Annotated in this window: 193 protein-coding genes, 5 tRNA genes, 3 pseudogenes, 2 CRISPR repeat arrays and 1 riboswitch (2 of these 204 cut by a window edge); of the genes and pseudogenes, 116 read left to right on the plus strand and 85 right to left on the minus strand. The window is 53.0% G+C overall.

Annotated features, from left to right (window positions below):
• The 7 genes from EGM51_15765 to EGM51_15795 all read left to right on the plus strand — a co-directional run.
• Positions 1 to 3,681, plus strand: the 3' portion of a protein-coding gene (locus tag EGM51_15765; protein ID QBG48785.1) for a DUF5060 domain-containing protein. It extends 2,766 nt beyond the left edge of the window; only the last 3,681 of its 6,447 coding nucleotides appear in the window; its start codon lies off the left edge, out of view; its stop codon occupies positions 3,679 to 3,681.
• 180 nt (positions 3,682 to 3,861) lie between these two features.
• Positions 3,862 to 5,106 carry a tryptophan synthase subunit beta gene (gene trpB, locus EGM51_15770; GenBank protein ID QBG48786.1) on the plus strand — a complete coding sequence of 415 codons (1,245 nt, stop codon included), beginning with the start codon at positions 3,862 to 3,864 and terminating at the stop codon, positions 5,104 to 5,106.
• A 144-nt stretch (positions 5,107 to 5,250) separates the two neighbouring features.
• Positions 5,251 to 6,429, plus strand: coding sequence for an efflux RND transporter periplasmic adaptor subunit (locus tag EGM51_15775; protein QBG48787.1), 1,179 nt, complete (start codon positions 5,251 to 5,253; stop codon positions 6,427 to 6,429).
• Positions 6,426 to 9,491: an efflux RND transporter permease subunit gene (locus EGM51_15780; GenBank protein ID QBG48788.1), complete on the plus strand. Its 3,066-nt coding sequence runs from the start codon at positions 6,426 to 6,428 to the stop codon at positions 9,489 to 9,491. The genes EGM51_15775 and EGM51_15780 overlap by 4 nt, the downstream gene beginning before the upstream one ends.
• Positions 9,488 to 10,990: a TolC family protein gene (locus EGM51_15785; protein QBG48789.1), complete on the plus strand. Its 1,503-nt coding sequence runs from the start codon at positions 9,488 to 9,490 to the stop codon at positions 10,988 to 10,990. Before EGM51_15780 ends, EGM51_15785 begins: the two co-directional genes overlap by 4 nt.
• 586 nt (positions 10,991 to 11,576) lie before the next feature.
• The gene (locus EGM51_15790; GenBank protein ID QBG48790.1) at positions 11,577 to 11,939 is read left to right on the plus strand and encodes a hypothetical protein; all 363 of its coding nucleotides are present in this window, start codon (positions 11,577 to 11,579) and stop codon (positions 11,937 to 11,939) included.
• Between the two features lie 65 nt (positions 11,940 to 12,004).
• Complete coding sequence (locus EGM51_15795; GenBank protein ID QBG48791.1) at positions 12,005 to 12,739, plus strand: MFS transporter; 735 nt, start codon at positions 12,005 to 12,007, stop codon at positions 12,737 to 12,739.
• On the opposite strand, the gene EGM51_15800 is transcribed toward EGM51_15795, so the two are convergent.
• A complete protein-coding gene (locus EGM51_15800; protein ID QBG48792.1) occupies positions 12,736 to 13,188 on the minus strand; it encodes a hypothetical protein in 453 nt (150 codons plus the stop codon). The two genes, EGM51_15795 and EGM51_15800, sit on opposite strands and share 4 nt — an antisense overlap.
• Positions 13,189 to 13,297: 109 nt before the next feature.
• Here EGM51_15800 and EGM51_15805 point away from each other — a divergent pair, with 109 nt between their 5' ends.
• Positions 13,298 to 15,091 (plus strand): UbiD family decarboxylase, encoded by a 1,794-nt coding sequence (locus EGM51_15805; GenBank protein ID QBG48793.1) that lies wholly within the window; start codon positions 13,298 to 13,300, stop codon positions 15,089 to 15,091.
• Here EGM51_15805 and EGM51_15810 read toward each other — a convergent pair.
• Positions 15,088 to 15,456, minus strand: coding sequence for a hypothetical protein (locus EGM51_15810; protein QBG48794.1), 369 nt, complete (start codon positions 15,454 to 15,456; stop codon positions 15,088 to 15,090). The genes EGM51_15805 and EGM51_15810 overlap by 4 nt on opposite strands.
• Positions 15,457 to 15,544: 88 nt before the next feature.
• The gene (locus tag EGM51_15815; GenBank protein QBG48795.1) at positions 15,545 to 16,783 is read right to left on the minus strand and encodes an aminoacetone oxidase family FAD-binding enzyme; all 1,239 of its coding nucleotides are present in this window, start codon (positions 16,781 to 16,783) and stop codon (positions 15,545 to 15,547) included.
• A 77-nt stretch (positions 16,784 to 16,860) separates the two neighbouring features.
• Here EGM51_15815 and EGM51_15820 point away from each other — a divergent pair, with 77 nt between their 5' ends.
• The 8 genes from EGM51_15820 to EGM51_15855 all read left to right on the plus strand — a co-directional run bounded on the left by EGM51_15820 (position 16,861) and on the right by EGM51_15855 (position 28,415).
• The gene (locus EGM51_15820; GenBank protein QBG48796.1) at positions 16,861 to 17,850 is read left to right on the plus strand and encodes a hypothetical protein; all 990 of its coding nucleotides are present in this window, start codon (positions 16,861 to 16,863) and stop codon (positions 17,848 to 17,850) included.
• Between the two features lie 104 nt (positions 17,851 to 17,954).
• A complete protein-coding gene (locus EGM51_15825; protein QBG48797.1) occupies positions 17,955 to 22,619 on the plus strand; it encodes an autotransporter outer membrane beta-barrel domain-containing protein in 4,665 nt (1,554 codons plus the stop codon).
• A gap of 34 nt (positions 22,620 to 22,653) precedes the next feature.
• Complete coding sequence (locus EGM51_15830; GenBank protein QBG48798.1) at positions 22,654 to 24,006, plus strand: sodium:glutamate symporter; 1,353 nt, start codon at positions 22,654 to 22,656, stop codon at positions 24,004 to 24,006.
• A 37-nt stretch (positions 24,007 to 24,043) separates the two neighbouring features.
• Positions 24,044 to 24,763: a hypothetical protein gene (locus EGM51_15835; GenBank protein ID QBG48799.1), complete on the plus strand. Its 720-nt coding sequence runs from the start codon at positions 24,044 to 24,046 to the stop codon at positions 24,761 to 24,763.
• A 172-nt stretch (positions 24,764 to 24,935) separates the two neighbouring features.
• The gene (locus EGM51_15840) at positions 24,936 to 25,565 is read left to right on the plus strand and encodes a nucleotide exchange factor GrpE (protein ID QBG48800.1); all 630 of its coding nucleotides are present in this window, start codon (positions 24,936 to 24,938) and stop codon (positions 25,563 to 25,565) included.
• A gap of 3 nt (positions 25,566 to 25,568) precedes the next feature.
• Entirely contained in the window at positions 25,569 to 26,741 is a 1,173-nt protein-coding gene (gene dnaJ / locus EGM51_15845) for a molecular chaperone DnaJ (protein ID QBG48801.1), read from the plus strand.
• A gap of 69 nt (positions 26,742 to 26,810) precedes the next feature.
• Entirely contained in the window at positions 26,811 to 27,524 is a 714-nt protein-coding gene (locus EGM51_15850) for a 16S rRNA (uracil(1498)-N(3))-methyltransferase (protein ID QBG48802.1), read from the plus strand.
• A gap of 36 nt (positions 27,525 to 27,560) precedes the next feature.
• Positions 27,561 to 28,415, plus strand: a complete 855-nt coding sequence (locus EGM51_15855; GenBank protein ID QBG48803.1) for a ParA family protein — start codon at positions 27,561 to 27,563, stop codon at positions 28,413 to 28,415.
• Here the strand turns inward: EGM51_15855 and EGM51_15860 are convergent.
• The 3 genes from EGM51_15860 to EGM51_15870 are packed head-to-tail and all read right to left on the minus strand — an operon-like array spanning position 28,412 to position 30,357.
• Positions 28,412 to 29,401, minus strand: coding sequence for an AraC family transcriptional regulator (locus EGM51_15860; protein QBG48804.1), 990 nt, complete (start codon positions 29,399 to 29,401; stop codon positions 28,412 to 28,414). The genes EGM51_15855 and EGM51_15860 overlap by 4 nt on opposite strands.
• Positions 29,402 to 29,418: 17 nt before the next feature.
• Positions 29,419 to 29,889: an RES domain-containing protein gene (locus EGM51_15865; protein QBG48805.1), complete on the minus strand. Its 471-nt coding sequence runs from the start codon at positions 29,887 to 29,889 to the stop codon at positions 29,419 to 29,421.
• Positions 29,890 to 29,901: 12 nt separating this feature from the next.
• Entirely contained in the window at positions 29,902 to 30,357 is a 456-nt protein-coding gene (locus tag EGM51_15870; GenBank protein QBG48806.1) for a DUF2384 domain-containing protein, read from the minus strand.
• A 150-nt stretch (positions 30,358 to 30,507) separates the two neighbouring features.
• On the opposite strand from EGM51_15870, the gene EGM51_15875 reads away from it, so the two are divergent.
• The 17 genes and pseudogenes from EGM51_15875 (at position 30,508) to EGM51_15955 (ending at position 53,921) form a co-directional block, all read left to right on the plus strand.
• Positions 30,508 to 31,350 carry a sugar phosphate isomerase/epimerase gene (locus tag EGM51_15875; protein QBG48807.1) on the plus strand — a complete coding sequence of 281 codons (843 nt, stop codon included), beginning with the start codon at positions 30,508 to 30,510 and terminating at the stop codon, positions 31,348 to 31,350.
• A gap of 13 nt (positions 31,351 to 31,363) precedes the next feature.
• The gene (locus tag EGM51_15880; protein ID QBG48808.1) at positions 31,364 to 32,686 is read left to right on the plus strand and encodes a Gfo/Idh/MocA family oxidoreductase; all 1,323 of its coding nucleotides are present in this window, start codon (positions 31,364 to 31,366) and stop codon (positions 32,684 to 32,686) included.
• Positions 32,686 to 33,591, plus strand: a complete 906-nt coding sequence (locus tag EGM51_15885) for a hypothetical protein (protein QBG48809.1) — start codon at positions 32,686 to 32,688, stop codon at positions 33,589 to 33,591. The genes EGM51_15880 and EGM51_15885 overlap by 1 nt, the downstream gene beginning before the upstream one ends.
• Before the next feature lie 120 nt (positions 33,592 to 33,711).
• Entirely contained in the window at positions 33,712 to 35,880 is a 2,169-nt protein-coding gene (locus tag EGM51_15890; protein ID QBG48810.1) for a sensor histidine kinase, read from the plus strand.
• A gap of 2 nt (positions 35,881 to 35,882) precedes the next feature.
• The gene (locus tag EGM51_15895; GenBank protein ID QBG48811.1) at positions 35,883 to 36,515 is read left to right on the plus strand and encodes a response regulator transcription factor; all 633 of its coding nucleotides are present in this window, start codon (positions 35,883 to 35,885) and stop codon (positions 36,513 to 36,515) included.
• A gap of 160 nt (positions 36,516 to 36,675) precedes the next feature.
• The gene (locus EGM51_15900; protein ID QBG48812.1) at positions 36,676 to 38,019 is read left to right on the plus strand and encodes a Gfo/Idh/MocA family oxidoreductase; all 1,344 of its coding nucleotides are present in this window, start codon (positions 36,676 to 36,678) and stop codon (positions 38,017 to 38,019) included.
• A gap of 86 nt (positions 38,020 to 38,105) precedes the next feature.
• Complete coding sequence (locus EGM51_15905) at positions 38,106 to 38,846, plus strand: DUF1080 domain-containing protein (GenBank protein ID QBG49332.1); 741 nt, start codon at positions 38,106 to 38,108, stop codon at positions 38,844 to 38,846.
• Between the two features lie 3 nt (positions 38,847 to 38,849).
• Positions 38,850 to 40,457, plus strand: coding sequence for an arylsulfatase (locus EGM51_15910; GenBank protein QBG48813.1), 1,608 nt, complete (start codon positions 38,850 to 38,852; stop codon positions 40,455 to 40,457).
• Positions 40,458 to 40,759: 302 nt separating this feature from the next.
• Entirely contained in the window at positions 40,760 to 41,986 is a 1,227-nt protein-coding gene (locus tag EGM51_15915; protein ID QBG48814.1) for an SGNH/GDSL hydrolase family protein, read from the plus strand.
• A gap of 11 nt (positions 41,987 to 41,997) precedes the next feature.
• The gene (locus tag EGM51_15920) at positions 41,998 to 43,413 is read left to right on the plus strand and encodes an arylsulfatase (GenBank protein QBG48815.1); all 1,416 of its coding nucleotides are present in this window, start codon (positions 41,998 to 42,000) and stop codon (positions 43,411 to 43,413) included.
• Between the two features lie 20 nt (positions 43,414 to 43,433).
• Positions 43,434 to 45,061 (plus strand): annotated as a pseudogene (locus tag EGM51_15925) (sulfatase).
• A gap of 2 nt (positions 45,062 to 45,063) precedes the next feature.
• Positions 45,064 to 46,689, plus strand: a complete 1,626-nt coding sequence (locus tag EGM51_15930; protein QBG48816.1) for a sulfatase — start codon at positions 45,064 to 45,066, stop codon at positions 46,687 to 46,689.
• A gap of 216 nt (positions 46,690 to 46,905) precedes the next feature.
• The gene (locus EGM51_15935) at positions 46,906 to 48,387 is read left to right on the plus strand and encodes a DUF229 domain-containing protein (GenBank protein ID QBG48817.1); all 1,482 of its coding nucleotides are present in this window, start codon (positions 46,906 to 46,908) and stop codon (positions 48,385 to 48,387) included.
• 72 nt (positions 48,388 to 48,459) lie between these two features.
• Positions 48,460 to 48,696, plus strand: a complete 237-nt coding sequence (locus tag EGM51_15940; protein QBG48818.1) for a hypothetical protein — start codon at positions 48,460 to 48,462, stop codon at positions 48,694 to 48,696.
• Positions 48,697 to 49,449, plus strand: a complete 753-nt coding sequence (locus tag EGM51_15945; GenBank protein ID QBG48819.1) for an SGNH/GDSL hydrolase family protein — start codon at positions 48,697 to 48,699, stop codon at positions 49,447 to 49,449.
• Between the two features lie 160 nt (positions 49,450 to 49,609).
• The gene (locus EGM51_15950; protein QBG48820.1) at positions 49,610 to 51,157 is read left to right on the plus strand and encodes a hypothetical protein; all 1,548 of its coding nucleotides are present in this window, start codon (positions 49,610 to 49,612) and stop codon (positions 51,155 to 51,157) included.
• Between the two features lie 133 nt (positions 51,158 to 51,290).
• Positions 51,291 to 53,921 (plus strand): glycoside hydrolase family 2 protein, encoded by a 2,631-nt coding sequence (locus EGM51_15955; GenBank protein ID QBG48821.1) that lies wholly within the window; start codon positions 51,291 to 51,293, stop codon positions 53,919 to 53,921.
• Here EGM51_15955 and EGM51_15960 read toward each other — a convergent pair.
• Positions 53,881 to 55,071, minus strand: coding sequence for a helix-turn-helix domain-containing protein (locus tag EGM51_15960; GenBank protein QBG48822.1), 1,191 nt, complete (start codon positions 55,069 to 55,071; stop codon positions 53,881 to 53,883). The genes EGM51_15955 and EGM51_15960 overlap by 41 nt on opposite strands.
• A 270-nt stretch (positions 55,072 to 55,341) precedes the next feature.
• Here EGM51_15960 and EGM51_15965 point away from each other — a divergent pair, with 270 nt between their 5' ends.
• From EGM51_15965 to EGM51_15975, 3 genes and pseudogenes are all read left to right on the plus strand, one after another.
• A complete protein-coding gene (locus EGM51_15965) occupies positions 55,342 to 56,763 on the plus strand; it encodes a hypothetical protein (GenBank protein QBG48823.1) in 1,422 nt (473 codons plus the stop codon).
• Positions 56,739 to 57,641, plus strand: coding sequence for a hypothetical protein (locus EGM51_15970; protein QBG48824.1), 903 nt, complete (start codon positions 56,739 to 56,741; stop codon positions 57,639 to 57,641). Before EGM51_15965 ends, EGM51_15970 begins: the two co-directional genes overlap by 25 nt.
• Before the next feature lie 127 nt (positions 57,642 to 57,768).
• Positions 57,769 to 59,288, plus strand: a pseudogene (locus tag EGM51_15975) (arylsulfatase).
• A gap of 100 nt (positions 59,289 to 59,388) precedes the next feature.
• On the opposite strand, the gene EGM51_15980 reads toward EGM51_15975, so the two are convergent.
• A tRNA-Asp gene (locus EGM51_15980) sits at positions 59,389 to 59,465 on the minus strand.
• A 284-nt stretch (positions 59,466 to 59,749) separates the two neighbouring features.
• Here EGM51_15980 and EGM51_15985 point away from each other — a divergent pair.
• Complete coding sequence (locus tag EGM51_15985; GenBank protein ID QBG48825.1) at positions 59,750 to 61,744, plus strand: hypothetical protein; 1,995 nt, start codon at positions 59,750 to 59,752, stop codon at positions 61,742 to 61,744.
• A 7-nt stretch (positions 61,745 to 61,751) separates the two neighbouring features.
• Here the strand turns inward: EGM51_15985 and EGM51_15990 are convergent, their stop codons facing one another.
• Positions 61,752 to 63,008 (minus strand): glutamate-5-semialdehyde dehydrogenase, encoded by a 1,257-nt coding sequence (locus EGM51_15990; GenBank protein QBG48826.1) that lies wholly within the window; start codon positions 63,006 to 63,008, stop codon positions 61,752 to 61,754.
• Between the two features lie 13 nt (positions 63,009 to 63,021).
• On the minus strand, positions 63,022 to 64,107 hold the full coding sequence (gene proB, locus EGM51_15995; protein ID QBG48827.1) for a glutamate 5-kinase: 1,086 nt from the start codon (positions 64,105 to 64,107) through the stop codon (positions 63,022 to 63,024).
• A 137-nt stretch (positions 64,108 to 64,244) separates the two neighbouring features.
• On the opposite strand from proB, the gene EGM51_16000 reads away from it, so the two are divergent.
• Genes EGM51_16000 through EGM51_16010 form a run of 3 tightly spaced genes read left to right on the plus strand, consistent with a single transcriptional unit; the run spans position 64,245 to position 66,769 of the window.
• Positions 64,245 to 65,723 carry an alpha-L-fucosidase gene (locus tag EGM51_16000; protein ID QBG49333.1) on the plus strand — a complete coding sequence of 493 codons (1,479 nt, stop codon included), beginning with the start codon at positions 64,245 to 64,247 and terminating at the stop codon, positions 65,721 to 65,723.
• Entirely contained in the window at positions 65,724 to 66,281 is a 558-nt protein-coding gene (rsmD, locus tag EGM51_16005; GenBank protein QBG48828.1) for a 16S rRNA (guanine(966)-N(2))-methyltransferase RsmD, read from the plus strand.
• Positions 66,278 to 66,769, plus strand: a complete 492-nt coding sequence (locus EGM51_16010) for a pantetheine-phosphate adenylyltransferase (GenBank protein QBG48829.1) — start codon at positions 66,278 to 66,280, stop codon at positions 66,767 to 66,769. The genes rsmD and EGM51_16010 overlap by 4 nt, the downstream gene beginning before the upstream one ends.
• A 43-nt stretch (positions 66,770 to 66,812) precedes the next feature.
• Here the strand turns inward: EGM51_16010 and EGM51_16015 are convergent, their stop codons facing one another.
• From EGM51_16015 to EGM51_16045, 7 genes are all read right to left on the minus strand, one after another.
• The gene (locus tag EGM51_16015) at positions 66,813 to 68,879 is read right to left on the minus strand and encodes a TonB-dependent receptor (GenBank protein ID QBG48830.1); all 2,067 of its coding nucleotides are present in this window, start codon (positions 68,877 to 68,879) and stop codon (positions 66,813 to 66,815) included.
• 485 nt (positions 68,880 to 69,364) lie between these two features.
• Positions 69,365 to 69,808, minus strand: coding sequence for a MerC domain-containing protein (locus EGM51_16020; protein ID QBG48831.1), 444 nt, complete (start codon positions 69,806 to 69,808; stop codon positions 69,365 to 69,367).
• Between the two features lie 20 nt (positions 69,809 to 69,828).
• The gene (locus EGM51_16025) at positions 69,829 to 70,665 is read right to left on the minus strand and encodes a metal ABC transporter permease (GenBank protein QBG48832.1); all 837 of its coding nucleotides are present in this window, start codon (positions 70,663 to 70,665) and stop codon (positions 69,829 to 69,831) included.
• Positions 70,658 to 71,332 carry an ATP-binding cassette domain-containing protein gene (locus tag EGM51_16030; GenBank protein QBG48833.1) on the minus strand — a complete coding sequence of 225 codons (675 nt, stop codon included), beginning with the start codon at positions 71,330 to 71,332 and terminating at the stop codon, positions 70,658 to 70,660. The genes EGM51_16025 and EGM51_16030 overlap by 8 nt, the downstream gene beginning before the upstream one ends.
• Complete coding sequence (locus EGM51_16035; GenBank protein QBG48834.1) at positions 71,329 to 72,234, minus strand: zinc ABC transporter substrate-binding protein; 906 nt, start codon at positions 72,232 to 72,234, stop codon at positions 71,329 to 71,331. Before EGM51_16035 ends, EGM51_16030 begins: the two co-directional genes overlap by 4 nt.
• Before the next feature lie 9 nt (positions 72,235 to 72,243).
• Positions 72,244 to 73,536 (minus strand): zinc-regulated TonB-dependent outer membrane receptor, encoded by a 1,293-nt coding sequence (locus EGM51_16040; GenBank protein QBG48835.1) that lies wholly within the window; start codon positions 73,534 to 73,536, stop codon positions 72,244 to 72,246.
• A gap of 62 nt (positions 73,537 to 73,598) precedes the next feature.
• Positions 73,599 to 73,934: a DUF2946 domain-containing protein gene (locus tag EGM51_16045; GenBank protein QBG48836.1), complete on the minus strand. Its 336-nt coding sequence runs from the start codon at positions 73,932 to 73,934 to the stop codon at positions 73,599 to 73,601.
• 143 nt (positions 73,935 to 74,077) lie between these two features.
• Here EGM51_16045 and EGM51_16050 point away from each other — a divergent pair.
• From EGM51_16050 to EGM51_16115, 14 genes are all read left to right on the plus strand, one after another.
• Positions 74,078 to 74,169 (plus strand) — tRNA-Ser (locus EGM51_16050).
• Positions 74,170 to 74,236: 67 nt separating this feature from the next.
• Positions 74,237 to 74,311, plus strand: a tRNA-Gly gene (locus tag EGM51_16055).
• A 91-nt stretch (positions 74,312 to 74,402) separates the two neighbouring features.
• Positions 74,403 to 76,310, plus strand: a complete 1,908-nt coding sequence (locus tag EGM51_16060) for an ABC transporter ATP-binding protein (GenBank protein QBG48837.1) — start codon at positions 74,403 to 74,405, stop codon at positions 76,308 to 76,310.
• Between the two features lie 210 nt (positions 76,311 to 76,520).
• Entirely contained in the window at positions 76,521 to 77,165 is a 645-nt protein-coding gene (locus EGM51_16065) for a TetR/AcrR family transcriptional regulator (protein QBG48838.1), read from the plus strand.
• A 20-nt stretch (positions 77,166 to 77,185) separates the two neighbouring features.
• Entirely contained in the window at positions 77,186 to 78,340 is a 1,155-nt protein-coding gene (locus EGM51_16070) for an efflux RND transporter periplasmic adaptor subunit (GenBank protein ID QBG48839.1), read from the plus strand.
• 11 nt (positions 78,341 to 78,351) lie between these two features.
• Positions 78,352 to 81,390, plus strand: a complete 3,039-nt coding sequence (locus EGM51_16075; GenBank protein QBG48840.1) for an efflux RND transporter permease subunit — start codon at positions 78,352 to 78,354, stop codon at positions 81,388 to 81,390.
• Positions 81,391 to 81,401: 11 nt separating this feature from the next.
• Positions 81,402 to 82,712: a TolC family protein gene (locus EGM51_16080; GenBank protein ID QBG48841.1), complete on the plus strand. Its 1,311-nt coding sequence runs from the start codon at positions 81,402 to 81,404 to the stop codon at positions 82,710 to 82,712.
• A 43-nt stretch (positions 82,713 to 82,755) separates the two neighbouring features.
• Entirely contained in the window at positions 82,756 to 83,421 is a 666-nt protein-coding gene (locus EGM51_16085) for a hypothetical protein (GenBank protein QBG48842.1), read from the plus strand.
• Positions 83,418 to 83,681, plus strand: coding sequence for a hypothetical protein (locus EGM51_16090; GenBank protein QBG48843.1), 264 nt, complete (start codon positions 83,418 to 83,420; stop codon positions 83,679 to 83,681). Before EGM51_16085 ends, EGM51_16090 begins: the two co-directional genes overlap by 4 nt.
• Positions 83,682 to 83,726: 45 nt before the next feature.
• A complete protein-coding gene (locus tag EGM51_16095) occupies positions 83,727 to 84,218 on the plus strand; it encodes an acyloxyacyl hydrolase (GenBank protein QBG48844.1) in 492 nt (163 codons plus the stop codon).
• Between the two features lie 155 nt (positions 84,219 to 84,373).
• Positions 84,374 to 84,979, plus strand: a complete 606-nt coding sequence (locus EGM51_16100) for a TetR family transcriptional regulator (protein ID QBG48845.1) — start codon at positions 84,374 to 84,376, stop codon at positions 84,977 to 84,979.
• 25 nt (positions 84,980 to 85,004) lie between these two features.
• Positions 85,005 to 86,156 (plus strand): efflux RND transporter periplasmic adaptor subunit, encoded by a 1,152-nt coding sequence (locus EGM51_16105; GenBank protein QBG48846.1) that lies wholly within the window; start codon positions 85,005 to 85,007, stop codon positions 86,154 to 86,156.
• Positions 86,153 to 89,281: an efflux RND transporter permease subunit gene (locus tag EGM51_16110; protein QBG48847.1), complete on the plus strand. Its 3,129-nt coding sequence runs from the start codon at positions 86,153 to 86,155 to the stop codon at positions 89,279 to 89,281. Before EGM51_16105 ends, EGM51_16110 begins: the two co-directional genes overlap by 4 nt.
• A gap of 108 nt (positions 89,282 to 89,389) precedes the next feature.
• The gene (locus tag EGM51_16115) at positions 89,390 to 89,761 is read left to right on the plus strand and encodes a hypothetical protein (GenBank protein QBG48848.1); all 372 of its coding nucleotides are present in this window, start codon (positions 89,390 to 89,392) and stop codon (positions 89,759 to 89,761) included.
• An 820-nt stretch (positions 89,762 to 90,581) separates the two neighbouring features.
• Here EGM51_16115 and EGM51_16120 read toward each other — a convergent pair.
• Together EGM51_16120 and EGM51_16125 are read right to left on the minus strand one after the other, a co-directional pair.
• Positions 90,582 to 90,896, minus strand: coding sequence for a type II toxin-antitoxin system RelE/ParE family toxin (locus tag EGM51_16120; GenBank protein QBG48849.1), 315 nt, complete (start codon positions 90,894 to 90,896; stop codon positions 90,582 to 90,584).
• Complete coding sequence (locus tag EGM51_16125; protein QBG48850.1) at positions 90,884 to 91,141, minus strand: type II toxin-antitoxin system Phd/YefM family antitoxin; 258 nt, start codon at positions 91,139 to 91,141, stop codon at positions 90,884 to 90,886. Before EGM51_16125 ends, EGM51_16120 begins: the two co-directional genes overlap by 13 nt.
• Positions 91,142 to 91,182: 41 nt before the next feature.
• Here EGM51_16125 and EGM51_16130 point away from each other — a divergent pair, with 41 nt between their 5' ends.
• Entirely contained in the window at positions 91,183 to 91,530 is a 348-nt protein-coding gene (locus EGM51_16130; GenBank protein ID QBG48851.1) for a hypothetical protein, read from the plus strand.
• A 279-nt stretch (positions 91,531 to 91,809) separates the two neighbouring features.
• On the opposite strand, the gene higA is transcribed toward EGM51_16130, so the two are convergent.
• The 11 genes from higA to EGM51_16185 form a co-directional block, all read right to left on the minus strand.
• A complete protein-coding gene (higA, locus tag EGM51_16135) occupies positions 91,810 to 92,106 on the minus strand; it encodes an addiction module antidote protein, HigA family (protein QBG48852.1) in 297 nt (98 codons plus the stop codon).
• A gap of 1 nt (position 92,107) precedes the next feature.
• Entirely contained in the window at positions 92,108 to 92,968 is an 861-nt protein-coding gene (locus tag EGM51_16140; GenBank protein ID QBG48853.1) for an RES domain-containing protein, read from the minus strand.
• 59 nt (positions 92,969 to 93,027) lie between these two features.
• Entirely contained in the window at positions 93,028 to 93,609 is a 582-nt protein-coding gene (locus EGM51_16145) for a restriction endonuclease (protein ID QBG48854.1), read from the minus strand.
• An 816-nt stretch (positions 93,610 to 94,425) separates the two neighbouring features.
• Entirely contained in the window at positions 94,426 to 94,764 is a 339-nt protein-coding gene (locus tag EGM51_16150; protein ID QBG48855.1) for a transcriptional regulator, read from the minus strand.
• A gap of 142 nt (positions 94,765 to 94,906) precedes the next feature.
• A complete protein-coding gene (locus tag EGM51_16155) occupies positions 94,907 to 95,323 on the minus strand; it encodes an OsmC family peroxiredoxin (protein ID QBG48856.1) in 417 nt (138 codons plus the stop codon).
• Positions 95,324 to 95,337: 14 nt separating this feature from the next.
• On the minus strand, positions 95,338 to 95,652 hold the full coding sequence (gene trxA, locus EGM51_16160; protein ID QBG48857.1) for a thioredoxin: 315 nt from the start codon (positions 95,650 to 95,652) through the stop codon (positions 95,338 to 95,340).
• 18 nt (positions 95,653 to 95,670) lie between these two features.
• Complete coding sequence (locus EGM51_16165) at positions 95,671 to 96,150, minus strand: DUF302 domain-containing protein (protein QBG48858.1); 480 nt, start codon at positions 96,148 to 96,150, stop codon at positions 95,671 to 95,673.
• Between the two features lie 78 nt (positions 96,151 to 96,228).
• Entirely contained in the window at positions 96,229 to 96,924 is a 696-nt protein-coding gene (locus EGM51_16170; protein ID QBG48859.1) for a peroxiredoxin, read from the minus strand.
• A gap of 238 nt (positions 96,925 to 97,162) precedes the next feature.
• Positions 97,163 to 97,762 carry a formylmethanofuran dehydrogenase gene (locus EGM51_16175; GenBank protein QBG48860.1) on the minus strand — a complete coding sequence of 200 codons (600 nt, stop codon included), beginning with the start codon at positions 97,760 to 97,762 and terminating at the stop codon, positions 97,163 to 97,165.
• A gap of 415 nt (positions 97,763 to 98,177) precedes the next feature.
• Positions 98,178 to 100,067: direct repeats of the CRISPR family, unit length 37 nt; unit sequence GTCCGAAACGGGCAGAAAGCCGAAAGGCGATTGAGAC.
• Positions 100,068 to 100,548: 481 nt separating this feature from the next.
• Positions 100,549 to 100,830, minus strand: coding sequence for a hypothetical protein (locus EGM51_16180; protein QBG48861.1), 282 nt, complete (start codon positions 100,828 to 100,830; stop codon positions 100,549 to 100,551).
• The gene (locus EGM51_16185; GenBank protein ID QBG48862.1) at positions 100,821 to 101,177 is read right to left on the minus strand and encodes a hypothetical protein; all 357 of its coding nucleotides are present in this window, start codon (positions 101,175 to 101,177) and stop codon (positions 100,821 to 100,823) included. The genes EGM51_16180 and EGM51_16185 overlap by 10 nt, the downstream gene beginning before the upstream one ends.
• A 769-nt stretch (positions 101,178 to 101,946) precedes the next feature.
• Here EGM51_16185 and hrpB point away from each other — a divergent pair.
• From hrpB to EGM51_16215, 6 genes are all read left to right on the plus strand, one after another.
• On the plus strand, positions 101,947 to 104,478 hold the full coding sequence (gene hrpB / locus EGM51_16190; protein ID QBG49334.1) for an ATP-dependent helicase HrpB: 2,532 nt from the start codon (positions 101,947 to 101,949) through the stop codon (positions 104,476 to 104,478).
• A 141-nt stretch (positions 104,479 to 104,619) separates the two neighbouring features.
• Positions 104,620 to 105,996 carry a Gfo/Idh/MocA family oxidoreductase gene (locus EGM51_16195; protein QBG48863.1) on the plus strand — a complete coding sequence of 459 codons (1,377 nt, stop codon included), beginning with the start codon at positions 104,620 to 104,622 and terminating at the stop codon, positions 105,994 to 105,996.
• A 70-nt stretch (positions 105,997 to 106,066) separates the two neighbouring features.
• Entirely contained in the window at positions 106,067 to 106,504 is a 438-nt protein-coding gene (locus EGM51_16200; protein QBG48864.1) for an OsmC family peroxiredoxin, read from the plus strand.
• A gap of 18 nt (positions 106,505 to 106,522) precedes the next feature.
• Positions 106,523 to 108,283: a long-chain fatty acid--CoA ligase gene (locus EGM51_16205; protein ID QBG48865.1), complete on the plus strand. Its 1,761-nt coding sequence runs from the start codon at positions 106,523 to 106,525 to the stop codon at positions 108,281 to 108,283.
• Positions 108,156 to 109,502, plus strand: coding sequence for a hypothetical protein (locus EGM51_16210; GenBank protein QBG48866.1), 1,347 nt, complete (start codon positions 108,156 to 108,158; stop codon positions 109,500 to 109,502). Before EGM51_16205 ends, EGM51_16210 begins: the two co-directional genes overlap by 128 nt.
• Positions 109,503 to 109,677: 175 nt before the next feature.
• Positions 109,678 to 110,604 carry a hypothetical protein gene (locus tag EGM51_16215; GenBank protein QBG48867.1) on the plus strand — a complete coding sequence of 309 codons (927 nt, stop codon included), beginning with the start codon at positions 109,678 to 109,680 and terminating at the stop codon, positions 110,602 to 110,604.
• On the opposite strand, the gene bamE is transcribed toward EGM51_16215, so the two are convergent.
• From bamE to tilS, 3 genes are all read right to left on the minus strand, one after another.
• Positions 110,601 to 110,942: an outer membrane protein assembly factor BamE gene (gene bamE / locus EGM51_16220; protein QBG48868.1), complete on the minus strand. Its 342-nt coding sequence runs from the start codon at positions 110,940 to 110,942 to the stop codon at positions 110,601 to 110,603. The two genes, EGM51_16215 and bamE, sit on opposite strands and share 4 nt — an antisense overlap.
• Positions 110,943 to 110,980: 38 nt before the next feature.
• Entirely contained in the window at positions 110,981 to 112,978 is a 1,998-nt protein-coding gene (locus EGM51_16225; protein QBG48869.1) for an ATP-dependent metallopeptidase FtsH/Yme1/Tma family protein, read from the minus strand.
• Positions 112,979 to 113,064: 86 nt separating this feature from the next.
• Positions 113,065 to 114,357 (minus strand): tRNA lysidine(34) synthetase TilS, encoded by a 1,293-nt coding sequence (gene tilS / locus EGM51_16230; protein QBG48870.1) that lies wholly within the window; start codon positions 114,355 to 114,357, stop codon positions 113,065 to 113,067.
• Positions 114,358 to 114,501: 144 nt separating this feature from the next.
• Between tilS and EGM51_16235 the strand changes: the two genes are divergently transcribed.
• Positions 114,502 to 114,744, plus strand: coding sequence for a hypothetical protein (locus EGM51_16235; protein ID QBG48871.1), 243 nt, complete (start codon positions 114,502 to 114,504; stop codon positions 114,742 to 114,744).
• 40 nt (positions 114,745 to 114,784) lie between these two features.
• Here the strand turns inward: EGM51_16235 and EGM51_16240 are convergent, their stop codons facing one another.
• The gene (locus EGM51_16240; GenBank protein ID QBG48872.1) at positions 114,785 to 116,977 is read right to left on the minus strand and encodes a hypothetical protein; all 2,193 of its coding nucleotides are present in this window, start codon (positions 116,975 to 116,977) and stop codon (positions 114,785 to 114,787) included.
• A 74-nt stretch (positions 116,978 to 117,051) separates the two neighbouring features.
• Entirely contained in the window at positions 117,052 to 117,864 is an 813-nt protein-coding gene (locus EGM51_16245; GenBank protein QBG48873.1) for a hypothetical protein, read from the minus strand.
• 164 nt (positions 117,865 to 118,028) lie between these two features.
• On the opposite strand from EGM51_16245, the gene EGM51_16250 reads away from it, so the two are divergent.
• Positions 118,029 to 119,483, plus strand: coding sequence for a WecB/TagA/CpsF family glycosyltransferase (locus EGM51_16250; GenBank protein QBG48874.1), 1,455 nt, complete (start codon positions 118,029 to 118,031; stop codon positions 119,481 to 119,483).
• 87 nt (positions 119,484 to 119,570) lie between these two features.
• On the opposite strand, the gene EGM51_16255 is transcribed toward EGM51_16250, so the two are convergent.
• The 3 genes from EGM51_16255 to EGM51_16265 form a co-directional block, all read right to left on the minus strand.
• Positions 119,571 to 120,215: a deoxyribonuclease V gene (locus tag EGM51_16255; GenBank protein QBG48875.1), complete on the minus strand. Its 645-nt coding sequence runs from the start codon at positions 120,213 to 120,215 to the stop codon at positions 119,571 to 119,573.
• A 93-nt stretch (positions 120,216 to 120,308) separates the two neighbouring features.
• Entirely contained in the window at positions 120,309 to 121,571 is a 1,263-nt protein-coding gene (gene hemL, locus EGM51_16260; protein QBG48876.1) for a glutamate-1-semialdehyde-2,1-aminomutase, read from the minus strand.
• Positions 121,572 to 121,776: 205 nt separating this feature from the next.
• The gene (locus EGM51_16265) at positions 121,777 to 123,174 is read right to left on the minus strand and encodes a hypothetical protein (GenBank protein ID QBG48877.1); all 1,398 of its coding nucleotides are present in this window, start codon (positions 123,172 to 123,174) and stop codon (positions 121,777 to 121,779) included.
• Positions 123,175 to 123,509: 335 nt separating this feature from the next.
• Here EGM51_16265 and EGM51_16270 point away from each other — a divergent pair, with 335 nt between their 5' ends.
• The 7 genes from EGM51_16270 to EGM51_16300 all read left to right on the plus strand — a co-directional run bounded on the left by EGM51_16270 (position 123,510) and on the right by EGM51_16300 (position 133,986).
• A complete protein-coding gene (locus tag EGM51_16270) occupies positions 123,510 to 124,082 on the plus strand; it encodes a hypothetical protein (protein ID QBG48878.1) in 573 nt (190 codons plus the stop codon).
• Between the two features lie 21 nt (positions 124,083 to 124,103).
• Positions 124,104 to 124,700, plus strand: coding sequence for a hypothetical protein (locus EGM51_16275; protein ID QBG48879.1), 597 nt, complete (start codon positions 124,104 to 124,106; stop codon positions 124,698 to 124,700).
• 454 nt (positions 124,701 to 125,154) lie between these two features.
• The gene (locus EGM51_16280) at positions 125,155 to 125,559 is read left to right on the plus strand and encodes a GxxExxY protein (GenBank protein ID QBG48880.1); all 405 of its coding nucleotides are present in this window, start codon (positions 125,155 to 125,157) and stop codon (positions 125,557 to 125,559) included.
• A 1,197-nt stretch (positions 125,560 to 126,756) separates the two neighbouring features.
• Positions 126,757 to 127,326: a hypothetical protein gene (locus tag EGM51_16285; GenBank protein QBG48881.1), complete on the plus strand. Its 570-nt coding sequence runs from the start codon at positions 126,757 to 126,759 to the stop codon at positions 127,324 to 127,326.
• Complete coding sequence (locus EGM51_16290) at positions 127,323 to 130,934, plus strand: ATP-binding protein (protein ID QBG48882.1); 3,612 nt, start codon at positions 127,323 to 127,325, stop codon at positions 130,932 to 130,934. Before EGM51_16285 ends, EGM51_16290 begins: the two co-directional genes overlap by 4 nt.
• Positions 130,924 to 131,790 (plus strand): hypothetical protein, encoded by an 867-nt coding sequence (locus EGM51_16295; GenBank protein ID QBG48883.1) that lies wholly within the window; start codon positions 130,924 to 130,926, stop codon positions 131,788 to 131,790. Before EGM51_16290 ends, EGM51_16295 begins: the two co-directional genes overlap by 11 nt.
• 3 nt (positions 131,791 to 131,793) lie before the next feature.
• On the plus strand, positions 131,794 to 133,986 hold the full coding sequence (locus EGM51_16300; GenBank protein QBG48884.1) for a DEAD/DEAH box helicase: 2,193 nt from the start codon (positions 131,794 to 131,796) through the stop codon (positions 133,984 to 133,986).
• Here the strand turns inward: EGM51_16300 and EGM51_16305 are convergent.
• From EGM51_16305 to EGM51_16340, 8 genes are all read right to left on the minus strand, one after another.
• Positions 133,983 to 137,495 carry a hypothetical protein gene (locus EGM51_16305; protein ID QBG48885.1) on the minus strand — a complete coding sequence of 1,171 codons (3,513 nt, stop codon included), beginning with the start codon at positions 137,493 to 137,495 and terminating at the stop codon, positions 133,983 to 133,985. The genes EGM51_16300 and EGM51_16305 overlap by 4 nt on opposite strands.
• A 5-nt stretch (positions 137,496 to 137,500) precedes the next feature.
• Positions 137,501 to 138,145, minus strand: coding sequence for a four helix bundle protein (locus EGM51_16310; GenBank protein QBG48886.1), 645 nt, complete (start codon positions 138,143 to 138,145; stop codon positions 137,501 to 137,503).
• A 19-nt stretch (positions 138,146 to 138,164) separates the two neighbouring features.
• Complete coding sequence (locus tag EGM51_16315; GenBank protein ID QBG48887.1) at positions 138,165 to 140,738, minus strand: hypothetical protein; 2,574 nt, start codon at positions 140,736 to 140,738, stop codon at positions 138,165 to 138,167.
• A gap of 30 nt (positions 140,739 to 140,768) precedes the next feature.
• Complete coding sequence (locus EGM51_16320) at positions 140,769 to 140,999, minus strand: hypothetical protein (protein QBG48888.1); 231 nt, start codon at positions 140,997 to 140,999, stop codon at positions 140,769 to 140,771.
• Between the two features lie 12 nt (positions 141,000 to 141,011).
• Entirely contained in the window at positions 141,012 to 142,229 is a 1,218-nt protein-coding gene (gene sbcD / locus EGM51_16325) for an exonuclease subunit SbcD (GenBank protein QBG48889.1), read from the minus strand.
• A gap of 39 nt (positions 142,230 to 142,268) precedes the next feature.
• Complete coding sequence (gene hemB / locus EGM51_16330; protein ID QBG48890.1) at positions 142,269 to 143,249, minus strand: porphobilinogen synthase; 981 nt, start codon at positions 143,247 to 143,249, stop codon at positions 142,269 to 142,271.
• A gap of 192 nt (positions 143,250 to 143,441) precedes the next feature.
• Positions 143,442 to 144,335, minus strand: a complete 894-nt coding sequence (zupT, locus tag EGM51_16335) for a zinc transporter ZupT (protein ID QBG48891.1) — start codon at positions 144,333 to 144,335, stop codon at positions 143,442 to 143,444.
• A 1-nt stretch (position 144,336) separates the two neighbouring features.
• Positions 144,337 to 144,864, minus strand: a complete 528-nt coding sequence (locus EGM51_16340) for a hypothetical protein (GenBank protein ID QBG48892.1) — start codon at positions 144,862 to 144,864, stop codon at positions 144,337 to 144,339.
• A 133-nt stretch (positions 144,865 to 144,997) separates the two neighbouring features.
• Between EGM51_16340 and EGM51_16345 the strand changes: the two genes are divergently transcribed.
• Positions 144,998 to 145,648: a Crp/Fnr family transcriptional regulator gene (locus EGM51_16345; GenBank protein ID QBG48893.1), complete on the plus strand. Its 651-nt coding sequence runs from the start codon at positions 144,998 to 145,000 to the stop codon at positions 145,646 to 145,648.
• 69 nt (positions 145,649 to 145,717) lie between these two features.
• On the opposite strand, the gene EGM51_16350 is transcribed toward EGM51_16345, so the two are convergent.
• Positions 145,718 to 146,053, minus strand: a complete 336-nt coding sequence (locus tag EGM51_16350; protein QBG48894.1) for a cupin domain-containing protein — start codon at positions 146,051 to 146,053, stop codon at positions 145,718 to 145,720.
• A 72-nt stretch (positions 146,054 to 146,125) separates the two neighbouring features.
• Positions 146,126 to 146,920: a 4Fe-4S ferredoxin gene (locus tag EGM51_16355; protein ID QBG48895.1), complete on the minus strand. Its 795-nt coding sequence runs from the start codon at positions 146,918 to 146,920 to the stop codon at positions 146,126 to 146,128.
• A 346-nt stretch (positions 146,921 to 147,266) separates the two neighbouring features.
• Between EGM51_16355 and EGM51_16360 the strand changes: the two genes are divergently transcribed.
• The 4 genes from EGM51_16360 to EGM51_16375 all read left to right on the plus strand — a co-directional run bounded on the left by EGM51_16360 (position 147,267) and on the right by EGM51_16375 (position 152,529).
• Entirely contained in the window at positions 147,267 to 148,673 is a 1,407-nt protein-coding gene (locus EGM51_16360) for a hypothetical protein (protein ID QBG48896.1), read from the plus strand.
• A gap of 284 nt (positions 148,674 to 148,957) precedes the next feature.
• The gene (locus EGM51_16365) at positions 148,958 to 149,746 is read left to right on the plus strand and encodes a hypothetical protein (protein ID QBG48897.1); all 789 of its coding nucleotides are present in this window, start codon (positions 148,958 to 148,960) and stop codon (positions 149,744 to 149,746) included.
• 283 nt (positions 149,747 to 150,029) lie between these two features.
• Entirely contained in the window at positions 150,030 to 151,694 is a 1,665-nt protein-coding gene (ade, locus tag EGM51_16370) for an adenine deaminase (GenBank protein ID QBG48898.1), read from the plus strand.
• A 106-nt stretch (positions 151,695 to 151,800) separates the two neighbouring features.
• Positions 151,801 to 152,529 (plus strand): hypothetical protein, encoded by a 729-nt coding sequence (locus EGM51_16375; GenBank protein QBG48899.1) that lies wholly within the window; start codon positions 151,801 to 151,803, stop codon positions 152,527 to 152,529.
• Here EGM51_16375 and nth read toward each other — a convergent pair.
• The 10 genes from nth to EGM51_16425 all read right to left on the minus strand — a co-directional run bounded on the left by nth (position 152,526) and on the right by EGM51_16425 (position 163,234).
• Positions 152,526 to 153,182 carry an endonuclease III gene (gene nth / locus EGM51_16380; protein ID QBG48900.1) on the minus strand — a complete coding sequence of 219 codons (657 nt, stop codon included), beginning with the start codon at positions 153,180 to 153,182 and terminating at the stop codon, positions 152,526 to 152,528. The two genes, EGM51_16375 and nth, sit on opposite strands and share 4 nt — an antisense overlap.
• Positions 153,182 to 154,024, minus strand: a complete 843-nt coding sequence (locus tag EGM51_16385) for a class I SAM-dependent methyltransferase (GenBank protein ID QBG48901.1) — start codon at positions 154,022 to 154,024, stop codon at positions 153,182 to 153,184. The genes nth and EGM51_16385 overlap by 1 nt, the downstream gene beginning before the upstream one ends.
• A gap of 22 nt (positions 154,025 to 154,046) precedes the next feature.
• Positions 154,047 to 154,835: an inositol monophosphatase gene (locus tag EGM51_16390; GenBank protein QBG48902.1), complete on the minus strand. Its 789-nt coding sequence runs from the start codon at positions 154,833 to 154,835 to the stop codon at positions 154,047 to 154,049.
• Positions 154,836 to 154,889: 54 nt separating this feature from the next.
• Complete coding sequence (locus EGM51_16395) at positions 154,890 to 155,480, minus strand: hypothetical protein (GenBank protein QBG48903.1); 591 nt, start codon at positions 155,478 to 155,480, stop codon at positions 154,890 to 154,892.
• 70 nt (positions 155,481 to 155,550) lie between these two features.
• Positions 155,551 to 156,564, minus strand: a complete 1,014-nt coding sequence (locus EGM51_16400; protein QBG48904.1) for a UPF0365 family protein — start codon at positions 156,562 to 156,564, stop codon at positions 155,551 to 155,553.
• The gene (locus EGM51_16405) at positions 156,561 to 157,745 is read right to left on the minus strand and encodes a hypothetical protein (GenBank protein ID QBG48905.1); all 1,185 of its coding nucleotides are present in this window, start codon (positions 157,743 to 157,745) and stop codon (positions 156,561 to 156,563) included. The genes EGM51_16400 and EGM51_16405 overlap by 4 nt, the downstream gene beginning before the upstream one ends.
• 1 nt (position 157,746) lies before the next feature.
• A complete protein-coding gene (locus EGM51_16410) occupies positions 157,747 to 158,217 on the minus strand; it encodes a hypothetical protein (GenBank protein QBG48906.1) in 471 nt (156 codons plus the stop codon).
• A 94-nt stretch (positions 158,218 to 158,311) separates the two neighbouring features.
• Complete coding sequence (locus tag EGM51_16415) at positions 158,312 to 158,620, minus strand: hypothetical protein (protein ID QBG48907.1); 309 nt, start codon at positions 158,618 to 158,620, stop codon at positions 158,312 to 158,314.
• A 184-nt stretch (positions 158,621 to 158,804) separates the two neighbouring features.
• Positions 158,805 to 160,211, minus strand: coding sequence for a phosphopyruvate hydratase (locus EGM51_16420; GenBank protein ID QBG48908.1), 1,407 nt, complete (start codon positions 160,209 to 160,211; stop codon positions 158,805 to 158,807).
• Positions 160,212 to 160,405: 194 nt separating this feature from the next.
• A complete protein-coding gene (locus EGM51_16425; protein ID QBG48909.1) occupies positions 160,406 to 163,234 on the minus strand; it encodes a hypothetical protein in 2,829 nt (942 codons plus the stop codon).
• 163 nt (positions 163,235 to 163,397) lie between these two features.
• Here EGM51_16425 and EGM51_16430 point away from each other — a divergent pair, with 163 nt between their 5' ends.
• Genes EGM51_16430 through EGM51_16440 form a run of 3 tightly spaced genes read left to right on the plus strand, consistent with a single transcriptional unit; the run spans position 163,398 to position 167,598 of the window.
• A complete protein-coding gene (locus EGM51_16430; GenBank protein ID QBG48910.1) occupies positions 163,398 to 165,209 on the plus strand; it encodes a phospholipase D family protein in 1,812 nt (603 codons plus the stop codon).
• A 13-nt stretch (positions 165,210 to 165,222) separates the two neighbouring features.
• The gene (locus tag EGM51_16435; GenBank protein QBG48911.1) at positions 165,223 to 166,776 is read left to right on the plus strand and encodes an ATP-binding protein; all 1,554 of its coding nucleotides are present in this window, start codon (positions 165,223 to 165,225) and stop codon (positions 166,774 to 166,776) included.
• Positions 166,777 to 166,830: 54 nt separating this feature from the next.
• The gene (locus tag EGM51_16440; GenBank protein QBG48912.1) at positions 166,831 to 167,598 is read left to right on the plus strand and encodes a TatD family deoxyribonuclease; all 768 of its coding nucleotides are present in this window, start codon (positions 166,831 to 166,833) and stop codon (positions 167,596 to 167,598) included.
• Here the strand turns inward: EGM51_16440 and EGM51_16445 are convergent.
• The 4 genes from EGM51_16445 to EGM51_16460 form a co-directional block, all read right to left on the minus strand.
• Positions 167,560 to 168,003 carry a hypothetical protein gene (locus EGM51_16445; GenBank protein ID QBG48913.1) on the minus strand — a complete coding sequence of 148 codons (444 nt, stop codon included), beginning with the start codon at positions 168,001 to 168,003 and terminating at the stop codon, positions 167,560 to 167,562. The two genes, EGM51_16440 and EGM51_16445, sit on opposite strands and share 39 nt — an antisense overlap.
• Before the next feature lie 62 nt (positions 168,004 to 168,065).
• Positions 168,066 to 168,455 carry a hypothetical protein gene (locus tag EGM51_16450; protein ID QBG48914.1) on the minus strand — a complete coding sequence of 130 codons (390 nt, stop codon included), beginning with the start codon at positions 168,453 to 168,455 and terminating at the stop codon, positions 168,066 to 168,068.
• Positions 168,456 to 168,484: 29 nt separating this feature from the next.
• Entirely contained in the window at positions 168,485 to 169,933 is a 1,449-nt protein-coding gene (locus EGM51_16455) for a hypothetical protein (GenBank protein ID QBG48915.1), read from the minus strand.
• A gap of 2 nt (positions 169,934 to 169,935) precedes the next feature.
• On the minus strand, positions 169,936 to 171,609 hold the full coding sequence (locus EGM51_16460) for a DNA translocase FtsK (GenBank protein QBG49335.1): 1,674 nt from the start codon (positions 171,607 to 171,609) through the stop codon (positions 169,936 to 169,938).
• A gap of 469 nt (positions 171,610 to 172,078) precedes the next feature.
• Between EGM51_16460 and EGM51_16465 the strand changes: the two genes are divergently transcribed.
• Together EGM51_16465 and EGM51_16470 are read left to right on the plus strand one after the other, a co-directional pair.
• On the plus strand, positions 172,079 to 172,594 hold the full coding sequence (locus EGM51_16465; GenBank protein ID QBG48916.1) for a hypothetical protein: 516 nt from the start codon (positions 172,079 to 172,081) through the stop codon (positions 172,592 to 172,594).
• 9 nt (positions 172,595 to 172,603) lie between these two features.
• Positions 172,604 to 174,193, plus strand: a complete 1,590-nt coding sequence (locus tag EGM51_16470; GenBank protein QBG48917.1) for a hypothetical protein — start codon at positions 172,604 to 172,606, stop codon at positions 174,191 to 174,193.
• On the opposite strand, the gene EGM51_16475 is transcribed toward EGM51_16470, so the two are convergent.
• The 4 genes from EGM51_16475 to EGM51_16490 form a co-directional block, all read right to left on the minus strand.
• Positions 174,190 to 174,639: a peptidylprolyl isomerase gene (locus tag EGM51_16475; protein QBG48918.1), complete on the minus strand. Its 450-nt coding sequence runs from the start codon at positions 174,637 to 174,639 to the stop codon at positions 174,190 to 174,192. The two genes, EGM51_16470 and EGM51_16475, sit on opposite strands and share 4 nt — an antisense overlap.
• Positions 174,640 to 174,716: 77 nt before the next feature.
• Positions 174,717 to 176,357: an alpha-D-glucose phosphate-specific phosphoglucomutase gene (locus EGM51_16480; protein ID QBG48919.1), complete on the minus strand. Its 1,641-nt coding sequence runs from the start codon at positions 176,355 to 176,357 to the stop codon at positions 174,717 to 174,719.
• A gap of 101 nt (positions 176,358 to 176,458) precedes the next feature.
• Entirely contained in the window at positions 176,459 to 176,848 is a 390-nt protein-coding gene (locus EGM51_16485; GenBank protein QBG48920.1) for a hypothetical protein, read from the minus strand.
• On the minus strand, positions 176,845 to 177,264 hold the full coding sequence (locus EGM51_16490; GenBank protein ID QBG48921.1) for a hypothetical protein: 420 nt from the start codon (positions 177,262 to 177,264) through the stop codon (positions 176,845 to 176,847). Before EGM51_16490 ends, EGM51_16485 begins: the two co-directional genes overlap by 4 nt.
• Before the next feature lie 204 nt (positions 177,265 to 177,468).
• On the opposite strand from EGM51_16490, the gene EGM51_16495 reads away from it, so the two are divergent.
• On the plus strand, positions 177,469 to 178,983 hold the full coding sequence (locus EGM51_16495) for a hypothetical protein (GenBank protein ID QBG48922.1): 1,515 nt from the start codon (positions 177,469 to 177,471) through the stop codon (positions 178,981 to 178,983).
• Entirely contained in the window at positions 178,980 to 180,692 is a 1,713-nt protein-coding gene (locus EGM51_16500; protein QBG48923.1) for a hypothetical protein, read from the plus strand. The genes EGM51_16495 and EGM51_16500 overlap by 4 nt, the downstream gene beginning before the upstream one ends.
• Positions 180,693 to 180,722: 30 nt before the next feature.
• Here the strand turns inward: EGM51_16500 and EGM51_16505 are convergent, their stop codons facing one another.
• Complete coding sequence (locus tag EGM51_16505) at positions 180,723 to 181,556, minus strand: hypothetical protein (protein QBG48924.1); 834 nt, start codon at positions 181,554 to 181,556, stop codon at positions 180,723 to 180,725.
• A gap of 170 nt (positions 181,557 to 181,726) precedes the next feature.
• On the opposite strand from EGM51_16505, the pseudogene EGM51_16510 reads away from it, so the two are divergent.
• A pseudogene (locus tag EGM51_16510) lies at positions 181,727 to 182,007 on the plus strand (peptidylprolyl isomerase).
• A gap of 159 nt (positions 182,008 to 182,166) precedes the next feature.
• Complete coding sequence (locus EGM51_16515; GenBank protein ID QBG48925.1) at positions 182,167 to 182,976, plus strand: hypothetical protein; 810 nt, start codon at positions 182,167 to 182,169, stop codon at positions 182,974 to 182,976.
• Here EGM51_16515 and ruvB read toward each other — a convergent pair.
• On the minus strand, positions 182,966 to 183,967 hold the full coding sequence (gene ruvB, locus EGM51_16520; protein ID QBG48926.1) for a Holliday junction branch migration DNA helicase RuvB: 1,002 nt from the start codon (positions 183,965 to 183,967) through the stop codon (positions 182,966 to 182,968). The genes EGM51_16515 and ruvB overlap by 11 nt on opposite strands.
• 70 nt (positions 183,968 to 184,037) lie before the next feature.
• Positions 184,038 to 184,631, minus strand: a complete 594-nt coding sequence (gene ruvA / locus EGM51_16525; GenBank protein ID QBG48927.1) for a Holliday junction branch migration protein RuvA — start codon at positions 184,629 to 184,631, stop codon at positions 184,038 to 184,040.
• Positions 184,632 to 185,448: 817 nt separating this feature from the next.
• On the opposite strand from ruvA, the gene typA reads away from it, so the two are divergent.
• On the plus strand, positions 185,449 to 187,251 hold the full coding sequence (gene typA / locus EGM51_16530) for a translational GTPase TypA (protein ID QBG48928.1): 1,803 nt from the start codon (positions 185,449 to 185,451) through the stop codon (positions 187,249 to 187,251).
• A gap of 146 nt (positions 187,252 to 187,397) precedes the next feature.
• The gene (locus tag EGM51_16535; protein ID QBG48929.1) at positions 187,398 to 187,694 is read left to right on the plus strand and encodes an RNA-binding protein; all 297 of its coding nucleotides are present in this window, start codon (positions 187,398 to 187,400) and stop codon (positions 187,692 to 187,694) included.
• Between the two features lie 65 nt (positions 187,695 to 187,759).
• Here the strand turns inward: EGM51_16535 and EGM51_16540 are convergent, their stop codons facing one another.
• The 11 genes from EGM51_16540 to EGM51_16590 all read right to left on the minus strand — a co-directional run bounded on the left by EGM51_16540 (position 187,760) and on the right by EGM51_16590 (position 197,388).
• Positions 187,760 to 188,065, minus strand: coding sequence for a hypothetical protein (locus EGM51_16540; GenBank protein ID QBG48930.1), 306 nt, complete (start codon positions 188,063 to 188,065; stop codon positions 187,760 to 187,762).
• A complete protein-coding gene (locus EGM51_16545) occupies positions 188,008 to 189,345 on the minus strand; it encodes a hypothetical protein (GenBank protein QBG48931.1) in 1,338 nt (445 codons plus the stop codon). The genes EGM51_16540 and EGM51_16545 overlap by 58 nt, the downstream gene beginning before the upstream one ends.
• A 15-nt stretch (positions 189,346 to 189,360) precedes the next feature.
• Positions 189,361 to 189,687 carry a hypothetical protein gene (locus tag EGM51_16550; protein ID QBG48932.1) on the minus strand — a complete coding sequence of 109 codons (327 nt, stop codon included), beginning with the start codon at positions 189,685 to 189,687 and terminating at the stop codon, positions 189,361 to 189,363.
• Positions 189,688 to 189,779: 92 nt separating this feature from the next.
• On the minus strand, positions 189,780 to 190,721 hold the full coding sequence (locus EGM51_16555; protein ID QBG48933.1) for a hypothetical protein: 942 nt from the start codon (positions 190,719 to 190,721) through the stop codon (positions 189,780 to 189,782).
• 402 nt (positions 190,722 to 191,123) lie between these two features.
• Positions 191,124 to 192,281 carry an MFS transporter gene (locus tag EGM51_16560; GenBank protein QBG48934.1) on the minus strand — a complete coding sequence of 386 codons (1,158 nt, stop codon included), beginning with the start codon at positions 192,279 to 192,281 and terminating at the stop codon, positions 191,124 to 191,126.
• Positions 192,278 to 193,051 carry a 4Fe-4S dicluster domain-containing protein gene (locus tag EGM51_16565; protein QBG48935.1) on the minus strand — a complete coding sequence of 258 codons (774 nt, stop codon included), beginning with the start codon at positions 193,049 to 193,051 and terminating at the stop codon, positions 192,278 to 192,280. The genes EGM51_16560 and EGM51_16565 overlap by 4 nt, the downstream gene beginning before the upstream one ends.
• 976 nt (positions 193,052 to 194,027) lie before the next feature.
• Positions 194,028 to 194,972, minus strand: a complete 945-nt coding sequence (locus EGM51_16570) for an NADP-dependent oxidoreductase (protein QBG48936.1) — start codon at positions 194,970 to 194,972, stop codon at positions 194,028 to 194,030.
• 89 nt (positions 194,973 to 195,061) lie between these two features.
• Positions 195,062 to 195,355 (minus strand): antibiotic biosynthesis monooxygenase, encoded by a 294-nt coding sequence (locus tag EGM51_16575; GenBank protein QBG48937.1) that lies wholly within the window; start codon positions 195,353 to 195,355, stop codon positions 195,062 to 195,064.
• Positions 195,356 to 195,420: 65 nt separating this feature from the next.
• Positions 195,421 to 195,969, minus strand: a complete 549-nt coding sequence (locus EGM51_16580) for a nitroreductase (protein ID QBG48938.1) — start codon at positions 195,967 to 195,969, stop codon at positions 195,421 to 195,423.
• A 24-nt stretch (positions 195,970 to 195,993) separates the two neighbouring features.
• Positions 195,994 to 196,650 carry an oxygen-insensitive NAD(P)H nitroreductase gene (gene nfsB / locus EGM51_16585; protein QBG48939.1) on the minus strand — a complete coding sequence of 219 codons (657 nt, stop codon included), beginning with the start codon at positions 196,648 to 196,650 and terminating at the stop codon, positions 195,994 to 195,996.
• A gap of 72 nt (positions 196,651 to 196,722) precedes the next feature.
• Positions 196,723 to 197,388, minus strand: coding sequence for a TetR/AcrR family transcriptional regulator (locus EGM51_16590; GenBank protein ID QBG48940.1), 666 nt, complete (start codon positions 197,386 to 197,388; stop codon positions 196,723 to 196,725).
• 451 nt (positions 197,389 to 197,839) lie between these two features.
• On the opposite strand from EGM51_16590, the gene EGM51_16595 reads away from it, so the two are divergent.
• From EGM51_16595 to EGM51_16695, 21 genes are all read left to right on the plus strand, one after another.
• Positions 197,840 to 198,955 carry a TIGR02584 family CRISPR-associated protein gene (locus tag EGM51_16595; GenBank protein ID QBG48941.1) on the plus strand — a complete coding sequence of 372 codons (1,116 nt, stop codon included), beginning with the start codon at positions 197,840 to 197,842 and terminating at the stop codon, positions 198,953 to 198,955.
• Position 198,956: 1 nt separating this feature from the next.
• Positions 198,957 to 199,385 (plus strand): hypothetical protein, encoded by a 429-nt coding sequence (locus tag EGM51_16600; GenBank protein QBG48942.1) that lies wholly within the window; start codon positions 198,957 to 198,959, stop codon positions 199,383 to 199,385.
• A 2-nt stretch (positions 199,386 to 199,387) separates the two neighbouring features.
• Entirely contained in the window at positions 199,388 to 200,512 is a 1,125-nt protein-coding gene (locus EGM51_16605) for a DUF1887 family protein (GenBank protein ID QBG48943.1), read from the plus strand.
• Positions 200,509 to 202,986, plus strand: coding sequence for a type III-B CRISPR-associated protein Cas10/Cmr2 (gene cas10 / locus EGM51_16610; protein QBG48944.1), 2,478 nt, complete (start codon positions 200,509 to 200,511; stop codon positions 202,984 to 202,986). Before EGM51_16605 ends, cas10 begins: the two co-directional genes overlap by 4 nt.
• A gap of 2 nt (positions 202,987 to 202,988) precedes the next feature.
• On the plus strand, positions 202,989 to 203,327 hold the full coding sequence (locus tag EGM51_16615) for a hypothetical protein (protein ID QBG48945.1): 339 nt from the start codon (positions 202,989 to 202,991) through the stop codon (positions 203,325 to 203,327).
• Positions 203,318 to 204,208 (plus strand): hypothetical protein, encoded by an 891-nt coding sequence (locus EGM51_16620; GenBank protein QBG48946.1) that lies wholly within the window; start codon positions 203,318 to 203,320, stop codon positions 204,206 to 204,208. The genes EGM51_16615 and EGM51_16620 overlap by 10 nt, the downstream gene beginning before the upstream one ends.
• 40 nt (positions 204,209 to 204,248) lie before the next feature.
• Positions 204,249 to 205,103 carry a type III-B CRISPR module RAMP protein Cmr4 gene (gene cmr4, locus EGM51_16625; protein QBG48947.1) on the plus strand — a complete coding sequence of 285 codons (855 nt, stop codon included), beginning with the start codon at positions 204,249 to 204,251 and terminating at the stop codon, positions 205,101 to 205,103.
• A complete protein-coding gene (cmr5, locus tag EGM51_16630; GenBank protein QBG48948.1) occupies positions 205,103 to 205,498 on the plus strand; it encodes a type III-B CRISPR module-associated protein Cmr5 in 396 nt (131 codons plus the stop codon). Before cmr4 ends, cmr5 begins: the two co-directional genes overlap by 1 nt.
• A complete protein-coding gene (gene cmr6, locus EGM51_16635; protein ID QBG48949.1) occupies positions 205,428 to 207,002 on the plus strand; it encodes a type III-B CRISPR module RAMP protein Cmr6 in 1,575 nt (524 codons plus the stop codon). Before cmr5 ends, cmr6 begins: the two co-directional genes overlap by 71 nt.
• A complete protein-coding gene (cmr1, locus tag EGM51_16640; GenBank protein ID QBG48950.1) occupies positions 207,002 to 207,808 on the plus strand; it encodes a type III-B CRISPR module RAMP protein Cmr1 in 807 nt (268 codons plus the stop codon). Before cmr6 ends, cmr1 begins: the two co-directional genes overlap by 1 nt.
• A gap of 39 nt (positions 207,809 to 207,847) precedes the next feature.
• Positions 207,848 to 208,303 carry a hypothetical protein gene (locus tag EGM51_16645; GenBank protein QBG48951.1) on the plus strand — a complete coding sequence of 152 codons (456 nt, stop codon included), beginning with the start codon at positions 207,848 to 207,850 and terminating at the stop codon, positions 208,301 to 208,303.
• Positions 208,240 to 209,115 carry a TIGR02710 family CRISPR-associated protein gene (locus tag EGM51_16650; protein ID QBG48952.1) on the plus strand — a complete coding sequence of 292 codons (876 nt, stop codon included), beginning with the start codon at positions 208,240 to 208,242 and terminating at the stop codon, positions 209,113 to 209,115. Before EGM51_16645 ends, EGM51_16650 begins: the two co-directional genes overlap by 64 nt.
• A gap of 122 nt (positions 209,116 to 209,237) precedes the next feature.
• Positions 209,238 to 209,783, plus strand: a complete 546-nt coding sequence (locus tag EGM51_16655; protein QBG48953.1) for a hypothetical protein — start codon at positions 209,238 to 209,240, stop codon at positions 209,781 to 209,783.
• A complete protein-coding gene (gene cas1 / locus EGM51_16660; protein ID QBG48954.1) occupies positions 209,711 to 210,814 on the plus strand; it encodes a CRISPR-associated endonuclease Cas1 in 1,104 nt (367 codons plus the stop codon). Before EGM51_16655 ends, cas1 begins: the two co-directional genes overlap by 73 nt.
• 83 nt (positions 210,815 to 210,897) lie before the next feature.
• Positions 210,898 to 211,173, plus strand: a complete 276-nt coding sequence (gene cas2, locus EGM51_16665; protein QBG49336.1) for a CRISPR-associated endonuclease Cas2 — start codon at positions 210,898 to 210,900, stop codon at positions 211,171 to 211,173.
• 197 nt (positions 211,174 to 211,370) lie between these two features.
• A CRISPR array of direct repeats spans positions 211,371 to 212,100; the repeat unit is 37 nt; unit sequence GTCCGAATAGGGCAGAAAGCCGAAAGGCGATTGAGAC.
• A 980-nt stretch (positions 212,101 to 213,080) separates the two neighbouring features.
• Positions 213,081 to 214,883, plus strand: coding sequence for a sodium:proton symporter (locus EGM51_16670; GenBank protein ID QBG48955.1), 1,803 nt, complete (start codon positions 213,081 to 213,083; stop codon positions 214,881 to 214,883).
• A gap of 252 nt (positions 214,884 to 215,135) precedes the next feature.
• Entirely contained in the window at positions 215,136 to 215,327 is a 192-nt protein-coding gene (locus tag EGM51_16675; protein ID QBG48956.1) for a hypothetical protein, read from the plus strand.
• An 87-nt stretch (positions 215,328 to 215,414) separates the two neighbouring features.
• Complete coding sequence (locus EGM51_16680; GenBank protein QBG48957.1) at positions 215,415 to 216,440, plus strand: LbtU family siderophore porin; 1,026 nt, start codon at positions 215,415 to 215,417, stop codon at positions 216,438 to 216,440.
• Between the two features lie 21 nt (positions 216,441 to 216,461).
• Positions 216,462 to 216,689, plus strand: coding sequence for a ferrous iron transport protein A (locus tag EGM51_16685; protein ID QBG48958.1), 228 nt, complete (start codon positions 216,462 to 216,464; stop codon positions 216,687 to 216,689).
• Entirely contained in the window at positions 216,686 to 219,019 is a 2,334-nt protein-coding gene (gene feoB / locus EGM51_16690) for a Fe(2+) transporter permease subunit FeoB (GenBank protein QBG48959.1), read from the plus strand. Before EGM51_16685 ends, feoB begins: the two co-directional genes overlap by 4 nt.
• Before the next feature lie 48 nt (positions 219,020 to 219,067).
• Positions 219,068 to 219,310 carry a sugar metabolism transcriptional regulator gene (locus EGM51_16695; GenBank protein ID QBG48960.1) on the plus strand — a complete coding sequence of 81 codons (243 nt, stop codon included), beginning with the start codon at positions 219,068 to 219,070 and terminating at the stop codon, positions 219,308 to 219,310.
• 77 nt (positions 219,311 to 219,387) lie between these two features.
• On the opposite strand, the gene EGM51_16700 is transcribed toward EGM51_16695, so the two are convergent.
• The 5 genes from EGM51_16700 to thiS form a co-directional block, all read right to left on the minus strand.
• Positions 219,388 to 219,777: a DUF2721 domain-containing protein gene (locus EGM51_16700; GenBank protein QBG48961.1), complete on the minus strand. Its 390-nt coding sequence runs from the start codon at positions 219,775 to 219,777 to the stop codon at positions 219,388 to 219,390.
• Positions 219,774 to 222,191: a U32 family peptidase gene (locus EGM51_16705; protein QBG48962.1), complete on the minus strand. Its 2,418-nt coding sequence runs from the start codon at positions 222,189 to 222,191 to the stop codon at positions 219,774 to 219,776. The genes EGM51_16700 and EGM51_16705 overlap by 4 nt, the downstream gene beginning before the upstream one ends.
• Positions 222,151 to 223,278 (minus strand): 2-iminoacetate synthase ThiH, encoded by a 1,128-nt coding sequence (gene thiH / locus EGM51_16710; protein QBG48963.1) that lies wholly within the window; start codon positions 223,276 to 223,278, stop codon positions 222,151 to 222,153. Before thiH ends, EGM51_16705 begins: the two co-directional genes overlap by 41 nt.
• 74 nt (positions 223,279 to 223,352) lie before the next feature.
• The gene (locus tag EGM51_16715; protein QBG49337.1) at positions 223,353 to 224,126 is read right to left on the minus strand and encodes a thiazole synthase; all 774 of its coding nucleotides are present in this window, start codon (positions 224,124 to 224,126) and stop codon (positions 223,353 to 223,355) included.
• Positions 224,127 to 224,211: 85 nt separating this feature from the next.
• The gene (gene thiS, locus EGM51_16720; protein ID QBG48964.1) at positions 224,212 to 224,436 is read right to left on the minus strand and encodes a sulfur carrier protein ThiS; all 225 of its coding nucleotides are present in this window, start codon (positions 224,434 to 224,436) and stop codon (positions 224,212 to 224,214) included.
• 46 nt (positions 224,437 to 224,482) lie between these two features.
• Positions 224,483 to 224,582, minus strand: a riboswitch (TPP riboswitch).
• Between the two features lie 230 nt (positions 224,583 to 224,812).
• On the opposite strand from thiS, the gene EGM51_16725 reads away from it, so the two are divergent.
• The 9 genes from EGM51_16725 to EGM51_16765 form a co-directional block, all read left to right on the plus strand.
• Positions 224,813 to 224,888, plus strand: a tRNA-Glu gene (locus tag EGM51_16725).
• Between the two features lie 22 nt (positions 224,889 to 224,910).
• Positions 224,911 to 224,986 (plus strand) — tRNA-Glu (locus tag EGM51_16730).
• Between the two features lie 184 nt (positions 224,987 to 225,170).
• Positions 225,171 to 225,926 (plus strand): biopolymer transporter ExbB, encoded by a 756-nt coding sequence (locus EGM51_16735; protein QBG48965.1) that lies wholly within the window; start codon positions 225,171 to 225,173, stop codon positions 225,924 to 225,926.
• Positions 225,927 to 225,994: 68 nt separating this feature from the next.
• Positions 225,995 to 226,402 carry a biopolymer transporter ExbD gene (locus tag EGM51_16740; GenBank protein QBG48966.1) on the plus strand — a complete coding sequence of 136 codons (408 nt, stop codon included), beginning with the start codon at positions 225,995 to 225,997 and terminating at the stop codon, positions 226,400 to 226,402.
• 3 nt (positions 226,403 to 226,405) lie between these two features.
• Complete coding sequence (locus tag EGM51_16745; protein ID QBG48967.1) at positions 226,406 to 227,188, plus strand: TonB C-terminal domain-containing protein; 783 nt, start codon at positions 226,406 to 226,408, stop codon at positions 227,186 to 227,188.
• Positions 227,189 to 227,212: 24 nt separating this feature from the next.
• Positions 227,213 to 228,400: a hypothetical protein gene (locus EGM51_16750; protein QBG48968.1), complete on the plus strand. Its 1,188-nt coding sequence runs from the start codon at positions 227,213 to 227,215 to the stop codon at positions 228,398 to 228,400.
• A 156-nt stretch (positions 228,401 to 228,556) separates the two neighbouring features.
• The gene (pal, locus tag EGM51_16755; protein ID QBG49338.1) at positions 228,557 to 228,940 is read left to right on the plus strand and encodes a peptidoglycan-associated lipoprotein Pal; all 384 of its coding nucleotides are present in this window, start codon (positions 228,557 to 228,559) and stop codon (positions 228,938 to 228,940) included.
• The gene (locus tag EGM51_16760) at positions 228,901 to 230,259 is read left to right on the plus strand and encodes a diguanylate cyclase (protein ID QBG48969.1); all 1,359 of its coding nucleotides are present in this window, start codon (positions 228,901 to 228,903) and stop codon (positions 230,257 to 230,259) included. The genes pal and EGM51_16760 overlap by 40 nt, the downstream gene beginning before the upstream one ends.
• 96 nt (positions 230,260 to 230,355) lie before the next feature.
• Positions 230,356 to 230,686, plus strand: partial view of a pyridoxine 5'-phosphate synthase gene (locus EGM51_16765; GenBank protein ID QBG48970.1) — the start only. 389 nt of this gene lie beyond the right edge of the window; the window shows 331 of its 720 coding nt (coding positions 1-331); the start codon lies at positions 230,356 to 230,358; its stop codon lies beyond the right edge, outside the window.

Here is a 230,686-nt window from a genome sequence, read left to right on the forward strand (position 1 = left end):
ATTTATATCTTCCAAATGAAGGTGACCGATATTGAGGGGAACACAGCGTCTGATGCCGTACAGGTTACCGTATTCCCGCTGGGGGAAGAAGGAGCCTGGATTGAGCAGGGCGGTGTTGTGGTGGTTGAGGCTGAGCATGGCGATCTGGTTTCCGACTGGGTGGCGCGTCCGAGCACGTATACCTCGGATCCGACGATGGCGGGAAGCCTCGGCAGCGGCTGGCTGGAGTGGACCGGGGCCCAGTATTCGGGGAACACCAAAACGGAAGCACAGGTCAACGCCGTTATTACCTATAAGATCAAAATCAATACGGCGGGGGACTACATTTTCCGCTGCCGTCAGAAGCAGTATAACGATGTGGCTTCGTTTGATGCCGGTAATGATTCCTTTATCGCACTGGCCAGCGGAACCACGCCGGCCGGAAAGACGGACTTCACGAACTTCACCAAGTCATGGGTGCAGAGTAAACCTTCGTGGTCGTGGATTACTTCGTTTGAGCCGGTGCATGGCACACACGTTAAAAACGACAATGTGCAGCGGCACTATGAGCCCGGGATTCACACCGTCAAGATTGCGGCCCGTTCTCCGGGGCACGCTATTGACCGGTTTGTGCTGGTTAAAACCACCGTCGGATTCAATGAATCGGCTATGAATGCAGCCGTGGAATCGCCGCGCGAAGGCGGCGGTCCGCTGGTGGAAGCCGGTCCGGATCAGATTATCTATGTTCCGGAAAGTACCGCAACGCTGGAAGGCTCTGCCGTGCCGATGGAGGAAACCGCACTGACCGGATTTGAATGGAATCAGATTTCCGGTCCGAACACGGCAGTGATGTCGAGCTACACCTCTGCGACGCAGGACCTGAGCGGACTGATTGAAGGCACCTATGTCTTTGAACTGACGGCGTTCGACAGCGAAACCAACAGCGGAACGGACCGCGTGACCATTGATGTGGTGGATGCGCGTTTCCCGAACATCATCACCACTTCGCTGCCGAACGGTGAAGTGAACAGTGCCTACGACCAGACGATCCAGACGCAGTATGGACAGGAGCCGTTTACCTGGGAAATCATCAGCGGAACCCTGCCGCCGGGGCTGACCTTCAGTAACGGCCGGATTTTCGGTACCCCGCTGCTGGATGCCACCTACACCTTCACGGTAGAGGTAACCGATGTGGATGGTGACAGCCGTTCGCAGGCCTATGCCCTGGTGATTGATGAGGAGTCGTTCGAGGAAACCAAAGAGTTCACCGTGCTGCACGATGCCTATATTCAGGGCACCGCACCATTCAATACCTCGGAGCTGAAAATCGAAGCGGGTAACCGGGTGGCGTATTTCATGTTCGATGTTTCCGGTATTACGGATGATGTACTCAGTGCGAAACTGGCTCTGCGCTGCGCCGGCGATGCCGGCAGCGGAACGATCCGGCTGTATTCGGGGTCCCACAATAACTGGACTGAAACGACGCTTACCGATGCCAACAAACCGGGAACGGTGGCAGAGGTTGGAAATCAGAACGGCAGCTATGCCACCGGAACCACCTATGAGTTTGAGGTCAAAGACCTGCTCGACGGTGTGGGTGACGGAACGTATACGCTGATTGCCCAGATGGACAGCGGCGGTAACGATGCCTGGTTCAGTTCCAAGGAAGGGGCTGTGGCACCGAAACTGATCGTGACCTATAATCTGGCTGGCGGCGGTTCGACCCCGCGTCCGGCGGACATCATCTTTGAAGATGATTTCAGCAATGCGGCCTACAGCAATACGCTGACCGGTGCGGATTGGAACCCGAAACGGGAGGAACTGACCGATCAGCAGGATCTGCTGACCGGCAACGGGCAGTATGCGGTGCTTGATACCTCCGTAGCCACCCGCAATTACCATGCCCCGATATCGCACGGTTTTGCGCTGACCGAAGAGGGCGACAAAGCGGTAATCCGTTCCGACTTCCGTTATTATCATGAAGCCGGCGGAGCCATCACAAACGTCCTGAATAAAGCGGCTTTCGGTCTGCTGCTCGGTGTGTCCTCCAACTGGTGGGAAAACGGCGGCGATGCCTTCACGATGTGCAACCGCGGCGCGGCTATGGGCAATAACGGGAATGGAGAGAGTAACATCTGGGTCGAAGGCTGGGTGCCGCATTCCGAATTCGGTGTGGATACCGTCGCCGGCGGTTTCAGCGACTGGTTCACCATTGAGCTGTCGGTTGAACGCGGCGTTTCCAACTATGTGCGCTATGCGGACATCCTGATCGACGGTGCCGTGAAGTACAGCACAGTAACGCAGGAGCTGAGCCATATCCCGAACGGGGAAACCATCTATGCCGGCTATACCACCGGCTGGCAGGGTTCCACCAACAGCGTGGCTTCGTTCAGTAAAATCGCTGAAGTGAACATGGATAATTTCCGCGTGGAATTTATTCCGGCCAACGCTGCGCCGTGGTTTATCTCGGATCCGGTTGACGGCGGTACGGTGGCGGCGGAATCGGCGTATACCGCATCGTTGACCAACTACACATTTGAGTCGGAAGGCGAAATAATGACCTTCGATCTTTCCGGACCGGTCTGGCTGAGCTGGACGACCAACGGTGCGCTCAGTGGCGTCCCGGCCATTGAAGACATGGGCACGAATGTATTCGATGTCACGGTTTGGGATGAATCGGGTAATACCAACAACGCGATGCTGCAGATTGTGGTGACCGATCCGAATCCGCCGCTTCCGCTGACCACGCTGTGGGAAGAGGACTTCGACAGTGTTTCCGCCGGGACGTCGTCGGGCGTTAACGAGGCCCTGCCGGGTGCGGAGTTCTATACCGCAAACGGAATCACTGCTGAGGTGGTCACCGCACCGGCGGAATTTACGACGGCTTCCGGAAATGCGGTACGCCTGAGTACGCTTGAAAATCTCTGGGGCGGTGTGGAGCAGTCCGCCAGTGCGATCAGCCTGAGCGGATACAATATTCAGCCCGGCGATACATTCAGCCTGACCTTCGATGTTTATATTCCGTCCAATCTGACGGCAGGAGTCGGCGGAGTTTTTCTCCGCTGGAGGGATGATGCATCCGGCAACGGGCCGTTCGACTGGTCGCAGGAAGCAACAGCTGCCGGGGTGCATCATTTCGAGTACACCGGTACGTTCCCGATGAATTATGGCGCGGGCGACTTTATTCCGACTGAAGTCTGGCCGATCATCTACTTCCATCAGGATGGTGCTGTGGCAGACGGCCATGCCTTCATGGATAATATCCTGCTGACGATTGGTCCCGGAGCGGTACCGGATTCCGGTTTCGGGGAATATGAAAACGAGGTCGGCCTGGTCGGCGGACGTGAGGGCGACGACGACGGCGACGGCGAAAGCAACTTCGCGGAGTTTGTTTTCGGCGGCGATGCCACGAACAATGCCGTGACCGCCGTGAAGCCGTATCTGCAGCTTGATGGCGACGGTAACGCCCGCTACATTGCACAGGAGCGGATTGACCGTGATGCCGCAGGTCTGGTCTACACGGTGGAATGGTGCGACAACCTTGTGTCCAATATCTGGAACACGATGACCGTCGATACGGTGGTCACCAACGACATTCCGGAATCCGATGTGATGGAAGAACTCGAGCACCATTTCCGGGTAGGTGAGGGTTCTGCCGAAGGCCGCTACATCCGGCTGCGCGCGGAAGAGTCCGCCGAGTAAATTGAAAGCGGTTTAATAAGCAGTAATGAAAGGGAGAGCAGTTCTGCTCTCCCTTTTCATGTTTAAAAGCCGGAGTCCTTGACCTCCTTTTGGAGAATCATCTACCCTCAGTGCGTTTTTTCGAGTCGGCACACGGGGTGCTGCCGGGCGGGCAATAACTGGATAATACCGGAGGATGAGATGGGCGATTATGCAACGTATATGAAACACTTCCCGAACGATGAGGGTTTTTTCGGGGCGTATGGCGGCTCCTTTATTCCTCCGCAGCTCGAAGAGCCGTTTAAGGAGATCACGGAGGCGTATCTGCGGATCAGCCGTTCGCACGATTTTATTTCCGAACTGCGGCGCATCCGTAAGCACTATCAGGGTCGTCCGACGCCGGTTTATCATGCTAAGCGGATTTCTGATCTGGTCGGAACCGGCTGCCAGATTTATCTGAAGCGTGAAGATCTCAACCATACCGGGGCGCATAAACTGAACCATTGCATGGGTGAGGCACTGCTGGCGAAATTTATGGGCAAGAAGAAGCTGATTGCCGAAACCGGTGCGGGACAGCACGGCGTGGCGCTGGCGACGGCGGCGGCTTATTTCGGGCTGGAGTGCGAAATTCATATGGGCGAGGTCGATATTGCCAAGGAGGCGCCGAATGTGACCCGTATGAAACTGCTGGGCTGCAAGGTGGTTCCGGTGACACACGGCCTGAAAACGTTGAAAGAGGCGGTCGATTCCGCTTTCGAAGCCTATCTGGAGGATCCGGTCAACTCGATCTACTGTATCGGTTCCGTGGTCGGTCCTCATCCGTTTCCGGTAATGGTGCGCGATTTCCAGTTTGCGGTGGGTGCGGAAGCGCGTGACCAGATGGTCGAAATGACCGGAGATCTGCCGGATACCGTGATGGCCTGTGTCGGCGGCGGTTCCAATGCGATGGGTATGTTTGCGCCGTTTATCGATGATCCGGTGGAGCTGATCGGTGTGGAGCCGGGCGGTCGCGGTAAAGAGATGGGTGACCACGCGGCGACCATGTCCTACGGTTCAGAAGGAATTATTCACGGTTTCAAATGTTATCTGCTTCAGGATAAAGACGGTGAGCCGGGACCGGTATATTCCATTGCCAGCGGGCTGGATTATCCGGGGGTCGGTCCGGAACACAGCTATCTGCACGATATTGAGCGCGTGAAATATACGACTGCCGACGATAAGGCGTGTCTTGAATCCTTCTATCTGCTCTGTCGCGCCGAAGGCATTATTCCGGCGCTGGAAAGTGCACATGCTGTGGCCGGAGCCATACGCGAAGCGAAGGAGCGTGATCGTGGTACGATTCTGGTGAATCTCAGCGGACGTGGCGATAAAGACCTCGATTTTGTGACTGAAAACTTCGGCTACGGCGATGAATATCTGCAGGACTGGCCGTCGCTGCTCGGCTGAACTTCGATATTTATAAGTACTGCTCTAAATCTTGTGTGGTAAGGCTGATATGCTACACTCCCGCGTCTAAAGCGGACGGATGTAGTTCTATTTTGAACAGTTCGTCCGTTTTGTTGTTGAATAGATTTCAATCCGGGGAGTGTCATGCGCATATATTTATTGTTTTCTACATATTTTCTAAGTTTTATGATTCTTATCGGGGTGACCGCCTGTTCGGACAACACCGAAACGGAGGGCGGAGCCCGTCCGCCTGCGCCGGTTGAAACCGCTCCGATAGAAACCGGAACCCTGCGTGCGGTGCGTACGTTTGGCGGGGCGCTGGAACCGCGTGCTGCATTTATGGTTTCTCCGAAGATCGGCGGCCGGCTGGAAGAGGTGCTGGTGGATATCGGAGATTCGGTGGATCGGGGTGCGGTTGTGGCCCGGCTGGATGACGATGAATACCGGCAGGCGCTGGCGCAGGCCGAAGCTGAACTTCTGGTGGCCCGGGCTAATCTGGCAGAGGCCGAGAGTGCGCTCGAAATTGCACTGCGCGCAATGGAACGTACCCAAACGCTGAGTTCACGTGGGGTTGCTTCGGATGCAGAGCTGGATGCAGCGCGCAGTGAACTGCTCGCCCGGGAGGCCGGTGTCGAGGTGCAGAAGGCCCAGATCACCCGGGCCGAAGCTGCCGTTGAGGCGGCACGGATCCGTCTGGGTTATGCTGAAGTGGTTGCACAATGGGCGGATGACGATCCGAGCCGGGTGGTGGCAGAACGGTTTATCGATGAGGGCCAGACTGTTGGTGCGAATACGCCGTTGCTGGAGATTGTGGATCTCGATCCGCTACTCGGCGTTTTTTATGTGACGGAAAAGGATTATCCCAACCTGCAGACCGGGCAGCGGGTACAGGTGTTTGCGGATGCTTATCCCGATGAAACCTTTGGCGGCCGGATTGAACGTATTGCACCGGTTTTTCATCAGAACTCGCGGCAGGCACGTGTGGAAATCACCGTGCCGAACAGCGATCTGCGGCTTAAGCCGGGGATGTTTATTCGTGCGGATGTTGAGGTGCGGCGGGTTGAGGATGCGGTGATCGTTCCGGCGGAATCAATTGTGACACGTTCCGACTCACAGGGGGTTTTCATGGTTTCTCCCGACGGTAAACACGCATTGTGGCGGACGGTTAAGACGGGCATCCGTGAGGGGAAACGGGTTCAGGTGATTGACGGTGACGGTCTGAGCGGACGGGTTATTACGCTGGGGCAGCAGTTGATTGAAGATGGGTCCGCCATCAATATCGCCGATACCGGATCGGTTGAATCTACAGGAGGAACGCTATGAATCTGCCCCGGTTCAGTGTCCGCCGTCCCGTCTTTACGACGATGGTTGCTCTGATTCTGATTGTGCTCGGTGCGGTTTCGCTGAGTCGCCTGCAGATTGACCTGCTGCCGAGCATTGAGCTGCCGACGGCGTCTGTTCGTACAGAATATGAAGGTGCCAGTCCGGAGGTGATGGAGCGGCTCATCACACAGATTATCGAAGAGATCGTTGCGACGGTTCCCGGTGTTGAGGAGATCCGTTCCACTTCCGAGGAGGGGCGCAGTTCGGTGAATGTCACCTTTGTCTGGGGCACCGATCTGGATGCCGCGGCCATCGATTTACGAGCTACGATTGAGGATGAAATCAATGAACTGCCCGATGACATAACGCGTCCGCGCATTAATAAATTCAACATAGACAGCTTTCCGGTAGTGCTGATTGGCATCTCCAGTCCGCTGGATCCGGTGGAGCTGACGCAGCTGATTGAAGATAGCATCCGGCACCGTTTCACGCAGATTTCCGGTGTGGCGCAGGTGGATTTGTGGGGCGGGTTTCCTCGCGAAATCCGCGTGGAGATTGATCCGGATAAAATCAATGCGCTGGGTCTTTCTCTCAACCACATACTCGATACACTGCGCGATGCCAACCTGGATCTGCCGGCCGGACAGATTGAAGAAGGGCGTTATGAGGTGACGCTGCGTGCACCGGCGCAGTTCAGCAGTGTACAGGAGATTCGTGATACCGTGCTGGAAATGCGCGGCGGCGCGGCGGTGACCGTTGGCGATGTGGCGGAAGTGGTCGATACCTATGAAAAACTGACACGTATAATCCGGGTGAACAACGAACGCGGGATACGCATTGCGATCCGGAAGCAGTCGGGAGCCAATACGGTCGAAGTGTCGCGGCAGATCCTGCAGGAGATTGACCGGCTTAACGCCGAGTTCCCGCAGATCAGCATTGTGCCGGTGATTAATCAGGGCAACTTCATAGAGCGCTCCATTCAGAATGTGGCGCGTTCGGTGCTGTATGGCGGCGGGCTGGCGATTCTGATTCTGCTCTTTTTCCTGCGCAACATCCGCAGTACGCTGGTGATTTCGCTGTCAATACCGATCTCGATTATTGCGACATTTTCGCTGATTTATTTTGCAGGGTTCACCATCAACCTGATGACGCTCGGCGGTTTGGCGCTGGGGGTGGGCATGATGGTGGACAGCTCGATTGTCGTGCTTGAAAATATATTCCGTATCCGTGATGAGGGCGGGGAGCCGCCGGCCGAGGCGGCAGCGGTCGGAGCCTGGGAAGTGGCGTCGGCGATTACGGCGAGTACGATTACCACACTGGTGATTTTTCTGCCTGTGGTGTTTGTGAAGGGGGTGTCGGGCCTGCTGTTTCGCGAGCTGGCTTATGTGATTGCATTTTCTCTGGTCTGTTCGCTGCTGCTGTCGCTGAGTCTTGTGCCGATGCTCTCCTCGCGCCTGCTGAAAAGAAAAGGGGAGGACCGGATCGGTCCAGACTGGCTTGAACGCCTGAAGCGGGATGCCGAGAGACGATTCGATAAACTGAATGCGGGATACCTGAATCTGCTGAATGCTGCGTTGCGGCATAAAACACGGGTGGTGTTCGGTGCTGTAGCGCTGCTCGGTCTCAGTCTGTTTACCGTGCCGATGATCGGAACTGAATTTCTGCCGCCGAGCGATGAGGGAGAGGTGCGCGTTACCGGTGAAATGGAAGTGGGTACGCGGCTGGATCTGCTGGATCGACAGACGCGGCGGATGGAATCGATTGTTTATGACGCTGTGCCGGAAGCGGTATCGACCGTGGCCTCGGTGCGTGAGAATGAAGGCGAGATCCGGATGTCGCTGGTGAAGGCGTCGGAGCGTTCCCGTTCGAATGTGGAAATTGCAGCCGATTTGCGTGAACGGCTGGAGGGCCGGATTCCCGGTATGAAAATCCGGACCCGTGCGCCGCAGGGACAGTTCCTGCTGGAGCGTATCATTGGCGGTGATGAGGGAGTCACGGTGGAGATCCGCGGTTTTGAACTGGAGGTGCTCAAGGCGCTGTCTGACAAAGTGGCGGAGGCCATTGAAGGTATCGAAGGCATTACTGATGTGGACCAGAGTTTTGATGACGGAACGCCGCAGGTGGAATTTATCCTGGACCGGCGTAAGATTGCCGACCTCGGGTTTACGCCGCGCGATGTGACCGAAGTGATTGAAACGGCGATTGCGGGATCGCGTGCCGGAAATTATCATAGTAAGGGGAATTCCTACCGTATTCTGGTGCAGCTGAAGGATGCGGAAAAGCGATCGCTCGACGAAGTGCTGAATCTCACGTTGCGTACTGCCGGCGGTGAGACCGTGGCTCTGCGCAACCTGGTCACCACGATCAGCAGCCGGGCTCCGCTGGAAATCACCCGGAAGGATCAGCAGCGGCAGGTGACGGTTACTGCTAACGTAACGGGCCGGGATCTGGGTTCTGTGGCTGCAGATATTAAAGAAAAGCTTCGTCAGATTCCCCGGCCTGACAGTTATGAGCTGATGGTGGCCGGAAATTTTGAAGAGCAGCAGAAGGCGATGCGGGAACTGACAGTGGCTTTGCTGCTGTCGCTGCTGCTGGTGTATATGGTGCTGGCGTGTCAGTATGAAAGTCTGCTCGATCCGCTGGTGGTGATGTTGTCGACCCCGATGGCCGCGATCGGTGTGCTGCTGGTGCTGTGGCTTACGGATACAACCATGAATCTGCAGTCGGCCATCGGCTGTATTATGCTCGGCGGGATTGTGGTGAACAACGCGATTCTGCTGGTGGATCAGGCCGGGCGGCTGCATGAAGAGGGGCGTTCGCTGAACGAGGCGGTTGCCGAAGCCGGCCGCCGGCGTTTCCGGCCTATTCTGATGACGACAATGACGACTATTCTCGGTCTCCTCCCTCTGGCTCTGGGGATCGGTGAAGGGGCCGATGCCCAGGCACCGCTGGCCCGGGCGGTGGTTGGAGGGCTGGCGGGATCGACGCTGATTACGCTGGTCTTGATTCCGGTCGTTTACACGCTGGTTCACGGGGTACGCAACAGGAAGGTGAAAGTATGAGTAAATCCGTGTTTGGACCTTTGCTGGGTATTTTCGTTGCTTCTTTAAACCTGCATGCAGACACAAACAGTCCGGCCCCTCTGATGCTTTCTCTGGAGCAGGCGGTGCTGATGGGGCTGCAGAATAACCGGGGCCTGCGCGTGCAGCAGTTAAGTCCGGTGATTGCCGGAGCCTTTGAGCAGCTGGAGCGCGGTGTTTACGACCCTGAACTGTTTGCTGAATTTTCGGATACAGAGGAAAATGTGGTTGAGACTTCGCGGTCTACGGCTTCGCAGTTTCAGGACGAAGGTTCGGATACGGAAGGAGCCGTCGGCATCCGTCAGCAGCTTCCGACGGGGACGGAAGTGGAGGCATCGGTCAGCGCGGAGCGGTCGGTTTCCACCCGCTCGCCGGAACAGCAGACCGCACGTCTGGGCTTAACCGTAACCCAGCAGCTTTTGCGCGGCTTCGGGCCGGCAGTGAACCTGGCATCGATTCGGCAGGCGGAGCTGGAGACCGAGGCCAGCCGGTATGAACTGCGGGGATATACAGAAGCGGTGATTGCGGATATTGAAATAGCGTATTGGCGCTATGTGGCTGCCCGGGAGGCCATCCGCGTGGTTGAAACATCGCTGGAAATTGCGCAGAGCCAGCTGGAGGAGGTTGAATCCCGTATCGAGGTTGGGGACCTTCCGGAAAATGAAGCGGCAGCGGCTCGGGCTGAAGTGGCGCTGAGTAAACAGAATCTTATTGATGCGCAAAGCGCCATGGAAAAACAGCGCTATACTCTGTTGCGGCTCGTGCAGCCGGATCTGCCGGTGACCGAGATGCAGGCACTGGAGGCCGTCAGTTCGCCGGATGTGGATGTGTCTGATGAACCCGATGCCGAAGATTCGATTCTGCTGGCCCTGCAGTCCCGGCCGGAAATCAAGGAGGCCGAACTGCAGCTGCAGCGCGGCGAACTGGAAACGGTGGTGACACGCAACGGCCGGCTTCCGAAGCTGGAACTGTTCATTAATCTGGGTAAAACCGGCTATGCCGACACGTTTGACGGCAGTTTTAAAGATCTTGACGGGCCGGGCTATGATGTAACGGTTGGTCTGGAGTTCAGTCAGGCCCTTGGAAACCGGCAGGCGCGGGCGCGGGATATCATTGCACGTACCGAATTGGAACAGGGAAAAGAGGCATTGGCCAATCTGCGGGATCTGGTGCGCTTCGATGTCCTGCTGGCCCTGAATGAGCTGAAACGGGCCCGCCGGCAGGTTTCGGCTTCGACAGAGACGCGGGGCTATCGCGAACAGACGCTGAGGGCGGAACGTGACCGGTTTGAAGTGGGTGCATCCACGGCGCTGGATGTGGCAATGACCCAGCGCGATCTGGTACAAAGCCGCCTTGCTGAAATTGAGGCGCGTGTGGCTTTTATGATTGCACGCATCCGTCTTTTTCAGGCTGAGGGAACTCTGATTGAACGCCGCGGTCTTGCCATAGATTCCGCCGACAGGGAAATTACCGATTGGTAGGGGGGAAGCTTCTGTAGTCGAAGATCCTGATGGCACCGGAAAAGAGCTGTCGGGCAGGGTGCGGACTGGGGAGAAAATAGGCGGTCTGCACGTCGGATATATGGATCCGGCCGATTTTTTTCATAAAATTCGGCCAAAAATGCCGCCGGGCGACGTATTGATATATGAAACTCGGGTTTGGGTTTCACTTGGGCTGCGTGAGGTTTCTCCTCCTCTTTTCCTCGCGCAGTCTCTTTTTTTGTCCAAATTGGGAATCGCCTTTCTGTTGCCCGGAAATAAACCGAAAAATTTTTTGCGTGGCTCATGCTGTCCGGATAAAGGTGATTTATTTGTGCGCATATTAAACCTGACTAAAGTGCTATGGTATTATGTGTTTTAAAAATGTGCCCTGTTTAAAGGGGCTGCATTTTAATCCTTAAAAAAGGGGGAGGGTTTCCGGCTCTTGAAACGGTTGAAATGGGCTTAAAAGAGCTAGTAAAAAATACTAATTCAGACCGCGTATGTACCGTTAGCTTCTGGTTCGTGTTGTGCTAAGGGTGACGCCTTGATTCTCCATATGTGGAGCAGAATGAAGGATAAATGGCATATGAAAGCGATCGTTGTATTTTTGGGAATTTTTGTTGCGTTGTATTGGCAGCCGACGGTTTCGCGGGCGAACGGCACGATTACTGAGGTAAAGCCGGTGCAGGCCGGACTGGAGCTGAAAACCTGGACGGTGATTGGGAATAGATATCAGCTGCAGTGCTCGACCAATCTGGTTGAAGGAGGCTGGACGGATCTAGGCAGTCAGATCACTGCAGTTAAGACCGCTACGAATCTGTCTGTAAACGCGGAGGCCGATCATTGCTGGTTCCGTGTGGTGGAAGAGCAGGCGGATGCGGCGGGGCCCACCAGCCCGCCAAAGCCGCCGGCCCGTGTTCCCTCAGGGCGCCCGGTTCGGGAATCCTGATCACATATTTCAGTTGTTTAACGGGCATGCTTGCGTAGAGTGGTTTTCTTTTTTACGGAGGATGTATGGCCGAGCAACGAAAACCCGAGAATCCGCTGATCAGTATTGCGGTGAATGTCGTCATTCCCGTGGCGATTCTGAGTCTGCTGAGCAAAGAGAAATATCTGGGCCCGGTCTGGGCGCTCGTTGTCGGACTGGCGTTTCCGATTGCCTACGGGCTGCGGACGCTGATTCGTGACCGCAAGGCGGATTTTATGTCGATCCTCGGTGTCATCAGTGTAACGCTGACCGGCGTGTTCGGGATTCTGAAACTGCCGCCGGAGTATATTGCCATCAAGGAAGCGGTGATTCCGCTGATTATCGGGCTGGCCATTGTGATTTCGCTTTGGACCCCGTTTCCGCTGATTAAAAAAATTCTCATGACCGAATCGCTGTTTGATGTGGAGCGGCTTACTTCAGCGCTCAGGGAGAAGGGGACAACGGATGAATTTGAAAAAAGACTGAAAGGGCTGACGGTGGGGTTTTCGTCCTCCTTTTTCCTTTCTGCGGTGCTGAACTATGGTCTGGCCATTGTCATGCTTAAGAGTGAGCCGGGGACGGAAGCCTATACGGCGGAGCTTGGAAAAATGACGGGAATGAGTCACATCGTGGTGTTGATTCTCTGTATGGTGGTGATGTTTCTGGTCATGAATAAACTGTTCGATACCCTGACCGAGCTCACCGGATGCAAACTTGATGATCTCCTCGCGGCGCACCATCGTGAGAAAGCCGCCGGAAAGGCGGAACCGGATACCGATTAGGCTTCCTGCAGGGTCACCATCAGTTTACTCAGCGCGAGCTGCTCGCGCTGTTCCAACTGCCGGAGGTTTTCCAGCATTTCTCTCACATGAGCCGAAGCTGCTCGCTTTGTCATGACGTCGTAGAACCGCGTCAGATGTTCATCAAAATCGCGTGCGGCTTTAATGACATAATCGACATCAACCCGTTCGGGAATGAAATAGTTTTCAAAGGTCTGATCGGTGGTGGCGATCATATATTTGAAAAACGTATCCATGGTGTCCGAAGTCGCGTCGTCTTCATAATCTGCAAGACGATGCTCCAGCTGTTTTTCATGTTCCACGAGGTCGTCAATGAGCTTCAGCGTAATCTCATCCGTCGCGGAATCTCTGAGCGAAAGATAAAAACGAATTAATCGGCGGTGAAAGTTCTGTGCATGATCCAGAATTTCTCTGGTTTGATTGAATGACATATTAATCATCTCCTTCATTCATATTCTACGCTCCGCGGCAGATCTGTCAACGAGCGGATTGCAGCGGAATCGGCTTGCGGAAACGGGCCGGAAAACAAAGACTGTTCGGATGGGTTATCAAAGTACAAACGAATGTATTCAGGCCCTGGAAAACGCAGGGCAGCTTTTCCGGATTAAAGACGAGGTGGATCCTTATCTTGAAATGGCGGAAATTCAGCGCCGCGTTTATGCCGAAAAGGGGCCGGCCATCCTCTTTGAAAAGGTGAAGGGCTGCAGATTTCCCTGTGTCTCCAATCTGTTCGGAACGCCGGAACGCGCGCGGCTTATTTTTAAAGATACCTATGATAATGTGGCCGCCATGGTTGCGGCCAAAGCGGATCCCGCTTCGCTGTTGAAACATCCGGGAAAGGCGCTCAAGGCCGGACTCTCCGGACTTAATGCGCTGCCGAAAAAGGTCTCTCCGAGCGCTGCCCCGGTTTTTGAATGCCGGGCGAAAATCAGCGATCTGCCGCCGATTGTCAGCTGGCCGGACGACGGGGGACCGTTCATCACATTGCCGCAGGTCTATTCCGAGCATCCGGACCATCCCGGAAAACCGCTGAAGAGCAATCTCGGCATGTACCGCATTCAGCTGAGCGGTAATGTATTTGAAATCGACAAAGAGATCGGTCTGCACTACCAGATTCATCGCGGTATCGGCGTTCATCAGAAACTGCATCTGGATCAGAATAAGCCGTTCCGTGTGGCCATCTTTATCGGCGGCCCGCCGGCCATGACTTTTTCCGCAGTAATGCCGCTGCCCGAAGGCATGCCCGAAGTGGCGTTTGCGGGATTGCTGGCCGGGCGCCGTTATCGGTATACGCGCTATAAAGACTGGACCGTTTCGGCCGACGCTGATTTCTGCATTATCGGCACCATCAACGGCACAAAACCTGAAGGTCCGTTCGGCGATCATCTGGGCTATTACAGTCTGAAGCACGATTTTCCCTGTCTGGAAGTGGAAGAGGTTTTTCACCGCAAAGATGCTGTCTGGCCGTTCACGGTGGTCGGCCGCCCGCCGCAGGAGGATACGACGTTCGGAGAGGTGATTCATGATATGACCGGCGTTGCGATTCCTTCCGAACTTCCGGGACTCAAGGCCGTGCATGCGGTCGATGCCGCCGGCGTGCACCCGCTGCTGCTGGCGATCGGAGAGGAGCGTTACACGCCCTACATGAAAACCATCCGTCCATCTGAACTGCTGACCATTTCCAATGCGATACTGGGCAAAGGTCAGTTGTCGCTCGCCAAATATCTTTTCATCGTAAACGAAGCGGACAACCCGCAATTGGATATCCACGATATTCCGGCTTATTTCGGGCATCTGCTCGAACGGATTAAATGGGAGCGGGATGTTCATTTCCATACGGAAACCAGTATTGATACGCTCGATTATTCCGGGGATGCTTTGAATCACGGATCCAAAGTGGTTTTTGCGGCCAGCGGCACTGCGTTCCGGAGCCTTGCCACGGAGAAACCGGATCTGGAAAACTGCGCGGTCGTTGCGCCCGGTATTCTGGCTGCGGCTTCAACATTCGAGCCGGAGACCTTTGTCAAACATCTGGATGGCCGTATTTCTGTTCATGATTTTCCGCTGGTGGTGCTTTGCGACGATCCGGAATTTGTGGCGAAGGACTTCGGTAATTTTCTGTGGGTCACGTTTACGCGGTCGAATCCGGCCCGGGATATTTACGGCGTCGGTGCGGAAACGCGTTATAAACACTGGGGCTGCACCGGACCGCTGATTATCGACGCACGCCTCAAGCCGCACCATGCTCCGCCGCTGATTGAAAATCCGGAGATTACTGCGAAGGTTGATGTGATGTTTGCCGACGGCGGCGTCCTCGCCGGGATCAGGCGCTAATGATCCGCCTGCAGCCAGGCGATGGCTTCGGCGCGGGTTTTAAAAAGTTTCACATTCTGGCCGTGGGTCATGCTGATGGATTCGTAAAGTTCATAGCCGCTCATCCCCGGTTTGGTCAGTACCGCGCGTTTCAGGTTTTCCGTCAGCGGCGAGGCTTTCGCTATTTTCGGGAAATTCAGGATATCGATGGAGGAAAGTTTGAGCTCTCCGTTCCGGGAGTCGCTCAGGAGTTTTCGGCACCGGGTTTCTTCAAGAACAGGCAGTAGCGCGGCAAGGTATTCTTTGACTACTGTCATGGTGATCTCGCCGATGAATGTGGATACAATGATATCTTCATCGGTATCGTATTCGATATTAAAAGGCATTTCTCTCTCCCGGTTGAACACTCGGAATTGTATGCCTGTTTTCAAGGATTGGAAGAACGATCTGAAAGAATACGAATCCGGGTTCAGCCTATGCATTTTCGCCGGCTACGAATCCGGTGGTCCAGCAGAGCTGAAGTGAGAAGCCGCCGGAGGGGCGGCTGATATTGAGCATATCGCCGGTAATGAAAACGTTGGGATGCAGGCGGGAGGCCATGGTCCGGGTGTCAACCTCTTCCAGCGGAATTCCGCCGTCGCAGACGACGGCCCAGTCGTATCCCATGGTGGCGGTGATGGTGAGCGGTAGCCCTTTAATGGTGCGGGCCAGGTGTTTACGTTCCTCCTGCGTGACAATATTCACCTTTTTTTCGAGAAGTTCAACGGGCAGATGGGTATTCAGCGTTTTGGCCATCCCGGTCGGGACCAGCAGTTTGGTGACATTGCGGATGATTTTGTTTTTGTTATTGTCGAAGACTTCGAGAATCAGCCGATCGATTTCATGAATCTCCCGTTTCGGGAAAAGATCGATGGTGGCGGCGACGGGGCCTTGTTTCAGCAGTTTTTTGACGTTGTGGGCACTGTTGAGAATCAGCGGGCCGGAGAGACCGAAATGGGTGAAGAGGAGTTTCCCTTCACGGAAAAAAGCGGTTCCGTCTCTGGCGGTAAACGTGATGCGCATGGGTTCGAGGGCCGTTCCGGAGAGATCTTTCACCCATTGTTCCTTCACTTTGAGCGGAACGATATCGGGTGTGGCTTTGATGATGGTGTGTCCGATATTTTTCAGCCATTGAAACGCTTCGCCGGTGGAGCCGGTTTCGGGATACGCCGTTCCTCCGGTGGCGAGAATGATACTTTCGCTGCGGATCGGACCTTCGTGGGTCTGAACGCCGCAGACCTTTTCGTTTTCGGTCAGCAGACCTTTTACGGTGCTGCTGAAGCGGCATTCCACGCCAAATTCCGCCATGTATTTCCGCAGCGCTCGTGTAACGTCGGCGGCATTGTCGGTTTCCGGAAAGGCGCGTTTGCGATCTTCGGAAATATAGAGCGGCAGGCCGAGGTTTTCAAAAAATTCAAAGGTGTCGTGTGCGGAAAAGCGGGAGAAGGGGGAGAATAGAAATTTGGCGTATTCGCCGTAGTTGGCGAGAAATTCGCGGTGGTCGAATTCGCCGTTGGTGATGTTGCAGCGTCCGCCGCCGCTGAGTTCGAGTTTTTTTCCGGGAGCCGGGTTCTTTTCCAGCAGCAGGACATTTCTGCCGTATTCCGCGGCATGCCCGGCCGCGATCATTCCGGCGGGTCCGCCGCCCACCACGATTACATCATAATTTTTCATGGCGGGAACTTACTGGTGCGTTGGATTGAATTCCAACTGAAAGTCGCTAGGATGTTGCCCCAACCAGGGGGATGAATATGAAATGGACGTTTCTTTTGGCCGGGCTGCTTTTTTCACCTGGCGTTTGGGCCGGTGCGGTTTTTGTTGATTTCGATAAAGAGCTGATTTTCCCGCAGCAGATCGCCGGGATGTCCTATGCCGCGTTTGCGAAATATGAAAACGATAATCTCGGGTATTCGGTGGTGTATACAAACGGATCATTCCGCTGTGCGGTTTCATTGCTTAATATGGGCCGGTCAGCGATTCCCGATGGCTACCGGAGTGACGGGGTGAGCATGATGTTGGAAGCCGTGGAGACCGACCTGCAGCGCCAGGTTGAAGAAGGCCGGATTTCCAAGGTGAGGAATCGGGGAGGAACCGTGGTGCCGAAAAAATCGCCGCTGCAGTTTGCTAATCGAGTCTTCCAGTTTATGGAAAACCGGGATGCCGGAATCGGCAGGGAAACGGTTCCGCGTATTCAGTCGGTTTATATTACGGGCAGTCACAACCATTTTGTGAAGGTGGAATTCGGTTTCGATGTGGCGGAAAATCAACGGGCACGGGTTACGGCGGACCAACTGCTGAAAGAGCTGGTTCTGCTGCTGATTGCAGAGCCTGCGGAAAAGGAGCTGCTGCTGGCGGCCTGCGAAATTGCGATTGATGATCCGGCGGGTTATCCGGGGCAGACGGCGGCACAGCGGGTTTATGAAAAAATCCAGACCATGGACGAATTATGTTTTTATGATGCTTTTTTTGTCTGGCCGCAGGAGCGTTACCGGAAACCGAAGAATGCCGATTTCCTGACGACGGCGTATTTTGCGGGAATGCTTCGGGCGGTGCTGCCGGAGGATCTGGAGAGCGGCGGGGAAGTGGAGGCATTCGAGGCGATGCTGGAGGCCTATGAAAATATGCGTGCGCGGGAGCAGATTACGGAGATTCCACAGCTCGAAGAATGGATCAGGGCTGCAGACCGTCGGGCACTGTACCGGAAACTGCTGGTGGAGTTTGGTTATGCGGTGGCGGAATAGAGGGCTGGCGGGGTGAATCTCCTTTTCTAAATCCTTTCGGCAAAAGGTGCTTTCCTGTAATCTTTGCGCCTATTTTTCCAACCATTGGAAACAGGAGTTTTTGAATGATGCGCGTTTTGAAGATTTTGGGTCTGTCAGTAATTTGCAGCGGGGTTGTGCTGGCGCAGTACACCAATGTCATTGAAGATGGCCAGACCATACAGGTGGTCAGCGACTGGGATAACGGAGGTGCTGATCTGATCGTTGGCGGTACTTCGGGCGGAAATACTCTGTACATCAATACGGGTTATGTGGTGTCGAACAGCAGCGAAGTGGTGATCGGTCGTGATGCCGGAGCCGATGAAAACAGGGTCGATCTCGACGGTTCGGGCCTGCTGGTGAATGGCGATATGATTGTGGGCGGTGAAGGGGACGGTAATCTGCTGCTGATTGATAATGATTCCTATGTGGAGAACTCCAATGCCTATGTCGGAGTGAATTCGGAGGATAATGCAGTCGCGGTAACCGACGACAGTGTCTGGAATAATAACGGGACGCTGTATCTGGATTCGGGTTCCGGCAATGCCGTATCGGTCAGTAGCGGCGGACAGGTACTCGCCGACAGCCTGCAGCTGAGTGGGGATAATGTTTTTAACCTGAACAATTCCGGCGTGCTTTTGCTGCGTTCCGATTTTAATGTTTCGACCAGTGGATTCAATTGGAATACGGGGGGACATCTTTATCTGACCAATGGAACGCTGACCGGACTTACCGACACCAATGGGGCCACCTATCTTCACGATGAGCGGGATCTGACGCTGAATGATGCCGATATGGATGTCTCCGGTACGGATCTGACGGTCGGTGACTTCGGCTCCAACAGCGATCTGCAGATTCTGAACGGCGGCACCGTGCTGGCGGATAACGGGGTGATCGGTTCGGGCAGTGATGCGGAGGATAACTCCATTATTGTTTCCGGCGAAGGCTCTTCACTGAGCTTCAGCGAGGGCGGCCTGCAGATCGGGGTCAATGCAGGAACCGGCAATGCGCTGGGGGTTTTTGACGGGGCCTGGACATTTGTCGGGGATGCGGGCACGAACGATGTTGCCGGCACGACCAACGGCGGTCTGATTGTTGCGCATTCCTCCGGAGCGACGCTGGAGCTGGATAACAGTGCTGTGGTCAGTGTTGACGGTGGGCTGTTTGTAGGAACCGCCGGAGGGGGAACCGGTGCGGTGACTATTGCAAACGGAAGTTCGGTCGGCGTAGGAACGGTTGAAATTGAAGACGGCAGTCAGATTGAACTTCAGGAATACGGCGCTTTTCTGGTGGAAGGCGATTTTATTTACGGCAACGACAGTTCAAAGTTTGTCTGGGAGGACTATACGACGCTCGGTGTCGGTGGGACCCTGAGTAAAACGAACGGTCTGGACGGTACGCAGCGGACGCTGAATCTCAACGGCGGTGACTGGGCCCTGGCGGACAGCACGGTGATTTCGGGCATAAGCAATACGGTGCAGGTGCTGGATGGCGGTACGCTGACGACGACGAACGGATTGCTTTCCGGAACAAACAATGCCGTGGTGATTTCCGGTACTGATTCGCATTGGGAAAATGCAGGGTCTCTTTATGCGGAAGGAACAAACAACAGTGTTTCCGTGGCTTCCGGAGGGAAGGTTTCGGCAACCGGTGTAGATTTTGAAGATGGTAATGCATTTAATATCAATTCCGGCGGTACGCTGGCACTGACCACGAATCTTTTTGATTGGTCGGCTGTTGAAAACATCAACTGGAACAGCGGCGGTAATCTGGCGCTGATCGATGGTGAAATTACGGGACTGGATAGCACAAACCTGGTGTTCAACGGCTCCACGAACAGTGCGGTTTCTGTAGGCGGCGGGCGCAGTCTTACGCTTGAAAACGGGACCTGGGATGACAACAGCGCTGACCATCTGGTGGTGGGGTTGAATCAGAGCGGAGAAACAGTCGCTATTTCCAACAAAACAACCATGGTGCATAACGATGCCTATATCGGCTGGGGCAGTGGGTCCGAAGGAAACAGTGTCGTGGTTTCCGATGCCGATACGCTGTGGGAGGTGCAGGGCGGTGATCTGTATATCGGAGCCTATTGGGTCGACGGAACCAATCTGACCGCAACCGGCGGGAATGATAATTATCTCTATGTCCGTGACGGTGCCCAGGTGTTCGTCGGGGATACCACGACCAACGAAGCCGGTGTTCTGGTGGCCTCAAGTGACGGAGCGACCATGACGCTGGGGGATGGCCGGGTGGAGATTGACGATACGCTCTTTATCGGTCAGGGAGTGAATACCGGTATCGTTACGATTATGGACGGCGGCGATATGCGGGTCGGTGATCTGAAGATTGCGGCCGGCAGTGAACTGGACCTGCAGGAGAACGGAATCTTCCGGATCAGCACTAACCTGAATATGGATGTTTTGGCAGGAAACGGATTTGACTGGTATTCCACCAACTCCACCGTTCAGGTGGACGGAACGCTGACGCGTTCGGATTATTTTCTGGATAAAGAACAGAACCTGATTCTCGGAACCAACGGGCTTTGGGATACCGGCGGGGCGGATCTGATTGTGGGTGTGGACGGAAACAGTAAACTGACCGTACGGGATACCGGTGAGCTGAATGCGGGAAATATCACCATCGGGGGATCGGTCAGCAACGGCGGATCCAGTGCGGTTATCGTGGATGGCGGCGTTCTGAATGGAACAGATGTTATTATCGGTGCGGATACCGATGAGAACTATATGGAAATTTCTGATCAGGGTTCCGTGAACCTGCTCGGTTCGGTTTATCTCGGAGGGACCAATTCGACGGGGAACTATGTGCTGCTCGACGGCTCCAATACCACGATGAACATCGGAGGGGACCTTTGGGTCGGTGCTGCGGATACCAACAGCTCAGGCAATATTTTCTATCTTCAGAATCAGGCGGAGCTGACGGTGGACGGCGATGTTTTCGTTTTCGGTGGAAACCGGATGGTCTTGAGCGATGGGACCAATTTTGTCGGCGGAGACTTTACGGTTTACAGCAATGCCGCCCTTACCGGAACCGGAGAGATTGAACTTACGGATGCCAATGCCCTGCTCACACTGGAGAATGGTAATATGGCCATTGATGAGGATGGATCACTGGGTTATACGGTTTCGTCCGGAGTATCGTTTGCCGGTACCGGATCGAATCAGGTAAAGGTGGATGGCGGCATTTTCGGTCTGCTTGGGTCTTCGACGGCGGATCAGTATTCCGGGTTTGACTCGCTGACGCTTAGTGGTACTGAGTTCTATGGTTACGGAACGAATGACTTTAATTCGTTCAGTATGACCAACGGCACCATCCGCCCAAGTTCGAATCTGGGCACCACAGCATTGTCTGGTGGGGAATACCGTCTGATTGATACGGCCGGAACGCTGGTGATGAATGGCAGCTTCAGTGCATCCAATACCACGTATAAAGCGGATATTCTCGGAGTATATGGTCACGACCTGCTTCATTTTGCACAGAATGTGACGCTCGACGGCCTGATTGCGGATATTACCGTGGCGAGTGTAACGAATTCTGAGATGGTAATTCTTTCGTCTGACGTTGGACTGAGTGGTGATTTTGCGGAAACCAACCTCACGAACCACATGCTGCTGTTTGATGCATCGCTGGTAAAAGTCGGGAATGATGTTGTCGTGCAGATGACAAATACGGCGGATTCGTTCAGTTCATCGCTCGACTATGCCGGAAGCGAATCAATCCGCGCCGGATTCAACGGCATGAAAAACGCGGTGTTCACCCGTACAAAGCAGCTGCGCCGCAACCTGGTTTCGACGGCGCACGCCATACCGCACGATGCATTTCTGATGACGAATACGAATGCCCCGGCTGGTCCGCAGGGGCCCGGGGCGGATAATACAATTTTTGATATGCACGTGTGGGCGCAGTATTTCAACGGTCAGGGTGATTATGATGCCCATGGGCTGTCCGACGGTTACACGCTGAATCAGAGCGGTACCACGCTGGGGGCTGATCGGCTGGTGGGCGAGGATCTCACCGTAGGCTTCAACTACACCTATGCGCGCGGTGATGCGGAGACCACGAATACGGATTATCTCGATACGGAAACCTACTGGTTCGGCGCCTACGGAGAATGGGTAGGTAAAAGCGGGCTTTATGTCGATACACTGCTGGCCTACGGCCGATCCAACTATGACTCCATTCGGGTTGAAAACGACGACGACCGTGACTACCGGGGAACGGCATCCTATCGGGGTGACAACTTCGGCGGTTATGTGGATGTAGGGCAGTACATGTATTATAAAAATCTGGCGATTGCACCGTACATTGGGCTGCACGCCCTGTTCATGGATACGGACGACCACACTGAAACCAGCACGGTTGATAATAACGAACAGCTGAAGGTCGACGGAATGAGCCGCACCCTGGTTGAATCAGCGCTTGGGCTTAAAGCGCGTCACCGGTTCGACACCTCCATCGGCCGCTTTCAGACCACCGGTTATGCTGAATGGACGCATGATTTTGTACAGGATGAAATCGCAACGGAGATGCAGCAGGTCAACGATGTCCTCGGTCTGAATACCGCCCCGGTTACCCAGGCGGCCATCAAACCGGAAGAGGATCTGTTCAATATCGGGCTGGGCCTGAGCTGGCGCAGTACAGAATATATGGAAATCGGCATCGGTTACAACGGCCGCTTCAGCGATGACTATGAGGAGCATATGGGTTCGCTGATGCTCGACGTAATGTTCTAAATTTGCTGTGAGCTGACAGCGGTAAGCTTGCAGCCTGGAAGACCGGAGATTTGCTTTGTTATCATTTGGATGTTTATGCCTGCTCCTCGGTCTGGGGTACTGGATCCGCCGCCGGATTGTGCTGCTGCAGAAGCTTTATCTGCCGGCCAGCGTCATTGCCGGGCTGCTGGGGCTGCTTATTTTTCAGACGCTGGACGTGCCTGCCGAGGTTTCAGCGGGCTGGAATAAACTGCCCGGCCAGCTGATCAATATTGTATTTGCCTGTCTTTTTCTAGGCACTGCACTGCCGCCGGTTGCGAGAGTCTGGAAAAGTTCCAGCCGGCAGCTGGCCTACGGTCAGATTGTGGCGTGGGGACAGTATGCCGTCGGGTGCTTTTTTGTTCTGCTGCTGTTTAAACCGTTTTTTAATCTTCCGGATATTTTTGCCGGGATTATGCCGGTCGGTTTTGAGGGCGGTCACGGAACCGCCGGCGGTATGGGGCCGGTTTTCGATGAACTCGGTTTTCCGGAAATGAAGGATTATGCGCTTGCCGCCGCTACCGGCGGAATTATGGGGGCTATTATTGTCGGAATGGGTCTGGTGAACTGGGCGGTGCGCAAAGGCTATGTGGAGCGTAAAGTGCGGCCGGGTGTCGATATTGAAGATTATTCCGGTCTGATTCCGCATGAACATCGACCGGCTGCCGGAAAAATCAGTGTTTCCTCTGATGTTATCGGCTCGCTTTCGCTGCATCTTGTGTTTGTGGGGGCGGCGATTCTGCTGGGCTGGCTGATGAAGGAAGGCATGATTCTGGCTTCGCGGGGGCTTCCGGATACCGGGAAAAAGATTTTTGAGAGTTTCCCGCTTTTTCCGCTCTGTATGCTCGGCGGCGTGGTGGTTCAGTTGCTCGCGGACCGGCTGGATCCGCACGAACATATGGACGAGGGACTGATGCTGCGCATTCAGAACTGTGCGCTCGATTTTCTGGTGGTTGCGGCAATTGCGACGATCCGTATTGAGGTGGTGGCTCAGCAGTGGGTTCCGATTGTGGTTTTAATTCTGGCGGGCATCGGCTGGAACGTACTGATGCTCACGGTTGTTGCGCGCCGGGCGTTTAAGGATGCCTGGTTTGAGCGCGGAATTGCCGAAATGGGGCAGTCGATGGGGGTGACCGCGACCGGTCTGCTGTTACTGCGCGTGGTGGATCCGGATTATGAAACCGAAGCTGCGGAGGCGTTTGCCGCCAAACAGCTGCTGCATGAACCGTTTATGGGCGGCGGGCTCTGGACGGGGACCGCTATTCCGCTGCTGGCGCTATGGGGCGGATGGCCGGTTTTCGGCATTGCGGTCGGGGCCATTGCAATCTGGACCGCAGTCCTGTTTATTCTCAACCGGTGCGCAGTGTGATATATTTTCGAAGCGATAACGCAGAAGGATGGTAAATATGTATAAGATGAAGTTTTTTCTCGCAGCTCTCACGGGTTTGGCTCTCTGTTCTGCAAAAGCAGTGAAGAACGATGAATCGATGGATCTGACGCTGTCCGGATGGGCCGGCTGGATGCGGGGTGCGGTGATGGTGGATGGTCAGAAAGCAAAGATTCATCGGGATTCCATGAACTATTTTGACGATCTGGATTTTGGTTATTCGGGAGAACTTACGCTGCGCGACAGCTCGATAGTGCTGCTGGGTTCTTACGAATATTATGACGGGATTGTATCGGATGTCACTGTAGGCGGGACTCCGGGGTCGCTGGAATCCAGCGAAAATACGTGGTGTCTCGCCATCGGATATCCGCTGGGAAGCGGTAGTTCGACTTTTGACCTGCTGGTCGGGCTTCAGTCGCTGGATATGGATAATACGCTGACCATTGGCGGCACCAAATCCAGTGACAGTGAAACACTTTACGATGCAGTGGTGATGTTACGGATGAAGCAGGAGCTGTTCAGTAATTTCTATCTCTATATTCCGTTGATGATGGGAGGAACTTATCTGAGCGATTCTGAATTTATCTATGATGCCGGCCTGCAGCTGATGTATCAGTTCGGTCAGTCGTTTGATCTGCGGGTCGGGTATCGGATTACCGGGTATGATTTCAGCGATTCCTCGAAGGCAACGGATTTCTATCAGCAGGGCTATACGGTGTCTATCGGGATGACATTTTAGTAAGGGGCAGTATGTGCAGCCGGTTCCGATCTGTTCCGGCATAGGCTTGAAAGGTGTTCGAAACAGCCCGATTTGTCCTGCATTGACCTGTTGACAGTTCTTGGGTTTCGCGTATTTTTCCAAGCTCTGGAAATCAAACAGACCCCGCCTTCTGCGGGAAAGGATTTTGACTATGGCTAAAAAAGAAAAGATTCAGGAAGAAGAGCTTAAGGCAGAAGAAGCGATTGCTGAAGAGGCGGTTGAAGAAACTGCTGAAGAGGCGGTTGAAGAGACGGCTGAAGAAGTGGAAGAGCTTCCGGATACTGAAGTTATTGAAGACGAGGAAACGGCTCCTGAGGTCGAGGAAGAGGAGGACGAATCCCTACGCGACCAGTTTGTGCGTCTTCAGGCTGATTTTGCCAATTTCCGGAACCGGACGCAGCGCGAACGGGTCGAACTTTATCAGCGTGCCAACGAAGATCTGCTGCTGGAAATTCTGCCGGTACTCGACCATTACGAAATGGGCCTGAAGACGGCTGAAAAGCACGATGCCGACAAGGCGGTGGTGGATGGATTTAAAATGGTCTATGACCAGTTCCGGAACGTTCTGAAAAAATTTAATCTCGAGCCGATTGATGCGGTAGGGCAGGAATTTGACCCCCATAAACACGAGGCACTCACTCATATGCCGTCGGAAAAATATGCGGAGGGAATCTGCTCCGAACAGGTCCGCCGCGGCTATATGTTCGGCGACAAACTGTTGCGTGCCGCACAGGTTGTCGTCTCTTCGGGGCCTGCCGAAGCCAAAGAAGGTGAGGAATAATTGATGGCTGAAAAACGGGATTATTATGAAGTGCTGGGTGTTTCAAAAAATGCCACGGCCGATGAAATCAAAAAAGCCTATCGAAAAGTGGCCATGAAGTATCACCCGGACCGTAATCCGGGCGATAAAGAGGCCGAAGAAAAGTTTAAGGAGGCGTCCGAGGCCTATGAAGTGCTGACCGATGCGGATAAAAAAGCGCGGTATGACCAGTTCGGTCATCAGGCCTTTGCTCCGGGCGGCGGCGGTTTCGGCAACGGTTTTGGCGGCGGTTTTCACGATGCTTCGGATATTTTCGAGCAGGTGTTCGGCGGCGGTTTCAACATTAATGACCTCTTTGGTGGCGGGGGCGGTGGCCGCCGGCGTTCCAGCGGTCCGGCACGCGGTTCCGACCTGCGGTATGATCTTGATGTTGATTTTGAAGAGGCGGCCCTTGGTTCGCATCGAACGCTGACCCTTCCGGTGTCGGAAACCTGTAGAAAATGTTCCGGCAGTGGAGCGGAACCGGGAACCTCAAAAACCACCTGCCCGACCTGCGGCGGGCGCGGCCAGGTTTCGTCGGGCGGCGGGTTTATCCAGTTTTCGCAGACCTGCCCGACCTGCGGCGGGGCCGGCGAAATCATTTCCCATCCCTGTTCGGCCTGTAACGGAACAGGTAGTATAAAAGAGCGGAAAACCATCAAATTGCGTATTCCTGCGGGTATAGAATCCGGCTCCCGCCAGCGCCTGCCCGGTAAAGGCGAAGCCGGCGCACGCGGCGGTCCGGCGGGCGATCTGTTCATTGTTTTTCACGTCCGCGATCATGAACTGTTCAAACGCAGCGATCTTGATATTTATTGCGAAGTTCCGGTGCCGTTCCATATTGCCATGCTTGGCGGTGAAATCCAGGTTCCGACCATTCATGGCGGAGCCAAACTGAAAATTCCGGCAGGTACCGAAAGCGGAAAAATTTTCCGTCTGCGCGGCCAGGGCGTGCAGGATGCTGCACACGGACACGGCAAGGGCGACCAGCATGTGCAGGTTAAAATCGAGGTGCCGACCCGCCTCTCCGGCAAAGAGAAAAAGGCGATGCAGCAGTTGGTGGAACAACTGCACGATAATCATTTCGAAGAGACGATCCGCATGAAAAAACTCGCGGAAAAATTCTACGAGCGTAAGCGCAAACTCGAATCTGAATAAGTGTTGATGCGATAACTGGATCAACCGGGGCTTCCGCATTCGGTGTTACCCGTTATCGAGTCCGAAAAAATGCGGATAAATTCATTAGTTGATGCGGCGGAACTGGAGAAGGAGATCGCGCTTCTTTCTCCGGAGGAATCGCATCATCTTGCCCGTGTACTCCGGGTGCTTCCCGGACAGGAAATAACGCTGTTTGACGGGCAGGGCGGTGTTGCCGAAGGCCTGATTGAAACGGTTTCAAAAACAGCCGTCGAAGTCCGTATTTCCAGCCGGAGGAAGGTGCCGGAACCTGAAATCGGAATTGATCTGATTCAGGCGGTTCCGAAACCTGACCGTTGGGAACTGGTACTGCAGAAGGCGGTGGAGCTGGGCGCAACGACAATTCAGCCCGTATTGACGAAACACACCGCCTTTCGCCCCAACCCGAAAAAGCAGGATCGGTGGAATAAAATTGTGCTCAATGCGGCGCAGCAGTGCGAAGTACGCTGGCTGCCGGATCTTCGGCCGCTGGCGGCATATGAGTCGGTTCTTCCGGCTCTTGGGCACTATGATCTCGTACTGATCGGTTCGCTGTATGAAGGGGCAAAGCCTTTCCGGGAAGTCCCGGTGGCAGGGAAATCGCGCGTTGCCCTGCTGATCGGTCCCGAGGGGGATTTTACAGAAACTGAAGTGCAGGCGGCCGTCGATGCCGGAGCGGTTCCGGTTTCTTTCGGCGAGCGGATACTGCGGACGGAAACCGCCGCAATTTTTGGTTTAAGCGTACTGGCCTATGAGCTACTTTAAACCCTTCTGATTTTAAACCGAAATGGACTCCGATTTATGAAAACGACTGTTGTTGCACTGGCAAACCAGAAGGGGGGCGTGGGGAAAACCACCACGGCGATCAACTTTTCAGCCTGTCTGGCGGAAAAACGTAAAAAGGTGCTGTTGATCGATCTTGATCCGCAGGCGAATGCCACGAGCGGCCTCGGTTTGGAAAAGAGTGCGGGGGCCAGTATTTTTCCCGCTCTTCTGGGAGAGACCGACGGAATGAGCCTGATTCAGGAAACCGGCATCAAAAACCTCGACATCATTCCTTCCGAGCTGGATCTGGCGGGTGCGGAAATCGCCATTGCCCGGGAAGAGGATTATCTGCACCGTCTGCAGAAAGCACTGGCTCCGGTGATAGAGAGCGGAACGTATGATTATATCATCATGGACTGTCCGCCATCGCTGGGCATTCTGTTTATGAATGCGCTGAATATCGCTCACGAAGTCATTATTCCGATTCAGTGTGAATACCTCGCGCTCGAAGGGCTGGGTGTGATGGTCGATATCGTAAATCAGATTTCCGAAGCCGGGAACCCGAATCTGCATATCAGCGGCATTCTGATGACGATGTATAATGTCAGCACCAACCTTTCACAGCAGGTGGTTCAGGAAGTGGTGAAACATTTCGGCGATCGGGTTTTTGAAACACTTATTCCGAGAAATGTTCGCCTTTCTGAAGCGCCCAGTTTCGGCAAACCGGTCATAGAATACGATCCGCACTGCGTCGGTTCGGCCGCTTATCGTAATCTCGCGAAGGAATTCATTAAGCGGCGTAAAAAGGATGCCGCGCGGGCGACGGAAGCCGTGCCGCAGCTGTCTGATATTGTGACCTCAGAAGAGGATCATTCCGATACTTCGGATTAACCGGATTTCCGGAATTCGCGCGGGGTTTTTCCATACTGTTTTTTAAAGGCGGTTGCAAAATACTGGCTGGTGGAGAAGCCGCATTCCATGGCGATATCGGTAACGCTTTTATCTGTTTTCAGCAGTTGCGCCGCAGCGTCGAGCCGGAGCTGATTGAGATACTGCTGCGGCGTCAGATTGGTAAGCTGTCTGCAATAGTGCACAAATCGTGTAACACCGAGCCCGCAGCTTTCCGCCATCGATTCCAGCGTCCATTCATCGGCATAGCTGGCTTTCAGCGATTCCAGAAACAGTTCAACACTGCGCTGAGCATCAGTGAGTGATTTGGTTCGGGACACGTTCTGGTCGCGGAAGAGATCCAGCAGGTGGAGCAGCAGTTCGTTGGTATAGACGGCCAGACGGGATAGGCTTTTCCGGTCGCGGGTGGTGGTGCCGATCTGCCGGAAACAGTCGCGAATTTCGTTGCCGGCATTCCAGACGGGCTGTTCGTTTTCACGCAGACAGGCGGTCAGTTCCGCAAGGTCGTCCGGCAGAATCACCAGCCAATCCGGCCATTTCCATTCCTGATGCGGCTGCCGGACGCCGACATCGATAATGATCCAGTGGAGTTTTCCGATGCCGATGTTCGGGTTTCCGAGCCGGTGCGGCTGCCAGGGGCGGGTAATGGAGAAATCGCCGGGAGTAAGGATGAGTTCTTTGTTATCCACACAGAACGGCATGGAACCGGTTTCGAGAAAACTGAGTTCGATGCCTTCATTCCGGTGCCAGGGGAGGCCCCAGTTCTGCTGCTGTTTGGCATCCCAGTAGCCCAGGGAGCGTAATCCGGGAAGAATAGATCCGGGAATCGGTTCGCCGGGATAGTTGCCGCGGCCCAGTGCTGCCAGTTCAAGTTCGCCGTTGTGCACAGCGTCGATCAGGGGATCGCAGGAGTCGGCATGATAGGTCTTTCCCTGCTCCCGATAGATTGGGGCATATTGTTGCGTCATAGTCTTTTTATACCCGCTTATTTCAGTTTGTCCAATACCCGCGGATCGACCGGAAGGTCTACGGGCTCGCCGATTTCCAGAGATTGGAAATCCGGATGCACCGGGTTCAGCAGGATATTGGACTCAATGGGGACGATGGCACTCGGAACCCGAAGCGCCGGCGAACTTTGGTTTCGCAGCCAGTTGTTGCCCGAAAGCAGGGTGGCCGGATGGGGAAGCGGGCTGTTCCAGTCGGGGGGCAGTGCAGCAGTATCGATGGCTTCGATTTTTTTCTCAGGAACCCGGATTGGGATGGCTTTATAAAGGTTCAGCGTTTCCTTGAATTCAAGGTGAACGATGATTTCGAGGAGGGAGAGAGACAGCGATTCGGCCGTGTAAATTACGGCAAAGCCCTCGGAGTTCCAGCGGCCGCCGGCGAGCCGGGCGCCTTCGCCGCTGAACGCGTCGGCCAGATAGGCCGAATGAACCAGTCGCCAGCAGATCAGCATAGAAATTTCCGCTTAATAAAAGACGCCGTGGCCGATGCGGCGCAACTGTTTTTCAACTTCCTGGGCACCGGGTTCGGTGTCCGCATAATTGAGCGGGGTCAGCCCGCCGAAAATTGCTTTCGGTGCGGCAAACCAGCGGCGCGTCAGTTCCGGATCCTGGAAAAGATTCAGCCCGATCTGGAAGAGACGCGCGAGGCGGTAAACCCGTTCAGACTCATCCACATTCAGCCGGCCGCTCTGTTTCCGGCGGGCGAGGGTGCGCATATTGATATTCAGCGTGGCCGCCAGCTCGGCGGCGGTTACTCCGAATTCAGCGCGCAGCTTTTCAAAACTGGCTGCCGGCAGGCCTTTTTTAATTTTACGGATCACCTGTTCGCGGCTGTCCACCCGGCCGAAAAGAGCTGCAGGTTCTTCGACCATCAGGGCGCGGTTTTTTTCTGCAGTTGGATATATTACAGGTTCTTTCATCAGGATCTCCTGTCATCTGACATTATTTATATGACAAATGACCTGGATGTGCAACGTGTTAAATGTTCAATATCCTTCAATGCAGGGATCGGAACGACGGTGCTCGATCATTGTGCTAGCTTCTTCCAATCATTGGAAAAGGAGCTTGAGATGAAGATTGGATGCTTTGCACTTGTACAACCGTTTCTGCCGGTAGCGGAACAGTTGAAACGGATTAAGGAAATGGGCGTTGATTATGCGGACGTCACCGACAGCCACGACGGCGGAAGTCTGGGAGTGGAATACGGTTTTGCCGAAAGCCTGAGCCTGGATTCACACCCGGCGAAAATCAGACAGATGGCTGCCGATGCGGGGATTGAACTGACGGCTTTCTGTGCTCACGCCAATCTGCTGGATCCTGTTTCGCCGGATATTTATTCCACGCACCAGATCATCAAAGCGGTTCGTCTTGCCGCTGAATGCGGCATTAATCATGTCATTACCACGGAAGGTGATCCGAAAACGGAATTCGGCCACAATCTCACACCGGAAGAACGCATTTTTGCGATCACTGAACGCCTGCATGTTCCGATTCAGTGGGCAGAGGAACTGGGGGTTAAACTGCTGATTGAGCCGCATGGTATTGTGACCGACAATGTTGATCAGATGGAAAAGCTGCTGGATAAACTGGGGCATGAAGATTCCGTTGGAATCTGTCTCGATACGGGCAACAGCTGGCTCGGCGGCGCGGAACCGCTTGATTTTATCAAACGGTTCGGAACCCGTATCCAGCATGTGCACTGGAAAGATATGCCGGAAGAGTGGGTGGAAAAACGCGGAAAAGAATTCGGCTGCGGTATGGCGGTTATTCCGCTGGGCGACGGTGTGATTGACATCCCTGCAATTGTCGATGAATTAAAATCAATTGGTTTTGACGGGGCCACTACGCTGGAAATTGCCGGCGAAGAAAACATAAAAACATCCATTGAACGCCTGCGCGGCTGGATTGGATAAGGAGATAAATTGTATGAGAACAACACGTAAAAATTTTCTGAAATCCTCAGCTCTTCTGGGGACGGCGGCGGGGTTCCCGGCCATTGTTCCTTCAACTGTATTCGGGGAACAGGCTCCGAGCAATAAAGTGAATATCGGGGTAATTGCCTGCGGCGGTCGCGGCAATTCCTGCGGTGAATATCTTTATGTGCCGAAGGCACAGATTGTGGCGGCCTGCGATCCTAAAAAAGGGATGCTTGATGCCCGGTCGAATGTCTGGAAAGTGGCACAGAAAGACCGGTACAGCGATTACCGGGAACTGCTGGCCCGCGAGGATATCGATGCGGTTAATATTGCCACGCCGGATCACTGGCATGTGCCGATGGCCATGGCGGCGGCTAAAGCCGGTAAAGACGTATTGTGTGAAAAACCACTGGGTATCAGCATTGAGCAGAATCTGGCGGCGAGGCGGATTGAAAAGGAATACGGCCGCGTTTTTCAATACGGGACACAGCAGCGTTCAATGCAGGCTCTGCGCATGGGAGTGGAGATTGTGCTGAATGGGCATATTGGCGATGTGAAGGAAATTTATGTCTGGGCCCCGGGGGGACAGCATGGCGGGGATCCGACTGAAGCGCCGGTGCCGAAGGATTTTGATTATGAATTGTGGACGGGGCCGGCTCCGGTTCGTCCGTACAGCAAGGACCGCTGCATGAACAAACGTGGATCCTGGCATATTTATGATTATTCGATCGGATTTCTTGGCGGGTGGGGGGCACATCCGCTGGATCAGCTTCAGTGGTGGGCCGATGAAGAAGATCTGGGGATTCCGTTTGAGTATAAAACCACCGGATCCATTAATTATAATGATCTTTTTAATACGGCGTATCACTGGGATATGGAAGCACGGTATAAGGATGGAACCCAACTGTTTTTCATGGATACCGATACTGCCAAGCGGGTGAAAAAGAATCCGGATATGGATCAACTTGCGCAGTTCTATAATTGTACGCAGTTTGTCGGAACCAAGGGGTGGGTTGCGGTAGCCCGGGAAGGTTTCAAGGCTTCGGCAGAAGCGATTCGCCGAACGGCAAAAAATCCGGGACCGCGCAGGCTGCCGGTCAGCAAAGATCATAAAGGAAATTTTGTGGATTGTGTACTTTCGCGCGAAACGCCGGTTTCCAGTCTGGATTCGGCCATTCGGTCCGACATCATTTCCCATATGGGCGATATCGGCATTCGTACCGGCGAAATTGTGCAATGGGATGCAGAGAAGGAAACGGTGATCGGTAGCGATGCCGCCCGGAAAATGATGCACCGTGAAATGCGTGCTCCTTATGATAGGTTGATGATCTAATGAAGAAAACAGTACTCTTAGCATTGCTGAGTTCCATCGCCGCTCTGGGCGGGGTGAAAATTGAGGAGGGTCCTCATTCCCTTTCCGCGAAACTCGAGGGAAAGGTTCTGTGGACGTATCACTATGACCCGTCGGAAGGAAAACCTTATTTCCATCCGCTTTCGTCGACAGACGGTACGCAGTTCACCGACCTGCGCCCGAAAGATCATCCGTGGCATCGAGGGCTCTGGTTTTCGTGGAAGCTCATCAATGGAGTTAATTACTGGGAGGAGGTTTATCATACGCACGAACCGCGAGAAGGGTATACCCGGCTTCTCTCCACAACGAAAAAAATAACCGCGTCAAACGATACACAGATTACGCAATCTCTGGAATATGCTCCGGGAAAAGATGCCGCACCGGTTATGACCGAACTTCGGGTCATCGAAGTTTCTGCTCCGGATGAGCAGGGTGTTTATACTATCGATTGGTCCAGCCGTTTTCAGGCACTGGAACAGGATGTTGTGCTTGACCGTACGCCGCTTCCCGGGGAGCCGGAAGGCAAGGCGCATGGAGGGTATGCCGGACTTTCTGTCCGTATGAATAAAACGGTCGGAGCCGAAGGCACTTTTGAGAATCGCGATGGTCTGAAGGGCATGGATACCCGCCGTGCTGCGGCTGCGTGGGAATGGTTTTCCGTTGCGGATGGCGGTACGCTGCTTTTCATGGACCATCCGGACAATCTGAATTTTCCGGCAAAGTGGTTTGTTTCCACGAAAATGCCGTATTTCAGTCCGGCTGTGATTCACGATGGTCCGCATACGATAAAAGCCGGGGAAACGCTTGCTTTGAAATATCGTATTCTTATAGCTCCCGGAGCGCTCTCAGCAGATGCGGCCGAGCGGTTCTGGCAGGATTGGAAATAAACCGGTTGCGGCTTTGCCATTTCGAATGCGTGTATGCTGGTCGGCAGAAGCGGAGTCTGAATTCAGGTTAAAAAGGAGCGGATTCTTGTTTCGGTAAACAGAACGGTATAGCCTGAATACATGAGTATCATTCGTTGTCGGTTCTTTCGTTTTGTATTTATTCTGTCCGCCGTTTTCGGGGCTGTCGAACTGTGCCGGGCTACTGCCATTGAGACGCTTACGCAGTTGCGCGCTCTTCCCCGGGAAAAGGCTGCATTGGGAAGACCGGTATCGGTTGAGGGGCAGGTGCTTTGGGTTCATCCGCTGTCGGCCGGACTTTTTCTTCATGATGGGAAAAAGGGAGCGTATGTTCAGAATCCTAAGGGGAAGCTTCCGTTTTCCGATTATCGGGCGGGGCATTGGATCCGTGTTTCGGGAATAACTGCAAAAGGTGGTTTTTCACCTTCGATTCTGGCGGAGGAGATTACGTTTCTCGAAGAGAAGCCTCTGATGGAGGCCCATCATTTTTTTCCGCATCAGGTATACAGTACTGATATCGATTGCGACTGGGTGATTCTTCGGGGACGTTTTATTTCCAGTAAAACGATTCCTGAATATTCCATCATCATGCTGGAACTGGACATGAACGGGGTGCGGCTGCTGGTTCAGCTTGTTGACAGTCCGGAAAACCGGAAACGGCTGCCGGAGGTTATGTATCGGCAGGTGCGGTTTAATGCGGTGGCCGGAACACTGTATAATGACGAGGGGCAGTTTACCGGCCGTCTGTTTTTTGTCAGTTCGCTGGAGGGGGTCACAATTGATCGCGAACCGGAAGGCGATGGTGAGCAAAAACTTGTGCCTATCCATGAGCTATTGCGAAATGGTGCAAACTATAAAGATACTGTATCAACTTATGGAACGGTGACGCATGCGACCGGGTCCGAGATTTTCCTGCGCGGGGAACGAACGAGTCTTAAAGCGTCAATTTTAGAGCCGGCAGATGTTGAAGAAGGGGATCGGATCAGGTTATCCGGTCTGGTGGCTCCGGAGCCGCTGGGACCCGCTTTTCTGGCCCGGGAGGTACAGCTGATTGAGAGGCGGCATGAGCCGGTTGCGACTCTGCCGGTTGTGCTGGGCCGGGAGATTGAGGCCAAACTGAATTATGAGCTCATTACGCTGGATGTGCAGCTGGTGGATATCGGGAAATCGTTCAATGCAAAAGGTGACCGTTCTTCCGAGCGGGTAACGCTGTTATGCCGGGCCGGAAAATATCTGGTTGAAGCCCGGTTGCCGGAAGGGGAGGATGTGCGGCGTGAATGGTCGATCGGTTCAACGCTGCGTCTCAGCGGAATCTGTCATTTGGTCATTGCTCCTGCCGAGCGCTGGCGAATGCGGGGTAATATTAATACCCTGTGGCTGCAGCTCCGTGACGGTTCTGATGTTACGGTACTGAATCCGCCGCCGTGGTGGACGACAACGCGGGTGTTGTGGATAGCGGGAACCGCCACTGGATTATCACTGCTGTTTCTGGTCTGGGTGGTGGTGCTGCGGAATACGGTTGCGCGGCAGACCCGGATCATCAGGGATCAGGTAGAGCGGGAAACAATATTGAACGAACGGCAGCGAATTGCGCGGGAACTGCATGATAATCTGGAGCAGGGGCTGGCAGGGATGGTTCTGCAGCTGAAAGGTTTAATGAAACTGGTGGAAAACAGTCTGAAACAGCGCCTTGAGTCGATGAAGAGGGACGGCGCCGATCCGGACCGAATGGCGGAAGAAGCGAAGGAGGAGGCAAATAAATATAAACGTTCCATTGAGGTGATTTTAAAAATGATTACGCACTGCAGTTCGGAAGTACGTTCTTCCATTCTGGATCTGCGGGGCGGTCTGCTGGAACGTATGGATTTTATTTCTGCCGCGGAGGAAACGCTGATGCCCCTGGTCGAGGAGTGCGGGGCTTCATTGGACATTGCGGTGCGAGGAGAATCCCGGCGGTTGAAACAGTCGGTTGAGCGCAGTCTATTGCAGCTGTTGAAAGAGGCGGTGAGCAATGCCGCGCGGCATGCTTCTCCGGGCGTCATTGAAGTGGTGCTGGATTATCAGTCCATGGAAAAACTGCAGATTTTCATCCGGGATGACGGTTGTGGTTTTGATGTGAATACGCCGCCGAAGCCTGGGCATTTCGGTCTGCTGGGTATGCAGGAGCGTATCGGTAAACTGAATGGAAGATTGGAAATCAGGAGTCAGGTCGGGGAAGGTACGCTGATTTGTCTTGAGCTGCCGGCAGATGGTTTGAATGGAGATGGCTGATCATGGATGAAGAGATAAGCGTTCTGGTGGTGGACGATAACTTTCTGCTCCGCATGGGAATGAAGGAAATCATTTCCCAGGAGGGCGGACTTAAACCGGTCGGAGCCGCCGCAAACAGTATTGAGGCACTGGAGCTGGTCCGGAAGTTTCGGCCGAAGGTTGTAACGATGGATTATCAGATGTCCGGGGAGGACGGGGTGGAATGTACCCGTAAGATGCTTGCAGAGTTTCCTGAAACAAAGGTCATCATGCTTTCCGTTTTTGATTCTGAAGAGGATATCTGGCGGGCGGTTCAGGCGGGCGTCAGTGGTTATCTCACAAAAAAAGCCGGTGAAGTTGAAGGTATTGTGGAGGCGATTCATACGGTAATGAAGGGCGGAACCTATTTCCCGGCACGGATTGCACAGAAACTGGCGCAGCGGAAAGAGCAGGAGGAATTAACGCCGCGCGAACTGGAAGTACTGGAATTTCTGGCGGGCGGAAACAGCAATAAAGAAATTGCCGAGATTCTGGGGATCTCTCTGGGTACCGTTAAAGTGCATATTCAGAACCTGCGCGAAAAACTGGGCGCGGTTGATCGCACGGATGCGGTCGCTATTGGATTTAAGCGCGGCGTGCTTCGTTTGGAGGAGTGAACGTCGGTGCATGGGCGGTGAAAATGTCCATGCTCCGGTTCCGTACATGGTTCATCGGTCTATTTCTTTTGGCTGATTGCCGGGATTCGCTATCCGGGTAGTCTGCTCTTTTCTGGAGAACCGTCCGGATTTTCCGGGCGGGCTGATTAAGGAGACCAAGATGAATTTGACGAGACGAGCTGGGCTGTTTTCCGGGGCGGCACTTACTGCGGGATCACTGATTCCCGGACGGGTGCTGGGTGCAAATGAAAAGCTGAATTGCGGCATTATCGGTGCAGGCGGTATGGGGCGGATGTGTGTCGGGGCCTGCGGGCATCAGAATATTGTCGCATTTGCCGATGTTGATGATACCCGTGCGGCACCCTCCTATGAAAAGTATCCGAACGTTCCGCGCTACAGGGATTTTCGCGAAATGCTGGATAAGCATTACAAAGAGCTGGATGTGGTGCTGGTATCTACTCCGGATCATACGCATTTCGCGGCAACATTGGCGGCGATGGAACGCGGGCTGCATGTCTTCACTCAAAAACCGCTGACGCATGATATCTGGCAGGCGCGAACGCTGCAGAAAGCCGCACAGAAATATGCGGTGAAAAATATCATGGGTAACCAGGGCCGCTGCTTTGACGGGATCCGTCAGATCAAAGAGTGGATTGATGCCGGACTGCTGGGGGATGTGGTTGAAGTGGAGGCCTGGACGGTGCGTCCGTATCCCGGCTGGGGAACCCCGACCGGGCCTTTTCCGCGTCCGCCACAGCCGGTTCCGGAAACGCTGGATTGGGAAAACTGGCAGGGGCCGGTTCCTCACCGGGATTATAACGAATGCTATCTGCCGAATAAATGGCGTGCGTGGTGGGATTACGGAAATTCAGCGATGGGCGATATCGGTTGTCATCTGCTGGATTCCGTTTACTGGGCCTGCGATTTGACGGGACCGGTTTCGGTCAAGGCTGAGGCGAAGATTTTTCATGATCAGGTTACGGGGCCGAAAGGTATTGTGCAGTTCAACTATCCGGCCCGCGGAAAACATGTGCCTCTGACGGTTAAGTGGTATGAAGGCGGTCTGAAACCCGAAAGGCCGGAAGATTTTGATTATGGCTCCGAACTACCGAATGAAGGTATTCTGATTAAAGGGACCAAGCGTACGATCTATCATCCCGGTATCCGTGCGGAAAATCCGGTGATTCTGATGAGCCGGAAAGACTGGTACAGCTTCCGGAAAACCGAACTGCCGGAACCTACGATTCCGCGCCTGAAATCCAAGAGTCCGGTGACCGAGCTGTTCAATGCGATTAAAGGCGGGCCGAAGGTTGGTTCCGACTTTGACTATGCTGCACCGCTGACGGAACTTTGTTGTCTGGGGGGTATTGCCCGCCGTACCGGAAAACAATGTGACTGGGATCCTGAAAGCATGACGTTCAGGGATGCTTCGCTCAATCGGTACGTCAAACAACCGGTTCGCAAAGGCTGGGATGTTGGCGTGGATCTTTGGAAAAAAGCGTAATTAACCGTTTAAAGCACGCCCTGAGGCGGGGCGTGCTTCCGTGGTTGAATTTGCGAAAAAGAAAGGATTGAGTAATGAGAGATTCTATTGCTGCGACGGCAGTGAGCGTTTTGATGGTATCGGGCAGCCTGTTGGCTGAGGAGCAGCCGATGCTTCCGAGTGGTTGGCGTGTACATGATACCACACGTCCGCAACCGCCTAAGGTACAGGCGGGAATAACCGATTCGGCGGCTCCTTCTGATGCGATTGTACTTTTCGATGGAACCAGCCTGGACGCCTGGGAATCAAAAGAGGGCGGACCCGCGAAATGGAAAGTGGAAAACGGTTATATGGAAGTGGTTCCTAAAGCCGGAAATATTCTGACCCGACAGTCCTTCGGGGATATACAGCTGCATCTTGAATGGATGGTTCCCGAAAAAAACGGGGCCAAACCGCATGGTCTTGGAAACAGCGGGGTTTTTCTGATGAATCAGTATGAAATCCAGATTCACGATTCGTGGGAAAATCCGGTTTATCCCGATGGGATGGCCGGGGCGGTTTACGGGCAGTTTCCGGCCTTGGTCAATGCGGCGAAAAAGCCCGGCGAATGGCAGAGTTATGATATTGTTTTCAAAGCTCCGGTATTCAAGGGAAAACAGCTGGTAACGCCGGCCTATGTGACTGTATTTCACAACGGGGTTCTAATTCAGAACCATACGGAGCTCTATGGACCGAACACCTTCGGAAGAGCTCCTTATTACCGGCCGCATGCCGCAGAAATGCCGCTTCGTCTGCAGGATCATGGACAGAAAGTCCGCTTTCGGAATATCTGGGTGCGGGAACTGTAGAAAATGAAGAGTGAGTTGAGGATCGAAAGTTGTAGTCGTAGAGCTGTAGGTTGCACATCGAAACGTTTCGGGCACTATTTTAAGCGTTCGTGTGTTTTGTGGCTGTCGTGGCTCGGTTTTTTTGTTTCCAGTTCTTTTGGTGTAAATGCGAAGCCGAATATTCTTATCATTTTAACGGATGACATGGGGTATTCGGATTTGGGTTGTTATGGCGGAGAAATAGAAACGCCTGCGCTGGATTTGCTGGCTGCTGAGGGATTGCGTTTTTCGGAGTTTTACAACTGTTCCCGTTGTTGGGTTTCCCGTTCAGCGTTAATGAGCGGATGCTATATCGAATGGTTTCGAGGTCCGAAAAACGTAACGATTGCACAGCTGCTGAAAACAGCGGGTTATGAAACCGGCATGGTCGGAAAATGGCATGCGTCTGATAAATCGGAAGGGCCGGGCGGTCCGAATGCACCTTTCCAACGTGGGTTTGACGACTTTTTCGGAACGCTGTCGGGGGCGGGTTCGTATTATGACCCTCATACATTAACCCGTAACGATCAGGCAATCACAGCCGGAGAAGACTTCTATTATACGGATCGTATCGGCGAAGAGGCGGTACGTCAGATTGAAAAGTTTGCTGTAACAGATTGCCCGTTCTTTCAGTATATTGCATTCACCGCACCGCACTGGCCGATGCATGCGCCGGAGGCTGTTGTTCAGAAATATATCAACCGATATAACGACGGCTGGGAGGTGCTGCGTAACGAACGGTATGCGCGCATGCTGCAGATGGGCATCATCGATGCCGAACGCTACCCGCTCCCGCCGATGGAACCCGAGGTTCCGAAATGGGAGGAGGTAGAACATAAAGAATGGTATGCGCGCCAGATGGCCATTTATGCGGCCATGGTCGATATCATGGACCGGAACGTCGGGCGTATAGTGGACGCGCTGAAGCGTACCGATCAGTTTGAGAATACGTTGATTGTATTTTTGAATGATAACGGGGCCTGTGCTGAGATTCCAAAATCGGGCGGTTCCTCCTCTTATATTCTGGCGAAAGCCGAAGCGCGTGGAGAAACCCTGGCTGAGGGGGAAGATTTCAGGGCAAAAATGGGCAGCCCGTTAACCTTCAGTGCGGTGGGCCCCTATTGGGCCAACGCGCAGAATACGCCGATGCGCCGCTACAAAAAGAATGTTCATAATGGCGGCGTGTTGACGCCGGCCATCATGCACTGGCCGGCCGGACTGAAAGTTCAAGCCGGTTCCATTAGCAGGCAGCGTGGTCATGTGGTTGATATGATGGCGACCTGTCTGGAACTCGCCGGAGTTGATTATCCGAAAACATTCAACGGAACGAAGCTTATGCAGCCTGACAGCAAGTCGCTGGTTCCGGTTCTGAACGGGGAACCGGTGCCGCGTGATCATACCTACTTCTTCCGGCATGCCGGAACAGCAGCTGTTGTTAAGGGCGATTATAAACTCGTAAAGGACAAGGGTGGGAAATGGGAACTCTATGATTTGACGAAAAACCGAACCGAAACAGACGACATTGCCGGACAGCATCCGGAACGCGTTGCGGAACTTTCCAGGCTTTGGAACAACAAGTGGGGGAAGAAGTGATTAAATCTATATCGGATCGGCAGAAGATAATTGAACTGTGCCAAACGCCGGCAGCTATCTGCTCTTCATTGCTGATATCAGCGGGTCGACCTGAACCGTCATTAGACAAAATGATAAACACTATACAATCGGAACGCGGTACAACGACCCGGCGGATGAGTTGGGTCAGGAACAAATAACTGTTGAGGGAAAACGTGCGTCAGAAACTGGAAGACGGGATCGTGAAGCCTGAGAAAAAAAGTCGTATTGAATCATTTGAATACAAGCAGAAAAAGGCCTGCATTATAGGCCAGGAGTAATAAATGTTTCAGAAATTGATATCAGCCAGTCTGGTGGTGATGTTCGGAGTGAGTCAACTCATGGCGGAAACACGTTATGGTTATGATCCGTTAAAAACAGAAGAACTTCGCGTACGGGACGGCCTTCCCAACTTTTTCAGAAAACTGAAAGCCGGGGAGAATGTGAAGGTCGGGTATATCGGCGGAAGTATCACGAACGGTGGAATGTGGAGAAATAAGCTGCTGGACTGGCTGAAGGCGGAATATCCGAAGGCAAATATCAGTCAGGTGAATGCGGCGATGGGTGGTACCGGGCCGGATTTCGGGGCGTGCCGCATTCGGGAACATCTGCTGGTTCACAACCCGGACATCGTTTTCATTGAGTTTCGGGTCAACAACGGCGGAGCTTATCAGGGCCGGGCGTTGGAAGGCATGATTCCGCAGATCTGGCGAAACAATCCGAATACGGAAATCTGTATCGTATACACCATTGCAAAAGGCATGATTGCGGAGATTCAGGAAGGAAGGCAGACCAAGGCCGGGAAGTTTATGGAGCCGGTCGCCAACCATTATGGAATCACCTCCATCGAGTTCGGTCTCGAAGTCGTTGAGCAGCTCAACGAAGGAACGCTTATTTTTCAGGGCAAAAAACCGGAAGCGGGTAAAATCCTCTTTTCCAAAGACGGAACGCATCCGATTGAAGCCGGGCACGACATCTATCGCGATGTGCTCATCCGTTCTTTAAAGAAGATCGAAAATCACGGAATTACCGGTCCCAATATCATTCCCGCCCCATTGAATGAAAAACCATTTTCAAATGCGTACATGCTGCCGATAACAGCTGCTGAATTCAGCGGAACGTGGAAGTCGGTGGACCTGAGTGAGTACGTGGATATCCATGCGGATCTGACCGATAAAAACGATGGTGTGAGGCCCCAGTTTGGAGCCGCGGTTGAAACCGATCGGATCGGGGATTCGTTCTCGTTGGAATGGAACGGGTTCATGCTGGGTTTTTCGGCTGTGCTGCAGGGTAAAGGCGAGGTGGTGCTGGAAGTGATCACCGATGACGGTCCCGCCGTACGCGTTGATCTGGCTTCCCGTACAGGGCGCGAACAGTCAAAATATACGTTTATGAAAGAGATTGAACCGGGGGCGCACCGCTCAACGGTAAGCGTGATTCGACTAGCCGAAGGAAAATCCTGCCGGCTTGGACAGGTCTTAATTGCATCAGATTCGGATGCCGGACATTAACGGAGCGGGACATGAAAATTTCAATACACAAAAAAGGGTTTGTTGCTTTATGTATCGGTCTTGCACTGGGCGCTGCTGGGGTGCCGAAAAATTTCATCATCATTCTGGCGGATGATCAGGGGTATGAAGATCTGAGCTGTTTCGGATCAAAACGGATCAGGTCGCCGAATATTGATCAGCTGGCCCGCGAAGGGATGCGGATGACGCAGTTTTATACGGCGTCGTCGGTCTGCACGCCGTCACGGGCCGGACTGCTGACCGGGCGGGTTCCGAAACGGGCCGGAGCACCGCGGGTTCTGTCGCCGTACCGTGGTTCGGAAGGGATGCCGCCTTCGGAGATTACGCTGGCGGAGCTGCTGAAAGAAAACGGATATGTTACCGGAATTGTCGGGAAATGGCATTTGGGGCATATGCAGAAGTATCTGCCGTTGAATCAGGGCTTCGATTCTTTTTTCGGACTTCCATACAGCAACGATATGACCATTTCGGCAGAGCTGAAGATGACCTCTGATATTAAGCTGAATAACGGGTATACGCCGGAGATGCTTCAGGAGGATCTGGAACAATACCTTAAAAACTATCAGAAAATGAAAGGCACCATGCCGTTGATGCGGGGCAATGAAGTGGTCGAATATCCCGTTGATCAGACCACGCTTACGCGGCGTTATACCGAAGAGGCCGTCGCATTTATTCATGAGAATAAGGATAAACCGTTTTTTCTCTATCTGGCGCATTCTATGCCGCACCGGCCGCAGTATTCATCCGAGCGCTTTCAGGGATCGGGGCCGGATAAATACAGCGACTGTATTCATGAAATTGACTGGAGTGTAGGGGAAGTGGTTCGGGCCTTGAGAGAAACGGGGCTGGATCATAGTACATGGGTCATCTATACCTCGGATAACGGGCCGGCAGGTCAGGGTGGCCCGGAGGCCGGTTCCGCAGGGCCGCTACGGGGAAAAAAATTTCTGACGTTTGAAGGCGGACTACGGGTGCCGACCGTCATCTGGGCTCCCGGAGAGGTTCCGGCCGGCGCGGTGTGTGATGAAATGGTATCGACGCTGGATCTTTTTCCGACCATTGCCGGGTATGCCGGGGCGGCTCTGCCGGAAGACCGCATTTATGATGGATATGATGTTCGAGGACTGCTTTCGGGGAAAACCGCCGAATCCCCGCGTAATGAAATTTATTATTATGAAGCCAATCTGCCGGATATGGACGGAATCCGGGTGGGCGACTGGAAGTTTCTTTATAAAGGCGATCGGGATCTTTCGAAATTCAGAAAAAATGTAAAACCACGCCAGTTTAAACCGATGCTCTTTAACCTGAAGGATGACCCCTTTGAAACGCATAATCTCTACAGCAGATATCCGGAAAAGGTCGAGGTGCTGAAAAGGAGAATGGTGCAGTTTGATGCAACCATCAAATAGACCGCAAACAGGGAATTCTGATGAAGAAAATATGTATAACGCTTTTGCTGGGAGCGGTATCGGTGCTGGCCGATGACCGGCCCAACATTCTTTTCCTTTTTGCGGATGACTGGGGGCGGCATGCGGGTATTTATGCCGAGGTTGATGGTCCGGGAACGATGAACGATGTCATCAGAACACCGAATTTTGATCGGCTGGCCCGGGAAGGCGTGCTGTTTAATCATGCCTATGTCAGTTCACCGTCCTGTACGCCCTGCCGCAGTTCCCTGCTTTCCGGGCAGCATTTCTGGCGGACGCGTACGGGAGCGGTTCTTACGGGAGCCTGGGATGATTCAATTCCGTCCTATCCCCTGCTGCTGGAGCAGGCGGGATATCATATCGGATTTTCCAATAAGGTCTGGGGGCCGGGTGCTCCGGCGGATGCACCGTACGGGGGGAGCGGAACAAATACAATAATGCAGGGCGGTCGATCTGTAACATTTCCTATCCGGTTGCCGCCGCTTTAAAAAAGGGCAGGCCGGCCGATGAAGCCAAAGCGGCAGTGATGGCTCAGGTCCGCCGTAACTTCCGGGGTTTTCTGGATGCCCGCGAAGAGGGTAAACCATTCTGTTTCTGGTTTGGTCCCACAACCACACACCGTTCCTGGGTTAAAGGTTCCGGAGCGGCCCAGTGGGGACTTGATCCGGATGCACTGAAAGGAAAAATGCCGCCGTACCTGCCCGATGTTCCGGAAGTGCGGGAGGATCTGACGGATTATTTCGGGCAGGCGATGGCTTTTGACATGGCGATCGGCGTACTGATTGATGAACTGAAAAAAACAGGGGAATATGATCGTACGATTATTGCGGTTTCGGGCGATCACGGTGCCCCCGGATTTCCGCAGGGAAAGTGTAATCTCTACGATTTCGGTTCCCGCGTTCCGCTGGTTCTGGCCGGGCCGGGGATCAAAGGAGGACGGCTGGTGGAGGACTTTGTTTCACTGCCGGATCTGGCCCCGACGTTTCTGGAGGCCGGTAACGTGGAGGTGCCGGAAGTGATGACGGCGAAATCGTTATGGCCTGTACTGGAATCGGAGAAAGCGGGCTGGGTCGACCCGTCCCGGACGCAGGTTTATATCGGCCGGGAACGGCATGTGCCCTCCGCCCGGGCGGGAAACCTGCCCTATCCGCAGCGCGCCATCCGTACCCGGGATTATCTGTTTATTATCAATTTCCAGCCCGACCGTTCACCTCTGGGTGATGCCGTGCGGCTGGATACTGCGGATGAGCCGGATGCCGTAGAGCTGCACAGAAACAGCAAGGCGGTTTTTGCCGATATGGATGCCGGGCCGACAAAAGCCTGGCTGGTGACGCATCGTGATGATCCTGCCTGCAGACCTTATTTTGAGCGGGCCTTCGGGAAGCGGCCGCGTATCGAGCTTTACCATCTGAAGAATGATCCGCATCAGATGAATAATGTGGCTCAGCAGCCGGAGTATCGCGAAGTGGTGAATCGCCTGGAAAAGAAACTGCTGGCCGAACTCCGGGCAACCGGGGATCCGCGTCTGATCGAGAGCGGACGTTATTTTGAAGAACAGGCGAAGTTCGGGGAAGCCTATCGGAGAGCACCGAAAAAGCTGGTCGCCGGAAAGGTATACGAGGAAAAATAATCATGAAAAAAGTAATTCTCCTGTTAACATTCTGTATATTTGCGGGATTGAACCCGGCTGTCGGCAATCCGAAACCGGCGGCGCAGAAACCCAATATTATCATCTATTTTGCCGATGACATCAGTGCCCGGGAGTTTCCGGTCTATGGCTCTTCCGTCTGGAGCAGTCCGAAAGCGAAGAATACATCGGATCCGAAATACCGCGCCCAGACGCCGGTTCTGGAGCGTCTCGCAGAGGAGGGGGTTACGGTTAAAACCGCCTGGGGCGCCACGATCTGTTCGCCCAGCAGAGCCATGATGATGACCGGCCGGTATGCGCATCTGCACAAGTGGTGGCATAACGGGGATTTCGGTCGCTGGATCAATCCGGATACCAACAGAAAAGAGGTTATTCCGCTCTATATCACCTGCCCGATCATGATGGGCGATCTGGCCCGGCAGGCGGGGTATGGAACATACTGGGCCGGCAAAACCCAGATCGTTGGTGATTATGAACGGTATGGGTTTGATGAAGGCTGTTTTACGCCCGGCCGATGGGAGGATCTGGATAATCCCTATGCCGATTTTAAACTGGTTTTTAAGAAAGGTCCCGATGGCCGCGATCTGATGAAAAACGGACGGAAACGTATCTGGAATCTGGATGACGGAAAAGAATATCCCGGCTACAAGCAGCACAGCTGGAATTTCTTTCCGCATGTGCGTGTAATGTATCATCCGGATTCCGACAAAAAGCTGGACTGGTGGCCGGTTACGCCGGAACAGCAGAAACGCTTTGGCCTGCATACCTATGGAGCGGATGTGGAACTGGAACACATTTTTAATTTCATGGATCGCCAGCATGCCCAGAATAAACCGTTTCTGATCTATCATACCTCTCATCTGGGGCACGATGCATTTGACTTTCTCCATCCGGAATCCGGTAACAAATGGCCGGGTACGCCGATTGCAAAATGGGATGGGTCGAAATATCACCGGGTCAAAACCCGCATTACCGGTGACCGGGGCGTATATGATACCCATGGCACCGTGAGCGAACCCGGAATTCATTCGCACATTAACTACATTGACTATCAGATCTGGCAGTATCTCGAAAAACTCAGTGAATTGGGTATCGAAAACAATACTGTGCTGATTATTACAGCGGATAACGGAACCAGCCAGTACGGTAAGGGATATGAAGACCGCCAGAAGGGCACCCACGTTCCGTTTATCGTATATGCTCCCGGCTTTAATTTTACCAAGCAGGGCATGCAGGATATTCTGGTTAACCTGGCCGATGTCTATCCCACGGTTGCGGATCTTGTCGGTACGGAAATTCCGGAAGATTACGAGGTGAATGGAAAAAGTCTCTGGCCCTATCTTACCACCGATGCCGAAGATCACCGCGAATGGATTTATTCCTATAAAAAAGATAAGCAGTTTATTCGGGGGCATCACGTGATGCGCGATGGAAATGGAGTCTGGTGGGATGTTTCATCCGACCCGGCAGATCTCATCAGTTTTACGGAGATTACCGACTGGGAAATGGTGCCGAAAGAATACCGCGAAGAGCGCGACCGGCTTATCGAAGCTATGAAGCCGTTTGATCTTTACGATACAGCGCACGATTATCCCGGATATACAAACTGAAGCTGTAGAACGCCGATGGAATTTCAGTCCATTTAAAGGATGCTTAACCGGCCGGTGCTAAAGTAAACGATAAACCGGCCGGTTTTTTATAGCCCTTTGGCTAGGTATTTTTTGACCAATCCGGTGTTACCGCATCGTTGGTTTTATGAACGGGTGTACGGCAGTGCGTTTTTCGCATGTTGAAGCATCATGGACTTTTAAATAAAGGAGACGGGGATGAATAGGCGTGATTTTACTCGATTTGCCGCTGTTGGAACAACGGCAGTTGCCGGAGGAGTGCTGGCAGAAAAATCCCGGCAGCCCAATATTCTCTGGATTATTACAGATGAACATAATTTCCGAACGTTGGGCTGTTATCGGAAACTGCTGGATGAAAAACGTGCCCGGCCGTGGGGTGAGACGGTTGTCGAAACGCCGAACATTGACTGGCTGGCGGATAACGGGGCCGTTTTTACGCAGATGTATTCCAGTTCGCCGGTCTGTTCGCCCTGCCGTTCCTCCATGTTTACGGGACAGTATCCTCAGACAGTGAATATGCCGCGAAATGATATGGTGATGGATGAGCGTTATCCAACCATCGCCTCGGTTCTCAGCGAGGCCGGTTACCATACGGGATACAGCGGCAAATGGCATCTGAGCGGGGAGGCTAAACCGGGATGGGAGCCGAAACCCTGCTACGGTTTTCAGGATAACCGGTATATGTTCAATCGCGGACACTGGAAAAAAATGGGCTTTGAAAAATCCGGTGTGCCGTGTGTTGCTGCGAGAGATGCTAAAGGACGTCCGTCATATCAGGTGGATGGGGCCGATGAAAAATCATTTACCACGGACTGGCTGGCGGATCGGACAATTGAATTTATCGAAGAACATAAAACGAGTCCGTTCTATTATGTGTGCAGTATTCCGGATCCGCATGGACCGAACTCGGTTCGCGAGCCGTATAGTTCCATGTACAAGGATGTGGAGTTCGAAATTCCCGAATCGTTCTACTATGAAATCAGAAAAGACGATCCCAAATGGCGTGCGGCTGATCCTACGATCAAAGGGGAGCAAACGCTGCGGGAAATCTATCCGCAGTACTACGGCATGGTGAAGTGTATTGATGACAACGTAGGACGGATTGTTAATAAGCTGAAGGCGGAAGGGCTGCTGGAAAATACCATCATTCTTTTTGCATCTGATCATGGGGATCTGATGGGAGAGCATCATCGTCTCAACAAGGGAGTGCCCTATGAGGGATCGGCCAAAATTCCGTTTGTGCTGTATTATCCCAAAGCGGTTCCGGCCGGAACCCGGGTCACCAAGGCGGCCAATGCCACGGACTGGATGGAAACGTTTCTGAGTCTGGCGGGAGTGAAGAATCGGCCGAAAACGGCTGGAAGAGATTTAACGCCGTTAATTCATAATGATCATCCGAAGAACTGGGATGACATTACCTTCAGCCGTATGGGCGGATGGATTGCGGCCTTTGATTCCCGTTATAAACTGATTCTGGATAATACCAATGCGGGACCGTGGCTGATGGACAATGTCGAGGATCCCGAAGAACGGTACAATCTGTATGGCGATCCTGCGTACAAAGCGGTTATCCGTCATCTTGCTCAAAAACTGAAGGGATATGTTGAAGCGCATAATGAGCCGCTGGGGAAAAACGATAAGGTTATGAAAAAACTGAACGCCGCTCTTTCTTATCGCTGAGTGGTTTCTGTTCCGGCAGGAAAAGCAGGTCGTTTTCCGGAACGTTAATCCATGATTCGTTCCGGAGACGGAATGCCGGTGAAGATGAAAATCGGGAGTTTTATGGATGCTGTCGTGGCATATGGGCTGCATCGGTATTACCGCATGGTGCTTTTTAATAACGGGAAATCACAGAACGTACTGCTGTTTGATCCTGGCCGGGATCCGAAAGAAACCGAGAATATCGCTGAAGAACATCCCGAAGTGGTAGCGCGTATGACGATGCTAATCCGTAAACATAACGATCACTTTCTGTCGGGACTGAAATAAATGCAAAGAAGCATAGTGTTTGTTTTGCTGTTACTGGCGTGCCGGTCTGTCCCGGCGGAAACTGCGGAATCCGCATGGAAAAATCTTGTTGGAGAAAAGATGGGCAGGCGCACCGAATTTTCCTATGTGGAGAATACTCCGCAGCTGCCTAATGTGCTGATCTATGGAGGTTCGGTTTCTATCGGTTATACAACGGATGTGCGAAACCTTCTTACCGGAAAAGCCAACGTCTACCGTATCTATTGCAACGGCGGGGATTCAGGATCTTTTATTCCGAAAATGCAGAAAATGGAGTCCGTCATGCAGAATCCGGAGCTGGATGATCCATGGAATTTTGCGTGGAATGTCATCCATTTCAACGTCGGCCTGCATGATCTGAAGTATATTAAAAACGGAAAGCTCGACCGCGATAACGGAACACAGGTTTCTTCTGTCAACGAGTATAAAAAGAATCTTCGCGCAATGATTGGATATCTGCAGGAGACAGCACCGGATGCCAAACTTATTTTTGCCACAACCACACCGGTGCCGGAAGGTGCGGACGGTCGATTTTCCGGTGATGCTGTGAAATACAATGCAGCCGCAATGGAGGTGCTGAAGGAATTTCCGGAAGTTGCGGTCAATGATCTCTATCGTTTCACCACTCCGCATCAGACGGAATGGTGGCGGGGTCCGGGGAATGTTCACTACGGGACCGAAGGGCGTGCGGCTCAGGCCCGTGAAGTGAGCCGCAGTATTTTCCGGTATCTGTGAAGGAGACCGGATGAGCCGAAACGAACCGTTTCCGTATCTTTCTCATCCGTATTCCGGATCAATGTTCGAAATCCATCATTGCAGAGAACAAAACGACAGGATTCGTTTTTTCGAATAATTTGATGGAATAATCGTTAAACATCAAAAGTATGGGTCCGGTATGAGAATATTGCTTTTTGTTTTACTGACGGTGGTGTCGTCTATGGCTTCGATTGAAATCATTGAAACGCCGAATGCCGTTTCTGCAGAATGGAACGGAGAAACACTCTGGACATATCATCACGATCCGGCGGAGGGAAAACCGTATTTCCATCCGCTGGTCTCAACCGATGGAACAGTGTTTACCGACCTGCGCCCGAAAGATCATCCGTGGCATCGCGCAGTTTGGTTTTCGTGGAAATTCATTAACGGGGTAAACTATTGGGAAGAGAATCGGGAAACACGGCAATCCCAGGGTGCAACCATTATTACGAAGGTTGTCCGAAAAGTTGCAGATAATAATGAAGTGCAGTTCCGGCTGGCTATTGATTATTCCCCGTCATGGAATGATGAAATCGTTTTAAAAGAACTCCGGTCGCTTTCCGTTTTACCACCGGATACAGACGGTACTTACCGTATTCAATGGTCCAGTACGTTCACAGCACAGGACCACGATGTAGAATTAAACCGCACCCCGTTACCGCACGAGGAAGGGGGTAAACCTTATGGAGGTTATGCCGGCTATTCAGTTCGAATGACTGGAGAAATGACAAAGGGGGCGTTTATCAGCAGTGCAGGATTAAGAGGAAACGCAACACATCATCAGCCTGCTGAGTGGATCCTGTTTAACGCGCCTGAAAAAGGCGGGATACTGTTCATGGATCATCCTTCCAATCCCAATCAACCTACAAAGTGGTATACCTCACCCGGTATGGGTTACTTCAGTCCCTCGGTTATTCATGATGGCCCGATGGTAATCAAAGCCGGAGAATCGCTTACCCTGAAATATTCTCTTGTTGTCTTTCCCGGCAAAGCTGATGCCGCAATGGCTGCCGCCGAATGGAATCGGTGGACTAAAACAAAGGCCGTCATTCTGACCGGGGCGAATAATCACAACTGGAAAAAAACGACGCCGGTGCTGGAAGCCGTTCTGGAGGAATCGGGGCGGTTTGATGTTGATGTGGTAACCGATCCGGAAAAACTGACGCCGGCCTTTCTTGCGGATTATGATGTGCTGCTGAGCAACTGGAATGCGTTCGGAAAAAACAAACCGGCTTCGTGGTCGGAAGAGCTGAAAAAAGCCTATGTTGATTTTGTGCGGAACGGCGGCGGCCACGTGGCGGTGCATGCCGGATCGTCCTCGTTTTATGACTGGGAGGATTACCAGAAGATCTGTCTCGCCACCTGGAAGGGTGGAACCGGGCATAAAAAGCCGCACGAATTCGAGGTGCGGATTGCGAAGCCGGATCATCCGGCAGTCCGGGGGCTGGAAAATTTTACGACCACCGATGAACTCTGGTTTAAACCGTTTGTACAGCCGGGTGTTACTGTGCTGGCGGAATCCTTTTCGCAGTATACCGGAAACTGGGAACCGGCGGCATTGGCCGGAGAATTCGGTAAAGGGCGCTGCTTCACGCTGCTGCTGGGGCATGATGACTGGTTTATCAATAACAGTGATGGGTTTAAAAAACTGCTGGTTCGCGGAACGGCCTGGACTGCCGGGGAATGACGGGTCGGACCGGGAGCGTGTTTTCCGGAGCGGCTGTAACCTGACAAAAAACCGTATATCAAAAGCGGTTTGTTCAATATTTTTTCAGAGTGGAATGTGTAATCTGTGCATTCACTCTGGAAAAGGATGTTGAATGAAGAAGATGCTATTGATTTCGAGTCTGGTCGGTGCGTTGAGTTTTTCGGGTCGGGCGGAACAGCCGGTTTATTCAACCGCAGGATTCTATGCGGTAGAGGGCAGTCCGCGTACGGTGGAGAATTTTAACCCGGGCTGGCGTTTTCACAAAGGGGATGTGGAAGGGGCCGAGGCGATTGATTTTGATGATCGGGAATGGGAGGCTGCAAACCTTCCGCACGGTCTGGAAATTACCGGCGAGAATGCCAGCGGCGGGCGGAATTATCAGGGGATTGCGTGGTACCGCAAAAGGTTCAGTGTTCATCGGTCGTCTGAATACGGGAGAGTCTATCTCTACTTTGAAGCGGTGATGGGGGAGGCGCAGGTGTGGGTGAACGGCCGGCATGTGGCGGAACATTTCGGAGGCTACCTTCCTTTTGCCATCGATATTACAGATGTCGTGAAACCGTCGGGAAATGTGGTGGCAGTGATGGCGGATAATTCGGACAGCACGCTTTATCCGCCGGGTAAGAAGCAGAGCGGTCTGGATTTTTCGTATCACGGCGGCATTTATCGCGACACCTATCTGATTCAGACCAGCCCCCTGCATGTGACACTGCGCGAGCTGAGCGATACGGTAGCCGGCGGCGGAGTTTTTCCGGCTACGCTGGAAGTGAATGGAAACCGTGCGAAGGTTGAGATTCGGACCGAGGTTGCGAATGAAAGCACTCAGCCGCTGGAAGCTGTGGTGTGCAGTATTCTGGAGGATGCGGAGGGAAAGCATGTTGCGAAGTTAAAGCAGACGGTTAAACTGGTCGGTGGTGAAACCCGGCAGCTGGCCGGGCAGCTTGACCTGAATGACGTGAAACTGTGGCACCCGGATGATCCCAATCTGCATTTTGTCCGCACGGAAATCCGGGTTGGCGGGAAGCTGGCCGACAGTCTGAAAACGCGCTTCGGTATCCGTACGTTTGACATGAAATCCGATGGATTCTATGTGAACGGAAAACCGTTCGGCCGCAAGATTGTCGGAGCAAACCGGCATCAGGATTATAATTATGTGGGTAATGCGCTGCCCAATTCCGGGCAGTGGCGCGATGCGCTGCTGCTGCGGCGAGGGGGCTGTACGGTCATTCGTGCGGCGCATTATCCGATGGATCCGGCCTTTTATGATGCGTGCGATTATTACGGCATTCTGACCACGACCGCGAATCCGGGGTGGCACTTTTTTAATTTTAAGCAGAAAATCTTTGAAGAGCGGCTGTTTGATGATACGCGACAGCTGGTTCGGCGCGACCGGAACGTAGCTTCGATGCTGTTGTGGGAAACGTGCATCAATGAGTTTCCGCAGCAACCGGACTATGCGATGAAAACGATGCATGAAATTACACATGCGGAATATCCGTTCCCGAGTGTGTTCACGGTGGCGGATCATCATGAGGCGGAAAAGGGCGGTTTTGACTTTCACTATAACTGCGATGGAAAAGACCATCCTTCTTTTCACCGTGAATACGGAGACGGCGGTGAGGTGGACAACTGGTATTCGCAGAATGCCCGTCAGCGGATAAAACGCGAATGGGGAGAACGTGCGCTGCTGCAGCAGTCGCGCATTCAGGAGGTTTCGCTGGCGCATACCTTCGGTTCTCTTCCGGCCAAGATCGGGGGAACGGTGTGGGCGGGGATCGATCATCAGCGCGGTTATCATCCCGATCCGTTTCGCGGCGGGCATCTTGATGGATTCCGTATTCCGCGCTATACCCACTATCTTTATATGAGCCAGTATGATCCGGATTATGAAATTCCGCATCTTGGCAAACAGCCGATGGTTCAGATTGCGCATGAACACACCCAGGTGTCCGGTCCTGATGTGGTGATATACAGCAACTGTGAGGAAGTTCGTCTGACGGTTTGCGGTGAAGATAAGGGAACGCGGAAGCCGGAGCGTAAGGGCAGTCTGGCTAATCTGCCGCATCCGCCGTTTGTTTTCGAGAAGGCCTATGACTGGCAGGTGGTTAAAAAACATCGTGACGGCGCATCGAAATTTAAGGATGTGGACATGGTAGCCGAAGGCTTGATCAACGGTAAAGTGGTTGCCCGGGATGTTGTTCCCTATGCGCAGCGCACAACCGGCATTGAGCTCAGTCTGGATGGCGTTGGAGTCGATCTGACCGCCGACGGTTCCGATTTTATACCGGTTCGTGCCACCGTGGTTGATCAGTACGGAACCCCGAAAGTACTGGCCTCGGAGTACATTCATTTTGTGGTGGAAGGCGAGGGAGAGATTATCGGTGATGCCTCCACGTATGCCAATCCGAAGAAGACTGAGTTCGGTGTGGCGACAGCACTTATCCGGGCAACAACGGAACCGGGCAGGATTACGGTGAAAGCCTATTCCAAAGGATTGGAGCCGGCGGAACTGACGATAGAATCAAAGCCTGCTTTATTGCCCGCGGCCTATGATGCCGCCTATGCCGCAGCTTCAAAAAAACCGGCTGTGAATGGCGCTGTGATTATTTCGTCGGCGGCATCGGATTTGCCTGCGGATGTGCAGGAGCTGCAGAAACGGGTGCGGAAACTGGAGCTTGAGGCGGTCGGTAAAGATCAGACCATCATGGAACTGCAGAGCCAGCTCGGCCGTCAGGGTGAGTAGACTTCGGGTTACTGAAACTGTTTTCGGTAGGTTGAGGGGCCATTCCGGTGGCATTCCGGAATGCGTGTGAGAGATAGTTATAACTGGAATATCCGCAGGCTTCAGCGATGTCGGCCATCGGCAGGTCGGTTTCTGCGAGCAGTTCCTTTGCCCGGTTCATGCGCAACCGGCGGATCTCATGGTTCGGGCTGTGTTTGAAGACGGCTGCGAACCGGCGTTCGAGCGAGCGGCGGCTCATGGGAACGACTTTCAGAATGTCGTCCATGGTGATCGGTTCAAAAGCATGTTCCTTAATAAACTGCATGGCCTTGATGAGTCGCGGATCATCCACCGCCAGTGTATCGGTTGAAAGCCGTTCAACGATGCCCGGCGGCGGAATATAAACGGCTTCGGCTTTCATCGGTTCGCCCTGCATCAGACGGTGCAGCTTGGCGGCGGCGCGGTAACCGATCTGTTCTGTGGGGGAGATTATTCCGGAGAGCGGCGGAAAACAGGAATGGCAGCCGATCTGATCATCGTTGCTGGCCAGGATGGCGATATCGTGCGGTACCGAAATGCCGAGTTCATTGCACTGGTTCACGATCCGGGAGGCACCATTGATTCCCAGGCATAAAAGGCCGGCGGGTTTGGGCAGCTGCAGCAGCCACGCCCGAAGTTCGTTCTGTGCTGACGACCAGTCGGGTGTGATTTCAAAAAAGTGACAGGGGATATCGTAGCCGGTCAAAGCCTCTTTAAACGAGAGGGTATAACGGAGGTTGGTGGGTTTCTGAATGGAACCGACGAATGCGATTGTTCTGAATCCCTTTTCAATGAATAGTTCCGCGGCCATACAGGTTCCTGCTTTATCGTCGGTGAAGAAACTCGGTGCAGGAAGATCGGGCAGGGGGTTGTCATCGACGTTGACGTAAGGGATGCCGCGTTCGGTCATTTCAGCAGCGAGTGATTCCGTTGAAACCCGGGCAATTACGCCGTCGCCTTCCCAGTTTTCCGGCAGATGATGGAATATATTGGGAGCATCGCGCCGCAGCCAGACCTTCCAGGGGCCGGTTTCCTGGGCATAATCCAGAATTCCGTTGATGATATTCCGTCCCCAATCCAGTTTGGCATTCAGCAGAATGGCTACTTTGGGGATGTGGGGTTTTGTCTTCATTGGTGTAATTTATCCTATGAATGGGCGTCCGTTATGAAGCGGAATAAATCTGTTATTTTTATCGGGAATCGCAAAGGTCGTGAAATAGCTTCAATTACAGGGACGGTTCGGAATTTCAGTACCGGACATAGGAAGGGTACAAATCGTATTTCATGGGGCGGGATCGGGATGATTCCGCGGAATACAGTTTCTGATGTTGAGTGTCGGGAATCGGGTTGCGGGATTTGTATCATATTTATTTTCCGCCATTCTGCCGGACGTTTGTGCTGAATGGCGAATCTTCATATATTTTCGGCGTACCGTTGTCTATTCCGGACCTGGGGAAAAGAGGAGCATACCGAATCGAATAGATGTTGTGCCGGTGCACTGTGGTATGGGGTAAGTGAACAGGAAGGGAAGACGATGATTACGCGATTGTTAACGGCGGGTATTTTTTCTATAGCGATTGCCGCATCGGCGAAGTATACCGAGACGATGGACTCTGTCGGACGGTCTGTTGATCTGGTCCGGGATTACGGGCTCAAGGATGACGGTGCAGCATCGAATCAGTCGGACATATTTCAGGGGGCGATTGATGAATTGGCCGAAAAGGGCGGCGGCCGCGTATGGGTTCCGAAAGGGACGTATCGATTGAGCGAAGTCAGGCTCCGCTCGAACATCCATCTGCTGATTGAAGCGGGTTCTGTTTTAAAGCTGCATTGGCCGGAAGGAACGAAGACCATGATGTTTCTGCTGGATGCTGAACGGCCGGAAAGAAAAAGTTCCTGGACGGAAGCGGATGAAATGGCCTACATCGAAAACGTCAGCATTCGCGGGGTCGGCGGCCCGTTCATTATAGACTATTCGGACCGAGAACGCGTCAAGGGTGAAGGGGCCCGGGGTATACTCACCAAAATGGTGAAAAATTTTCTGATCGAGAATGTCGATATATACGATAATTACAGCGTCTACTGCGGGATTACGCTGACTCCGCAGCAGACCCGGTATGACAGTTCAAAATGGCCGCTTTCCCGCTCGACCGACGGCACGGTACGAAACTGCCGGATTTTTCATGCCAGTCCCGGATACGGTCTCACCCAGCTGCACGGGGCGCAGTCGGTTCATTTTGAAAACCTTTATGCGGAAGGCGGCGTGACGTTACGGTTGGAAACCGGAGCGCTGGGGGATAAGACCGGGGTTTATGATATTACAGCTGAACATGTGGTGAACGAGAACGGGCGTTGTGCTGTTATGTTCGGTCCGCACAGTGCCATGAACGGTCTGGTGAAGGTTGAAAATGTAAAATCCATCAGCAGTGCTTTTGCGGTAACCATGAGTAAAGGCGGCGTTAAAAAGAAGGAGCTGGAACGGAATCCCGATGCTGCCGACGGTGTTTTTGCGGAGGGCAGTTATGTGAAAAATATCACGGCTGTTTTCGGGAAGGCGGCGCAGGTGAAAACGCATATGATTATGTATATGCCTGAGGAATATTATAAAGATCTTGATCTGGTGTGGGAGGATAAGTTTTTCCGAGGGCCATCCATTACCGCCGTGAAGGATGAGACGGAGGGGCATTTTACGGTTCGAACCGAAAATATCCGGATGGAAGGTTTTGTATATTATAGGGATAAACCGGTGATTACTCCTGACGATGCCCGGCCGGGAAATAAGTTCGGGGAAATTGAGAAATGGAAACAGGAGTTTGGTCGGTGAAACGAATCTGTACGCTTATTCTGTTATTGTTTTTGGGAGTATCGCTTTTTGCGGATCCGGTGAAGGTTGTACTGCTGGGTGGACAGTCGAATATGGCGGGACGGGGTGTTTTCGCCGAGCTCGATGAAACGGTGCAGTCGCGGGTCGATGCCGCTGCCAACCGGGTGTATGTCAGTTCACAGGGCCGGGCCCCTCAAAAACTTTCCTGGTTTGATGAGGGAAAGCGTTGCCGGACGTTTGGTCCGGAAGTGCTGACCGGGGTGACATTGGCTGAAAAATATCCCGAATCGGAGTTTCTGTTGATCAAGACGGCGGTTGGCGGCACATCGCTGCATGGAGCGTGGAATCCGGACTGGACTCCGGAAAGAGCGATGGCTTCGGAAAAAGGAGAGGTAAGGCAGCAGCTGCGGCTTTTTCAGGAGCACATGCAGAGTATTCGTGAAAACTTTCGGGTATTGGAGCAGGAAGGGAAGAGCTATGAGCTTATGGGTATGTGCTGGATGCAGGGGGAGAAGGATTCGCGGCTGGAGCTTTCGGCGTTGAACTATGAGGAAAATCTGAAGCGTTTGATTGCAGCCTATCGCAACGAACTGGAACAGCCCGGGATGCCGTTTGTTATCGGACAGATCAATTGTCCGGTGCGCGGAAAAAATGATTTTCCTGATGGTCCGGACACTGTTCGAAAGGCGATGGCCAAGGTGGCTGCGGAGGTTTCGGGGGTTGGGATGGTGGCTACATCCACCGATCCGTCATGGTCGGATTTTCCGAAGAAAAGCGATCACGTTCATTACAATGCAGAAGGTCAGCGCCGGCTTGGAATTGCATTTGCAGAAGAACTGCTTCGTTTGAAACCGGGAAAAAATGAGGGCGGTGAATAAGGCGGTTTTATAAAAGACTGTTTTAGGACCTGGAGCGATTTCGAACGTCGGTGACCGGTTTAAGAGCGCTGTGCGGGCGGTGTCTTTTTTCTACGGGGTGTGGAGCTTTTTTGAAAGGGCATAGAATATGAGCATACGGAGTTTGATCTGTTGTGCGCTGCTGGTGTGTGGTTCGGCTTTGGCTGAAAGGCCGAATGTGATTCTTATTTTTGCGGATGATCTGGGGCCGGGGATGCTGGGCTGTTACGGGCAGAGCATCATTAAAACGCCCAATATTGACCGGCTTGCGGCTGAGGGGATGAAGTTCAATAACTATTACGGGGCGGTATTCTGTGCGCCATCGCGCTGGACGCTGGCCACCGGGATGCATGATGGCCGGAAAGGCGGTTGGTCGCATAATCAAGGCGGTCTTCCGATTGAACGGGATGCCGGCAGAATAACAGAAGCGGAATTTCAGCGGCGTATGGCGGAGCATAAAGCCGGTTCGCTGCCCATTCCTGACCGGGAGGTGTTTCTGGGACAGGTCGGGCAGCGGGCGGGGTACAGGACGGCGCAGTTCGGTAAGCTGGATCGCGGTTTTTTAACGTGGCATGAGCGGGTGAAACGTTTTGGCTGGGATTTTTATGAAGGGCTGTATGATCATCAGCGTTGCCACGGTTTTTATCCGCCCTATATCTGGCGTAACGGTGAAAAAGTTCCGCTGAAAGGCAATGACCGTGCGGATTGCGGAAAAAGGTCTGAAAAAGGGGATGAACCGGTCGGAAGCGGGGGAGAGACCTATTCCCAGCATGTATTTATTGAAAGTATACTTCGGTTCATCCGTGAGAACAGAGACCGCCCCTTCTTTATTTATCATCCGACTCAACTTCCGCATGGACCGGTGGCTGTTCCTGAGCTTCATCCCGATTTTGCCGATGATCCGAATCTGAGTCTGGCGGAGAAAAAATATGCCTCGATGGTCAAAATGCTGGATGACCATGTAGGGCTTATTCTGAAGGAGCTTAAGGTTTTGGGAATCGATGAAAAAACGGTGGTGTTTTTTACGTCGGACAATGGTCACGAACTGTACTATGGCGATGACAAACCAAGATATAAAAAGCAGATTCTGGCGGATGGTTCCCGGCGGATTTCGAAGAGCATAAGTGGCGGTCTTCGGAAATGGATGATGTTTTCAAGGGGGCTGGAGGACGGGCCGGACTGAAACGGGCCGGTTATCAGGGAGGTATTCAGTGCCCGATGGTTGTACGCTGGCCGGGAAAAATCAAACCCGGTACCGAAACCGATCTTCTGAGTGCGCATTACGATTTTATGGCAACACTGGCTGATCTTGGAGGAACAGATATTCCGTCGGGGAAAGATTCAGTTTCCTATCTGCCAACACTGCTGGGAGAAAAACAGAAGCAGGTTCATGATTTTATATTTGTTCGGAATAAGAACCGGTTCATGGGACGTTCGGCGCTCATAACCCGTGATGGCTGGAAACTGATTCGGGTTGGGGAAAATGACTTCCAGCTTTATCATATTAAAGAGGATAACGAAGAACGGTATAATCTGGCCGCGAAATATCCGGAGCGGGTTGAGCGGCTGAAGCAGCTGTTTTTCCGGGAGCTGGATTCCGAGCGTCCGGATCTGACGGCGACAGAATAATGTACTTCTATCAAATACGGAACGAGAGCGGTCGATCAGCCGCTTTTTTTTGTGGCCTGAATATGAAAAAAGGCTTCGGAAAACCGAAGCCTCAAATCAATGGCGAGGATGACGGGACTCGAACCCGCAACCTCCAGCGTGACAGGCTGGCGCTCTAACCAATTGAGCTACACCCCCGTTGAAAGAGCGGATATAGTATCCATTTCGTCCGTTCGCGCAAGTGGAAATATTCACTTTTTTTGCGGAGCATTCATAACCCTTTGAAATGGCCGGTTTACGAAGTTTTTTTTCTGTTTATGATCGACGCATCAGGGCCTGCTTTCCGGAAATTTTATGAGAGGGCGGGAAAATGTTTCCCTGTTTCACAGCTTTCATTTTGAAGAATGCCTAACTACAGTGAATCTCAATAAGAGGTTAGGCATGCGTCCTGCTCTTTAAGAAGAAATTTGACCGGGAGCTGGATGACAGGGAGTGATCCGGAAAAGGGAATGGAATCATTGGTTAAATATTTAGTGGTTATTTTGGTGAGCCTGATATCTTCGTGGATACTGGTTCCCTGGGTTAAGAAGCTGGCACCTGCGCTGAAAATGGTGGATGAACCGGATGAGCGCCGGATTCATAAGGTTCCGATTCCGCGATGCGGGGGAATCGCCGTGTTCATTGCCACCCACCTGGCCCTGCTTGTGGTCTATTTCGGGCCCTGGCATAACCTTGCAGGAGCCACGCAGCTGAAGGAATGGCTCTGTATTCTGGCGGGTTCAACACTGCTTCTACTGGTTGGTATTTTTGATGACCGGTTTGATATGCGCGCCTGGTTCAAGCTGCTGGGGCAGCTGGGGGTTGCGTTACTGATGTATCTGGGCGGGTTTTCCTTTGAGGCGTTTCTGGGGATGGAGCTTCCATGGTTCATCAATCTCGGGGCCACTCTGTTCTGGTTTGCACTGTTGATTAATGCGTTTAATCTGATCGATGGAATGGACGGCGCCTGTGCAGGACTGGGGATGATTGCCAGTGCCGGTCTGGCGGGTATGCTGTTGTCGTTGCGGCAGCCGACCGATGCTCTTGTGCTGGTCGCTCTGGCCGGGGCCTGTTTGGGATTTCTCCGCTATAACTTTAATCCGGCCTCCATTTTTCTGGGGGACTGCGGAAGTATGTTTATCGGGTTTATGCTGGCGGCGGTGTCATTGAAAGCCAATGTGCAGCAGCAGATGGTCGTGGCGCTGGTGGTTCCGCTACTCGCTGTCGGGGTTCCGGCATTTGATGTTATTCTGGCGGTATGGCGGCGTATGGGGCGCAAGCTGGTGTCCATGATCCGGAATGATGAAGTCGCTACGAAAGTATTCGGACCGGATCTGGATCATATTCACCATAAACTGATGCGCAGCGGCATGACGCAGAAAAAAGCGGCCATTGCGCTTTATGGTGCCGCGATCTTCATCTGTCTGATTGCGCTTGGGATTACGGCCATGGAAGACAACCGGACGGCCCTGCTGATGGTGGGGATGATTGTTGTGCTTCACATTGTGGTGCGCCGTATTGCCCAGATCGAGCTGTGGACGACTACGCAGGTTGTTCTTCAGGGGGTGAGGCGTCCCCGGAATCTGGTCGGTCAGCTGGTCGCGGTCAGCTGGGATATTTCCTGTCTGCTGTTCGCCACCTATTTTGTATTCGGGGTGGTGCTGCAGCGGACGTTTTCTGTTCTGCACCTGACGGTGTGCGTGACCATCCCGTTTGCCACGCTCTTTTTCTATAACATTTACCGGGTCGTCTGGACCCGCTCCCGGAACTCACAGCTGCTGGTGCTTTTTCTGCAGCTGATGGCCGGTGAGGCGTTGGCCTATGTGGCGTTGCTCTGGGCTTCGGATCTGACGGTTAAAGAACTGGTGCTGGGGCTTGTTCTGCATACGATTATTGCTTCTGCAGGAATCGTAGGTATGCGCTCCGCCCTGCGTATTGCCCGAGATCTGAATGCCTGGCTGCGGTGTTCGGTCGGGTCTGAAAAGGATATTAAAACGCTGATTCTCGGAGCGGGAGAGAATGCGATTCTTTTTCTGCGTCAGGCGACCTTTGAGGATCAGCAGAAGGCGCCGCGTAAAATTGTCGGTATGATTGATGATAATCTGGCGTTGTACCACAAATCTGTTTTCGGGTATCCGGTACTGGGCAATTTTTCCGAGCTTGAAAAAGTGATTGAGGAGCAGGGGATCAATGAACTGATCTTTACGCATTATTACGATGATGAACTGCGGGCAAAAATTCTTGCGCTGAAACCCAGATACAACCTTCACATCCGTGATTTTATTTTTGTGCTGCGTGATCTGGATGAAGATGGAAGCAGTCGCGGGATCCTCAAACCATATTCCATCACGGAAACGGATCCGACCAAAACGGTGAGTATTAATCCGGAAAAGGCCGAAACTGCTCCGAAAGAGCAGTCCGGCCCGGGGAGCGACTAGAATCTGTTTACTCGCGAATCTGGCCTTTTCCTTCGATCACATATTTGTAGGTGGTCAGTTCCTCCAGGCCCATGGGGCCGCGTGCGTGAAGTTTATCGGTACTCACTCCGATTTCAGCCCCCATGCCGAATTCCGCACCGTCTGTGAAGCGGGTTGAGGCGTTCACGTAAACGGTTGCCGAATCAACCTCATTCAGAAACTGTACGGTTGCCTTTTCATCTTCCGCAACAATGGCATCCGAATGGCCGGACCCGTAGGTATTGATATGCCGGATGGCGGCATCGACGTCGTCGACCACTTTTATGGAAAGAATCAGGTCAACATATTCCGTGCTCCAATCCTCGTCTTTGGCCGGAACGGCCGTACCGATCAGTGATGTGGTCCGGCTGTCACCCCGCATTTCAACGCCGTGCTGATCAAAAATGCGGCCCATTTCCGGGAGGAATTCATCCGCGATATCACGATGTACAAGCAGGGTCTCCATGGCATTGCAAACCCCTGGGCGCTGGCATTTTGCATTTTCAGAAATTTTAAGTGCCATATTCAGGTCTGCGGAGGCATCCACATAGGTGTGGCATACGCCCGTATAATGTTTAATGACAGGAACGTGCGCCATCTTCATCACCGCACGGATCAGGCCCTCACCTCCGCGGGGAATGATCAGATCCAGGTAATCCGTCATCTGGCACATCACTTCCACAGCAGCGCGGTCGATGGTCGGAATCAATTGAATGCAGTTTTCAGGCATGCCTTTGGATTCGCCGCCTTTCTGCATGGCTGCGGCAATGGCCAGATTGGAATGAATCGCCTCTTTACCGCCGCGCAGAATAACCGCGTTGGAAGTTTTGAAACAGAGGGCTGCGGCATCGCAGGTTACATTCGGCCGCGATTCAAAAATGATGCCGATCACGCCGATCGGGACTCGCCGTTTATGAATTTCAAGTCCGTTCGGGCGGTTCCATGTGCTGATCTCTTCGCCTACGGGATCCTGCAGTACCGCGACATCGCGCAGTCCTTTGATCATGCTGTCGATTCGTGCATCGGTCAGTTCTAGACGGTCGAGCATGGCATTGCTCAGTCCGGCTTCGCGACCGGCTTCCAGGTCTTTCCGATTTTCCTGCTGGATAAAGGCACGTTGTGCATCCAGCTCTTTGGCCATCTCTTCCAGGATCGCGTTTTTCCGGCGGGTGGACAGCCGGGCCAGCTCCCGGCTGGCGGCTTTTGCTTTTGCGCCGATTTCGAGTACTTGTTCTTTAACGTCCATAATTTCTTCCTTCCTAAAGAATAACCATATTATCGTGGTGAACCGCTTCACCGGATTTTCCAGTGCTTTTCCGGCCTTTCAGTTCGTCAATTTCACTACTGGGGAGTTCGACCAGTCCGCGGGCCACCCGTTCTCCATCGAGCGACAGGATGTCGACCATGGCTCCGACTTTAAACCGGCCTTGAACCTGTTTAATGCCTACCGGCAAAAGGCTTTTCCCTTTTCGCAATGCCGTAACCGCACCGGCATCAATCAGCAGTTTTCCTTCCGCACGGTTGAAAAAGGCGATCCAGCTTTTCCGTTTGGAAATATTGCCGGCTTTGGGAAACAGCAGGGTTCCTTCATCCCGGCCCTCAAAAATACGGGACAGTACGTCTGTATTTCGGCCGTTGGCAATGACCACCGGAATGCCGTTGTGGGCGGCAATCTGGGCGGATTTCAGTTTGGAGGCCATGCCGCCGGTTGAAAGGGGGTCCGATTTATCGCTCACCAGCGCGAGTACCTCGTTGTCCACCTCTTCAATATAGGAAACCCGCTCATTGCCGTTGCGAAGGCCGTCGGTTGTGCTCAGCAGAACCAGAGCGTCGGCATCAATCAGAATCGAAACCAGCGCGGCCAGAACGTCGTTGTCGCCGAATTTGATCTCTTCGGTGGAAATGGTGTCGTTTTCATTAATGATCGGGATCACACGGTTATTGATCAGATTGATGAGTGTTTTTCGTGCATTCAGATGCCGTTCGCGGTGTTTAAGGGCATCGTGTGTAAGCAGAACCTGCCCCACGGTTATGTCGTTGGCCCGGAAGAGGTCGTGATAGGCGCTGATGAGCGAAATCTGGCCCACCGCCGCCGCCATCTGAAGATCGGGGATATGTTTCGGGCGTTTGGCAAAATGAAGAGCATCGAGTCCGGCCCCGACCGCGCCGGAGGAAACAAAGGCCACTTCACCGCCCGAATTCTGGATTCCGGAAAGTCCGTCCACCAGTGCCTTCAGCTGTTTCCGGTCCGGTCGCCCTGTATTTTCCACCAGCACTTTGCTGCCGGCTTTCACCACAATCCGTTTTGCGTTTTTCAGAGCTTCTCTATGTTTTTGCTGCACCATGGCGAATCATCTGGGTTAATTAAGCCGTTGGTGCTACCACATCGTGATGCACTTGTCGAGCCGTCCATAGATTCGTGCTTGTGCCGTTAATTATGAACATGCACGATAATTGTTTCGCATTTACAGGAGAATTTATGATGAACAAAGCCTGCATTGCATTCGCTGCCGCAGCCCTTCTCGCCGGTTGTGCCAGCGAGAATACAGAAAAATATGAGCCGAACTGGGAATCGCTCGCCAAGCACGAGGCCGCACCGGAATGGCTGAAAGATGCAAAGCTCGGGATCTATTTTCACTGGGGGCCCTATTCCGTCCCGGCCTACGGAAACGAGTGGTATCCGCGCTGGATGCATTTTGAAAACCGGAAAGAATACCGACACCATGTGGAGACTTATGGGAAACCGTCGGAATTCGGATATCACGATTTTGTACCGATGTTTACTGCGGAGCATTTCGACGCAGCGGAATGGGCGGAGCTCTTTCGGAAAGCCGGCGCACGATTTGCCGGTCCCGTGGCAGAGCATCACGACGGATTTTCCATGTGGGATTCGGAGATTACGCCCTGGAACGCGGCCGACAAAGGGCCGAAGCAGGATATTCTGGGCAAATTGTTTGCCGAACTTGAAAAACGGGACATGAAAACCATTGCCACGTTCCATCATGCGCGCAACCTTCAGCGTTATTCGGATAAACCGGGAGAAAAGGGATTCGGAAACAGCCACTATCCCTGGATCGAAGGGCAGCCGCCGACATCCGATGATCCTGAGCTCCGCCTGCTGTACGGTAATGTGCCGGAAGAGGAGTGGAACGAAACCATCTGGCTCGGAAAACTGAAAGAAGTGATCGATAACTATCAGCCGGACATCATCTGGTTCGACAGCTGGCTCGACCGGATTCCGGAAATCTACCGGCAGCGTTTTGCGGCCTACTACCTCAATGAGGCCGAAAAATGGAATAAAGATGTCGCCATTATCCGCAAACAGAACGATCTGCCGCTGACGTTCAGTATCAACGACCATGAAAAATCACGCGAACCGAAGGCGCTCAAGGAACTGTGGATGACGGATGACACGATCAGTACCGGCAGCTGGTGTTATACACAGGACCTGAAAATCAAACCGCTCAGCACGGTGATTCATGCGGTGATCGATACCGTGGCCAAAAACGGTGTTGTTCTGCTCAATATTTCGCCGAAAGCCGATGGCACCATTCCGCAGGATCAGCGCGATGTGCTGCTGGGCCTCGGGGCGTGGCTGGCTAAAAACGGCGAGGCCATTTATTCCACCCGCCCGTGGATCAATGCGGCGGAGGGCCCGACTACTGAGCCGGAGGGCGGATTTGCCGCCCGGAAAGAATTTATGGCGCTGAAGTATACGGAAAAGGATATCCGCTATACGGCTTCCAAAGACGGAAAAACCGTTTATGCCATCATCATGGGGGTCCCGGAGGCCGGAAGTGAAGTGCTTCTGAAAACCTTTGCTGAGCAAAAAATGACGGTGAAAAATGTGACGGTTCTGGACGGCGGTGCCGTTGAGTGGAAGATGACGGAAAACGGATTGTCGATCAGCGCGGCAGAAACAGACGATGCTGCCGCAATGGTGTATAAGGTTGAACTTTAAATGCGAATAACGAGTGGATTTTTACGTAACCGCCGCTTTCAGGTTCCGGATCAGGAGGTCCGGCCGACCATGGAGGCGGTGCGTGAAGCGGTGTTTTCCTCGCTGGGTTCTGTTGAAGGGTTGAGTGTTCTGGATCTGTTTGCCGGTTCCGGAGCCCTCGGGCTGGAGGCCTGGAGCCGGGGGGCCGGAGCGGTCACTTTTGTGGAGCAGCATGCCGGGGTATGGCGGAATCTGCAGCGGAATATCGAAGAGCTGAACCATCCGAATCTTGGGAAAACTAAGGTGTTTAAGTCGGATGCGATCCGCTGGCTGAGTTGTGCCGGGGAAGCGTTTGATGTTATTCTGGCGGATCCGCCGTATGATCTGCCTGATGCCATGGAAAATACATTGGCCGGAATTGCGGAGCATTCGGTATTGAAACCGGACGGAGTGCTGGTGTACGAAATGCGAGCCAAGGGCGAACCGGTGATTTCCGCGGACTGGAAGGTGTTGCGGGATAAACGCTATGGAAAGACACGCGTCCTTATTCTGAAACTGAAAACCGAGGATGCATCATGAACGAAGCCGCACTCTGCGCAGGAACTTACGATCCGATCACCTATGGCCATCTTGACGTTATTGAACGGGCTGCACGCATTTTTCCGCGCGTGGTGATTGCTGTGGCACCGAGCCACGGTAAAAATCCGATTTTTACTGTGGAAGAGCGTGTCGAGTTTGTCAAACAGTGCACCGCACATCTTCCGGGTGTTGAAGTTGAGGTGTTTAAATGCCTGCTGGTTGATTTTGCCCGGAAAAAGAATGTCCGTGTAATGGTGCGCGGACTGCGCGCGTTTTCCGATTTTGAATATGAATTTCAGATGGCGTTGATGAATAGGAAACTTGACTCCGAAATTGAAACTATTTTCCTGATGCCGAAACAGGACTATTCCTACGTCAGCTCCAGCAATGTCCGCACCGTGGCATCGCTCGGCGGGGACATCACGCAGTTTGTTCCGCCGCCGGTATGCGAAGCGCTCAAACAACGTTTTGCTGCAGTTTCGGAATAGGCGGTCCGGGAAATACTTAAGAGTACTTCCCGGAGGGATCAGCCTACCAGGTATACGCTAATGACGCGTAGAAGAACCGGCCCGGCTCATTGACGATGACCGGCGTGGAAGCCGTTCCGCTGACGACATCCCATTCATAGGAGTTTGCCATTGCGTACGTCCGGTCGAATACATTATCCACGCCTGCGTTCAGTGTGCACGACCTGAACCGGAACCCTGCGCGAAGGTTCATGATGTCCCATGCGGAAAGATTCTGTTCGCCGGCATCGGCATCAATATCTGCCGCCTCATCGGAATGAACCCATTCAATCGTTCCGAACAGTCCGGTTTCCTCCCGATTCCATAGATGGTCTTTATTATAATTGAGGGCCAGTTTGCTTTTCAGAGGAGCCACCTGACCGAGATCCCGGTCCGTGTTGTTGTCGGGGAAGCTGTCCTTACGGCCTTTCTGATAGGCAATTCCTCCGTCCACAGAAAGTCCGTAAAGCAGATCGACGCGGGCCTTGATATCTCCGCCATACATATGGGCATCAATGTTGGTATAGCTTTTATAACCGTCCAGATTACTTTCCTGATAGATATAGTCTTTGAGGTCGGAGTAGAACCCTTTGGTCTGGAACATCCAGCGTCCGAATTCATATCTGATGCCGAGGTCGAACTCGGTGTTGGCGGTCGGTTTGAGGTCGGGGTTTCCGAAATACGAGGTATTTCCCTGAATGTAACGTTCCGTAGAGGTCGGGGTTCGATAGTTCCGCCCGATTCCCCCGAAAATCATGGTGCTGTCATTCAGGAAAAACTGACCCGATATGTTTCCGCCCAGAAGGTCGTCTGTCTGGCGGTTGCCATCGATATACGCACCGGTATAAACGAGGTTCTCATCCGCTTCCTGCTGGAAGTGGTCATATCGCAGTCCGGCGCCCAGAGAGAAGGAATCGAAATCCTTATCGATCTGAATGTATCCCCCTACATCTACAGACTGGACGGACGGAATGAGATCGTCATTTAATTTTGCGCCGGTGTCGCTGTTATAGACATCGCCCCACCAGTCCCGGTGATAGACATCCAGCCCGTAGGTCAGCACGGCAAAATCAGTTTCAGTTACATTCTGAATACCGCCGCCGGTAATGACCGACTCAACCTCGTTGTTCTTGGGGACAGCCACATCGCGATATTTTTGGTACGGACGGTGATCCACTTCATTGCGGTAAAATGACAGGGTGAGCTTTTCCGACAGGCTGCCGAGATCGCGCATTTCCCAGCTCGCTTTGCTCAGGTTGGTGATCTCTTCTTCGGTGTCCATGGAGGAACGAGGAGAGAGAATATCATCCGCTTTGCCATAGGTGTGTTCCAGCAGGATGGTCTGGTTTTCGCCCGGCGTGAACTGCAGCTTGCCCCAGATGTCGTTTCGCTGAAACGAATTGGCGTCCTCTCCGTCCTCGTTATAGGAACTGGGCTGACCTTCCCGAAAGGTCCAGATTTCGTTGCCGTCACCGTCTTCATATTGACCCGATTCGGAATAGTTATATCCGAAAAGGCCTTGAATTTTATCGTCTCCGCCGCTGATGGACGTGCCCCCGCTGTAATAGCCGTAACTTCCGATTTTTCCCAGAACCTCTCCATTGAATCCCGGTTCCGGCTTCTTCGTGATCACGTCTACATATCCGCCCAGAGCACCCATCTGAGTGACGTCGAAGGGGCCCTGCTGCATGGTCAGTTTCTGCACGGTGAGCATGTTGATGTGGGAAAGGTGCGGGTCTTTACGGCCGCCGCAGGCGCCCTCAAGAATCCCGCCGTCGAGCAGCACCTTGAAATTTTCCTGGCCGAAGCCGCGTACGGAAACGTCGTTTCCATACGCACCTTTGCGAATCATGGATACTTCGACCATTTCGTCAGACAGGATTTCTGAAAAATCGACCAGGTTTTGCCTCTTCAGCGAGCGGCTGTTGATTTCCCGGTTTTTATGATCAACCGCCTGTCCGGAGACAACGACGGTTTCGGGTTCCAGTATTTTATCGACGGTCTGTGCCGCCGTATTGGTTGTGCCTTCTTCCGGGAAGGCGTTCGTAATCAGGCCCGGCGCAAACAGCGCGGACAGAATAAATCGTCTCATTGAAATAACTCCGTTTTTTAAATGACTGCAGGGTCCCGAAGCCGGGACCGGTTTGGAATGGTGTTCAGACAGTCGTGAACGGAGGGGCCCGGGCCCGCGGGGAGTATAGGCGTTCTGTTCCGCACAGTCCCGGACTGGCTTCAGCCGGAAGCGTCAGAACATAAAGGAGCTCGGGAGCAGAGATTGCAGATGAGGAGATGAATATGAGCTGTGCAAGATCGCAGAAAGGACATTTATGCGTCTTTCCTTCCAGTGGTGTATCTGTCTCTGAACCGGAGGCATCGGAGTGCGCGTGTCCGCAGCAGTGGTGCCTGCAATCATGCTGCTGATGATGAGACGCAGTTCCTCCCAGGGCATGCAGCGGCATATGGCCATAAGGCAGAAGAACCAGCAGGAACATGTAAAGACCTGCCAGGGTGGCGTGTGCAAATCGCCTGTATGTGATTATATTCACTACGGAATATTTATATTATTTTCTGGGCGAATCAATGACAGCACCCGCTTTTCCGGCAGAGTTTGAAATTCCGGATGTGGGCAGAGGCCAGAAACAGGCCGCCGAGGGTGTTGACCCAGGCGATTGGAGGTACGCCCTCGGACACGGCGCGTGAACAGCTGCTGCAGGAGGCGCAGGAGGAATGTGCGGCATATTCAAATGCGGTCACCGCAATCATAATGCCGAGTCCGGTCAGACTCAGTGCTGCCGTCCATTTATCTTTGTGTTTCCGGCAGCCCATGAAAATGGAAATACTGGTCGTCGGCAGTACCAGCAGGAGCATCCAGAGGTGGAAATGCTCGTGTGCAAAAAGGCTGGCTGCAACAATGGGCAGCACGGCCAGGACGACCGGCATCAGCAGGCAGTGAATACCGCAGAGGAGGGCCATGCCGATGGCGATCTGATCAAGAATACCGGATGTTTTTGTTGTCGTCATAGGATTCAGTAAATTTGGGGTTAATGTTGATGTTCAATCGGGAGCAGGCGCCGACAGACACCGGAGATTGTGGAAACAAGAACAAATAAGATACAGCTGCTGATGCAGATGGTCTGATTGGTGGGCAGATCGAAATTGAACGAAACCACCATGCCGATAAATGTTGCCAGCATAGCCAGCAGCGGGGCAATCAGCAGTACATGTGCAATTTTTTTGCTCGCCATCAGTGCCGCGGCAGGACTGACCACCAGATAGCAGAAAATCAGCAGGGCACCCGCAATCTGCGAGGCGGCGGAAATAATCATGCCGAGCATAAGAAAGTAGAGCGATTCCCAGATCCAGGTTTTAATGCCCAGAACCTTTGCCCCTTCCCGGTCCATAAAACTGTACAGGGTGGGGCGCAGCACGCAGATAAACAGAATGAGCGAGGGCGTCAGAATGCTGAACAGAATCTTCAGTTCCTTTGTTGAGGCCAGAATCAGATCGCCGTACAACACCGCGTTGATTTCCATCAGGCCGGGGCCGCTTTTGGAAACCAGCAGAATAGTCAGTGCCGTCGCCGCGATGAAGATGATGCCCATCAGCGTATCGCGCGGAATCCGCTGATTTTCAAACGGTATGGCGAACAGGCTGACGGCTCCGAGCACCAGTGCAAACGATCCCGCAATCGGAGGAATCCCCAACAAAAACGAGGCGGCCACCCCGCAGGCGGCCACTTCGGACAGGGTAATGCCGATGAAAACCGCACGTTTCAGAATCACGAACACCCCGAGCAGCGAGCAGACGGCGGAAATCAGCATCCCTGCCGTCAGCGCTTCGGGAAACTGGCAGTAGATACAGGACATGGCATCATGCATCCGTCCGCCCTCCGTTCAGCTTCACCATTTCGGCTTTTCCCCGTCCCACCCGGCAGATTGTATCCGAGAGGGTTCCGGCCAGTTCCAGATCGTGATGGACCATGAGCACGGTTTTTCCGGCGTTCTGATTCAATTTCATGAGGTGCTTCAGTACATCGTGCTCCGACTGCTCATCCAGTTCAGATGTCGGTTCATCCATAATGATAACGTCCGGCTGACGGACCAGTGCACGGGCAATGAGCACCTTCTGTTTCATACCGCCGGAGAGCTCGCGGAACGTTTTCTGCATATGTTCCGCCATGCCCAGTTCTTCAAGAGCAGTGACCACCGCTCGTTTCTGACGGCCGGTCAGCGGACGGAACAGCCGGCGTTCCGTAGAGAGTCCCATTTCCACAATCTGACGCACGGAGACGGGATAGAGCGGATCGATAACCCGGTGCTGCGGAACATAACCTGCCGGGGTCTGCCGAAACGGGGTGATAATCTGCCCCTGCCGGATCGGAACAAGACCGAGCACGGCACGAAGCAAGGTCGTCTTGCCCGATCCGTTAGGGCCGGTGAACGGCAGAAAAATACCGCGTGGAATCTGAAGATTCACGCTGTGCAACACTTCCTGCCGTCCATAGGCAATGCAGACGTCCGAACAGGTTATGATCGGGTCGGTCACTCGGGCTGCTCCGTCAGACGCTTCACAATCAGGTCGATCAGCGCAATATAGTCGCCCGCCTCCGGATCACTGCCCGTAAAAATGGGGGCCGTCACGATGCGGGTTCCGGTCTTTCCGACCACTTTTTCCGCGGCTTTGGTGCTGTACCATGGTTCCTGCAGGATGATTTCAATATCATCGGTTTCCACCGTCTGAATAACGCGGGTCAGGTGGGCCGGACTCGGCGGAACGCCGGGTTTGGGCTCCAGTTCAATCGCGATATTGATGCCGAACTGGTCGCAGAAATAGATCCAGCTTTTATGGTAGGTCACAATGGACTTCCCTTTCAGCGGTTCAAGTTTCTGCTTCCATACGGCCATTTTCTTTTCGATTTTATCCGAAAAAGCTGCCGCATTTTTACGGTAGGTATCGGCATTTTTCGGGTCGAGCCGGGCCAGACGGTCTGCAATGTCTGCAGCCACATGCCGGGCGTTTTCCGGATCGGTCAGATAGTGCGGGTTTCCTGCGGCATGGACATCGCCCATGGCCCGGGTCAGCATGCGGGCATCCGGAACCTCAAGCTTGTGAATGTGGGTTGAGGCATCCAGATGACCCAACTGACCCGGCCGTATTTTCCGGTTGCGGGAGCCGTCAATGACCGGCATTTCCCAGCCGATCTCCAGTTCCATGCCGGTACGGATCCACAGATCCGCATTGCGTGCCATGATGATGTATTTCGGGCGCGCCTGCAGGTGATGCGGATCCTGTTTGCCTGTAGCAATGGATTGCACCTTGATCAGATCGCCGCCGACGGATTCGGCGATGGAACCCAGGTCGGATGTGGTGGTTACCACATTCAGCTTACCGAAACTGACGGCTGACGCGGCCAGAGCGAGAAAGAGTATTCCTGTTTTCTTAAGCATGATGATCTCCTAGAAGCTGTGAGCGCCGTGAGCACCGAGTGAGAAGGTAAGCTGTACAAAAGCTTCCCAGACGTTTTCCGTACCCTCATCGCCGAGATCATAGTCCCCGTTATTCACCTGGAAACGGATCTGCGAAAATTCCGAAGGTCGGAAATCGACCATGGCCGAAGCCCGCCAGCTGTCACCGAATTCCTCTTTGGCTTCACCCGGTTCCTGTTCTTCATTGGTTAAACCCACCTGGTCCCAGCGCAGACCGGCCCGCCAGCGGGGAAGAAAACCATAGGTGCCCTGGATGTAGTAGCCGTCCTGGGCGCCGGTAAGTGCACTGCCGATTGGAGCTCCGGGAGCATCTGAATCTTTCAGATCCAGATCTTTGTCACGGTAGAAATATTCCGCCTGTACAACCGCATCGCCCTGACCATAGGCCTTGCCGGAACTGTATTTATAGACGACATCACCACCGAAGAACATGTTGTCGCCATCGTAGAAATAATCATAATCTATGCCTCCAACCTCCTCTTCATGGATTTCCTGATGGCTGCCGCTGGCGCCGAAGAGGCCGAACTGCAGTTCACTGTTGTCGAACTGGAACGGAGCAATTTTAACCCAGCCGACACCGAGGCGCGGTCCGTCATTTTCCGGCAGTTCATCAGCTTCTTCCTGAACATACATATTTTCATTGTCGCCCTGGAAAACCTCGGCACCGAACAGGAGATAGAACGGCGTCGGGGCGAGCCAGCTCACCTGTACCCCTTTGTCGTTCAGACCATGGGAGCCCAGCGTCAGTTCATAGATCAGCGGCTGATCGGTGAAGTCCCACTGGTGGGAATGCTGGGCATTGATGTACCCGAAGTTACTGAAAAACTTACCGGCCTTGGCCTGTAATCCCCACGGCAGTCCGGTGGTTTCCGCCCAGGCTTCCTCCATTTCAGCACCTTCTTCAGAGATGGCCGCAATAGCCTGCGCTCTGAAATAGTTGTCCACTTCTGCATAGAAGGTCAGCTCAAGATGCCGCAGGTTGAACCCGTTTTCATAACCGTGGTCGTGATCGTGTTCATCCTCATCGTGGGAATGGCCACCGAATCCCGCGACTTCCTCTTTCATGTGGGAAAGGCCTTCATCGGAATTTTCGTTATAGTAGAACATGTCGATAGTCGCCGAAACGGCCGGATTGAAGGCGCGCAGTGCGCCCGTGGAGTCATTAAAAGTGATTCCGGAAGATACCGCCGCATCCTGGGCGGAAGCATTGCAAATAAGTAAAGTACCCGCCACAAACATGGCGGAGGAATTGAGATAATTCATGGCTTCTCCGTTTATTGATTTTTGACTGAAAACCTGCCGGGGCAGGGGTATAGCAAGTTGTGCTAAACCGTCATAAACGGAGGTGCGCGGGCCTGATGCGGCTGCCAGTGTTCCTGAGTCTGAAACGTATATTCTTCAACGAGGGATTCGATGAAAACAAAGAAGGGTTTCGGAACCGATAGAACCGGAGGCAGTTCAGCCGGAACAGCGGCCAGATTGCAGAGCCCGCAGTCATCGTGTTCGTGGGAATCATCCGCAGGAGTTTCCGAATGGGTGCATCCTGTACTGCAGGCGGTTTCCTGCACATGCTTGTGGGCATGCAGCGGCATATGCAGCCAGGGCAGCAAAACCACCAGCAGCAGATAGATCAGGCTCAGAAGTGTACGGATGCGGTTCACGGCGCGAAACAAACATGATTGTTCTGGTCACGTCAAGCCGCTGAAGTACAAAATCGGTCCGATATGGAGCTTTAATTTTTCCGTAAAAACCCGGTTGCTTTCCCAAAATGAAGTGTGTAGCTTTTCCGACTCGTTCCACTTGAGGAGAGGTGTCTGAGTGGTTTAAAGAGCACGCTTGGAAAGCGTGTGTGCGCTTTACGGTGCACCGGGAGTTCGAATCTCCCCCTCTCCGCCATTTTTCCAAAGGTTGGGAAAACGGCGCAGGCCGAAGCCCGGGAAGGGCCGGCCGTGGGACGAAACGTGCGAGCGTAGCTCAGTGGTAGAGCCCCACCTTGCCAAGGTGACTGTCGTGAGTTCGAATCTCATCGCTCGCTCCATTTTTAAACCCGGTTCGAAGCTTCGAACCGGGTTTTTTATTTTCCGTCCCTGTTGTAATCGGTTACGTTTTCCAGCCTTTGGAATTTTTATATGATTGATTTTATACAGGTGAGTAAACAGTTCGGCACACAGGATGTGCTCAAAAATGTGACGTTCCGGATCAATACCGGGGAACGGATCGGGATTGTTGGCCCGAACGGGGCGGGAAAATCGACGGTATTCAGTCTGCTCAATCATGAGATTGAAGCGGATACCGGTGAAATTGTGCTGCCGAAGCATTGCCGGATCGGGCATTTGAAGCAGCAGCTGAATCCGCACGAAGTGGATGTGAATCTGCTGGAATACACCGAGGATTCGATTCCCGAGCTGAAGACCATTCCCGAAAAAATCCATGCGCTGGAACATCGAATGGACGATTTTCAGGAGCTGGAAAAGGAGCGTGCGCTGAAGCAGATCGGCGAGCTGCAGCATACTTATGAGCACCTGGGCGGCTACGAAATGCGTTCGCGGGCGGAGGCGGCGCTGAGCGGACTGGGTTTTCATGAGGACGAATTCAGCCGCCCGTTCGCCTCGTTCTCCGGCGGCTGGCAGATGCGGGCCGAGCTGGCGCGAACGCTGATTGCTAATCCGGACCTGCTGATGCTCGACGAACCGTCGAACTTCCTCGACCTGCCGGCGGTGGAGTGGCTGCAGAAATTTCTGCGGGGGTATGAAGGTACCATGCTGCTGATTTCGCATGACCGCTATCTGCTGCGTTCGCTGGCGACGGTGACACTGGAAATTGCGGGGGGGCAGGCGACCCGATATCAGGGCGGCTATGATTATTATCTGACCGAGCGGGAGGACCGCATCCGCCATCAACTGGCGGCGAAGGAAAACCAGGACCGCGAAATCGAGCAGATGGAAAGTTTCATCAAACGCTTCCGGGCCAAGTCGTCCAAGGCGGCACAGGTGCAGAGCCGGATTAAACAGCTGGAGAAAATGGAACGGATTGAGGCGCCGGCGACGGTGGCGAATACCTCGAAAATCCGTCTGGCGGATCCGCCGCATTCAGGGCATGAAATTATCCGCCTTGAAAAGGGCGGATTCTCCTACGACGGCTGCCGCTGGATTTTCCGGTTTCTGGATCTGAACATCAATCGCGGTGAAAAAATTGCGCTGGTCGGTTATAATGGAATGGGAAAAACGACGCTGCTGCGGACGCTGGCCGGGGCGCTGGAGCTTTCGGAAGGCCGGCGCGTGGTCGGACATAAGGTGGTGATCGGTTATCAAAGCCAGGATTTCGCCGAAACCATGAATCCGGAAAAAACGGTGTATCATATTGTAAAGGATCAGCATCCGGCGGCTGTGGAATCCGAAGTGCGGAATTTACTCGGTGGATTCGGGTTCAGCGGCGACACGATTGATAAAAAGGTTTCTGTGCTCAGCGGTGGTGAAAAAATCCGGCTGGCCTTTGCGCGTCTTTTTATCAACCCGCCTAATTTTCTGCTGCTCGACGAGCCGACGACACATCTTGATGTTAACGGGCGTGAGGCACTTGAGCAGGCACTGAAGGATTACAAGGGCGCAATCTGTGTGGTGAGTCATGACGTCACGTTTGTGCGCAATATCGCTGATCAGATCATTCATATCGATGATAGCGGAGTTTCCCGGTTTCCCGGAAATTATGATTATTTTCTGGAGAAAAGTGAACAGCAGTCGGTCGGCAGGCCGCCGCAAACCGGTGAAAATGCTGTTTCCGGATCCGCTAAACCGTCTTTGAAGGGCAGGGATGCGCGTAAAGCGCGGGCGGCCCGGCGTGAAGCGGAAAAAGTTCTGAAAAAAATCGAGGCGAAAATCGAGAAACTGACGGAAGAGCAGGTTGTACTCACCGAGGAAATGATGTCAAAACGTGATGCCGATTTTGCCTCTATCAATGCCCGTCTGGCAGAAATTCAGACAGAAATTCAAAAGCTGGAAACGGAATGGGAATCTGCTGCAGAGGCGATCGAGGAATAGCGGCTTAGCAGCGGTGTTGTTTCAATTCGCTCCGGAAGAATCAGTTGTATAAAACGGGTGGAGCCGCCGGTTTCGGTTGCAGGCTCTCTTCTCTAATCCTCACAGAACGGGCATAATTTGGTCGACTGATTAAAAACAGAGTTTAATCAGTTGACTAAATTAATCGTCTGATTAAATTAAGCCGCTCGATTAAATTTGAGGAGGTTAATTATGACAGCTTATCCGGCAGCGGATTCGACGAAATCGCATCTGATTTGTGCAGCGGGCGAGCTCGCGGCACTGCATGGCATTGATAACGTTTCGACCCGGGCGATTGCCGAACGGGCGGGGGAGAATATAGGGAGCATTCACTACCATTTTGGCGGTAAGGATGGACTCATGGAGGAAATGGTCCGCGGAGCGATAGCGGGTTGCAGGCATGATGTGGAGCGCGAGGTGGTTGCTGAGCTGCCTGAGAAGCCGACCCCGGAGGAGCTTTCGAGTGCGGTGCGTCAGATTGTGGTGCGGGAAATGGATGATCTGTTCCGCTCGAACCGTCCGCTTTGGCATTCGCAGGTGATTTATCAGCTGATGCAGCGGGATGATGAATTGTATCGCATATTCCGCCGCGATGTGATGGAGCCGAATCTGGACAGCCTGTATCGCTTTTTAAGGCTTATTGATCCGTCGCTGACGGATGAACAGGCGTTTGCTCATGTGGCGATATTGAAAATGCCGATTTTTGCGCATGCGAACTATCGCAAGGCGATGCTGGATCATCTGGGTACAGAGGATTTTTCGGAATCCTATTTCCGGACGCTGGAAAACCTGCTGGTGAGGCAGACGCAATTGCTGCTGGGTCTGCCGCAAGATTGAATTTTAACGGAGTGTATTGAATGAAACTGAATAAAAAACTGATTACCGGAATCGGCGGCGGTGTACTGGCGCTTGTGGTTATTGCGCTCATTGCGGCTTCAGCGGTTCGCCGTAGAGAAGTTGCTCGGCATAATGATGAAGTTAAAATGCAGCACCAAAATACAGCGCGTCCGGTTCGTTGTGAACAGGTGAAGGCCGTTTTGCAACCGCGCATACGCTCGTATCCCGGTGTGGTGAAGGCCACCGAAGAGGCCTCGCTTTCATTTCGTGTCGGCGGCCCGCTGACCCAGGTGAATGTGGTTCTCGGTGAACCGGTGAAAAAGGGAACCCTGCTGATGCAGATTGATCCTCGCGATTTTGAAGACCGGATTCTTTCGCTTGAAGCACAGCTTGAGGGCAAGGAAGCCAGTGCAGAAAATGCGCGACAGGATTATCGGCGTGTTGCGGAGCTTTTTAAGGAAAAGGTGGTGCCGCAGGCGGATTATGACCGGGCTAAAAGTGTGATGGATTCTGCTGAGGCTGCGGTGAAAGATCTTAAGGCACAGCTCCGGATTGCCCGGCATGCCCTGCAGGATACGGCGCTGCTTGCGCCCTATGATGGAACCGTTACTGAACAGCGGGTTGAAAATTATGAAATGATCAGTCCCGGACAGGTGGTACTGCATTATCATGCTATTGATCAGCTTGAAATCAATGTGCATGTTCCGGAAAACGAAGTGGTTCATGTCCCCATGGATGCGAAGGAACTGTTCGCGTATGTCACGTTTCCGGCCCTGCCGGGCCGGGAGTTTAAAGCCGGTCTGAAAGAGTGGAGCACAAGAGCGGATCCGATGACGCGGACCTACGCGGCCACGTTTGAAATGAAGGCGCCGGAATCCGGCCGTATTCTTCCCGGTATGACGGCCACGGTGACCTTCCGGGAATCGTCTGAGCAGTCCAGAGCGATTACGCTGCCGGTATCCGCTGTGGCGTCGTCTGCGGACGGTGTTTCGGTAGTCTGGATCTACGACGAGGATACGGGCACGGTCAGGCAGCGTGAAGTGCAGGTCGGCGAGCTGAACGGAACTTCGCGGGTGGTTATTACTGACGGGTTGCGTGAAGGTGAACTTGCGGTGGTTTCCGGCAGTCGGTTTCTGCATGAAGGCTGCCCGGTTCGTGTCGTTAACGATCAATAAAGGGAACGATTATGAATCCAGCAGCTTTTGCTTTAAAAAAACGTACCGTGATGGTTGTGATGACCGTCCTGCTGATTATCGCGGGATTGATGTCCTACCAGCGTCTCGGTCGTCTGGAAAATCCGAACTTCACCATCAAAACCGCGCTGGTGGTCACGCAGTATCCCGGCGCAAGCCCGGCCGAAGTGGAAGAGGAGGTCACGGATCCGATTGAGGAGGCGATTCAGGCGATGAGTCAGCTGAAAGAGGTCTATTCCACTTCTATGGAAGGGCTTTCGCTGATCTACGTTGATATCCAGGATACATATCAAAGTTCTGAACTGCCTCAGATCTGGGACGAGCTGCGCAAAAAGGTGGGTGATATGCAGGGCGAGCTGCCGCCCGGTGCCGGAACTCCGGTCATTAACGATGATTTCGGCGATGTGTACGGAGTTCTTTTTTCACTGACCGGTGAGGGGTATTCCTATGCTGATCTCAAAGCCTATGCCGAAGAACTGAAGACCGAACTGCTGAGTTGCGACGACGTCGCCCGCATTGCCTTCTGGGGGCTTCAGCAGGAAGTGATTTATGTTGAATTCGAACGCGCCCGCATTACAGAGCTGGGATTATCGCCCGAGCAGATTGCCGGCATCCTGCAGTCGCAGAACGTGGTGCAGCCGAGCGGCAAGGTTGAAATTGACGGCAATTATATCCGTATTACACCCACCGGAGATTTTGCCAGTGAACAGGTGATTGCCGATCTTTATGTCGGCGACGGAGACCGGCTGGTCCGGCTTGGCGATATTGCCACGGTTTCGCGGGGATACTACGACCCGAAATTTCAGATTATGACCTTTAACGGGGAACCCGCCATTGCAATCGGTATATCCACCGTTGCGGGCGGCAACGTCGTGACCATGGGCGAGTCCATTAAGGAAAAACTGGCCGAGCTGGAAAAGACGCGACCCGAAGGCATGGAGCTCAATTCCATTTATTACCAGAGCGAAATGGTGACCCAGGCGGTGAACGGTTTTGTGATGAATCTCATCCAGGCGGTGATCATTGTGATTGTTCTGCTGATGTTTTTCATGGGCTGGCAGAGCGGTCTGCTGATCGGTGCGGTATTGCTGCTCAATATCGCCGCTACGCTGCTGGGTATGTATATTATGGAGATCGAACTGCAGAAAATTTCGCTCGGTGCCCTGATTCTCGCACTCGGGATGCTGGTGGATAATGCCATCGTGGTTGCGGATGGGATTCTCATTCGCGTAGAGCGCGGGGAAAGCCGGGAAGAAGCTGCGGTTGACGTGGTGCGCGATACGCAATGGCCGCTGCTGGGAGCCACGTTTATTTCGATTCTTGCTTTTACGGCCATCGGTTTTGCGCCGGGTAACATCGGCGAGTTCTGCCGTTCGCTGTTTTATGTCATGCTGCTTTCACTGCTGATCAGCTGGGTACTGGCGGTTACAGTGACACCGCTGTTTTGTGTCTGGTTCCTGAAGATTCCGGATACGCACGGGGCGGATCCGTATGACAAGCCGATGTTCCGCCGCTACCGTAAGGTACTGCATCTGACGGTTCATCACCGGATCATTACGGTGGGTGCCACGCTGATCCTGCTCTTTGCTGCATTCTTCGGTTTCCGGTTTGTGCCGCAGGCCTTTTTTCCGGGATCACCGACGCCATACTTTTTTGTGAATTACTGGCGGCCTGCGGGAACTCATATTGACCGCACAGCGGAGGATGTGGCCAAAATTGATGAATACATCCGTGCCATGGACGGCGTGAAGCAGACCTCCACGTTTGTGGGTGAGGGTACGTTGCGCTTTATGCTTTCCTACAATTATGAGACGCCGGATCCGAGTTACGGGATGATTCTCGTTGAAACGGAAGATTATCACGATATTCCGGAGATGGTGGAAAAGATTGATTTCTACCTCAAACAGAACTATTACGATGCGGAGCCCTACTGCAGTAAAATTCCGAACGGGCCTGCGCTGGGCTTCTATGTGGAAGCCCGGTTTTCCGGTCCGGATAAAGCCGTGCTGGAGCAACTCGGCCGTCAGGCACTGGAGATTATGCAGAACGAGCCTACGGCAAAAGATGTGCGGCTGGACTGGCGTCAGCAGGTGCAGGTGCTGCGCCCTGTATTTTCCGAAACACAGGCTCGCCGGGTCGGTGTGACCCGCGCGGATCTGGCCTCTTCGCTTCAGCTCAATTTCAACAGTACGCCGGTCGGGCTTTACCGCGAGGAGAATGAACTGATTCCGATTCTGTTCCGGCCACCGGAATCAGAGCGTACATCCATCGATAATTTCGACCAGATTCAGGTGTGGAGTTCGGTCAGCAAAACCTTCATTCCGATCGGTCAGGTTGTGTCTGATCTGGAAAAAGTGTGGGAATGGCCCTACGTGATGCGCCGGGACCGCCGCAATACGATTACGGCACAGTGTAATCCCGTTCACGGCCTGCCCGAAACGCTGCGCCGTAAGATTGCGGATAAGATTGAGGCCATTGAACGGCCGCCGGGTTATCGTTTTGAGTGGGCGGGCGAAGCCGAAGAATCGGCCGAAGCACAGGCCCCGCTGGCGGCGACCTTCCCGTTGTGTATGCTGGGCATGTTTGTGATTACGATCTGGCTGTTTAACTCGGTGCGGCGTCCGATGATTATCTTTATGTGTGTTCCGCTGTCGATCATCGGGGTGACTACCGCCTTACTGCTCACCGGTATGCCGTTCGGTTTTATGTCGATTCTCGGTTTCCTGGGGCTGTCGGGTATGCTGATCAAAAATGCCATCGTTCTGATTGATGAAATTGAACTGCAGCTGGAACGTGGAATTGAGCCGTATAAAGCGGTGCTCGATTCATCGGTCAGTCGTATGCGGCCGGTGATTATGGCGGCCGGAACCACGATTCTCGGTATGGCTCCGCTTCTGACCGATGCCCTGTATTCGGGGATGGCGGTTACTATTATGGGGGGTCTTTTTGCGGCCACCTTCCTGACGCTGATTGTGGTGCCGGTGGTTTACACGCTCGTTTACCGCATCAAAGCGGATCAGGAACATCTTTAGGGAGAACAGAAATGAAGAAATGGATTTTATTTGCGTTGATGATGCCGTTACTGGGCGCGGCTCAGACCAACGGGCTGAGCCTGGCGGATGTCCGGTTGAGGGTACTTGACGGCAACCCGTCTGTCCGCGAAGCAATCCAGCGTATTGCGGCTGCCGAAGCCGTGCTGACACAGGCGCGTTCGGCGTATCTGCCGACGGTTACATTGAGTGGGTCCTACGGCCATTTTGATGCGAGCCTTCATCCGGATATAGATGTCACAACGCGCTACAGCGACAGTTTTATTCAGGGGACCGGCGGTCTTCAGGCCAACTGGCTGCTGTTCGACGGTTTTGCCCGCGAAGCACGTTCGCTGGCGGCGAAATACGGTGTGCAGCAATCACACGAATTTGCTGCGGAGACGCGACGGCTGCTGATTCAGTCTGCCACAGTTGCTTATCGGCAGGCTCAACTGGCCCGGGAAAATGTAGCCATTGCCCGGCGCGACCTCGCCTTTAACCGGAACCTTGAGGCGGATGCGCAGAAGCGTTTTAAAGCGGGGGATCTGCCGGAATCGGATGTGCATAACTTTTCTATCCGGGCGCTGCAGGCGGAGACTTCGGAACTGCAGGCGGAGCTGGACTATAAAACCGCCTGCACGATTCTTGCGGAGCTGATGGCTCTGCCTGAAGCCCGGCTTCCGGAATCCATGCAGCCGCTTTCGATTGATTTTGATGAAGGCGGATCCATTCCGGATCTGGAGAGTGCGTTCCGCTATGCGCTTGTGCATCGTCCGGACTACCAGGCGTTCACCTCCGGCCGACTTGCTCTGGCCCAGCAGACGCGTGCGGCAAAAGGCGAAATGCTGCCCAAGATATTTCTGACCGGGGAAATGAATTATGCCGACCGCAGCGGTTATTCCACGGCGGGGGATCACGGCAATTATGATTCGTTTGCCGGGGTGACAGCTTCCTGGGATCTTTTTTCCGGGGGGCGTAAAGCGGCGGCAGTGAAAGAGGCCCAGGCCGAAATGCGTGCACTGGAGCAGCAGCAGGAATCGCTACGTCTCTCCATCCGCTCTTCCTTGCAGAAACGGATTGATGAAGCGGCAATGAGTCGGGAGGTTTTTCTACGGGCGGAAAAAATCCATCAGCTTTCCGTTCAGGTGCGGGACAGTGTGGAAAAGTCCTATAAAGCCGGCATGGCCCCGATTACCCGTCTGAATGAGGTGCAGACCGATCTGGTCCGTGCGCGGGGTACTTACGCCTCTTCCTATATTGCCTATCAGTTGGTGCTGAATCAGCTCGATATTGAGACCGGCCGCATTCTGGCGGAACTCGAATAGGAGAAAACATATGAATTCTGATTCCGGATATACAATGGATATTATGAAGAGTTTGATCCTGTGTATGGTTTGCGTTCTGATTTCGGTGCTCATGATCAGGATTGATGCGGGAATGGTTGCTGAAACATCAGGATTTGGGGAAAATTCGGCCACGGAAAGAATGCAGCTGGTCTATCTGTTTTTCTCTGCGGTCATTTTTGCCCGCACAGCTGTGCATGTTGAAGAGTGGCGCAGTCTGTCGATTCTGATGGCCGGCGGAACGCTGGTGATGATGATCCGGGAAATGGATGGAGCGCTGGACCATCTTTACCATGGAGCCTGGTTTCCCTTTGCTGTTTTGACCGGGAGCATTACGTTGACGCTTGCGTGGCGGTGGCGCGGGCAGCTTCAGCGGAACCTGGAAGTCTTTCTATATACTCCCGCGTTCGGGGCCTTACTGGCGGCCGGTCTTTCGATCTTTGTGTTTTCCCGCCTGTTTGGAATGAAGGATTTGTGGGAATCGGTTTTCGGAGTAGAGCAGCTTGCGACGGTTCAACGCTGGGTGAAGAATGCGGTGGAAGAAGGCAGTGAACTGTTCGGTTACACGCTGCTGTTTCTTTCCGCATACGGATTTAACCGGTTTTCAACCCGGTTTATAGATCTGACCCTGTGCTGCAGACATGAACAGCCTGCGGAAGCGGCAGGTGCTGAACGGGTACATGCATCATGAGTGTAAAAAAGAAACTGTTCCTTTTTTCGGTTGCTGCGGTGATGTCCTTTTTCGGGCTGATATTTCTGGCCGGAATCATCTGGTCGGTGGTTCCGATCTTCGGGAATACCCTGCCGCATCACCTGGCGGAGTGGTCCGGCGTATCGTTTAAATGGTCGGCTCTGCTGGTCTCTGCGCTGCTTGGTGTGGTGTGTGTCGGCTGCATTACCGCGAGTGCGGTGATCCACGCGCTGGCCACGGATACGGAACTGGACTGGTAGGCTGTGCGTCGGATATTTCAGATAGGATTCATCCTTCTGCTTTGCATGAGGGTCGATGCCGGGGGAGGACTCTATTTCGGTGTAGGGGCCGGCCCTCAGGGCGGAACATTGACGGAACCGGACCAATACAATGCCGTGGTTGATCTCGGGTATATGTTTTATTCCAAGGAATGGACCCGGGTGGAATTTGATCTCGGGGCCGGCGTTACCTGGCTGGGCAGCAATGAACACAAAGATGCGGTTTACGCTTTTTCAATTATTCCCGCTCTCCGGTTGTATTTCTGGAACACTGCATCGTTTCGGACATATGTAATGGCTGCTGCCGGTCCTACCTATCTGACGGAGAGCTATCTCGGAAACATGGAACTGGGCGGATATTTTGCCTTTAACGATTTTGTGGGAGTCGGCGTGCGGTTCGGTGAGGAAGAGAAATGGAATGCAACCCTGGGGTGGCGTCACATTTCCAACGCCGGGCTGTTCAGGCCGAACCGCGGATTCGATGTGCCGGTCTATTTTCTGCTCGGTAAAAAGCTGTAATTCCGCGCCGGTGTACCGTTCCGCCGGACATCTGTTTTCCGGGAACATACTGCGCTCATAACCCGCTCATAAACATACGCTAAATAAACGGGCTTTTGCTTGTATACCTACTTGGAGGTATGTATAAACGCGGCGCTTAACGGTGAGGTCATTGCATGGCACGGCGGACAAAAGAAGAGGCGGCACAGACCCGGATTGATATTCTGGAGGCGGCGCTCAGAATCTTTTCAGAAAAAGGTTATTCGAGAACAACCTTTGTGGATATTGCTGCGGAAATCGGCCGCTCAAAAGGTGCGGTTTACTGGCATTTCAAAACCAAGACCGATTTGCTGGCGGCGGTCATTATCTATGCAGAAGAGCGCCTGTGTAAAGGCACTTCCGCACTGCCGGATTCGGTAGAGGAGATGCGTGAGCATGTGCTGGAATACGCCCGTCTGTTTGTCTGTGATGAGCGGGCGTGGCAGTTTGAATTTTTCTGTTCGTTTCAGATTGAGTGGTCGACGGAGATGATGGAGGAAGTGCGGGAAAAGCTGAAGACGCTGCGCGATGATCCGATGCAGTTGCTGGTGGAAAAACTGGATCACCTGCAGGAGATAGGTGCGCTAAAGCGCGATAAAAAGGCTGAGACACTGGCCCGGTGTTTCGGCGCGGTGTGGGTGGGCGCGGTACATCTGTCTATGTATGGAGATATCGGCCGTGAAAAATTTATTGAAGTGCTGATGGATGGGTTCGATCTGGTGATCGGCAGTCAGAAGGCCTAGTTGTTGTTGGTACAAGGAGAAAGATATGTTGAAACAGATTATAGCTATTGTCGTATTCATTGTGACGTTCGCAGTGGGTATCGGCGTCGGAATTTTTGCCGGGAAAATGATGTCCATGGATATGTCGGCCATGATGGGTGGGCCCGGAGAAATGCCTCCGCCGGCGGTGAAGGCGATTGAAGTTGCGGAGGGACCGGTGGATGTGCGGGAGGAATATATCGCCTCCGTTGAGCCGGTTCAGCAGGTGAGGGTGAAAACCGAGGTTGCGGGGTATATCGATGAAGTGCACTTTACGGAAGGCTCGATGGTGAAGGCGGGCGATCTGCTTTTTACGGTGGATCAGAAACGGTATCAGTCGATGGTGGAGGCCCGCGAGGCCGATCTGGCCAGCGCGGAGGCCGAGCTCAACCGGGCAGAGCGTTATTTTGAGCGGATTGAAAAAGCCGGCAGCAGTGTGTCGCAATCCGATAAGGATCAGGCTGAAGCGCTGAAACTGCAGGCAATGGCCAACCTGAAACAAGCCGAAGCCAATCTAACTGTGGCCCGGCTGGATCTTGAATATTCGGAAATCCGTGCCCCGATCGATGGGCGCATTGGGGCGGCACTGGTTACAAAGGGTAACTATATTGATCCCATGATGGGTGAGACGCTGGCAACCATTGTTCAGCTGGATCCGGTCCGCGTAGTTTTTTCGGTCACTGACCGGGCTTATCTTCAGTATCGCGAACGCGTCACTGCGGGCTCCACTGATGAACTGGTCGCTCGGGTTCGTCTGCCGACCGGAACAGAACTTCCCGCCATCGGAAAAAAGGATTTTGATGATAATACCATGAATGAGCGTACTGGAACGATGACTGTGCGTTATCTGTTTGATAATCCGGATGAACTGCTGGTGCCTGGGGGATATGTTTCCATTCTCGTCGGTCCGGCGGACCGGCCGGCGGGTATTCGTATTCCGCAACAGGCGATTCTGGTCGACCAGGAGGGGCCCTATGTTCTGACTGCAGATAAAGAGGGCACAATCGGGGTTGCACGCGTTACGCTCGGTGAACCGGTTGAAAAGGATTATGTGATTACGTCGGGGTTGAAGTCCGGTGACCGTGTGGTGGTAGACGGTGTGCAGAAAGTACAGCCGGGAGCTTCCGCAACCGTTACGCTTATGGAGGCGGCACAATGATTTCCCGGGTATTCATTGAACGCCCGCGACTGGCGGGAGTGATTTCCATTGTGCTGATGCTGGCAGGGATTCTTTCGATTTCGTCGCTGCCCATTGCTCAGTATCCGCAGGTGACGCCGCCGCAGATTGTGGTGCGTGCCATGTACCCCGGTGCCAGCGCGGAAGTGCTGGCGGCCACGGTGGCGGGGCCGATTGAAGATGCGGTGAACGGCGTACAGGATATGATTTATATGTCGTCCTCCTCGGACAACGCCGGTATGTATACGCTGACGGTTACCTTTGAAGTGGGGACGGATCAGGATATGGCCCAGGTGAAGGTGCAGAACCGCGTGGCCCAGGCCGAACCGCTGCTGCCGACCGAGGTGGTGCAGCAGGGCGTGACGGTGGAGACTGAATCATCGGATTTTCTCGGTTTCATTGTTGTCCGTTCACCGGACGGCAGTAGGGATGATCTGTTTCTGAGCGACTATGCCTATAAAATTATCCAGCCGTCGCTGGAGCGTATCCGCGGCGTGAGCCGTGCACAGGTCTGGGGTCCGAAATACAGCATGCGCGTCTGGATGGATGCAGACCGTCTGTCGGCACTGGGGATCAGCCCGGATGAAGTGACATCCGCAATCCGCAGCCAGAATATCCAGGCCTCGATCGGTTCAATCGGAGCTTCGCCGGATGATGGCACGGCGCAGATTTCCTACACGCTGAACACGGAAGGTCGTCTGAATGATCCGGCTGATTTTGAAAACATTGTCATCCGTGCAGAAGAAAACGGTGCGGTCGTTTATCTGAAGGATGTTGCCACCGTGGAGAAAGGAGCGGACAGCTATCTGTTTGCTTCCAAATACAATGGTCGCAATGCTGTGGCACTGGGGTTGACCCGTACACCCGGTTCTAATGCGCTGGATACCATGTATGAGGTGCAGTCCGAGCTGGAGCAGATGCGCAGCACGGCACCGGACGGTCTGGAAATGATCCTGCCTTATGATGCCACCGAGTTTGTCCGGACCAGTATTCGTGAAATTGTGATCACACTGCTGCTGACCTTCTTCCTCGTGGTGGTGGTCTGTTATGTCTTTCTGCAGGACTGGCGTGCGACGCTGATTCCGGCCATCACCATTCCGGTATCGCTCTGTGCGACCTTTCTGGTACTGGCGGTGCTTGGATACAGCATCAACACCCTGACGCTGTTCGGGCTGGTGCTGGCCATCGGACTGGTGGTGGATGATGCTATTGTGGTAGTCGAACGCGTGCTGGAAATTATGGAGAGTGAAGGGCTCGATCACAAAACGGCAACTATAAAAGCTATGGAGCAGGTGAGCGGTGCGGTGATCGCCACCACGCTGGTACTGCTGTCCATCTTTGTGCCGATCGGTTTTATGTCGGGCATTACCGGAAAGATCTATCAGCAGTTTGCCGTCGCCATTTCCGCCGCCGTGTTTTTCTCCACTGTCAATGCGCTGACGCTCAGCCCGGCGCTCTGTGCCGTCATGCTCAAAGTCATTAAACCGAAAAAGCACGGTCCACTGCGCTGGTTCAATACCGGGCTGAGGCGTGCGCGCAGTATTTATGTGGCGGGCACAATCAGTCTGGCCCGCCGTCTGCTCATTACCGGATTTATGCTGCTGTGTGTTTTCGGGGTGTCTTACGGACTTTATAAAATGACACCGGCGTCGTTTCTGCCTGATGAAGATGCGGGCATTATCTTCGGTATGGCGCAGTTGCCGGAAGGAGCAACCCGGGCGCGTACGGAAGCACTGCTGGATGAAGTATTGACCCCGCTTCGGGATGAAAAGGGAATCAGTTATATCATTCAGGTGACCGGTTTCAGTATGATGGGCGGTTCCGGCGAAAATGTAGCCTTTTTCATGTTCGGTCTGGATAACTGGTCCCAACGCATGGAGCCGGAACTTCATGTGACCGCGCTGCAGCAGAAACTGCAGGCCCGTCTTGCTACGGTGTCCGGCGCCGAGCTCAATCTGTTCGTGCCGCCGGCCATTATGGGGCTGGGAAACAGCGGAGGGCTTGACATCCGCCTGCAGTCCCTGCAGGACAACGATCCACAGAAACTGCAGGCGGTACTCAACAGCTTCCTGATGGAAATCAACATGGCCCCGGAAATCATGTTCGCTTTCAGCGGATATTCGGCCAATACACCGCACATTCATCTGGAGGTTGACCGGGTAAAAGCCGCTCTGCTGAATGTGGAAATCAGTTCCATCTTCAGTGCACTGCAGACCTATCTCGGCTCCATGTATGTGAACGATGTCAACTTCGACGGACAGGTGAACCAGACCATTATTCAGGCGGACTGGCCGTTCCGTAAAAACGTGGATTCACTCGACCGCATTCATGTGAAAAGCCGAACCGGGGATATGGTTCCTCTGGGCAGTCTGGTGAAACTCGATACCACGCTCGCCCCGCGGAATATCGAACGCTATAACAAATTCACGGCGGCAACCATCAATGCGTTCGCTCTGCCCTTTGTCAGCAGCGGTGCCGCAATGGATGCGGTCAGCGAGATCGGCAGAAAAGTTCTTCCGGAGGGGTACACCTTTGAATGGTCGAACCTGAGTTATCATGAATCGCGCGCCGCCGACAGTACCAACGTGCTGCTGCTGATGGCCGTTATTTTTGGTTACCTCTTCCTCGTGGCGCAGTACGAAAGCTGGACTACACCGTTGCCGGTGATCCTTTCCACGGTTGTGGCGGTTGCCGGTGCGTTGGCAGGGCTGTTTCTGATGAAGATGCCGCTGAGTATCTATGCCCAGCTCGGACTGATTCTGCTGATCGGTCTGGCCAGTAAAAATGCCATTCTGATTGTCGAGTTTTCCAAGACGCGGCGGGAGGAGGGGCTCTCCATTCTGGAAGCTGCGGCCGATGGAGCGGGGCAGCGCTACCGCGCTGTGCTGATGACCGCCTTCACCTTTATTCTCGGGGTGCTGCCCATGATGTTTGCTGATGGCGCCGGATCCGCCAGCCGCCGGGCTATCGGCACCACGGTATTTACCGGAATGATTGCGGCAACGGTCTTCGGCATTGTGCTGGTTCCCGCGCTCTTTGTGCTCTTCATGACCCTGCGTGAAAAGACTCACGCCCTCCGCACCCGCGGAAAGGAAGAGGAGGAGTAGGGGGCTTCAGCCACTGATAAACACGGAATTAAACCGATTAATTTCTATCCGTGTGAATCTGTGTTTTTCCGTGGCGACATGTGATTTCAGCAGGAGTATTATGCAGAAATGAATTCAGAACGTTGTCCATGTGGAAGCGGCGAGTCGTACAGCGCATGCTGCGGGCGCTTTATTTCCGGCGCTGAAAAAGCGCAGACCGCCGAGCAGCTGATGCGCTCGCGCTATTCCGCCTACGTGAAAAAAGACGTCGACTATCTCGTCCGCACCACACTCCCGAAATCGCGCACGCCGGATTTGGCGCAGAATATTACCGAATGGATGAATGCGGCGGAATGGATCCGCCTGCTGATCATCCGCGCCGAAGAAACCACCGTCGATTTTGTGGCGCAGTACCGGCTGAACGGATCCGAGCAGCAGCACCGCGAACACTCCGTCTTTAAAAAAGAAAACGGCGAATGGTTCTACGTCGGCGAAGCCTGACCCCGCCGCCGTACCGCAGGCATCTTTCCGGTCAAGTATGCTGCGTTGAAGCAGACCGGAAAAGGGTCGGTCCGGATTGGCACGACGTTAAGAATATTCGAATGGGCTTTCCCTTCGGGAGTGCAGACGAGCCGTCTGCGGTACAGGTTTGTATCGCAGGCCGCCGGCCTGCCAAGCACGCTGGCAACGAACATGGGCATGGGCAACGCATGGCTGAAAGAACAAGGGGTGATCAGCCTCCCGAAGCGTAGCGCAGATAATTTTCGTAGGAAATAGTGACCGAAGAGAGCGGTTCACGAACAATGGTCTCGGATGCACTATCCAAGGTGATTTTATCGGATGGTGCCTTGCGAACCGCCGGATGCGGACCCGCATGTCCGGTGGTGTGGGGAGGAGAAGCTAGTCACTCCTCTTTACCCGATTTAGCTCCATATTTTTTTGAAAGTGATTCCTATAATGATTGCAGTAATTATTCCCACAATTACTCCGGCTGTGATTTTTCCTGTTTTACTTCCTAAATATGCATGTCCAAAACAAATCCCTAATATGGAAACAGTCCAGATGAGAATGATTTGTAGATATTCGGATGACCACTGAAATTGTTTTCCATCTCGTAGAATCATGATTGCAGATCTTATTCCTGCGATGACGAGAATGATGATTGCGTTTCGCAGTGCGACATGAAATGGGGCTTGGATTTTTGTGTTGTCCATTTTGCTTATTTATCAAGAGCTAACGTTAATCCTGACCCGCTTGGGAATCCAACTTTGACCGAATCGACCGGCGTTGTCCCAGTAGGCTCAATGTTTTGGTTGGAAAATTATTTATCTTTGTTTCGTCTATCTAACAGAAATGGCTGAAGCAATCTCTCTGCACGCATGACCTGTAGAATGTATGCAATATCATCTTCGACCCGATAAAAAATTCTACATGGGGGAATTACGATTTCACGGTATGGAGTGCGGGGTAGTTCCTTGGGGCGTTTCCCTGAGTTTGGGTAGATAGTTAGCCGCTCAACTCTGTCGAAAATCTTTTGGACATAATTTGATGCTGCCGTAGGATTATCTAGGGCGATGTATTCTGCACCTTCATCTAAACCTAAGAGGGCAGGTTCTGTCCAAATTAGATCAGCCATTTTTTCATCTTCTTTTTGGCTTCATCCTGTGTGTAGGTTCTGCCTTCAAGAATGGCTCGTTCCCCCCTGGCGATCCTTTCAAGGATTTTCATCCGATCCTGCATGAACTCATAGGAGTCAACATCAACAAGGTATGCTGATGGTTTTCCGTGTTCAGTAATCAAAACGGGTTCGCCGGAACTATGGAGATCGGACAGGATCTGTGTCGCTTGTCTTTTTAATGTGGTCACTAATTCTGTTTTCATAGTCGAAATGATACTTTAGTGATACTCTGTGCTCAATGATTATGTTTAGGTTTCCAAATGTAATCGGATTGGCTTTTCATGATATGAAGCCGGCGGTGCTGTATGGAAAAGTGTCTGCGTATCTGAACCGAACAGTGGAGGCTGTCCGGAAAATCCTCAAGAAGTACGATCTGAAAAAGGGAGAGGTTATTGCTCCTTCATTGATTCCCTCAAAGTCCGGAGACAAAAAGAAAACCGACCGGTGCGATGCGCGGAAGCTGGCGGAGTTTCTGCGGTTCGGACACCTGACCCCGGTGCATATTCCCGATCTCGACGACGAGGTGATCCGCGATGTTTTCCGGGGCCGTACCGGTGCCGCGCAGGGTCTTGCGCGCACGAGAAAATTATGAACCACGGAATACACGAAATACACGGAAAGGAAAGACAGGCGGTTCATGGGTAGGGCTGGTTCGCCGAAGCTTTCGACCCTCCAGTCATTGGAACTTTCCAAGCTCTGGAAAATGTAGGCCACGTCCCCGACGTGGCGGGCGGCAGAGCGGACGCACCACTCCGGAGGCCATTCAGTACCGCACCCTCGATCGCCAGCTTTGGGGCTGATAACGAAATAATAGGACTGACACCTGCCCTGAAATAATAGGACTGACACCTGCCCTGACACCTGCCCTTTTTTATGCAACAGCGAGTTGGTGAACTTCTTTATGGATTTTGTCGGAAATGGTATCTTCTGCAACATCAAGATCGTAATCCATCTGGAGACCCAGCCAGAAAGATGCTGAATTCCCAAAATAGACCGAAAGACGCAAGGCTGTATCAGCGGTTACGCTTCTTTTTCCGTGGACAATTTCATTCACCCGGCGTGGAGAAACTCCCAGATCACGACCTAATTTATTTTGACTGATTCCCATAGGTTTAAGGAATTCTTCGTTCAGGATTTCTCCCGGATGTACTGGAGCAATTTTTTTCATTTTAAAAGTCACCTCCTAATTCATTACAGGGAAACCAATATAATCCATCCTCTTTTATTTCCGCTTTGAAGTCTGACTTAATAACCATTTTCATCATATTGAACAGAGGCTGCTTTGAAGCAGAAATATTAGATTTAGCTACTGATTTCTTATCGACCATTTTTGCTATTCGAACAGAGTCAATTTCAAGTTTAGAGCGAGCTACGTTAGGTTTAAGAGCTATATTTAAATCATTTACTGAATGAACGGATGGATATAGCCAGCCATCGATATCATCGTCATCAAACCAAGTTCGGGTCATAGATGCTGAAATCCGATGAAGAAATTCAGTTCCTTTCCCGACGGGTTTCAGAAACTCTGAACGAATAAAGTCGCGTAAGATTAGATGTGAAATGAAGCTTTGATCATCAAACAATTTCCTCCCAGATATAGAGGTGTTTTTGTCAGATAAAACTACAGTTCGAAGGTTCAAAGGAGTTCTCTGTTTATATTTAATCAAGTAAACAGGTTCGTCCGGTTTTACTTTCAACTCTTCAAATGGGGTTTTTAATTTGAGGGACGTATATAGAACGGGATTTTTTTCAGCATTACATCGCCCCATTGGAGTCTTATCTACAGGAGGTTCCCATAGCTCAGACTCTGACTTGAGAAGGTAATCCATTGATCTGATTCGCCACAAGCAAGGCACAGTCTTTCGTTTTGTCGTTAAAACGTATTCGCCAAGCGAATCAAGAAATGAGACGAGATTGGCATCAATTTCTACATCGCTCAGTTTTCTTAAATCATATGAACGCCATTCTTCAATACACCTCAAAATATGGGCGGGAGAGGGCAAATTTAAATGTTCGTTGTTATTACTCATCTGGAGAGGTAACAGTTAGGCCTGCAAGGTCGTCATGATGGCCCTGGCTGTCGGCAAACTCAATTGCAGACTGGTGGGGCTACCACAGCACATGCATTTGCTTCATAAAATGCTTCACCTGCGTATGCTTCTTGAACGGCTTTGTTTCCAACTGGCTTTGAATATTTTTCACATTGAATTGCTAAACGAAAATCATCTTTCTCCGCAACAATATCAATACCTTGATCTCCTGACCCTTGGGTCACTACTGCAACCCAACCATTATCATTAAGGATATCAGTGACAAAGTATTCATACTCTTCTGGCGTTATGTCATCTGAATATTCAGAAGTTGATTCCTCTTCGTAGTTAGTCTGAACATCGACTACACCATCAAGTACACTTAGAAGCCCTTGGTGAATTTGTTCTTCTTCAATCGCGTAGCCATTATCGAAAAATGTGCGTTCTCCTGTGAAAAGTCGATAATTCGCGAGAGAAGCAATCGCTTGTATTTCAAGGTCATTGAGTTCATTTTGCAGGAGCTGTTGATAGAAATATTCTAGCTCCTTGAACCATTCATCCTTGTAGGGAACCCCATAATCATCAACACAAACCAACCGTTGCTTTTTCTTACTATAAAGTTGGCAGGTGAGGAAGAGCAATGTCTGTTGCTTTGCTCGTTAGGGCTGAGAATTCTTTTTCATAGGTGCTGAAGCAAATATCTTGGGATAACCCTGAGCTATTGCTTTGGGGTGAATTTGTAAGCCAATCTAAAAATCCCATTGCTCTTCCTTATTTATTATGTCCAACAGTGTGTTGAATTGCATGTTGTTATGCACTGCATATACCGATTCTGTTTATTCCCCTATCAGCCCGTGCAGTGTGCTGTAAAACGAGTTGTGAATGTTGCGATAAACTTTATGAGTATGCAGTTTGATTGTAAAGAAAATGAGGGCTGGGTCGGGCGGACGGGGTGGTGCGGGATTTGATCCACATTTCCAATGGTTGGAAGGTGGGGTGATCGCATCGCGTTTATAGATCCGGAAAAACGGTTGGTTTATAAATCGCGCGGTGCGTGGTCTGATTCGCTTGAAAAAAGAACCGCCCCGTCATCGAGCGCTGAGGGGGCGGGTAAATTGACGCTGTTGGCGTCATAAAGGATTCATACTACTCGCTAAAACATACGGGTATATTTTACCACCCAGCTCCGCTGGAGGACACGGAGAGCACAGCGTCCTTCCTCTGTGTTCCTCTGAGTCCTCCGTGGTGAAACTTCGGAGATTCCGGACTACGAGGTTTATACCGAGAAGTAATCCAACAGGGTATCATACCATTTACTAAAACATTCCGGTCTTAACGACAGCGTTATTCCGCGCAGCGACGCAGAGCGCGCGGAGCCGTTTGTGACTGAATTTCTCTGCGTCCTCAGCGCCTCTGCGAGAGATCAAATTTATACCGGATCGTTTTAACGTTTGGTATCAGGCTTCTTCGAAGTCCTGTGTGGTGCAGTTGTTGCAGATGCAGTTGAGGATGGAGAGGGCGCGGGGATCGCAGATGGAATACCACATTTCTTTTCCGTGGCGGGAGGAGCAGAGCAGGCCGGCGCGGCGCATCTGGTTCAGGTGCTGCGAGACCACGGCCTGGGCAAATCCGGTTTCTGCAACAAGGGCATGAACGGGAACTTCCTGTTCGCGCTCCAGAATTTCAATAATCCGCAAGCGCTGCGGATGCGCCAGCATTTTCAACGTTTCCGCCGCCCGCTGGAGCGTCTCGACTTTCAGTTTTCCCTGCCGAATGCACGGGGTTGTTTTGCTCATTTTTCAGTTCCCGGTTTTACATTGAAATTCGGGCGGTGCACCGTATGCACCGCCATCTGTTTAAGCATATATCGATTTCTACAGAATCGTCCTGCCGGAATCGAGCGTTTCCGTCCGGCAGGTGTTTCCGGCAACTGCGGAACTACTGGATTTCGAGGGTCAGTTCGACGGGACAGCTCAGGGTATTGGAGAGCGGGCAGGTTTTCTCCGCCTGCTGCAGGGCTTTCCGGGCGGCATCGGCCTGGGCAGCATCCTCGAGCTCCAGAGTGACGTTTACAGAAATCCGGCTGAAAACCAGGCCGGCGGAGCCTTTCTTCATGGTGCCGGCGGCCTGGCTGCGGTAGGAGCGGAAGCCGATTTTTCCACGGTTCAGAAAATAGAGTGCAGAGGCCATAATGCAGGATTCAACGGCCGCGGTCATCAGATCCTCCGGCGTCCAGAATCCTTCCGGGCCGCCGAATTCCGGCGGCGTGGCCACGTCGATGGCAGGCTTTCCTTCGCAACAGGCGGTTCCCTGTTTGTCGGTTTTCCATTCAACGGATGTTTGATAGGTCCACATGGAATGCTCCTGTGTTAGTGTGCCGATTCAATGGCCTGAATCAGCTGTTCTTTCTGCTGAACGCCGACCATCTGCTGGAGCACCTGCCCATCCTTGAAGAGAATCAGAGTGGGGATGCTGCGTACGCCGTATTCCGCCGCCGTGGTCGTGTTTTCATCCACATTGAGTTTGGCCACCGTTGCACGGTCGCCGACGGCTTCGGCTACTTCTTCGAGAATCGGAAGCTGGAATTTGCACGGCCCGCACCACGGGGCCCAGAAATCGACCAGCGTTACGCCGGATGCAATGGTTTCTTTGAAGGTTTCATCCGTCACTATGATTGCTTTCATGGTATTTCCTTTCTTTGTTTAGAGGGTGAGAAATCGGGTGAACTGTTTTTCATCGTCAGCGACGGGCCCGCCCATCACATCGGCGACCACGCCGCCGAACAGGCGTCCCATCAGGCCGGTGTTCATGGTGGAGACATAGGTTCTGCCGTCGCTCTTCTGATAAACCGCCATACTGCAGGGCATCATGACGGAAACATACATCGCGTCGTCCGTATTGAGAATCCGGTCGGCATAATCGGCCTGACAGATTTTAAGCAGCGTGAGTTTCGGGATGTTTTTCCCGTGCCGGGCAATGCTTTTCTGCATATCCACTTTGCGGGAAAGAATCCATCCGCCATTGGTAACGGCCTGTTCGAGCTGCTGAATGGTTTCTGTGTAGCCCAGCGGGCTCACTTTTTCATGCAGCATCATTTTCGGCATCACCGCAGCCATGGTGATGCCGGTCAGTAAAATACCGCCGGCGATTCCGACCGCGAGTGTGATAACTGTTTTTTTCATTTTTCGGTCCTTATACCTGTTTGCATATTCGGAACGCCGCCCGGGCGGGGGAAGGCCCGGGCGGCACCGCGGTATGATTTATGCGAGAATATCCTCAATGGTGACATAGCTGCCGACGTTGCCGGTCATGTTCTCTATATCGGTATTTACCGGGAGCGTCTTTTTGCCTTTGCGCCAGTTGGCCGGGCAGACTTCGCCGGTGGCATAGGCATGCTGCCATGCTTCGATCTGACGGATCAGTTCGTTGACGTTGCGGCCGACGCTGTCGGCTACCGTTTCTTCGGCAACCACCACGCCTTCGGGATCGATGATGAAGCGGCCGCGCAGGGCCACGCCTTCCTGTTCAATCCAGACCCCGAATTTGCGCGCCACATTGCCGGTGTTGTCGGCACCCATCGTCAGTTTCAGATCCTTGAGCAGCGGTTCGGTTTCCGCAAAACGCTTGTGGCTGAATTTGGTGTCGCCGGAAATCGGCAGTACGTTCACGCCGAGCTCATTCAGTTTATCCTGGCTCGCATTCATCGCGGCAATTTCGGTGGGGCAGACAAAGGTGAAGTCTGCGGGGTAGAAACAGACGACGGACCATTTGCCCTTGAGGTCTTCGCTCGATACCGTTGTGTAGCTTCCTTTCGCGGCATCGTAGGCTTCGAGTTCAAATTCCGGCATCCGCCGCATGACTAATGTTGTGCTCATTTTCTGTTCTCCTGTCGTCGGTTGATTTTCAGTTACAGCGGGTTCTTCGTCTTCAATGATCTTTCGTTTATCGCAGGGCATTGTTGGCTCCTTTACACGCTTATTCCGGCATCGCGGTTCGTACAGTTCTCATGACATCCCCGGGATTTTCGGGAAGGTTGCGGATTAACATATATTAAAATTAATATACGTCAATATAAAAATATGAAAAGGCGCTTTTTCTAACCGGCGGCTTCAATGTGGGGTGATTATTTTCTCGATATCCGGCGCATAGTCGGCGGCATCAAGGTGTTGTACGGGGTTCGGTTGGGGATGGCTGCTATAAGCAGGCCCGGCAGATTCGCTGCCCGTCGACCGGTTCCATTTTGGAGGGCATGACCGGTTCGCCGCAGACGGGGCACAGCTCGGAGGGCTCGATGCGCGCCCGGGGCGGAAGTTTCATACGGACTGCCGTAATGCTGAACAGTTCTTCCGGCGGCGTTTTCAGAATACGGCGGGTCTGTTCCAGATGGAGCTCGCGGTAGCGGGCTGATTCGGCAGCATCGGCTTCGCCGGAGCTCGCTTTCTGCATGAGTTTTTTATGCTCGTCGCTCGGCTGGAACGCATCGGGTTTCAGCGCCACGCGAACGCCTTTGCCGGTCTCTCTGGAAAACAGGGTCAGCACCATTTTTCCGTGGTCTTTAAAAATAAAATTCCCTTTACCGAAAGTGCAGCCGGTCAGCACCTGGACGGCATCGGCGGAGCAGGCATCGGTTTCAACCACGGCTGCGAGCTCTTCATCGGCCGCACGGTTTTGTTTCAATTGATCCAAAGCCGCACGGGCGGACTGAAAACCGATGGCCAGGCCGGGGCAGACATGCCCGTGGAAGGAGGCACATTTTTTAAAGTCATCACTGTTCATTATGTCTTCGGCTGCCATGATTAACCCCTTATTGTTTAGCGCTTCCGGTTAAGCCGCGGATGCTTTGTGCGGTTGGCCTTTGCAAATAAACGGAAAGCCGTTTTGATGATACGACAGCACGTTCCGTATTCACGGCCGTCTCCATGCTTATTAAAATGCATATTAAGTATGTATATTATACATTATTCTGCCGAAATCAATCCATTCCCGGGCCGGTGCGACGGCTGTGCCCGGTGCGGATTTCGGCGGCACGCCAAAATCGTCAAAAACCCGGGAGTGCCGCCGAAAATCGTAACATGCTGTATTTTAATTGGTAGTGAAAATTTTTACAGGTTGATCAGCCCGGATTCCGGGTGAAAAAAGAGGGGAAAAATGGACTGCCGCCAAAACGGGCTTGCAACTCTCTGGGAATCAATGACATAAAGGGGGTGCTGTCCGAAACGGGCAGAAAGCCGAAAGGCGATTGAGACTGGCCTTGGCGTGCCTGCAATAATAACACGCCAGTTTAGGATGTCCGAAACGGGCAGAAAGCCGAAAGGCGATTGAGACTTGGCCCTCTCCACACTGCATTGCCCGCCAGTCGCATCTGGTCCGAAACGGGCAGAAAGCCGAAAGGCGATTGAGACAATCCCCGAATGATGTACAGCGTCATTTCTACTCCCACCTTTGTCCGAAACGGGCAGAAAGCCGAAAGGCGATTGAGACCCTATGTCGCTTGGGCTATAAATGTATTTGCCGTTGCGCATGTCCGAAACGGGCAGAAAGCCGAAAGGCGATTGAGACACCGCCTCTACGGAGGCGACGTCCGTCCAAGTGATATTCTGTCCGAAACGGGCAGAAAGCCGAAAGGCGATTGAGACTGGACTCTCACCAGCACGACCCCATTGATTTCAACGAAATGTCCGAAACGGGCAGAAAGCCGAAAGGCGATTGAGACGAAACGGGCGGGTGGCTGGCCCGTTTCGGGATGGATTTTGTCCGAAACGGGCAGAAAGCCGAAAGGCGATTGAGACTGAAAGAACACCACACCCTTATGATCCTCATAACACTTGGTCCGAAACGGGCAGAAAGCCGAAAGGCGATTGAGACCATGCGCAGTCTGGTGCATTACCGCAAATGAAAGGGAGTCGTCCGAAACGGGCAGAAAGCCGAAAGGCGATTGAGACTCCCAGTCGCGCCCGAACACCTGCGATGCGGGGATAAACGCGTCCGAAACGGGCAGAAAGCCGAAAGGCGATTGAGACTATATTTTAAGCGGATCTTCGCCGGAGCAGATACCCTCGGCGGTCCGAAACGGGCAGAAAGCCGAAAGGCGATTGAGACGACATCTTTTGGCGTGTGTCTCAAAAGCATAATCAATCTGTCCGAAACGGGCAGAAAGCCGAAAGGCGATTGAGACTGCTCCGCCCATGCTGTTTGTTTCTCCGTGCCGGTAAGTTCGTCCGAAACGGGCAGAAAGCCGAAAGGCGATTGAGACTTTTCTGTGTACGCGCCAGTGTTAACGAGTTCGATGATATCGTCCGAAACGGGCAGAAAGCCGAAAGGCGATTGAGACGCGCATTGAGCTGTGCCGCTTTATCTTGCGCCGCGTTAACGTCCGAAACGGGCAGAAAGCCGAAAGGCGATTGAGACTGGCTGATTCGACACGGGCTTGTTGCCCGTATCCGTTGTCCGAAACGGGCAGAAAGCCGAAAGGCGATTGAGACACATGCAAGTCTAGTTTTTGGTTAATTTCATGGCCCGATTTGGTCCGAAACGGGCAGAAAGCCGAAAGGCGATTGAGACACCTTGAAATCTTCTCCGAATTTTTCTTTGTGCACCTCGGAAGTCCGAAACGGGCAGAAAGCCGAAAGGCGATTGAGACAAAATGCGCCCAGAGCATCATGCCAACCGGACGCTTCAAGTCCGAAACGGGCAGAAAGCCGAAAGGCGATTGAGACTTTTCGGTGCCGACCCCAAGTTTTCATTGTAGATCGATTCAGTCCGAAACGGGCAGAAAGCCGAAAGGCGATTGAGACCGCATAGACTGATTCGCTTTTTCGTAGAACGCCATCACTAGTCCGAAACGGGCAGAAAGCCGAAAGGCGATTGAGACTTAACATCGCCGAGTGTGATTTCGATTTCGTTGAATGCGTCCGAAACGGGCAGAAAGCCGAAAGGCGATTGAGACTCGCGATCATAGACTGTTCTCGTTGGCACATCTTTAAATGTTGTCCGAAACGGGCAGAAAGCCGAAAGGCGATTGAGACCCCCGCTTCGATTGCTGGAACCAGTACTTCAGCAATCGTCCGAAACGGGCAGAAAGCCGAAAGGGATTGCCAACCCCTTCGGGGATTGGCTCGCCCTCCCGAGGGTCGGGACGTGAGACCGTTTTGCGGATAGAATACGTTTGAGTGAAGGGCTGTCCGAATAGGGCAGAAAGCTGACCGAGCGCAAAGCGCGAAGGGGGCCGGCTCGGCGCAGCCGTGACGGCAGTGAAGCGCAGCGTAACGGCAACGGGGTTGACGGGTTCTTGGAACCCTCCCTTCGGGCAACGCGCCTTTAGCGGTTGTCTCGCCCTCCCGAGGGTCGGGACGTGAGACCGTTTTGCGGATAGAATACGTTTGGGTGAAGGATGAAGAGGAAGGGTAAAGGGTGAAGGAGCAGATAGCCGGATTGACAGGTTTTATTGAGGAGCGTGGGTTTTGCTGGTGTACAGAATCTTTCGCTTTTTCGGGGGGTACCTTCCTGAAATTACAGAAAGGGCAGTACACTGACTGTAACAAACATTACACGGGCATTCTGCAGTACATAACTTCATTTGTTCAGTGGGGGTTTTCCGCATAGGCCGGTGCCGGTTTGGATTTCTGTTTTCTGATTCCTGCAAACAGAAAAGTTAAACCTATTCCCATTAGAATTGCTCCTTGAAAAAGACCGGCCAGTACACTCCGGAAAAGGTTTGGGGAGACCGGTCGATGGTTAGGTTGAGCCATTTTAGCCACCGCTGCTCCATCATTTCGATCTGCAAAGTGTTTACAGATTGAATTGGCAATATCAGCCGCTTCTGCGGGATTATCTCTTTTCACTGAAAATTGAATTAAACCCACTGTATTTTCATCAGCTTTGATCTGAATGCTATTCTGCAGGATTTTATGGACGATCTGTAAGGGTAGTTTTTCTCCTTCTCGCCCCAGGATTCCTGAAGCTTTAATTCGGCGATCACGGGACGAAATATTTCTGAATCGTCGGCTGGCCCTGCGGTTTGTTCGGTTAAAGCGAGGAGAGCATCTGCAGTATATTTTTCACTATGATTTTCGGGAAATGAAATTTGAGCAACCGCCGTGCTTTCATAGATGTTCGGCAACAGAAGTGTATACACAACACCGGCCAGAAAACTGAGGGGAGCTGAGACGATCAGGATGCTTCCGATGGTGATTAAAGATGCTTTTTTCATGTATTATCCAATGTTGGAGCATGGTTGACGGAGAGGTCATATATTCCGGTAAAAGCGGGAAAGTACAAATAGTTTCATGCATTTGAATAAACGGTCCTCCGGCTGATACGATCCGACCGCGAGAGTAATTACATAGGAGGATCACATGGAAAGAAGTCAGCGCAGGATGGACAACGCCACGAAAAAAATCTTCGAAATCAACGATGCCGAACGCGCGGTCACCGGCCGGAGCTGTTTTGGGTGTAGCGATCGCTTACCCGTAGGGAAGCGTTGAAGATAGACCGAGGAGATCAAAAATGAAGCCTGTCAATTGGCTTAACGTAGACTCATTCGCCTCGGCCGGCCGGTTCTGTTTATTTCCTGTTTTCTGCAGGGCAATCTTCCCGTCTGCTCAGCTTTAGTTTTTTCTTTTCCATAATGCTGGAAAGAGTGGATTCGTCTACAACGAACGGCACTACATCAGTGTGCTCAAAAGACGAGGCTCCGGATTAGTCAAAGTGATGTACGAGCACCCTGATGCCATTAGGTTAAACGGATCGATAGAAAGTCAGGTTTTACGTTGACGGACAGTCTCAAATGACTGGTTATGTTTTTTTCTTCATCAAGTGGGTGTTAGGGTTGTTTGTGAATATGTCCCCAATTTACACGTTAAACTTTATGGGTATGAAGTTCGGCTGTAAAGAAAATGAAGGTTGGAGCGGGGATTGTGCGGTGCCGGTTTTTATCGGAACTTCCAACCGCGGGAACATTCGGCTATAACGTCGCGCCTATGGATCCGAAACAATTACCCATTTATGAACTGCGTGCCGAGCTGTCGGACGCGCTGAAGACGCAGAACCGTATCATTATTGAAGCACCGACGGGGTCGGGAAAATCGACTCAGGTGCCGCAGATGGTGCTGGATGGCGGGAGTGCCGGGCCGGGCGAGGTGGTGGTGCTGCAGCCGCGGCGTCTGGCGGCACGGCTTTTGGCGAAGCGCGTGGCGTATGAGCGCGGCGGAAGACTGGGCGATGAGGTGGGATATCAGGTGCGGATGGAGTCGGCCGTTTCCGCAAAAACGCAGATTCGCTATGTGACCGAGGGGATTCTGCTGCGCCAGTTTCTGAGTGATCCGGAGCTGCGGGGTGTTTCGACGATTGTTTTTGATGAATTTCATGAGCGGCATATCTACGGCGACATTACGCTGGCGCGGGCGCTGCATCTGCAGGAGGTGCGGCCCGATCTTAAACTTATTGTGATGTCGGCGACGCTCGAAGCCGGGCCGCTGCGGGAATACCTGGCGCCGTGCCGGGAGCTCAAGAGTGAAGGCCGCATGTTCCCGGTGGAGATTTCGTATGCGCGGAAGCGGATCGATTTCCGGAATCATCCGGTCTGGGATGCGGCGGCAGATGCCTTTGAGCAGGCGATTGAATCGGGGGCCGAGGGCGATGTGCTGGTGTTTATGCCGGGGGCATATGAAATTGCACGGACGGTGGAGGCGATTCGGTCGAAGCGGTGCGCGAAGGGTTTTGCGGTGATGCCACTGCATGGCGAGCTTCCGCCGGCACAACAGGATGCGGCAGTGGGCGAATGTACGCAGCGTAAGTGTATTGTTTCGACCAATGTGGCGGAGACGTCGATCACGATTGACGGGGTTCGCATTGTTATCGATTCCGGGTTGGCGCGTATGGCCCGGTTTGATCCGAACCGGGGGATTGATACGCTGCTGATTGAGCGGATCAGCCGGGCGTCGGCGGATCAGCGGGCGGGCCGCGCGGGGCGTACGGCGCCGGGAACGTGCCATCGGCTGTGGACGGAGCAGGAGCATGCGGCGCGGCCGATGCAGGAGCTGCCGGAAATTCTGCGGCATGATCTGTCGGAGGTGGTGCTGACGCTGAAGGCGGGCGGCATTGAGGATGTGGAACATTTTGCGTGGCTGGAAAAGCCGGATCCGAAATCACTGGCGCGCACGCTGACGCTTTTAACGGATTTAGGCGCATTGGATCAGGCGGGAAAGCTGACGGGTATTGGAAAAAAGATGGTGTCGTTTCCGATGCATCCGCGCTATGCCCGGATGCTTTTGGCGGGCGGGGAATATGGCTGTGTCCGGCAGGCGTGTCTGATTGCGGCGCTGACGCAGGGGCGGTCGATTCTGGAGCGGAATAAAGGCGGCCGGACGCGCGGCCAGCGGGATGAACAGCTGGGCGAGGATGATGTTTCGGATTTTAAGCGGCTGATGCGTGCGTGGAGTTTTGCGGAGCGGAACGGTTACCGGGTGGAAGCCTGCCGGAAACTGGGTATTCATGCCGGTGCGGCGCGGCAGGTGAAGCCGCTTTATGAACGGTTTTTGAAGATGGCTGAACGCGAGGGGCTGAAGGTCAATACGCGGGCTCCGGCGGATGAGGATCTGCAGAAGTGTATTCTGCTGGCGTTTTCGGATCAGGTGGCGAAGCGGCGGGACCGGGGTACGCTGAACTGTGCCGTGGTGCATGGTCGTTCCGGGGCGTTGGACCGGGAATCGGTAGTGCGCGATGCCGAGCTGCTGGTCGCGGCGGAGATTACCGAAATTGAAGGGCGCGACCGGAGTGTGAAGCTGAATCTCTGTACGGCGGTGGAGGAGGCCTGGCTGGAGGAGCTGTTTCCCGATGATATTGAGGTCATCACTGAGGCGGTGTATGACCCGAAAGCGAAGCGCGTTTTTTCCAAACACTGGAAAGCGTTCCGCGGGCTGGAGCTGAAGGCGGAGTTGAGTCCGGAGGTGGATCCGGATCAGGCGGCGGAGATGATTGCCGAGGAGGTTATTGCCGGCCGGCTGGATCTGTATAAATGGGACGATCAGGTAGAGAAATGGATTGCGCGGGTCAACTGTCTGGCGGAGGGCTGCCCGGATTACGGGATTCCGAAGATTGATGAAGAGGCGCGGCGGGCGATGATTCAGGAGATCTGTCTGGGGGCGGTGTGTAAAAAGGATCTGAAGACGCGGTCGGTATGGAAAACGGTGAAGTCGTGGCTGAATCCGGCACAGCTGGAAATCATTGAGAAACAGGCGCCGGAACGGATAAAACTGCCGAGCGGGTTTAATGCAAAAGTGCGTTATGAAGCCGGCCAGCCGCCGGTGGTTGCCGCCACGATACAGCAGCTGTATGGCTTGAACGAGGTTCCGACCATTGGGTTCGGCCGGATTCCGGTGATGGTGGAGGCGCTGGCTCCGAATCAGCGGCCGCAGCAGAAGACGCAGGATATGAAGTCGTTCTGGGAAAATGCCTATCCGCTGATTAAAAAGGAACTCAAGGGGCGTTATCCGAAACATGAGTGGAGATAAAACCGCGATCTGAAAAGCAGAAAGAAGCCGTGCCTGAACCGGTACTGGATTCCGGCATCTGAAAAGGTGAATTGATGTCGGAGAAGAATGGATTTTTACTGGGATTCCGCCTAATTTTATCGGTTTCCAAAGGAGTGATATATGAAGACCATGAAGCGCCGCAGTATACTGGCAGCAGGCACAGCCGGTGCCGCGTTCACTATTCTTCCTTCATCGGTTTTGGCTCAGGCCGCAAAAAAGAAATCGGCTTTTCCTGAAACCGAACAGCTTCCGCCGAGTGAACGGCTCAATATCGGTTTTGTGGGAGCAGGGGGCCGGGCTCAGGCAAATATCCGGGGGTGCATGAAGCATAATATTTATGCGCTCTGTGATGTTGATTCGGCTCGCGCCGCCGCGGCGTTTTCGCATTTTGATAAAGCCCGGCAATATGATGACTGGCGGGTGATGATGGATAAAGAGGCGAAAAACCTCGATGCGGTGGTGGTGTCGACTCCGGATCATAATCACGCGGTGGTGACGATGGCCGCCATGCAGAACGGCCTTGCTGTTTACACGGAGAAACCGCTGACCCGAACCATTTCCGAAGCCCGGATTCTTGCGGAATATGCCCGTAAAAACCGGATTGTTACTCAGATGGGAAATCAGGGACATTCCAATGGACAGGCCCGTATGGCGGTGGAGTGGATTCAGTCCGGAATTCTCGGTGATGTGAAGGAGGTACACTGCTGGACGAACCGTCCGATCTGGCCGCAGGGCATTGTGCGCCCGGCTGCAGAGCGTATTCCTTTAACCCTGAACTGGGATGTCTGGCTCGGTCCGGCGCCGGAGGCTCCTTACAGTTCGAAAATTGTTCCGTTTAACTGGCGGGGGTTCTGGGACTACGGTTCCGGAGCGCTCGGGGATATGGCGGCGCATATTATCGACCATCCGGTGTGGGCACTCGGGCTGGGTGCACCGCTCCGTGTGACTGTTGATTTTGAGCGGAAAAATCCGGCGAGTGCGGCTGACAGTTTTCCGGTTTCAACGATCGTGACCTATGAATTTGCGGCGCGCGGAAAACAGCCGCCGGTTACGCTGAAATGGTATGATGGCAAAAACAGGGTTCCGCGGCCGGAAGGGCTGGATCCGGAACGAACAATTCCGGAAAACGGCGGGGTGTTTTATTTCGGCGATCGGTACCGCATGATGCAGTCCTGCTACGGTGTGTCGCCCCGAATCTTCCCTGAAACCGATATGCAGCAGGCCGCATCGCAGCTCAAAAATGTGCCGCAGCGTCTGCCGCGTGTCAGCTCGCACTATGAGGAGTGGTTCAGCGCCATTAAAGCGGGTGATCCGTCCATAGCCTTGTCGAATTTTGACCACGCCGGCCCGCTTACTGAAATGATGCTGCTGGCCTGTGTGGCCATGCGGGTGGGACCGGAAACGACGCTTTCCTGGAATCCGGAAACCATGAAAACCGGAAATGATATAGCAGACCGCTATGTGCAGCATGAGTACCGTGAAGGATGGAGCCTTTAAAAAACGGATTCCAATGGTTGGAAAAAATACGGTATTCTGTAAGGGTTTTGGGCTCAGCTAACAGGAGAAAATTATGCCAAAGAAGACGGTGACGATTGAATCGAAACTGAATGATAAATTTGTGATCGAAAGTGAAGTGCGCGGTCATAAACTGGTGATTGACCAGCCGGCCAATGCGGGCGGAACGGATACGGGGGTAACACCGTTGGAAATGGTGTTTGTTTCGCTGGCGGGGTGTCTCGGAACTATTGGCCGGATTGTGGCCATGCAGAAACGGATTGAATTGCGGGGTATGTCGATCAAAGTAGAGGGCGATCTGGATACGGACGGACTGCTGGGCAAGCCGGTTGACGGCCGTATAGGGTTTGAAGGAATTACGGTTACGGTGGATGTGGATGCGGATCTGACGGATGACGAAAAACTGGATTTTCTTCGCGAGGTGGATCATCGCTGCCCGGTTTCTGAAAACCTGCTCCACGAAACGCCGGTTACGATACGGCCGGCATAAACGGCCATTTTATACCGAATGCAGAAAGCCGTCCGCGAGGGCGGCTTTTTTCGTGTTTTACAACGGCGGCGGAATTGTGACAAAATCGCTCCCTTTAACATGGAGAGAAGAATGACGATTAAGGACTGTCTGAATCGGGCGGCTGAGGAGAGCCCGGATTGCATAGCCTTGAAATTTAAAGCGGACGGTCGCTGGCAGACCCGCTCGTTCAGACAATTGAGGGAACGGGTCTGGCATGTTTCGGAAATGCTGGTGGAACTCGGGGTCCAGGAGGGGGACCGCGTAGCGATTTACCGGGAGAATTCGCCGGAGTGGTTTGAGCTTTATCACGGAATTGTAGGCATCGGGGCGGTTGCGGTTCCGGTGGATGCGAAGCTGCGGGAGAGCGAGGTGCGGCATATTTTCCGGGACTGTGCGGTTTCGGTGGCTTTCTGTTCCTGCCGTATGGCGGAGAATCTGCTGGAAATGAAAGAGCGGATTCCGGAGCTGAAACATCTGGTGATGCTGGACTGTAATGAACGGAACGCGCATTTGTGTGAAGAGCTGGAATGCGAAATGTACGGGGCGTTGTTTGATGCGGTTCATGAAAAGGCCATGACGGACGGGCGGGCTTTTGACCGGTTGAGTCCCTCGCCGGCTTCGCCGGCATCGTTTATCTATACGTCGGGCACAACGGGCCGCCAGAAGGGGGCGGTGCTGACGCATCGGAACTTTCTGGCGAACGTGGAAAGTATAGATCGTTCGCTGCGGTTTTCGAAGGAGGACAATTTTATGCTGATCCTTCCGCTGCATCATTCGTTTGCGTTTACCTGCACCGTGCTGGTTCCGATCTTTAAGCACTGTCAGGTTTCTCTGGTTGAAAGTCTAAAAACCATTAAGGCGGATATGGCTGATGCGTCGCCGACCATTATGCTGGCGGTTCCGCTGCTGCTCGACAAAATGCTGGCGCGGGTTATGGACGGGGTCAACGCAAAGAAGATGGCGCGGATTATGTTCAATGCCGGTCTGGCGAAGGTCATCGGTAAAAAAGTCAAAGAGGGGCTCGGCGGAAAACTGCGGCTGGTTGTTTCCGGCGGTGCGCCGATCAGCCCGGCCACGCTTGAAGGGTGGAATAAACTCGGTCTATTGGTGGTTGAAGGTTACGGCATCACAGAAACCGCGCCGGTTCTTTCGGTTAATCCGCTGGATGCGCCAAAGGTCGGAACAGTCGGTCTTCCGCTCAAAGGGGTTGAAATCAGAATTGATAAACCCAATGCCGAGGGGATCGGTGAAATCTGTGCTAAAGGCGACAACGTGATGCAGGGATACTGGAACAATCCCGAGGAGACCGCCAAAGTACTTCGGGACGGCTGGTATCATTCCGGCGACCTGGGCCGTTTTGATGAGGATGGATATCTGGTGATCAGCGGCCGCAAAAAAAGCCTGATCGTTAACCGCGAAGGCAAAAATATTTATCCTGAAGAAGTTGAGCGGCAGGTGCTGAAAAGCAAACTCGTCCTTGAATGTCTGGCGCTCGGTTACCGGGAAGCCGAGGAGACCGGGGAGCGTGTCGGTCTGATTGTGGTGCCGAATCAGGAAATTATCGACGGCATGCACACCCATGAAGGGGCTAATCTTACCGATGAGGTCATTGAGGAGCTGGTGCGCAAAGATGTGCGCGAAAAGCTTAAGGCGCTCGCCGATTACAAACGCCCCCGGAAAATCGAGGTGCGGTTTGAGGAGTTTGAAAAAACCACTACGCAGAAAATCAAGCGCTACCTCTATGACATCAGTGTGTAAGCCGGAGCGATTCAAGTTAAGAGAAACAACCAGGAGAAAAAATATGAAAGAATGGACGTGGGGCGGGTTTGCACTGACCTCGTTAATCAGCAGTGCAGCCATGGGGGCCGGGTTCCAGCTTTACACGGAAGGGTCTGCCGAGGCACTCGGACAGGCCGGAGCAATCAGTGGCCGGACCAATATGACCTCGCAGGCGTGGTACAACCCGTCCGCACTGGGCGGAGCCAAACGTCCGGCCCTTATGATCGGAAGCTCGTTTGCTTCGATTCATACGGATTTTAAGAGCGATATCTCGGCTGCGCAGAATGATACCATGTCGGATGAATGGCGGGCGATTCCGCATCTTTATTATGTGCAGCCGCTCAGTGATAGGCTGACCGGAACGCTTTCAATAAATGCGCCCTATGGGCTGATTACGGAATGGGATGACGGCTGGACGGGGGCGGCGATTGCCACCTATTCCGATCTTGAGGCCATCTACATTACGCCTTCTGTGGTCTGGCAGGTGACGGAGGCGTTGGCGGTTTCTGCCGGGTTGAATGTGGTGAATGCTGAGGCACAACTGGAAGGAACCGGTCGTGTGGTTGAGGGGGATGATATCAATTATGGCGGCACATTTTCCGCCCATCTCCAGCCGCTGGATGACTGGGGATTGGGTTTACGTTATCAGTCACGTGTAAATCTGGATATTACGGGCTCAGTGGACATAATTGGAACAGGTAGCTTTCCGGCATCTGCTGAATTAACATTGCCTTCATCTATCAATGTGGGACTTGCAAATACAACTTTTAAAGGCCTTTCCCTTGGTCTGGATTTAGTCTGGACCGAATGGAGTACGTATGACGTGCTGGATATCGAGAATCCAGCAACAACCGCATTGACTTCTCAGAAGGACTGGGAGGATGTCATCAGTGTCCGTCTTGGTGCGGAGTACGCGCTGGGGGATGACTGGAAGCTGCGCGCCGGGTATATTTGGGATGAATCGCCCATTCCGGATTCAACCCGTGCTCCGGAGATGCCCGGAACGGACCGCCAGATGATTACGATGGGTTTCGGGAGGCAGTTCCGGAACACCATGACGCTGGATGCGGCCTACTCTTATCTCTGGTCGGATAAGGGTGATATGGGAAGCAACTATACCGCTCTTGATCCGACACTTGCCGGAACGTTTGAAACAACCACTCATCTGCTGGCCGTTTCGCTGGGATATACGTTTTAAATTGAAAACATCTGTAGCTGTAAAGGTCTGTTCCGGAATTCCGGAGCGGACTTTTTTTTGTCGGGAAGAGGGGCACAGTTTGTCATGGTTTCCGGCGGAACGAGATTTCCGCCGCAGGAACTTTCATGACAAGCGATGTTGACGCAGCTGATTTGTGAGACGTAGTTTATGGCTAATGAATAAGTTCATCCATATTCTGTTAATGCTGGCGTTGCTTCCCGTGGTTGTATCCGCGCGTGAAGAAACACTGGAAGAACGAAAACAGCGAATTGTCCGTAAATATCTTCGGGAAAACGCAACCATCACCCAAAGTGAAATAGTGGTGCCGTCCGAAATGGAGGAGGATGAACGGCTTCTGGAGTCGGAAAAGTTCCGGGATACGAAAGATATGTCGCTCGAGCGGGAGGAGCCGCTGGACAAACCCTTTATTCCGCCGCCTCCGGCCCGGCCGGTGCCCAAGGCCGATGTAAACTGGCTGCTAGGCGATTCCGATGAAGAGGTCACGGAATTTGATATGTACGGAAATCCGATCGATTCCGCTTCGGTGGAGAGCGAAGACAACCTTTGGTCGTGGGATCGTTCCGGAAAAGACGGGACTGAGCGCCGCAGGGAAACCTATTCAAGAGACGGGGAACGGAGGGCTGAAAGGTCCGTCAGAGATTATTTCGGCCGGGAAACACGTGTCCCGGGGGATGGGGAACGGGCTTCCTCTCCATTCCAGACTGATTCAGGGCTGTTCGGGCGCAGTCGGAACACGTACAGTTCAGGCTTCGGTCTGCAGGGAAACAGGCGGACCTTCGGGGCCGATCCCGAAGAAGGGCTGCTTTCTCCGTTCCCTCAGTACAGATCCTCAGACAGTTCTCAGCAATACGGCGGGACTACCGGTTCCGGAACGCAGTCCCGACAAGGGCATCAACCCTATCAAAGTGCGTATGAGCAGGAACGAGAACAACGGCGTAAACAGTGGGAAGGGCTGAATCAGAACCTGGAGAAACAGGAAGAACAGTTCAAGCGTCCTGACACTTATCAGCGATGGAAAGAGCGGAACAAATCCTACGATCCGCTGGCCGATGATGCTTATCTGAACCCGCAGAACCGCTAGTCGGTAATTTCCTTATAGTTGATCAGCTTGCCGTCTACGAGCACGACTTCATATCTGCTTTCGGAAAGAATGCGGGTCAGTACTTCGGCTTTGCGCTTCATATCCTGATTTACCGGGTCGTAAATTTCTGCACCACGGGCTTCTTCTTCATAGGTATAATAGAGGTATTCCGCACCGTTCCGTGATTCCTCAGCATCGGGCCTGCCCAGAACAGATTCCACTTCTTCCCGAGTCATCCCTTCCCGGACATCACTGAGTTTCCAGGGTTTAAAAGAAGTGGCACATCCTGCCAGAAGAACAACCACACCTGCTACTAAAACTGATCTCATTGTTTTCATGCTTCAGAGCATAATTCGAGACTTTGTAAAAGTAAACCCTAGGCCTCTTCCGTTTTGGGTCCGTCAGAACCGTCTTCCTGTTTTTCGTCGGTTGCTTCCGATTCTGATTTTCCGGCGGAATTCTCTGGTTCCGGTTTTTCGGAAGTTTCCGGAAGTTTACCGGTTTTCATGATCGAATCCACTTCCTCAAAGTCCAGCACTTCGCGTTCAATCAGAATTTCGGAAAGAGCGATCAGCTGTTCCTTGTTATCCGTCAGGATTTTCATGCACTTGTCATAGGCTTCGGTAACGATGCGCCGAACCTCTTCATCAATCAGCCGGGCGGTCTGCTCACTGAAATCGGGCGATCCGGTAATACCCTGCCCGAGGAAGACCGGCTGGTTGTTGCTGCCGAGATTCTGCGGGCCCAGTTTTTTGCTCATGCCGTATTCACAGACCATGGCCCGGGCGATCATCGTGGAGCGCTCAATGTCATTGTGTGCTCCGGTGGTCACATCTCCGAAGATCAGTTCTTCAGCTGCGCGTCCGCCCATAAAGGCCACCAGATCGGCTTCAAGGCGTTTCTGGCTCTGCGTATAGCGGTCTTTCTCCGGCAGCTGCATGGTGGCACCCAGCGCCCGGCCGCGCGGAATGATGGTGACTTTATGGATCGGTTCACACTCCGGCATGTGATACATCGCAACGGCATGGCCCGCTTCGTGATAGGCGGTCAGTTTTTTCTCTTCCGCGTCCAGCACGTGGCTGCGGCGTTCGCGGCCCCACATCACTTTATCACGTGCTTCCTCCATATCCTGCTGTTCCACAAAATCCGCTCCCCGGCGCGAGGCGAGCAGCGCGGCTTCATTCACCAGGTTTGCCAGATCTGCTCCGGAAAATCCCGGTGTTCCGCGCGCGGTTTTACGAAGGTCTACCTGGTCGGAAAGCCGAACATTGCGGGAGTGGATCTTCAGAATCTGCTCACGGCCTTCGAGGGTCGGGGGGTCAACCACCACCTGACGGTCAAAACGGCCGGGGCGAAGCAGGGCCGGATCGAGAACATCGGGGCGGTTGGTGGCCGCCACAATAATAATGCCTTCCTGTGTGTCAAAACCGTCCATTTCCACAAGCAGGGCATTCAGGGTCTGCTCGCGCTCATCGTGTCCGCCGCCGATTCCGCTGAAACGGCTACGGCCGACGGCGTCAATTTCATCGATGAAAATAATGCACGGGGCGTTTTTTTTGCCCTGTTCGAACATGTCGCGGACCCGGGAGGCGCCGATACCCACAAACATTTCCACAAAGTCGGAGCCGGAAATGGTGAAGAAGGGAACGTCGGCTTCGCCGGCCACTGCTTTGGCGAGCAGGGTTTTACCGGTACCCGGCGAGCCGGAGAGCAGTACCCCTTTCGGCATCTTACCGCCGAGTTTCTGGAACTGCTTCGGATCCCTTAGAAATTCAACAACCTCCTGCAGTTCTTCTTTGGCCTCATCCACACCGGCCACTTCATTGAAGGTGATTTTGTTTTTGTCCTGCGTCAGCAGTTTAGCCCGGCTTTTGCCGAAGCTCATGGCTCCTCGGCCGGCATTTTTCATCTGACGGATAAAGATGAAATAAATGACGCCGAAAATGAGCAGAAACGGGACAATATTGATGAGGATTGAGGTCATCGCGGTTTTCAGCGGCTTACTCTCAATTTCAACGCCGTGCTCTTTCAGCGTTTCCTGCAGCATCGTGTCATCGCGGAAGGGAATGTAGACCTTGAATTTAGTGGTTCCGCTTGCATTCAGGTCTTTTGATTCACCGGTGGCGAACTGATTGCCTGAGCTGTCATACGAAAGTACCACTTTGGAAATGCGTTCGGCCTCCACCTGCTTCATGAAAGCAGAATAGGACATTTCATTGGCCGCATCCGGGGATTTCGTGAAAAGCTGTAAAACGACGAGAAAAACCGCAACGGCCAGGAAGGAAATGGCCAGGCCGCGCATAGGCATTGGCGGGGGCCCTTTCTTGTTCGGCTTCTCTGACTTCGGATCTTTCTGTTGGTAATTATCTGACATATTCTCTTCTTTCTTTGAAAAACAGGCCGAAAACTAGCATTCACCGGGGGCGAATGCAACGCGTACAGGAACAAACTTGGAGTCATTCAGTCCGCTTTTTGTTCAATCTTGAGGTGTAGCGATTGAACGGAGAAATCCGTGACCTCCCAGCCGCGCGCAATCCGGTAGCCCGGAAGCCAGATAATCTCCCCTTCACATACCGCAACAGGCAGCATTTTTCGCTGTGCCCGGGGAATTTTAAGGTCGGTCAGAATATCCTGCAGTTTCCGGGAACCCTGCATGCCCAGCGGTGTCATACGGTCGCCGGGCTGCACGGAGCGAACCGTAATTTTCCGTTTGCCGGCCTTGCGGGCGCAGACCGAGGCCTCGGCGACCGGATCTCCGATGCGGCTTTGATCTTTTTTCCAGCCGGTTCCGGCCTTTACCGTCAGTTGCCAGGAAATTTCCGGAGACCGGGAGGAGGCGTCTTCAAACCGGGGAACGCCGTATTCAATCACCACCCGTTGCCGGGCATTCAGTTCATAGATCAATGTTCCGGCCGATTTTTCCATTAAATGAAGAATCTGCTCCACGGTTTCAAATCCGGCCTCTTCAGCACCATGGTCAAACAGCCAGTTTCGCAGCAGGCGTCGTTTTGCTGCCAGAGGTAATCCGGGATCCGATAATCTGGACCCGGCAATGCGCTGCTCCATCCATTCATTTTCAGCGCGCAGTATTTCGGTGGTCCGACGTATTGAATCGCGAATATGGGGATTCAGTTCTTTTTCAAGCAGGGGAAGAATCCGGTGGCGTACCCGGTTGCGCAGAAATCCGGAATCTGCGTTGCTGGAATCCTCCCGCCATGTAAACCGGTTTGCTTTCAGCCAGTGAAGAATTGCGGATCGCGGAATCTCCAGCATCGGCCGGATGATCCGAAGGTTTCCAAGGATCTGGAAACACGGCATTCCGCTCAGTCCCTCCGGACCGGCTCCCCGGGCAAGTTTCAGAATAAAGGTTTCAACCTGATCGTCGGCGTGGTGGGCGAGGGCAATAACGGCCTCTCTGAATTCGGCGAAAAAATCGTGCCGCGCCTGCCGAGCGGCCATTTCGATGGACAGCCCGGTATTTTCTGCCAGGGCCCGGACATCTGTGGTCTTTCCGACCATTGGAAATCCGGTTTCTTCCGCCAGTTTACGGACGAAGGCTTCGTCGCCGTCGGATTCCGCACCGCGAAGCTGATGATTAAGATGGGCCAGTGTACACGGAATGTTCAATGTTTGAAATGCACGGACCAGTGCCACGGAATCGGCACCGCCTGATACCCCGACTACAATGGGGGAATCGGGGGAGGGCAGATGATAGGCATTACATTTTTTTTGGATGAGCGCAGGAAGATTCATGGTTGGTAATTACAAACACAGTATGGGTTTGTAAATTTAAAAAGGGCGGTCGGATGGGGGTGCGGGGAGATTAAATAATACTTTAACTTGAAGGTGCGGCGGGTGGCTAGTAAATTTTACTAGTTACATTTTGGAGGTATATTCATGCAGATTTCTGAGGGAACAACAGAATGTGTCTGTGAGTTTATTAATGAATGCCCTTTTTTTGAACGCCATGAGGGACTGGAGAATACGGTTCGAACGGTAAAGGAGGTTTTCTGCTATGGAGAAAAGCAGGATTGCGCTCTTTATCAGATTGCGCGGGAAATAGGCATTCAGCATTTGCCGGACGAGCTCCTCCCGTTCGACCATCTCTCCGTGGAATCGATTCTCTCCCAACGTACATAAAAAAGGTCCCCGGCATTCACCGGGAACCTTATGAAGCATTCTAATTTTTAGCACCGCAGCATTTCTTGTATTTTTTGCCGCTGCCGCACGGACAGGGGTCGTTTCGTCCGACCTGTTTAGCCGCCACCGCCTGCGGTACCGGTTTGGGCTGCGGCGGAGGTTCCATGCCGGGCGGAAGACCCATGCCCGGAGGCGGTGCGCCGATGGGCTGCGGACGGGCCTGCTGCTGAGCGGCGGTCTGAGCCTGCGCAGTGGCAACGGCCAGAGCCGAAACCTGCGGATTATGCTGTGCCCGCATATTCGACATGCTTTTGAAGAATTCCTCTATGGCTTCAATCGAAGTGGCGGAACGGAATATGGCGGTTGAGATCTCTTCATAGATCCGGTCCATCAGATCCATGAACAGATGATAGGCCTCGCGTTTGTATTCAATCAGCGGATCGCGCTGGCCATAAGCCTGAAGACCGATGGATTCACGAAGGCTGTCCATGTTACGCAGGTATTCCTGCCAGTGTTCATCAATCGACTGAATAATCATATGACGTTCAAGACGCACCAGCGATTCATCATCCTCGTGGATGGCTTTCACGTCATAGGCTTTTTTGACCGCATTGAGCACTGTTTCGGTGAGGGATTCCGCCGTGATTTCATCCGGCAGATCTTCTGTGCGCATACCGAGCGGGAAGGTGGTGTTGACCCAGGCGATGAATACTCCGCAATCCTCTTTGTTTTTGGTAACCGCTGCATCGGTCGCGTGGGAAAGAATCGCCTGTTCGACGGCATGATAAATCAGCTCGCGCGGATTTTCCGTGGTCAGCGCCTCAGAGCGGAAATCATAGATTTCCGTACGCTGGGCATTCATGACATCATCGTATTCGAGGGTACGTTTACGCATCATGAAGTTCTGCTGTTCCACCCGGCGCTGGGCTGTTTCAATGGATTTGTTGAGCCAGGGATGTTCCAGCACTTCGCCCTCTTCGATGCCGAGCCGTTCCATGATACTGGAAATCCGATCGGATCCGAACAGACGCATCAGATTGTCTTCCAGCGAAACATAGAAACGGGTAACGCCGGGGTCACCCTGCCGGGCCGAGCGGCCGCGCAGCTGGCGGTCAATCCGCCGCGATTCGTGGCGTTCGGAAGCGATCACATAAAGGCCGCATGGTTTTTCTTCGAGCAGTTTTCTCAGCGGTTTTCCGTCGACCTTGGACTCCAGTGAAAATTCTTTGGAGTCCAGGTCTTTTTTGTCGAGATAGATTACCCCTTCGCCCAGTTTGATGTCGGTACCGCGACCGGCCATATTCGTGGCAATGGTTACGGCGCCGGGCTGTCCGGCGTTAGCGACAATTTCAGCTTCGCGGGCATGGTTTTTCGCGTTCAGTACATTGTGGACAATGTTCTCCCGGCGCAGCATGCGGCTGAGCACCTCCGAGGTTTCAACGGCGACTGTACCCACCAGTACCGGCTGTTTACGGGCATGGGCGGCTTTAATCTCCTCAATGATGGCCCGGAATTTTTCACGCTGTGTTTTATACACCTGGTCATTGAGGTCCACCCGGCGGACCGGCCGATTGGTCGGAATCACCATCACGTCAAGGCCGTAGATCTGATGAAATTCGTCGGCTTCGGTCTCCGCAGTACCGGTCATGCCCGAGAGTTTTTTATACATGCGGAAATAGTTCTGAATGGTGATGGTGGCCAGCGTCTGGGTTTCGCGCTCAATGGTTACACCCTCTTTCGCTTCCACGGCCTGGTGAAGCCCATCCGACCAGCGCCGCCCGACCATCAGACGACCGGTGTGCTCGTCGACAATATGCACCTGTCCGTCCTGCACCACATAATCGACGTCTTTTTCATAAACGCTGTATGCGCGGATTAACTGGTCAACCGCGTGAACCCGCTCGTTTCGCAGGGCATAATCCTCCTGAATCGCGCGGCGTTTTTCCATGATTTCTTCCGGCGTCATATCGGTTGCGCCGTCGAGTTCCGCCATCATGGATACCATGTCCGGCAGAACATACATATCCGGGTCATCCGGGTTGAGCTCCGCGCAGCCGATTTCGGTGAGGTCGGCATCGTGCCCTTTTTCGTCGATGGTGAAGTAAAGCTCCTGCCGCAGTTCACGGGCCAGTTTTTCATTTTCCTTTTTGAGCATCTCCATCTGGGTTTTTTCGAGAAGTTTGCGATATTTAACGTTCTCGATCAGATGCATCAGCTGTTTGTTTTTCGGCATGCCCTGATGGACCTGGTAAAGTTTCAGACCGGCCTCATAATCTTCGTTCCGCTCAAGGAGATCTTTGGCTTCTTTCAGCAGTTTTGTGCAGAGGTCACGCTGCCGGCGTACCAGACGTTCAGTTGCCGGCTGCAGTTCCTCATACTGGGTAGAAGAATAGGGGCGGGGCCGGAAATAATCAGCGGGGTACGGGCTTCGTCGATCAGAATCGAGTCGATTTCGTCGACGATGGCAAAGTTGTGCCCTTTCTGCTGCACCATATCCTCGGGACTGTAGGCCATGTTGTCGCGCAGGTAGTCAAAGCCGAACTCGGAGTTGGTGCCGTAGGTAATGTCGCAGAGATACTGTTTACGCCGTTCCGCCGGCGGCATCATGTTTTTCAGGCAACCGACTGTCAGTCCCAGCCACTTGTAGAGATGGCCCATCCATTCAGAGTCGCGCTGCGAATGATAATCGGAGGTGGTGACCACGTGGACACCCTGGCCGGAAAGTGCATTGAGATATACCGGAAGGGTGGCCACAAGGGTTTTACCTTCACCGGTCGCCATTTCAGCAATCATGCCTTTATGCATGGCCAGACCGCCAATCAGCTGGACATCAAAATGAACCATATTCCAGTCGATCGGATGGCCGATAACCTCCACCGTCGTACCGCACAGACGGCGCGCAGCGTTTTTCACCACAGCAAATGCTTCTAGCTCTATGTCTTCAAGGGTTTCGCCGTTCTGGAGACGATCTTTAAACTCCTGCGTTTTGGCCTGCAGCTGCTCGTCGCTCAATGCTTTATACTCTTCGTCGAATGCATTGATTTTTTCGACCAGCGGACGCATCTTTTTCAGGTCGCGCTCATTCTTCGAGCCGAGAATCTTCTTCAATATCCAATTCATGTCAGTTCCTAATTTGCAAAAAGAGGTTGAAACCTAGCGCATTTACCTGGAAGCAACAAGCCGTGAGTCGCACGAAGAAAGAGGTTGCGGTGCCCTTTTTTAAAGAATTCCGGAGGTTGAAAAACTTGAAACCAACATGCGCTCCACATAGCATCTATTGCTATATGGATGATAAAACAACTCCGGTGCCACTGGTGATCTTCGGTGTGCCGTTTCATAACGTCACGTTCGAGGAGGCCATCGACTGGATCGTCGAGCGCGTGCGTTCCGGCCAGCCGGCCAATATTGCCACGGCCAACCTCGATTTTGTTACCCGGGCCTGGGATGACCCCGAACTCCGCCGGATTCTCATTGATGCTGATCTTGTGCTCGCTGACGGTTTTCCCATGGTCAAACTGTCTCCGTTTTTCGGTCCGAAACTCAAAGACCGAGTCACCGGCTCAGACCTCACGCCGCTGCTTGCTGAGCGTGCGGCAAAGGAGGGGATGAGCATTTACGGTCTCGGCTCCGCAGCGGGGGTTGCTGAAAACGCGCTTAACATTCTGAAGCAACGCCACCCCGGCCTCATCATCGCCGGCAGTTTTGCACCGCCGTTTGCTCCGCTTCTTGAAATGGATCATCGCGAAATTCTTCAGCGACTGGAAAAAGCAAAACCCGATATTCTGCTTGTTGCCTTCGGGGCTCCGAAGCAGGATAAGTTTATCAGTATGCATGTACGCAGCTGGAATATTCCTGTATCCATCGGCATCGGAGCATCTCTTGATTTTATTTCCGGCAAACAGAAGCGGGCCCCGAAATTCCTGCAGAAATGTTGCCTCGAATGGCTCTGGCGCGTCTGCTGCAGCCCGCATCGCTTATGTTCGCGCTACGTTGCCAATCTGCGTTTTCTGCTCTCCGCTTCACGCCAGATGCATTCGATTCATAATATGCCCGATCATGAAGTCAGCTTTCAGTCTTTGGATGAGCAGCACATCCGGACTCTGGAAAAGCACCGGATTGTTACCGATTATTTCCAATCCCTGGAAACCGGACAGAAGGCTGCGGAATTTATTGAAAGAATGCAGAAGCGGACCGGCGAAAATAACCTGCTGCTTGATCTCCACGCTATTCCCTGGCTCAACAGTCTTGAGCTCGGTGCCCTGCTCGAAATCAATAAGTTCTGTCGCGGTCAGGGCTGTCGTCTGATTCTCTATGCGCTCCGTCCGAAAGTCAGGACCCTGCTGGAAACCTGCCGGCTGACAGACTATTTTGTGATCGTCTGCACCGTGCAGGATGCCGTCGGGACGGCGGATAAACTGGCTGAACATGCCGATGGCGAAGCTGTTTTTTCGGAGGGTCAGCTCAAGTTAAAACTGCCTATCGAACTCAGTGCTGCTTCGCTTCCTGTTTTTGAACATTCGACTCAGTCGTTGCAGCAGGAACTGCTGCAGGACGGGAGGCTCAAATCAATAGAGGTTAACGCTGAGCAGCTCGATTTTATCGACAGTGCCGGGCTCGGCTATCTCATCGCCCTCAAAAAAAAGGCTTCTGATTCCGGAGTCAGTATGTCCGTCAGAAACCTCACCCCCGCGTTACGCCGCACCTTCGAAATCGCCCGCGTTGATCAGGTACTTCTGTAAAATCACCCCGGTTGTTATACATTGCGCCCGCTTCTGAATAATGTGATCGTGTATTGAGGCGCAGGTCTATTTCCGCACCGGTATTATTCAGCCGCTCGCGAGTTTGTGAGCATGGCGGGTGGTTTCCGGCAGTTTGTATCGGGTGACGCATTGCATAACCAGTTTCGGAGCCGTGTGAATACTGACGCGGTGGCCGGGGGAAATATAGAGCGGTTTGATATTGGAACGCGTACGCAGGACAACGCCAATCTGTTCGGTTTTATCCATCAACGGAACAAAGCTGCCTTTTTTGGGCGGGACTTCATCATGCGTGCCTATGAGGCGCGATTTTCCGACACCGATCGCCGGGATGTTGAGCAGCAGACCAAGGTGGGCGGCGATTCCGAAACGACGGGGATGGGCGATGCCCTGGCCATCGCATAAAAGCAGACCGGGTTCTTCACTCAGCTTCAGCATAGCCTCTAAAACACAGGGCACTTCCCGAAAGGAGAGCAGACCGGGAATATACGGGAAAGATGTCGGGCGGTGAGCCACCGCCGTTTCAATCACTTCCAGGGTCTGGAAGTCCAGTACGGCAATGGCGGCGCGGGTGATGGTATTGTCCGCTTCAAAGCCGACATCCACACCGGCCACCGTTTTAATTTCCCCGAAATCATCCGTCAGTCTGATATGAGACTGCAGCGACTTCTGAATGGCAATCGCTTCCTTCGGGCTGACATCCCATGGGTGCATGATTCCCTTTTGTCAAAGGTCATAAAATATTTGGTCGAATGTCGGAGACCTTTGACGGTGGGCATTCCGACCTTCGACGAAGCGGCAAAGCCGCTACATTTTTTTGAATGCCTCCAGGAAGGCATCGATGTGCATTTCGGTATGGGCGGCGGAGACGAAGGCGACTTCGAATCCGCTCGGCGGGGTGTAGAACCCGTGATCGAGCATATGGTGAAAATAGGCCGCGTGTGCTTTCTGATCGCACGCTTTGGAGTCATCCAGATTCCGAACGGCCTTTTTACGGAAAAACGGCGTGAACATGCCGCCCCGTTGTGCGCAGTGCAGATCCAACCCTTTTTCGGCAGCAATACGGTTGATCCCGTCAGCCAGTTTTCTGCCAAGTCTCTCCATCTCTGGATAAGGATTTTCATCGCGCAGCAGTTCCAGCGTTTTCATACCGGCGGCCACCGCCACCGGATTGCCGCTGAGTGTGCCGGCCTGATACACCGGACCCAGCGGTGCGAGGCTGGACATAATTTTCGTGCTGCCGCCGAGGGCCCCGATCGGCATACCGCCGCCGATGATTTTTCCCAGTGTGGTGAGGTCGGGTTTAATGCCGATGGTATGACCGAATGTCGTCGGCGCCAGACGGAAGCCGTTAATAACTTCGTCAAAAATCAGCAGGGTACCGTAGGCTGCGGTTGCTTCGCGCAGTCCTTCAAGGAATCCGGGTTCCGGTTCAACCAGACCCATGTTACCGGCAATGGGTTCGACGATGACGGCGGCAATATTTTCCCCGTCGGCTTTCAGTACTTCCTGAACTTTTGCGAGATCGTTGTACGGAACCACATAGACTTCTTCGGTGGCGGCCGGCGAAACGCCGGCGGAAGAGGAGGTGCCGCCGGTCAGCAGGCCGGACCCGGCGGCGACGAGCAGGTAGTCGGAGTGGCCGTGGTAGCAGCCGTCGAATTTAATGATTTTGCGCCGCCCGGTATAACCGCGCGCCAGACGGATGGCACTCATGACCGCCTCCGTGCCCGAACTGACGAGGCGCACCATGTCCATTTCCGGAATCAGGCTGGTGATCAATTCCGCAAATTCCGCTTCTTTGGCGGTGTTAGCCCCGAAGGTCAATCCATTCTCCGCCGTTTTGGCAACCGCATCGACCACTTCATCGCGGGCGTGCCCCAGAATCAACGGGCCCCACGATCCGCAGAAATCAATCAGTTCCGTGCCGTCTTCTGTCTGCACATACGCGCCTTTACCCGATTTAAAATAAACCGGCGTTCCGCCGACCCCGTTAAAGGCGCGGACCGGGCTGTTCACTCCGCCGGGAATCACTTTCTGTGCGCGTTCAAACCATTTTGCTGAATTCATAGTGTTTTCCTGTTGTAAATTATACTGATTCCATTTTTCGCCCTGTCTGGTTAAACGACCGGGAACTTGGATTGCATGGGTTCACAGTCATTATGTCTTTTTCGGTGCCCGGACAGAGGGATAACAGCCGGTAATCTGCCATCCAGTTTCAGCTCCGCCAAGAACCGGTTTATGTTTCGTTACGGAAAATGATGTACGGCCGGCCTCAGAACGGCCGGGCTTCGAGCTTGTAGAATCCGTTGGTCTGTCCAGAGTCGGCTGTAATTTCAATCTGCAGCATTGTTCCGTTCCCGGCAATCGCATCGGAGATTTCCTGCCAATCGGGATCCGACAGACTTTCCGTTGAGAGGATCTGATAGCTGTGATCAGTTTCTGAATCGGTCACGGAAATTCTGATCTGCAGTTCGCCGGAACTGTTCCTTTCCAATGAAAAATCGGTAATAGGTACTGTGTTGTCTTCTGTATGCTCTGACATGGCCATAAAATTCGGCATATTGCCCGAGAAGGTCAGGCGGTAGATAATATCGAAAGCCCCGCCAAAATATGAATTACTGATATCCCAGTCCTGATCATTTTCGAGGTTGTTGTAGTAGGCCGTGAGCTGTGAAGCGTAGGCAGAGGACCTCATGAAGATGGATCCGACTCCGCCAACGAAAGTTGCATTATTCCAGGTTCCTGTAAAGGTGCCGGTTTCATAATCAATCTTATCGTTCACAAGTGATACCGAGGTGTTCCCGAACGTTGCTAAAGCTTTGTCAAGATAGGTTTCCGCATCCTGTCCGCCCCACCATGCATATCCAAGAGCAATTCTCCATGGAGTCCGGATGGCATCGTAACTCATGTCCGTCGATAAAGTATCGGTTGGATTGTTCGGCGCGTACCAGTCGGAAGAGATGCCGGCAGCACTCTGATTTTCCAGAACATCTTCAAAAGTGGCATTTACAACGTTATTCCAGAAGCTTGCATTTTCTGAGTCAAAGGCGGCAAACAGCTTGAGTCCGAAATAGGAAAAGTAGGATGGATTTTTTTTGTCATCCCACATATCCCCCGGTTTAAGGACGTAATTATTATCCACTTCGTATGTCTTTATTTTTTCAAGAAGATTTAATGCATCGGTTTTGTAATTTTCATCACCAAACTGATAATAGGCCATAATCAGCGCAACAGCGACGTCCAGCTCTGCATCTGTTGCGGCTCCGGTCTGATTGACTTGGGAGAATCCATCTATTTTCCAGTGCATTAAGCCGTTGTCATCGAGGAAGTTGTTGTAATAGGCCCAAAGTTTGTCGAATTCATCCTGATAACTGGTTGTATCGCTGCTCATATACACGGCCAGAAGCATTCCGTATCCAATGCCCTCTGATACGGTATAATTCGGGTCATCAAATTTAATTCGGGCGTAATTACCGTTTTCTACATAAAAATTTCCCCACCAGATTTCGAAAGCTTCTTTAAGACGTGATGCGGATACTGAGGTCAGATTATATCCGTAATCATAAGATATATTCTGCGGGAATGGGAAATGGACGGTTGCAGATGCAACGGTTGTAAGCAGTGTCATCAGAACGGATAGTTTTTTCATCGTATTTTTCCGGGGTTTCATAAGTATAATTATTCGGGATGTTTTTCGGGGTATTCGGGCGCCTCTAAAAACTCCGCCACAGCATTTATCTAAGATAAAGAAAGTAGAATATATACTTATTTTATATGAGTGCAAGTTTTAGCGGGTTTTAGATTGTTTGCCTGTTAGGACAACGGAATAATTTATTGTCTATTGGGATTTCGTGTTATGGGCCAATATGTATTCCTCCTTAAAGTAAGGAGAACATTGTGGCGGTAATGCCCAGGCATTCTTTGTTTATTCATGCAAAACACCGCGTCGATTGCAGAGTATGCAAACACCTTGTTTTAGACCAATCCGTCCCGTATTTTCCGGGGATGTCGAAATACGAGAAAATCGAACTTCTGTTGGGGGAATTGTATCAGCATCGAAAACTGTTTTCGGCGCTGTTTGAACGGCGTATGACAGAGGTGCCGGAGGAAGCGGTGCTGGAACTGATGGATGGCCGTTCGGATAAGCTGGAGCGGCTGGAGGATTACGGGCTGTTGGTGCGTACGCCGGGATTTGTGAAACTGGGGTCGCAGCTCCACGATTTTTTCAGCGAATACATGGAGGTCGATGAGACGGTTCATGTGCTCTACATTCAGGAAAATCTCAACGAAATCAAACGGCTCAAAGCCTATTGGGAAAAAGATCGGCAGGAGCGCTATTTGTTGCGCATCAAAAAACATTTGCGCGAAATCACCCGGATTGCGGCGTTGAATGTGAAAACGTTGCGCAACAATATGGAAGAGACTTACACTACGGAGAGCCATTTCGATCTGAAACGCGAAAAACTGGAAGACATCCGCAGTCAGCGCGACGCGCTCGAAGGGGTGATTCGGGCGGTGGAGCGCATGCTGGAGGATGGCCTTTTTTTCAACACGGCGGCCGACGAGGAAATGTTTTAAGTCGTTCATCGCCTGAAGGTGATGCTGCATGAGAGCCGGCATAACCTGATTGAAGTGCAGCATAAGGTGATCAGCTATCTGAACCATATTGAAAGGCGGGTGGCGGTGGTGGAAAAAGTGCTGCGCCTCAAAATGCTGAAAGATCGGCATTATCTACAGGAGCAGACCGACTTTTATCCACTGGCTGCGCGAAATCAGGATTTGCCGCTTATTCCGCCCGAGTCGCTGCGTTCGCGCCTTTCGCTTTCCGAGATGCAGCAGGAGGAAGCGATGCAGGAGCTGGTGCTGAAAGTGCGCGCCAAGCTGAAGATGCTGAAGCATCTTGAACAAAATCGTGCCGGCGAGTTGCCGGAGTCCGCCTTTTCCAGCGAAGAAGCCGCCGAGCGACGTATCAATCTCTACGCGCTCAAAAATATGTTTCAAAAGCGTACGGGCGATCTTTTTTCCTTCGTTATGGAACACGAGTTTAAAGAACCGGTCGATGACGACCAGCGCGTCAGTATTTTCTGTCAGCTCGCCTCGCGCTTTGCGGATGAGCTTGAATTTTCAGAGCAAATCAAAACTATCGATGGCCTGGAAGTCGCTATGATTTATGGAAAAGGGGAGTCCGGGTGTTGAGCGAAGTGAGTGGATGGATAAAAGGCGCAGGGGGTAATCCACGGATGACACGGATTTACACAGATGCTGGGGAGGAAATGAATCGGTGAAAATCGGTGTAATCGAGCGAAGCGGGTGGATAGAAAATACGGGAAAGGGAATGGTCCACGGATGGCACGGATTTACACAGATGCAGAGGAGGAAATAAATCTGTGAGAATCGGTGAAATCGAGCGAAGCGGGTGGATGGAAAGTGTAGAGAAAGGGAATGGTCCACGGATGACACAGATTAACACAGATGCTGAGGGGAAATGAATCTGTAATCGAGCGAAGCGGGTGGATTGAAAATACGGAAAAGGATGATCCACGGATGGCACGGATTTGCACAGATGCTGGGGAGGAAATGAATCGGTGAAAATCGGTGTAATCGAGCGAAGCGGGTGGATGGATAATGCGAGAAAGGGGATGACTCACGGATGGCACATAGTGTGATGCGGAATAGGTCGGAGAACGGCATGCAGAAAGAAGAGAAAACTTATGCAATGATTGGTGCGTGTATGGAGGTGCATCGGATTTTGGGTTGCGGGTTTTTGGAGGCCGTTTATCAGGATGCGCTGGAAAAGGAGTTTATTCTGCGCGGAATTCCTTTTGAACGGGAAATGGAGTTGCCTGTTTTTTATAAAGGGGAGCTATTAAATACGCCTTATCGAGTCGATTTTTATTGTTACGATGAAATTCCGCTCGAGCTAAAAGCGCTGTCCGGCTTGTCCGGAAAAGAGGAGTCTCAAATTATAAATTATTTGAAAGCCTCTGACGCAAAAGTAGGTTTGTTAGTCAATTTCGGTAAATCTCAACTTGAATATAAACGATTTGTGAATTGATTCTTGAACCTTTTTGAAATCGAGTGAAGCGGGTGGATGGAAAATGTAGAGAAAGGGAATGGTCCACGGATGACACGGATTTACACAGATGCTGGGGAGGAAATGAATCTGTGAAAATCGGTGTAATCGAGCGAAGCGGGTGGATGGATAATACGGGAAAGGGAATGGTCCACGGATGGCACGGATTTGCACAGATGCTGAGGGAGAAATAAATCTGTGAACATCGGTGTAATCGAGCGAAGCGGGTGGATGGATAATGCGAGAAAGGGAATGATCCACGGATGGCGCGGATTTGCACAGATGCTGAGCAGGAATCAATCTGTGAGAATCGGTGTAATCCAGCGAAGCGGGTGGATTGAAAATACGGAAAAGGATGATCCACGGATGGCACGGATTTGCACAGATGCTGGGGAGGAAATGAATCGGTGAAAATCGGTGTAATCGAGCGAAGCGGGTGGATGGAAAATGTAGAGAAAGGGAATGGTCCACGGATAACTCAGATTAACACAGATGCTGAGTTGGAATAGATCTGTGAGAATCGGTGTAATCGAGTGAAGCGGGTGGATGGATAATGCGAGAAAGGGAATGATCCACGGATGGCACGGATTTGCACAGATGCTGAGGAGGAATCAATCTGTGAACATCGGTGTAATCGAGCGAAGCGGGTGGATGGATAATGCGAGAAAGGGAATGATCCACGGATGGCACAGATTAACACAGATGCTGAGGAGGAATCAATCTGTGAGAATTGGTGTAATCGAGTGAAGCTGGTGGATTGAAAATACGGGAAAGGGAATGATCCACGGATGACACGGATTTACACAGATGCTGGGGAGGAAATGAATCGGTGAAAATCGGTGTAATCCAGCGAAGCGGGTGGATGGAAAACGTAGAGAAAAGGAATGATCCACGGATGGCACGGATTTACGCAGATGCTGAGGGGAAATTAATCGGTGAACATCGGTGTAATCGAGCGAAGCGGGTGGATGGATAATGCGAGAAAGGGGATGACTCACGGATGGCACGGATTTGCACAGATGCTGAGGGGAAATTAATCGGTGAAAATCGGTGTAATCGAGCGAAGCGGGTGGATGGGCAGGATTTTATTACGTGGAAACTTTCAGGTAGAAGGGGTTCTATTGTTGATGATTTAACAACTGTCGTTACGGGCACGTTAAAGATTGAGGAGCAGATGGAATGGGAACAGCGGCGATAAGTAAAACGGCAGACGTTTTTGAGGTGTTGAGCAAGGGGCAGTTCATCTGTTCGAATACAGGACAGCCCGGCGGGCGGGATCTGTATCAATATGTGGAGGAGCATGAGGAGCGGCTGCGTGAAACGTTCGCAGAGGTGGGTTTCCGGTTGGAAACGGGCAATAACTATTACTACTTTTCGCGTGTCAATGAGGATGTGCAGGGCCGGGAACGAAAGATAAAGAAAGCACTCCGCTGGTTGGATATCCTGGCGTTTTTCACGACCTATCGGAAAGACCTCTGCCGCGGCGCCCGCCTGTCGCCGCACGATATCGTGAGTCAACTTGAATTGAACAGCTCACTGAAAGATCAACTTTTGTCACTTCAGCGTGGAAGCGGAAAAAAGAATTATGCGGAACAGCTCGAAACCCTTTTCATGGAATTGCGCAAGGAGGGGTTTATTGAACTGGAAAACGAAGCCAGTCAAACCTGGAAGCTGCTCGATGCCTGGGACTATATGGAGCGGATGGTGATGGCGGTGAATATTTTTGAAGATGATGAGGGGGCGCAATGAATCAGTTGCGACGTATGGTGTTGGTGAATAGCGCGAATGTGGGGTATCGGGAGATTGAGCTCGATGGGCATATTCATTTTATCGGCACGCAGGGAACGGGAAAAAGTACGCTGTTGCGGGCTTTGTTGTTTTTCTATAATGCGGATCAGCGGAAGCTGGGTATTTCGAAAGAGAAAAAAGCATTTGCGGAGTTCTATTTTCCGTTTGCGGATTCCTATATTTTCTATGAGGTGCAGGCGGGCGCACGGCGTTTTTGCGTCTGGCTCTACAAACGGCAGAATCGGTTGTGCTTCCGGTTTGTGGACGGGGCTTACGATCGCGATGCGGTGATTGAAGGAACGGCTGCTCGGAGCGAAGGAGAGTTGTTGGCTCAGCTTTCTTCGCAGGGCGTAAAGGTGGAGCGGCCGATATATAGCCTGACGGATTACCGCGATATTCTGTATGGCGAAAACCGGGCGTTTCGACGCTATGCATTGATGCGTAGTTCTTCCAACTATTCAACGATTCCGAGAACCATTTCGAATATTTTTCTGAACGCTAATCTGGACGGCGATTATATCAAAAAGACGATCATTGATTCGCTGAGCGAGGAATCGGTGGAGATTAATCTGGAGGCGAATCGGCATCATCTGGAAACGGCGCGCAGTCACTATGCGGATGTGGTGCAATATCAGCGATGCGAGTCGCAAGCCGAACAGATTCTGATGCATTATGCAGCGATTCAGGAACTGGAAAGCCGCCAGCGTGACGCGGCGTGGAGCATTGGTGCGGCCGCCAATCGGGCGCGGGAACAGGCGCGGATTTTGGAGGAACAGGAGGCGGAGTACGCGGAAGCGGAGCGGGTTCAGTTTGAAAAGCTAAAGACGGTGCAAGGCCGGTTCGAAACGGAAAAGCGGCGACTGGGTGATCAGTTGGCGGTGATAAAGAAAAATATTTCACGCGCCAATAAGTTGAAGCGGGACTATGCGGAAAAGGGCATTGAGAACCTGTTGGCGGCTGCGAAAGAGGCTCCGCATCTGGAACATGATTTATCCATTCGGGAGCAGCAGCTCCGGGCGTTAACCGCCCGCGTGGAGCAGCAGGAACAACAGTTTGAAATCGCGGAACAGAAAGTACGAAACAGTTGCGGTGAACGTATTCAAAAGCTGTTCTCGAAATTGCATGAAGAGAAAGATTGTGCCCGGGGTGAATTGGATCAGGCGCGGGCTGCGTTGGATCAGCAAACGGTTGCGGTTGAGGCGGAGTTCGCGGAAAATGTCGGTAGTTTTCAGCAGGAGAAAGAGGATGTAACGCAGTCGTTGCGGGAATTGGATTTTAAGTTGCGGGAACTGGATCAGGCTCGCTTTTTTGAGGCTGAGCGGAACGAGCTGGAGGAGCGGAAGAAGGAGCTGGAGCAGGAGCTGATCCGAACGGAGGCCCGGCAGCGGCAAATCAAAGAGGCGGTCCAATCACTTCAGCGCGAGGCGGAGGATCGTCAGAAGATTGCGGAGGCGGAAGGGGCCGATGCGCTGCGGCCGCTGTTGGATGCGCGGCGAATGGCGCAGGAGCGGCTTACGGAGCATAAGCGGGAGCTGGAAGCGTTGCACGGTTCGCTGGTGGAATTTCTGGATGAGCAGGTAGAGGGCTGGGAGGAAACGATCGGCAAGGTGGTTCGCCGGGATGTGTTGTTGCACTCCGGATTGGCGCCGCAAAAAACCAATGGGCAATCGCTGTATGGTATTGCGCTGAAGATGGAACATCTGGAATCGGTTCCTCTGTCGAAAAATGAGCTGGAAACTGCGATCGCTTCGACGGAAAAAGAATGCGCGGAGCTATCAGCGAGGATTGAAAAGCAGCTGGCGGAAAATCAGGCGGGACTGGATCGGCAGCTTCAAAAATATAATCGGCTCATTCGTGAAAAACAGGACGAGGGCAAAGCGGCGACGGCCAGATATTTTCAGTGCGAGCGTGATCTGGAACGGTCGGTGGTGGCGCAGCAGGCGCTGGAGGAACGGGTTGCAGCGAAGCGCAGGCAGGAACAGGCGGCGCTGGAGGAACAGGGCCATAAATTGCGGGGGCAGCAACAGGAGCTGGAAGCTATGATTCAGAATCTAACCGGAAAACGGGATGCTTCGCTCAAGCGGTTGGATTCCGATTTTAAGCGCCGTAAAAAGGCGATTGAAAAAGAGCTTAACCTCCTCGAAGCGGAAACGGAAGAGCAACGCGCGAATCAAAACCAGCAAATGGAAGATCAGCTGGCCGCGCTGCGGACGGAACGGGAGCAGCTGCTCAAATCCGAAGGTGTGGATGCGGAAAAGGTGGCGGAGTTGGAGCGGGAGGTTCAGCGGCTTCGGCAGAAGTTGGAGGAGATTAAGCAGCAGGCGCCGACATTGATTGAATACGCTAAAGACCGGCGGGAATGGATCGACCGGCTGGAGGAATTTCAGCGGGAGCGTGGACAGATTGAAAACCGTTTGCAGCATCAGACTCATTTATTCGAACGACGTATTCAGCAGGATCAGGAACGGTTGCATGAAGTAAAGGCCCGATTGGCTGAAATCCGTTCGGATCGTCAAACGATGAAGGATGAGCTGGTTGCGTTTGAAGCGTTCGAGCGCGATGAACTTTTTGCCGGGTTTGAATCGTTCATTCTGCACAACGATCTTTCGGAATCCGCAAACTGCCTGGAATGGATCGATGAACTGAAAACCTTGGCGTGGAAGTTCGAAAAACAGTTTAAGCAACTGACCGAGCGGATCACGGCGTTTGCCGGACTCTTCAGCGAGGGAAACTGTTTGGGGTTTGAGGTGCATTTGTCCGGCGAGGCTTCGTTCCGAGCCTTTGCGGACGGGCTGGAGGAATTTGTCCGTGAGCAGAAAATCATTACGCTGAAGACGGAAGTGACCCGGAAATATTCAATGGTGCTGGAAACACTGGTCACCGAGACCAATCGTCTGCTGCAACGTGAGGACGAAGTGTATCAAGTGATTCAGAAAATCAACCGCGATTTCCGGACATCCAACTTTGTGGGTGTTGTGCGGAGCATTGAAATGCGGCTGCAGCAAAGCACGAACCGCATTTTTCAGGTATTACGCGAAATCTGTCGTTTCCAGAATGAAAACCACATGAGTTTCGGCGAACTTGATCTGTTTAATCAGGGGAACAGCGGGAATGATGAAAAAGCGGTAAAACTGCTGGATGAACTGCGGTTGCAGATGGGACAGGCCAAGAGCACAACGTTGAAATTGGAAGATGCGCTCGATCTGGAATTCCGCGTCTGTGAAAACGAAAACGATACCAGCTGGGTCAGCCGGCTCGCCAATGTCGGTTCGAACGGAACTGACGTGCTGGTGAAATCGATGATCTACATCAATCTGCTCAATATCTTTAAAAGCGGCTCGCGCAAACAGGATGAGCCCGCGGTGTTGCATTGTCTGGTGGATGAGGTCGGCATCCTGCATGACAGCAACGTGTCCAGCCTGATTAAGTTCGCAGCTGAACGGGGGATTTGCATGATTAATGGATCGCCCAATTCCCACAATGAACAGGATTATAAACATATCTATATTTTCCGCAAAGACCGAGAGAATAAAACCGAGATAACCAAGTTGATCAGTCATGCCTCGTGAAAAAATAAGTAAAGGATTCGCCCTGAATCTGCAGCGATTACTGGCCGGAGAGCCCGTGAATGCCGGCGCGTTTGGGAATAAGCGCCAACTCAAAAAGCTCGAAGAACTTCGTGCGGTGGTTCGACGCGTCACGGGACGGAATCGCGCGGTATGTTTTTGTCCGGATCCCAGTGCGCTCCGAAGTGTGCTCCAGCTCCATTTCGGAATTCATGATTTAACAGCCTATCTGAATCTATTGGAGAAGGATCACGCGGATGGAGAGGAATCGCTGCGGGCGACGACGTCGACCAAAACCCTGCGGCGCAGATCGCTACAGGGTTTTTTTATCAAAGGATTTGGTACGGATATTCGAATCGGTAAAACCCGGTTGGACAATTTGCCGGATGGCGTGGAATATTTTGTGCGGGATCACTCTGTGCTGAAGCTATCTTCAATGGCATTGATTGTGGGGGTTGAAAATCCGGAATGTTTTGTGAAGGCGGATCGACTGCTGGATTTGTTCCCGCAAAAAGCGGTGGTATTGGTATTGCGCTATCACAGCAACAGCCCGGTGGAATGGTTGAAATCGATTCCGAATGACTATCTGCATTTTGGGGATTTTGATCCTGCGGGTATCGCGATCTACTGCAATGAATATCGTTTCGTTCTGGGTGAAAAACGCTGCCGCTTTTTGGTACCGGACGGGATCGGTGAACAGATCCGGAAATACGGCGATTCGGCGCTGTTTGACCGACAGCGCCAGCTGTGGCCGCCGAAACAGCCGGGTGAAGAGCGGGCGTTGGCGGAACTGATTGCAACCATGGAACAATGCGGCAAGGGTCTTGAGCAGGAATGGCTGCTTCGCGGAGAGGTTTAAGCGATGTCTGGAAAACAGAAACAGTCGGTTTCGGAATCCAAGCGAATGACGGGTTCCAAGGGTATGATTTCGCTGGTTTCGCTGGAGCCCGATCAATTGAGGAAAAACTTTTTCTATGCCGGATCAACCGAACTCGTGCATGCGGCGCGCGTGCGGTTTGCTCCGGATTCCGATGAAGCCGAGTTGCAGGCTGAATTGGAAGAGGCCGGGCTTCAGAAGCTGACCCGGGTGTATCATTGGGTCGATTCCTCTGATCCGCACAGTGGGTGTAAAACCTGTGCTTCCGAGTCAGAATGGCTGCGGTTTCTTCTGAAGTCGGTTCCCGCGCTGGAGGCTTCCGGCTGGACGGTGGAGCAGGATGCTTCGTTTGATTGCGCCATACGGGAGCCGGAGGGCTGGTATGTGGATATGGAGCCGGCGGCGGATGATTTTCGTGTCACGGTTGGTTTCAAATTACAGGGCGACCGAATCAATATTCTGCCGTTTTTGGTCGCTTATTTACGCGATGGAACATCGGCGGAATACATCACGCTGGAAGACGGCCGACGGGTTGTGGTTCCGCAGGAGCGCATTGCTTTGTTGGCCTCGACGTTGCTGGAAATGCTGAATAAAGGGGCCACGGGTAATGATCTCGATAGCATGGAAGTTTCCTGGCTTCGCGCGCTGGAGTTAAGTCGATTGCAGGATGAAGAGGTGTTCGAAACAACCCTTCCGAAAAAGTTGAAAAAGCAGGCGGTGTTGCTGGAGCAGGTCACTGATGCCCCGCATGTCAAAGTTCCCGATCAGATGCGCGCCACCCTGCGGCCCTATCAGCAGCAGGGCGTGAACTGGCTTCAGCTTTTACGATCGATGAATCTGGGTGCGATGCTGGCTGATGACATGGGGCTGGGGAAAACCGTGCAGGCGTTATCGCATATTGTCATTGAAAAAACGTCGGGTCGCATGAAGCTCCCGTGCCTGATTGTTGCGCCGACGAGTGTGATTTATAACTGGGAGGCGGAAGCTAAAAAATTTGCGCCTTCGCTGAAGGTGCATGTTTCGCACGGGAGCGGTCGGGCAGATCATTTTGAAGCGTTTGCATCGTTTGATCTCATTCTGACGACCTATCCGTTGCTGACGCGCGATGGCGAAGCACTGATGCAGCACGAATATCATTTGCTCATTTTGGATGAGGCGCAGTTTATTCGAAACCATCGAACGCATGCCTCGCGTGTGGTTCGTCTGCTGATTGCTGAACAACGGGTGGCGCTGACGGGCACACCGCTGGAAAATAATCTGATGGAACTGTGGTCGCTCTTTTCATTTGTGATGCCGGGCCTGCTGGGAACTCATGAACAGTTTCGTGCCCGGTTCCGCAATCCCATTGAGTATCAGAATAACGAGACGGTTCGAAAGGTGCTCGCCCGCCGCATTGCCCCGTTTTTATTAAGAAGAACAAAGGACGAGGTTGCGCTGGAATTACCGACGAAAACGGAAATCGTTCAACGCGTTGAACTCACGCCTGCGCAGCAGGATTTATATGAGACGGTTCGTTCGGCCATGGATACACGGGTAAAAGCCGCAGTGGCGGCGAAGGGGCTGAGCGGCTCGCAGATTATTGTTTTGGACGCGTTGCTGAAAATGCGGCAGGTCTGCTGTCATCCGCTGCTCTTAAAATCGCGCAACGCCGCCGGAATCGCAGATTCCGCGAAGCTGGATGCATTGTTGGAGATGTTGAGCGAGATGATCCCGGAAGGGCGGCGGATTCTTATTTTTTCACAGTTTACGAGCATGCTGAAACTGATAGGAGAAACCTTGAACCGGCGGGCGATCGATTATGTGCAAATCACGGGAAACACGAAGGATCGTAAAAAGCCTGTTGCGGATTTTCAGGACGGCAAGGTCCCCGTCTTTTTGATCAGTTTAAAGGCGGGAGGAACGGGCCTGAACCTGACTGCTGCCGACACCGTCATTCACTTCGATCCGTGGTGGAATCCGGCCGCCGAGGCGCAGGCGACCGATCGGGCCTATCGGATCGGGCAGGATAAACCGGTGTTTGTTTATAAGCTGATTGCGGCGGGAACAGTGGAAGAGCGCGTGCTGCAGATGCAGGAGCGTAAAAAGGGGCTGATTGAGGGGCTGCTGGGCGATCAGAAAGCCGCGCTGAAGAAATGGGATGAAGCGGATCTGGAAGAGCTGTTTAAGCCGATCGTTTAACTGGGGCTGGAAACACCGGTTCCGCTCAATCGACTGCGGCCGCCGCTGGTGGTATGCACATTGATCTGTGTGCCGATGCGTTCTTTCAACGCGCCGACGTGCGAGATGACACCGATCAGTTTTCCATCCTGTTTTAATTCGGCCAGTGCTTCCAGCGCGGTTTCGAGTGCGTCTTCGTCGAGCGTGCCGAAACCTTCGTCGAGAAAGAGCGAGTCCACTCGGATCTGTTTGCTTGCCATTTTGGAGAGGCCCAGCGCCAGCGAGAGGCTGACGATAAAACTTTCACCGCCGGACAGATTTTTAACCGGGCGGATTTCGCCGGCCTGATAGTTATCCACCACATTAAGGTCGAGCGGTTTCTCGATGTCGCGGATGAGCAGGTAGCGATCGCTCATTTTGGCCAGCTGCCGGTTGGCGTGCGAGACCATTAATTCAAAAGTCAGTCCCTGCGCGAAATTGCGGAACTTTTTGCCGTCGGCCGATCCGATCAGCTCGTGCAGTGTATTCCACCGATGGCACTCAGTTTGCTGCTTTTCAATTTCCGCCAGTTTTTCCGCATGGCGTGTCTGTGCCTGTTCGTTGGCTTTAATCCGGTCTTTCAGTCCGCCGATTTCCTGCTGCAGGGCGATGCAGGAGTCCGAGAGTTCCGCATATTCTTCGGGCGAGGTTTCCATATGCTTTTGTGCCCGCTCCGCCTGAAGCTGTTTCACTTTTTCCGTTTCCAGTGCCGTGAGCTGGATCTGCCGTTGTTTCAGTTCGTCGGCTCGTTTTTCCAGTTCGGTCTGTTCGGACTCCGTGAGCCGGGCGGCAAGATAGGCTGCTTCATCTTCAAAACCGGCGGTGTCCAGCGTCTGGAAAAAAAGTGACTCCTGTTCGGCGAGCTCTGCTGCGTTTGTTTGCCGGTTTTCTTCCAGGGTCCGGATTTTTTCCCGCACCCGAGTCCGCGTTTGTTCAATCTGATGCTGGTGCTGCCGTGCGGCGTCGTGGGTTGCGCGGGCGGTATCCAGTGCGGTTTGATGCTCGTGTTCCACTTTATCCGGCTGGCGGTCGCCGAACTGGGTTTGCCGATCGGTAATTAATTGGGTCAAGGAGGACTGCTGTTCATGAATCCGTTTCGTCAATTCCCTATGGCGGTGCTTCAGGTTATCCAGTTGTTCCGACTGATTTGCGAGCGTCGTTTCGAGGTGCGCGATGGCTTGTTTGAGATCGGCCGACTGCTTTTCGCTATCCACCCATCGATCGCGTCGTGCTTTCAATTGTTCTGCGGTGGTTTCCTGCGATTCAATACCATAGGGTTCCAGGGTTTGGAAAAGTTTCGATTCCGCCTTTGCGAACCGTTCGGCGGTTTCCGTTTTCCGGCGTTCCGCGGCTTCGCGTTTTTCCTCGGCCGATGCGGCGGTCTGCTGTGCGGTTTGTTCAGCAAGCCGTTGTTCGCTCAGTCTTGCGCGGGCGGTATCGAAAGCATCCTTGGCTTCGGCCAGGGTTTGCTCCAGCGTTTTAATCCGCTCAATGCGTCCGGCGATTTCGTCGGCTTCATCGGCGGTACCTGCTGCCAGCGTCTGCAGTTCGGCTTCATCGCGTTCTATGGATTCCCGGAGCGTTTGAGATTGCGCCTCGGCGGCGGCCCGCTTTCCGGTCAGTGTATTGATCTGCTCTGCAAGCGTTGAAAGCGCCGCATTGACTTTATCGATGGAATCGGTTTCCGGCTTAGGGAGTTTGGAGGCGTACGGGTGCTCCAGTGCGCCGCAGAGCGGGCAGGGTTGGCCGTCGATCAGTTCGCTACGCTGTGCTTCCAGACTTTCTATTTCCCGACGCAACTGCAGATTCTGGAGCAGGAGCTCCTGCTCGCGTTGCAGTCCGGTCTGTTCGTTAATTTTTTGGGCCAGTTCGTCGGTGATTGTTTGGACTTCGGCGGTTTTTGCGCTCAGCGCGTTCCGGTTTTCAGTCCCCTGTTTTTCCAGTTTAAACCGCCGCTGAAGTTCATTCAGCCGGGTTTGCCATTCCGCGAAGGATTGTCCGGCGCAGGCCGTTTCCAGATCGGTGTTGACGGCGGTGAGCGCGGTTTCTGCCTGCGCACATTGTTCTTGTGCCGCGGCCAGTTGTTCAGCCGCGGTCTTGGCGGTATCAGCGGCCGTTTTTGCGGCAGCGTCCGCAGCTTCGGCTTCGGAACGGGCTTCAGTTTGATCGGCCTCCAGTGCTTTCAATTGTTCCAGGGATTGGAAGATCGCGGCGAGTTGACCGACCAATGCGGCGTCCTGCGGGTGCGTTTCCTGATAGGTTGCGGCTTCGAGGAGTTCCGTTTGGCGCTGCGCAAGCTTTGCCCGGTTTTCAGTTTCTTTGCTCTGCAGCGCGATCTGTTCGTTCTGCAATTCGGCGATCTGTTCCGCCTCTTTCTCGAGTGAGGCCGAGCGCTCGGCAATAGTGGTGTCGAGCGCACGCACCTGTTTCAGAACCGGAGCCAGCTCCCGTTGCGCCTTTGTTGTTTCTTCCAGCTGTTCGGTGCAGGCGTTCAGTGCGTCGGTCGCCTCTTTGTATTGCTTGTCCAGTTCGGGGAGGGCTTTGTTGGCGTCCTTCAAATCGGTTTCTATTTCCGAGCGAAGATTACGCAGGTTGACGAGTTTAAGGTGTTCGACATCCAGCGGCCGGGCGCGCTTTGCCAGTGCGAGCCGTTCGGCTTCCGGCTGAAAGGCCTCGTTTTCGATGCGCCAGAGTTTCTGCTCCGCGCGATTGGTTTCCAGATCTTTTTCCAGCGTTTCAATACGTGCAAGCCAATCCAGTGCAGCTTTGGCGGCATCGCGCTTTTTCGTTTCGGTCCGGTGTTTTTCTTCCAGCCGCTTCAGATCAAATCCGATTTGTTCGAGCTCGTCTTCACTGAGCAATGCAATGCCGCCGAGCCCGGCCTTTAATTCACTCAATACCCGGTTTTCGGCGCTGTTGCGTTGATGTACCGCCTTTGAAATTTCGGAATAGATTTCGGTGCCGGTAATCTGTTCCAGAATCGGTGAACGCTCATCGGCATCGGCTTTCAGAAAGGTATCGAAGCTGCCCTGCGCCAGCAGGATCGAGCGGGTAAAGCGGTCGAAGCTCATGCCCGTAATCGAATCAATCTGCTCCTGCACGTCTTTCAGCTTTTCCGCCAGAAGGGTTCCGTCGGCCTTCGCCACTTCGCGTCTGGGCGCCTGCAGCGCCGCGCCCGCTTTTTTGCGCGAGCGATGCTGATGCCACGTTGCGCGAAAGGTTCCCGAGGCGGCTTCAAATAATACCTCCGCAAAACAGTCGCCCGTCTGCCGCGACATCACTTCATTATCGCTCTGCGTCATTTTACCCAGCCGCGGCGTCTGGCCGTACAGTGCCAGACAGAGCGCATCCAGAATCGTCGTCTTCCCCGATCTCGTCGCCCCCGTAATCGCAAACAGCCCGTCCGCCGCAAAATCCGGATCTGTAAAATCAATACACCATTCGCCATACAGCGAGTTGATATTCTTAAAGCGCAGTTCGAGTATTTTCATAAAAGTTAGTTGGGGTTGTTGCGCGCATTCGTGCGGGCGCGATACATGCGTTCGCGCAGGCCGCCTTCCGCGAGAAAATCCTGTTCCAGTTTGCGTAGCTGCTGGTCAAGCAGATAGTTGGTCTGGTGAATCAGGCAAATGGCGATATTCGCGCGCACTTCCGCCGGGCGGTCTTCGAAGGGGCGGAAGGTTTCGTAAGTGACGGGATGGGACGTACGGGACTCAGGTGACATAGGGTGTTTTTCATGCGCCTCATGGGTCGTCTGTGTCCCATTTTCTTTTTTCTTCAGCCGAATCTTTCCTCTCGCCAGATTCCGCACAAACAGCGCTTCCTTACTTTCTTTGTCCCACTCTTTCGCCTGACGTGTCCGCAAAAAATCACGGTAATCCTCCAGCAGCTCTTCCAGACTCGCACGGGCAACATTGGTCAACTTGATTTCGGTTTCCTTCGACGTTCCTGAAGCCATGCTGCCCTCAATAATATTCTGTTTTCCACTTCGCGCCGCCTGCACCATCTGATCGATCGTCCGGTCAAACTTATGAAAAACGTCCCGGCAAAACGCCACGGTAAAATCATAAACCACCACCGACCGCTGATAAGACAGCAGATCCTGATAACCGCCATGTTTCGGGATGAAGCCTTTAGGCATCAGATGGTTTCTCCATTGTTCACTTTACGGGAATTGGGCGTTTTTTGAACTTAGCTTGCCAGTCTTTTAATGCGGCAAAGTCAGCTTCAAGCTCTTCTGGTTCTGGTAGGCGAACAGGAGCTTCTATTGGCTGGGGATGCACATACCTTGAATACTTTGTCATCAAATCATCAAAATATTTACAGTCAGCTTCAGATATTTTGGCTAAACCTGCTATTTTCTTTGTATGTACTTCCCGTCTATACCTCTGAACAATATCGCCCATTAACTCTACTTCGATCATCCTCTCTAACAGATCTCTAAAATCACTACACAAAGATTTTGCATAGGGCTCATAAACTTCTTTCCCGTGTTCATTCAGGAGCTTCTTTGCTTTTGAAAGGCGATCATTGATGAGTTGCTTTAAAGCTGAGTCGGGCTTCTTAGCAAAAAATGGAGTGTCTCCCGGTTCGCCTGTTCCCCACGGTTCTTCTCGGATACATATTATCTCGGGCTTAATTTCAACCTTTCCGGCATATAATTGAACCATGGTTAAAAGCGATAGCCTATGGGTGAATATGATAATTTGTTGTTCGGAGGCAATAGCGCAGAGACGTTGAACAACCGCCTCTTCATAATCCTGATCAAGTGATGAGATAGGGTCATCAAATACAAATGGAGCCGGATAGGTTCTGCCTGTAACATCAGCAAGAAACGCCGCAATTGATACGATACGATTCTCACCTTCACTTAGAACTTCATTCAGGTTGTGGGCGGCTCCGTCCAGCTGAAGTGTGTGGAGGACCTTACCTTTTGAAACCTTGGATTTGATTAGCTTTACCTTGAGTCGAGATGCCCCTAAGGCTTTGAGCTCGTCGTTAAACCGCTGAACAAAAGCATCCGTAATAAGTGTCTCTGCCAACTCTCCCTTTTTCGTGGATAAGGCTCTGGAGTTGGTTTTCTTTTTGGCCTCTTTGAGTCGTTCGAGTGACTGCAGGCGATTGACCTCTTCCTGAATGGCTGTTTTATGTTCAGCGAGCCACTTCTTTGTTTGAAGGTTCTTTAATTTGGTTTGCAGTTCAACTCGATTATCCTTTTCTGCATCTTCCTCATATTTCTTGGCGTTCTTTTCATAACCTTGTGAAATTCGCCATATTTTTTCAAGCCACTCAGGGGATTGGCTGCTGGTACCCAGCTCATCTATTGAGTCAAATGACGACACTTTGATTTTTCTGTCTTGGAGGGAGGTGATTGTATCATTCAAAGCCTTGATGATGTCCTGATTCTCAATCCCAGCAGCATCAATTTTGGTATTTAATACTTCAATGCTGGGGATATCTGGCAGACCATCAATTGCCTGTTTGGCCTCTCTGGCTGCTTCTGTGGCCTGTTTTTGTGTTTCACCTTTTATGTACGATTCAAAAGAGATGAACCGTTGTTTGGTTTCCTCGGATAAAGGTTGATGGCAAAGTACACAAACAGAATCATCTTGGACATGGGGAAACTCCTGTCCAGTGTATGCCACTTCTTCGGAATATTTTCGTGCGGCACACCATAGCTCTTTCCAGACATCAGATCCAACGCCTCCGAGTTTTGCACCACTGAAAACATCTTTTGCCGCTGCTTCAGCGGCTGACTTTTTCAGAATGGATTTCTTTTTTGCTGCGATGATCCTTTTGCAATTCTCATCAGACAGTTGGCTGAGATAAGCCTGCACATCCTTAACAAGGCCATCAGCATGGCTTTTTTTCGTCCTGAATTGCTTCGCTTTGTCAGCCGGCGATGTCACTGAAATTCTTTTTTGAAGATCCTCAAGTTCTATTTCATTTTCCGACGAGAAAGAGCAATGGGAGTCAACGTCATCAGTTGTTGTTTTGGCGCTAAGTTTTTCAAACCAAGCCGCTCCGGTGGAGCCGAGGAGATCATTTGGGATTCTCGGCAGTTTTGATTCTAACGAACCTGCTTCTGCATCGAGCTTTGCCGCAACTTTTTCACAAACATCAATCAGCCTGCTGAAAAAAGACAAAACGGGAGGTTCATAACTGACCTCATCTTCGTTTTCCATAAATACCCGGCCAAACGATGAGTCAAAAATATCAACAGAACAAAGGGCATCACAGACTCCCGATCCATCCCATTCATGTTCCACAGGACTATTGTTTTTTAGAAATGAAACCTTGGCTTTCTGAACCGTTTTTTCAGTCGAAAATACGTTGTGGTGCAGTGGGCCGCGAATGCAGTCGCGGGCTCCACAAATATGTTTGAGAAGCCTTATATAACCTGATTTACCTGAGCCGTTTTGACCGTAAATAACAGCAATATCACTATTACCTAAATCAAGAGGTTTGCGGGGTGCCAGTTTGTTTACTCCAGTAACTTCACTGATTGAACATAAACGTATTTCTTCAGAATCATGTGCATCAAAAGCATGAGTAGGAATACTATAATCGATATCAGGGAATGCATTATTAGCTTCTTTTTTGCATAAGGCTGTCAGCTCAGAAATTATACCGTCATTCAGATCGCCTGTTTCTAAGATTCTCTTTGTTGCTAATTGTAGCCATTTCGGTCTTTTTCTTAGCCACTCTCTAACAGAGGTAGTATTTTTATTCATGGTTAAGCGTCCTTGTATTCCAAATTTTTATCAGTTGATCTGGTTCGAATTCAAACAGCCGGTTCTGAACGATGTGGTATTTCTCGTATCGGTTTTCAGATAGATGCTTTGTGCGGAAGAGTGTTTACTGATGGCATCAGAGTTGAAGAATTCGACTTCTCGCTTTATCTGCCGAGAACCCTTTTGTTGAGCTGTTTCCAAATAGGAAACAGTTGCATTTCGTTTCAGTTCGCCGCTTTCTTTTCTCTCTTTTTCATTCATGGGTTTTCCTCATTATTCAGCGTGGGGATCGGCTTCGTTCAGGGTTTGGAGGATTTCGGTGTAGGCGGCGGTGAGGGCGGGGCGCTGGGTGTCGGGAATTTCGTGGGTTTCGAGGCAGCGGGCAAAGACGTCGGCGGGTTCGAGGTCGTCGAGGGTTTCGGCGGTGTCGGTGCGCTGGAGGATACGGTCGATGACGCGCCGGTTTTTGATGCGGCGGATTTCAAGGCTGGACCCTTCGATGGCGGTTTCGACCTGGTCGCGCAGATCGGGGACGACGTCATTGCCGGTATATTCAATTTCGAGCCAGGCGTTGGAACCTTTGAGTTTGAGCTGTTTCAAAGTTTCGTGGATTTCATCGAGCTCGCCGCTGATCCGTTCCAAGGGTTGGAAAGTGGGGATGGGGATTTCGGTGACGGTTGGGGCGCGGCCTGTGAAATCGATTTCGAGGACGAGTTTCTGTTGTCCGGCTTCGCCGAAGCCCATGGGAATGGGGGAGCCGCAGTAGCGCATTGTTTCGGAGCCGGCGACGTTCTGCGGAACGTGGAGGTGACCGAGGGCGAGGTAGTCGAAACAGGCAGGAAAAGCGGAGGCTTCAATGTGGTCAAGCGAACCGACGTTGAGATCGCGCACGCCGTCATCGGCGAGGGTTGTTCCGCCGGCGGCAAAGCAGTGTCCGGTTCCAATGATGGGAATATTCAGGTTGCCGCGCGCGGCTTCGGCGCGTTCGCCGATTTCGTGATAGTGGGCTCGGAAGCCTTCGGCGAGTTTTGCACGTTTGTCGTCGATCGATTCCCCGGCTTCGGAGCGGCGGATATCGCGGTCGCGCAGGTAGGAGACGGCGCAGACGACGGCTTCGGGATTTCCTACGGCGTCGCGGCAGATCAGCAGTTCGTTTTCCGGATCGGCGGCGCCGACTACGTGGACGTTGAGGGCCTGCAATACGGCTTTGGGAGCATTTAGAAAGGAGGGGGAATCGTGGTTGCCGCCAATCACAACGACGTAATGGCAGGCCGATTTTCCGATGCGGCAGAGGAAGGAATAGTAGAGTTCCTGGGCCCGGTTGCTCGGGGCGGTGGTGTCGAAAATATCGCCTGCGATGATCAGGAGATCGACGTTGCGCTGTTCGATCTGTTCGGCGAGCCAGTTCAGAAAAGCGGTGAATTCGTCATACCGCCCCCGGCCGTAGAGTGAACGGCCGAGGTGCCAGTCGGAGGTGTGGAATAGTTTCATTCTTCCATTCTGGAGGATGAAACTTCCTGAATCCAATCCTTAATCGCGGAACAGTTCATTGTACTGGTTGGCCCAGTAGGAAATGAGAATGTCGGCGCCGGCGCGGGTGAGGGCAAGGGTGGATTCCTGAACCATGGCTTTGAGGTCGCCCCAGCCGCGCTGGGCGGTGGCGTGGAGCATGGAATATTCGCCGCTGACATTGTAGGCCGCAATCGGCAGATCGGTGGCTTCGCGCATTCTGGCGAGGATATCGAGGTAGAAAATGGACGGTTTGATCATGAGCATGTCGGCCCCTTCCATTTCATCGAGTTCCGATTCGCGCAGTGCGGTACGGAGGTCGCCGAACGAGGCCTGATAACCTTTTCGGTCGCCTTTGCCGGGTTGCGATTTTTCGGCATCGCGGAAGGGACCGTACATGGAGGAGGCAAATTTGGTGGAATAGCTCATGAGGATGGTATCGGTCAGACCGGCCTCATCAAGGCCTTCACGGATGGCCAGCACCTGACCGTCCATCATGGCGCTCGGAGCGACAATATCGGCGCCGGCGGCGGCCTGGGAAACACAGATTCTGGCGAGGTTGGCGATGGCGGCATCGTTATCCACATCACCGGAAGCGGTCAGGGGGCCGCAGTGGCCGTGCTCGGTGTAGGCGCAGACGCAGGCATCAGCCGCAACAACGAGGTCGGGGAACTCCTTTTTGACGGCGGTAATGGCGCGCTGGACAGTACCGTTTTCATTAAAGGCTTCCGATCCGACGGCATCTTTTTCGGAATCCTCGGCCAAACCGAAGAGCAGTACGCTGCCGATGCCTGCATCGGCCAGGGGTTCGAGTTCTTTTAAAAGCTGATCAATGCTGAGCCGGTATTGTCCAGGCATGGATTCGATGGCTTCGCGTTTGCCTTCACCGTCGATGACGAAGGTCGGCCACATAAATTTTTCGGGGCCGGGTAGGGGAAGGTCCAGCATTTTGCGGATGCCTGCTGATTTACGAAGACGTCTGAGTCTAACTTCGGGGAACATATTTACCTCAATTGATTTCGTGGAAAACGGCGGAGCGGCGCTCTCGAGTTCAGTCCATCAAATGTACGGGTTTTTATCTGCGCCGTGAAGCAAAACCGAGGTTGTTATGTATATCATTCAGCTGCCACGATCGTAGTGGTTGGATGATATATTTTAGGTGTAAGGGGCTCCCGGGAGTGAGCATTGGAGGAGTCAGCGCATGAGCAGCAGGCTCAGCGCCATGATGGCCATACCGGCGACGAGCCCGAAGAGGGAGTCGTGGCCTTTTCCGTAGGCACGGCTGGTGGGCAGGAGTTCGTCGAGGCTGATGTAGACCATAATGCCGGCTACGCCGCCGAATAGAACGCCCATAATCTGCGGCGGAATGACGCCGGATTCTCCGCCGACAAAGAAGCGGATGGCAAAATAGGCAATCAGTGCGCCTACCGGTTCGGCGAGTCCGGAGAGGAAGGAGTATATGAAGGCTTTTTTGCGGTCGCCGGTGGCATAGAAAATCGGAACGGATACGCTTATACCTTCAGGGATATTGTGCAGGGCGATGGCGATGGCGATGGGAATACCCAGGGTGGGGTTGTCCAGGGCTGCCAGAAAAGTGGCGAGGCCTTCCGGGAAGTTGTGAATGGCAATGGCCAGCGCGGTGAAGAGTCCCATGCGCATCAGTTTGGCGTTGTGTTTGATCTGGGCCTCTTCTTCCGCAATGGTTTTCATCTCGAGTTCTTCGGATGAGGGCATCGGGGCATCAGGGTCGTGGAGGGGTTTGGTTTCGTATTCGGTATGGATTTCGTGCGGATTTTCCGCGTGGGGAATCAGCGCGTCAATAATGCCGATGAGCGCCATGCCGCCGAAGAAGGAGGCGCAGTTGATCCAGTGGCCCAGTGGATCGCCATAGGATTTGACAAGGGAATCAACGCCTTTGATGAAAATTTCAACGAAGGAGACGTAGAGCATAACCCCGGCGGAAAAACCGGTGGCGATGGAGAGAAAGCGGTAATTGGTCCGTTTGGCAAGGAATGCCAGCGCGCTGCCGATGCCGGTGGCCATACCGGCGAAGAGGGTTAACCCCATTGCAAACCAGACATTATTCATTTTAGCTTTCCCTGTTCAGACGTTCTGCAAGTGGTGTAAACCGGGCCATAAGCCGGCGCTGTTCATCGGTCATGTTTGTCTGCATAAACTGCCGGATATAGGTGCGGGCTTCTTCGGCGTCAATACCCATAAAATCACGGACAATACAGCCGGTCATGACACCGGTGCGGCCGACACCGGCGTTGCAGTGTACAGCCACATTGGCTCCGGCCCGGAGATAGCCGCTTACTTTGTCGACCACCCTGGATAATTCATGAAGTTCCGGGCTGGTGTAGTCGGCTATGGGAAAACGGATTGGTTCGATTCCGTTTTCATGGTAGATTTTAAGAACGTTTTTTTTGGCTTTCCGGGCCAGCTCCGCATCGGTCACCAGCATCACCACAAACTGAATGTGATGACGTTTGTAAATTTTCAGCAGTGCATTTCCCGGGTCGTACGGGCCGAACGGCATAGGGCTGACGTATAACCGCCCTTTGGCTTCCAGCGGAATCCGGACGCAGGTTTCTTCTTTTTTCCCAAACAGAAACATGAAATCTCCAAAAGCGGTTGAAACCCTATAACCAAAATCAGGAAAAAAGAATCCGGAATTGAAGATATTCGTTTCTGCTATTTCCGATATTTGGCCATTGCATGCATTAAGCCCGGCATACAGACTGGCAGTTATGGAAATTGAACTGCTGATTAAAAACGCCTCTTTTTTCAAAGGGTTGAACGGAGAGCATCATACCGAACTGGCGCGCATCTGCTCGTTGAGAAAGCTGAAGAAACGGGACTATCTTTTTCACGAAGGTGAAACCGGGAAAAGTATGTTTCTGCTTATCGATGGAAATGTGCAACTGCATAAAAATACGGACGACGGCCGGGAGGTGGTCATCCGTGTGGTGAAACCCGGCGAAATTTTTGCCGAGGTTGTGCTGTTCGAGGCCGATTGTTTTCCGGTTTCAGCGCGGGCGGTGACGCCGGTTGAGGTTTTGGTTTTTCCGAAGGACGGTATTCACCGTCTGTTGGCACAGCAGGATTTCCGCAGCGATTTTATTGCCCAGCTCATGATGAAGCAGCGCTATCTGACCGAGCGCATTCAGGAGCTGACGACCAAAGACGTGGAATATCGCTTTTTCACGTTCCTGAGGGACCAGTATGGCGAAAAAGAGCTGATCCATACGCCGCTGTCTAAAAAGGATATCGCAGCCGGAATCGGGACTACGCCCGAAAGTTTATCGCGTCTGATTCAGCGGTTGACTGAAGACGAAATTATCTGCTGGAAGGGGCGGGAAATCCGGATGCTCTCTAATCCGTGGAAGTGGCTGGACTGAAAAGCGTGCAGTCTTAAGCGGTCAGCCGACAGCTGAGCAAAAAAGCCGTGATCTGTTGGCTGAAAGCGGTTAGCTGTTTTGGGACCGGATCATCGTCAGCAGCATTTTAAAGGGTTGTTCAGCGGCCTGCACGTCGTGCGGGATGTTGGCCGGCATAATGATCATTTCGCCTTCTTTAACCGTTTTCAGGTTGCCGTCGATGATAAAGGCGCCTTCGCCTTCGACTACCTGTACGACGGCGTCGAACGGGGAAGTGTGTTCGCTGAGGCCCTGTCCTTTGTCGAAGGAGAAGAGGGTGATGTTGCCGGTTTCTTTTTTCAGCAGCATTTTGCTGATGACGGCGCCGTCGGCGTAGGAGATTTCATTTTTGAGGTTCAGGGGTCTGCCTTTATATTCGTCGCTCATTTTATTTGCTCCGGTTGAGGGGGTGAAGGTTGAAAGGTCGTTGAGACCTTTTAACCCGGAAGCACTTATACACTAAAGTTGTTTTACTGCGAGCAGTTCGCCGTCGAGGCCGATGGTGACTTCTTCGATTTCAAGGTCAGAGCGGCCACTCAGCGCATGGGCCTGCTGAGTAATGGCGGTTAAACCGCCGCAGCACGGAACTTCCATACGGACAATAATGACTTTTGGAATCGCATTCTGCGCCATAATCCGGGAGAGCTTTTCAACATAACCTTCGGTGCGGTCCAGTTTCGGGCAGGCGACCACCAGTGCGCGTCCTCGGACATAGCGCCAGTGTACATCCGGCGAAGCAACCGGCGAACAGGTACTCAGCACCACCAGTTCTTTGTCCGCAAAAAAAGGAGCCTGCGGCTGAACCAGATGCAGCTGGATCGGCCATTGATCGAGATCGGAGCGGATTACCTGTCCGGTCACTTCGGTTTCCGCCGTTTTGGGTTTTTCCGAAGTCGTTTTATTTCCGAAACGCATTTTAAGCCCCGGGCAGCCGCCGGCGGGTTTGGCCGCAGTCTGTTCTTTGGCTTCGTGTTCCGCGTTGGCTTCATCAAATTTTTTCAGGGCTTCTTCGCCCATTTGGGCCACATGTTCACGGGTGGCTTCAATATCATAGGCGGCGGCCTCGCGCTCGACAATCTGCAACGCCCCGGTGGGGCAGGTTCCGATGCAGTCGCCGAAGCCGTCGCAGAAATCCTCCTTCACCATTCTGGCTTTGCCGTTTACCAGCTGCAGTGCACCTTCCGCACAGCCTACAATACATTCTCCGCATCCGTTGCAGAGGTCTTCGTCGATTTCGATGATTTTTCGTTTCATGGCTCATTCCTCATTTCAAATTGTGGACGTATCCTGCCGGAAAGATGCTCCACTGCCCTTGATGAGCATCAAGAAAAGGGCATTTCTCTTAATTTACGGTTCTGTGCAGATTTTTATGCGAAACTTTTGCGACCGGATCACTGGCTGCCGAGTGGTTTAAAGAATGAGTTCACTTCTCCCCTCAAACTGCTGTCATTCGGGACGGGTTTCCGTTTTTAAGTTTGTAGTAAAATTATTTAAGAGGAAATTCTTATGGAATAAAATATAATAATAAAGTACCCATATTGCGGTTATTCAGCCCGGGGTGGTGAGTAGATAAATTTTAAAATCAGTTAAGTGGCCGGAAATGAAGAGACAACTATTTATTATAACGCTTTGTTTAATATCATTAAGTGGCTGTTCGGTATTGAACATCAAACAAAGCAGGGAATCGGAAAATAATGATGAATTAGGAGAGCAGTCAGGACGAAGGGAATTTGTACCCCCGCCGCCTCTGCCCTCCGAAGCAGAATCGGCCGCTTCCCGTATTGCAAAACGTTACAAAGCCTTAGCGGTCACTGACCGAATTGATTACGGTATTCAGATTAACGATGTGGTTGAGTTGAATGGAAAGCTATATCTTATATTGAACGGCAGTACGTATTGTAATGAGCTGTGGGAGTTTGATGGCGATAATTCGCTGAACAAACTAATCGGGGTCTCGGATTTTGAGGCGATGGAGGCACAGGGCCAATCGGAATTAAAATTTGATACAGGCGACGAGTACGGCAACCATGTCCGGGGTATCAGCTCATTGGCCGTAGCCGATAATAAACTATACTTTTCATTCAGTAATGGCCGTATATCAAACAGATTATTTCAATACAGTTTTACAGAAGGCCCTTTGGTTATTGATGGTGTAACCAAGGTTAACCACCTCACCACATGGGAAAATTACGGCCTGGTTTTCAGTGCTGTCGCCGATAATAATGTAGAAGGTTTGTTTGCGGCAGACGAAAACGGGTCCCTCAAATTCTTAGTGGAGTGTAATCCTTTTTATCCCAATTTTATTCGGGATGGTATTCCTTACGGTCGTGCCCATACTTTGCCCGTAATTGATGGTAATCTCTGTATTACAGTTCATGGATGCCCGTATATTCTTAAACAGAATGGGGGATATAAAAGTTGGGATTTTCCTGAAAGATTCAGAGTCGGACGCTGGGCTAAAATAGAAAATGGTGTTTTTCTTGTAGAAAATTTATATGGCACATTCCTGCGTATTGAGAATGATTGCCGGACCATAAAAAATGAGCAATCACTACCTGAGTATATGCAGGTATATAAAATAAGCGATGATCTTAAATCGATAGGCAACACGGTTTATTTTAATGCAAAGTCGAAATCCTTTGAGTCCAAGGTGCTCTACTATAAGAATGAAAACGTATTCGGAGATGTGACGGAGGCGTTTGCAGAGAATGATATCGAGGTAAGAGACCTTGTTGCCTCTTTTCAGGGCAATCTGATTATTGGTAAATTTCTAAAAATTAAAGGTATGATCAGGTCTGTGCTGCAGCGTTTTAATCCTGAAACCCAAGAGCTTGAAGACATCACGTTTTTGGATAAACCCATGGAAATTAACCGGAATAATGTCACTTTCAAATATAAAGCGCATTTGTATTTTGTAGGTAGTAATACTGAATATAAAAACTGTCTTTGGCGTTATGATGGAAAGAACGATCCGGAGCTTATTGAATTTAAAAACGTTTCTGAATAGCGAGTGAATTTAAATGCTTCGGGCACGGAGATCTATTCGTCATGACGAAATCTGGCAGCGTTTTTCTCAGGAATCAGGGACACCTTAACATGGAACGACTCTTCGGTCTGAAGTAGGCGATCTGAAAAACCGCTCAGCATACATCGTCGCTGCTGAGGTGGAATGACCGGAGGGGTCCCTTTTTTACTGAAGACCTCTTATTCAACGGTGCGAAACCATTTGTACGTTATCGGTACCGGTGTGTCGGTGACGGGCGCAGGGGATGTGATGAAAGGATGAAGAGGATGCGTATTTTTTTTCTAGGGGTTGCACTTTTCGGGGGGATGATTTTTGCGGCTCAGGCGGATCATGTGTTCACGCTGGGGGATCGCTCATTCGAGGGGACGGTGCAACGGCTGTCCAGTTCGCAAGGCGTGGTTGAAATTGAGTTTGCCGACGGGGATAGGCAGGTTTTTGAAATTCAGTCGTTCAGTGCGGAGGATCAGGAATATTTGCAGAAGCTGGACGATATTCAGACCCTGATGCTGCAGCAGGCACAGGCTGAAAAATCGGGTGCACCGGTTGCGCCGATTGAGTCGAAGCTGAATGCAAAGATTCTGGAACTGTCGCATTGGGAGGATCCGCAGGCGGACTCTGGACTAGGCATTATTTCGGGTTTGGTGCTGTCTGTCTTCATTCTGTCTAGTTTTGCGATGATTTATTTCGGGCGTCGTTTGGAGGGGATTCGCCGCAGCATGGAAAATGAATGGCCGCATGTGCCGGCGCAGATAACCGGGATTCACCGTTCAACGTCTACGCGGGGAGGGGAGTTTCGTCGGGAAGACACGCTTTCTGTTAAATTTGAGTATGGCGGCAGGTCCTATAAAATTATGAGTCAGTACGTGAATCTGGCCGATAAATATATTGCCGAAGATGGAACGACCGAGGTGCTGCTCTGTACGGAGGACCCGGAAAAGTCGGTGCATTATGTGGCAAAACTACAGTATATGGCGCCGCGCGTTATTATGGGGGTGGGAGTCTTGTTCCTGTTTTGTCTGGTATTGGCCGGTCTGCTGGTTTTCTGTATGAAATAAGGTTGTGGCTTGTGGAAGTGGTTCAAGGGGATGATGGCACAACATGGAATGATGAGGTTTTCTGTGTTGTATGCGAGTAAAGCTGTTGTCGGAAAGATGATCCTCAGCCCGTGATGAACATCAGGAAAAGGAAATTTCCGTATTTTTCGGGCGTATAGTCCCGGTGGGATCCGGAGGGGGCGGCGAATAAGTATGCTGTTGGAACAGCTGGAAAATCATGCCCGGAAAGCACACAATAAAAAGTGAAATGGAATTTATCGGTTTGTAATAAGGTGGTGGAATTATGTCTGATACTGATTATTCTCGGAAAATATCATCGAGGGGTCATTTTTCGGTTTCGGGAGTGCTGATCCGTCCCGGAACGAGGGAAAAGTTCGGAGCCAGAATAGAGGTTCAGCAGGGGAGAATTCATTCGATTATACGGGATGATCGTGTTGCAGGGCCCTTCATTATGCCTGGTTTTATCGATGCGCATGTCCATATTGAAAGTTCCCTGATGATCCCGTCGCAATTTGCACGGGTGGCCGTAAAACACGGTACCGTTGCCGTCGTTGCGGATCCCCATGAGGTAGCGAATGTGGCGGGTGAGGCCGGCGTGCGGTTTATGGTTCGCAATGCGGAAAGCGTTCCGCTGTATTTCTTCTTCGGGGTTCCATCGTGTGTTCCGGCCTCACCGCTTGAAAAGAGCGGGGCGGTGTTGTCGGCAGCGGATGTGGAACGTTTACTGGCAGAGGAAGATTTCCATTTTCTGGCTGAGATGATGAATTTCCCCGGTGTTGTTGGAGGTGACGATGAGGTTCATGCTAAATTGCGGGTCGCTCGTGCCGCCGGCAAACCCATCGACGGCCATGCACCGGGGCTGGAAGGAGAGGATCTGCGGAAATATGTTCAGTCGGGGATTTCGACCGATCATGAATGCACGACGCTTGAAGAGGCACTCGCCAAGATTGAATCAGGTCAGAAAATCCAGATCAGGGAGGGGAGTGCTGCGCGTAATTTTGACTCGCTTGCCGCGTTGATCCCACAATATCCCGAATCGGTAATGATCTGTACCGACGATTGTCATCCCGACGATCTGGAACGGAGGCATATGAATAAAATTGTGTCCCGTGCAGTGGCCAGGGGATACGATCTGTTTGATGTTTTGACCGTGGCAACTGCAAATCCGGTTCCGCATTACGGACTGCCCGTTGGCCAGCTTAACGAAGGCGACCCCGCAGATTTCATTGTGGTTGATGATGTGGTGGATTTCAATGTTCTGGAAACCTATATAAACGGGGTTAAGGTTTTTGATCAGAACGGGGTGCTGTTCGAACCGGGAAAGATGATCCCGCCTCAATTTACATTCAGGGATGCTGTTCCTGATACGGATTCCATAAAAGTGACGGCGTCTTCGGAAACGATGAATGTGATCAAGGCCGTTCCCGGTGAATTATTAACCGGCTGGAAAACCGTACCGGTGGTTCCCGGGGCTGAAATTGTATCCGATACGGAGAAGGACCTTCTGAAGATTGTGGTGCTGGACCGCTATGAAAATACCCCGCCTGCAATCGGTTTCATCACGGGCTTCGGATTGAAATCAGGTGCGCTTGCCGCAAGTATCGCCCACGACAGCCATCACTTGCTTGCGATAGGGGGTGACGACCAAAGCATCGTGAATGCATTGAGCTGGATTGTTGAGCATAAAGGGGGGCTGTGCTATGCCTCTGAAAGCGACGTAACCGGAATCACGCTGCCCTTTTACGGCTTGATGAGCGACCGGCCCGGAGAGGAAATCAGCCGGCTTTATCAGGAATTGAATGCTGAGGTGGTGCATGCGGGGTGTACAATCGGCGCGCCCTTTATGACGGCATCCTTCATGGCTCTGACTGTGATCCCCGCCCTTAAAATAAACCATAACGGACTGTTTGATGTCGCACAGTTCCGCAATATTCCGCTTTGTACCTGATTCCGGGGCGGTTTTCGAGTGAACTGTACGTAGGGATGTTTCTTAAAATAAAACGGCGCAGATTCTGCTAATGTTTTTTGGTATGAAAGAGGAGCGCCCAATCTGGATGAGAATAATCCCCGATCTGCTGGCTTTTGCCATCGGTCTGGCAGCGGCCTATTTTCTACGATGGGAAACGGGGGATCTGGTCTGGAGTTTGTGGTTTTGCAGTTTAATGGTGGGGTATCTGACGATTCTCGTCACGATTGGAAGCGGCATCTATATCGGTCTTCATATGATGACGCACCGGGAATTCGAACGGAAATACAGAATTCCCGCCATTCTGGGCGGTGGTGCGGTGGCGCTGTTTTTTATCGCCTTTTTTTCGTTTCACTTCTGCGGGTTTCATGCCGGTCACTCCGCATTTCTTGCCTCCTTTTTTCCGGTTCCGGGAATGCCGGAGGGCGGATTTTCCGGTTTTTTTATGAATCCGTTCGGATTGCTGACCGGAGCATTTTCGACCCTGCTCCCGATATACGGAGTTTTTCTGATTCCCGCTCTGATTGCTGAACGGAAAAATCTGTTGAAGCCGGTTGCGGGGGCTATGAATATTGTGCAGAAAACGCAGGGGATTACGGATATTAAAGCGTTGCGCAAAAACGGGGCTTCCGAATCCAGGAAGAAATCAGGGGCTGATTTTATGATCGGGCCCTATAAAAATGTTATTCGCATGCACCTGCTGATTTTCTTTTTTGCAGGAGCTCATTTTATGAAGCTGGACCATTTTGCGGTCTATGCTGTGGTCTACGCAGTTTATTTTTTTCCCTGGCGGGAACTCTTCCGGAAACAAATCTAAGCTTTGTTGGCGATGAAAGGCTTTTTGCGGTTGGGATGGGTGGTGCGGCAGATTTCGCATTTGGTGCCGTCGCAGCCGCGGGCGGTGCAGTATTCGCGCCCGTAGGTGATGATCTGCAGGTGCAGTTTTTCCCAGTCTTCCGGCGGCCATAGTTTTTTACAGTCTCTTTCGGTCTGCTCGACATTTTTACCTTTGGTCAATCCCCAGCGCTGGGCGAGGCGATGAATGTGGGTATCGACCGGAAAGGCCGGAATTTTGAAGGCATGAATCATGACAACGCTGGCGGTTTTATGTCCAACCCCTGGAAGTTCCTCCAGCTGTTCAAAGGTACGCGGCACCTCACCGTCATATTTTTCCACAAGCATCTCGGAGAGTCGCTTGATGTTCTTTGCCTTACTGTTGGCCAGCCCGCAGGTTTTGATGGTTTCGAGAATTTTCTCTACAGACAGTTTCGCCATATCGTGCGGGTTGTCGGCTAACGCGAAAAGGGCCGGCGTTACCATATTCACCCGCGCATCGGTACATTGCGCCGACAGCAGTACGGCAATCAGCAGGGTATAGGCGTCTTTATGATCCAGCGGGATCGGGAGTTCCGGATAGAGTTCGTCGAGTTTCCGGGCAATATATTCCGCACGTTCTTTTCGTGTTTTCACTATTTCACTCCCACCACATAGGAGACCCAGCCCTGGACGTTTTCGTAGGTTTTACGGAGGCGGTAGATTTCATCGGATTCGCCATCGTCATCGAAGTCGTGCAGATAGACCTCGGCTTTTGAGAAGCCGGCTTCGATTAAAACCTCCTGCAGTTCCATAAGAGTCCATAGGCGCCATTCATAGGTGAATGCTTTTTCAATTCTGCCATAGCCCGGAACGTCGAAATGAATATGGCAGGTGGTGTCGTGGTTGATCGGGTTGTAGTAGGCCTGATCCCAGATGTATTCAAAGTCCGGTATCTCCAGTCCGTCGGGGGTGGTCAGACCGGGAATCTCCCGGACATCATCCTCTTTTTCCATAATGGCTTCGGTGCCGCCATAAATATCGAGAATAAAGAGGCCCTCTTTGTTGAGGCATTTACAGACGCGTTTGAAATAATCACGCAGTACCTCGCGCTTTTTAAAGACACAGAAGGAAAAGTTCAGCGCAAAGGTTATATCGACTTTCGGCGTGGTTTCCTCCAGGACATCGCCATGAATGAGGTGCAGCCGTTTGCGCTGTTTTTCGGTCAGGCCGGAAACATTGTTCTTTATGCCCCAATCCAGCGTAGGTTTGTGCAAATCAATTCCCCAGGCTTCATTCAGCTTATTCCGCTGGGCCCAGCGTGCCGCCAGTTTGGCTGTCCCGCAGAAGTCTTCGCGTACGGTCAACGGTTTCCGCTTCCAGTGTTTACGGTAGACCCGTACTCCGAAATCAAGATCGGTGTCCACGTTCTGAACGGAAGCTTCGTAGAGCCAGTGAATATCAGGAAATGCTTTACTCTTCTTTTTTTTCTTTGCCATGGGAGGATTCCGTGATTCTGCATTAACAGGGTTCGGTGTAAATCGATTTCAGGTCATCGAAGATATTCCGGTTTGAAGCCACTACCGTGGCGGAACCGGCCGGTTCCGTATCCTGAAAAACCCGGGTAACGCCTCCGGCCTGTTCAACGATCAGAGTTGCGGCGGCATAGTCCCAGAGAAAAATACTGCCCTCGAAAAAACCATCGGCAGTACCGTCAGCCACATGGCAGAGGTCCAGCGCGGCGGCACCCATCAGCCGCAGTTTTTTTGTGTTCAGCGTCAGTTTCCGGAAACGGCCGAAATAGAGATCCGGGTTAACTTCAATTTCTTTTGACAGTCCGGTTAAGATCAGCGCTTTTTTCAGGGCGGGGGTTTGGGCTGTCCGGATCGGTTCTCCGTTCAGCCGGGCTGTATCGTCACGATGAGCCGTATAGCAGGCATCGTAGTCGGGAGCATAAACGCAACCGGCAACCACTTCTCCTTTATGCCGGACGGCCACGGATGAGCACCAGTATTCAAGGCCGTGCGAAAAGTTCATGGTGCCGTCAATGGGATCAATGATCCATTCGTAATCACTCAGCTGATTCGGTGCAGCATCTTCCTCGCCGAGAATTCCGTGTTCCGGAAAGGTTTCCGAAATGACGGCTTCGGCCTTTTTCTGACTTTCAACGTCGAGTACCAGCTTAATATCGTGTGCAAATGTTTCGTTGGTTTCGGTGCGACGGGCTTTATTGTTGTAGGCATGCCCGCCTGCCGCTTTGGCTGCGGCTACGGCAACATCGAGGAGATCAGTTAAAGATAACGTATTCATCCGGGTATTAAGCTAAACCCCGGAGGCATTGGCAACTTCCAATCTTTGGAACTCTCAGCGACGGGCTGTATGTTCAAATGAAGTATCGAAAGCCCTTGGAGGATCGAGCACCACTTTGGCGAGTATCGCCTTCCGAAGTTCCGCCGGTTTGCTGAGTGAAAAGTGGATAGAGCCGGCGGTGCTGCTTCGCATAACCGGCATGGCGGGTATATTGCCCGCAGTAAAAGAGGATTTCATGACCGGCATAGCCTTCATGGCTGACTGTAAAGGCGAGGTGTGAACGAGTTTCACCTCTGTAGAGGGGTGAGTCTCGGCCGGTTCCGCCACAGGGATGCTTTCGGTTGTCAATGACTTGTCTTCGGGTTCGGCTTTCTGAGCCGCTTCATAAGTAGTCTGTTCCGCGGTAAAGTCCGTTTTTGCATAGTCGTCCGGCGGGTCCGGCAGATCGGCCGGGCTTTCAACGGGATCAAGTTTCTTGGCGAGTTCTCCAAAAAAATCCTCCAGCGGAGAAGAGGGGCGGTGCTTAGGCAGGTTCTCTCCCTCAGCCGGCGGCGGTTGTTCCTTCGCCCCGCGTTCTATCATAAACTTTGCAAGGTTGATCAGCGCGATAATGATGAATACGAAAAACGGAATTAAGTCATCCATAGAACCTCCTTCAATAGGAATCCTGAAACCGTTTCCGGTTATTAAAGACCGGATTCGGTTTCAGTATTTCTTAGGATTTACTTTCGCTGTCTTCATCACCGCTGGCGATCGATTCGCGCATGGAGGTGTCGGCTACGATATTTTGCATACGGTAAAAGTCCATGACTCCAAGATTTCCTTTGCGGAATGCTTCGGCCATGGCCAGTGGAACTTCGGCCTGGGCTTCGATTACTTTGGCCTGCATTTCCTGTACGCGGGCGCGCATTTCCTGCTCGGCGGCAATGGCCATGGCTTTGCGGCCTTCAGCCTCGGCCTGCCGCATAATCTTGTCGGCGTCGGCGCGGTCGGTTTCCAGTTTTGCACCGACGTTGGCAATCTGGCCGACGCCGGCCACGGAAACATCGGCAATATCGATTGAAACAATTTCAAAAGCGGTCTGTGCATCTAAGCCGGATTCAAGCACCTTGCGGCTGATTAAATCCGGATTTTCAAGTACATCCTTATAGGAGCCCATGGAGCCGATAGCCGAGACAATGCCCTGTCCAACACGAGCGACAATGGTATCTTCTGTGGCTCCGCCCACCAGACTGTCAAGGTTGGTGCGAACGGTTACACGGGCTTTAACCAGGAGGCGGATGCCGTCTTTGGCCACGGCATCCAGCATGCCGGTTGCGGTTTTAGAGGGATCCGGGCAATCGATCACTTTGGGGTTTACGGAAGTTTGTACGGCATCCACAATATTGCGGCCCGCCAGATCGATGGCGGCAGCCTGCTGAAACTTCAGTTCAATATTGGCTTTGTCGGCTGCAATCATGGCACGAACAACGTTCTGCATGGAGCCGCCTGCCAGGTAATGAGCCTCCAGCATGCCGGTGGTCATGGTTAATCCGGCTTTCATCGCAGAGATATAGGTAAGTACCACTTGGTTTGGCGGTACGCGCCGCAGTTTCATACCGATCAGGTCGCGGATACGGACCGGGGCTTCGGCAAACAGCGCGCGGACCCAGAGGTTGATCACGGAAATGGCCAGGGCAAAAAAGACCAGCAGGAACAGAATAAGCGGAATGAGAATTACATAGATCATTTTTCATCCTCCTTGGGATTGTAGTTTTCGTCTCTCAACTTCTGAAGTTTCTTTAAATTGACCGGAACCTGAAGAATCAGCCTCCGCTTTTCGATAAGTGCGAGTATAAACGATCCCATGCCCAGTAGCAAGACGATGATCTGGACGGGAATTCCGATGATTGGAAATATCGTTGTTCCATAGATGACGGCCAGACCGATCGAAACCACGCCGATGATTTTGCCGAGGGAATTATTTATTTTCCGCAGAATCAGACTTCCGATCACAAGGGCCAGCAGGATACGGCTGAGATACACCATGGCCGCCCATGAGCCCAGCAGCAGGATGCCCAGCGGTATGCCGATGAGAGAGGTGATACTCATCATACCGAAAAGAGGCAGGCCGAGGGATGCAATCAGGCCGATTAAAAGACATTTCCCGGGGGCCTGTTTGATCAGCTGTGCCGACATGGAGGTGGTCATCGGGAACAGTGTGAGGAACGGAATGCCGACCAGTAATGCCGCCAAAAAGCTGATCAGAATTTTGTTGAGCCGCTCGGCAGAGAGCAGATCCGCGGCCGGCGGGGTTGAAACGGTGCCGCCGATAACATCGGCGTCCAGAAACAGTTTTCTCGGGGCTCGGTATTCAAAATCGCCTTCGATCCGGGCTCCTTTGGCGAAGACAATGTCCTGTGCGCGTACGGAAACACTGCCTTGAATGGTTCCGGCAAAGGTAACGGTCTGGGCTGAAACTTCGAGGTCGCCTTCAATATGCCCCTCCTGTACCACACTCATGGCCCCGTAGACGAGGGCATTTCCATGGATATATGCATTGGTACCGAGAACAATGGTGTTGCCTGCCGCCAGCAGGTTTCCGGCAATACCGCCGTCCACCTTGATGGTCGGGGCATACATGCGCAGGTTTCGTTCGCAGCTTCCGGTCTGTTCGATTTCCGTGACGTTGGCCGCCAGCACGTTACCCTGGTAGATGCCGGAGAGCTGCAGCGGGAATGCCGTGCCGATAAAAAGATCATTTTCAAACGTGCCGGAAACATCCGCTTCGTTGGCATAAACCCACTGCTCATTTTTGACCGAATCGCCCAGGCTTACCGTATAGACGTTGGTGGAAATCCAGGGAACGGTGGCCTGCACATGCACAGCGGTGGAGACTGCGAGTGTGGAGAAAAATAATTTTAAACGCATATTACACTTTCACGACGGAGATATGACCGCCGGAGGTTGAGGAAACCCGGATGCGCTGGCCGGCTTCAATCCATTCGCCGTCGGCCATAACATCCATCCGCTTTCCGTTAAAGACAGCAATACCGGACGGGCGCAATGTGGAAACAGCTTTACCTTCAGTGCCGACCTCGATCTTTTCTTCCATCGGCGATTTGTAATCGGCCTGATTCACCTGGAGGGAAAGGCTTTTTCCGATCCGGCTTTTCGGGAAATAACGAATCCAGACCACGAAGGTCAGAATACCGAACAACAACAGCCCGACGGCACTGATCAGGTTCCAGGGTTCGGGAAAATTCCTCAAGCCGATCACGGCCGCAACGATCCAGGCCACGGATCCGAAAATGCCGAGGATGCCGCCGGGAATAAAAATCTCCATGCCGATCAGCACGAAGCCGACCAGCAGAAGGGTGAAATAAAGGGTAATCGGTTCCATGAGCCGAATAATAGGGAAGAACAGGGAAAGTTAAAGTGTTGAATGTATCGATTTCGAGGCGTGCGGGAATAAATGCCGGAATTCCGGGGGTGAATCAGTACCCTCCGGATTCCTCGGGAAAGTGGAAAATGGTTTCGTTAGTGCGGGCATAACCGACTTCGTGCGCCACTTTTTCAACAAATTCCGGATCTGTTTTGAAACGCCGCTGTTTATCGATGAGTTCCTGTTCGGCTTCCACTGTGATTTCGATGCGCTGCTGCAGCGAATCGCAGGTCTGCTGGTATTCCTGCAGTTGACGCACTTTGGGTGTGAATGCCAGTACCACCCCGACGCCGGCCATGATGATGATGGCGATCAGCACGATGCGATTGATCAGGTTCCAGTATTTTTCCGTCTGCTGCATAGAAAGTAACGATCAGGTCGTGATGCGAAATAGTATAGTTGAAATATAGCGTGAAACTGAACGGCGACAAGGAAGTTTTAACGTTGGTGAAAATGCTTCCCGGGAGAGAAAGCCGTGTTCCCTCTCAGAAAGAAAAAGGCGCCCCTGGGGGACGCCTTATGCGCTGAAAAATCAAGCGTTCAGCTTATTTCTTCTGCGATGCTTTCTTCTTGGAAGCTTTTTTCTTGCCGGCTTTTTTCTTGGAAGCTTTCTTTTTGGAGGCCTTTTTCTTGGAGGCTTTCTTTTTAGAAGCTTTCTTTTCAACGACCGGTTTCAGTTCGTCACCGTAACGGCTGTCGGAACCGAGCATTTCCTCGATGCGGAGCAGCTGGTTGTATTTGGAGATACGGTCGGAACGACTGAGCGAACCGGTTTTGATCTGGCCGGCGTTGGTGGCCACAGCGATGTCCGCGATGGTAGTGTCGGAGGTTTCGCCGGAACGATGGGAAACAACGGCAGTGAATCCTGCTTTGTGTGCCATTTCGATAGCGTCGAGCGTTTCCGTCAGCGTGCCGATCTGGTTCACTTTGATCAGGATGGAGTTGCCGCATCCTTCGTCGATGCCGCGTTTCAGGAACTTCACGTTGGTTACGAACAGGTCGTCGCCGACAAGCTGGCATTTGTCGCCGATTTTTTCGGTCAGGACTTTCCAGCCGGCCCAGTCCTGTTCATCCATACCGTCTTCGATGGAGTCGATCGGATAGTTGGAAATGAGTTCCTCAAGGTATTCAGCCTGTTCTTCGGAAGAACGTTTGGCCCCGTCTTTACCTTCGAATTTGGTGTAGTCATAAACACCGTTTTCGTAGAACTCGGAGGAAGCACAGTCGAGAGCGATCGTCACATCTTTACCCGGTTTGTAGCCGGCGTCTTTGATGGCTTTCATGATGGAGTCGAGGGCTTCTTCAGTGCCGCCGGAGAAGTTCGGAGCAAATCCACCTTCGTCACCCACAGCTGTGGAAAGACCTTTTTTCTTAATGATGGCTTTCAGCGCGTGAAATACTTCAGCACCGCAACGCAGACCTTCTTTAAAGGTCGGAGCGCCAACCGGACGGATCATGAATTCCTGGAAAGCGATCGGAGCGTCGGAGTGGGAACCGCCGTTGATGATGTTCATCATCGGAACCGGGAGGGCTTTGGAGTTTGTGCCGCCGATGTAGCGGAACAGCGGAATGCCGAGTTCGTCCGCTGCAGCATGTGCACAGGCCAGAGAAACGCCGAGCATGGCATTGGCGCCGAGCTTGGATTTGGTTTCGGTACCGTCGAGTTCAAGCATCAGGTTGTCAATACCGACCTGGTCGATGGCATCCATACCGATGATCGCCGGAGCAATAATTTCGTTAACGTTGGCCACAGCTTTTTCACAGCCTTTTCCGAGGTAACGCTCTTTTTCGCCGTCACGCAGTTCGAGGGCTTCATTAACACCGGTGGAAGCACCGGACGGAACCGCAGCACGACCGGTTGCACCGGAATCGAGCACGATATCCACTTCGAGAGTCGGGTTACCGCGGGAGTCGAGAATCTCGCGAGCGAGTACATCGATAATTTCTGACATAACTTGTCTCCTTCTAGTTGGTTAAAACGGAGTAATTTCCCCAAAACGAGCGGCGAATATAACGGTGCTCTAAAAAGGGGGCAAATCAATAAGGACTAGAAAACGACAAGGGAAACTGTTTACTGAAATCTATACAGGGCGGAGCGGCCGGGGTAAGGCATAACTGCTTCGGGTGTATAGGCACAATGAAAGCTCTACGGTGTACTGATTTCGACCTTGTAGAACTGCTGTGGCAGGGCATCCGGATCTTCGATAATTTCCGTTTCGCCGGATCCGGGAAAGCGGGCGATCTCTGTCCAGCTTCCGGCCTGCAGGAGATCGGCACTGCGCATAACCCGGTAATTCCGGCCGGGTTGTGTCGGACATTCCACCTGCATGCCGCCGTCCAAAAGCGGGATGCCGCTGATGAAGTTCCGGCCGTCGCCCACGAGGGCTAGCCGGACATTTGTAATTTTCCCGCCAGCTGCCGGGAAGCGCAGTTGAACGGTGTTGTCGCCTTCGGTCAGTGTGTCGGCCGGAACCGGAACAGCAAACTGTTTCCAGCAGCGTACGACGCCGGCCGCGTGAGTGATATCCGGGGCGTTGGTCAGGCTGATGCTGTTGAACGTGATTTCCGGATTGTAGCTGAAACCGTCGGCTTTATGCAGCGTATAATAAAGTGTTCCGCCGCTGATGTTCTCATTGACGCCCGCGGGAATATGGATGGTAAAGGTTTCATCGGTATTCGCATCGATGTCTTCCAGCACTTTATTTCCATAATAACTGTCTTCAAATTCCAGCGGCAGTTCAGGGGTTCCGGAAAGCGTGAAACGGACGATCGCTGTGGCTTCGGTTTCCAGCAGAATATTGGTTGTGGAGGTCAGCGGTGTATAGGCTTCGTACACGAGGTTGCTTCCGTTTCCATACAGCTTTTTGATCACAGCATTCGTGATGGTGGTTCCAGCCGGAAGGGTGTTCTGCAGGTTGACTGAAAACGGATTGTTGTAGTTGTTATGCAGCACGACGTAGAGCTGATCTTCATCCAGGAAGGCGCGGCTCAGGAGGTGGTAACTGCCGGAGCGGTTGAATAGATAGTCACCGTTCAGGTCGCCCCAGAAATAGAGATAATTATAGGCCGGTGATTTTTCCCAGGTTTCGGTGTCATAATTCCAGACAAACATGGCATTGCGGTTGGCAACATCCCAGTGTGTCAGCATCAGAATAAAGACGCTCATTTTGTCCATAATGTCCGGCCGGTCCATCATCTTTACGAGCATCGCATTGCAGGATTTCAGATAAGTGAAATAATTGGTCTCATCCCAGCCGAGAATACCGTATTCCGACATCACAAAAGGCCGACGGTCGCCCCAGCGGATTTCATGTTCGTTTTCCCAGAGGTCGATAAATGATTCGAGGCGGCCTTTGGACCAGACATTATAGTGGCTGTATTGCGCGTCATAAACCGTGGAATAACTGCCCTGATCGGCTTTCGTGAAATCATGCTCATAGGCGTGAAAAGCATAGGCGCCGATTTTTTTACCGCTCAGCTCGATGAACTTTTTATTGGTATTCATCCAGGTGGTGAAACTGCTGTCGGGACCGTCGCGGAATGCATAGGCATCCGTCGGACCCGCCACTTTGACATCGGGCCAGTCGACCGCCATCCGGTCGGCTACGGCATTGTGGAATTCGGCAAGTTTGTCCCAGGAATCGGAATCCCAGTGCCAGCCGAAGTTATTCTGAATGGTGCTTTCGTTCATCACTTCATACCAATAAGGCATGAGTGCATTGACATCATGAATTTTTTTGAAATAGGCCGATGTGGCTTCCGCATGGGACTGATGATTGGAGACCGTGAGCACACCATGGGTCAGATTGGTCGGCCAGCAGATAAATTCGGCAAACCGTCCGTGTCCGGCTCCCGACATGACGGTTCTGTGGTGCGGAGCGAGCTCTTTGGCATAAATCAGCCGGCCGGGGCTGTAGGTTGAGTACACTTCATTGGTATCAAGAAATCCGGGACGGAGAGGGTCTTCGGAAAAATAGGTATAATCGTTTCCGTTCCAGTATTTTTCAAAATCCCAGGTGCCGCGGGAGGGCAGCATGTTTCCGTCTTCATAGACCCATTCGTTCGGGTCTTTTCCGTCAATGCTGATCCAGTCGGCAGATCCGGTGTCCTGATAGATGCCGAACCAGGTGTCGCGGTTGAATCCGGAAAAACCACCGATGGCGCGTTTGCGGGTGATGTCAATGGAAACAATGACGGAGTTGGTTTCGGAACCGGACTGTGAAGGGATGATGAAATCGGGATTCGGCGGCGGTTCTGCGGTGGTGTATACCGTCCAGCGGTCAATTTCCACTGCGCTGTCTTGTGATGCACTGAGATACTGTATGCCCGGCCGCATGACATCATTCCACGATCCGTCGTCGGTTGTTTGTGACCACGAGGCTTCAAACGACCCGAGATTCACCCCTTTGGTTAAATTGGTTGCAAAGGCCAGACCGGTAAAAGTATTCGATACGGCGGAGCGGGTGATGTACTGGGTGAACGTAATCCAGTCGCCGGTATCCGATGAGTTCACTGTAATCCGGTTGGTCGCAGCTTCGCTTCCGAACCAGTAGGTTCCGTTTGCCGCCGTGTGGAGATAGGAACCGATGGATGGAGTTTTTCCGCCGGGGTTGACACTGTTGTGCGCAAAGCCTGCGCGAAGCAGATCGCCGTCGCTGAAAATGCCGTCGGCATCTGATATGCGCAGGGTGGTTTCGATCACAGCGGATTCGCCGATACCGAGTGAAAAAGAGGCCCAGCCGGTTGCACGGTTCCATTGGTTGCTGCATACGGCTATCCCCGTTCCGTTGACCTCCACAGCATACCATCCGCTCTGGGTGTCCAGTGCGGCGGTGCCATCCAGCGTGCCGCCCTCGGAAAAGCCTTCGGAGGCGATAAAATCGAGATTAAGTACATCCGTTGCATACACGGCTGCGGCAGTCATCAGGGCGGTTATGCTGAGTGTGGAGAACAGATGTTCTTTTTTCATATTCATTCCTCTTTTCCTGCTGCAATTGATCCGGCGGAAATTCATGTGTAAAAAGTCCCGTATATTGGGGTGACCGGCTGCAAAATGTCAACGTTAACAGTTTTGCAGATCGTTATCTGTGCCGGGGATAGGTTGATTTACATCGGAATCGCTATAGAATCTGCGGCCTATGTTGAGGAAACGAAACAGAAGCAGGTGGTTGAGCCCGGCGATATTGCTGGTACTGGGGCTGCTGGCCGGCTGTTCAACGATTCCCGAACGTGATCTGGAAAATGCGTTTACGTATCAGCGTCTGAAGCGGCACGACGTACACGAGATCGAACCGGTCGAATCCGAATTTCTCGATCTCGCTTCCAAAGCCTGGAAAAACAGGGAACATGGAAATCCGGCGGAGTACATCAGTATTCTGGAACTGGGCGACGACGCGCTGCTGGCCCGGATTCACCTGATTCGTGCCGCGAAGCAGTCGATCGATCTGCAGACGTTTATCTGGAAAGACGATGCCGCCAGCCGCTTTGTTTTCGATGAGCTGGTGCGGGCGGCCGAACGCGGGGTTCTGGTGCGGATGCTGATCGATGCCATGGTTACCCCTGCGGATTCGGAGCAGCTGGCCCGGATGGCACGGGCACACCATAATCTGGAAATTGCCCTGTATAAACCTATGGCGGAAACATCGTATGTCGGCCGAATCGGGTTCTGGAAAAATCTGGCTTTCAAGACGCGGCGCATGAACCGGCGCATGCACAATAAGCTGCTGCTGATTGACGGACGGGTCGGGATCTCGGGCGGCCGGAATTATCAGGGCAGATACTATGATCGGGATACGGATTTTCTGTTCCGTGATCGCGATGTGATCGTGGCCGGGCCCGCGGTGAGGGATATGCAGGATTCTTTTGAGCTGTTCTGGCAGGATAAAGACGCCGTTTTCCTGACCCAGTTCCCGGACGTGCAGGAGGAATTTAAACAGTTGCAGGAGGAGTCCGTGCGGCTGTCTGATCCGGCCGATGCCTGGGCATTTGAAGAGATTGACCGCCTGGCTGACAGTTATTCCATCTGCAGCCATCGGAACTCGCTGAACATCTATGAAGCCGATCGCGTCCGTTTTGTATATGACACTCCCCGAAAGTTCCGCGGGAAAAAAGAGCGTATGAGTTTTGATGATTATTTTGAGGAGGTTCTTCTTCAGAGTGAAGATCGGATGGTGTATCAGACGCCCTATCTCATCTACAGCCGCGAACAGCGCCGTGCATTCAAAGAGATCCGTAAAAAAAATCCGAAATTCCGCATCATTGCCTCCAGCAACAGTCTGGCTTCAGCTGATCATCTTCCGGTTTACGGGGTTTCCTTCAAACACCGGAAGGAACTCTATAAGAAAGCGGGAATTGATATTTACGAGGCCAAGCCTTTTCCCGCTTCGCAACGTGAATATGTCTATGACTACGACCGGATTCTTGATCGGGCGGTTCAGAAAGCCGGAATCACCGACCGCAGCGAAATTCCCGATATCGAGCGTGCAGGACCGATACTCTGCATCCACTCCAAATCTTTTGTGCTTGATGGAAAAATCACACTGATCGGATCGCACAATTTTGATCCGCGATCGGCCAGCCTGAACACCGAGTGCGGGGTGTTCATTTTTGATGAAGACGTTTCAGCCGTTATTGAACGGCAAATTCTAAAAGCATGCGAGCCGTCTAATGCCTGGACTGTGAGTAAAGGAAAGCACATTCCGGTCATCTCGTACTTTAGTGGTTTTATTGGAACCATCTCAACCGCACTCCCGGTCTTTGATGTGTGGCCCTACCGCTACACCACAAACTATGAACTGAAAAACGGGTGCGAAGTACTGAGTCCGCGTGATCCGGCATTTCAGGAAAATTATACCGATGTCGGTTATTTTCCGGAGGTCGACAGTTCGGTTAAAGTGATTCAGACCCGACTTGCCAAAGGGTTCCTGGGCTGGGGCCGGCCTTTCATGTAACACGGAGAGCTTAATGTCGAACATGCGATTCACCCGGGACCTGCTGCTGGTACTCGTCATTTTATCCGTCGCCATTATTACGCCTGTGGCCTACTTTGCATCGCAGGCCAGCCGCGATATTTCCGAGCAGTTCATTGAAAATGCAGCGGATCAGGCGGTCGCAAGATTTCAGTCGATGACACTTTCGGTGGAAGCCACGCTGGGGCTCATGCGCGACTGGGGGGCATCCGGCGAACTGCATCTGGAAAAGGATGATGAACTGGCGAGACTTCTTTTTCCCGTATTCAGCCGGGAGCCGCTGCTCAGTGGAATTTCCGTGGCGAATATCGATGGCAACAGTTTTTATCTGCAGCGCGATGGCGACCGTTTCCGATCAAGACTCGTCAGGCTGGATCAGGCCGGAGAAAATACAGAGGAAAAGCTGTGGAGCTCGGACTACGAACTGCAGGAGACAACAGTCTCTGCGTCGACCTTCGATCCGCGCAACCGCCCCTGGTTTACACCTGCGCTCGCCTCCGATGATGTCTGCTGGACGCAGCCCTACACCTTCTTCGGAATGCAGAAAGCGGGGATTTCCGCGTCCACATCGTTTGTGCGCAGGAAAGACAACCGGCAGATCGTGGTGGCATTTGATATTCTGCTCGGACAGCCTTTTCAGGAATTTTTTAAACTGGCTCCAAGCGAACATTCTCGCGTGATTATCTTCCGGCACGACAACATGCTTTTTATACCGGGATCCAGGGAATCAGAATCCGGTTTTACCTCCATGACTGATGTGGAGGACGCGCTGGTTCGGAAAGTGCATGCAAACTGGACCGGCGAAAAGGCGCTGGCAGATAAAGTCGTTTCTGTATTTCATGAGGGCCGGGTCTGGTGGTGCGGTTTCCGGCCGCTGGACATCGAAAACCGGAGCACCTGGATTGGTGTAATGGTTCCTGAAAATGACATCATTCAGCATGCCGGCCGCCGGATGTACCGCGTAATTGGAATGGGTGTGCTATCCCTGCTGGTTGCCTCCGGTCTTGCCGTTTGGCTGGTCTATCGCAACCGCCATCCCTTTTCAGGAGCGATTCTTTTTGATCCTGAAGATCCCGAAGCCTGTATCCGCCGGCTCATCGGGCAGGGGGAAAACCGCGCCGTCGAATTCAAATCCACCATGCGCATGAATCTGCACACTGAAAAACCGGGAAAGGAAATTGAGCTCGCCTGGATCAAAGGTGTAGCCGGTTTTCTCAATACCGACGGCGGCGTTCTGCTGCTCGGGGTGACTGATGATGGTGAAATCACCGGTCTCGAACGCGATGTTTTTGAAAGCGAAGACAAATGCCGCCTCCACTTCAAAAATCTCATCAGTAAACATATCGGTGCCGACCTTTCCAAATACATTCGCTTTCTCCTTGTTCCAATCGAGGGAAAAACCGTTGGCGTCGTCAACTGCGTCCGGGCAGAAGAACCCGTGTTTGTAAAAGACGGAAACAAAGAACACTTCTATATCCGCAACGGTCCTTCCTCCGACGAACTGCCCGTCAGCCAGGCCCTCAATTATATTAAACGCCGAAAACGATAGCTATCTATTCTGAGCTCCACGATCGTGGGTTCTGGATGATATACTTTTAAGAAGATGAAACTATTTGATGCGCATAACCACATACAGGACAATCGGCTTTTTTCCGACCTGGGGGCAGTCATGCAGCGGGCGGCTGATGTCGGTGTGGTTAAGATGGCGGTAAAGGGCTGTTGCGAAGCTGATTGGCCGCGTGTGATTGAAATCTGTACACGCTATAGCGGCACTCATTCTTCATTCGGACTGCATCCGTGGTTCATTCAAGAGCGTTCGGAGCAATGGCTAAAGACGCTGGAAAACCTGCTGATTCAATATCCGGATGCCGCCGTCGGTGAAGTCGGGATCGATCATGCCGTTGAAGACCGCGACGACGTAGCGCAGGAAAAGGTGTTTTTTCAGCAGTTGGACCTGGCGCGGAAACTGGAGCGCCCGGTTTCGATTCACTGCCGTCGTGCATGGGGGCGACTGATCGAACTGCTGGATGATTTCGGAGAACTGCCACGCGGAATGCTGATTCACTGTTTCGGGGGATCGGCCGAGGTGGCTGTAGAACTGGTGAAACGCGGGGGCTATATTTCGTTTTCCGGTTCCATCACCCGCCCGAATGCCCGCAAGGCCGGACCGGCCATACGTGCGGTACCCGATGATCGCATTCTTATTGAAACCGATTCCCCGGATATTCTGCCGTCCACGGCAAAGGGGCCTTTGAATGAACCGGCGAATGTGAGACTGGTATTGGAAAAGGCCGCCGAATTTCGCGGTATTCCGGAGGAGAAGCTGGCCGAACTAACGTTCCGGAATGCCGGGCGTTTCTTCGGGATCTGATTCGTAGATCACGTCGACGGACTGCAGTTCTCCGGCATCGTTCGGAGCAATGGTTTCCACTTTCAGCACGCGGATGTGCGGGAATTCGGTATTGATGAGCAGGGCTGCTGGACGGGCATCGAAGTGGATTTCGGTTTTGGTTTCGCCGTCCTCGAGATATTCGATGCGATAGGCCTGTTCGGTTTCGGGATCCAGTTTGCGCAGTCGGACCGCAACAGCTTTTTTCGGGGCGGCTTTGCGCTTCGGTTTTTTCCGCTTTTGGCGCGAGGGCAGACTGTCCGGCGGTGTAAGCGGATAAGGCTCGCCGCCAAGGATGACGTTGATCTGCCGTTCCAGGTCGAATATATCGACCAGGAGATCTTCGCGCTCCATCAGCTTCTGATTAATCTGGATCTGGTTATTCATTTGAGGAACCGCGGGATACACCGGTAAATACGAAAGAAATTCCGTTCAGTGTATTCAGCGGTCTATTTTTCTTCCGATGTATTCCCGGTTTCTTCTTCCGCAGCTACGGTTGTTTCTTCAACTTCTGTTGCAGCCTCTTCCTTTTCGACCGGTTCTTCCTCAATCCCTTCCGGTTCCGGTTTCGGAGCGGGTTTCGGTTTCGGGCGGGAGGCCGGTGTCGGTTTTGCAAATCCGGCGACGGGGACCGGCGGTTCGGGATATACAAAAACGCCTTCTTCGCCCACCAGTTCCTCAACCTGGAGTTCAATCGCTTCAATCTGCCGGTAGGCCTCTTCGCGTTTGACCAGCAGGTCATCAATTTTCACACGAGCTTCGAGCGCCTCGCGGATGGTTTCAGCGTCGGCCTGCAGAATAATATCGCGGGCGCTCAGCGGGATCAGTTTTTTTGCCATAGGTTCAACCTCTGATTCTTACTCAGTTTCTATTTAAAAAAGTTCACAATTTTCGAGACGAGGGTTTCTTCGCCGTCGGGTTCATTAAATTCGGTGTCGTTGTCCGTTTCAGGCAGCTGTTCCAGTTTTTCCCGGGCGCGTTCCGCTACAGCCGGATTCCAGTCCTTGGAAAGTTCGGTCAGTGCAAAGCGGGTCAGGATCGGATTTTCACAGAGGGCCAGCCGAACGCAGACGGCGTCATCGCGCGTCAGTTTCCGGACATGGGAATTGGTCAGTTCTTCGGCTGCACAGGCAAAGGCCCGGAGGGAAGGGCGTTTGTGTGCCAGCAGCTTTTCAAGCAGCTCCGGTTTGGTCCGGGTAAACGTCACGCCTTTCAAGGCCAGGTGCGCGATCGCTTCCATATCCTCGCGATCGTTTACAAAAATATTCACCATCTCTTCGTCAAGATCGTTGCGGTAAATCATCTGCAGCCGGACGTCGTCCGATTCGTGATGGCAGAGCTCGATTTTTACGCTTTCCGGCAGATTCGGATTTCCAGCCAGTGCGCGGCAGGCGGCGGGATCATTCGAGGTGGCTATGAGCAGGGCGACCTCTTCATCGATTTTCGGATTAGCTGCCAGTGCGGCACGGACCCCGGCCGAAGAATCGGCCGCCAGAATGTGCTGAATTTCGACCGGCAGTGCCGAATATCCGGCTGTTTCGGCGCGTAACGGTTCACTATCCGATTCTGCGCGGGCCAGCAGCTCGGCCGCATCGGGCTCATACAGATCCTTCACCGCATTTTTCACCAACGGGTCGGGACTGAAACGCAGGGTATCAATCAGTTCCGGCTTCAGTTTGGAACGCCCCAGAAGCAGGCGCTGCATTTCCAGGTCGTCTGAAGCCGCCCAGCCCTGCAGCAGTTCATCGTCCACCCGACCGAAACCCAATATGGCGGCACGGACCACCGCACTGTTGTCGGCCGAAAGGGCGTGTGCAATTTCGGCAGGCAGTTTGGCGGAAAAGGCCAGCGATGCGCGTACCGCCGGTTCGGGGTCGCAGGCCAGTGCGGCGCGATAGTTATCATTAATTGTGCTGTTTCCGGCGAGCGATGCCCGCACCGTCAGGCTCGGGTCGTTCAGCAGTTCCGAGGTAATCTTCGAATTTTGCAGTTTATTGGCCGCCAATGCTGCGCGGACAGCAGGGCCGCCTTCACGCGCCATACGGACCAGGAGAAGATGGGAACAGCGTGGATTGGTCGCGATAGCGGCCTGGATTTCCGGGTCGGCACAGGCATCAGCAAGGTCCTCCAGCACCTGGCTCGGTACGGTGGGATAAAGGGCCAGAAACAACAGGACATCGCGTTCGGGATGCTCACTGTAGAGATCGATCAGTACACGGCTGGGCAGCAGGTTGTGACGGTATTGCTTCACAACCTCGCGCGGGCCATCGTTTTGGATGGCCTCCAGCAGTTCGTCTTTATGGATGTCAGCAGGCATGATTAATAACTGTCGATCAGAATTTCCCTCGGGGTGCTGCCGATCTGCGGGCCGACAATCCCACGGCGTTCCATTTCTTCAATCAGATTAGCGGCGCGGTTGTAGCCGATCCGCAGACAGCGTTGAATATAGGAGGTAGACGCCCGCTGGTCGCGCAGAATAATTTCAATGGCCTGGTCGAGCAGCTCGTCCGAAGCCTCGGCATCCTGCAGGGCATAGGCTTCATCGCTGTCGCACGGAGCCAGATCGGTGATGGAGGTTTTAAAGTGCTGTTCCCGCTGTTCGGCGCAATGTTCCACAACCCGGGCGATTTCAGCATCATCCACCCACGGGCCCTGCACACGTTTGAGGGTTCCGATTCCCGGCGGACTGAAAAGCATATCGCCTTTGCCGCGCAGCGCCTCGGCGCCGCGGCCGTCGAGAATGGTGCGTGAGTCGATCTGCGACGAAACCTTGAAAGCGACGCGGGTCGGGAAATTCGCTTTGATCATACCGGTGATGACGTTCACGCTCGGGCGCTGTGTGGCAATGATGGTGTGAATGCCGACGGCGCGCGAAAGCTGGGCAATGCGGGCCAGGGCGGTTTCCACATCGGCACCGGTGGTCAGCATAATATCCGCCAGCTCGTCAATAATAACCACCAGGTAGGGCATACGTTTCATGCCGAGCTCATCCATTTTGGCATTGTAGCCTGCAATATTCCGGGCACCGATCTTCGCCATAGTTTTATAGCGTTCTTCCATTTCGCGCACGGTCCATTGCAGGGCGGGCACCACCAGCTTTGCTTCTGTAATTACCGGGCGTACGAGGTGTGGAAGTTTTTCGTAGGCCCCGAATTCAACGCGCTTCGGATCGATGAGAATCAGCTCCAGTTCATCCGGAGAAAATTTGCTGAGCAGGCACATCAGGATGGTATTCATGCAGACTGATTTGCCGCTGCCGGTTGCGCCGGCAATCAGCATATGCGGTGCTGCATTCAGATCGGCAATACAGAGGCTTCCACCCAGTTCCATACCCAGCATCAGCGGAATGGCGGCGGAGGTTTCCTGCCAGTCCCGGGAACGCAGCAGTAGGCCGAGATTGAGCGGTGCGGAATTGCCGTTCGGGATTTCGAGGCCGACATACGGTTTCCCGGGAATCGGCGCCTGAATCCGGATACTCTCGGCCGCCAGCGCCAGCGCCAGATTGCTGCTCAGGGAACTGATGGCTTCCACTCGGACGCCGAGACCGGGTTTCAGGCGCAGCTGTGTGACGCGCGGTCCGACGACGGCATCCCAGACGGTGGCATCGACCGCAAAGTTGTCGAGGGTATCCTGAACCGCCTGTTTCTGGTGCTCCAGTTCTTCAGGATCGATAAAGATGAGATCGGTGTTTTCCGGTTGATCAAAAAGATCAGCGGCGGGACGGTTGTAGTCATCTTTGACTGCGGCAACCTGTTCATGAACTTCGTGTTCCGGTTCAGCAAGTTTGATCGGTTCAGGTTTGGCAACGGCGGTTACCGGCAGCGGCTCCTCTTTGATTTTGCTCAGTTTCTGCTGCACGGTGTCGGCATGCTGCCGGATGCGCTCAATAGCGGATTCCCGCTCAATGGAAAACTGTTCCTGAAGCGCGGCCCGTGCGGTCATGCGGTCCGCATATTCGGTCCGCCAGGCGGCAAGCTGCTCCTCGCGCAGCATCCGCTGCTCCTCGGCAGCGGCTTCGGCGGGGTCAGCAATATCTTCAAATTCGGTTTCGTCTTCTTCGACGGGGGCCCGTTCAAAACCTGCGGCCGAGAGCAGGCTGTCGCCGATCCGGGCCATAAACGACCGTACCGCGCGGGCGGAAAAAGGGTCTGATCCCTTGGTGTCCAACGGCTTGCGATTCGTGTTTTCGAGGTCTTCTGAAGTGACTTGCGGCATAAAACTTTCAAGGTGTTTCAAAAGCAGATCTGTATACAGAAATTTACCGGCTTCAGGCGAGCGAATTCAGCTGTTTTCCCGGTTCGGAACCTGATAGAATATATTTTCCGTAAAAATATGAAAATAGGGGCGCTGTCTTAAAACGACCGTTTTTTTTCGTCCCTTTCGGACGTCGTTGAGCGTTAAATGAAAACTGGTACGGCGAATTTGCGGTACCATCATTTTTGAACTGAAACCGGAGTGGTTTATGAAGTTTCTGCGTGGTTTTTTTATGTTTCTCGGTGTGCTGGCATTGACTGCCGCCATTGGAATCGGAATCTCGTTCTGGGTCAGACCCAGTGAAGTTCCTGTGGCTGAGGGGGCGGGTGCGATCAGTCCGGAAATGCTTGAGCAGGCGCGCATCGTTTCCGAGCGGGTCGGAAAACGTATGGCCTGGATGATGATATTGATTTCTGCGGTTCTTCAGCTGTTTGCATGGATTGCCGCGCTCGCTAAAACGAAGGCCATCAGGCGGGCGGGAAACGATCCGGCCCATACGCTGGAACTTCTCGAAGCCATTGATATCTATTATGATCTGCCGCTTTATTTCGGCCTGCTCGGTTCCGTGGGAAGCTTTATTGTGATGACCTATTTCCCGGATGCCGGTCTGATGTTCGCGTATGCTTCGACTGCCATGGGGATCATTGTTTCCGTCATTCTGCGGCTGGGCTACCATACACCGCTCAAGCAGGAACTGCTGACGGCATCGGCTGATGCGAAATAGGGAGAAACGATGCGGCGGTCAATTTTAATCTGTATGCTGGACGTGATGGTCCTTTCCGTACTGGCACTGAATGCCCGGCACACGGCGGGAGGTGGAGCGGGTAATATTCCTGTTCCGACGGGGCGCGCGGCCCGGCTGATTGAAGAAGGATTACGCAATGAAGCCGGCTATCGCGAGGAAATCGCCCGCCTCGAAGCCCGGCTGAAAGAATCCGCTGAGATTTCCCGCAAGGCCCTGGAGCAGGCCGCTCAGGCAGAAGCGCGGGCGGAACGCCAGCGGGCGGAAAATCTTCAGGCGTTGGAAAAACTGCGTGCGGCGGAGCTGGCGGCAGCGAAGGCGCGATCGCAGGCCGATGTTGCCGCCCGCGAGGCGGAACTGGTGAATCGGCAGGCGGAAGAGGCGCGGGCGAGAACCCGTGAGCTCGAAGCCCGCGAACGAGAGGCCAAAGCGCAGGCCGAGGCCGCGCTGGCCCGTGTGGCGTTAGCTGAAAAGCTGGCTGAAGAGGCCGAACGGCGGGCAAAGGAAATTGAAAAATCAGCCGATTCGCGCGAATCGGAAATTCTCGCGGTCAAAGCAGAGGTTGCGCGTGCAAGGGCGGAAAAGGAGGTGGCTGAGCAGCGGGCGAAAGAATTGCGTACCGCACTGGCCGATCGCGAGGCGGCACTTCATGCCGCCCGGGCCGCCGAAGCGGAAGCTGCGGCTAAAGCTGCCGTTGCACTTTCTGAGAGAGAACGGCTGGTTCAGAAAACGGAACAGGTTACCGAGGAACTGGTCGAAGCACGGGTTTCGGTAGAGACGCTGAAAAATGAGGACAAAGAGAAAGAGGCGGCTCTGGCCAAACTTGAAGCAGAGAAGAAAAAAGCGGAAGCCGAGCAGAATGCATCGGTTTGGGTTCGTCGGGATGAAGCGATGCGTCGGGTGATGGTCAGTTATACGGAGCAGAACGCTTCCAGCGGACGGCTGTACCGCGTGAATAAACAGTTGTTTATGCCGCTCGTACAGGTAGGCGGTTTTACGCTGGTACCGGCGGAGTTCAAAGCGCTGGGCCTGAAGAAATCCTTTTTCGGCGGCGGCCTTTCCGATCGTATAACCGCTGTTCGCGGTGTGGCTGCGCCGATGGTGGGGGAAGCGCAGCCGGGATCATTACGCACCCTGATAGTTCCCGCAGATGAACCGCAGGTCTGCCTGGCTCATACCAGTGCGGCGGCTGATAGTGCGCTTAAGCCGGTGACAATGGCGGGGATTAAAAAACGCCGTATGCGGACGGCGATGCTGTTCAGTTACAGCGATGTCAATGCGTATGGGCTGGTGGAAATTGTTCCCATGCTGGGCATTGATTATCTGAATATCCGGCCGATCAGCGGTGCGCGGCCGCAGGTCGGCGATTATCTGCTGACCGACCGCGGTGAATTCATAGGCGTCATGGTTGAAAACGAAGTCTGCTATGTACTGCCGCAGGAGCTGGCTTCCGAGCCGAAACCCGTCATTATTCCGCTTAGGGCCTACGGAAAGCAGGAGGGTTATCTGACCGAATTTGTGAAACGCCTGAACGAAGCAAGGAAGCTCGTGGATGAGCAGTCCAGAACGCGCGGGTTCTAAAGAACCTTTTCCAGGCGGATATCGAAAATAAGGGCGGCATACGGACCGATTTTATCGCCGGCCCCACGTTTTCCCCAGGCCAGATCGGGCGGGACGACAAAACGGAATTTTCCGCCTTCTTTCATCAGCGGAAGTCCCTCTTTCAGTCCGTCGATGGCTTCTTCCAGAGTGAAGGTATCGGTTTCGGTGCTGTGATAGGTGTCTTTAATGACGGTGCCGTCGACGAGCAGAATGCGCTGGTTGACTTCGACCGTGCTCCATTCATCGGGCGATTTCCCGGTCCCCGGTTCTTTGACGGTATACTGCAGGCCGCTGGCGGTTTCGATGACGTCCGGTCTGGAGCGGTTCTTTTTCAGGAAGGCCTCCGTCTCGGCGCGGTTCTGCCCGGCGCCTCCGCGCCCGCGCTTCTTCCCGGCATTCTTATTGTTGTTTTTCTGGCGTCCCATCGGATAATAAAATCCACAGATTTCACGGATTAGAAGGATTATTAATCTGAGAAATCTGTGTAATCAGTGGATCTGTTTTAAGCCAGCGCGGCATTCACAATCTCTTTGGCTTCGGCCTGGATCTGTTTGAGGTGGTCCTCGCCCTTGAAGCTTTCGGCGTAAATTTTGTAGACGTCTTCGGTGCCGGACGGGCGGGCGGCGAACCAGCCGTTTTCGGTGCAGACCTTGAGGCCGCCGATGGCCGCGCCGTTGGCGGGCGCATGGGTCAGCTTCTGGGTGATGGCATCGCCGGCGAGGGTTTCGGCGGTGACCTGTTCCGGGGAGAGGGCGGCGAGTTTGGCTTTTTCTTCGCGGTTGGCCGGGGCATCGACGCGGGCATAAACCGGTGCACCGAATTTTTCGGTGAGTGCGGCGTAATGTTCGCCGGGATCTTTGCCGGTGACGGCGAGGATTTCGCAGGCGAGCAGGCAGAGGATGATGCCGTCTTTATCGGTGCTCCAGACGGTGCCGTCTTTGCGGAGGAAAGATGCGCCGGCGGATTCTTCGCCGCCGAAGCCGTAGGAGCCGTCGACGAGGCCGTTCACAAACCACTTGAATCCGACCGGGACTTCTTTGAGTTCGCGGCCGAGGTCGGCGGCTACGCGGTCGATCATGGAGGAGGAGACGAGCGTTTTGCCGACGGCGGCGTCTTTATTCCAGCCTTCGCGGTGGCGGTAGAGATAGTTGATGGCGACGGCGAGGTAGTGGTTCGGGTTGAGCAGGCCGGCGGATTTGGTGACGATGCCGTGACGGTCGTAATCCGGGTCGTTGCCGAAGGCGATGTCGAAGTCGTCTTTGAGTTCAATCAGGCTGGCCATGGCGTAGGGTGAGGAGCAGTCCATACGGACTTTGCCATCGCCGTCGACGGTCATAAAGCTGAAGGTGTAATCGACGGTGTTGTTGCGGATGGTGAGATCCAGTCCGTATTTTTCGGCGATCGGTTTCCAGTAGCGCAGGCCGGAGCCGCCCATGGCGTCGGCGCAGATTTTCAGGCCGGCTTTTTTGATGGCTTCCATGTCGATGACGTTTTCGAGGTCGTCGACGTAGGGGGTGATGAAGTCATAGCCGACAGTGGTGTCGGCGGCGAGGGCTTCGGGGTAGTAAAGCGATTCCACTTCGTTGTTCTGCTCGGCCAGCAGTTCGTTGGCGCGCTCGGCAATCCAGCCGGTGGCATCGGTATCGGCCGGTCCGCCGTGGGGCGGGTTGTATTTGAAGCCGCCGTTGTCGGGCGGGTTGTGTGAAGGGGTGATGACAACGCCGTCGGCGAGGCCTTCGGTCTTCCCTTTATTATAAGAGAGGATGGCGTGGGAGATTACCGGGGTGGGCGTGTAGCCGCCGTCTTTATCCATCATGACCGTAACGCCGTTGGCGGCAAAAACCTGTAGGGCGGTTTTTTCGGCCGGGATGGAGAGGGCGTGGGTATCTTTTCCCATGAAGAGCGGGCCGGTGATGCCCTGGGCGGCGCGGTATTCGCAGATGGCCTGGGCGATGGCCATAATATGGTCTTCGGTAAAGCTGGTTTTCAGTGAGGTTCCGCGATGGCCCGAGGTGCCGAAAGCGACACGCTCGTCGGGATTGGAAACATCGGGCTGCGTTTCATAATATAGGCTGATCAGCTCGGCAACGTCGGTGAGGTTTTCCTTCTTAACGGGTTTTCCTGCGTCTGGATGAATGGCCATTTTTTTCTCCTGAAATTGATCGGTTGAGCCGGGGTTCATACCAGAGGGGCCGAACGGGCTCAACGCAAAAGCGATTCCGGAGAAATTTAAACGCAGTTCAATCAACCGGTGATCGGCTCAATCCCCATAATTTCGAGTACACTGTTTTCGACGCGTTCGGGAGAATAGTCCGGCAGGTTCCCGGGTACGGCGAAAAACGGAATGCCGGCTGCTTTCAGGTATTCGATGGCCGGGAGGGTTTTTTCGCGGAATTCGGCGAGTCGTTTTCTGAGGCTTTCCACATTATCGTCGCTACGCTGAACAATGTTGCATTGTTTCAGGCATTCGTTTTTGCGTTCATCCGGCGGCGGGCGGAATTCCATATGAAAGAGTTCGCCGCAGGATTTGCAGATCCGGCGGCCGAGGGTGCGGTTGATGATGAGTTCGTCCTCGTTCTCGACCAGGAGGATGGCATCGAGTCGTACGTTTTCGCGCCGGATAAGTTCTATCAGGAAGCGGGCCTGTTCTTCGGTGCGCGGGAAACCGTCGAGTACGGCCCTTTAAAATCCATAGCCCGGAAGGCGGACTCGAAGAGGGCGTTGGTGATGCGGTCCGGAACAAAGAGTCCCTGATCTACATAATATTTTGCTTTCAGCCCCAGCACGAGGGCATCGGCGTCCGGTGCTGCGGTAACATCGAGCATGTCTTTAATTTCTTCATCGGCAATAAAGTCGCCGGCTGCGTTGTCGTAGAAGTGGTTGAGATCGCCGTTGTAACCGAAGGTATTAAACAGGCCGAGATAGTGGCGGAAGATATCGCCGGTCGAAAGCTGTTTGAGGCCGAAGCGGCGAATGAGTACATCGGCCCGTGGCTGCTTGCCCGATCCGCTTTTTCCCATCACCGCCATATTCTGTACGTCACTGAACATTTTATTTCTCCAAAAAAATCCCGAAAGAGGTTAGGGAGGATAAATCGGCATTGCAATACCTATTAAGTGAATTGTTCGGTTATAAATTCCGGGTGAAATAATAGTGGTTGCAAAATGTCCTCGTGTTAATGTCTTTTTTAATCCTTGGAAGTGCTGGGGATGTTGTTTTTCAATGTTTGATTATTTTTAAAAAGGAGGACGGGGATGAGTGATTCCATTGATTTTAAACCGCCCGGAGCTCGGGTGAATATTGCATTATTGAGCTCTTTGCCGGTACTGATCGGCGGCGGCCTTGCCGCATTGTTTATTTTTGTCTGGTTTTTCTGCCGGATTGAGCCGGGGGCCGGGGAGATTGCGGTACTGATTCGTAAAACCGGGGAGGATCTGCCGCCCGGTCAGGTGATTGCGCTGGAAGAGGGTCAGAAGGGCATTCAGCTGGATGTGCTTCCGGAGGGGCGTTATTTCCGGAATCCGTATACCTGGGGCTGGCGGATGCATCGCATCCTGGACGTACCGGCGGGCAAACTGGGGGTGATTACCCGGCTTTTCGGCAAGGAGCTTCCTCCCGGTAAAATTATGGCGGGTGATGGCGAGAAGGGTATTATGGAAGAGATTTACCGTCCCGGTAAATACCGTGTGAACCCTTATGCCTTCAAGGTGCATACTTTCGATGCCATTAATATTAAACCCGGTTATGTTGGTGTGGTTACCGCGCTGACCGGCCGCGATGTGCTGAATTATGATCTTCCGGAGGATAAGCGGAATACATTCAGGGTGGACCCCGGGCTGAAAGGGGTGGCCGGCGAGCTGTTGCCGCCGGGAACGCACTATCTGAATCCCTATATGTATAACTCGGTTGAAGTGGACTTGCGCAGTCAGCGGTTCGATATGTCGGGTCGGGATGTCATCAGTTTTCTGACGCTGGACGGGTTTACGGTCACAGTTGAGGGCTACATTGAATTCGGTATTCAGCGCGAGGAGGCGGCCCTGCTGACCCATCGCGTCGGCGACATGGATGATATCATAAAAAAACTGATTCTTCCGCGGGCCCGCGGGTTCAGCCGGATTGAGGGCAGCAAGCATCCGGCGGTGAATTTTATTGTGGGTGAAACGCGTCAGAAGTTTCAGAACGACCTTGAAGAGCATCTTCGATCTCAGTCAAAGGGCTGGGGTGTCGATATAAAAGCCGTCGGCGTGCGTAAAGTGATTGTCCCTGATGAGATTGCCTCGATCAACCGCGATCGCGAACTGGCGGTGCAGGAGGCGGCGAAGTATGAGCAGCAGATCATACAGGCTAAATCCAAGGCGGAGCTGACCAAGCAGGAGATGCTGGCTATTCAGAACCGGGAAAAAGTGGAGGCTGATACCAAGCGGATTCGTGCGGTGATTGACGCCGAACAGGATCAGAGTGTGCGTCTGATTGCGGCTCAGAAGGAGCTGGATGTGGCGAAGGTGGAATATGAGGCTGCGTTGTTTCAGGCGGATGCGATTCTGCTGACTGCAGATGGGGAAAAGGATGCCATTACTGCACGGAACGAGGCAGAGGCTTCGGTTCTGAAATCGCGGGTGGATGCGTTCGGAACGGGCAGTGCATTTGCTCAGTATACGTTGTATGAGAAACTGGCTCCGAATATTCTGTCGGTGCTCAGTTCGGATTCCGAAGAGGGGCTCGGTTCCATTTTCAGCACATATGCTCCGGCGAAAGGAGGGGTGGAATGAAACTTTCAGCCAAAGGAATTGCAGGGCTTATCGGCAGTCTGATTTTTATTATCGGGGGCATAGCTATTATGTTTATCTGGGGCTTCTGCCGTTTTTATGTGGGGCCGAATGAGATGGCGATCATCACGGCAAAAGTGGGGGAACCGCTGGCTCCGGGGCAGATTCTGGCGAAACCGGGGCAGAAAGGTATTCAGGAGGAACCGCTGGGCGAAGGGCGCCATTTCCGTTTTCCACTTTTTTATGAGTGGGAGATTGAGGATGTTCTGATTATCGAGCCGGGAAAAGTCGGGGTTGTAACATCGAAGGTTGGTGAAAAACTGCCCACCGGAGAATTTATTGCCGTGCGCGGGCAGAAGGGTATCTGGCGCGATGTGCTGGGACCCGGTAAATATCGGATGAACCCGTATGGATACAATATTGAAATTGTGGACGCCATCAGTATTCCGATCGGATATGCAGGAGTGATTACCTCCCGTTCCGGCGATCAGGCCCCTTCGGGACAGTTTGCAGGAAAGCATCAGAAAGGGGTTCGCAAGGATGTGCTCCAGCCGGGACTTTATTATGTAAATCCGCAGGCTTATAAAGTGGACGTGCTTGAAGTCGGGATTAACCAGGTTTCGCTGCTGGGTCAGAGCGGAAGCAAGGTCGTGACCAAAGCGCGCCAGCTGGGCCAGAATCAGGCGCTGAATGTGCTGCAGAATAATATGCTCGAAAAACAGGAGCGGAAACGGGCCGATTATTTCAGCAAACGTGCACGTTCTCTGTTCCCGCAGAAACGGGGTAAGGAGGTTGATTTCACAGTGGGGAAACAGTTGAAATCGGTTGCTCCGGCCTCTTTAGACGAAGGGGAGATAAACCTTGCTGAGCTGGTCAGTTTTCCGTCGCGCGACGGATTTGAAATCAGTCTGGATATGACGCTGGAGTTTGAACTGGATCCCGGTGATATTGCAGGCATTTACCGTCGTTACGGCGATCTGCCGGCTGTAGTCGATAAAATCATCATGCCGCAGATTACTTCGATTTCGCGCAATAAGGGATCCGAGTATCGTGCCAAGGACTTCATTGTGGGTGAAGGCCGCGAAAAGTTTCAGGAAGATCTGACGGAGTCGCTGGAGCTGGAGCTTGGGGAGAAGGATATCCGGGTCTATAACGCGCTGATCCGTCATGTAGTGGTACCGGATCAGATCCGCGCTCCGATTCAGCAGGCGAGTATTGCAGTCGAGCAGGACCTGACGAATAAAGAACGGCAGAATACCGCCCGCAAGGAAGCGGAACTCAATACGCAGCTTTCGTTGATTCAGCAGCGCGGGGAGCAGGTGATGCAGGAGACTGAAAAGCTCAAGGCTGAGATTGCGGCGGATCTGCAGAAGCAGGTGGCCACGATTCAGGCGGAGACGCTGAAGAAGGAGGCTGAAATCCGCAAAGCCACTGCAGCCATCAATGCGGATAAAGTGCGTGTGCTCGGACAGGCCGAGGCTACCGCGCTGGAAAAGACCGATGGCGAACGGGCCAAAGGGCTTCAGCTTAAAACGGCAGCTTTTAATGACCCTCTGGCCTATGCAAAATGGATTTTTGCGGACAGTCTGAATCCGGAAATGAAGCTGAATATCATTCATGCCGGAGAAGGCACACTCTGGACTGATCTGGAAAAAACCGGTTTTGCGGAACTCGGCGGCGCGAAACAGCTGAAAAGCAAACAGAATCAATAGTCCGGGCGGAACTGGGCCGGCGAGGCCGGCTCAGTCTTCGAGGTCCTCCGCTTTTTTTGCGGTTTTGATTTCCGGAAGCTCAAAGCCGGTTTCCGCAGCCTGTGTGGCTTCCGGAACATTACGCACTTCAATGATGTAGCGTTTGAGCATTTTTTTCTGTTCACCACTCAGGCGGGGGAAACTGTAAATGCCGTCATGATCCCAGGACTTGGTTCCTTCGATGATTCCGAGACGACTGATGAACGTCTGCAGCAACTGGTCGTGAGGGTAGCGATAGGTGGTATCCTCTTCGCTGAAGGTCACCCAGACATCGTAGCCAAGCCATTCTTTTTTGAAGATCAGCCGGGAGGATTCCTGTTCGGAATCGATAACGTCATCTTCGTGCAGAGCTTCCCATTCCGCTTTGACTTCGGCAAAGACAGCTTTGGATTTCCCGCAGTGCGGACAGGAACGAACCCCTTTATTGAGAAAGCCGGAAATGAGATAGGCTTTCGAACAGTTCGGACACATCACGGCGGCATTGTTGCCGTGGCAGTCCGCCACTTCCACTTTGGGTGCGGCGGATTCGGCGGCACCGGTTTCGCCGTCAAACTCTTCAATAGCCGCCAGCAGCTGTCGGCCTTTCGTGATGATTTCTTCGTTGACCATGAGGTCGGGGTGAAGATCGGCGGGCTTAAATCCGTTGGGCATACCGGTCTTTTTATTGACCACCCAGGAGGTGTATTGACGGTTCGGACCGAGAATTTCGTTCCAGTCTATTTTGTCGAAGGTACCGAAACCCAGGTAACTTTTGATCGCATCATAGGTTGCGCGCTGCTGTGACGCATTGAGATAGTCGAGTGCTTTTCTGATATCACCTTTCATATAAAACCTCCGTTGTCCTTATATGAGATACTATGTCTTTCTAGGGTGACAACAATAAAATCGTCCAAATCGACCGCCCGTCCGGTTCCCAATGGCAGGAAATGGGCGCTTGCGCTTGGCCTGTTTGCCCTGCATGGTTCCGTTTTCAACCAAACAGAAGGAGAGAAATTATGGCATCAGCAGCAGCACGTCATATTCTGGTAGCATCCGAAGCGGACTGTCTTACCCTGAAAAAGCAGATTGAAGAGGGCGGGAGTTTCGCGGAGCTCGCGAAACAGCATTCCAAATGTCCGTCCGGAGCCGAAGGCGGTAATCTGGGACATTCGGACCGGGGCAGATGGTCCGGGAATTCGATGAAGTGGTGTTCAGTGCGCCGGTCGGTGAAGTGCAGGGTCCGGTGAAAACCCAGTTCGGATATCACCTTGTGGAAGTCACAGCCCGTACCGACTGATTTTTCAGATTCACTATATTTCCGGAGATTAAAAGATGCGGTCTTCGGAATCGCAACCGCCTGTTCTTTGGGATAGGCGGTTTTTTTGATATCGTTAACATTAAGGCATGGGACCTGCTTTTTCAGCGGAAGTTTATCTGAAACATGAGGACGTAATTAATGAAACAGACTGGATTGATTGTTTGTGTGACGATAGCTTCGCTGATGAATCTGCAGGCGGAGGAGTGTACTTTCAATGGATACGATGAGGGGCCGCTGCATCAGCAGCAGGGCTGGTGGGTGGACCGGAAGGATATAGGGACGAAAAACTTTATTGTGATGGATCAGCTGGGGATTACGCAGACCATTGGCGATAAAGCTCTCATCATTAGCGGATCTGAAAATTTCATGAAGATTACCCGCAAAAAAAATATGGTAACCTGGAAGCCGGATGATACGGCAGTTTTTGAACTGGACTTTCAGTTCGGTCTCAATGGGGGAAACGTGGATAAACCCAAAAATGGTCTGTCCATGCTTTTCGGTGATCCTAAATTCAGAACGGAAAGCCGTTGGTTGCTTAATATTGGAATCAATCCCGACGGAAAATGGATGATTCGTGGCAATGCACCACATTGGGAAAACCTGCCGCCTTTACCTCCCGAAACGTTTGTGGCTCGGCCGGAGGAAGGGATGAGTGCGGTTTCTCCGTGGTTCCATTTAAAATTTACAACGAAAAAGGAGAAAGCGCGGGGTATCTTTCGGAGTAATCTGCTGATTACTGATGCCGACGGAAACACCGTTCTGAATCATGATTTTAAAGATGCTCCTATTGAAGGGGATAAAGGTACGCTGTGGGATTTGGAGACGTTCAGCTTTGCCTTTTCGGCTAAAGACGATATCAATGGACTGGTCTGCATTGATAATGTCAACCTGACATCGATTAAAGGTGAACGGAAAGTCACCGGGTTGAAAGATCTGCTCAATCCTTAGAGGGCGGAACCAATCCGAATTTTGCATATGCACGGTCCGTGGCAATGCGTCCCTGGGCCGTGCGTTGCAGATAGCCTTCCTGAATCAGGTAGGGCTCATAAACCTCTTCGATGGTGTCGGCTTCCTCTCCGACAGAAACCGACATGGAATTGATACCTACCGGGCCGCCACCGAATTTTTCAATAATACAGGAGAGAATGCGTTTATCCATCTCCTCCAGACCGTCGCCGTCGATGTCGAGCAGATTCAACGCCTGATCGGCAAGATCGGCCGTGATGATATTGTCGGCTTTCACCTGTGCATAGTCACGTGCGCGCCGCAGCAGGTTGTTGGCAATACGCGGGGTACCGCGCGAGCGCGACGCAATTTCCATGGCTCCGCCGTCTTCAATCTCCACGCCCAGAATGTGAGCTGAACGTTTCACAATTTTGCAAAGGGTGATGGCATCGTAATAGTCGAGACGGTTGACGAGCCCGAAGCGCGAGCGCATCGGAGCTGAAAGCATGCCGCTGCGGGTGGTTGCACCGATCAGCGTGAACGGTTCAATATTCAGTCGGACGGATCGGGCATTGGGGCCCTGATCAATCACGATATCGATCACGAAATCTTCCATAGCGGAATAAAGATATTCCTCAACCGCGCGCTGCATGCGGTGGATTTCATCAATGAACAATACATCGCCGCGCTCCAGACTGGTCAGCAGGCCGGCGAGATCGGAAGGTTTATCGATGACAGGTCCGGAGGTGCATTTGATATTGACGTCCATCGCTTCGGCAAGAATGTAGGACAACGTGGTTTTTCCAAGGCCCGGAGGGCCTGAAAGCAGTACATGGTCGAGGACATCATTGCGCTGGCGGGCCGCCTGCACAAAAAGTTCGAGCCGTTCGCGGATTTTATCCTGTCCTGTGAAGTCTTCAAAGCGCGAGGGCCGAAGCTTCTGTTCAAATTCCTGATCCGGTGTGATGATTTCGTTATTCATAAGCGGAAGCATTCAGCCATAGAAACACACGGATTGTCACGGAATACCCGATAAAATTAGGGCTTTTCCGTGGGCTCCGCGACTATCTGGTCAGGGCGAGGCGGATGATCTCTTCAACGGTGGTATCGGGTTTGATCTTTTTGGCGACGGCTTTGATCATTTTAGCGGCGTCGTCGGGTTTCTGACCGAGCGCGGTAAGGGCGAGCGCGGCATCGTGCATACGGTTATCGCCACCGGTTGTTGCGGCCGGAGTGAAGGCGTCCAGTTGATCACCGGCATCAAATTTATCGCGCAGCTCCACAACAATGCGCTCTGCGGTCTTTTTGCCAATCCCTGAAATAGAGGAGATCATTTTGATATCGCCGTTGATCAGGGCATTCTTCAGTTCACGCACCGGAAGTCCGGACAGTGCCGAGATTGCAAGTTTGGGACCTACCCCGCTGATGGTCAGGAGTTTCAGGAACATGTCACGCTCATCCTCGGTGCAGAATCCGAAAAGCCGCTGATCGGCATCTGTAATATGGTGGTGTATCAGAATGCGGCAGGTTTCGCCTTCCAGGGGGAGGCTGTCATAGCTGCTGAGCGGAATAAATACTTCGTAACCGACTCCGGAAACATTCATGACCACACGGCCAAGCTGTTTAGTATCAAGTTTGCCTTCAAGAAACGTAATCATAAAGGGAATGTTGCCGGAATCCAGAGGTGAAATACAGCCCTTTCAACATTCCTTTCAATTTTTCCGGACGAACCGCCGGGCTGCCTGTGTTGTGGTGGGAGCAGGTCAGGTCCGACGTTTCCTTCCCGCTGGTCAGGTAAACGTCCGCTACACCGGGGCCGCTTTGGGGAAGAAATGCCGTTGGTGTAGGGGACGCTTACCCGTAAGGAAAGCGTCGGGAGTTTGAAAGACAACCGCCGGGAGATGAAGTTGAGCGGGTTGATTCGACGTTTCCTTCCCGTTGGTCAGGTAAACGTCCGCTACACCGGGGCCGCTTTTGGGGAAGAAATGCCGTTGGTGTAGAGGACGCTTACCTGTAAGGGACACGCAGTGAGTCTGAAAGACAACCGCCGGGTGCTGAGGTTGAGCGGGTCTGTTCGACGTTTCCTTCCCGTTGGTCAGGTAAACGTCCGCTACACCGGGCCGCTTTTGGGAAAGAGGTGCCGTTGGTGTAGGGGACGCTTACCCGTAAGGGACACGCAGTGAGTCTGAAGGACAACCGCCGGGTGCTGAGGTTGAGCGGGTCTGTTCGACATTTCCTTCCCGTTGGTCAGGTAAACGTCCGCTACACCGGGGCCGCTTTTGGGAAAGAAGTGCCGTTGGTGTAGAGGACGCTTACCCGTAAGGGACACGCAGTGAGTCTGAAGGACAACCGTCGGGAGTCTGAAAGATGACCGTCGGAGCACCGGAGTGAATATTGGTTTTTATATTTTTGTTACGTTGCTTTTCAGCAGGAAAGCTATATCTTCGCGCCTCATTTTGCATTTTGGAGAAACCCATGGAAATCAGGAATATAGCAATTATTGCGCACGTCGACCACGGCAAGACGACGCTGGTGGATGAAATTATCAAACAGGCGGAGCTGTTCCGCGAAAACGAGGAGATGCAGGACTGTCTGCTCGACAGCAATGATCTGGAGCGTGAGCGTGGTATTACGATTCTTTCCAAAAACATCAGCGTCAACTATAAGGGCGTGAAGATTAATGTGATCGATACCCCCGGTCATAGTGATTTCGGCGGGCAGGTGGAGCGCGTGCTGAATCTGGCTGACGGTGTGCTGCTGTTGGTTGACTCTGCCGAAGGGCCGATGCCTCAGACGCGCTTTGTGCTGGATAAAGCTTTGGAATTGAACCTCAAGCCGGTGGTGATTATCAATAAAATCGACAAGCCGGATGCGCGTCCGGATATTGTGCATGATCTTGTTTTCGATCTGTTCTGCGAGCTGGATGCCAACGATGAACAGCTCGATTTTCCGATGCTTTACTGTTCCGGTAAAGACGGCTGGGCCGACACCGTACTTGACGGGCCGCGTGATTCGATGCTGCCGCTGATGGATGCGGTGCTGGAACATATTCCTGCACCTAAAAAGGTTGAAGGCCCCGTGCAGATGCAGGTGACGTCCATTGATTATAATGATTACGTCGGCCGTATCGGTGTCGGCCGTGTGTATCGCGGTACGCTCAATACCAAACAGCCGTTGATGCATATTCGTCGGGACGGGAAGCAGGAGCAGACCCGGATTAAGCAGCTGTTTACGTTTGAGGGGCTTGGACGCAATGAAGTGGAGGAGGTGCCCTGCGGGGATCTCTGTGCGGTGGTGGGAATTCCCGACATTGATATCGGGGACTGTATCACAGATTTTGAAACCCCGGAGACGCTGCCGCCGATTCATATTGATGAGCCGACACTGTCGATGACTTTCAGCGTGAACGATTCTCCTTTTTACGGACAGGATGGTCAGTTTGTCACCAGCCGTCATCTACGGGAACGTCTGCTGAAGGAGACGGAGCGCGATGTGGCGCTGCGGGTGGAGGAGACTGGTGGTGATTCGTTCCGGGTCAGCGGTCGTGGGGTGCTGCATCTTTCGATTCTGATAGAAACCATGCGCCGTGAAGGGTTTGAAATGTCGGTGGCGCAGCCGCAGGTCATTTTCAAAGAGAAACATGGTAAAAAAGAAGAGCCGATCGAATTGCTTCATGTTGATGTTCCGGATGAATATGCCGGTAAAATCATTGAAGTCGCCGGAACCCGTAAGGGAGAAATGGTGGACATGGAACAGCACGGTCTGCGCAAGACCATCCGGTTTCATATTCCCACCCGCGGCCTGATCGGTCTACGTTCCAAAATGCTGACGGCTTCCGCCGGCGAGGCCATTGTGACGCACCGGTTTCTGCATTACGAACCGTACAAAGGTGAAATCCAGCAGCGTCAGAACGGTGTACTGATATCGCAGGGCAAGGGGCCCGCCGTTCCGTTCGCGATCGATGGTCTTCAGCAGCGCGGCATCTTTTTCATCAATCCCGGAGAAGAGTGTTATGAGGGAATGATCGTCGCTGAACACTGTCTCGACAATGATCTGGTTGTGAACCTGCAGAAAGCCAAGCAGCTCACTAACGTTCGTGCATCCGGTACAGACCGTGCCATGAAAATTGCTCCGGCACAGGTGAAGAGTCTGGAAGAGGCGCTCGAATATATCAATGAAACGGAACTGGTCGAAATTACGCCGAATCATATCCGGATGCGGAAAAAACTTCTGCTTGAGCATGAGCGTAAAAAAGCGTCCCGTCAGAAATCCAGTTAATCCTCCGACCTTGGAAATCCCGCACGCTGTCTTCGCCCTTTCCAGCGCAGGCAGAGTGCCGGGGATGGAAGCAGAGGGATAAAGATTGATTTCTTTTATGTGCAGTCTAGAGTTTCTTTATGCCAGCAAGGTACGGAGAAAATACGATGGAAAAAAGATTGTATGTAGGGAACCTGAATTATACCTCCACCGAAGAGGAGATCGAAAATCTGTTCAAACAGGCCGGTGAAGTTGAATCCTGCCATCTGATGCTCGATAAATTCACCAGTCGTTCACGGGGATTTGCATTTGTTGAAATGGCTTCAGCTGAAGAGGCGGACAACGCCGTTAAGCTGTTTAACAACAAGGATTTTCAGGGCCGTCCGTTGCGGGTGAATATTGCCCGTCCGCGCGAAGAACGCCCTCCGCGCCGCGACCAGAACGTCCGGCGTTCCGAACGCTGATTATGTTTGGACAGGATTAACAAGAAGAGCAGGATCCTGAAAATCCTGTTAATCCTGTCTGAATTTTACCCGCAGGTGATGCCGGACCACAGAATCCACGGTCCGCCGCAACCGGCTTCAACCCCTTCTTTATGGTATTTTCCGCATCCGCCCCATTTGTTAATGGGTTCCCCGCCGGCTTCATTCGTTGGGTCCTCTTCCGCGATGACACTTTTAGCAATGATGGAATCCAGCAGTCGCGGAACGGGGTCGGACAGTTCAATATGCCCGCCCTGCGGACCGAGAAAGAGCCGGCCGGTCCGTTTGCCGTTTTTTATTTCTTCGAGGTATTCCGTTCCGGCAGTGAGGCCCATCCCTTTGGGATCCTCCATTCCCCGGCTGCATGTTCGGCTATGAAACCGTCTCCACACAATTCGATGAGTTCATCGAGTGTTTTATCGCCGGCCGTGAAGTAGGTGTTGGTCTGGCGCGGCATCAGTGGGCGTTTCCAGCTTTCGCGTTTGCCGTTTGACTGCCGCGGCGCCGGTCCGTTGATATCGCCGACGATGGATGACATCAGGTCATTCATCGGCGATGAAAGTTCACCTTTATCCAGAATAACCTGGGGCCGGACAATGAACCCTTCATCGTCAAAAAAGTGAGTGCCGTTGACCCCGTAGGGTATCGTCCCCATAGCAAAGACGCCGGCATTGTTGATGATGGTCGCCTGTTCGTTACCGACTTTGACCCCTTTTTTTCTCAGACCTGGCGCACAGCTGCGTCCAAGGCGGCAGGTATCGCCCTCCTGTGTATGGCCGAAGGCTTCGTGGGCAATGACTCCGGTCACATCCGGGCCGGTAATAATGCGGTAGCGTCCGGGTTTGATGTGTTCGGCATGTTCCACTTTGTCGGCGGTTTCCACCAGCTTGGCGATCAGTGTATCAGTAATGGTTGCGCCGACTTCGGCACCGGTCATCCCGCCGATAATATCGCGCACATTTTTACCCGACGGTGTAATTGCATAAATATAGTAGAGGCTGGAAAAGAGCGACTGTGACATCATGCGGGTGCGGTCGACAAACAGGCGGCTTTTAACTTTGCGGCGGATCATACAGCCGGCCGATGCCAGTTTGTCGCCGCCTTTTTCCATGATGGCTTCTTTGATCACTTTGGAACGCGCGGCGGTTTCGGCCCGGTTCATCGATTCGGAAATGGACGGATCGTAGGTGCTGCCGAAATGCACGGGGGTATCAGCCTCGGGCAGTTTGCCGTTGATCAGTATCTGTTCGCGGACCGGTTCCGCAAACTGATTGATCGGTTCATCGGTCCAGGTCGGCGGTGTGTAGACGGACGGATTTTCCAGCGACTGGAAATAATCGAGCGCTTCGGAGCGCAGCGTCACTGCTGCGGAAAGAAGAGCGGTTTCATCAAAGTGGTTGGTGGCATATTCAAAGTTGCGCTGTCCGGCAAGGATGCGCAGAACCAGCCCGCGGTCCATCGTCAGCCCGCTTGCTTCGGTCTGGCTGACGTGACTCTGGAACTGGTCGAGATCCTCCAGGCAGGCGAAGGCATAGATTTTATCTTCAACGCCCTGTTCCATCGTTTTAACGAGTTTTCCAAGGAGTGGAAAAAAGGAACGGAGTTCGTCGGATAGGGGATAATATTTTTTCATGTTGATAGACCTCGTTTAGTTGCCGGCAATGGATACGCCTTTGGTGATAAGCATCGCATCGGGACCTTTATATCCGAGCGGCGGGGCATAGCTGCTTTTCGGAACGTTAACGGTGCCGATGCTGGCCGACAGACGGCAATCGGTGAAATTGTCTTTCAGGTTGCCGGAAACAACGCCGCCTTTCACCAGCGTAACCGTTCCGTCGGCCGCGACGTGTTTGCCGAGTTTGATCTCGGAGCTCCAGGTCAGCTTCTGCGCATCGATCAGCAGAGAGGAAAATTTAATGATCTGTGTGTATTCCAGTCCCTGGATATTTTTCGTGTCGAGGGTACCCGGCTCCACGACAAGGTTGCCGCTCAGGCCGTTGGGTTCGAGGCCGAGATACTGACCGAAGCGGTTGCCGATGATCCGGTTTTTTACGGTGTTGTTTTCAATCAGCGTTCCGCCCGGGCCGGCAGACCGTCAATGGCGTAAGCCGAAGAGAGTACCATGCAGGGAATCGTCGGATCGAGGCTGAGATGCAGCGGATCGCCGTCACCTCCACCGAAGGTATCTCCAATGTTGAGAAATGGGATCTTGATGTATTCGTTTTGGCAGTTGAGCTGACTGAGCAGAGCATCGAGCATTTGCGAAAGAGCATCTTTTTCAATCAGGATCGTGGCGTTATCCTGCGTATTCGGTTCGGCGCTGTCGCCCAGCGTGGCCACCTGCAGGGCACATTCATTAATGAAGTTTTTGACGTTCAGGTCGGCGACGGTTACCGATGTGGTGTGTTCGTGCACTTCTTTGTCGTTTTCCTGTCCGGCCTTTTCCATGGCGGCTTCGAGGTAGAGCTCGCTCAGTTCGGTTTCGTAGGCGAGGCCTTCCGAGTTGGTCCGGGCGCTGATGGAATAGTTGACGAAGAGCTCGGCGGAATTAAGGGCACAGCCTTCGGTTTCCGCAAAGGCGGAGCTGAACTTCTTTTCGATTTCGGCGGCGACCTCTTCAGGATGATCGCGCACATTCGGATCGCAGGTTTCAACCCTGGCCGGTTCTTCAGCCGGCGGTTTGGCGAGGGTCCATTTTTTGTTCTGGCTGCAGGCTGCCAGCGATACGGCATTGTCGATCTGTTCCGTGACGGGAAGATAGGTGACCAGGTCAATCATGGACGTGCCGACCAGGCCCTCTTTTTCCGATGGCGTGTAGACCGAAAGTTTATAGTCTTCGCCCTCAACCCGCCGGCTCTGGTGACAGTGCAGCGTGGCGCCATCGGGTGAAGAATAGAGCCGTTGCAGACTGCGTGACTCCGTGGCGTTCAGGCTCCAGCCGGTCAGTGTGCCGGTCTTTACGGCTGCATTCAGGGCATCAGTGACTTCATTGATAAATTTCTGGTTCATAAATCCTCAGTGTTTCGTTGAATAGCGCAGAGGATAAATGAATGGAGGAAAAGTTCCGCAATTAATTGTGTAAAAAAATGGAGTTGAGCGGGTCTGTTCGACGTTTCCTTCCCGCTGGTCAGGTAAACGTCCGCTACACCGGGGAGCTTTTTGATGAAGTGTTGTTGGTGTAGAGAACGCTTACCCGTAAGGAAAGCGTCGGGAGTCTGAAGGACAACCGTCGGGTGCTGAAGCGGAGCGGGTTGATTCGACGTTTCCTTCCCGTCGGTCAGGTAAACGTCCGCTACACCGGGGGAGCTTTTTGATGAAGTGTTGTTGGTGTAGAGAACGCTTACCCGGAGGGACACGCAGTGAGTCTGAAGGACAACCGTCGGGAGTCTGTAAGACAGCCGCCGGGGAAGGTCATTTTTTTACGCACAGGGCAGGCGGGATGGCGAAGAGACCGAGCAGGGCGGTGATTTTATAGGTGAGCAACAGGCCGCAGTGGTCGGCCGCAAAGCCGACTAGCATGGCGATGGCGGAGCCGGCGGCAAAATTCATGGTCATAAAAAGGCCGTTGGCGAGCGAGGGGCGGTCGGAGTTAAGATCGTGGATCATGGCCATGAAGACCGGTGTGCTGGCAAAAAAGAGCAGGCCCATCAGGATCAGCAGAAGCCAGAGGACGATTCCGCCGGAGAGGGTGAAGAGATACATCAGTGCCGGGGAAATCAGCATAATGCCGAGCAGAACTTTTCTGCGGCCGATTCGGTCGGAGAGGCTTCCTGCACCGAGAGCACCGAGTGCGGCGGCGAGTTCGAGTACGGCCAGCGCGATGGCTGCGGTTTTCAGCGAATGGCCGTGATCGACCATATAGGAGGGGAGAAAGAGGGCGAGTGCTGATTTGGAGAAGCCACGAAAAAACATAATCGGCAGGATGGTGCTGAACAGCGGGGTCATGCCCCGGAAGGATTTTAAAAGCGGTTCTTTGGCGGGGGTACTGAAATGGAGAAGGTCTTCTTTGCGGATGGTGCGCAGGTTGAGGAAAAGGAGCAGCGATGCTATCAGGCCGACGGGAATAAGCCGCCAGATGCCTTCGAGTCCCCACCAGGAGACCGCAGCGGTGACGAGGAGTGGTCCGACGGTACGGGCCAGTTCTCCACCGAACATGAAAAAGCTCATGCCGCGTCCGACTTTATCGCCGGATACACGCCGCATCAGTACGGGAGCGGTGACGTGATAAACCGCGGCGGTGATTCCGCTGACCAGCATCAGCACGGCCAGCATGATGATTGACGGAGCCAGACCGATCAGGCTCATGGAGACAACCGCAACCACCGGACAGAGAATAATGCCGGAGCGAATCAGTATCCGGTCGGCAATGATGCCGAAGAGCGGATTGAAGAGGGCGGGGATGCGTTGCACCACGGAGAGTGCTCCGGCAAGGGCATAAGTGAACCCCAGCTTTTCACTCAGCAACGGAAGCAACGGTGCAAAAAATGAGGTATAGGTGTCGTGCAGCAGATGGGTTGCGGCAATGGAACTGACATGGCCGCTTTGAAAACGTTTTTCGGCCGGGCTCATTGGCCGAGAAAAATTTCGGGTTCGCGCCGTTCGGAAAAATGGTCGTTCAGTTTCTGCGCGGTCGCCCTGATGGGTTCAAGGGTCAGACTGCGGGCATCTTCCGGACAGAAGCGCAGGCAGGCCATGCACCAGATGCAGTTGTCAGGGTCGGCTTCGGCCACAGAATTTTTGATCGACATCCCCTGCGTAGGGCAGAGTTCAACACATTTGCCGCAGGCGGTGCAGCGTTCCGGATCGACCGATGTGGCGGATCCGGTCAGGTTTTTCTCCGGTTTATAGGGTCGGTTTCCTGGTACGGTTTCGAGTTCTGCGGTTCCGATCTGTCGGCCAAAGGCTTCCGCCTTCTCGAGGTCGGCGGCATCGGGCCGGCCTTTGGAAAGCGGAAGCTGCGAAGTTGAAAAAGAATGTTCGCCCAGGAACGTGCCGGCGGCAACCGGACGGAATCCCTGTTTACGGCAGAGATCGTAAAGCTCAATCAACGCATCGTCATAATGACGGTTGCCATAAACCACAACGGGAACCGCCGCTGCGCTGTTTCCTTTGATGGAAAGAAAGCGTTGTACTGCCAGTTGCGGCAACCGGCCCGCGTAGACCGGCATACCGATCAGAACGAGGTCGTTTTTTCTGAAAACGGGAAGTATTTCCGGGGATCGGCAGGTGAGGTCGGTTTCACTTTGTACGGTGCCGTTGGTACCGCACGCGATGGCTTTCAGGGTTTGGCGGGTGGTCGTTGTAGGGGAGAAATAGATCAGGTGTATTTTATTGTGCATTTTTCAGTCCTCAAAATATTCGATAACGGGTTGTGAGCATATGCTTAATATGCGTACAGGCAAGCCCGTGTTTTTAAAAATTGTAAGGTCCGGTTTTATTGGGGCAGGAAATGGGGAGCGGAGTGTTGCCTGGTTCGACGTTTCCTTCCCGTTGGTCAGGTAAACGTCCGCTACACCGGGAAGCTTTTTGATGAAGTGTTGTTGGTGTAGAGGACGCTTACCCGAAGGGAAGCGTCGGGAGTCTGAAGGACAACCGTCGGGAGTTGAAGCAGAGCGGGTTTGTTCGACGTTTCCCTCCCGTTGATCAGGTAAACGCCCGCTACACCGGAAAGCTTTTTGATGAAGTGTTGTTGGTGTAGAGGACGCTTACCCGAAGGGAAGCGTCGGGAGTTTGAAAACAACCGTCGCGAGTTGAAGCTGAGCGGGTTTGTTCGACGTTTCCCTCCCGCTGGTCAGGTAAACGTCCGCTACACCGGGAAGCTTTTGAAGAGGAAATACCGGAGGTGTAGAGGACGCTTACCCGTAAGGAAAGCGTCGGGAGTCTGAAGGACAACCGTCGGGAGTTGAAGTTGAGCGGGTCTGTTCGACGTTTCCTTCCCGCTGGTCAGGTAAACGTCCGCTACACCGGGGCGCTTTTGAAGAGGAAATGCCGTTGGTGTAGAGGACGCTTACCCGTAAGGAAAGCGTCGGGAGTCTGAAGGACAACCGTCGGGAGATGAAGTTGAGCGGGTCTGTTCGACGTTTCCTTCCTGCTGGTCAGGTAAACGTCCGCTACACCGGGGCGCTTTTGAAGAGGAAATGCCGTTGGTGTAGAGGACGCTTACCCGTAAGGAAAGCGTCGGGAGTCTGAAGGACAACCGTCGGGAGTTGAAGCTGAGCGGGTCTGTTCGACGTTTCCTTCCTGCTGGTCAGGTAAACGTCCGCTACACCGGTTGTGTTGGTTGTAGAAACGTCCGCTACACCGGCGGCAGGAATATCAGACCGTAACGACGGCTTTTCCGACGGTGCGGCCGGATTCGAGCTGGCGGTGGGCATCCTGCAGTTTATCGAACGGGAAGGTCACGGAGATATGCGGTTTCAGCGTTCCGTCTTTCAGCATACCGGCTAGCGTATTCATCTGATCGCCATTGGATTGAACCAGGATAAACTCAATGTTGATGTTCCGGGCTGCTGCTTCCTGAACTGCTGCTTCGGGGAAATCCGGGGCGGGCAGGGAAACCATACCGCCGCCGTCTTTGATCACCTTTACCGATTTCGTGATGTTTTCTCCGCCCATGCCGTCGAGCACAAAGTCGATACCGGTCAGGACCTCTTCAAACTGCACTTCGCGGTAGTCGATATGTTCATCGGCACCCATGGCCATGCAGAAGTCGCGGTTTTTAGCTGATGATGTAGTGATAACATGCGCACCCATTTTTTTTGCCATCTGAATGGCAAAGTGGCCGACGCCGCCGGATCCGGCATGGATCAACACACGGTCATCCGCTTTAATACGGCCAGTCAACACCTGCAAAGCCGTGAGAGCCGCCAGTGTCGTTGCTGCAGCCTCTTCGAAAGAGCAGTTTGCCGGCATCTTGGCAAGGTGATCCGCCGGGGCGGCCACATATTCCGCATAAGCTTTTCCATGTCCTGGAAAATTCACCATGCCGAAGACCTTGTCACCAACTTTGAAGTCGGTGACGTCTGCTCCGGTTTCGGCGACGACGCCGGCGATATCCCAGCCGATAATGACCGGGCGATCTTCGGTCTGCATGATCATGTTGAGGACTTCTTCATGCGGTCGTACTTTCACGTCGACCGGGTTGATGCTGATGGCTTTGGTTTCCACCAGAACTTCATCGGCTTTGATTTCGGGTTTTTCAATGTCGGACAGGACGAGGTTTTCCACGCCGCCGGCTTCATGTAGTACGTATGCTTTCATGTCGGTTTCCTATTCGTTGAGTTGATGGTAGGGAATGAATGGGGGATGGGGCTAAATTTATACCGGTACAGTACCGGCTTATCCGTTGTTTATGATCCTGTGATTGGAGTCATGGTATTCACTGTAAACTCCTCGGTTGCACCTTCTGTTGCTGCAATAAAGGCCTGGAAGTGGTCCGAGTCCGCATGCCGCTGAAGCAGCTCCGGGGAATCCCAGTTTTCATACACCACAAAAAGTGTAGGGGTATCGTTGTCCTGATGTACGACATAGTCGATGCATCCTTCGTCGTTGGCTCGGGTCTGTTCCGCCAGTTTCAGCAGTTCGGATTTCACCCGGTCGACGGTGTTTTCCCTGGCTTTGATGGTTGCAATTACGGTCAGCATTTCTTTTCTCCTTGGTTTATAGATGAATTGCTGAATACACGGAGTATTCCGCGTATTCAGCGGGGTTATACAAAGCGCAGGATTTCGGCGGCTTTCATACGCGGGGTAGGGGGCGGTGTTTCATCCGGCCAGCCATAGACAATCAGTGCGGAAACCGTTTCGCCTTCCGGCAGATTCAGCAGTTTCGGCAGGGTTTCTTTGTCGATCACCCCGAAAATACAGGTGCCGACGCCTAATGCATGCGCCGCCAGACAGAAGGTCTGACAGGCGATACCGGCATCGAACGACTCCCAGGCCTCGGGGTCGGAGAGTTCAATGTCGAGTTTGGCGGGATCGATCCGTCCGCTTTTACCCTTCACATGACTCAGTACGCAGACGCCCGGTGCATTTGCCAGCGTTTTCATATTATAGGCAAATCCCTTAACGCCTTCGCCGGCAATCTGCTGAATCATTTCGGGATTATCCACCAGCGTGTAGCGTGCAATCTGGGTGTTGGCCCACGACGGCGCCCAGCGCGCAATATCGATGATTTCATGCATCGTTTCCCGGTCGACCGGATTTTCTTTGAATTTACGCACGCTCCGGCGTGTTTTAATCAGTTCAATAGCTTCCACGGTGAACTCCTTCTGTTTTTTTAATCAGTCCAGGATGGTAAAGATATCCGATTCCGGAAGGCGGGATTTCGGGAGGCCGGCGTTGAAATCGGAGTGTTTGCGGTAACCGAGCGATACGAGGGCGACGGGGCTGTATCCTTTTTCACTGAGGCCGAATTCCTCATCCAGAGCCGCTGCATCCAGCCCTTCCATCGGAACGGCATCCATGCCCAGCGCGGCGGCGCCGAGCAGCACTGTACCCATATTGAGATAGACCTGTTTTTCCATCCAGCTGCGGGTATCCTTAAGTTCATTCCGGTGGATATCTGCAAAGGTGATACGGGCCTGGTGCATCATGTCTTTGAACGAGGGCTCCGCAAAACGACCGTCCTTTTCCTCCTGTTCGAGCAGATGCTGCAGATAGGCATCATCCAGATCATTTTTCACACAGAACACAATGACATGCGAGGCATTCAGTACTTTCGGTTCATTGAACCGGAAGGCGTCCTGCGTGCCCCGGGCGACGCGGCGTTTGCCTTCCGGAGTATCGGCAATGATAAAGTGCCAGGGTTGCAAATTTACGCTTGATGGGCTTTTGCGGAGCAGACTTTTGATCTGTTCAAACTGCTCGGCGGGGATTTTTCTGTCGGGGTCGAATTCCTTTGTGGAATAACGCCATTCTGCAACTTCATTCAGGTTCATGTTTTTCCTCTCTGTTGGGAGTTCGTTATAAAATAGACCGGTCGTCTAGAATATGTTCAAATTTTTTTCAGGTTAATTCATGTGTTTTTTAATGCGGGCTTTAATCTGGTCAACGGTATGGCGCACCGGCTCCGGGCTCCGGAAGATGACCGCCCGCTGTGCGGCACCCGCCCAGTGGTCCTGGATCAGTGCGGCTTCCGCGGCCGTATCAAAATCCGCCGGAAGCTGACCGGCGTTAACGGCATCGTCGAGCACCTCGCGATAGATGCTGATCCAGTCATTAAAGCCCTTGATCAATTCCTCACGCATGCCCTCGCTGATTTCCGAAATTTCATTGCCGAGCTTGATTGCCAGACAGGGAAATTTCCCCGGATTTTTCTCCATGAAAGCAATACTGCCCTCCAGATAGTTGAAGAGCCGCTTCAAGGCATCCGGCTCCCGTTTCCGGTTCAGCATGAAAGACCGCTTATGTGCGCTGGCCTCGGCCATATAATGCTTCATCATTTCAATACCGAACTGTTCCTTCGACTCAAAATAGTGATAGAACGATCCCTTCGGCACCTGCACCGCCTCCAGCAGCTGCTTCAGGCCGACTGCGTGAAAACTCCGCTCCAGCATCAGCTCCTCTGCTGCTTCAAGAATCCGTTCTCTGGTAGGTTTTTCACTCATGATGCGTTGCATATTAGACCGGTCGTCTAGTAAGGCAAGAAAAAATGTGTAGAAATAACTTCCGCACATTTTCCGAATGATCCGCGCCTGATCTTCTTCTCTGTTTTATTCAGATTATCATGACGGTATGGAGTGTTTAAATCACTGACCCCTTCGGCAGCCGAATACTGTCTTTATTTCATAAACCGATCTACAGGTACTCTATGTTGAAATCAGGGATCTCTGAGAGGCTTTCAACACATTGATAAGTTCTTTTACCAAACTGAAACAGATGAAAGGGCTGTGCAGACCGAGGCGACTTTATAATTGTTCTGCCTTTAAGTTTTTGTCATACTTGAACTCTATGTTTTCAGCGGAATGAACGGTGTACAGGGAGAAAAATAATTATATCTGTCCAGAACGTTTTGTGGGAATAAAAGAATTTTATCACTGTTGTATGGTGCCGCGAAATGAACCTGAATAGAGCATAGCTATGCTTCTCGATATGCACCAGCAAAGCTCTGTTTCAGGGCGGGAGTGAATGCAGATGGAAAATAACAAGGTGGTTCTGATCGGCGTGGTTGGGATGTCGCCGGCGGTTTTAACGGAAACAGTATGGGCTTTATCGAGAGAAAATCCTCCGGTGGTTCCTGATGAAGTAGTAGCTATCACTACATCTCAAGGGCGGGAACAGATCGTACAGCAGCTGTTCGGACATGACAGTGTTTGGGATTCACTGCGGGATGCTCTTGGAGAATCGGCTGCTGAAAAACTTCGCTTCGATATCGAGAAATCTATCCGCATGATTCACGGTTTTGCGGATATTGCTTCGCCGGAAGAAAATGAGCAGTGCGCTGATTTTCTGCTGCAGCAGCTTCGACCCTATGCAGAAGAGGAAAAAACACAAATCATTGCCTCGATTGCCGGAGGAAGAAAAACGATGAGCGCACTCATGCTCTCCTGCATGAATCTGCTCGGAAGGGAACAGGATCGGGTATGCCACGTCCTCGTGAATGAACCTTTCGAAAAGAGACTCAAGCCGGCATTCTACTTTCCGCAACCTGGAGTAATCCATGAGTACGAAGATCAACGCACACAGGAAGTGAAAAAATATGCATCAGAAGATGCTGTCATTGCGCTTTCAGACATTCCTTTCGTCTGTGTTTCCAAGTGGCAGAATCTTAAATATGCGCCCAGCTCTTATTCTGCATTGGTTCGTTGGATCAATACGGGTGAATTTGATTTTCCACATATATGGATTAATCCCCATTCCCGAATGCTGGGAATCCGCGAATCGGAGGATTCGGAAACACTCGGGAAACTCACTTTTGGCCTGCTCTATTTTTGGCTTGGTTGGATGAAGCAATCGCCAGCCATTGAAGGCTGGAACAGTTTCCGGGATTATTTGGAAAAACATCTGCAGGACCAGCCGATTGATGAGCTGGATTATGAATGGGCTGGAGCCTTTGAAGATAAATATTTTTCTGATGGTAATTTCGTCATTGACGACGATATTTTGCGCAAACGGATGGGCGATGTCCGCAAAAAGCTGGAAGCCCTTTTCCGCTTCCCTCAACTGGCCAAGACACTCGTTCCTGATCTACAGAAACAGGAAGTCTTCAGCTTTCCGTTAAGCAATATTGAATGGAAAAACTGAATTGCGGACGTCCGAAAAAACGGGGATCAGTCCGAACCGGTTTATAACCCTTCCCATGCACAGCACTTCACACATTCTGATCGGAAACGCCTTCCCGCTGACGCTTGTCAAGCGTGCGGTTCGGATTGTGCCGGTTTCGCAGGAGGTGTTGCGGGAGGCGGCGCGCGGCAAAACCGTTGTTTCGTTCTGGGGGCATGCCAACACACTTGCCGCCGCCGAGGCGTTTTGCGGGCTTCCGCTGCTTCCGGCCTCTCCGCGTCCCGCCCTCGAGCTTTCCGTCGACGGCCTGCCCCGGCTCAACGGCCAGACATTTTCCGAATGCTGGATCGTTTCGCCGGAATACACCGCAGGATACCGTCCCGAACCCGGTGCTGAAGTGCCCGCCGACAACATCATCGGCTGGAAAATTTTAAAAATAACGTGGGAGTAAATATGCAAAAGTATCGAACTCAGATTATCATCGTCTCGGGACAGATGATCCCGAATGTAACTCCGGTCATGGATGATGCCATTTGTCCGGAAAAGGTGATTATATGCGCCAGCAACGCCATGCGCGAACGAGCCCGTATCCTGAAAACCTTTTTTACCGCAAAGCAGATAGAAGCCGAAATCTTTGAGCTGGGTGATGCCTATGCGTTTGAGGAATTGCAGAACCGCTTCATGGAACTGGCCATTCAATGCGAAGGGGAAACGTCCCTAGCCGTCAATCTGACGGGAGGAACCAAACTGATGACCATTGCCGCCCAGATGGTTTTTGAAAAGCGTCCGTGCTTTTATGTCATTCCGGAAAAGGATCAGATCATCATGCTGGATGCGGCCAATCCAGCCCTGTACGAGATTGCCGATAAAATACAGCTGCGCGATTTCTTCGCCATTCATGGATACACCGTGACCGGCCAGAAACGGAAAAAGAAAATTTCCGCTTCAACCGTCGATTTAGCGGAAACGCTGCTGAAACAATTCGACCGGTATAAAACAGAGATTGGAAAACTGAACTACCTGGCGGCAAAAGCGGAAGACGCCTATTCCTTGACGGTGAAAAATGAAATTTCAGACGCCACCTGCGACCTCCTGGATCTTTTCTATAAGCAGGGCAGTATTTCTTATTACGACGATAAAAAAATCGAGTTTGCCTCCAGCGAAGCGCGCGATTTCTGCAAAGGCTTCTGGCTCGAGGACTACATCCTGAGCGAACTGTCCAAAGCGGATGAGGTCATCGGGCTGCAGGACTGGGCCGGATCGATTCAAATTGAAAGTGCCTCCGGCACCAAAAACGAAATCGATGCCGCCTTCCTCTATAACAACGAGCTTTACGTTATCGAATGCAAAACCGCGCGCATGGACGATAAAGGCGATGATGTGCTCTATAAAATTGATACCATCCGCGGCTATGCCGGGCTCTATACAAAACCGATTATCGCCACCTTCAAAGAACTGAACAAATACGAGCGCCAGCGCGCCCGGGACCTGGGCATCACCCTGATCGAAGGCCGCAATCTCAACCGCTTTGCCGAACATTTAATGAAAAAAATCCATCCGAAAGGAGAAACCGAATGAGTGAGGATTATTGGAAAAAGAAATTGATGGCTTACCTGCACGATCCGCCGTGCAAATGTTTTGACATTGGGGCGCATGAACGAATTGCGGAAGGGTTCCGCAATGAAGCGGGAATTGAGCCGGCAGCTTATCAGGCGTTTGCTAAAATCTGCGATCACACGGCTTCTGCGGCTGACCGTTTTCCGTTTCCGTCCCGAAAGTGTTCGTCCAAATTTACCGGCGGCGAAGATTTTCCATTCAAGCATCCGTTTTGTAACGCGACACTGAAATTCCATGTTCCGGTGGAAACGGCGGAACTGGCGGAAGAACAGTTCCAAAAGGCCATCGGTGGGATTCCGTGTGACCTAGACTGGAAATCGAAGTTTTTCCTCTACTGGCGACGCTGGCCGGAGGAAGCCGCGAAGCAAGATCGGCGTTTGGCCTATCTGCCGGCGGATACACGCATTCCAGATCATACTATTTGGAATCACATGGGGCTGACCTCCGCTTTTCAGGCTTGTGTGAATGAAAGCGGGGACTTGAAACCGGCCTTTCTGCAGTTTCAACTGGGGCCGGTGCAGGAGTTTATTGCGGCTGCAAAAAGTACGCGTGATCTGGCGGCAGGCAGTTATCTGCTCTCTTGGCTGATGGCCCACGCCATGAAAGCGGTGGCTGATGAAGTCGGGCCAGATGCCGTGATCTTTCCGAATCTGCGTGGACAGCCAATCTTCGACCTGCTCAACAAGTCGCTTTACGATCAAATCCGGTTTGCTGGGAAATCGGGAGCGGAAGAATCGCTCTGGCAACGAATGTATGGTGACGGGATCGATGGGCTGCTTCGGCCGACGCTGCCGAACCGTTTTTGCGCGCTGGTTCCGGCGTGGCAGGCGAGGGAAATCGCGGGCAACGCGGAAAAGGCTGTCCGGAACGCTTTGCTGGAAGCCGGAGAAAAGGTGTGGCCGCATGTGGGCGAGGGATACAAAGTGCGTGACCGCATCGAGTGGGCGGCGTTTACACCCACTGAAATCGATCGGAAACGCTGGGTGAATCAGTTGGAAACTTTTCTTCAGATTACATGGACGGCAGGACCGTGGAAAGAACGCTCGGATCGATCCAGCAAAAAATGCAACCTCCATGAAAAACTGGCGCGTGAAATCATTCCGGAGGCGGATCGCGACCGCCGGTGTTACCTTGACCAGGATCCAGAAAAAGAACTCAACGCAGGATTTTACTGGCAGGAACATATCGAAGATTCCGGACGACAGTTGGCTGGTCGTCGCAATCTGCGCGACTTCTTTCAGATTCCGGAAGACAAAAAACAAGCCGGTTCTAAAAAGGATCGACTGACAGGGCGCGAGGAGGAGATCGGCGAAACGGGGTATGGTGCGTTGAGCATCCTCAAGCGCATGTTCCATAAACAGGTGCTGTTTCCTCAGCTGGGCTGCTCTGAACAGGCTTTCTGGAAAGCAGCTGGCTATGAAGATACCCGCTCTGTCGCAGAGAAAAACCGGTTGTCGGCCACAGAGCGTCAGAAAGGAAAAGGTAAATCCGCCAATCCGTATATTGCGCTGCTGGCGCTGGACGGCGATGAGATGGGGCGCTGGATGTCAGGTGAAAAAGCACAGCGGTTCGTGGATAATCTGGCAGGCAAGGCTCCCGGCTATTTTATGGGACTGCCCGGTTTCGATCCGAAGCTCAAACGGGCACTTACGCCGGCGTATCATCAGCAGTTTTCCGAGGCGCTTTCCAATGTCGCGCTTCATATGGCGGCTCCGGTTGTGGAAGGGTTCGGAGGACAGCTGATCTATGCCGGTGGTGATGATGTTCTGGCCATGTTGCCAGCTACCGAAGCGTTGGAATGTGCCTGGGCGCTGCGCTGCTGTTTTCGAGGAGAAACACTGCCTGATCATCTGCAGAACTGCGTTAAGCTGAACAGCCGGGGCGATGGCTTCGTAGATGCTGGATTGGGGTATCCGCTGATGGCACCTGGGCTGGAGGCGGATGTCTCCTGCGGAATCGCAATCGGGCATTGTAACCATCCGCTGCAGGCGCTCGTCCGAGAGGCTCAGAAAGCGGAGAAACGGGCAAAAAACCGGTATGAACGCGCAGCGTTCGCACTATCCCTTGTCAAGCGTTCCGGAGAAACCCTGCACTGGGGCGGGAAGTGGACAAGTAATGCTCTGCCGCTTTACCTAGCGTTTGAACAGTTCAGTGAAGACGAAAAGCTGTCTGGTCGTTTCCCGTACGCTTTGGCGGAGTTGCTGAAGCCGTACCGTCTGGATGCCGAAGAGAAGTCGCCGAAATCATTCCGCGATGTGGTGTGGTCGGAATTCTGCCATGTGCTGTATCAGCAGAGCGATGGAAGGCTGTCCCCCCGGGATCTGCCGCTGGCCGATGGTTATCTCGACCATTGCGTTGAGTCGAACCGCTGGGCTGACTTTCCCAATCTGTTTCTGGCCGCAGCCTTTATCAACCGTCCGAGAGGAGAAGAATAATCATGTGCTGGTATGAACTGAAACTTGAGCCGCGCGATGTCCTGTTTTTCCGTGATGCACGTCCGATGGAAGCCTCGTCGGTCGGTAGCGGCGCCAACTGGCCGTTGCCCAATGTCTTGCACGACGCTCTCATTCAGGGGCTGAAACGGCAATGGCCAGAACGGCAGCCGTGGGAAGTGGAACATCGAAATGCGAATAAAAATGACAACCGTTCTGAAAAGGAGTTCCGCAGCCTTCGTTTCGGCGGACTGAAGACCGCCGGGCTTTTCCCGGCTCAAGGCGACGAAATCTTCTTCCCTTGCCCGCTGGATCTTGATCCGGAGGGGACACGATGCAGCTGATAGATCGGCCTGAGGAAAGCAACCTGCCCGCGTTCATCGAAAAGGTGGCCGTGCTTACGGGAAAACCAAGTAAGAAAGAGCTTCCGCACTGGATCAGCAGTACTCAGTTTTCGGCCTATCTGAACGGGAATTCAGTCGAGCTTGAAGAAAATCCGGAACCGCTGTTCGATATCGAAACGCGTCCGGGAATCGGCATAGATCCCGAATGCGGCTCCGTCGATACCGGAGGAGAGGGAGAGGGCGGAAAATTCTATCTTGCCGAATATCTGCGTCTACGCGATGGGATTTCGTTACGCGGTTACGCCAAATGTGAATCTTCTTTGCGCGGTGAAGTGAAAGCCGATGTACTCGAAAAGCTTTTTGAAGGATCTCGCCACGTACCGCTTACATTCGGAGGTCAGCAGGGTGTTGTTGGCCTGTCATGTGTACGGCTCGAAAAACCGTTACAGGGGCTTGTTGCCGAAAATGCATCCGATGGCTGCTGGGTTAAATGGATTCTGCTCGCACCTGCGGTGTTTTCCAATGGGTGGAAACCGGACTGGGTTGATGAAAACGGCATCGTCCGGTTACCCGCCGAGCGTCCGCCGCGAAAGCCCGGCCAAACCCGCGAGGAGTGGCGAAAAAGTTTTACGGAGGCACCGAAGGCTGTTCTGGCCGCCGCCTGCAGCGGGAAACCGTTGCCGTTTTCCGGTTGGAATACTCGAATTGGCGGGCCGCGTCCCGCTCGGCTCGCGGTTCCCGCCGGATCGGTCTACTGGTTCCGTGCGGAATCTCCAACGGATGCGGCCACTCTTGTCAAAGTCCTGCAGGGACGCTGTATGAGCAGTTTTTACGGAGAAAAAGGTTTCGGTCTCGGAATATGTGTTCAACAAAAAATGTAAGATCGGCCTGCAGGTCGAACGAGTGAAAAGGAGAATAAGCATGAAAAAAATGACGATGACCCTGTTTGCAAGAACCCCCGTGCATGTCGGCGCGGGCAACTCTGTCGGTGCGGTCGACTCGCCCATCCAGCGCGAACGCCATACCCGCATCCCCATCATCCCCGGCTCCTCCCTCAAAGGGGTGCTCGCCGACCTCTGGAATGAAAAGGACAGCAACGGAAAATGGGTGCGGAGCCCAACCGGCAAAGAGCTGTTCGGCGAGGATGAAGGAGGAAAAAAAGTGGATGGGAAAGAAATACAGGCCAAAGCCGGCAGCCTGCTCATCGGCGAAGCCCGCGTGCTCGCCTTTCCCGTCCGCTCCGCCAAAGGCATGTTTGCCTGGATCACCTGTCCGCTGGTGCTGGAACGATTTGCGCGGGATAGGGACATTCAATGCCCGGATCTGCCTGCGCTGACGGAGAACCAGTGTCTCTCTTCGGGCAGCATCCTGCTCGAAAATACAGCGGTTCTCGAAGAGTATCGTATTGAGTCGGTCGGCGACGCAAATGCCATTGTAGAATTACTCAAATCGGTTTGCTCCGATTCGGTCTGGAGCAGCATGCCGGAACGGCTGGTGGTGCTTTCGAACGACTTGTTCTCCTATTTTGTTGAGCAGGCCTGTGAGGTGGTTTCCCGTATTCGCATCAATGACGAAACGGGCGTAGTTGCCAAGGGTGCGCTCTTTAATCAGGAGCAGGTGCCCAGCGAAACACTTTTCTATAGTGCAATATTTGTGGATGATACAAAAATTCCGGATGCTGAAGATAAGCTGAAGGACATGCTTTCAGCAGGTTTTCTGCAGGTGGGGGGCGATGCGTCAACCGGTTTGGGCTATTGCAGTGTGGAGGTGCTCTAATGAAAAATCTGGATCAGATCCGCGCGAAAAACGCACTCTATGCTGCGAAGACAACCCGCTTCAGCGGAACGGAAGGCGGTGGCATTATTAAAAAGGTTCCGACCATGATTCGAGAGAACGGACTGCTCGGTGCATTGGCTTTCGCGTGTGAAAAGAAAAAGGATGGCACCTATAAAAACGGCGACTTTCACAAGGTGTTTGAACAGATTCTCGTGCATCTTCAAGATGAGCGAATCGGGGCACTGAAAAAAGTGGGGGCGCATGCGGATGATTTGCTGGAGCATGCCGTTCTGATTTCTTCTGCCCAGCTTCGCGTGATTACGGATGAAGCGATGGCCTATCTTGCATTTCTGCGGCGTTTTGCTTCTGATGAAAACGGAGAGAGTGATGAGTAGATATCTGCCATTAACAACCGCGGTGAGGGAGGTCGCGGACCTCTTGTCCGATCAGCCGGATAAAGTCGTCAGTCTCTATGGACAACTGGCGGAAATTGAACATTCACCAGGATCAGACAACCAGAAGTCGAAACAGGCCGCTCCGCTGCTAAGTAAACTCTGTGCTCTGGAATTCAATCGGGTGGAGTCCGCGTCGTTGCGCCTGGAAAAGTTCGTTCATTTGGGCGCCACGACCAAAGACAATGAAATGAACGAAGTCTGTAAGCGGATCAACAAGCTCGATCTACGGTGCGAGGACTGGCATCTGCCCGAGTCGCTTTGGCGTGACGGCATCGAACTCGTGATGAAGTTGGAGGGGCGCCTTGCGATCCATCTGGCGGGCGGGGTGCTGGAAAATACGGGGATGTGCATCCATCCACATTTCAACTGTCCGTATCTTCCCGGCAGCGGCGTCAAGGGCGTTGCCCGCCATGCAGCCTGGGCAAAGTGGAACGAAACCAAATCATTCGAGGATGCACTGAAGGTGGCTTGGACGTTCGGCTATCCGACTGGGGATACCATGCCCCAAAAGGAGAAGGCTCGCACTCGCCCCGAAAAGGATTATCTGGACAATTTCCTGGCTCTCCGTAAACCGGAATGGTTCGGAAAAGAGGGCAGATATAAGTCCTTTGCAGGGTTGGTCTCTTTTCTGCCCGCCTTCCCGCTGGCAGGCGGATTTAAGGTGGTGGCCGATGTGCTGACTTGCCATCATCCGGATTATTACAAAGGGGAAAACGAGCGGGCCACGGATGACGAATCCCCAATTCCGCAATTTTTTCCGGTGATTGAATCCGGCAGTCGGTTTCGTTTTGTACTGCGGCCGTTGAGGAGTGTCGGAGAAGCGGAACTGCCTTTCGGTGCTGAGGTACTGGAATGGGCGCGTGCATTTCTGATTGAGGGTATGACTCTTTACGGTGCGGGTGCCAAAACCGCCGCCGGATACGGTTGGTTCTCATATAACCCGGATGAGGAAAAAAGACGTCTTGCGCAGCAGGAGGAGGCGCGTAAACGCCGGTTACTGGAGGAAAAGTCCGTCGCCATCCAGTCGGAGCTCTATGCGCTGGCGGATCCGTCGCCGTTTCAGTTCGGCGAGATGAAGAAACGCTTCGACGAACTGGTTGCTATGGCAACGGCGGAGCGGATGGAGTTGCCCGGGAAACAGCGCATTGAAGATGCACTCAACCGCATGAAAAAGAAGTTGCCTCAGGCATCGCCGCTGGATCAGCTGCGCGAAAAATGGGCGAAGCAGAATATGAACGCGGTGATCAAAAGCGATATCGCAAAATTTGATAAGCAGAAGCCGGAACAGAAGAAGCTGATCGTGGAACTGCTGCGCGAGCCGGAGGGAGTCGGTGCGGAAATCTGGAGCCAGATCCGGCAGGGACAGAAGGGCAATATCGCTAAGGGTGTGACGGCTCTTCGAACCTATTGTAAAAACGAACTTAAACTGGGAAAAATGCCATAATGAAAACACTCTTTGATGGAACGATGGAGATCATCACCCCCTGCTTCTGCGCCGGGGCGGATCAGTCCAAGGCGGAAATCCGCGCACCCTCGATTCGAGGGGAACTGCGTTGGTGGTTCCGTGCGCTGGGGGGAACCCGGCAGTTGGAAGCTGAGGTGTTTGGCTCAATAAAAGTGACGAAGGGTGAGAGGGTAATTAGCGAGAATCAGGCAAGTACTCTGATTGTCCGTGTTTCCGATCTGCGCAAAACGGGGGCAGAGAGCGGGCAGATGCCGTCGAATCACCGGTTCTTTGTTAAAACCCGCTTGGACAGCGGCAGTGCGGCTATGATTCCGGCCGGGTGGAGTTTCAGGCTTCAGATTCTTCAGGCAAAGCATACGAGTTGTGATGATTTGATCGATTTTGCCGTTCGATGCTTTATGACGCTTGGCGGATTGGGATTGCGTTCCAACCGCGGATTGGGAGCGGTCCAGACCATGACGAAGCAATCGGATTTCCAATCTTTGGAAAATGATTTGTGCAGCAGGGGTTTTGAAGTTTTCACTTTTCCCGTTCAGCAAAGTGCGCTGGATGCGCTGGTTGTGCTTGAGGAGCAGATTAAGAGCTTTCGCGAACAGGAGGGTGTTCAGAAAGACAGCAACAATGCCATGGGATTCGTACAAAGAAGAAAGAGACATGCTTCCTGTTTGCGGACGCGCCCGCTGAAAATGGAGAATGAAACATTCCTGCCAATCATGTTTTATTCCGAGGCGGCCATGGGAAATGTGACTGGTTTGCGCAGTAAACTGAAAGCTCATTTCGCATGATTTCTGAAGTGGGTTGAAAAACGAAGGGGAACGAATCTTATGAGTAATTCAAATGTGTTATTGCTGAGTGTAGGCGGTTCGTCGGAACCGAATATTCATGTCATCAAGGAGCGGAAGCCGGAGAAGATTATCTTTTTTTCGTCGGAATCAAGCCGGGAAAAGGTAGAGCAGGAGATTCTTCCGGCGGTCGGCTATTTCCCCCGATGCGGCCATATTGTGACGCCGGATGCGGAGGATGTCGGGGTAAGCACGTTTGAACTGCTGAAAAAAATGCCGGAGGAACTGCGCAAGCTGGGCGAAACGATCGACTGGCCGCAGCTCTGCGGCTATACCGGCGGCACCAAGACCATGAGCGCGGCGGTGGTCTGGGCCTCATCGCGCTTCCCGTGTGAACTGCTGTATGTCGGCGGTCAAAAGCGTTCCAAGGGGGGCTGGGAATTGTTGAAAACGGGTCGGAGCAGCTGGTGGCCATTGAAAATCCATGGAACGCAGTAGGCTGGTTTGAGGTCCGCACGGCCTTTGAACTGTTTAATCGGGCGCAGTACAGTAATGCCGCCAAAGTGCTCTCAGAGCTGTTGCAGAAAGTGCAGGCGCATGAGGTGCGGGTGATCGTTGAGTTTCTCCGAGACATCATGCAGGCGGTCGCCGACTGGGATGCCTTTCAGCATGCCCGGGCGCTCAAGGCGATGGAACGGGCGGTTCGGGAGCTGCCAAAAGTGCAGGGGTTGATCGAAGCTGAATTTCCGGAATTGCACCTGCTGCTCGAATGGCTGGAAACTGCGCGCGATCATTTGCGGGCGCTGAAAATTGCAAAAGATGGAGCTCTTCCCCTGTCGGAACCCCTTTGCGAAGAGCTGTTGTCAAATGCTTTGCGGCGTGCCCGCCTTGAAGGGAAATATGAGGATGCGACTGCCCGGCTCTATTCGCTGTTTGAGAAAGAGGTAAAGCGGCGCTTACTTGAACAGCATAACCTCGACAATTCTGCCTGTCTTCTGGATTCTATCCCGGAAACCATTCGGGATGACTATTCACGATATGCCGATGAAAAGAACGTCTGCCGGTTCGGTCTGAAAGGGACTGTTCATCTACTACAGGCACTGGGTTCACAGGATCTGTTTGTGGAGCGTTATCTGGAAAAGGAAAAGGAAATCGACCGTGCCATCGGCGCCCGCAATGCCAGCATTTTGGGTCATGGAACGCAGCCTATTACAGAAGCAAAATTTGATGAATTGCTGATTCTTGTGCTTTTTGTTTTAGGGGTAAAAGAAGACGAAGTGCTTTGCATTCCCAAAATTCAAAAAAGCTAAATATGGCCTAGGATCCGTCCATTCACCACCGCCGATCGATCCGGTTGAAGTCGCACGACTATGCGGGCGGCGGTGTGTATTTGAACCTTTCCCTTCGGTCATTATTTTCTGGCGAAAATTATATGTCGCTTCGCTTGATGGTTACGGTGTGTGCGCATCGGGAATTCATAGAATGGGCGGGCGACAGCCCGTTTTTTCTTCCGAATGTGCGGAAAATGCTGGAGGAGGAATGGCGCCGGGGAGGCGAGGTGCGTACAGGCGTGTATCCCGGACCCTTTGTCGACATGCCCGACCATGTGCATGGACTGCTGCGCATCGAGCCCGGGGCCTCCGAGCTCGGCCGTGTCGTCGGCGGACGTCCGTTTTTTCATATCCGGCCCGCGGTTCTGGTTTACTCCTTTGCGTTGAGCGAAAGGAGACTTATGAATGAAGGGAAGAACAACAGCCGCGTCGGCCGGCCGCTTCGTCCGGAAAAAACGGCGGAAGCGGACAAAATTATGCGCCTGTGCTGTCCGGACTGCGGCGGACGGGAGAGCGTTGTGCTGCCGGCGGGGGCGGAAGGTACTGCGGTGCTGCTGGAAACGCTGCGCCGAGCATGTCCGGACTGCGGCGGCGGGAAACGCCGTCTGGAACGGATACGTCATATCAGCAAAAAGGAGCGGAACTGATTATGCCTTCACTGGTCTTTAACGGAAACCGTATCGAAGCACGGCGCGAGAGCCGCCGGATCATTCTGAGCCGGACGGGCGACGACTGCAGCACTGCGGCCAGCGTGTCGGTTCCGCTTAACGATGTCGACCGCGCTACGGTGGTGGGGCACCCGCATGTTTCTGTATCGGTGCTCCAGAAACTGATGCGCGAAGGGATTCCCGTTTCGTTTATATCCGAAAAGGGTCATTGGTACGGCACCCTGCATCCGGATGGCGACAAAAATGCGGCGCGGCGGTTGATGCAGTACCGGCAGCAGGAAAATCCCGCGGTTCGGCTGAGCTGTGCCAAAAAGGTCGTGCGCGCCAAAATTCGGAATCAGCGTCGCGTTCTGCAGCGCCTCGCCGCAAACCGGAACGAATCGAAGGCCTCCGCGCACCTCGACGCGGTCGATACCCTGCGCCAGCTGGCCCGCACAGCGGGACAGGCTCCCGATAATGAATCGCTGCGCGGCATCGAAGGCACTGCCGCCGCGCGTTATTTTCAACGGCTCGGCCTTTTCTTTCCCGAAGCCGTACCCTTCAACGGCCGCTCCCGCCGGCCGCCGCGCGATGCCGCCAACGCGCTGCTCTCCTGGACCTATACCATTGTGCTGAGCGAAGTCGATGCCGCTCTGCGCCTGCAGGGGCTTGATCCCTGTTTCGGGTGGCTGCACGAAGTCTCTGCCGGAACGCCGGCCCTTGCACTGGATCTGCTCGAACCGTTGCGCGCGCCCGTCTGCGACCTGCTTGTGCTCAACCTCCTCAACCATGGAATCCTCGGTCCCGCCGACTTTCATGTAAGTGCCGAAGACGGCGGAACCTACCTGAACGAAACCGCCCGTAAAAAATTCTTCGTCCACTATGAATCCCACATGCAGCGCAAATTCAAACCAGCTCCCGATGCGCCGCATACCGACCTGCGCCAATGCATCACCCGCCAGGTCTGGGGTGTGCTGCGCCTCCTCGAAAATCCGGAAACCGATGAAGCCGGAATCTTCCTTATGCCATGATGCGCATCGATGAATTCAGCCGTTATTTCCCCGCTCAGCCGGAATACGGCTTTTACGACCCAGCCGGGAAGGAGATCAAACATATGCTCCACCTTGTGGCCTACGACATCGCCGACGCCAAACGCCTCCGACTCGTTGCCAAAACCTGCGAGGATTTCGGGGTGCGCGTGGAATATTCCGTTTTCGAATGCGACCTGCCGCCGGAACGTTTCGAAGGTTTCTGGAACGAACTCAACCGGATTATCAACAAAGATGAGGATTCTCTGCTCGCTTATCGGATCTGTGGCGAATGCGTTAAAAAAACGCGTTCTTCCGGAACCGTCGTCCGTCCGGAAAAGGCCATGCTCTACATTTTATGAACTTTTTCGGCGGCACGTCAAAACCGCTAAAAACCCGGGGGTGCCGCCGAAAGTTGTAAGTGCATTTATTTCAATGAATTGTGTTTATTTTTGTGAGGTTTTTCATCCGGATTTCGGCCGGAAAAAGAGGGGAAAAATGGACTGCCGCCAAAACGGGCTTGCAACCTCCTGGGAATCAATGACATAAAAGGGGTGCTGTCCGAATAGGGCAGAAAGCCGAAAGGCGATTGAGACAAATAAATCGTAGTCACGACTTTTAGGAATCCATTCGGCGGTCCGAATAGGGCAGAAAGCCGAAAGGCGATTGAGACTTTCGGCATCAGGTAATCGGATTGCCGCGCCATTGTCAAGGTCCGAATAGGGCAGAAAGCCGAAAGGCGATTGAGACGAGTAATCGAGAGCGCTAAGGTCGTCAGTTTCGCTCAGGTCCGAATAGGGCAGAAAGCCGAAAGGCGATTGAGACCCCGGAGGGGCTGGTGATACCCCGTCTCGGAGTAGAACTCGTCCGAATAGGGCAGAAAGCCGAAAGGCGATTGAGACCGATTCCCGGGCGTCATCCAGTGCGCCGCCGCTTTGAAACGTCCGAATAGGGCAGAAAGCCGAAAGGCGATTGAGACTTGTGCAGGGCCCCGCGGATTTCGTCATCCATCAAGTTTAGTCCGAATAGGGCAGAAAGCCGAAAGGCGATTGAGACTTCGGCGTGTACTCCATTGAGTTCGTAAGCCAGGGTCTTGCAGTCCGAATAGGGCAGAAAGCCGAAAGGCGATTGAGACCTTTTCCTTCATTGTTTTTCATTTTTATTCCTTTTGCCCAGGTCCGAATAGGGCAGAAAGCCGAAAGGCGATTGAGACCTTGTTGATTATCGACTGCGAGATATTTTCTCCACAATGGTCCGAATAGGGCAGAAAGCCGAAAGGGATTGCCAACCCCTTCGGGGGATTGGCTCGCCCTCCCGTAGGTCGGGACGTGAGACTTCGTTTTGCGGATAGAATACGTTTGAGTGAAGGGCTGTCCGAATAGAGCAGAAAGCTGACCGAGCGCAAAGCGCGAAGGGGGCCGGCTCGGCGCAGCCGTGACGGCAGTGAAGCGCAGCGTAACGGCAACGGGATTGACGGGTTCTTGGAACCCGCCCTTCGGGCAACGCGCCTACGGCGGTTGTCTCGCCCTCCCGAGGGTCGGGACGTGAGATCGTTTTGCGGATAGAATACGTTTGAGTGAAGGGCTGTCCGAATGGGGCAGAAAGCTGACCGAGCGCAAAGCGCGAAGGGGGCCGGCTCGGCGCAGCCGTGACTGCAGTGAAGCGCAGCGTAACGGCAACGGGGTTGATGGGTTCTTGGAACCCGCCCTTCGGGCAACGCGCCTTTGGCGGTGCCTCGCCCTCTCCTTGGTCGGGACGTGAGCTTGTTCAAGCTGTCGGCTTTATGCTGTGAGCGGTCAGCTTTTTTATGCGGAACACCTGGCTTGTTTTTCTGTTGGCGGGGACATGGGATGGATGGAGAACTGTCATTTTCCAAGGCGGTTGATGACGCAATGCCATATGAAATATACGTGTATCCATATAGCCGGGATGCGTTAAATATTTTCTGCTATGGGTTTGCTGAAGCCGGGCGGTTGAGATCGTGCCGGGCGGGTTATGGTGGGTTGCTGTGAGCGCAACTGCGGCAGCACAGGAGGTGCCGCCGGGGAAAAGAGGCGCTTGCTGCTCTTTTTATCCATGGGCTTGCCGGGTTCCCCCATGGCCAATATCGTCATGGTCCGTATTATGGAACCATTCGGCTCATGTCATTACTGATGACAAAGACGGCTGGATCTTTCAGGGGCGGCGTCCTAGTATGCGACGATTGGTGTATAGGCGGAGGCGGATTGCCCGGGCTTGTTGTTGAGTAGAAAACTCAAAGGAGAATGAGATGGGAATAGTTGACATCATTGTGTTTGTGGCCTTTGTGGCGGCGGTGCTGTTTGTCGGGTTATATATGTCCAAGGGGGAAAAGACCCATGGCGATGAGGGGGCGGCGGATTATTTTCTGGCCGGCCGCGGTCTGACCTGGTGGCTGATTGGTTTTTCGCTGATTGCGGCCAATATTTCGGCGGAACAGTTTGTCGGTATGAGCGGACAGGGGGCCGGCCTTTACGGTCTTTCGGTTTCGAGCTGGGAGTGGATTGCTGCGATCACGCTGGTGGTGGTGGCGTTTGTGCTGCTGCCGTATTTCCTTCGTTCCGGGATTACCACGATTCCTGAGTTTCTGGAGGTGCGGTATAATCACTGGGCGCGTCTGATTATGACGGTCTCTATGATTATCATCCTGATTGTGGCCAGTTTGATCGGCGTTATTTATGCGGGGGCGCTGACGTTAAAAGAGCTGATGTTTGATTTGGGTGTTGATCTGTCTATGGCAGGCAGTTGCTGGGCGCTGGGTGTGATGGCGGCAATCTATGTGGCCATCGGCGGACTGAAGGCGTGTGCCTGGGCCGATCTGATTCAGGGGTCCGCATTAATTGTGGGCGGCGGTATTATTGCGTATTTTGCATTTGATGCGCTGGCGGCAAGCGATGCGGCATCTCTGGTGGCTTCCACGGGGGCGGCGGCTGAATTTGATGCGGGGGCCGGTGCGTTTGAGCGGTTTTCCGCGTTGAATGAAACGGCGATGCATATGGGCAGCAATCCGTCGATGCCGTGGGGCATTCTATTGCTGGGGATCTGGATTCCGAACTTTTATTACTGGGGACTCAACCAGTATATCACGCAGCGTATTCTTGGCTCCGCTTCTCTGGGAGAGGGGCAGAAGGGGCTGGTGCTTGCGGCCGGTCTGAAACTGCTGATTCCGTTTGTGATTGTTATTCCGGGCATTATTGCGTTCAACCTGTTCAGTGCGGACATGGAGGAGCGGGCAGGAGATCCTCTGGCGGTTTATGAAGCGGCCAGGACGGAGCCGTCTTCCACTCAGATATTTAAGCTGGATGCCAAGTGGGTCAATGCCAATCCGGATAAGGCGGCGGAGGTTGAGGCGTATAATCAGTCTGTCATCTCCCGTGTGGGTCAGGATGCCGTGGAAACAGTTGATTTGCATCTGTACAAATATGATTCGGCCCTGGGGCTGCTGATTACCAAGCTGATTCCGAAGAATAAGGGTATTCTTGGATTTGTCATTGCGGCGTTGCTCGGGGCGATTGTTTCATCGCTGGCTGCGGTTCTGAACGCGGCTTCGACGCTGATGACGATGGACATCTACCATCGTTATATCAAGCCGGGGGCGACGCAGTTCCAGCTGGTGACATTCGGTCGTATTCTGATCGGAATCTTTGTGCTGATCGGATGTATTGTGGCTCCGTTGCTGAAGAGTGACAGTATCTTTAAGTACATTCAGTTGATTCAGGGCTATATTTCCGCCGGGATTCTCGGTGTATTCATCTATGGGCTGATCAATCGTTCCGGAGGGGAATGGGCGGGTGTTATCGGCATTATTGCCAACCCGATCATTTACGGTCTGCTCAGCTTTTTCTTTCCCGAGATGCACTTCCTCTACTGGATGTCGTATTCGCTGATCGGTGTGCTGCTGACACTGACGATTTACGGTTTTATTCATAAGCGTACTGAAAAGATGGTGTTTGAAACGAATACCACGATGGATCTGACCTCTTCAAAACCGGCGTTGATCTGGGGACTGGTGGTCTGTGCGGCAACCGTCGCGCTCTATGTGATCTTCTGGTAGTCTTCAAGCCGTTCAAGAAAAAGGCGTCCTGCGGGGCGCCTTTTTTGTTTTCAGGCTTCCGGGCGTACGTTTGCGCGCCGGAGTGCGTCAGAAATAGATCGAGTTTGTTATTGAGACTGAGTCTAAACAGTTGTCTAAATACAGCCCTTAGAGCGACAGGGATTTAGGAAGGCCTAAAAAAGCAGTCAAATAGGGTTGACCAACGTGGGACAACATCTAAATTAACCGGAATTTTTAAGCGGGACTAACAAAATGGCAGATTGCCACGAACAGGTAAAAAAACGGATTAATGCGCTGTATAACATGCTGATTGAGCATGATGGCTACGGCGAAATGTCGATTGACTTCAGGATCCTGAAACGGGGCCAGAAGGAAGTGATCATCCGTTGCGGGAAGCAGTACCGGTATGTGGTGGATACGTCGATGGACTGTTTGAAAGACTGATGCCGCCGGGGTGTGCCCGGGGCTGTAAAAATAAAGATTCAAAAGCATAAGGTTCCAGCGAGTGGAAGATGCTTTGGGGAAAGAAGAATGGCTAACGTCAAGGGGTTGGTAGCGGTTGCGGTATTGGCTGCTTTTGCGGGAGACCGTGTTGCCGAAGCGGATTCTGCGGGAGAATTGCGTTCGGAAGATCTGAGTGTTCTGGTGGATAACGGATTGCAGCATCTGGAATGGGGGGTTCTGTTTGAGGCGGAGGCCGGTTATTCCCGGACGGGTTCGGATGAAGAGAGCGATATTACGCTGGCGACGTTTGAATTTGTGTTGGATTCCGCCGTAAACGAGTGGCTGAGCGGGCACGTCGGGTTTCTGTGGGAGGAAGATGATACGGATCCCATCGATCTGGATGAAGGTTTTATTGTTATCGGCGGCGAGGCGGCGAACGGATTTTATGGACAGGCCGGTAAGTTTTATCTGCCGTTCGGCAATTTCGAGACGGCGTTTATCTCGGATCCGCTGACGCTGGAGCTGGCGGAAATCAATAAAAGTTCGGTGATGGCGGGCTATGCGGGGGAATGGTTTGATGTCAGTGCCGGGGTTTTTAAGGGCGAGGAGGATGATGTGATTCAGTGCGGCTATGCCGCGATGAATGTCAATCTCGGCGAGCGGGCGGTTATTGGTACCTACATTCTTTCCGATATGCTGGAAACGGACGGTTTTGCGGAACTGAATGAAACGGGCGGAACGCGTTCGGCCGGTGCGGGCGGTTATGTGAATCTTTTTGCGGGGCCGGCCATGATCAATGCCGAGGTGGTTTCCGCGCTGGAAACGATGGATTTCGGGGCGGGGGAGAATATGAAGCCTTATGCTTACAATATCGAGGCATCATGGGCATTTGCTGAAAAATGGACGGCCGGAATTAAATATGAAGGCTCGGAACATTTTTATACGGCCTACGATGCGGGACTGGGTGGTCTTTTTCATAAATCCGGTGCGGGCGGGGTTGTATCCTGCAATTTTCACGATCATGCCGCGATCGGCCTGGAATATTTATACATGACGAACAAAGGCGCCCGTGATACCGATCTTGTCACGGTCCAGCTGGCGCTCGAATTTTAGCCAAGAAAGATAAGGGATAACATGAAGCTCAGGGAACTTAAAGCAGAAGAGACCGGTGTGGTTACAGGATTCAGTTCATCGGATGCCGCCTATCGACAGCAGCTCCTTCGTATGGGATTTACAAAAAAAGCGTCGTTTAAGGTGGTTCGCAAAGCACCCCTGGGCGGTCCGATTGAGGTCGAGGTTCGCGGGTCGCATGTTGTGCTGCGCAGCGATGAGGCGGATGTTCTGGAGGTGGAAAGAAAATGAGCAACCTTCAGATCGCAATCGTAGGGAATCCCAACTGCGGGAAAACCACGGTATTCAATGCTCTTACGGGGGCTAAACAGAAAGTCGGTAACTGGCCGGGAGTTACGGTTGAGCGGGTCATCGGTGAGTATACGCACTGCAACGCCTGCATCGAGGTGACCGACCTGCCGGGCATTTATTCTTTTTCCGCGCTTTCGCCGGATGAAGAGGTGGCCCGGAAGCACATTCTGCTGGATCGTCCGGAAGTGGTGGTGAACGTCATCGATGCTTCGAATCTGGAGCGGAACCTTTATCTGACGACGCAGCTGCTTGAGATGGATGTGCCGGTGGTGGTGGCGCTCAATATGATGGATATGGCGAAGCAGCGCGGCATCCGTATTGAGACTGAGCATCTGCAGAAGCATATCGGCTGTCCCGTCGTTCCTATTGTCGCCTCCCGGAAAAAGGGGATTGAAGAGCTGAAACATGCCATCTGCGAAATCAGCAAAACGCAGAACAAACCGGGCGTCCGGGTTTCGTATGAAAAGGATATAGAGAAAGTGCTGCGCAGCATGGAAGTGAGCCTGGGTGATGTTGCACTCACCAAAAAGGTATCCCCGCGCTGGCTGGCGATTAAACTGCTGGAAAAGGATGAACTTGCGTGGGAAATTCTCGGTGCGGACAAGGCGCTGCTTCCGGATATCGAGGATGAGCTGAAAAAGGTTGAAAAACTGGTCGGTGATGATTCCGATATGATTATTGCCGACGGTCGCTACGGGTTCATTCACGGTCTTGCACGGGATGTGACGAAAGGGAGCGATAAAGCCCGGAAAACCTTCACCGATATGGTGGATCGTGTGGCGTTGAATAAAGTGCTCGGGTTTCCGCTGTTCTTTTTCGTCATGTATCTTGTTTTTGCCATCACGATTAATGTCGGCGGTCCGTTCATTGATTTCTTTGACGGTCTGACCGGAACGATCTTTGTGGACGGTTTCGGGGTGCTGCTGGAAAAAATGGCGCTGCCGGGCTGGCTGATTGCCATTCTGGCCGATGGGCTGGGCGGTGGTATTCAGACGGTTTCCACGTTCATTCCGCCGATTTTCCTGATTTTCCTGTGTCTGTCGTTTCTGGAGGATTCCGGCTACATGGCGCGTGCGGCGTTTGTGATGGATCACTCGCTTCGTAAAATCGGTCTTCCAGGCAAAGCATTTATCCCGATGCTGGTCGGTTTCGGCTGCAATGTTCCCGGCATTACGGCCACGCGGACGCTTGAAAACCGCAAGGACCGGATTCTGGCGATTATGATGAATCCGTTTATGTCATGCGGTGCACGGCTTCCGGTATACACCTTGTTTGCGGCGGCGTTTTTTCCGCAGAACGGCGGGGTGCTGATTTTCGGGATCTATCTTATCGGCATTGCGCTGGCGGTGCTCACCGGTCTGTTGTTCAAGAAAACCATTCTGCGCGGCGAAGTTTCCAGTTTTGTGATGGAGCTGCCGCCGTATCATATGCCGACGTTCAGCGGCGTTATGCTGCATACCTGGCACCGGCTGAAATCCTTCCTGATCAAAGCCGGTAAAATTATTCTGCTGCTCGTGGCGGTACTCGGCTTTCTTAATTCCATGGGAACCGACGGCTCCTTCGGGAACAGCGATTCCAAAGACTCCCTGCTCAGTGCCATGAGCCGTTCTGTCACGCCGGTCTTTCGGCCGATGGGTATCCAGGATGACAACTGGCCGGCCACTGTAGGACTCTTTACAGGAATTTTCGCCAAGGAAGCGGTGGTTGGAACGCTCGACGCGATCTATGCCCAGATTGATGCCAAAGCTGAAGCTGAGTTTGCCGCTGAAGTACCGGAGGCCGTATTTGATTTCCGGGGCGGTATCATGGCCGCATTTTCCGCAATTCCCGAAGGGTATGAAGGGTTCTGGGATGGGTTGAAGGACCCGCTGGGACTGAGCGGTGCGGTGGATGAAGTGGATGAAGCCGATGCCGGATCCTATTCAACCATGGTGGGTCATTTTGGTGAGCATGGAAAACATGCCGCCTTTGCCTACCTGCTGTTTATTCTGATTTACGCACCCTGCGTTGCCGCTCTGGCAGCCATTTACCGTGAGATCGGACTGCGCTGGATGCTGTTCGCGGTGACCTATCTCACGCTTCTGGCCTGGGTCATGGCAACCATCTATTTCCAGGTGGCGACCTTTTCGGTGAATCCGGCGGTGTCGGCGGTCTGGCTCGGGGTCTGTACGGCGATTTGCGTTGTTTTCTTTGTCGGGATGCGTTTGGCCGGCAAAACCAACGATAAAAATGAACGCGCAGCCGCTGTGCCGGCTGAGTCCAATGGATAAGGGTTTCCGGCGGGGGCGCGCTGTGCGCCCTTCCGGAAGGGATGAAATATGCTGAGCGGAATCATAAAACTTCTGAACGAGCGCCCCGGGGCGCTTTCCGTTCAGGAAATCAGTCTGGCACTGGAAATCGAGTCCAGTGCACTGCGTCCCATGCTCGAACTGCTGGATGCAAAAGGCAGAATCGAGAAAGTCGAAATTCCGTGCGGAAAATCCTGCATCGGCGGCTGTACCGAATCCGATAACATGACGTTTTACAGGAAATGTGAAACTGGAAACCTGAACAAGGGGTGATCTTTTTTAACCTTTTTTCAGATTTCAGATTTCAGATTTCAGATTTCAGATTTCGGATTTCAAATTTCAGATTTCTCTCACTGCATATCGCTCAGATGCAGCTCCAGGGCCCGGACCGAAATCTGGATTTCATGGAGTGAAGCTCCCAGCGAGGCAATGAGCATCAGCAGGGCCGTACCGAATACAATTTCCGCCGTACCGATCCATCCTACATAAATCAGGAACATGCAGAGTACGCACAGCAGCAGACTGCCGACGCCGAGCACCTGCATGGCGCGGATCAGGTAGAGCCGTTTCCGGAGGTTGGAAATCTGGCCGCGCAGCAGTTCGTCCGGATTTTTCATGTAGTGGTCATGAAGGGTCCGTACCAGATTGGCGTAGGAAAGAAAGCGGTTGGTGTAGGCCAACAGAATCAGCGAGATGGCCGAAAAAAGCAGGGCGGGGGTGGTCAGTGTCAAATGGTTCATAGTGTTTTCCTGTAGTTTCCGTCATAGCTTCCGGGCATTGGAAATCCCTTCATCGTTCTTCGGATAATTTCAGCTGCGTCCTCAGCATCATTCACTCCGTAGGAGAGATCAATCCGAAAATTCCGCGCACCGGCGGCGCGCAGTTCGTCAAGATGTTCAGTCAGAGAAAACGGGGCTTCGAAGATCAGAACAAACTGGTCTCCGTTTGTCTCGATTTTCATCGATCGGCCTTTGCGATCGGAAAGATGAGGCGCAGTTTTCGGACGCGTGGCTGAAATCATCAGCGGTGTATGCTGATAAACCGGTACGATTGCCCGGTCACCGAGCACCGCCAGCAGTGCTTTCAGGTTTTCCGCGGTATCTTCGGGGGATAAAACAAGCTTTGAAAGTCCGAGTTCCTGCCACTGTTCCGCCGCTTCGGAGTTCAGCGTGTACAGCGGCCAGTCGGCAGTGAGGTCGGGATTGTCTGCAAATGCCTGCAGTGTGCCGAGGTTGGCGGCTTCGATGGGGAAAGTGTGTGCCGGGCGCTGTATATCGTGATTCCGTTGAATGACCGGAATGGCGATTCCTGAAGGTTGGGGTTCGGTTCCTGCCGGTGCTGAGAGAATGGCGTTTTCCAGCACAACTTCCAGTCGGCTCAATTCCTGTTCGGTAAGTTTCTCTAATAATGAAAGATCCCGGACTTTGACTGACCAGCATTCTTCTTTTTCCGGTTCTGCAGGCGGCCGCACCAGTTTTTCCAATCGCTGGAAATGTTCGGCCCGTTTCTGCTGTTTCAGATTTTTGCTCAGCTGATCCAGGAGCTGCCGGCGTCCTTCATTCAGCACGGAGGCCGGAGCAAAAAGACCGAGGTCTTTAACGTTCAATGATTGGAGGACCCATTCGGTATCGCCCGTTTTTTCGAAGCTCCTGCGAATTCCCTCCTTGGTCTTTTCAGGCTTCCGCGCTTCGCTCAGCGGTTCTGCAATCATCCGCTGTGCTGAAATTTTTCCGGCTTTTGCGGACAGCCGGATGCCGCTTGGGCTCAGCTCGACAGCCGCATCGAATGGTTTGCGCTGTTTGTACATTCCGGGTCGCGGTGCTTCGAATCCGTAACGCTGGCGGACGGCCTGCGACGCCGAGCAGTAGAGGGGCATACCGGGTTTGGCAAACGGGTGATCCGGCGGCAGCTGAATGTCGATTTCGGACCGGGCCGGCACGCTGAACAGAAGCTGTTTTTTTCGGTCATTGGAAAAGCGGATTTCGTGCACAAAAAAGTTGAAGGGTTTTCTGCTGTTGCCCAGTTCGATTTTAAGGCCGTCATGTTTCATCAGAGCCCGGTTGGTGGTGAAACGAATCCACTGTTTTCCGTGCTCTTTAAATACGGATGCAATGGTTCCGATTGCTGATCCGCGGTGACCGTTTGTGGTTGGATCAATCGGGTCTGTATCCGGATTTTTAAGATAGAGGTCGGTAGCCGGACGGCCGAAAATGGTCTGAATATCTGAAAGCAGCTTCTGCTGTTCGGCGGGGTTTAATCCCTGATCCATCCGTTTGCGGTAAAAGTCGGTAACGGCTGCAACATAGATGGCCTTCTTCATCCGCCCTTCAATTTTAAGGGAGGCGACGCCGGTTTTCTGCAGTTCATCAAAATGTTCGCCGACCGCAAAATCCTTCATCGAAAAGGGCAGGACGGCTTTGCCCTCATGGTCAAATTGCATGCGGCAGCAGTAGGCGCATTTTCCGCGATTCCCGCTTCGGCTGTTGAGGTGCGAGGAAAAGAGGCAGAGTCCGCTGTAGGAATAGCAGAGTGCACCGTGAATAAACACCTCGGTTTCGATTCCGCAGTTCCGGGTGATGGTTCGAATTTCCCGGAGGCTCAGCTCACGCGCCAGCACGACGCGCGAAAAACCGAGTTCCTTCAGGAGCCTGGCTCCCGCAGGATTATGCACCGCCAGCTGCGTGCTGGCATGAAGCTGCAGTGCAGGGAAAAAACGGCGGACCATTCGTGCTACACCCATATCCTGAACAATCACACCGTCGGCATTCAGGTCGTGAATCAGGGCGAGTGCTTCGAGCGCATCGGGCAGTTCGTGCTGTTGCACAAGGGTGTTGAAGGTGATGTATACCTTGCGGTCGTGGGCGTGGGCATAGCCGATCAGCTCATCCAGCTGTTCCGCGGTCAGGTTGGCGGCTTCGGCTCGGGCGGAAAAGCGCGGGAGACCGGCAAAAACGGCATCGGCGCCATAGTGCAGGGCGGCCCATGCCGCATCGGCACTGCCGGCGGGGGCCAGTAATTCTACGTGATGATCGGTTCCCATAAGGGAAGGGTTTATGGGCAACGAATACGGGAAAATCAACTCATGGTATTCAGAATTCGCTGCCCGGGATTTATCAGGATTTTTCGTAATGGGCGGGTTCGCGATAGGTGGCATCCCAGTTTTTAAAGACTGGTTCGAGGCCTTTTGCACGCAGCATATCGCAGAATTCGGGAATCTTGCGTTCGTCGGAGATTTCGAACTGTTCGGTCGATTCCTCGGCGTCAGCGCTGTAGCCGCCAACGGTGGTTTTGCTGGCAATACTCATTTTTGAAATGCCGACTCCGGCCAGGCCATCGCGCATGCGGCGCGGTTCGCGGGTGGAAAGTACCAGCGGAATTTCCGGGAGGACGATCCGCATGGCGAAAATATATTGCGCCAGCATTTTTTCATCGACCGGGAAGTCGGCCTGGAAACCGCCCATTTGCGGCCGAATGCGCGGAAAAGAGATGGAGACTCCGGCCTGCCAGTAGTTTTTCAGCAGATATTTGGCATGACGGTATACACACAGCATATCGAATACCGGATCGGCCAGTCCCAGCAGTGCGCCAATGCCTACAGAACGCATGCCGCCGCGCAATGCGCGATCCGGAGCATCGAGCCGGTTGCCGAAATCACGCTTGTCGCCCCAGCGGTGCATATGCTCGTACACAACGGGATTGTAGGTTTCCTGATAGAGCGTCACGCCGGTGCACCCGGCGTCGGCCAGAGTGCGGTATTCCGGTTCAGACATCGGAAAAACTTCAATGGTGACATTGGCCATATATTCCGCGGCTATTGAAATACTCTTTTCCAGGTAGGGGACATCCGCTTCCGGCATGCGTTCGCCGGTGAGCAGTACCAGCTCTTCGAAGTGCATTTTTTTAATGGCTTCCAGTTCCCGGTGCAGCTGGGTTTCGTCGAGTACGGCCCGCTGTGCGCGGCGATCGGCCGCGAGACCGCAGTAGAGGCAGCCGCCATTGCAGAAGTTGGAGAGATAAAGCGGAGTATAGAGCGAAATCGTCCGGCCGAAATGACGGCGGGTGATTGCCTGTGCCCGCCGGGCCATCGGTTCGAGGTAGTCGGCCGCCTGAGGCGACAGCAGCGCCGCCAGTGTTTTTTCATTGGGGGAATCGGCATTGATCGCTCGCTCAATGTCCGCGGTCGAGAACGCGAGGCCGAGCCACGGCTCGGGATTCAGCCAGTCAGGTAAGTTTTTATTCATTTTTTAACCACGGAATAAACTGAATACACTGAAGCAGGGTTTCCTGCATTTTCCGTGTATTCAGGGTTTGATTACTAATCACTTGTCGAAAGAAAACGGGTTAGAGGAGAGCTGGCCACCGCGACTTCGGAAGTCGGCATGAGGCCGGCATTGTAGGCCATTCGGCCGGCTTCGACGCCGGTTTTGAAGGCGGCACCCATAGCTGCCGGATTTTCGGCGGCGGCGATGGCGGAATTGACGAGGACAGCATCGCAGCCCATTTCCAGCGCACAGGCGGCTTCGGATGGGGAGCGGAGACCGGCGTCGACGACGACCGGAACGTTGGCATCGCGGATAATGATTCTGATCATTTCGGCGGTGGAGAGGCCTTTACCGGTTCCGATAGCGGCGCCGAGCGGCATGACGGCCGCGCAGCCGATATCTTCGAGGCGTTTGGCCAGGACCGGATCGGCCGGAATATACGGGAGAACCAGAAACTCCTGTTTCACCAGTTCAATGGCCGCTTCGTAGGTTTCGATCGGGTCGGGCAGCAGGTGATGCGGATTGGGATGGATTTCAAGTTTAACAAACGGGCTTTTACTTAATTCGCGACCGAGCAGGGCGGCGCGGATGGCTTCTTTGGCATTCATGGCACCGGAAGTGTTGGGCATGAGGCGTACATTCTTCAGTTCAGAAAGGGGGCCGTAGAGGTCGTCTTCCGCCTGTTCCCGGTTAAACCGGCGCAGCGCAACCGTAACGAGTTCGGTGCCTGAAGCTTTTACAGCATCAATCATGGCCCGCGTGCTTGAAAATTTACCGGTTCCAAGAAACAGGCGTGAGCCGAGTTTCTGATCACCAATGTTTAAAATATCGTTTTTCATTTTTATCCTTCATTACGAAATACACTGAACACACCAAAGAAAGCTCTGCCGGAAATCAGAACCGGGAACCGGTTCACCCGCCTCCAACGAAAACGAGCATTTCGATTTCGTCGTTTTCCTTCAGTGTGGTGGCGTTCCAGTCTTCGGAAGGAATCACCGTTCCGTTCAGCATCAAAGCGGTGTGTTCCTTTTTGGCACCGAGTTCTTCGAGCAGGGCATCAATGGAGCCGTCGCCCTGGTGATCGTGTTCTTCTCCGTTGACGGTAAGTTTCATTTCATCCATTCCTTTCCGGGTCATGGTCCCCGACTGCCAAAAAAAAAGCGTTCCCGGAACCCGGAAACGCCGAAAAATCGAACACGCTTCCTTTCGCCGGCATAATCCGGATCAGGTTCAACGGGTATAATCTCAGCACAACGGACAGGGCTGGTTCCCTATCCGAAGTTCGAAATCCGAAACTGATTCAAACGGGATAACCGGATTTGAATGTTGAGTTTCGGTATTCGCACTTCTCCGCTAATGCGGAGCGGCACCCCGGGTGACTGGTTGCAAAGGGTGCCAAGGCAGGGGGTTAAAGTAAAGCGGGAAGGGTGGAAAAGGGGGATGCTAAAAAACTGAACTTTTCTTGTTGCGGGGTTCGCCCAGTCTGATAGATTACGCGCTCGTTTTTACCGCAGACCCCTTCGTCTAGTGGCCTAGGACTCCAGGTTTTCATCCTGGCAACACGGGTTCGAGTCCCGTAGGGGTCGCCATTTTTTTTCGGTAAAAAACGCAGACCCCTTCGTCTAGTGGCCTAGGACTCCAGGTTTTCATCCTGGCAACACGGGTTCGAGTCCCGTAGGGGTCGCCATCTTTTTTTCTTCTCATTACTCCTTAGTGATGCTCCTTGCATTGCTTCGAAAGCCCTGTGTTCCGAGCACAGGGCTTTCATTTTTTTTCAGAGCGGCGTGCGGTTTTCCATTGCTTTTCCAGGGGTTGGAAATATCTTAGGTGGAGCCGATTTCCAAATTGATTTTTTGAGGACTGAATACACTATGCAAATTTTTGATACGATGCTGCTTTCGCTGCCGATTGCCGATGTCAGTTCCGCATTCTGGGACAGTACACTGCCGGGTAAAGCGATTACGATCCTGCTCTTTCTGGGCTCTGCGATGGCCTGGACGATTATGTATACCAAGGGCGTGCAGTTGCGGATGGCCAGCCGGACTACGATCGTTTTTCTGGAGGCCTTCCGTGAAGGCAGGAATAATCCGACCGCTCTGTATGCGCGGGAGGAGGAGTATCCTGCCACGCCGCTCAATGAAATTTATCTGGCCGGATGTATTGCTCTTGGCGATGAACTGGCTGCACGGGGGATTGACCCGGACGATGCGCTGATGGATGAAACCGCATCGGAGCTGCATCGGCGTCTGACCTTGAATCAGCTGGAAACGATCCGGGCCGTAGTGGATCGTCATGTGGCCGATGAAGCGCTGAAACTTGAGGAACAGATGGGGCTGCTGGCCACGGCCGTCAGTGCCGCGCCGTTTCTCGGGCTGCTCGGTACCGTCTGGGGGGTGATGGATGCCTTCAGCGGAATGGCGATTTCCGGTTCGGCGGCGCTTTCCGCAGTTGCTCCGGGTATTTCCGGCGCCCTGCTGACGACCATTGTCGGCCTTATTGTGGCGCTGCCTTCGATGGTGGGCTATAATATGCTGTCTTCGCATATCCGCCGGATTTCCGTGCAGATGGACAACTTTGCTCAGGAATTCACCTCCGCCATTCAGAATACGTACGTGATTGAAGGGTGAGGTATCAGGCGTAAGGCACAGGCATTCGAAAGGTGCTCAACTCTTAACCCGGAACTTAAAACAACGCCATGGCTCGAAGAACCAGTCTTGTGAATCTGAACCAGATCAGCGACATCAATATGACGCCGCTGATGGACCTGACGTTTATTCTGCTGATTACGTTTATTATTACGTTTCCGTTGATTGAACAGGGCATTACCATCAATCTGCCGAAGGGCAAAGCGGCGGATATGATGGAGACGCAGACGCGCTCCATCAGCCTGAATCTGCAGAAACAGCTCTATCTCGATGACGTACCGGTTTCTGAAGATGAGCTGCGTACACAGATGACCCGGATTGGGATCGATGATCCGAATACGACGATTTACGTCCGGGCCGACCGGCAACTGCCCTACGGTGATGTGGTGGCCGTCATGAAAATTCTGCACGATGCGAATATCACAAAAATGGCGCTGGTGACGGAGGCAGAACAGTAGGTAATGAATCGGTTCCAGCGTAAAGTTGCACTGCGCGTTCTCGGCATCCACGTCGGTGTCATCCTGGGTTTGCTGCTGATCAGTTCGTTAAAGGGATGTTTCCGTCCGAAGGATAAACCGGAAATTGTGACATTTATCGAATTCGGCCAGGCCGCTCCACCGGTGGTCGTGGAGCAGGTGCAGGATATGCCGGAACCTCCGCCGGAACCGGAGCCCGCCCCGGCGCCGGAACCAGAACCCGTTCCGACACCGCTTCCGGAGCCGGTGAAAAAAACAATTCCGGCACCGAAACCGAAAAAGGAGGTGCCGAAGCCGAAACCGAAGGAGCCGGAAAAGCCGAAATGGAAGCCGACTCCGGTGGACCAGATTAAAAAAGGCCGAAAAATTGAGCCCAAAGCGCCGCCGAAACCGGCGTTGAGCCAGAAGGATCTGGATCGGCTCAATAATGTGCTGTCTAAAGAGGCGTTGCCTTCATCTTCGGCAAAGCCGGTGGAGAATCCGGGGAATCCGAATGAAATTGCCGCTTATGATGCGGTGATTTACTCAGCATTTTATAACCGCTGGGACCGTTCGGGGCTTTCGCCCACATCCCGTCCTGCACAGGTGACGCTGTCGATTAACGCGGCCGGTCGAATTCTCACTTCACGGTTGAGTCAATCCAGCGGAGATTCTAAATTTGATGCAGCAGTGATGCTGGCGGTCCGGAGTGTTACCATGCTTCCACGGGTTCCGCCAAGAGGGTATGATCTGAATAATATTATCATTAATTTTTCTATTACAAACTGAGTAATGATGTGTGAGGTTTCCTAAATGAACAGACAGTGGTTTCTTACAGGATCAATAATTGCGGCCGGCAGTTCGGTGTTGGGGCAGCGGGTGATCGATATCACCGGTACCGGGCAGGGTAAAATCCCCATCAGTCTGGCGGCCTATCGTACGGGAAGCGATGCGGCTTCGCGTGGATTTCTTGCGGTGCTTAAAGCCGATCTGAACCGGTCGGGTTACTTCCGGGTTACGTCGAGCGGTGCCGCCGTGAGCGTGGTGGGGCAGGTGCGTGCGGGCAGTCAGATGAAGGCCGATGTGCAGGTGTATAAAGTGGCGGGCCGTCAGCGGATGCTGGGGAAGTCGTATAATGCTCCGGCGAACTCGTACCGTACGCTGGCCCATAAAGCGGCCGATGAAATCCTTTATGCGGTGACAGGGAAAAAGGGGATGGCATCGGCCAAGATTGCTCTGGTCGGCACCCATACCGGCCGGAAAGAGCTCTATATTGCGGATATCGATGGAAAAGGCCTGCGGCAGGTTACAAAAGACCGCAGTATTGTCGTGGCTCCGCGCTGGTCGCCGGATGGATCGGCTGTTATTTACACCTCGTATAAACGAGGCTATCCGAATGTGTTCATGACGGGGCGTTCCCGGCCGATTTCAAAGCATCCGGGCCTGAATGCAATGGGTACGCTTTCTCCGGATGGCAGAACGCTGGCGGTGATTCTTTCCAAGGACGGGAATCCGGATCTTTATCTTAAAAGCATGCTCACAGGATTGACAAAACGGATTACCAGAACACGTCGCGGGAATGAAGCGAGCCCGTGCTGGTCGCCGGATGGGAATCATCTGGTGTATGTTTCCGACAGCAGTGGACGGCCGCATATTTATATTGTCTCCAGAAATGGAGGGACGCCGAAGCGGATATCGTCTTCGGGCACCGAAAACATTTCCCCGGACTGGGGGGAAAACGGATTGATTACGTGGTGCAGCCGGATCGGGGGGAAATACCGTATTGTCGTGGGTAATCCGGTGAAGCGTACGAGCCGGGTGCTGGAAACGGATTGGGCGGACTATGAGGATCCGCGATGGGCTCCGGACGGTCGGCATATTGTCTGTTCGCGTACTTCAGGCTACCGTTCCGGTATCTACCTCCTTGACACTCTGAAAGATTCTCCTGTAGCTTTGATATCAGGGTCGGGCGACTGGTATTCCCCCGCAGTGTCTCCATAATCTAGAAGCGGAGTTGATGGTATAATGAAGAGTAAGTTTTTTAATCTGTTTGTATTTCTGGCGGTGGCCTGCACGCTGGCTTTTACCGGAGGATGCCGTTCCAACAATAACGAAGCGGAGCTCTATGGGTCTGATAATCTGTACGGCGATGCGCTGATGGGTGAATATGCCCTGAGTGATGTGGATGGCCTTCCGGCGGACGGGGATCGTTCGGTGGTTGATCCGGTTTATTTCGCCTACGACAGTTCGCAGGTTAATCCTGAAGAAGCCGGGAAGGTCGAGAAAGTGGCTGAACTGCTCAATAAAAACAAATGGCAGGGTGTCATTGTTGAAGGGCATACGGATGAGCGTGGAAGCCGGGAATACAACCTGGCGCTGGGCGAACGCCGGGCGCTGGCGGTTCGCGACTATCTGATCAGCCTCGGTGTTGATCCTTCTAAAATTCAGACGAAGAGTTACGGTGAAGAAATGCCCGATAACATGGGGCACGATGAAAGTGCATGGCGCGCCAATCGCCGCGCCGTATTTGCGATGTATTAACCCGGTATCCAGAAGCGGCGCCTCGATGGTTCGGGGCGCCTTTTTTATGTATGCAGCTCTTCGTTCCAGTATTCGCGGCTCAGCTTGATCCTGTTTCCAGCATTCTCAGCGTGGTTGCGGCTGTTGCTGTATCTTTTATTACGATCACACTGGTTGCCAGTTATTATCGTTTTCAGAGTATTGTTGCACAGGCCGAAGAACATGATCCGGAAGAGATCGGAACATCCGCCGAAGAGGTGCTCCGGGTTCAGCTTGCCCGGTATCTGGCAGGATGTGCCCGGCGTGGAACATCTTTTACTCTTGCACTGATCCGTGTGGCGGAATCAGGCATCACTGTCCGCATGGACTCCCCGATTATGTATTCGCTGAAAGATGCAGTACGGCGCGATGATGTGGCCTGTCTGTATGATCCGCAGACCGCTGTGCTGCTTCTGGAGTCGGAGCCTGAAGATGCCGAATCTATTCTGAATCGTATTATCAGCTATGTCGATGCGCACTGCACAGCGGTTTCGTCCGAGATTCTGCGTGTGGGGATGGCTTCCTATCCGGGGCATGGACTGAGTGGTAAAGAGCTGGTCGGTGTTGCCGTGAATGCTCTGGCTGAAGCAACTCTTGAAAATCCGGTTGTGCTTCCGGAAATTATCGATGAAGAGGCTGATGAGGAGGACGCGTCCGAAGTTGCGGTTCAGGCCAATGCTGAAGAGGTCTCCGGGGTTGATGATGAGCTGGCGGAATCACATTCCAAAGGCTGGAAAGAGCGACGCCGGAACGCCATACTGGACGAGTTGACCGGAGTCCTGAAGCCTTCGGCCATATCGGCTTATATGCAGCGCAGTATGAGCGAGTTTCGGCGGAAAAAGAAAAACGTGGCTCTTTTCTGTATCGGGCTCAACAATATGGACCACATTGCCCGTTTTCATGGAGAAAAGGCTGCGGACGACCTAATGGCCGGGGTCAGTAAGATCCTGCAGGAGCATCTGCGCGCGGACGACCTGATCGGCCGGCATGAGCGTTATGCCTATCTGGTTCTGGCGGCGTGTTCGCTGGAAGAGGCTGAGATTATCGGCAGCCGCATTACGAGACTGGTCCAGCAGTCCGAGTATGTTTCCGGACATAAAAAACTCAAGACCTCCATTACGCTCGGAGTGGCTACCTATCCTGAACACGGCCGCAACCTTCATCATCTCTATACGGCCGGACAGAAGGTCCTTGATTACAACCGGGCGAACGATATCCGCGCATATGCGGTTTACGATCCGGAAATTCATGATAAAGTTGCCGCCAGACCTATGAGGAATATTAAATCGGCTCAGGCCTGACAGGGTGCTGAAGGTCGGACGTTCAACCGCCGGATTGGGCATTCGATTCCAGACAGAAAGCGTTGCGACCAATTTTCCGGCGAAGGAGGATGATTTATGAAACTAGGCGTTAATATTGACCATGTTGCCACCCTGCGCCAGGCGCGCGGAACCGTTTATCCCGATCCGCTGGATGCGGCCATTCATTGTGCCCGCGCCGGTGCGCACGGCATTACGGCCCATCTTCGCGAAGACCGCCGCCATATTCAGGACGATGATATCTATCGTCTGAAAGAGCTTCAGCCGCTGCCGCTCAATATGGAGATGGCCAATGTTGAATCGATTGTTGAGATTGCTCTCAGTGTCAAACCGGCGGAAGTCTGCCTGGTTCCCGAAAAACGCCAGGAACTCACTACCGAGGGCGGCCTGGATGTGATTGGCCAATTTG

It is taken from the genome of Verrucomicrobia bacterium S94, assembly GCA_004299845.1.
In the GTDB taxonomy this organism is placed as follows: domain Bacteria; phylum Verrucomicrobiota; class Kiritimatiellia; order Kiritimatiellales; family Pontiellaceae; genus Pontiella.

What these genes read in the sequence shown, in the direction of transcription:
- trpB (QBG48786.1), top strand. Translation starts at nt 3,862, where the DNA reads ATGGGCGATTATGCAACGTATATGAAACACTTCCCGAACGATGAGGGT.
- EGM51_15775 (QBG48787.1), top strand. Translation starts at nt 5,251, where the DNA reads ATGCGCATATATTTATTGTTTTCTACATATTTTCTAAGTTTTATGATT.
- EGM51_15780 (QBG48788.1), top strand. Translation starts at nt 6,426, where the DNA reads ATGAATCTGCCCCGGTTCAGTGTCCGCCGTCCCGTCTTTACGACGATG.
- EGM51_15785 (QBG48789.1), top strand. Translation starts at nt 9,488, where the DNA reads ATGAGTAAATCCGTGTTTGGACCTTTGCTGGGTATTTTCGTTGCTTCT.
- EGM51_15790 (QBG48790.1), top strand. Translation starts at nt 11,577, where the DNA reads ATGAAAGCGATCGTTGTATTTTTGGGAATTTTTGTTGCGTTGTATTGG.
- EGM51_15795 (QBG48791.1), top strand. Translation starts at nt 12,005, where the DNA reads ATGGCCGAGCAACGAAAACCCGAGAATCCGCTGATCAGTATTGCGGTG.
- EGM51_15800 (QBG48792.1), bottom strand. Translation starts at nt 13,188, where the DNA reads ATGTCATTCAATCAAACCAGAGAAATTCTGGATCATGCACAGAACTTT.
- EGM51_15805 (QBG48793.1), top strand. Translation starts at nt 13,298, where the DNA reads ATGGGTTATCAAAGTACAAACGAATGTATTCAGGCCCTGGAAAACGCA.
- EGM51_15810 (QBG48794.1), bottom strand. Translation starts at nt 15,456, where the DNA reads ATGCCTTTTAATATCGAATACGATACCGATGAAGATATCATTGTATCC.
- EGM51_15815 (QBG48795.1), bottom strand. Translation starts at nt 16,783, where the DNA reads ATGAAAAATTATGATGTAATCGTGGTGGGCGGCGGACCCGCCGGAATG.
- EGM51_15820 (QBG48796.1), top strand. Translation starts at nt 16,861, where the DNA reads ATGAAATGGACGTTTCTTTTGGCCGGGCTGCTTTTTTCACCTGGCGTT.
- EGM51_15825 (QBG48797.1), top strand. Translation starts at nt 17,955, where the DNA reads ATGATGCGCGTTTTGAAGATTTTGGGTCTGTCAGTAATTTGCAGCGGG.
- EGM51_15835 (QBG48799.1), top strand. Translation starts at nt 24,044, where the DNA reads ATGTATAAGATGAAGTTTTTTCTCGCAGCTCTCACGGGTTTGGCTCTC.
- EGM51_15840 (QBG48800.1), top strand. Translation starts at nt 24,936, where the DNA reads ATGGCTAAAAAAGAAAAGATTCAGGAAGAAGAGCTTAAGGCAGAAGAA.
- dnaJ (QBG48801.1), top strand. Translation starts at nt 25,569, where the DNA reads ATGGCTGAAAAACGGGATTATTATGAAGTGCTGGGTGTTTCAAAAAAT.
- EGM51_15850 (QBG48802.1), top strand. Translation starts at nt 26,811, where the DNA reads ATGCGGATAAATTCATTAGTTGATGCGGCGGAACTGGAGAAGGAGATC.
- EGM51_15855 (QBG48803.1), top strand. Translation starts at nt 27,561, where the DNA reads ATGAAAACGACTGTTGTTGCACTGGCAAACCAGAAGGGGGGCGTGGGG.
- EGM51_15860 (QBG48804.1), bottom strand. Translation starts at nt 29,401, where the DNA reads ATGACGCAACAATATGCCCCAATCTATCGGGAGCAGGGAAAGACCTAT.
- EGM51_15865 (QBG48805.1), bottom strand. Translation starts at nt 29,889, where the DNA reads ATGCTGATCTGCTGGCGACTGGTTCATTCGGCCTATCTGGCCGACGCG.
- EGM51_15870 (QBG48806.1), bottom strand. Translation starts at nt 30,357, where the DNA reads ATGAAAGAACCTGTAATATATCCAACTGCAGAAAAAAACCGCGCCCTG.
- EGM51_15875 (QBG48807.1), top strand. Translation starts at nt 30,508, where the DNA reads ATGAAGATTGGATGCTTTGCACTTGTACAACCGTTTCTGCCGGTAGCG.
- EGM51_15880 (QBG48808.1), top strand. Translation starts at nt 31,364, where the DNA reads ATGAGAACAACACGTAAAAATTTTCTGAAATCCTCAGCTCTTCTGGGG.
- EGM51_15885 (QBG48809.1), top strand. Translation starts at nt 32,686, where the DNA reads ATGAAGAAAACAGTACTCTTAGCATTGCTGAGTTCCATCGCCGCTCTG.
- EGM51_15890 (QBG48810.1), top strand. Translation starts at nt 33,712, where the DNA reads ATGAGTATCATTCGTTGTCGGTTCTTTCGTTTTGTATTTATTCTGTCC.
- EGM51_15895 (QBG48811.1), top strand. Translation starts at nt 35,883, where the DNA reads ATGGATGAAGAGATAAGCGTTCTGGTGGTGGACGATAACTTTCTGCTC.
- EGM51_15900 (QBG48812.1), top strand. Translation starts at nt 36,676, where the DNA reads ATGAATTTGACGAGACGAGCTGGGCTGTTTTCCGGGGCGGCACTTACT.
- EGM51_15910 (QBG48813.1), top strand. Translation starts at nt 38,850, where the DNA reads ATGAAGAGTGAGTTGAGGATCGAAAGTTGTAGTCGTAGAGCTGTAGGT.
- EGM51_15915 (QBG48814.1), top strand. Translation starts at nt 40,760, where the DNA reads ATGTTTCAGAAATTGATATCAGCCAGTCTGGTGGTGATGTTCGGAGTG.
- EGM51_15920 (QBG48815.1), top strand. Translation starts at nt 41,998, where the DNA reads ATGAAAATTTCAATACACAAAAAAGGGTTTGTTGCTTTATGTATCGGT.
- EGM51_15930 (QBG48816.1), top strand. Translation starts at nt 45,064, where the DNA reads ATGAAAAAAGTAATTCTCCTGTTAACATTCTGTATATTTGCGGGATTG.
- EGM51_15935 (QBG48817.1), top strand. Translation starts at nt 46,906, where the DNA reads ATGAATAGGCGTGATTTTACTCGATTTGCCGCTGTTGGAACAACGGCA.
- EGM51_15940 (QBG48818.1), top strand. Translation starts at nt 48,460, where the DNA reads ATGCCGGTGAAGATGAAAATCGGGAGTTTTATGGATGCTGTCGTGGCA.
- EGM51_15945 (QBG48819.1), top strand. Translation starts at nt 48,697, where the DNA reads ATGCAAAGAAGCATAGTGTTTGTTTTGCTGTTACTGGCGTGCCGGTCT.
- EGM51_15950 (QBG48820.1), top strand. Translation starts at nt 49,610, where the DNA reads ATGAGAATATTGCTTTTTGTTTTACTGACGGTGGTGTCGTCTATGGCT.
- EGM51_15955 (QBG48821.1), top strand. Translation starts at nt 51,291, where the DNA reads ATGAAGAAGATGCTATTGATTTCGAGTCTGGTCGGTGCGTTGAGTTTT.
- EGM51_15960 (QBG48822.1), bottom strand. Translation starts at nt 55,071, where the DNA reads ATGAAGACAAAACCCCACATCCCCAAAGTAGCCATTCTGCTGAATGCC.
- EGM51_15965 (QBG48823.1), top strand. Translation starts at nt 55,342, where the DNA reads ATGGCGAATCTTCATATATTTTCGGCGTACCGTTGTCTATTCCGGACC.
- EGM51_15970 (QBG48824.1), top strand. Translation starts at nt 56,739, where the DNA reads ATGGAAACAGGAGTTTGGTCGGTGAAACGAATCTGTACGCTTATTCTG.
- EGM51_15985 (QBG48825.1), top strand. Translation starts at nt 59,750, where the DNA reads ATGACAGGGAGTGATCCGGAAAAGGGAATGGAATCATTGGTTAAATAT.
- EGM51_15990 (QBG48826.1), bottom strand. Translation starts at nt 63,008, where the DNA reads ATGGACGTTAAAGAACAAGTACTCGAAATCGGCGCAAAAGCAAAAGCC.
- proB (QBG48827.1), bottom strand. Translation starts at nt 64,107, where the DNA reads ATGGTGCAGCAAAAACATAGAGAAGCTCTGAAAAACGCAAAACGGATT.
- EGM51_16000 (QBG49333.1), top strand. Translation starts at nt 64,245, where the DNA reads ATGAACAAAGCCTGCATTGCATTCGCTGCCGCAGCCCTTCTCGCCGGT.
- rsmD (QBG48828.1), top strand. Translation starts at nt 65,724, where the DNA reads ATGCGAATAACGAGTGGATTTTTACGTAACCGCCGCTTTCAGGTTCCG.
- EGM51_16010 (QBG48829.1), top strand. Translation starts at nt 66,278, where the DNA reads ATGAACGAAGCCGCACTCTGCGCAGGAACTTACGATCCGATCACCTAT.
- EGM51_16015 (QBG48830.1), bottom strand. Translation starts at nt 68,879, where the DNA reads ATGAGACGATTTATTCTGTCCGCGCTGTTTGCGCCGGGCCTGATTACG.
- EGM51_16020 (QBG48831.1), bottom strand. Translation starts at nt 69,808, where the DNA reads ATGACGACAACAAAAACATCCGGTATTCTTGATCAGATCGCCATCGGC.
- EGM51_16025 (QBG48832.1), bottom strand. Translation starts at nt 70,665, where the DNA reads ATGCATGATGCCATGTCCTGTATCTACTGCCAGTTTCCCGAAGCGCTG.
- EGM51_16035 (QBG48834.1), bottom strand. Translation starts at nt 72,234, where the DNA reads ATGCTTAAGAAAACAGGAATACTCTTTCTCGCTCTGGCCGCGTCAGCC.
- EGM51_16040 (QBG48835.1), bottom strand. Translation starts at nt 73,536, where the DNA reads ATGAATTATCTCAATTCCTCCGCCATGTTTGTGGCGGGTACTTTACTT.
- EGM51_16060 (QBG48837.1), top strand. Translation starts at nt 74,403, where the DNA reads ATGATTGATTTTATACAGGTGAGTAAACAGTTCGGCACACAGGATGTG.
- EGM51_16065 (QBG48838.1), top strand. Translation starts at nt 76,521, where the DNA reads ATGACAGCTTATCCGGCAGCGGATTCGACGAAATCGCATCTGATTTGT.
- EGM51_16070 (QBG48839.1), top strand. Translation starts at nt 77,186, where the DNA reads ATGAAACTGAATAAAAAACTGATTACCGGAATCGGCGGCGGTGTACTG.
- EGM51_16075 (QBG48840.1), top strand. Translation starts at nt 78,352, where the DNA reads ATGAATCCAGCAGCTTTTGCTTTAAAAAAACGTACCGTGATGGTTGTG.
- EGM51_16080 (QBG48841.1), top strand. Translation starts at nt 81,402, where the DNA reads ATGAAGAAATGGATTTTATTTGCGTTGATGATGCCGTTACTGGGCGCG.
- EGM51_16085 (QBG48842.1), top strand. Translation starts at nt 82,756, where the DNA reads ATGAAGAGTTTGATCCTGTGTATGGTTTGCGTTCTGATTTCGGTGCTC.
- EGM51_16090 (QBG48843.1), top strand. Translation starts at nt 83,418, where the DNA reads ATGAGTGTAAAAAAGAAACTGTTCCTTTTTTCGGTTGCTGCGGTGATG.
- EGM51_16095 (QBG48844.1), top strand. Translation starts at nt 83,727, where the DNA reads ATGAGGGTCGATGCCGGGGGAGGACTCTATTTCGGTGTAGGGGCCGGC.
- EGM51_16100 (QBG48845.1), top strand. Translation starts at nt 84,374, where the DNA reads ATGGCACGGCGGACAAAAGAAGAGGCGGCACAGACCCGGATTGATATT.
- EGM51_16105 (QBG48846.1), top strand. Translation starts at nt 85,005, where the DNA reads ATGTTGAAACAGATTATAGCTATTGTCGTATTCATTGTGACGTTCGCA.
- EGM51_16110 (QBG48847.1), top strand. Translation starts at nt 86,153, where the DNA reads ATGATTTCCCGGGTATTCATTGAACGCCCGCGACTGGCGGGAGTGATT.
- EGM51_16115 (QBG48848.1), top strand. Translation starts at nt 89,390, where the DNA reads ATGAATTCAGAACGTTGTCCATGTGGAAGCGGCGAGTCGTACAGCGCA.
- EGM51_16120 (QBG48849.1), bottom strand. Translation starts at nt 90,896, where the DNA reads ATGGCTGATCTAATTTGGACAGAACCTGCCCTCTTAGGTTTAGATGAA.
- EGM51_16125 (QBG48850.1), bottom strand. Translation starts at nt 91,141, where the DNA reads ATGAAAACAGAATTAGTGACCACATTAAAAAGACAAGCGACACAGATC.
- EGM51_16130 (QBG48851.1), top strand. Translation starts at nt 91,183, where the DNA reads ATGTTTAGGTTTCCAAATGTAATCGGATTGGCTTTTCATGATATGAAG.
- higA (QBG48852.1), bottom strand. Translation starts at nt 92,106, where the DNA reads ATGAAAAAAATTGCTCCAGTACATCCGGGAGAAATCCTGAACGAAGAA.
- EGM51_16140 (QBG48853.1), bottom strand. Translation starts at nt 92,968, where the DNA reads ATGAGTAATAACAACGAACATTTAAATTTGCCCTCTCCCGCCCATATT.
- EGM51_16150 (QBG48855.1), bottom strand. Translation starts at nt 94,764, where the DNA reads ATGAGCAAAACAACCCCGTGCATTCGGCAGGGAAAACTGAAAGTCGAG.
- EGM51_16155 (QBG48856.1), bottom strand. Translation starts at nt 95,323, where the DNA reads ATGTGGACCTATCAAACATCCGTTGAATGGAAAACCGACAAACAGGGA.
- trxA (QBG48857.1), bottom strand. Translation starts at nt 95,652, where the DNA reads ATGAAAGCAATCATAGTGACGGATGAAACCTTCAAAGAAACCATTGCA.
- EGM51_16165 (QBG48858.1), bottom strand. Translation starts at nt 96,150, where the DNA reads ATGAAAAAAACAGTTATCACACTCGCGGTCGGAATCGCCGGCGGTATT.
- EGM51_16170 (QBG48859.1), bottom strand. Translation starts at nt 96,924, where the DNA reads ATGCCCTGCGATAAACGAAAGATCATTGAAGACGAAGAACCCGCTGTA.
- EGM51_16175 (QBG48860.1), bottom strand. Translation starts at nt 97,762, where the DNA reads ATGGCAGCCGAAGACATAATGAACAGTGATGACTTTAAAAAATGTGCC.
- EGM51_16185 (QBG48862.1), bottom strand. Translation starts at nt 101,177, where the DNA reads ATGAAAAAAGCATCTTTAATCACCATCGGAAGCATCCTGATCGTCTCA.
- hrpB (QBG49334.1), top strand. Translation starts at nt 101,947, where the DNA reads ATGGATCCGAAACAATTACCCATTTATGAACTGCGTGCCGAGCTGTCG.
- EGM51_16195 (QBG48863.1), top strand. Translation starts at nt 104,620, where the DNA reads ATGAAGACCATGAAGCGCCGCAGTATACTGGCAGCAGGCACAGCCGGT.
- EGM51_16205 (QBG48865.1), top strand. Translation starts at nt 106,523, where the DNA reads ATGCAGAAAGCCGTCCGCGAGGGCGGCTTTTTTCGTGTTTTACAACGG.
- EGM51_16210 (QBG48866.1), top strand. Translation starts at nt 108,156, where the DNA reads ATGTGCGCGAAAAGCTTAAGGCGCTCGCCGATTACAAACGCCCCCGGA.
- EGM51_16215 (QBG48867.1), top strand. Translation starts at nt 109,678, where the DNA reads ATGAATAAGTTCATCCATATTCTGTTAATGCTGGCGTTGCTTCCCGTG.
- bamE (QBG48868.1), bottom strand. Translation starts at nt 110,942, where the DNA reads ATGAAAACAATGAGATCAGTTTTAGTAGCAGGTGTGGTTGTTCTTCTG.
- EGM51_16225 (QBG48869.1), bottom strand. Translation starts at nt 112,978, where the DNA reads ATGTCAGATAATTACCAACAGAAAGATCCGAAGTCAGAGAAGCCGAAC.
- tilS (QBG48870.1), bottom strand. Translation starts at nt 114,357, where the DNA reads ATGAATCTTCCTGCGCTCATCCAAAAAAAATGTAATGCCTATCATCTG.
- EGM51_16235 (QBG48871.1), top strand. Translation starts at nt 114,502, where the DNA reads ATGCAGATTTCTGAGGGAACAACAGAATGTGTCTGTGAGTTTATTAAT.
- EGM51_16240 (QBG48872.1), bottom strand. Translation starts at nt 116,977, where the DNA reads ATGCCGAAAAACAAACAGCTGATGCATCTGATCGAGAACGTTAAATAT.
- EGM51_16245 (QBG48873.1), bottom strand. Translation starts at nt 117,864, where the DNA reads ATGAATTGGATATTGAAGAAGATTCTCGGCTCGAAGAATGAGCGCGAC.
- EGM51_16250 (QBG48874.1), top strand. Translation starts at nt 118,029, where the DNA reads ATGGATGATAAAACAACTCCGGTGCCACTGGTGATCTTCGGTGTGCCG.
- EGM51_16255 (QBG48875.1), bottom strand. Translation starts at nt 120,215, where the DNA reads ATGCACCCATGGGATGTCAGCCCGAAGGAAGCGATTGCCATTCAGAAG.
- hemL (QBG48876.1), bottom strand. Translation starts at nt 121,571, where the DNA reads ATGAATTCAGCAAAATGGTTTGAACGCGCACAGAAAGTGATTCCCGGC.
- EGM51_16265 (QBG48877.1), bottom strand. Translation starts at nt 123,174, where the DNA reads ATGAAACCCCGGAAAAATACGATGAAAAAACTATCCGTTCTGATGACA.
- EGM51_16270 (QBG48878.1), top strand. Translation starts at nt 123,510, where the DNA reads ATGTCGAAATACGAGAAAATCGAACTTCTGTTGGGGGAATTGTATCAG.
- EGM51_16275 (QBG48879.1), top strand. Translation starts at nt 124,104, where the DNA reads ATGCTGCATGAGAGCCGGCATAACCTGATTGAAGTGCAGCATAAGGTG.
- EGM51_16280 (QBG48880.1), top strand. Translation starts at nt 125,155, where the DNA reads ATGGCACATAGTGTGATGCGGAATAGGTCGGAGAACGGCATGCAGAAA.
- EGM51_16285 (QBG48881.1), top strand. Translation starts at nt 126,757, where the DNA reads ATGGGAACAGCGGCGATAAGTAAAACGGCAGACGTTTTTGAGGTGTTG.
- EGM51_16290 (QBG48882.1), top strand. Translation starts at nt 127,323, where the DNA reads ATGAATCAGTTGCGACGTATGGTGTTGGTGAATAGCGCGAATGTGGGG.
- EGM51_16295 (QBG48883.1), top strand. Translation starts at nt 130,924, where the DNA reads ATGCCTCGTGAAAAAATAAGTAAAGGATTCGCCCTGAATCTGCAGCGA.
- EGM51_16300 (QBG48884.1), top strand. Translation starts at nt 131,794, where the DNA reads ATGTCTGGAAAACAGAAACAGTCGGTTTCGGAATCCAAGCGAATGACG.
- EGM51_16305 (QBG48885.1), bottom strand. Translation starts at nt 137,495, where the DNA reads ATGAAAATACTCGAACTGCGCTTTAAGAATATCAACTCGCTGTATGGC.
- EGM51_16310 (QBG48886.1), bottom strand. Translation starts at nt 138,145, where the DNA reads ATGCCTAAAGGCTTCATCCCGAAACATGGCGGTTATCAGGATCTGCTG.
- EGM51_16315 (QBG48887.1), bottom strand. Translation starts at nt 140,738, where the DNA reads ATGAATAAAAATACTACCTCTGTTAGAGAGTGGCTAAGAAAAAGACCG.
- EGM51_16320 (QBG48888.1), bottom strand. Translation starts at nt 140,999, where the DNA reads ATGAATGAAAAAGAGAGAAAAGAAAGCGGCGAACTGAAACGAAATGCA.
- sbcD (QBG48889.1), bottom strand. Translation starts at nt 142,229, where the DNA reads ATGAAACTATTCCACACCTCCGACTGGCACCTCGGCCGTTCACTCTAC.
- hemB (QBG48890.1), bottom strand. Translation starts at nt 143,249, where the DNA reads ATGTTCCCCGAAGTTAGACTCAGACGTCTTCGTAAATCAGCAGGCATC.
- zupT (QBG48891.1), bottom strand. Translation starts at nt 144,335, where the DNA reads ATGAATAATGTCTGGTTTGCAATGGGGTTAACCCTCTTCGCCGGTATG.
- EGM51_16340 (QBG48892.1), bottom strand. Translation starts at nt 144,864, where the DNA reads ATGTTTCTGTTTGGGAAAAAAGAAGAAACCTGCGTCCGGATTCCGCTG.
- EGM51_16345 (QBG48893.1), top strand. Translation starts at nt 144,998, where the DNA reads ATGGAAATTGAACTGCTGATTAAAAACGCCTCTTTTTTCAAAGGGTTG.
- EGM51_16350 (QBG48894.1), bottom strand. Translation starts at nt 146,053, where the DNA reads ATGAGCGACGAATATAAAGGCAGACCCCTGAACCTCAAAAATGAAATC.
- EGM51_16355 (QBG48895.1), bottom strand. Translation starts at nt 146,920, where the DNA reads ATGAAACGAAAAATCATCGAAATCGACGAAGACCTCTGCAACGGATGC.
- EGM51_16360 (QBG48896.1), top strand. Translation starts at nt 147,267, where the DNA reads ATGAAGAGACAACTATTTATTATAACGCTTTGTTTAATATCATTAAGT.
- EGM51_16365 (QBG48897.1), top strand. Translation starts at nt 148,958, where the DNA reads ATGCGTATTTTTTTTCTAGGGGTTGCACTTTTCGGGGGGATGATTTTT.
- ade (QBG48898.1), top strand. Translation starts at nt 150,030, where the DNA reads ATGTCTGATACTGATTATTCTCGGAAAATATCATCGAGGGGTCATTTT.
- EGM51_16375 (QBG48899.1), top strand. Translation starts at nt 151,801, where the DNA reads ATGAGAATAATCCCCGATCTGCTGGCTTTTGCCATCGGTCTGGCAGCG.
- EGM51_16385 (QBG48901.1), bottom strand. Translation starts at nt 154,024, where the DNA reads ATGGCAAAGAAAAAAAAGAAGAGTAAAGCATTTCCTGATATTCACTGG.
- EGM51_16390 (QBG48902.1), bottom strand. Translation starts at nt 154,835, where the DNA reads ATGAATACGTTATCTTTAACTGATCTCCTCGATGTTGCCGTAGCCGCA.
- EGM51_16395 (QBG48903.1), bottom strand. Translation starts at nt 155,480, where the DNA reads ATGGATGACTTAATTCCGTTTTTCGTATTCATCATTATCGCGCTGATC.
- EGM51_16400 (QBG48904.1), bottom strand. Translation starts at nt 156,564, where the DNA reads ATGATCTATGTAATTCTCATTCCGCTTATTCTGTTCCTGCTGGTCTTT.
- EGM51_16405 (QBG48905.1), bottom strand. Translation starts at nt 157,745, where the DNA reads ATGCGTTTAAAATTATTTTTCTCCACACTCGCAGTCTCCACCGCTGTG.
- EGM51_16410 (QBG48906.1), bottom strand. Translation starts at nt 158,217, where the DNA reads ATGGAACCGATTACCCTTTATTTCACCCTTCTGCTGGTCGGCTTCGTG.
- EGM51_16415 (QBG48907.1), bottom strand. Translation starts at nt 158,620, where the DNA reads ATGCAGCAGACGGAAAAATACTGGAACCTGATCAATCGCATCGTGCTG.
- EGM51_16420 (QBG48908.1), bottom strand. Translation starts at nt 160,211, where the DNA reads ATGTCAGAAATTATCGATGTACTCGCTCGCGAGATTCTCGACTCCCGC.
- EGM51_16425 (QBG48909.1), bottom strand. Translation starts at nt 163,234, where the DNA reads ATGAATATGAAAAAAGAACATCTGTTCTCCACACTCAGCATAACCGCC.
- EGM51_16430 (QBG48910.1), top strand. Translation starts at nt 163,398, where the DNA reads ATGTTGAGGAAACGAAACAGAAGCAGGTGGTTGAGCCCGGCGATATTG.
- EGM51_16435 (QBG48911.1), top strand. Translation starts at nt 165,223, where the DNA reads ATGTCGAACATGCGATTCACCCGGGACCTGCTGCTGGTACTCGTCATT.
- EGM51_16440 (QBG48912.1), top strand. Translation starts at nt 166,831, where the DNA reads ATGAAACTATTTGATGCGCATAACCACATACAGGACAATCGGCTTTTT.
- EGM51_16445 (QBG48913.1), bottom strand. Translation starts at nt 168,003, where the DNA reads ATGAATAACCAGATCCAGATTAATCAGAAGCTGATGGAGCGCGAAGAT.
- EGM51_16450 (QBG48914.1), bottom strand. Translation starts at nt 168,455, where the DNA reads ATGGCAAAAAAACTGATCCCGCTGAGCGCCCGCGATATTATTCTGCAG.
- EGM51_16455 (QBG48915.1), bottom strand. Translation starts at nt 169,933, where the DNA reads ATGCCTGCTGACATCCATAAAGACGAACTGCTGGAGGCCATCCAAAAC.
- EGM51_16460 (QBG49335.1), bottom strand. Translation starts at nt 171,609, where the DNA reads ATGCTGCGCGAGGAGCAGCTTGCCGCCTGGCGGACCGAATATGCGGAC.
- EGM51_16465 (QBG48916.1), top strand. Translation starts at nt 172,079, where the DNA reads ATGAAGTTTCTGCGTGGTTTTTTTATGTTTCTCGGTGTGCTGGCATTG.
- EGM51_16470 (QBG48917.1), top strand. Translation starts at nt 172,604, where the DNA reads ATGCGGCGGTCAATTTTAATCTGTATGCTGGACGTGATGGTCCTTTCC.
- EGM51_16475 (QBG48918.1), bottom strand. Translation starts at nt 174,639, where the DNA reads ATGGGACGCCAGAAAAACAACAATAAGAATGCCGGGAAGAAGCGCGGG.
- EGM51_16480 (QBG48919.1), bottom strand. Translation starts at nt 176,357, where the DNA reads ATGGCCATTCATCCAGACGCAGGAAAACCCGTTAAGAAGGAAAACCTC.
- EGM51_16490 (QBG48921.1), bottom strand. Translation starts at nt 177,264, where the DNA reads ATGTTCAGTGACGTACAGAATATGGCGGTGATGGGAAAAAGCGGATCG.
- EGM51_16495 (QBG48922.1), top strand. Translation starts at nt 177,469, where the DNA reads ATGAGTGATTCCATTGATTTTAAACCGCCCGGAGCTCGGGTGAATATT.
- EGM51_16500 (QBG48923.1), top strand. Translation starts at nt 178,980, where the DNA reads ATGAAACTTTCAGCCAAAGGAATTGCAGGGCTTATCGGCAGTCTGATT.
- EGM51_16505 (QBG48924.1), bottom strand. Translation starts at nt 181,556, where the DNA reads ATGAAAGGTGATATCAGAAAAGCACTCGACTATCTCAATGCGTCACAG.
- EGM51_16515 (QBG48925.1), top strand. Translation starts at nt 182,167, where the DNA reads ATGAAACAGACTGGATTGATTGTTTGTGTGACGATAGCTTCGCTGATG.
- ruvB (QBG48926.1), bottom strand. Translation starts at nt 183,967, where the DNA reads ATGCTTCCGCTTATGAATAACGAAATCATCACACCGGATCAGGAATTT.
- ruvA (QBG48927.1), bottom strand. Translation starts at nt 184,631, where the DNA reads ATGATTACGTTTCTTGAAGGCAAACTTGATACTAAACAGCTTGGCCGT.
- typA (QBG48928.1), top strand. Translation starts at nt 185,449, where the DNA reads ATGGAAATCAGGAATATAGCAATTATTGCGCACGTCGACCACGGCAAG.
- EGM51_16535 (QBG48929.1), top strand. Translation starts at nt 187,398, where the DNA reads ATGGAAAAAAGATTGTATGTAGGGAACCTGAATTATACCTCCACCGAA.
- EGM51_16540 (QBG48930.1), bottom strand. Translation starts at nt 188,065, where the DNA reads ATGGAGGATCCCAAAGGGATGGGCCTCACTGCCGGAACGGAATACCTC.
- EGM51_16545 (QBG48931.1), bottom strand. Translation starts at nt 189,345, where the DNA reads ATGAAAAAATATTATCCCCTATCCGACGAACTCCGTTCCTTTTTTCCA.
- EGM51_16555 (QBG48933.1), bottom strand. Translation starts at nt 190,721, where the DNA reads ATGAACCAGAAATTTATCAATGAAGTCACTGATGCCCTGAATGCAGCC.
- EGM51_16560 (QBG48934.1), bottom strand. Translation starts at nt 192,281, where the DNA reads ATGAGCCCGGCCGAAAAACGTTTTCAAAGCGGCCATGTCAGTTCCATT.
- EGM51_16565 (QBG48935.1), bottom strand. Translation starts at nt 193,051, where the DNA reads ATGCACAATAAAATACACCTGATCTATTTCTCCCCTACAACGACCACC.
- EGM51_16570 (QBG48936.1), bottom strand. Translation starts at nt 194,972, where the DNA reads ATGAAAGCATACGTACTACATGAAGCCGGCGGCGTGGAAAACCTCGTC.
- EGM51_16575 (QBG48937.1), bottom strand. Translation starts at nt 195,355, where the DNA reads ATGCTGACCGTAATTGCAACCATCAAAGCCAGGGAAAACACCGTCGAC.
- nfsB (QBG48939.1), bottom strand. Translation starts at nt 196,650, where the DNA reads ATGAACCTGAATGAAGTTGCAGAATGGCGTTATTCCACAAAGGAATTC.
- EGM51_16590 (QBG48940.1), bottom strand. Translation starts at nt 197,388, where the DNA reads ATGTGCGGAAGTTATTTCTACACATTTTTTCTTGCCTTACTAGACGAC.
- EGM51_16595 (QBG48941.1), top strand. Translation starts at nt 197,840, where the DNA reads ATGCAGATGGAAAATAACAAGGTGGTTCTGATCGGCGTGGTTGGGATG.
- EGM51_16605 (QBG48943.1), top strand. Translation starts at nt 199,388, where the DNA reads ATGCAAAAGTATCGAACTCAGATTATCATCGTCTCGGGACAGATGATC.
- cas10 (QBG48944.1), top strand. Translation starts at nt 200,509, where the DNA reads ATGAGTGAGGATTATTGGAAAAAGAAATTGATGGCTTACCTGCACGAT.
- EGM51_16615 (QBG48945.1), top strand. Translation starts at nt 202,989, where the DNA reads ATGTGCTGGTATGAACTGAAACTTGAGCCGCGCGATGTCCTGTTTTTC.
- EGM51_16620 (QBG48946.1), top strand. Translation starts at nt 203,318, where the DNA reads ATGCAGCTGATAGATCGGCCTGAGGAAAGCAACCTGCCCGCGTTCATC.
- cmr4 (QBG48947.1), top strand. Translation starts at nt 204,249, where the DNA reads ATGAAAAAAATGACGATGACCCTGTTTGCAAGAACCCCCGTGCATGTC.
- cmr5 (QBG48948.1), top strand. Translation starts at nt 205,103, where the DNA reads ATGAAAAATCTGGATCAGATCCGCGCGAAAAACGCACTCTATGCTGCG.
- cmr6 (QBG48949.1), top strand. Translation starts at nt 205,428, where the DNA reads ATGAAGCGATGGCCTATCTTGCATTTCTGCGGCGTTTTGCTTCTGATG.
- cmr1 (QBG48950.1), top strand. Translation starts at nt 207,002, where the DNA reads ATGAAAACACTCTTTGATGGAACGATGGAGATCATCACCCCCTGCTTC.
- EGM51_16645 (QBG48951.1), top strand. Translation starts at nt 207,848, where the DNA reads ATGAGTAATTCAAATGTGTTATTGCTGAGTGTAGGCGGTTCGTCGGAA.
- EGM51_16655 (QBG48953.1), top strand. Translation starts at nt 209,238, where the DNA reads ATGTCGCTTCGCTTGATGGTTACGGTGTGTGCGCATCGGGAATTCATA.
- cas1 (QBG48954.1), top strand. Translation starts at nt 209,711, where the DNA reads ATGTCCGGACTGCGGCGGCGGGAAACGCCGTCTGGAACGGATACGTCA.
- cas2 (QBG49336.1), top strand. Translation starts at nt 210,898, where the DNA reads ATGCTCCACCTTGTGGCCTACGACATCGCCGACGCCAAACGCCTCCGA.
- EGM51_16670 (QBG48955.1), top strand. Translation starts at nt 213,081, where the DNA reads ATGGGAATAGTTGACATCATTGTGTTTGTGGCCTTTGTGGCGGCGGTG.
- EGM51_16675 (QBG48956.1), top strand. Translation starts at nt 215,136, where the DNA reads ATGGCAGATTGCCACGAACAGGTAAAAAAACGGATTAATGCGCTGTAT.
- EGM51_16680 (QBG48957.1), top strand. Translation starts at nt 215,415, where the DNA reads ATGGCTAACGTCAAGGGGTTGGTAGCGGTTGCGGTATTGGCTGCTTTT.
- EGM51_16685 (QBG48958.1), top strand. Translation starts at nt 216,462, where the DNA reads ATGAAGCTCAGGGAACTTAAAGCAGAAGAGACCGGTGTGGTTACAGGA.
- feoB (QBG48959.1), top strand. Translation starts at nt 216,686, where the DNA reads ATGAGCAACCTTCAGATCGCAATCGTAGGGAATCCCAACTGCGGGAAA.
- EGM51_16695 (QBG48960.1), top strand. Translation starts at nt 219,068, where the DNA reads ATGCTGAGCGGAATCATAAAACTTCTGAACGAGCGCCCCGGGGCGCTT.
- EGM51_16700 (QBG48961.1), bottom strand. Translation starts at nt 219,777, where the DNA reads ATGAACCATTTGACACTGACCACCCCCGCCCTGCTTTTTTCGGCCATC.
- EGM51_16705 (QBG48962.1), bottom strand. Translation starts at nt 222,191, where the DNA reads ATGCCACCTATCGCGAACCCGCCCATTACGAAAAATCCTGATAAATCC.
- thiH (QBG48963.1), bottom strand. Translation starts at nt 223,278, where the DNA reads ATGAATAAAAACTTACCTGACTGGCTGAATCCCGAGCCGTGGCTCGGC.
- thiS (QBG48964.1), bottom strand. Translation starts at nt 224,436, where the DNA reads ATGACCCGGAAAGGAATGGATGAAATGAAACTTACCGTCAACGGAGAA.
- EGM51_16735 (QBG48965.1), top strand. Translation starts at nt 225,171, where the DNA reads ATGCAAATTTTTGATACGATGCTGCTTTCGCTGCCGATTGCCGATGTC.
- EGM51_16740 (QBG48966.1), top strand. Translation starts at nt 225,995, where the DNA reads ATGGCTCGAAGAACCAGTCTTGTGAATCTGAACCAGATCAGCGACATC.
- EGM51_16745 (QBG48967.1), top strand. Translation starts at nt 226,406, where the DNA reads ATGAATCGGTTCCAGCGTAAAGTTGCACTGCGCGTTCTCGGCATCCAC.
- EGM51_16750 (QBG48968.1), top strand. Translation starts at nt 227,213, where the DNA reads ATGAACAGACAGTGGTTTCTTACAGGATCAATAATTGCGGCCGGCAGT.
- pal (QBG49338.1), top strand. Translation starts at nt 228,557, where the DNA reads ATGGGTGAATATGCCCTGAGTGATGTGGATGGCCTTCCGGCGGACGGG.
- EGM51_16760 (QBG48969.1), top strand. Translation starts at nt 228,901, where the DNA reads ATGGCGCGCCAATCGCCGCGCCGTATTTGCGATGTATTAACCCGGTAT.